General features: G+C 34.4%; 204 protein-coding genes, 14 tRNA genes and 1 pseudogene (1 of these 219 running past the window's edge). 96 read left to right on the forward strand and 123 right to left on the reverse strand.

All coding sequences use genetic code 11. The features are described from left to right. Positions 1-574: the 5' portion of a sugar phosphate nucleotidyltransferase gene (locus tag ACR1PN_RS02580; protein WP_378177117.1), read on the reverse strand. It extends 443 nt beyond the left edge of the window; 574 of the gene's 1017 nt are visible here — the first part of the coding sequence; it begins with the start codon at positions 572-574; its stop codon lies beyond the left edge, outside the window. Between the two features lie 26 nt (positions 575-600). After that, positions 601-2055 carry a lipopolysaccharide biosynthesis protein gene (locus tag ACR1PN_RS02585; RefSeq protein WP_433978755.1) on the reverse strand — a complete coding sequence of 485 codons (1455 nt, stop codon included), beginning with the start codon at positions 2053-2055 and terminating at the stop codon, positions 601-603. Positions 2056-2176: 121 nt separating this feature from the next. Between ACR1PN_RS02585 and ACR1PN_RS02590 the strand changes: the two genes are divergently transcribed. Next, on the forward strand, positions 2177-3514 hold the full coding sequence (locus ACR1PN_RS02590) for a dihydroorotase (protein WP_433978756.1): 1338 nt from the start codon (positions 2177-2179) through the stop codon (positions 3512-3514). 134 nt (positions 3515-3648) lie between these two features. Here the strand turns inward: ACR1PN_RS02590 and ACR1PN_RS02595 are convergent, their stop codons facing one another. Further along, on the reverse strand, positions 3649-4251 hold the full coding sequence (locus ACR1PN_RS02595) for an FMN-dependent NADH-azoreductase (protein ID WP_378177126.1): 603 nt from the start codon (positions 4249-4251) through the stop codon (positions 3649-3651). A gap of 156 nt (positions 4252-4407) precedes the next feature. Here ACR1PN_RS02595 and ACR1PN_RS02600 point away from each other — a divergent pair, with 156 nt between their 5' ends. Next, on the forward strand, positions 4408-4806 hold the full coding sequence (locus ACR1PN_RS02600) for a winged helix-turn-helix transcriptional regulator (protein ID WP_433978757.1): 399 nt from the start codon (positions 4408-4410) through the stop codon (positions 4804-4806). Positions 4807-4879: 73 nt separating this feature from the next. Here ACR1PN_RS02600 and ACR1PN_RS02605 read toward each other — a convergent pair whose 3' ends face one another. The 5 genes from ACR1PN_RS02605 to ACR1PN_RS02625 all read right to left on the reverse strand — a co-directional run bounded on the left by ACR1PN_RS02605 (position 4880) and on the right by ACR1PN_RS02625 (position 12028). Next, complete coding sequence (locus tag ACR1PN_RS02605) at positions 4880-5776, reverse strand: helix-turn-helix domain-containing protein (RefSeq protein ID WP_433978758.1); 897 nt, start codon at positions 5774-5776, stop codon at positions 4880-4882. A 419-nt stretch (positions 5777-6195) separates the two neighbouring features. Continuing rightward, the gene (locus ACR1PN_RS02610; protein WP_433978759.1) at positions 6196-7197 is read right to left on the reverse strand and encodes an aldo/keto reductase; all 1002 of its coding nucleotides are present in this window, start codon (positions 7195-7197) and stop codon (positions 6196-6198) included. A gap of 325 nt (positions 7198-7522) precedes the next feature. Next, on the reverse strand, positions 7523-9820 hold the full coding sequence (locus ACR1PN_RS02615; protein ID WP_433978760.1) for a GH92 family glycosyl hydrolase: 2298 nt from the start codon (positions 9818-9820) through the stop codon (positions 7523-7525). A 264-nt stretch (positions 9821-10084) separates the two neighbouring features. Continuing rightward, positions 10085-10765, reverse strand: a complete 681-nt coding sequence (locus ACR1PN_RS02620; RefSeq protein ID WP_378177142.1) for a response regulator transcription factor — start codon at positions 10763-10765, stop codon at positions 10085-10087. 12 nt (positions 10766-10777) lie between these two features. Next, positions 10778-12028, reverse strand: coding sequence for a sensor histidine kinase (locus ACR1PN_RS02625; RefSeq protein WP_433978761.1), 1251 nt, complete (start codon positions 12026-12028; stop codon positions 10778-10780). Positions 12029-12178: 150 nt separating this feature from the next. Here ACR1PN_RS02625 and ACR1PN_RS02630 point away from each other — a divergent pair, with 150 nt between their 5' ends. From ACR1PN_RS02630 to ACR1PN_RS02640, 3 genes are all read left to right on the forward strand, one after another. Further along, entirely contained in the window at positions 12179-12586 is a 408-nt protein-coding gene (locus tag ACR1PN_RS02630; protein ID WP_378177149.1) for a DUF1573 domain-containing protein, read from the forward strand. A 411-nt stretch (positions 12587-12997) separates the two neighbouring features. Then, positions 12998-13879: an SDR family oxidoreductase gene (locus ACR1PN_RS02635; protein ID WP_433978762.1), complete on the forward strand. Its 882-nt coding sequence runs from the start codon at positions 12998-13000 to the stop codon at positions 13877-13879. Between the two features lie 89 nt (positions 13880-13968). Next, positions 13969-14796 carry an endonuclease/exonuclease/phosphatase family protein gene (locus ACR1PN_RS02640; RefSeq protein WP_433978763.1) on the forward strand — a complete coding sequence of 276 codons (828 nt, stop codon included), beginning with the start codon at positions 13969-13971 and terminating at the stop codon, positions 14794-14796. Positions 14797-14799: 3 nt separating this feature from the next. Here the strand turns inward: ACR1PN_RS02640 and ACR1PN_RS02645 are convergent, their stop codons facing one another. Together ACR1PN_RS02645 and ACR1PN_RS02650 are read right to left on the reverse strand one after the other, a co-directional pair. Beyond that, positions 14800-15486 (reverse strand): response regulator transcription factor, encoded by a 687-nt coding sequence (locus tag ACR1PN_RS02645; RefSeq protein WP_378177158.1) that lies wholly within the window; start codon positions 15484-15486, stop codon positions 14800-14802. Further along, positions 15476-16795 (reverse strand): sensor histidine kinase, encoded by a 1320-nt coding sequence (locus ACR1PN_RS02650; RefSeq protein WP_433978764.1) that lies wholly within the window; start codon positions 16793-16795, stop codon positions 15476-15478. Before ACR1PN_RS02650 ends, ACR1PN_RS02645 begins: the two co-directional genes overlap by 11 nt. A 143-nt stretch (positions 16796-16938) precedes the next feature. On the opposite strand from ACR1PN_RS02650, the gene ACR1PN_RS02655 reads away from it, so the two are divergent. Together ACR1PN_RS02655 and ACR1PN_RS02660 are read left to right on the forward strand one after the other, a co-directional pair. Then, positions 16939-19311 carry an outer membrane beta-barrel family protein gene (locus ACR1PN_RS02655; protein WP_433978765.1) on the forward strand — a complete coding sequence of 791 codons (2373 nt, stop codon included), beginning with the start codon at positions 16939-16941 and terminating at the stop codon, positions 19309-19311. Positions 19312-19425: 114 nt separating this feature from the next. Continuing rightward, complete coding sequence (locus tag ACR1PN_RS02660) at positions 19426-20130, forward strand: FKBP-type peptidyl-prolyl cis-trans isomerase (RefSeq protein ID WP_433978766.1); 705 nt, start codon at positions 19426-19428, stop codon at positions 20128-20130. 85 nt (positions 20131-20215) lie between these two features. Here the strand turns inward: ACR1PN_RS02660 and ACR1PN_RS02665 are convergent, their stop codons facing one another. The 5 genes from ACR1PN_RS02665 to clpB form a co-directional block, all read right to left on the reverse strand. Then, positions 20216-20860, reverse strand: coding sequence for a response regulator (locus tag ACR1PN_RS02665; protein WP_378177167.1), 645 nt, complete (start codon positions 20858-20860; stop codon positions 20216-20218). Continuing rightward, complete coding sequence (locus ACR1PN_RS02670) at positions 20857-21642, reverse strand: sensor histidine kinase (protein WP_433978767.1); 786 nt, start codon at positions 21640-21642, stop codon at positions 20857-20859. The genes ACR1PN_RS02665 and ACR1PN_RS02670 overlap by 4 nt, the downstream gene beginning before the upstream one ends. Next, positions 21618-22268 carry a hypothetical protein gene (locus tag ACR1PN_RS02675; RefSeq protein ID WP_433978768.1) on the reverse strand — a complete coding sequence of 217 codons (651 nt, stop codon included), beginning with the start codon at positions 22266-22268 and terminating at the stop codon, positions 21618-21620. Before ACR1PN_RS02675 ends, ACR1PN_RS02670 begins: the two co-directional genes overlap by 25 nt. A gap of 5 nt (positions 22269-22273) precedes the next feature. Then, on the reverse strand, positions 22274-22747 hold the full coding sequence (locus ACR1PN_RS02680; protein ID WP_433978769.1) for a hypothetical protein: 474 nt from the start codon (positions 22745-22747) through the stop codon (positions 22274-22276). Between the two features lie 174 nt (positions 22748-22921). Further along, positions 22922-25516, reverse strand: a complete 2595-nt coding sequence (gene clpB, locus ACR1PN_RS02685) for an ATP-dependent chaperone ClpB (protein WP_433978770.1) — start codon at positions 25514-25516, stop codon at positions 22922-22924. A 399-nt stretch (positions 25517-25915) separates the two neighbouring features. Between clpB and ACR1PN_RS02690 the strand changes: the two genes are divergently transcribed. The 3 genes from ACR1PN_RS02690 (at position 25916) to ACR1PN_RS02700 (ending at position 28304) form a co-directional block, all read left to right on the forward strand. After that, complete coding sequence (locus ACR1PN_RS02690; RefSeq protein ID WP_433978771.1) at positions 25916-26491, forward strand: TetR/AcrR family transcriptional regulator; 576 nt, start codon at positions 25916-25918, stop codon at positions 26489-26491. A 271-nt stretch (positions 26492-26762) separates the two neighbouring features. Then, complete coding sequence (locus ACR1PN_RS02695; RefSeq protein ID WP_433978772.1) at positions 26763-27782, forward strand: LLM class flavin-dependent oxidoreductase; 1020 nt, start codon at positions 26763-26765, stop codon at positions 27780-27782. An 87-nt stretch (positions 27783-27869) separates the two neighbouring features. Continuing rightward, entirely contained in the window at positions 27870-28304 is a 435-nt protein-coding gene (locus tag ACR1PN_RS02700) for a lipocalin family protein (RefSeq protein ID WP_378177187.1), read from the forward strand. Between the two features lie 47 nt (positions 28305-28351). Here ACR1PN_RS02700 and ACR1PN_RS02705 read toward each other — a convergent pair whose 3' ends face one another. The 4 genes from ACR1PN_RS02705 to ACR1PN_RS02720 all read right to left on the reverse strand — a co-directional run bounded on the left by ACR1PN_RS02705 (position 28352) and on the right by ACR1PN_RS02720 (position 33498). After that, positions 28352-28798 (reverse strand): STM3941 family protein, encoded by a 447-nt coding sequence (locus ACR1PN_RS02705; protein WP_433978773.1) that lies wholly within the window; start codon positions 28796-28798, stop codon positions 28352-28354. A 113-nt stretch (positions 28799-28911) separates the two neighbouring features. Beyond that, positions 28912-31950, reverse strand: a complete 3039-nt coding sequence (locus tag ACR1PN_RS02710; RefSeq protein ID WP_433978774.1) for an AAA family ATPase — start codon at positions 31948-31950, stop codon at positions 28912-28914. 170 nt (positions 31951-32120) lie between these two features. Then, positions 32121-33332: a metallophosphoesterase family protein gene (locus tag ACR1PN_RS02715; protein ID WP_433978775.1), complete on the reverse strand. Its 1212-nt coding sequence runs from the start codon at positions 33330-33332 to the stop codon at positions 32121-32123. A gap of 4 nt (positions 33333-33336) precedes the next feature. Then, complete coding sequence (locus ACR1PN_RS02720; protein WP_433978776.1) at positions 33337-33498, reverse strand: hypothetical protein; 162 nt, start codon at positions 33496-33498, stop codon at positions 33337-33339. A 183-nt stretch (positions 33499-33681) separates the two neighbouring features. Between ACR1PN_RS02720 and ACR1PN_RS02725 the strand changes: the two genes are divergently transcribed. The 3 genes from ACR1PN_RS02725 to ACR1PN_RS02735 all read left to right on the forward strand — a co-directional run bounded on the left by ACR1PN_RS02725 (position 33682) and on the right by ACR1PN_RS02735 (position 35927). Further along, positions 33682-34533: a hypothetical protein gene (locus ACR1PN_RS02725; protein WP_433978777.1), complete on the forward strand. Its 852-nt coding sequence runs from the start codon at positions 33682-33684 to the stop codon at positions 34531-34533. A 378-nt stretch (positions 34534-34911) separates the two neighbouring features. After that, positions 34912-35163 (forward strand): VF530 family DNA-binding protein, encoded by a 252-nt coding sequence (locus ACR1PN_RS02730; RefSeq protein ID WP_072957240.1) that lies wholly within the window; start codon positions 34912-34914, stop codon positions 35161-35163. Between the two features lie 263 nt (positions 35164-35426). Beyond that, positions 35427-35927 (forward strand): FKBP-type peptidyl-prolyl cis-trans isomerase, encoded by a 501-nt coding sequence (locus tag ACR1PN_RS02735; protein WP_378177202.1) that lies wholly within the window; start codon positions 35427-35429, stop codon positions 35925-35927. 365 nt (positions 35928-36292) lie between these two features. Here the strand turns inward: ACR1PN_RS02735 and ACR1PN_RS02740 are convergent, their stop codons facing one another. Both ACR1PN_RS02740 and ACR1PN_RS02745 read right to left on the reverse strand, forming a co-directional pair. Further along, positions 36293-36670 (reverse strand): YchJ family protein, encoded by a 378-nt coding sequence (locus ACR1PN_RS02740; protein ID WP_433978778.1) that lies wholly within the window; start codon positions 36668-36670, stop codon positions 36293-36295. A 302-nt stretch (positions 36671-36972) separates the two neighbouring features. Then, entirely contained in the window at positions 36973-39117 is a 2145-nt protein-coding gene (locus ACR1PN_RS02745) for a M3 family metallopeptidase (RefSeq protein ID WP_433978779.1), read from the reverse strand. Between the two features lie 145 nt (positions 39118-39262). Between ACR1PN_RS02745 and ACR1PN_RS02750 the strand changes: the two genes are divergently transcribed. Beyond that, complete coding sequence (locus tag ACR1PN_RS02750) at positions 39263-40072, forward strand: head GIN domain-containing protein (protein ID WP_433978780.1); 810 nt, start codon at positions 39263-39265, stop codon at positions 40070-40072. A gap of 1 nt (position 40073) precedes the next feature. Here the strand turns inward: ACR1PN_RS02750 and ACR1PN_RS02755 are convergent, their stop codons facing one another. The 6 genes from ACR1PN_RS02755 to ACR1PN_RS02780 all read right to left on the reverse strand — a co-directional run bounded on the left by ACR1PN_RS02755 (position 40074) and on the right by ACR1PN_RS02780 (position 44974). Further along, positions 40074-41951 carry a monovalent cation:proton antiporter-2 (CPA2) family protein gene (locus ACR1PN_RS02755; RefSeq protein ID WP_433978781.1) on the reverse strand — a complete coding sequence of 626 codons (1878 nt, stop codon included), beginning with the start codon at positions 41949-41951 and terminating at the stop codon, positions 40074-40076. Position 41952: 1 nt separating this feature from the next. After that, positions 41953-42474 carry an NAD(P)H-dependent oxidoreductase gene (locus ACR1PN_RS02760; RefSeq protein ID WP_378177222.1) on the reverse strand — a complete coding sequence of 174 codons (522 nt, stop codon included), beginning with the start codon at positions 42472-42474 and terminating at the stop codon, positions 41953-41955. A 134-nt stretch (positions 42475-42608) separates the two neighbouring features. Next, on the reverse strand, positions 42609-43124 hold the full coding sequence (locus tag ACR1PN_RS02765) for a hypothetical protein (protein WP_433978782.1): 516 nt from the start codon (positions 43122-43124) through the stop codon (positions 42609-42611). A 29-nt stretch (positions 43125-43153) separates the two neighbouring features. Then, positions 43154-43957, reverse strand: a complete 804-nt coding sequence (locus tag ACR1PN_RS02770; RefSeq protein WP_433978783.1) for a TPM domain-containing protein — start codon at positions 43955-43957, stop codon at positions 43154-43156. Then, positions 43938-44366 carry a TPM domain-containing protein gene (locus ACR1PN_RS02775; RefSeq protein ID WP_433978784.1) on the reverse strand — a complete coding sequence of 143 codons (429 nt, stop codon included), beginning with the start codon at positions 44364-44366 and terminating at the stop codon, positions 43938-43940. The genes ACR1PN_RS02770 and ACR1PN_RS02775 overlap by 20 nt, the downstream gene beginning before the upstream one ends. Beyond that, positions 44366-44974 carry a LemA family protein gene (locus ACR1PN_RS02780; protein WP_433978785.1) on the reverse strand — a complete coding sequence of 203 codons (609 nt, stop codon included), beginning with the start codon at positions 44972-44974 and terminating at the stop codon, positions 44366-44368. The genes ACR1PN_RS02775 and ACR1PN_RS02780 overlap by 1 nt, the downstream gene beginning before the upstream one ends. A 149-nt stretch (positions 44975-45123) precedes the next feature. On the opposite strand from ACR1PN_RS02780, the gene ACR1PN_RS02785 reads away from it, so the two are divergent. Then, positions 45124-45609 (forward strand): dihydrofolate reductase, encoded by a 486-nt coding sequence (locus ACR1PN_RS02785; RefSeq protein WP_378177236.1) that lies wholly within the window; start codon positions 45124-45126, stop codon positions 45607-45609. Between the two features lie 102 nt (positions 45610-45711). Then, entirely contained in the window at positions 45712-46281 is a 570-nt protein-coding gene (locus tag ACR1PN_RS02790) for a DUF2892 domain-containing protein (protein ID WP_433978786.1), read from the forward strand. 75 nt (positions 46282-46356) lie between these two features. On the opposite strand, the gene ACR1PN_RS02795 is transcribed toward ACR1PN_RS02790, so the two are convergent. From ACR1PN_RS02795 to ACR1PN_RS02810, 4 genes are all read right to left on the reverse strand, one after another. Next, complete coding sequence (locus ACR1PN_RS02795) at positions 46357-47199, reverse strand: T9SS type A sorting domain-containing protein (protein WP_433978787.1); 843 nt, start codon at positions 47197-47199, stop codon at positions 46357-46359. A gap of 66 nt (positions 47200-47265) precedes the next feature. Then, entirely contained in the window at positions 47266-47898 is a 633-nt protein-coding gene (locus ACR1PN_RS02800; protein WP_433978788.1) for a trimeric intracellular cation channel family protein, read from the reverse strand. A 78-nt stretch (positions 47899-47976) separates the two neighbouring features. Continuing rightward, positions 47977-48441: a pantetheine-phosphate adenylyltransferase gene (gene coaD / locus ACR1PN_RS02805; RefSeq protein ID WP_034678190.1), complete on the reverse strand. Its 465-nt coding sequence runs from the start codon at positions 48439-48441 to the stop codon at positions 47977-47979. A gap of 148 nt (positions 48442-48589) precedes the next feature. After that, a complete protein-coding gene (locus ACR1PN_RS02810) occupies positions 48590-49573 on the reverse strand; it encodes a D-alanine--D-alanine ligase (protein WP_433978946.1) in 984 nt (327 codons plus the stop codon). Positions 49574-49727: 154 nt separating this feature from the next. Between ACR1PN_RS02810 and ACR1PN_RS02815 the strand changes: the two genes are divergently transcribed. The 5 genes from ACR1PN_RS02815 to murI all read left to right on the forward strand — a co-directional run bounded on the left by ACR1PN_RS02815 (position 49728) and on the right by murI (position 54981). Then, positions 49728-50768 (forward strand): PASTA domain-containing protein, encoded by a 1041-nt coding sequence (locus ACR1PN_RS02815; RefSeq protein WP_433978789.1) that lies wholly within the window; start codon positions 49728-49730, stop codon positions 50766-50768. A 70-nt stretch (positions 50769-50838) separates the two neighbouring features. Continuing rightward, a complete protein-coding gene (locus ACR1PN_RS02820) occupies positions 50839-51906 on the forward strand; it encodes an RluA family pseudouridine synthase (protein WP_433978790.1) in 1068 nt (355 codons plus the stop codon). Positions 51907-51957: 51 nt separating this feature from the next. Next, positions 51958-52908 (forward strand): PorP/SprF family type IX secretion system membrane protein, encoded by a 951-nt coding sequence (locus ACR1PN_RS02825; protein WP_378177252.1) that lies wholly within the window; start codon positions 51958-51960, stop codon positions 52906-52908. Positions 52909-52960: 52 nt separating this feature from the next. Beyond that, entirely contained in the window at positions 52961-54085 is a 1125-nt protein-coding gene (hemW, locus tag ACR1PN_RS02830; RefSeq protein ID WP_378177255.1) for a radical SAM family heme chaperone HemW, read from the forward strand. A 65-nt stretch (positions 54086-54150) separates the two neighbouring features. Beyond that, positions 54151-54981 carry a glutamate racemase gene (gene murI, locus ACR1PN_RS02835; RefSeq protein ID WP_433978791.1) on the forward strand — a complete coding sequence of 277 codons (831 nt, stop codon included), beginning with the start codon at positions 54151-54153 and terminating at the stop codon, positions 54979-54981. Positions 54982-55012: 31 nt separating this feature from the next. On the opposite strand, the gene ACR1PN_RS02840 is transcribed toward murI, so the two are convergent. From ACR1PN_RS02840 to ACR1PN_RS02860, 5 genes are all read right to left on the reverse strand, one after another. After that, positions 55013-55612, reverse strand: coding sequence for an RsmD family RNA methyltransferase (locus ACR1PN_RS02840; protein ID WP_433978792.1), 600 nt, complete (start codon positions 55610-55612; stop codon positions 55013-55015). Between the two features lie 57 nt (positions 55613-55669). Further along, entirely contained in the window at positions 55670-56023 is a 354-nt protein-coding gene (locus tag ACR1PN_RS02845) for a four helix bundle protein (protein WP_433978793.1), read from the reverse strand. Between the two features lie 48 nt (positions 56024-56071). Continuing rightward, positions 56072-56788 carry a DUF3822 family protein gene (locus tag ACR1PN_RS02850; protein ID WP_433978794.1) on the reverse strand — a complete coding sequence of 239 codons (717 nt, stop codon included), beginning with the start codon at positions 56786-56788 and terminating at the stop codon, positions 56072-56074. 18 nt (positions 56789-56806) lie between these two features. Further along, complete coding sequence (locus tag ACR1PN_RS02855; RefSeq protein WP_433978795.1) at positions 56807-57301, reverse strand: Smr/MutS family protein; 495 nt, start codon at positions 57299-57301, stop codon at positions 56807-56809. A 97-nt stretch (positions 57302-57398) separates the two neighbouring features. Continuing rightward, on the reverse strand, positions 57399-57896 hold the full coding sequence (locus ACR1PN_RS02860) for a metallophosphoesterase family protein (RefSeq protein WP_433978796.1): 498 nt from the start codon (positions 57894-57896) through the stop codon (positions 57399-57401). A 213-nt stretch (positions 57897-58109) separates the two neighbouring features. Between ACR1PN_RS02860 and ACR1PN_RS02865 the strand changes: the two genes are divergently transcribed. Further along, on the forward strand, positions 58110-59654 hold the full coding sequence (locus ACR1PN_RS02865) for a serine hydrolase (protein ID WP_433978797.1): 1545 nt from the start codon (positions 58110-58112) through the stop codon (positions 59652-59654). 229 nt (positions 59655-59883) lie between these two features. Here the strand turns inward: ACR1PN_RS02865 and ACR1PN_RS02870 are convergent, their stop codons facing one another. After that, positions 59884-60366, reverse strand: a complete 483-nt coding sequence (locus ACR1PN_RS02870; protein ID WP_433978798.1) for a SixA phosphatase family protein — start codon at positions 60364-60366, stop codon at positions 59884-59886. Between the two features lie 115 nt (positions 60367-60481). Between ACR1PN_RS02870 and ruvX the strand changes: the two genes are divergently transcribed. From ruvX to ACR1PN_RS02905, 7 genes are all read left to right on the forward strand, one after another. After that, positions 60482-60898, forward strand: coding sequence for a Holliday junction resolvase RuvX (gene ruvX, locus ACR1PN_RS02875; RefSeq protein WP_433978799.1), 417 nt, complete (start codon positions 60482-60484; stop codon positions 60896-60898). Next, on the forward strand, positions 60895-61467 hold the full coding sequence (def, locus tag ACR1PN_RS02880) for a peptide deformylase (RefSeq protein WP_378177280.1): 573 nt from the start codon (positions 60895-60897) through the stop codon (positions 61465-61467). The genes ruvX and def overlap by 4 nt, the downstream gene beginning before the upstream one ends. Positions 61468-61534: 67 nt before the next feature. Then, positions 61535-62095: a DUF5606 family protein gene (locus ACR1PN_RS02885; RefSeq protein WP_433978800.1), complete on the forward strand. Its 561-nt coding sequence runs from the start codon at positions 61535-61537 to the stop codon at positions 62093-62095. A gap of 280 nt (positions 62096-62375) precedes the next feature. Then, the gene (gene mazG / locus ACR1PN_RS02890) at positions 62376-63143 is read left to right on the forward strand and encodes a nucleoside triphosphate pyrophosphohydrolase (RefSeq protein WP_433978801.1); all 768 of its coding nucleotides are present in this window, start codon (positions 62376-62378) and stop codon (positions 63141-63143) included. 6 nt (positions 63144-63149) lie between these two features. Further along, positions 63150-64229, forward strand: a complete 1080-nt coding sequence (locus ACR1PN_RS02895; RefSeq protein ID WP_433978802.1) for an FUSC family protein — start codon at positions 63150-63152, stop codon at positions 64227-64229. Positions 64230-64375: 146 nt separating this feature from the next. Further along, the gene (locus ACR1PN_RS02900; protein ID WP_433978803.1) at positions 64376-65242 is read left to right on the forward strand and encodes an SdiA-regulated domain-containing protein; all 867 of its coding nucleotides are present in this window, start codon (positions 64376-64378) and stop codon (positions 65240-65242) included. Positions 65243-65282: 40 nt separating this feature from the next. After that, positions 65283-66065, forward strand: coding sequence for a hypothetical protein (locus ACR1PN_RS02905; RefSeq protein ID WP_433978804.1), 783 nt, complete (start codon positions 65283-65285; stop codon positions 66063-66065). Between the two features lie 102 nt (positions 66066-66167). Here the strand turns inward: ACR1PN_RS02905 and ACR1PN_RS02910 are convergent, their stop codons facing one another. Then, a complete protein-coding gene (locus tag ACR1PN_RS02910) occupies positions 66168-69881 on the reverse strand; it encodes a metallophosphoesterase (protein WP_433978805.1) in 3714 nt (1237 codons plus the stop codon). 26 nt (positions 69882-69907) lie between these two features. Between ACR1PN_RS02910 and ACR1PN_RS02915 the strand changes: the two genes are divergently transcribed. Together ACR1PN_RS02915 and ACR1PN_RS02920 are read left to right on the forward strand one after the other, a co-directional pair. After that, positions 69908-71065: a Pycsar system effector family protein gene (locus tag ACR1PN_RS02915; RefSeq protein WP_433978806.1), complete on the forward strand. Its 1158-nt coding sequence runs from the start codon at positions 69908-69910 to the stop codon at positions 71063-71065. 17 nt (positions 71066-71082) lie between these two features. Further along, positions 71083-71997 (forward strand): bestrophin family protein, encoded by a 915-nt coding sequence (locus ACR1PN_RS02920; RefSeq protein ID WP_433978807.1) that lies wholly within the window; start codon positions 71083-71085, stop codon positions 71995-71997. Here the strand turns inward: ACR1PN_RS02920 and ACR1PN_RS02925 are convergent. Together ACR1PN_RS02925 and ACR1PN_RS02930 are read right to left on the reverse strand one after the other, a co-directional pair. Continuing rightward, complete coding sequence (locus tag ACR1PN_RS02925; protein ID WP_433978808.1) at positions 71994-74300, reverse strand: GAF domain-containing protein; 2307 nt, start codon at positions 74298-74300, stop codon at positions 71994-71996. The genes ACR1PN_RS02920 and ACR1PN_RS02925 overlap by 4 nt on opposite strands. 155 nt (positions 74301-74455) lie before the next feature. Beyond that, complete coding sequence (locus ACR1PN_RS02930; RefSeq protein ID WP_433978809.1) at positions 74456-74941, reverse strand: hypothetical protein; 486 nt, start codon at positions 74939-74941, stop codon at positions 74456-74458. A gap of 148 nt (positions 74942-75089) precedes the next feature. Here ACR1PN_RS02930 and ACR1PN_RS02935 point away from each other — a divergent pair, with 148 nt between their 5' ends. The 3 genes from ACR1PN_RS02935 to ACR1PN_RS02945 all read left to right on the forward strand — a co-directional run bounded on the left by ACR1PN_RS02935 (position 75090) and on the right by ACR1PN_RS02945 (position 77171). Beyond that, positions 75090-75665 carry a Crp/Fnr family transcriptional regulator gene (locus ACR1PN_RS02935; protein ID WP_433978810.1) on the forward strand — a complete coding sequence of 192 codons (576 nt, stop codon included), beginning with the start codon at positions 75090-75092 and terminating at the stop codon, positions 75663-75665. A 66-nt stretch (positions 75666-75731) separates the two neighbouring features. After that, on the forward strand, positions 75732-76484 hold the full coding sequence (locus ACR1PN_RS02940; protein ID WP_433978811.1) for an SDR family oxidoreductase: 753 nt from the start codon (positions 75732-75734) through the stop codon (positions 76482-76484). A gap of 12 nt (positions 76485-76496) precedes the next feature. Then, the gene (locus ACR1PN_RS02945) at positions 76497-77171 is read left to right on the forward strand and encodes a succinate dehydrogenase cytochrome b subunit (protein ID WP_433978812.1); all 675 of its coding nucleotides are present in this window, start codon (positions 76497-76499) and stop codon (positions 77169-77171) included. 35 nt (positions 77172-77206) lie between these two features. Here ACR1PN_RS02945 and ACR1PN_RS02950 read toward each other — a convergent pair whose 3' ends face one another. The 6 genes and pseudogenes from ACR1PN_RS02950 to ACR1PN_RS02975 form a co-directional block, all read right to left on the reverse strand. Beyond that, positions 77207-77713: a hypothetical protein gene (locus tag ACR1PN_RS02950; protein WP_433978813.1), complete on the reverse strand. Its 507-nt coding sequence runs from the start codon at positions 77711-77713 to the stop codon at positions 77207-77209. A 539-nt stretch (positions 77714-78252) separates the two neighbouring features. Next, a complete protein-coding gene (locus ACR1PN_RS02955; RefSeq protein ID WP_433978814.1) occupies positions 78253-79329 on the reverse strand; it encodes an SH3 domain-containing protein in 1077 nt (358 codons plus the stop codon). Between the two features lie 6 nt (positions 79330-79335). Further along, positions 79336-82026, reverse strand: coding sequence for a glucosaminidase domain-containing protein (locus tag ACR1PN_RS02960; RefSeq protein ID WP_433978815.1), 2691 nt, complete (start codon positions 82024-82026; stop codon positions 79336-79338). Positions 82027-82040: 14 nt separating this feature from the next. Next, on the reverse strand, positions 82041-82871 hold the full coding sequence (locus ACR1PN_RS02965) for a DUF4280 domain-containing protein (protein ID WP_433978816.1): 831 nt from the start codon (positions 82869-82871) through the stop codon (positions 82041-82043). Between the two features lies 1 nt (position 82872). Beyond that, entirely contained in the window at positions 82873-83895 is a 1023-nt protein-coding gene (locus tag ACR1PN_RS02970; protein ID WP_433978817.1) for a hypothetical protein, read from the reverse strand. A gap of 123 nt (positions 83896-84018) precedes the next feature. Next, positions 84019-84333: pseudogene (locus ACR1PN_RS02975) on the reverse strand (IS1 family transposase); the annotation flags it as partial. Between the two features lie 54 nt (positions 84334-84387). On the opposite strand from ACR1PN_RS02975, the gene ACR1PN_RS02980 reads away from it, so the two are divergent. Continuing rightward, positions 84388-84669: a helix-turn-helix domain-containing protein gene (locus ACR1PN_RS02980; RefSeq protein WP_433978818.1), complete on the forward strand. Its 282-nt coding sequence runs from the start codon at positions 84388-84390 to the stop codon at positions 84667-84669. A 209-nt stretch (positions 84670-84878) separates the two neighbouring features. Here the strand turns inward: ACR1PN_RS02980 and ACR1PN_RS02985 are convergent, their stop codons facing one another. The 31 genes from ACR1PN_RS02985 to ACR1PN_RS03135 all read right to left on the reverse strand — a co-directional run bounded on the left by ACR1PN_RS02985 (position 84879) and on the right by ACR1PN_RS03135 (position 116442). Continuing rightward, complete coding sequence (locus ACR1PN_RS02985) at positions 84879-85250, reverse strand: hypothetical protein (protein WP_433978819.1); 372 nt, start codon at positions 85248-85250, stop codon at positions 84879-84881. Between the two features lie 115 nt (positions 85251-85365). Further along, positions 85366-85518, reverse strand: a complete 153-nt coding sequence (locus ACR1PN_RS02990) for a hypothetical protein (RefSeq protein ID WP_433978820.1) — start codon at positions 85516-85518, stop codon at positions 85366-85368. 43 nt (positions 85519-85561) lie between these two features. Further along, the gene (locus tag ACR1PN_RS02995; RefSeq protein ID WP_433978821.1) at positions 85562-85864 is read right to left on the reverse strand and encodes a hypothetical protein; all 303 of its coding nucleotides are present in this window, start codon (positions 85862-85864) and stop codon (positions 85562-85564) included. Beyond that, the gene (locus ACR1PN_RS03000; protein ID WP_433978822.1) at positions 85861-86334 is read right to left on the reverse strand and encodes a hypothetical protein; all 474 of its coding nucleotides are present in this window, start codon (positions 86332-86334) and stop codon (positions 85861-85863) included. The genes ACR1PN_RS02995 and ACR1PN_RS03000 overlap by 4 nt, the downstream gene beginning before the upstream one ends. Before the next feature lie 50 nt (positions 86335-86384). Continuing rightward, positions 86385-86771, reverse strand: coding sequence for a hypothetical protein (locus tag ACR1PN_RS03005; RefSeq protein ID WP_433978823.1), 387 nt, complete (start codon positions 86769-86771; stop codon positions 86385-86387). 6 nt (positions 86772-86777) lie between these two features. Next, entirely contained in the window at positions 86778-87878 is a 1101-nt protein-coding gene (locus ACR1PN_RS03010; protein ID WP_433978824.1) for an RHS repeat domain-containing protein, read from the reverse strand. Positions 87879-88401: 523 nt separating this feature from the next. Then, positions 88402-88905: a hypothetical protein gene (locus tag ACR1PN_RS03015; protein ID WP_433978825.1), complete on the reverse strand. Its 504-nt coding sequence runs from the start codon at positions 88903-88905 to the stop codon at positions 88402-88404. A gap of 15 nt (positions 88906-88920) precedes the next feature. Beyond that, a complete protein-coding gene (locus ACR1PN_RS03020) occupies positions 88921-89184 on the reverse strand; it encodes a hypothetical protein (RefSeq protein WP_378177355.1) in 264 nt (87 codons plus the stop codon). After that, positions 89181-89378: a hypothetical protein gene (locus ACR1PN_RS03025; RefSeq protein ID WP_378177357.1), complete on the reverse strand. Its 198-nt coding sequence runs from the start codon at positions 89376-89378 to the stop codon at positions 89181-89183. Before ACR1PN_RS03025 ends, ACR1PN_RS03020 begins: the two co-directional genes overlap by 4 nt. A gap of 283 nt (positions 89379-89661) precedes the next feature. Then, positions 89662-90084 carry a hypothetical protein gene (locus ACR1PN_RS03030; RefSeq protein WP_378177360.1) on the reverse strand — a complete coding sequence of 141 codons (423 nt, stop codon included), beginning with the start codon at positions 90082-90084 and terminating at the stop codon, positions 89662-89664. A gap of 4 nt (positions 90085-90088) precedes the next feature. Further along, positions 90089-93751, reverse strand: coding sequence for a DUF6443 domain-containing protein (locus ACR1PN_RS03035; protein WP_433978826.1), 3663 nt, complete (start codon positions 93749-93751; stop codon positions 90089-90091). An 8-nt stretch (positions 93752-93759) separates the two neighbouring features. After that, positions 93760-96579, reverse strand: coding sequence for a hypothetical protein (locus ACR1PN_RS03040; RefSeq protein ID WP_433978827.1), 2820 nt, complete (start codon positions 96577-96579; stop codon positions 93760-93762). Between the two features lie 5 nt (positions 96580-96584). Continuing rightward, the gene (locus ACR1PN_RS03045; protein WP_433978828.1) at positions 96585-98285 is read right to left on the reverse strand and encodes a T9SS type A sorting domain-containing protein; all 1701 of its coding nucleotides are present in this window, start codon (positions 98283-98285) and stop codon (positions 96585-96587) included. 530 nt (positions 98286-98815) lie between these two features. Next, positions 98816-100201 (reverse strand): NADH-quinone oxidoreductase subunit N, encoded by a 1386-nt coding sequence (locus ACR1PN_RS03050; protein WP_433978829.1) that lies wholly within the window; start codon positions 100199-100201, stop codon positions 98816-98818. A gap of 137 nt (positions 100202-100338) precedes the next feature. Next, positions 100339-101832 (reverse strand): complex I subunit 4 family protein, encoded by a 1494-nt coding sequence (locus ACR1PN_RS03055; protein ID WP_433978830.1) that lies wholly within the window; start codon positions 101830-101832, stop codon positions 100339-100341. Then, positions 101832-103745 (reverse strand): NADH-quinone oxidoreductase subunit L, encoded by a 1914-nt coding sequence (nuoL, locus tag ACR1PN_RS03060; protein ID WP_433978831.1) that lies wholly within the window; start codon positions 103743-103745, stop codon positions 101832-101834. Before nuoL ends, ACR1PN_RS03055 begins: the two co-directional genes overlap by 1 nt. Before the next feature lie 2 nt (positions 103746-103747). Continuing rightward, the gene (gene nuoK / locus ACR1PN_RS03065) at positions 103748-104077 is read right to left on the reverse strand and encodes an NADH-quinone oxidoreductase subunit NuoK (RefSeq protein ID WP_378177396.1); all 330 of its coding nucleotides are present in this window, start codon (positions 104075-104077) and stop codon (positions 103748-103750) included. A 2-nt stretch (positions 104078-104079) separates the two neighbouring features. Then, on the reverse strand, positions 104080-104577 hold the full coding sequence (locus ACR1PN_RS03070; protein WP_378177399.1) for an NADH-quinone oxidoreductase subunit J family protein: 498 nt from the start codon (positions 104575-104577) through the stop codon (positions 104080-104082). Continuing rightward, positions 104577-105134, reverse strand: a complete 558-nt coding sequence (locus tag ACR1PN_RS03075; RefSeq protein ID WP_378177402.1) for a NuoI/complex I 23 kDa subunit family protein — start codon at positions 105132-105134, stop codon at positions 104577-104579. The genes ACR1PN_RS03070 and ACR1PN_RS03075 overlap by 1 nt, the downstream gene beginning before the upstream one ends. Before the next feature lie 154 nt (positions 105135-105288). Continuing rightward, positions 105289-106353 (reverse strand): NADH-quinone oxidoreductase subunit NuoH, encoded by a 1065-nt coding sequence (gene nuoH, locus ACR1PN_RS03080; protein WP_378177405.1) that lies wholly within the window; start codon positions 106351-106353, stop codon positions 105289-105291. Between the two features lie 82 nt (positions 106354-106435). Then, positions 106436-107434, reverse strand: coding sequence for a 2Fe-2S iron-sulfur cluster-binding protein (locus ACR1PN_RS03085; RefSeq protein ID WP_433978832.1), 999 nt, complete (start codon positions 107432-107434; stop codon positions 106436-106438). A gap of 46 nt (positions 107435-107480) precedes the next feature. Then, positions 107481-108407 carry a hypothetical protein gene (locus ACR1PN_RS03090; protein ID WP_433978833.1) on the reverse strand — a complete coding sequence of 309 codons (927 nt, stop codon included), beginning with the start codon at positions 108405-108407 and terminating at the stop codon, positions 107481-107483. Between the two features lie 13 nt (positions 108408-108420). Beyond that, positions 108421-109776 (reverse strand): NADH-quinone oxidoreductase subunit NuoF, encoded by a 1356-nt coding sequence (gene nuoF / locus ACR1PN_RS03095; protein ID WP_433978834.1) that lies wholly within the window; start codon positions 109774-109776, stop codon positions 108421-108423. A 72-nt stretch (positions 109777-109848) separates the two neighbouring features. After that, positions 109849-110358 carry a complex I 24 kDa subunit family protein gene (gene nuoE, locus ACR1PN_RS03100; protein ID WP_072957958.1) on the reverse strand — a complete coding sequence of 170 codons (510 nt, stop codon included), beginning with the start codon at positions 110356-110358 and terminating at the stop codon, positions 109849-109851. Between the two features lie 131 nt (positions 110359-110489). After that, positions 110490-111713 carry an NADH-quinone oxidoreductase subunit D gene (locus ACR1PN_RS03105; RefSeq protein ID WP_433978835.1) on the reverse strand — a complete coding sequence of 408 codons (1224 nt, stop codon included), beginning with the start codon at positions 111711-111713 and terminating at the stop codon, positions 110490-110492. An 81-nt stretch (positions 111714-111794) separates the two neighbouring features. Next, positions 111795-112289 carry an NADH-quinone oxidoreductase subunit C gene (locus ACR1PN_RS03110; protein ID WP_433978836.1) on the reverse strand — a complete coding sequence of 165 codons (495 nt, stop codon included), beginning with the start codon at positions 112287-112289 and terminating at the stop codon, positions 111795-111797. A gap of 10 nt (positions 112290-112299) precedes the next feature. Beyond that, entirely contained in the window at positions 112300-112860 is a 561-nt protein-coding gene (locus tag ACR1PN_RS03115; RefSeq protein WP_007844976.1) for an NADH-quinone oxidoreductase subunit B, read from the reverse strand. A 103-nt stretch (positions 112861-112963) separates the two neighbouring features. After that, positions 112964-113335, reverse strand: a complete 372-nt coding sequence (locus ACR1PN_RS03120) for an NADH-quinone oxidoreductase subunit A (RefSeq protein WP_378177426.1) — start codon at positions 113333-113335, stop codon at positions 112964-112966. A gap of 242 nt (positions 113336-113577) precedes the next feature. Further along, positions 113578-114615: a T9SS type A sorting domain-containing protein gene (locus tag ACR1PN_RS03125; protein WP_433978837.1), complete on the reverse strand. Its 1038-nt coding sequence runs from the start codon at positions 114613-114615 to the stop codon at positions 113578-113580. A 524-nt stretch (positions 114616-115139) separates the two neighbouring features. Then, complete coding sequence (locus ACR1PN_RS03130; protein ID WP_433978838.1) at positions 115140-115316, reverse strand: hypothetical protein; 177 nt, start codon at positions 115314-115316, stop codon at positions 115140-115142. 1 nt (position 115317) lies between these two features. Next, positions 115318-116442, reverse strand: coding sequence for a GNAT family N-acetyltransferase (locus ACR1PN_RS03135; protein WP_433978839.1), 1125 nt, complete (start codon positions 116440-116442; stop codon positions 115318-115320). 105 nt (positions 116443-116547) lie between these two features. On the opposite strand from ACR1PN_RS03135, the gene ACR1PN_RS03140 reads away from it, so the two are divergent. Both ACR1PN_RS03140 and ACR1PN_RS03145 read left to right on the forward strand, forming a co-directional pair. Beyond that, positions 116548-117237, forward strand: coding sequence for a zinc metallopeptidase (locus ACR1PN_RS03140; protein ID WP_378177435.1), 690 nt, complete (start codon positions 116548-116550; stop codon positions 117235-117237). Between the two features lie 125 nt (positions 117238-117362). Continuing rightward, the gene (locus ACR1PN_RS03145; protein WP_433978840.1) at positions 117363-118484 is read left to right on the forward strand and encodes a hypothetical protein; all 1122 of its coding nucleotides are present in this window, start codon (positions 117363-117365) and stop codon (positions 118482-118484) included. Between the two features lie 14 nt (positions 118485-118498). Here the strand turns inward: ACR1PN_RS03145 and ACR1PN_RS03150 are convergent, their stop codons facing one another. The 7 genes from ACR1PN_RS03150 to rbfA form a co-directional block, all read right to left on the reverse strand. Beyond that, positions 118499-119098 carry an IMPACT family protein gene (locus tag ACR1PN_RS03150; RefSeq protein WP_433978841.1) on the reverse strand — a complete coding sequence of 200 codons (600 nt, stop codon included), beginning with the start codon at positions 119096-119098 and terminating at the stop codon, positions 118499-118501. Positions 119099-119109: 11 nt separating this feature from the next. Further along, positions 119110-120135, reverse strand: a complete 1026-nt coding sequence (gene ribD / locus ACR1PN_RS03155) for a bifunctional diaminohydroxyphosphoribosylaminopyrimidine deaminase/5-amino-6-(5-phosphoribosylamino)uracil reductase RibD (RefSeq protein ID WP_433978842.1) — start codon at positions 120133-120135, stop codon at positions 119110-119112. 60 nt (positions 120136-120195) lie between these two features. Beyond that, a complete protein-coding gene (locus ACR1PN_RS03160; RefSeq protein WP_433978843.1) occupies positions 120196-122001 on the reverse strand; it encodes a DUF349 domain-containing protein in 1806 nt (601 codons plus the stop codon). Positions 122002-122076: 75 nt separating this feature from the next. Continuing rightward, positions 122077-122814 (reverse strand): shikimate dehydrogenase family protein, encoded by a 738-nt coding sequence (locus ACR1PN_RS03165; RefSeq protein ID WP_433978844.1) that lies wholly within the window; start codon positions 122812-122814, stop codon positions 122077-122079. A gap of 62 nt (positions 122815-122876) precedes the next feature. Then, entirely contained in the window at positions 122877-124646 is a 1770-nt protein-coding gene (locus tag ACR1PN_RS03170; RefSeq protein WP_433978845.1) for an endonuclease, read from the reverse strand. Between the two features lie 49 nt (positions 124647-124695). After that, complete coding sequence (locus ACR1PN_RS03175; protein WP_433978846.1) at positions 124696-125901, reverse strand: ABC transporter permease; 1206 nt, start codon at positions 125899-125901, stop codon at positions 124696-124698. A 4-nt stretch (positions 125902-125905) separates the two neighbouring features. Continuing rightward, positions 125906-126265, reverse strand: coding sequence for a 30S ribosome-binding factor RbfA (gene rbfA, locus ACR1PN_RS03180; protein WP_378177611.1), 360 nt, complete (start codon positions 126263-126265; stop codon positions 125906-125908). A gap of 81 nt (positions 126266-126346) precedes the next feature. On the opposite strand from rbfA, the gene mce reads away from it, so the two are divergent. The 14 genes from mce to ACR1PN_RS03250 all read left to right on the forward strand — a co-directional run bounded on the left by mce (position 126347) and on the right by ACR1PN_RS03250 (position 141759). Further along, positions 126347-126745 carry a methylmalonyl-CoA epimerase gene (mce, locus tag ACR1PN_RS03185; RefSeq protein WP_433978847.1) on the forward strand — a complete coding sequence of 133 codons (399 nt, stop codon included), beginning with the start codon at positions 126347-126349 and terminating at the stop codon, positions 126743-126745. A gap of 62 nt (positions 126746-126807) precedes the next feature. Further along, positions 126808-126881: transfer RNA gene (locus ACR1PN_RS03190), tRNA-Ile, on the forward strand. A gap of 351 nt (positions 126882-127232) precedes the next feature. Continuing rightward, positions 127233-128381 (forward strand): tyrosine-type recombinase/integrase, encoded by a 1149-nt coding sequence (locus ACR1PN_RS03195; RefSeq protein ID WP_433978848.1) that lies wholly within the window; start codon positions 127233-127235, stop codon positions 128379-128381. A 254-nt stretch (positions 128382-128635) separates the two neighbouring features. Then, the gene (locus ACR1PN_RS03200; protein WP_433978849.1) at positions 128636-129604 is read left to right on the forward strand and encodes a TM2 domain-containing protein; all 969 of its coding nucleotides are present in this window, start codon (positions 128636-128638) and stop codon (positions 129602-129604) included. Between the two features lie 2 nt (positions 129605-129606). Further along, positions 129607-130215: a hypothetical protein gene (locus ACR1PN_RS03205; RefSeq protein WP_433978850.1), complete on the forward strand. Its 609-nt coding sequence runs from the start codon at positions 129607-129609 to the stop codon at positions 130213-130215. A 398-nt stretch (positions 130216-130613) separates the two neighbouring features. Beyond that, the gene (locus tag ACR1PN_RS03210) at positions 130614-130883 is read left to right on the forward strand and encodes a helix-turn-helix transcriptional regulator (RefSeq protein ID WP_433978851.1); all 270 of its coding nucleotides are present in this window, start codon (positions 130614-130616) and stop codon (positions 130881-130883) included. Between the two features lies 1 nt (position 130884). Continuing rightward, positions 130885-132009, forward strand: coding sequence for a hypothetical protein (locus ACR1PN_RS03215; RefSeq protein WP_433978852.1), 1125 nt, complete (start codon positions 130885-130887; stop codon positions 132007-132009). 249 nt (positions 132010-132258) lie between these two features. Next, positions 132259-132891: a hypothetical protein gene (locus ACR1PN_RS03220; RefSeq protein WP_433978853.1), complete on the forward strand. Its 633-nt coding sequence runs from the start codon at positions 132259-132261 to the stop codon at positions 132889-132891. Between the two features lie 156 nt (positions 132892-133047). Beyond that, positions 133048-133944 carry a DUF4007 family protein gene (locus ACR1PN_RS03225; protein ID WP_433978854.1) on the forward strand — a complete coding sequence of 299 codons (897 nt, stop codon included), beginning with the start codon at positions 133048-133050 and terminating at the stop codon, positions 133942-133944. Next, positions 133934-137149 carry a hypothetical protein gene (locus ACR1PN_RS03230; protein ID WP_433978855.1) on the forward strand — a complete coding sequence of 1072 codons (3216 nt, stop codon included), beginning with the start codon at positions 133934-133936 and terminating at the stop codon, positions 137147-137149. Before ACR1PN_RS03225 ends, ACR1PN_RS03230 begins: the two co-directional genes overlap by 11 nt. Next, a complete protein-coding gene (locus tag ACR1PN_RS03235) occupies positions 137149-138255 on the forward strand; it encodes a phosphoadenosine phosphosulfate reductase family protein (RefSeq protein ID WP_433978856.1) in 1107 nt (368 codons plus the stop codon). Before ACR1PN_RS03230 ends, ACR1PN_RS03235 begins: the two co-directional genes overlap by 1 nt. 3 nt (positions 138256-138258) lie before the next feature. Next, positions 138259-139785 carry a hypothetical protein gene (locus ACR1PN_RS03240; RefSeq protein WP_433978857.1) on the forward strand — a complete coding sequence of 509 codons (1527 nt, stop codon included), beginning with the start codon at positions 138259-138261 and terminating at the stop codon, positions 139783-139785. Positions 139786-139792: 7 nt separating this feature from the next. Further along, a complete protein-coding gene (locus ACR1PN_RS03245; RefSeq protein ID WP_433978858.1) occupies positions 139793-140917 on the forward strand; it encodes a hypothetical protein in 1125 nt (374 codons plus the stop codon). A 2-nt stretch (positions 140918-140919) separates the two neighbouring features. After that, positions 140920-141759 (forward strand): hypothetical protein, encoded by an 840-nt coding sequence (locus tag ACR1PN_RS03250; protein ID WP_433978859.1) that lies wholly within the window; start codon positions 140920-140922, stop codon positions 141757-141759. Positions 141760-141884: 125 nt separating this feature from the next. Here the strand turns inward: ACR1PN_RS03250 and ACR1PN_RS03255 are convergent, their stop codons facing one another. Next, positions 141885-144275 carry a hypothetical protein gene (locus ACR1PN_RS03255; protein WP_433978860.1) on the reverse strand — a complete coding sequence of 797 codons (2391 nt, stop codon included), beginning with the start codon at positions 144273-144275 and terminating at the stop codon, positions 141885-141887. A gap of 11 nt (positions 144276-144286) precedes the next feature. Next, positions 144287-145426: a cysteine desulfurase family protein gene (locus ACR1PN_RS03260; RefSeq protein ID WP_433978861.1), complete on the reverse strand. Its 1140-nt coding sequence runs from the start codon at positions 145424-145426 to the stop codon at positions 144287-144289. 490 nt (positions 145427-145916) lie between these two features. On the opposite strand from ACR1PN_RS03260, the gene map reads away from it, so the two are divergent. The 3 genes from map (at position 145917) to ACR1PN_RS03275 (ending at position 149891) form a co-directional block, all read left to right on the forward strand. Continuing rightward, positions 145917-146681, forward strand: a complete 765-nt coding sequence (gene map, locus ACR1PN_RS03265; protein ID WP_433978862.1) for a type I methionyl aminopeptidase — start codon at positions 145917-145919, stop codon at positions 146679-146681. A 209-nt stretch (positions 146682-146890) separates the two neighbouring features. Continuing rightward, on the forward strand, positions 146891-148129 hold the full coding sequence (locus tag ACR1PN_RS03270; protein ID WP_433978863.1) for a PQQ-dependent sugar dehydrogenase: 1239 nt from the start codon (positions 146891-146893) through the stop codon (positions 148127-148129). Positions 148130-148388: 259 nt separating this feature from the next. Then, positions 148389-149891 (forward strand): carbon-nitrogen hydrolase family protein, encoded by a 1503-nt coding sequence (locus tag ACR1PN_RS03275; RefSeq protein WP_378177468.1) that lies wholly within the window; start codon positions 148389-148391, stop codon positions 149889-149891. Between the two features lie 167 nt (positions 149892-150058). Here ACR1PN_RS03275 and ACR1PN_RS03280 read toward each other — a convergent pair whose 3' ends face one another. The 10 genes from ACR1PN_RS03280 to ACR1PN_RS03325 all read right to left on the reverse strand — a co-directional run bounded on the left by ACR1PN_RS03280 (position 150059) and on the right by ACR1PN_RS03325 (position 161891). Beyond that, positions 150059-150898: a GLPGLI family protein gene (locus ACR1PN_RS03280; protein ID WP_433978864.1), complete on the reverse strand. Its 840-nt coding sequence runs from the start codon at positions 150896-150898 to the stop codon at positions 150059-150061. Between the two features lie 63 nt (positions 150899-150961). Then, positions 150962-151285 (reverse strand): hypothetical protein, encoded by a 324-nt coding sequence (locus ACR1PN_RS03285; protein WP_433978865.1) that lies wholly within the window; start codon positions 151283-151285, stop codon positions 150962-150964. A gap of 53 nt (positions 151286-151338) precedes the next feature. Then, entirely contained in the window at positions 151339-152427 is a 1089-nt protein-coding gene (locus tag ACR1PN_RS03290) for a TlpA family protein disulfide reductase (RefSeq protein WP_433978866.1), read from the reverse strand. Between the two features lie 36 nt (positions 152428-152463). Beyond that, positions 152464-152757: a DUF2695 domain-containing protein gene (locus tag ACR1PN_RS03295; RefSeq protein ID WP_433978867.1), complete on the reverse strand. Its 294-nt coding sequence runs from the start codon at positions 152755-152757 to the stop codon at positions 152464-152466. A 42-nt stretch (positions 152758-152799) separates the two neighbouring features. Next, positions 152800-153477: a hypothetical protein gene (locus ACR1PN_RS03300; protein WP_433978868.1), complete on the reverse strand. Its 678-nt coding sequence runs from the start codon at positions 153475-153477 to the stop codon at positions 152800-152802. A gap of 8 nt (positions 153478-153485) precedes the next feature. Then, the gene (locus tag ACR1PN_RS03305; RefSeq protein ID WP_433978869.1) at positions 153486-154244 is read right to left on the reverse strand and encodes an alpha/beta hydrolase; all 759 of its coding nucleotides are present in this window, start codon (positions 154242-154244) and stop codon (positions 153486-153488) included. A 106-nt stretch (positions 154245-154350) separates the two neighbouring features. After that, a complete protein-coding gene (locus ACR1PN_RS03310; RefSeq protein ID WP_433978870.1) occupies positions 154351-154770 on the reverse strand; it encodes a lysozyme inhibitor LprI family protein in 420 nt (139 codons plus the stop codon). Positions 154771-154864: 94 nt separating this feature from the next. Beyond that, complete coding sequence (locus ACR1PN_RS03315; RefSeq protein ID WP_433978871.1) at positions 154865-155404, reverse strand: hypothetical protein; 540 nt, start codon at positions 155402-155404, stop codon at positions 154865-154867. A 53-nt stretch (positions 155405-155457) separates the two neighbouring features. Further along, entirely contained in the window at positions 155458-161157 is a 5700-nt protein-coding gene (locus ACR1PN_RS03320; protein WP_433978872.1) for a DUF3320 domain-containing protein, read from the reverse strand. A 287-nt stretch (positions 161158-161444) separates the two neighbouring features. Then, positions 161445-161891, reverse strand: a complete 447-nt coding sequence (locus ACR1PN_RS03325) for a PepSY-like domain-containing protein (protein WP_433978873.1) — start codon at positions 161889-161891, stop codon at positions 161445-161447. 316 nt (positions 161892-162207) lie between these two features. Here ACR1PN_RS03325 and ACR1PN_RS03330 point away from each other — a divergent pair, with 316 nt between their 5' ends. Next, positions 162208-162636: a cupin domain-containing protein gene (locus ACR1PN_RS03330; protein ID WP_433978874.1), complete on the forward strand. Its 429-nt coding sequence runs from the start codon at positions 162208-162210 to the stop codon at positions 162634-162636. 187 nt (positions 162637-162823) lie between these two features. Here ACR1PN_RS03330 and ACR1PN_RS03335 read toward each other — a convergent pair whose 3' ends face one another. The 5 genes from ACR1PN_RS03335 to ACR1PN_RS03355 all read right to left on the reverse strand — a co-directional run bounded on the left by ACR1PN_RS03335 (position 162824) and on the right by ACR1PN_RS03355 (position 167266). Next, complete coding sequence (locus tag ACR1PN_RS03335; RefSeq protein WP_433978875.1) at positions 162824-163633, reverse strand: HAEPLYID family protein; 810 nt, start codon at positions 163631-163633, stop codon at positions 162824-162826. Positions 163634-163918: 285 nt separating this feature from the next. Next, positions 163919-165196 (reverse strand): sensor histidine kinase, encoded by a 1278-nt coding sequence (locus tag ACR1PN_RS03340; RefSeq protein ID WP_433978876.1) that lies wholly within the window; start codon positions 165194-165196, stop codon positions 163919-163921. Beyond that, positions 165193-165870, reverse strand: a complete 678-nt coding sequence (locus ACR1PN_RS03345; protein ID WP_433978877.1) for a response regulator transcription factor — start codon at positions 165868-165870, stop codon at positions 165193-165195. The genes ACR1PN_RS03340 and ACR1PN_RS03345 overlap by 4 nt, the downstream gene beginning before the upstream one ends. A 57-nt stretch (positions 165871-165927) precedes the next feature. Further along, entirely contained in the window at positions 165928-166716 is a 789-nt protein-coding gene (locus ACR1PN_RS03350; protein ID WP_433978878.1) for a hypothetical protein, read from the reverse strand. Between the two features lie 43 nt (positions 166717-166759). After that, complete coding sequence (locus tag ACR1PN_RS03355) at positions 166760-167266, reverse strand: hypothetical protein (protein WP_433978879.1); 507 nt, start codon at positions 167264-167266, stop codon at positions 166760-166762. Positions 167267-167391: 125 nt separating this feature from the next. Between ACR1PN_RS03355 and ACR1PN_RS03360 the strand changes: the two genes are divergently transcribed. After that, complete coding sequence (locus ACR1PN_RS03360) at positions 167392-168570, forward strand: DUF4861 family protein (protein ID WP_433978880.1); 1179 nt, start codon at positions 167392-167394, stop codon at positions 168568-168570. Positions 168571-168580: 10 nt separating this feature from the next. Continuing rightward, a complete protein-coding gene (gene pelA / locus ACR1PN_RS03365; protein WP_433978881.1) occupies positions 168581-169600 on the forward strand; it encodes a pectate lyase in 1020 nt (339 codons plus the stop codon). 55 nt (positions 169601-169655) lie between these two features. Here the strand turns inward: pelA and ACR1PN_RS03370 are convergent, their stop codons facing one another. The 15 genes from ACR1PN_RS03370 to ACR1PN_RS03440 all read right to left on the reverse strand — a co-directional run bounded on the left by ACR1PN_RS03370 (position 169656) and on the right by ACR1PN_RS03440 (position 190913). Continuing rightward, complete coding sequence (locus ACR1PN_RS03370; RefSeq protein WP_072957505.1) at positions 169656-169904, reverse strand: hypothetical protein; 249 nt, start codon at positions 169902-169904, stop codon at positions 169656-169658. Positions 169905-169968: 64 nt separating this feature from the next. Further along, positions 169969-172443, reverse strand: a complete 2475-nt coding sequence (locus tag ACR1PN_RS03375; RefSeq protein WP_433978882.1) for a glycoside hydrolase family 95 protein — start codon at positions 172441-172443, stop codon at positions 169969-169971. 104 nt (positions 172444-172547) lie between these two features. Next, positions 172548-173477: an alpha/beta hydrolase gene (locus tag ACR1PN_RS03380; RefSeq protein ID WP_433978883.1), complete on the reverse strand. Its 930-nt coding sequence runs from the start codon at positions 173475-173477 to the stop codon at positions 172548-172550. A gap of 131 nt (positions 173478-173608) precedes the next feature. Next, on the reverse strand, positions 173609-174508 hold the full coding sequence (locus tag ACR1PN_RS03385; protein ID WP_433978884.1) for an alpha/beta hydrolase: 900 nt from the start codon (positions 174506-174508) through the stop codon (positions 173609-173611). Between the two features lie 79 nt (positions 174509-174587). Continuing rightward, a complete protein-coding gene (locus ACR1PN_RS03390; RefSeq protein WP_378177530.1) occupies positions 174588-174929 on the reverse strand; it encodes a cupin domain-containing protein in 342 nt (113 codons plus the stop codon). A gap of 255 nt (positions 174930-175184) precedes the next feature. After that, a complete protein-coding gene (locus ACR1PN_RS03395; RefSeq protein ID WP_433978885.1) occupies positions 175185-175922 on the reverse strand; it encodes a rhamnogalacturonan acetylesterase in 738 nt (245 codons plus the stop codon). Positions 175923-176177: 255 nt separating this feature from the next. Further along, on the reverse strand, positions 176178-177155 hold the full coding sequence (locus ACR1PN_RS03400) for a pectinesterase family protein (RefSeq protein ID WP_433978886.1): 978 nt from the start codon (positions 177153-177155) through the stop codon (positions 176178-176180). Between the two features lie 44 nt (positions 177156-177199). Next, positions 177200-178111, reverse strand: a complete 912-nt coding sequence (locus ACR1PN_RS03405; protein WP_433978887.1) for an alpha/beta hydrolase — start codon at positions 178109-178111, stop codon at positions 177200-177202. Between the two features lie 278 nt (positions 178112-178389). Beyond that, the gene (locus ACR1PN_RS03410; RefSeq protein ID WP_433978888.1) at positions 178390-180057 is read right to left on the reverse strand and encodes a glycoside hydrolase family 28 protein; all 1668 of its coding nucleotides are present in this window, start codon (positions 180055-180057) and stop codon (positions 178390-178392) included. Between the two features lie 159 nt (positions 180058-180216). Continuing rightward, positions 180217-181860 carry a glycoside hydrolase family 43 protein gene (locus tag ACR1PN_RS03415; RefSeq protein WP_433978889.1) on the reverse strand — a complete coding sequence of 548 codons (1644 nt, stop codon included), beginning with the start codon at positions 181858-181860 and terminating at the stop codon, positions 180217-180219. 305 nt (positions 181861-182165) lie between these two features. Next, positions 182166-183425: a glycoside hydrolase family 88/105 protein gene (locus ACR1PN_RS03420; protein WP_433978890.1), complete on the reverse strand. Its 1260-nt coding sequence runs from the start codon at positions 183423-183425 to the stop codon at positions 182166-182168. A 58-nt stretch (positions 183426-183483) separates the two neighbouring features. Beyond that, on the reverse strand, positions 183484-184926 hold the full coding sequence (locus tag ACR1PN_RS03425; RefSeq protein ID WP_433978891.1) for a pectate lyase: 1443 nt from the start codon (positions 184924-184926) through the stop codon (positions 183484-183486). A 9-nt stretch (positions 184927-184935) separates the two neighbouring features. Continuing rightward, positions 184936-186015, reverse strand: a complete 1080-nt coding sequence (locus ACR1PN_RS03430) for a pectinesterase family protein (protein ID WP_433978892.1) — start codon at positions 186013-186015, stop codon at positions 184936-184938. A gap of 40 nt (positions 186016-186055) precedes the next feature. After that, entirely contained in the window at positions 186056-187894 is a 1839-nt protein-coding gene (locus ACR1PN_RS03435; RefSeq protein ID WP_433978893.1) for a RagB/SusD family nutrient uptake outer membrane protein, read from the reverse strand. Positions 187895-187904: 10 nt separating this feature from the next. Beyond that, the gene (locus ACR1PN_RS03440; RefSeq protein ID WP_378177561.1) at positions 187905-190913 is read right to left on the reverse strand and encodes a SusC/RagA family TonB-linked outer membrane protein; all 3009 of its coding nucleotides are present in this window, start codon (positions 190911-190913) and stop codon (positions 187905-187907) included. Positions 190914-191782: 869 nt separating this feature from the next. On the opposite strand from ACR1PN_RS03440, the gene kduI reads away from it, so the two are divergent. From kduI to ACR1PN_RS03490, 10 genes are all read left to right on the forward strand, one after another. Next, complete coding sequence (gene kduI / locus ACR1PN_RS03445; RefSeq protein ID WP_433978894.1) at positions 191783-192619, forward strand: 5-dehydro-4-deoxy-D-glucuronate isomerase; 837 nt, start codon at positions 191783-191785, stop codon at positions 192617-192619. Positions 192620-192627: 8 nt separating this feature from the next. Next, complete coding sequence (locus ACR1PN_RS03450; RefSeq protein WP_312076999.1) at positions 192628-193410, forward strand: gluconate 5-dehydrogenase; 783 nt, start codon at positions 192628-192630, stop codon at positions 193408-193410. 18 nt (positions 193411-193428) lie between these two features. Further along, positions 193429-194826, forward strand: coding sequence for a glucuronate isomerase (uxaC, locus tag ACR1PN_RS03455; protein WP_433978895.1), 1398 nt, complete (start codon positions 193429-193431; stop codon positions 194824-194826). Positions 194827-195206: 380 nt separating this feature from the next. Beyond that, positions 195207-196211 carry a sugar kinase gene (locus tag ACR1PN_RS03460; protein WP_433978896.1) on the forward strand — a complete coding sequence of 335 codons (1005 nt, stop codon included), beginning with the start codon at positions 195207-195209 and terminating at the stop codon, positions 196209-196211. A gap of 222 nt (positions 196212-196433) precedes the next feature. After that, positions 196434-197093 carry a bifunctional 4-hydroxy-2-oxoglutarate aldolase/2-dehydro-3-deoxy-phosphogluconate aldolase gene (locus tag ACR1PN_RS03465; RefSeq protein WP_433978897.1) on the forward strand — a complete coding sequence of 220 codons (660 nt, stop codon included), beginning with the start codon at positions 196434-196436 and terminating at the stop codon, positions 197091-197093. A 168-nt stretch (positions 197094-197261) separates the two neighbouring features. Next, positions 197262-198794 (forward strand): MFS transporter, encoded by a 1533-nt coding sequence (locus ACR1PN_RS03470; RefSeq protein WP_433978898.1) that lies wholly within the window; start codon positions 197262-197264, stop codon positions 198792-198794. A gap of 301 nt (positions 198795-199095) precedes the next feature. Further along, on the forward strand, positions 199096-200559 hold the full coding sequence (locus ACR1PN_RS03475; protein ID WP_433978899.1) for a tagaturonate reductase: 1464 nt from the start codon (positions 199096-199098) through the stop codon (positions 200557-200559). Positions 200560-200565: 6 nt separating this feature from the next. Continuing rightward, positions 200566-202182: a UxaA family hydrolase gene (locus tag ACR1PN_RS03480; RefSeq protein ID WP_433978900.1), complete on the forward strand. Its 1617-nt coding sequence runs from the start codon at positions 200566-200568 to the stop codon at positions 202180-202182. 205 nt (positions 202183-202387) lie between these two features. Continuing rightward, complete coding sequence (locus ACR1PN_RS03485; protein ID WP_433978901.1) at positions 202388-202705, forward strand: hypothetical protein; 318 nt, start codon at positions 202388-202390, stop codon at positions 202703-202705. 18 nt (positions 202706-202723) lie between these two features. After that, the gene (locus tag ACR1PN_RS03490) at positions 202724-203941 is read left to right on the forward strand and encodes a hypothetical protein (protein WP_433978902.1); all 1218 of its coding nucleotides are present in this window, start codon (positions 202724-202726) and stop codon (positions 203939-203941) included. A gap of 51 nt (positions 203942-203992) precedes the next feature. Here the strand turns inward: ACR1PN_RS03490 and ACR1PN_RS03495 are convergent, their stop codons facing one another. The 4 genes from ACR1PN_RS03495 to ACR1PN_RS03510 form a co-directional block, all read right to left on the reverse strand. After that, the gene (locus tag ACR1PN_RS03495; RefSeq protein ID WP_433978903.1) at positions 203993-204547 is read right to left on the reverse strand and encodes an REP-associated tyrosine transposase; all 555 of its coding nucleotides are present in this window, start codon (positions 204545-204547) and stop codon (positions 203993-203995) included. An 871-nt stretch (positions 204548-205418) separates the two neighbouring features. Beyond that, positions 205419-205802 (reverse strand): hypothetical protein, encoded by a 384-nt coding sequence (locus ACR1PN_RS03500; protein WP_433978904.1) that lies wholly within the window; start codon positions 205800-205802, stop codon positions 205419-205421. A gap of 288 nt (positions 205803-206090) precedes the next feature. Further along, entirely contained in the window at positions 206091-206579 is a 489-nt protein-coding gene (locus ACR1PN_RS03505) for a hypothetical protein (protein WP_433978905.1), read from the reverse strand. Positions 206580-207037: 458 nt separating this feature from the next. Beyond that, positions 207038-207448, reverse strand: coding sequence for a hypothetical protein (locus ACR1PN_RS03510; RefSeq protein WP_433978906.1), 411 nt, complete (start codon positions 207446-207448; stop codon positions 207038-207040). Positions 207449-207682: 234 nt separating this feature from the next. On the opposite strand from ACR1PN_RS03510, the gene katG reads away from it, so the two are divergent. Both katG and ACR1PN_RS03520 read left to right on the forward strand, forming a co-directional pair. Beyond that, complete coding sequence (katG, locus tag ACR1PN_RS03515) at positions 207683-209956, forward strand: catalase/peroxidase HPI (RefSeq protein WP_433978907.1); 2274 nt, start codon at positions 207683-207685, stop codon at positions 209954-209956. Between the two features lie 127 nt (positions 209957-210083). Then, positions 210084-210917, forward strand: coding sequence for a hypothetical protein (locus ACR1PN_RS03520; RefSeq protein WP_378175666.1), 834 nt, complete (start codon positions 210084-210086; stop codon positions 210915-210917). A gap of 114 nt (positions 210918-211031) precedes the next feature. On the opposite strand, the gene ACR1PN_RS03525 is transcribed toward ACR1PN_RS03520, so the two are convergent. Further along, the gene (locus ACR1PN_RS03525; protein WP_378175669.1) at positions 211032-212066 is read right to left on the reverse strand and encodes a LacI family DNA-binding transcriptional regulator; all 1035 of its coding nucleotides are present in this window, start codon (positions 212064-212066) and stop codon (positions 211032-211034) included. A 269-nt stretch (positions 212067-212335) separates the two neighbouring features. On the opposite strand from ACR1PN_RS03525, the gene ACR1PN_RS03530 reads away from it, so the two are divergent. The 4 genes from ACR1PN_RS03530 to ACR1PN_RS03545 all read left to right on the forward strand — a co-directional run bounded on the left by ACR1PN_RS03530 (position 212336) and on the right by ACR1PN_RS03545 (position 214861). Beyond that, complete coding sequence (locus tag ACR1PN_RS03530; protein WP_433978908.1) at positions 212336-213049, forward strand: DUF434 domain-containing protein; 714 nt, start codon at positions 212336-212338, stop codon at positions 213047-213049. Positions 213050-213052: 3 nt separating this feature from the next. Continuing rightward, positions 213053-213700: a hypothetical protein gene (locus tag ACR1PN_RS03535; RefSeq protein WP_433978909.1), complete on the forward strand. Its 648-nt coding sequence runs from the start codon at positions 213053-213055 to the stop codon at positions 213698-213700. A 61-nt stretch (positions 213701-213761) separates the two neighbouring features. Continuing rightward, positions 213762-214079 (forward strand): hypothetical protein, encoded by a 318-nt coding sequence (locus ACR1PN_RS03540; RefSeq protein ID WP_433978910.1) that lies wholly within the window; start codon positions 213762-213764, stop codon positions 214077-214079. After that, complete coding sequence (locus ACR1PN_RS03545) at positions 214076-214861, forward strand: TatD family hydrolase (RefSeq protein ID WP_433978911.1); 786 nt, start codon at positions 214076-214078, stop codon at positions 214859-214861. Before ACR1PN_RS03540 ends, ACR1PN_RS03545 begins: the two co-directional genes overlap by 4 nt. 89 nt (positions 214862-214950) lie before the next feature. On the opposite strand, the gene deoD is transcribed toward ACR1PN_RS03545, so the two are convergent. Then, entirely contained in the window at positions 214951-215661 is a 711-nt protein-coding gene (gene deoD, locus ACR1PN_RS03550) for a purine-nucleoside phosphorylase (RefSeq protein ID WP_433978912.1), read from the reverse strand. Positions 215662-215876: 215 nt separating this feature from the next. Next, positions 215877-216233, reverse strand: coding sequence for a winged helix-turn-helix transcriptional regulator (locus tag ACR1PN_RS03555; protein ID WP_378175689.1), 357 nt, complete (start codon positions 216231-216233; stop codon positions 215877-215879). 109 nt (positions 216234-216342) lie between these two features. Between ACR1PN_RS03555 and ACR1PN_RS03560 the strand changes: the two genes are divergently transcribed. From ACR1PN_RS03560 to ACR1PN_RS03670, 23 genes are all read left to right on the forward strand, one after another. Continuing rightward, positions 216343-217089: an SDR family oxidoreductase gene (locus ACR1PN_RS03560; RefSeq protein ID WP_433978913.1), complete on the forward strand. Its 747-nt coding sequence runs from the start codon at positions 216343-216345 to the stop codon at positions 217087-217089. A 199-nt stretch (positions 217090-217288) separates the two neighbouring features. Next, positions 217289-217954 carry a hypothetical protein gene (locus tag ACR1PN_RS03565; protein ID WP_433978914.1) on the forward strand — a complete coding sequence of 222 codons (666 nt, stop codon included), beginning with the start codon at positions 217289-217291 and terminating at the stop codon, positions 217952-217954. Next, entirely contained in the window at positions 217932-218507 is a 576-nt protein-coding gene (locus ACR1PN_RS03570; RefSeq protein WP_433978915.1) for a DUF4919 domain-containing protein, read from the forward strand. The genes ACR1PN_RS03565 and ACR1PN_RS03570 overlap by 23 nt, the downstream gene beginning before the upstream one ends. A 12-nt stretch (positions 218508-218519) precedes the next feature. Beyond that, the gene (locus tag ACR1PN_RS03575; RefSeq protein WP_433978916.1) at positions 218520-219221 is read left to right on the forward strand and encodes a hypothetical protein; all 702 of its coding nucleotides are present in this window, start codon (positions 218520-218522) and stop codon (positions 219219-219221) included. A gap of 191 nt (positions 219222-219412) precedes the next feature. Then, on the forward strand, positions 219413-220546 hold the full coding sequence (locus tag ACR1PN_RS03580; protein ID WP_433978917.1) for an AAA family ATPase: 1134 nt from the start codon (positions 219413-219415) through the stop codon (positions 220544-220546). After that, positions 220519-221262: a hypothetical protein gene (locus ACR1PN_RS03585; protein ID WP_433978918.1), complete on the forward strand. Its 744-nt coding sequence runs from the start codon at positions 220519-220521 to the stop codon at positions 221260-221262. Before ACR1PN_RS03580 ends, ACR1PN_RS03585 begins: the two co-directional genes overlap by 28 nt. Next, positions 221253-223646, forward strand: a complete 2394-nt coding sequence (locus ACR1PN_RS03590) for a hypothetical protein (RefSeq protein ID WP_433978919.1) — start codon at positions 221253-221255, stop codon at positions 223644-223646. The genes ACR1PN_RS03585 and ACR1PN_RS03590 overlap by 10 nt, the downstream gene beginning before the upstream one ends. Next, positions 223636-225342: an APC family permease gene (locus tag ACR1PN_RS03595; RefSeq protein ID WP_433978920.1), complete on the forward strand. Its 1707-nt coding sequence runs from the start codon at positions 223636-223638 to the stop codon at positions 225340-225342. Before ACR1PN_RS03590 ends, ACR1PN_RS03595 begins: the two co-directional genes overlap by 11 nt. Further along, positions 225335-226354, forward strand: coding sequence for a tetratricopeptide repeat protein (locus tag ACR1PN_RS03600; RefSeq protein WP_433978921.1), 1020 nt, complete (start codon positions 225335-225337; stop codon positions 226352-226354). Before ACR1PN_RS03595 ends, ACR1PN_RS03600 begins: the two co-directional genes overlap by 8 nt. Before the next feature lie 255 nt (positions 226355-226609). Beyond that, the gene (locus tag ACR1PN_RS03605) at positions 226610-226936 is read left to right on the forward strand and encodes a hypothetical protein (protein ID WP_433978922.1); all 327 of its coding nucleotides are present in this window, start codon (positions 226610-226612) and stop codon (positions 226934-226936) included. 959 nt (positions 226937-227895) lie between these two features. Then, positions 227896-227968: transfer RNA gene (locus ACR1PN_RS03610), tRNA-His, on the forward strand. Positions 227969-228052: 84 nt separating this feature from the next. Beyond that, a tRNA-Ile gene (locus tag ACR1PN_RS03615) sits at positions 228053-228126 on the forward strand. Positions 228127-228201: 75 nt separating this feature from the next. Beyond that, positions 228202-228278 (forward strand) — tRNA-Lys (locus ACR1PN_RS03620). A 1-nt stretch (position 228279) separates the two neighbouring features. Further along, positions 228280-228353 (forward strand) — tRNA-Arg (locus ACR1PN_RS03625). Between the two features lie 7 nt (positions 228354-228360). Then, positions 228361-228445, forward strand: a tRNA-Ser gene (locus ACR1PN_RS03630). Positions 228446-228641: 196 nt separating this feature from the next. Beyond that, a tRNA-Pro gene (locus tag ACR1PN_RS03635) sits at positions 228642-228713 on the forward strand. A gap of 6 nt (positions 228714-228719) precedes the next feature. Next, positions 228720-228792 (forward strand) — tRNA-Glu (locus ACR1PN_RS03640). A 102-nt stretch (positions 228793-228894) separates the two neighbouring features. Beyond that, positions 228895-228966 (forward strand) — tRNA-Asn (locus tag ACR1PN_RS03645). A 641-nt stretch (positions 228967-229607) separates the two neighbouring features. Beyond that, a tRNA-Tyr gene (locus ACR1PN_RS03650) sits at positions 229608-229694 on the forward strand. 157 nt (positions 229695-229851) lie between these two features. Then, positions 229852-229924: transfer RNA gene (locus ACR1PN_RS03655), tRNA-Glu, on the forward strand. Between the two features lie 306 nt (positions 229925-230230). Continuing rightward, positions 230231-230304: transfer RNA gene (locus ACR1PN_RS03660), tRNA-Leu, on the forward strand. 161 nt (positions 230305-230465) lie between these two features. After that, positions 230466-230538, forward strand: a tRNA-Phe gene (locus ACR1PN_RS03665). Between the two features lie 74 nt (positions 230539-230612). Then, positions 230613-230685 (forward strand) — tRNA-Gln (locus ACR1PN_RS03670). Position 230686 lies beyond the last annotated feature (1 nt).

Consider the following 230686-nt stretch of genomic DNA (forward strand, 5'->3'; position numbering starts at 1 on the left):
TTACTTTAATATCGTTATCCATAATGTGGTTGATTTCATCCATCAATTTTTCCCCGGAGTTAAAATAATAAATCCCGATGATCGCCAAATCTGAAATAAAAGTCTGTGGTTTCTCGATAAAATCTGTAATAAAACCATAATCATCTAATTTTACCACTCCAAAAGCTGAAGGATCATCTACTTTTTTCACCCAAATTACACCGTCTGAATTGGTGTCTAAAGTGAAATCGGCTCTGAATAAGGTATCGGCAAATGCTACCACTACATTTCCTGTCATAGAAGCTTCTGCGCATTTTATGGCGTGTGCGGTTCCCAAAGCAACATCTTGTGTGTAAATACTCGCTTTTGCCCCTAAATTTTCTGCAATTTTTATTAAAGATGCTTCAACTTCAGCTCCGAAATCTCCAATAATAAAGGCTACTTCGTCTATTTTTTCTCCTGCAACTTTAGCAATATCTTCTACTAATCTCTGCACAATTGGTTTTCCTGCAATCGGAATTAATGGTTTAGGAACAGTTAAGGTATGAGGTCTCAATCTTGAACCTTTTCCTGCCATCGGAACAATAATTTTCATATATGATTGTTATTTTTTTATTAATGTTAATTTTTTCTAAGTACTTTATTGATAATCGTTCTTTCGTTATACGCTAAAAATGCGATGAATAATAAGAACAAGCCGTTTCCTATAAAATAATTTTCTCTGAAATACAAAAACGAAACCAAAGAAATCGCAATAGACAGCGAAAGATAGATAAGAATTTTTTTTATGTTATAATGAATAGGGTATTGCGCTCTTCCCCAAAAATAAGAAATAATCATCATACTTGTATAAGTGATGAGTGCTGCAAAAGCACTGGCCCAATATCCGTATTTCGGAATAAATGTAAAGTTGATAAAAATCGTGATTGCTGCTCCGATTAATGAAATATAAAGCCCCACTCTGGTTTGGTCTGAAAGTTTATACCAAATCGAAAGATTTAAATAGATTCCTAAAAATAATGCTCCCAACATAACGTAAGGAATAATGGCAATTCCTTCGTAATATTCAGAATTACCAAGATATTTCTCGGCAATCCATTGAAGATTTACCATTAAACCAACAAAAATTAAACAGTTGCAAATCACAAAAACATCCATCAGAACTGCATAAGTTTTATGATTGTTTTTGTCTTTAAAACTTGAGAAAAAATAAGGTTCAATTCCCAATTGATAAGCCTGCCTGAAAACTGTTATGAATGTAGCAATTTTATAAACAGCACCATAAACTCCGATTTGATGTTTTGCTTCCTCCTTCGGTAATAAATATTTTAAAAACTGTCGGTCTAAAGTCTGATTGATAATTCCGGCCAATCCTGCAACCATTACCGGCCACGAATAATCCATGATTCTTTTCCAAAGATTAAAATCAAATTTTTTGAAGCTAAAATTTACAAATTCCTTTCCTACAATCAATAAAGTAATAATACTTTGAACCAAGTTGGCAACAAATGTATAACCAACTCCAAATTCGGGATTATATTTTATTCCTAAAATTCCATCAGGATATTTTGGTAGCCATTTAATAAAAAATACAACGAGAAAATAATAAGCTAAAGCTCCAATTACTTTTGAAAGCATATATTGAATTGGTTTTCCTTCTAATCTTAATATTGCTGAAGGAATTGTTGCAAATGCATCAATTGAAAGCATAAACAGAAAAATAACCAAATAATTAACCTGGTCAGGAGTTTCAAAAGCATTTGCCAAATCCTGTCTGAAAACATATCCTAAAATTAAATATATAAAACCTGCAGATAAAATGCTTAAAGCGCAGGTAGAAACCAAAGTCTTCTTATCAATATCGCCTTCCTGAGCAAAACGGAAAAAAGAAGTTTCCATACCATGTGTAAGGAAAACGGTAATCACTCCGGCAATAGAATACCAATCGACAAAAGGAGATGAAGCAGACGGTCCGAAAGCTTTTGTAACAATGGGTGCAATAAGAAAAGGAAAAATTCTTACTAAAACCGAACTGAGTCCGTAGACTGCAGTTTGTCCAAATAATTTTTTATACAATTTCAGGTTTTTAAAATGCAAATGTAAATATTAGAATTCACAAATTTCTGAGTTATGCTTAAAAATCATTTTTGAAAATATTAAATTTGTGCAATATCAATCTAATTTTTAAAAGTAATACATGAAAATCCTAATAAAAAACGCCCAAATCGTCAATGAAGGAAAGATTATCCAAAGCGATATTCTTATCGAAAACGATTTGATTTCTAAAATTCAATCCAATATTTCTGAAAATGCAGACCAGATTATCGATGCTTCGGGAAAATATCTTTTACCAGGAGTGATTGATGACCAGGTTCATTTCCGCGAGCCGGGTTTGACCTGGAAAGGCGACATTGAAACAGAATCACGTTCTGCAATTGCCGGTGGAACTACAAGTTTTATTGAGCAGCCAAACACGGTTCCAAATGCTGTAACACAGGAATTATTAGCAGATAAATATGAGATCGCTTCTCAGAAATCTTTCGCCAATTACGGTTTTATGATGGGCGGCACCAATGATAATCTCGAAGAAGTTTTAAAAACAAATCCAAGAAATGTTCCCGGAATTAAATTGTTTTTAGGTTCGTCAACAGGAAATATGTTGGTCGATAATCCGGAAACTCTTGAAAATATTTTCAGCAATACCAAAATGCTGATTGCTGTTCATTGTGAAGATGAAGCAACCATTAGAGAAAACACTCAAAAATATCTTGATGAATACGGCGAAGATATTCCGGTGAAATTTCATCATTTAATAAGAAGTGAGGAGGCCTGTTATAAATCTTCCTCAAAAGCGATTGAACTGGCAAAGAAAACCGGCGCAAGACTTCACGTTTTCCATTTGTCTACAGCGATTGAAACGGAGCTTTTCAGAAACGATATTCCTTTAAAAGATAAAAAAATAACGGCTGAAGTTTGTGTTCATCACTTGACTTTCACCAACGAAGATTACGACACGAAAGGCGGATTAATTAAGTGGAATCCTGCGGTTAAAACACAAAAAGACAAGGACGGACTTTGGGAAGCGTTGTTGGATGACCGAATCGATGTGATTGCAACCGACCACGCGCCGCACACTTGGGAAGAAAAACAGAATGTTTACACCAAATGTCCTTCCGGTGCACCTTTGGTTCAACATTCTTTGGTGGTGATGTTGGAAAATTACAAAAACGGAAAGATTTCTTTGGAAAGAATCGTTGAAAAAATGGCTCACAATCCTGCAATTTTATTCAGAATCGAAAAAAGAGGTTTCATCAGAGAAGGTTACAAAGCGGATTTGGTTTTGGTTGATTTGAATCAAAACTGGACAGTCGAAAAAGAAAATATCCTTTATAAATGCGGTTGGAGCCCGCTGGAAGGAACTGAATTTCATTCTAAAGTTACCCACACTTTCGTCAACGGAAATCTGGTTTACGAAAACGGAAAAATCAATGAAGAAAAATTCGGAGAGCGTTTGCTTTTTGAAGTGGAAGAATAAATTAAAGACTGCAAATTTTGCAGTCTTTTTTGTTTTGCCTCTCGTGGATTAAGCAAATTTCGCAGATGTTGAAGTTGAAAAATCTGCTTTATCAGCTAGATCTGCGAGAGAAAATTTCTAACAATTAATTAAAATCAGTCAATAACAATGCTTTCAATTCCTTTGTTCAAAGCATTTTCCATAATTCCTGGAATTGCCAAACCTTCAGCACGGAAAACACTTACATCCGAAACTCCATAGAATCCAAAAACATTTTTAATATACGGAACATTGGAATCAAACACTTGGAAAGGGCCTTCGGAATAAACATTTCCTGAGGTAAAAGCGATATATAGTTTTTTGTCATTCAACAAGCCTTTTGGTCCGTTTTCGTCATATTTAAAAGTATATCCGGCTCTCGAAGTGAAATCAAGATAAGCTCTCAGCGTTGCAGGAACGGAAAAATTGTACATTGGGGAATCGATAACAATAATATCGGCTTCTTTTAATTCAGAAATCAAATCTTCAGAATATTTGTTGATGGATTGTTGCTCTGTAGAATGGTTTTCAGCCGGCGTAAAAAAAGTATTGATGTGGGACTCATCCAAAAGTGGAGTCGGGTTTGTCGTAAGATCACGTTCTTTTAAGACAGCATCTGAGTATTTTTCCTGAATTTTTTCGATAACTGCTTTTCCTAATTTTCTGCTCGCAGACAAATCTTTTCTAGGACTTGTGATGATGTGAAGTACATTTTTCATATGTAAATAATTATTTTTAAATTTTTTAGAATTGCTTTTCAGCTAACTCATTTTTAATGATTAAAATTTCTACAGCAAAATTATGTACATTTGCTTATCAAAAGTAAGTAGTGAACAAAAGGTTAGTAGTAACCTTTGGGTAAGTTAAAAATCATTATGGAAAATAATATCGAACTGGAAGAGCCGATGACCAAAGCCAGATGTACAGAAAGTCTGTCTTCTGTAGAAGATGCGATTTACGTCATCGGTGGAAAGTGGAAACTGAAAATCATCATTGCATTGCAGGAACACGGAAGCATTCGGTTTAACGAGCTGCAAAGAATCGTTACCGGGATTTCTGCAAGAGTTCTGTCGAATGAACTAAAGGATCTGGAGCTGAACGGTTTTGTCAAAAGGGTCGTGCACGCCGAACAGACACCTGTCGTGGTAGAATACCTTTCCACAGATTACAGCAGAACTTTAAAACCGGTGATTATGGCACTTTCTGAGTGGGGAAGAACGCATAAAAAAAACATCAGGGAAGATGTTTTCGAAAATACTTTAGCCAAAATTTAAACTCTCGCAGATTAAGCAAATCAAGCAGATGAAAAAAATTGCGTAATCAGCTCAATCTACGGGAGAAAAAATATCAATTAAACGACTGCCGAAATTCTAACGGCGACAAACTCGTCTTCTTCTTAAACAACGTAGAAAATGACTGCGAATGCTCAAATCCCAGTTCATAAGCAATCTCACTTACCGATAATTCCGTTGTAGAAAGTTTCTCTTTCGCTTTGCTGATGAGCTTTTCGTGGATGTGCTGTTGTGTATTTTGTCCGGTATGGATGCGCAAAAGATCACTCAGATAATTCGGGGAAAGATTCATCGCTTCAGCAATTTGATAAACGGTCAACAATCCTTTTTCGGAAGATTCTTTATCAAAATAATCATTCAGAAACTTTTCAAATTTAGCCAAAAGCTGATGATTTCCACTTTTTCTGGTAATGAATTGTCTTTCATAAAACCGCTTCGAATAATTTAAAAGCAACTCGATCTGCGACAAAATAATTTCCTGCGTATGCTGGTCGATATGCTCACATTCTTTATCGATTTTATTTAGAATTTCAAGCAGGTTATTTTCTTCATCTTCAGATAGATGCAGTGCTTCATTCACGGCGTAAGAGAAAAATCCGTAAGAAGAAATTGTATTCGCCAAAGAATGTTTCAGCAGAAAATCCTCGTGAAAAATCAAAAGATAACCCGTATTTTCACAATCCATCGTTTTCAAATCGAGATATTGTACCTGATTTGGCGCCGTAAAACTCAGCACACCCTTATCATAATCGTAATGCTGCTGTCCATATCTTATTTTTCCGGTCGCATTCCGTTTCAGGGCAACACAATAATATCGGCTCACAAAGCCCTTCCACACGTCATCTTCAATGAAAACACTTTCCGAAAGATTCACCACGCTCACCATCGGATGCTTTGGTTCCGGAAGCGAAAGCAGCCTGTGAAAAGCCGAAATAGATTTTATCGTGTTCATAATTTGAAATTCTAAATATTAAAGATAGTTATTATTTGACTCCGTCGAACCACTTTGTTAGGTTTGGGCGCCTTTATCCGTCTTCCACTCCCGCTTTTTTGCTCCACTTCGTTCCGCAAAAAGAGCTCCGTTCAAGCCGGGGCGCAATCGTATTGCGTTTCAACTTTGTATTTTAATTTAAAGATTTTTTAAATTACTAGTCTTAGATTTTCAACATTAAGAATTGAAGGTTTTTAAGCGTTATTCTTAACAAATTTAATCAAGAATTAATTTATTAATTCTTAACTCATTTAACTGTAAGATATTCTTAAATTCTTAATGTTGAAAAAAAGTAATAAACAAAGTTTATTCAAGTTAAGATTATTAAGTAAACTTTAAAATCAGCAAAATTGGCTAAATCAGCGAGAATTTTTAAAAATTTAATAATCCAAAAGTCCCATTCCAAACTCATCATAAGTTGCTCCAGTATCCGTTCCCAAAGGCACAATACTTTCCAGCTTTTCAATGTCAGATTCGCTCAGTTGGATAGTTGCCGCTTCAATATTCTGCTCAAGATATTTTCTGCGTTTCGTTCCCGGAATCGGAACAATCCCTTTACTGATAATCCACGCCAAAGCTAGTTGGGAGGACGTAATTCCTTTATCCTTCGCCATATTTTCAATGGCTTCCACCAATTCGATGTTTTTATGAAAATGTTCCCCCTGAAAACGCGGAATCCCTCTTCGGAAATCATTTTCCGGCAAATCGTCAATCGTTTTGATATTTCCGGACAAAAATCCCCTTCCCAACGGAGAATATGCCACAAAACCAATTTCCAGTTCGTTCAGCGTTTTAATCACGCCTTTTTCTTCAACGGTTCTTTCAAACAGAGAATATTCACTTTGAACTGCCGAAATCGGATGCACAGCGTGTGCTCTTTTCACCGTTTCAGAACCAACCTCCGACAAACCGATATAACCGATTTTTCCTTCTTTCACCAAATCGCTCATTGCTCCAACCGTTTCCTCAACCGGAACATTTTTATCGAGACGATGCATATAATAAAGGTCGATGTAATCGGTTTTCAGATTTTTCAAAGAACGTTCAACCGACTTTTTCACATAATCTTTACTTCCGTTGATTTTCCACGTGACTTGCTCATTATCATCGATTTCCCAACCGAATTTTGTCGCAATAATATATTGGTCACGATTGCCTTCAATAGCTTTTGCAATCAACTGCTCATTTTTAAAAGGACCGTACAAATCGGCAGTGTCGAGAAAGTTTCCGCCCAATTCCAAAGAACGGTGAATAGTTGCAATCGCTTCCTGCTCATCCGTTTTCCCATACATATCGGCATCGCCAAAACCAGTCATTCCCATACATCCCAAACCGATATTCGGAATAATTAATCCCTGATTTCCTAATTTTACTTTTTTCATTTTGTCTTGATTTTTAATAAAACAAAGTTGATGAGAAATCAAAATTTGGATGTATGCAAAATGAAGATTGTCGTATGCAAAATACGGATTGACTTTCTATTTAAGATTTCATATTCAAAAATTCAAAATTTGCGTAATCTGAAAAATCTGTGAGAGAAAAAAATCAACCTTTTTTGTCATTTCGACAAAGGAGAAATCTTTAATGTAAAATAGATTCTTTATTCTGCATTCGCTTCATCCCGAATGACAAACTATGAAAATATTATATGATTTTCTTTGTGAAATTCGTGTAAAATATTCGTGTAATTTGTGTTTAACCCCAAAACTATTTTTTCGGTTTAGAAGACATATAAAAACTCAGTTTTCCACCATTCATAATCTCAGAATGTTTCAACGTAAAGTTTTTAATTTCCTTTCCATTCAAAAGAATTTTTTGAACATACACATTCTTCGCACTTTGATTGATCGCTTCAATTTCAAATGTTTTTCCGTTTTCTAAATTCAAAACAGCATGATCAATTGCCGGACTTCCAATCGCATAATCTTCCGAACCGGGAGCAACAGGATAAAAGCCAAGCGAGCTCAAAATATACCATGCGCTCATTTGTCCTGCATCGTCATTTCCGCCCAATCCATCCGGACTTGCTTTGTATTGCATTTCTAAAATCCTTCTGATCTGTGCCTGCGTTTTCCAGGGTTGTCCTGCCCAATTGTAAAGATAAGCCACATGATGTGCCGGTTCATTCCCATGAACATATCCTCCGATAATTCCTTCCCGTGTAATATCTTCCGTATCAGCAAAAAACTCATCAGGCAAATGCATCGTGAACAGTTCATCCAGTTTTGAAACGAATCTTTTCTTTCCGCCCATCAAAGCAATTAATTCATCAGGATTTTGAGGAACGAAGAAACTGTAATTCCAGGAATTTCCTTCGATGAAGCCTTGTCCGTGCGTACTCAAGGCATTAAAATCTTTCTTAAAGCTTCCGTCCGATAAACGAGGACGCATAAATCCGACTGTTTTATCAAAATTATTTTTCCAGTTTTCAGAACGTTTGATGAACTGATTGTAGATCTCCGTTTCTCCCAAATGTTTCGCCAATTGGGCAATAGCCCAGTCGTCGTAAGCATATTCTAAAGTGTTCGAAACTGAAGTTCCGTTTTTCTCAGAAGGAATGTAGCCTAAATCAATATATTGCCCGATTCCTTCGTAATCTCTTTTGTTTGCCGTAGCAACGCAGGCTTTCAAAGCTTCTTTGGCATCACCACCGTAATTTCCTTTAATGATTGCATCTGCAACCACACTCACACTGTGATAACCGCTCATACACCAGTTGTCGTTCGCATAATGCGACCAGATCGGCAACATTTTCATTGAAAACTGATCATAATGAGCCATCATCGATTTTACCATATCACCATTTCTTTTCGGCTGAATGATATTAAAGAAAGGATGCAGCGCACGATATGTGTCCCAAAGTGAGAACGTTGTGTAATTCGTGAAACCTTCTGCTTTGTGAGTATTTTGATCTAAACCTTTATACTCGCTATTCACATCCATGTACGTTGTTGGATTGATGAAAGTGTGATACATTGCTGTGTAAAAATTCGTTTTTTCGGTATCAGAACCTTTGATGACGATTTTATTTAATTCTTTATTCCAGTTTTGCTGAGTCTGCGCTTTTACTTGGTCAAAAGATAAATTTCCGGCTTCTTTTTCTAAATTTTCCAATGCATTGGCTTGACTTACAGGTGATATTGCCAATTTAACTTCAATAGCTTCATTTTCATTGGTGTCAAAATCAAAATACATTTTCAGATTTTTTCCTGCGATCTCAGGGAAGTTTTTGGTTTGGTCGAATTTTCTCCAAAATCCATTGTAAACCTGTTTCTCATCATAGTTTTTCTGACCGTAAGATTTAAATGGCTTTGAAAATTTCATCGCAAAATAAATGGTCCTTGTTCTTGCCCAACCGTTGGTTTGACGGTAACCAGTAATTGTATTTCCGTTTTCCACACGAATGTAAGTCCAAACGTTTTTTCCCTCATAATTGTAAATTCCGGCCATCAGATCCAGAATGATGTGAGCCTGATCTGATTTTGGAAAAGTATAGCGATGAACTCCAACTCTTGTTGTGGAAGTCAATTCAGCCAAAATATTGTGATCATCCAGTTTTATTTTGTAATATCCTGCTTCTGCGGTTTCATTTTGATGTGAAAATCTGCTTTTGTAGCCACTTTCAGTATTCGTTGCTGCTCCAGGGTTCAATTGAAGATTTCCTACGGTTGGCATTACAAGAAAATCTCCAAGGTCTGAATGTCCGGTTCCGCTGAAATGTGTTGAACTGAAACCAACAATAGTTTTGTCTTCGTAACGATACCCTGCACAATATTTATAAACATCACCGTTGTATTTTCCATTCATTTCATAAGAAATAGTATCGGTTTCAGGACTTAACTGAACGGCTCCAAATGGTGCAGTAGCGCCGGGATAAGTATGTCCCATTTTTTCTGTCCCGATCAACGGATTGACATATTGATAGAGTTTTTCGAATTTTTGAGCGTTAAAATGTAAACTAAATAATAATAGAAATAGAAAAATAGGATGTCCTGATGTTTTCATATATGAATACTTTTTCGGAAAGTAAATTTAGATAAAATTGAAGAATAATTATTTATGGCTTTTATTTGTTTAAAATGGGAAAATTGATTGTTGGTTAATCACAAAGACGCAAAGCTTTTTCATCTGTGTGGTGTTTTTTAAGGCGCAAGAAAAATCAAAGATATTCAGTAAAGCAGTGATGGTAAGTTTTATCGAAGATAAAATCCTTTCATCTTAACAATATTTTAAATTAAATTTTACGTCTTAGCGATTAACCAAAAAAAATTATTTCTCAGAAAAACGAAATCCAATCCCATGCAGATTTTCGATGACAATACTTTCTTCATCAGCAAATATCTTTCTCAGCCTTGAGATAAAAACATCCAGGCTTCGTCCCATGAAATAATCGTCATCACCCCAAATTGCCTTCAGAATGTCCTGTCTTTTCAGGACAGAATTTTTGTGACTTATAAAATAGAAAAGTAAATCAGATTCCCTTTGGGTAAGAGTAATTATATTCTGTGAATTATGTAACGTATAGTTTTTAGGATCAAAATCATATTTTCCAACCTTAAATCTTTGCGGGAAAGATTCTGTTTTTTTTGAACGTTTTAAGAAGACTTCAATTTTTAAAATCAATTCTTCGATGCTGAAAGGTTTTACCAGATAATCATCAGCGCCGATTTTTAATCCTTTAATTCTGTCTTCTTTTAAGGCTTTAGCCGAAGTGAAAATAATGGGAATTTCAGCATTCCTGTTTCTGATTTCCTGAGCCAGATCAAAACCATTGATTTCAGGCATCATGATATCAAGAAGACACAGGTCAAAATCGTTGGTAGCAAAAGCTTCCAATGCAGACTTTCCGTCAGAATAATGCTTAATTTCATAATAGTTTTCCAAACTGTCCTGAATAAGGAAAGCAATGGTAGGATCGTCTTCTGCATATAAAATTTTAGATTTTTCCATCATGTATGCAAATTAATTAAACGGAATAAATAGGGTAACCGTAATTCCTTTATCGCTGTTGTTTTCAACATATATTTTCCATCCGTGCTGCTGCACTACTTTTTTTACGTAAAATAAACCCAGTCCGAAACCGTTGATTTCATCACTTTTATTTGCATTTACCCTGTAAAACTTATCAAAAATATAATTGAGACTCTTAGCAGGAATTCCCATTCCATTGTCTTTAAATTTTAAATATAAGCCTTTTGTGTCTTTATCAGACGAAATCATAATTTCCGGCTTTGTTTCGCAATATTTGATAGAATTTTCTAAAAGATTGAAAATGATATTGGTAAAGTGAAATTCATCCGCAACAATTGAAATGGTATCTTCAATATTTATTTTGATCGAAACATTTTCATTTTTATGTTTAATATTTTCGACAATTTCCTGAATGAAAGGCAGTAAAATGATTTTTTGCGGTTTTAACGACAATCCCGAAGCATCATTTTTAGCAATATTCAGTATTTTTTCGATATGGTTATTCAGTTTAAAACTTTGGTTGATGATAATAGATGTATAAGTCTTTAACTTCGAATTCTGCTGAATAATTTCCTGTTTATTGAGCGATTCCGAAGCTAAAAGTATTGATGACAAAGGTGTTTTAAACTCATGCGTCATGTTGTTGATGAAATCACGCTGTAATTCTGAAAATTTCTTCTGCTGAATGATTGTGTAGATTGAATAAACATACACTAAAAGAATGATGATGAGGGCAAAAGTCAACAGATACCAAAAACGTAGAGAACTGATGAGATAAGTTGTTTTATCAGGAAAACGGATTGAAAAATAATATGTAAGATTTTTATGCTTCGGAAACTGAATTACCTTTTCGCTTGGTTCTTCCTGATGACTGCTCATGTATTTCCCGTAAACCATCTGGTCGCTGTGGCAATTGTACAAGGCATAAACATAATCTGTATTAATCTGAAATCTTGTAAATTCTGTTTTCAGATAATGCTCCAAAACTGCAGGGTGAAATTCATTATTGATATTTACTACGTAATAATCGTTCGCAATAATCTGAACCGGGTTTTCCGTGAAAGAGCTTTTTCCTTCAGACATTTTTTCGACAACCTCCATCAAGGCGATATTTACTTTCTGATTAAATTTTCTGTCCTCAAGATTATAAGCCTGCTTTGTCCATAACAATTGAGCTATCAAAATTCCGATGATAGCGACCAGGCCAAGGCTTATAACAATATTGAGTTTCTTGATTTCCATTTTCAGAAGCAATATTATCCAAAAATATTTATAATTTTTTTACTGTTAACAACTCGTTAACAAATGTTTGATAACGATTAACAATTTTCAACTGCAATCTGTTCTACATTTGTAACAACAAAAAATAATATTTGATTTAAAATTTACACTATGAAAAATCTTAAAATTACAGCAGTTCTTGCAGTTATGGCATTTTCACCATTTTATGCAAATGTATTTCCGGTAACACCTGCTTCGATTGTAAAAACAGTAAAAGCTGCAATTACATGGAAGTCGGAGTCGATTGATGTAGGAACTATTCCTCAAGGAAAACCAAAATTGATCAGATTTGAATTTACAAATACCAGTTCAAAGCCGATTATTATTGAAAATGTAGCACCATCTTGCGGATGTACAACTGCAGATTACACAAAAACGCCTATTCAGCCAGGCAAAAAAGGCTTTGTTGAAGCAAGTTATAATGCAGCTGCTACAGGGGCATTCATGAAAACGGTAAATGTTACGACAAGTGACAGCAAAACACCTAAAACTCTTTCTTTCAAAGGAATTGTGAAATAATTAATTTAATCTTGTTCAATATAAAACAGCTTGATAAATTTTTTGTCAGGCTGTTTTGTTTTTATTTGAAGCTATTTCAACCTATCCACTATATTTTTTTGTTACGGCTTTCTCCCAAGTTTAGGGATCCAGCCACAACAAAAAAGCATGCCGTTTCTATCTGGGCTTGCGAACTTGCGACTGTTATAATAAACTAAACCTCATAGGTTTTTGAAAACCTATGAGGTTTGAATCCGCGAAGTTGATAACAAAATATAACCGACAACTTTTATAAACTTTTGAATTCTTTTCCACCATAAAATCTTTTGATTCTTTTGCGGTAAAACCAGAATAATTATTTACAGCATCATTTCTTAATTCATTTTAAAGCATCACATTTTAATATTTATTATTTTTAAGAAAAAATAAAATATGAATCTTTATACACAACCGATGTTGCGTGAAGACGCTCTGAAGGATAAAGTTGCCATTGTCACGGGTGGTGGAAGTGGTCTCGGGAAAGCAATGACCAAGTATTTTCTTGAATTAGGTGCAAAAGTGGTCATCACATCGAGAAACTTGGAAAAACTTCAGGTTACGGCAAAAGAACTGGAAGAACAGACGGGCGGGAAAGTTCTTTGCGTTGCCTGTGATGTAAGAAATTGGGATGAAGTAGAGGCTATGAAAGAGGCTGCATTAAAAGAATTCGGAAAAATTGATATCCTTTTAAATAACGCAGCAGGAAATTTCATTTCGCCAACAGAAAGATTAACACATTCTGCATTCGATTCTATCTTAGATATTGTATTAAAAGGAACAAAAAACTGCACACTTTCCGTCGGAAAGCATTGGATTGATTCAAAAACTTCCGGTACGGTTTTAAATATTGTCACAACTTATGCTTGGACAGGTTCTGCATACGTCGTTCCATCCGCTTGTGCGAAGGCAGGAGTTTTAGCGATGACAAGAAGTCTCGCTGTTGAGTGGGCAAAATACGGAATTCGTTTCAACGCAATTGCTCCGGGACCTTTTCCGACTAAAGGAGCATGGGACAGATTGCTTCCGGGAGATTTGCATGAAAAATTTGATATGCGGAAAAAAGTTCCTTTAAGAAGAGTTGGAGAACATCAGGAACTGGCGAATCTTGCAGCATATCTAGTATCCGATTATTCGGCTTATATGAACGGAGAAGTTGTGACCATCGACGGTGGTGAATGGCTTCAGGGTGCAGGAGAATTTAATATGCTCGAAGATATTCCGCAGGAAATGTGGGATGCTCTGGAAGCAATGATTAAAGCAAAAAAGTCGAATTAAAATACAATTTAACAAATATAATCATCACAATAAAGCTTCTCTCTGAAAGAGAAGTTTTATTTTTGTTCCGTAATTAAAATTAAACCCTAATGAATTTCAGATTTTCAGCTCTGTTTATGCTTGTTTTTGCATGGAGCTTTTCTCAGAATTTAAAAGTAATGTCATTCAACATCAGGCTCAATGTAGAGTCAGATAAAGAAAACTCCTGGACGAACAGGAAGGAGGATGCAATTGATCTTTTAGCATATTATCATCCCGATTATTTCGGAGTTCAGGAAGCGCTTCCTGAGCAAATGAAAGATATTAAAACCGGATTGAAAAATTATGATTATGTCGGGGTAGGAAGAGATGATGGTAAAGAAAAAGGAGAATTTTCTGCTATATTTTACGATACCGAAAAATTGCAAGTAGTAAAGTCAGGAACATTCTGGCTTTCGGAAACTCCGGAAAAACCATCGAAAGGATGGGATGCTGCTTACAACAGAGTTTGTACGTATGCTGTTTTTAAGGATAAAAAATCAAAAAAAGAATTTCTGGCAATGAATCTACACTTTGATCATGTGGGAAATGTGGCAAGAGTGAAATCTGCAGATCTGATTTTAAAGAAAATTAAAGAGATCAATCCTAAAAATTTACCTCTAACGTTAAGCGGAGATTTTAACTTGACAGACGACACGGAACCTATAAAAATAATTTCTCAAAACCTAAAAGACAGTTTCTATAATTCTGAGAAAAAACCTTATGGTCCTAAAGGAACATTTACGGCGTTCAATGTAACCGAAGTGCCTCAGGAAAGAATCGATTATATTTTTGTGAAAGGCTTTAAGATAAAATCTCAGAGACACATTAACGACAGAAGAGAAAATCTGCTGTATCCTTCAGATCATTTCCCGGTTTTGACTGAACTGCAGTTTTAAAAATTAATTCTCCGGAAAATCAATTTCAAATCCAATTCCTCGCAGGGATTGGATTTTTATTTCGGAATCATGTTGAAAGTATTTTCGCAACCGACTGATAAAAACATCAAGACTTCTTCCTGTAAAATAATCATTGGTTTCCCAGAGATTATCAAGAATATCATCACGTTTTATGGTTTTGTGATTGAATTTTAAAAGATAAAGCAGCAATTCATTTTCACGAATGGTTAGCCTGATTTTTTCTTTTGGGTGAATAAGCAGGAGCTTTTCTGTATCTAAAATATAAGTTCCGATCTTGTGTTGAGTAACTGTTTCAGAAGCTAATGTTCTTTTCAGAATATTTTTAATTCTGAGAATAAGTTCTTCCGGGTCGCAGGGTTTTGCAATATAATCATCGGCTCCGATTTTCAGTCCGGTTAAACGATCAATTTTCTGATTTTTTGCCGTTAAAAACAAAAGCGGAAAATTAGGTTTCGCTTTTAAAATCATTTTAGCCAAAGAAAAGCCATCAATATTGGGCATCATAATATCTAGAATTCCAATATGGAAATTAAAACCGGTCTGCAAAATAGAGACAACATCCTCAGGATTCTGAAACCACGAAACTTCAAAATCTTCCAGCTCGAGATATTGTTTTAGAATCATCCCAAAGTCTGAATCGTCTTCTGCCAGTAGAATTTTAATGCTCATAAGGAATTGAGATTTTAAAAGTTGTTCCTTCTTTTACTACACTTGAAACGTCTGTTTTACCGTTGTACTTTTCAATAATTTTCTTCACGAAAAATAAACCTAAACCTAAACCTTTACTGTTATGGATATTATTCGACTGTATTCTGTAGAATTTTTCAAAAATATTTTTCAGTTCTTTTTGCTCAATTCCGTTTCCATTGTCTGAAACTATGATTTCCAGCTTGTTTTGAATGGTTTTTAAATCAATTTTAATTTGTGATGCTCCGTATTTTACACTGTTTTCACAAAGATTTTTAATCACTGTTTCCATTAATTTTTTGTCAAACGGAAGTTCTGATAAAACCGAATTTTTTAGTTCAAAGCCAGTTTCAGGATAAGTAAATGCTAAATCTTTTATGAAAAAATCCCAATCTTTTGGCTGTATTGTCGAATTTTCTTCTTCCGATTCTTCTGCGTGAAGCTGCAGCATCAAATCTTCCAGTCTCGAAATTTGTCGATCTATTAATGGGAATATTTCAGGACTGTATTCTTTTTTTAATGTTTTTGAAGCAATTTTCAACGTGGCGATCGGAGTTTTGAATTCATGGGAAATATTGTCGACTACTGTATGCAGAACTTCAACCTGCTTTTGTTGTTTAATTAAATTTTTTATTGTGAAAAGATATAAAAGTAAAACGCTTATAAGTAACGCGATACAGCATAAAATAAGTAATGTGAGTTCTTTAAAAACAATGTAATTAATGTTTAAGATCTCAAAGTCGGTCTGGCTTTTTACAATAAAAGAATCATTTTTATCAGGTTTTTCGCCTTTTTCCGAAGTCGAAGTCGATGAGGTTTCCCATTTTCCGGTTTGCGAGATTCCGGGTTTTACAACTTTGTTTCTTGTTTCATAAAGAATGATAGGTTTGTCAATTAATTTTGTGCTGTCCGGAATGGAAATTACCGATAAATACACGATTCTTGTAGCAACCTTATAGCCTTCTTTTTCAAATTGATGGTCAATGTAATCGCTGAGCCTATTTTTTGTTTTATTTCTATGCTCGTCAAAATAACTTAAAAATTCTTTTTTGCTGATTTCTTTATCTGCAAATTTTGCAAGAACATCTTTTGAATCATTACTTTTATGTACGTTGAGTTCTCCCAAATCTTCCAAATTATCTATATACTTGGTAATTTTAGAAAGAACGCTTGCATAAATATCACGCTTCTTTACCTGATAGGTTTTGTACATGAAATATACCTGAATTCCCAGCAAAAGCAGAAATAAACCGGCAAACAGCCAAACAAGATATTTACTTTTTGAAATCATTAAGGCAAATATATATAATTAGTAAATGCGCTTTTATCATTAACCTCGCGTTAACCTTCCATTAACCCAAATTCTCGGCTGCAAGAAAGAATTTTGTACCAGTAAAATCAAACACAATTGAATTAACTTTAAAAATTACTGAAATGTACAAATATCTTTTATGCCTTATTTTTCCTGTTTTAGTTTTTTCTCAGTCCCAGAAAATCTCTGGAACCGTTTTGAATGCTGAAAAACAAAAACTCGATTCTGTGAAAGTTGAACTGTATAATTCTGAAAATATTTTAGTTGAAAGTATATTCACGAATTCAGCGGGAAATTTTTCATTTGAAAATCTTTCGACACAATCATTTAAGCTTAAAATTAACGATGAAAAATACCTTTCATTTGAAAAATTGGTTGATGCTAAAAACGATAACGAGATTTTAAGTATCATTTTAAAAAACAATCAGAAAGACATTGAAGGCGTAACATTAACCAAGAAAAAGCCTTTAGTAAAAAGAAAAGTTGACCGACTGGAATTTAATGTTGAAAATTCAAATATTTCGTCACTTAACGCTTGGGAAATCCTCAAGAAAACACCGCAGGTGACCATTAATAATGATGTTCTGGCCGTAAAAGGTGGCACTTCAGTTTTGATTACCATCAACGATAAAAAAGTGATGATGACTGGTGAAGAACTCAAGAATCTTCTTGAAAATACTCAAGGTGATGATGTGAAATCTGTGGAAGTGATTACCAATCCGCCTGCAAAATATGAAGCGGAAGGAGGGGCTGTTTTAAACATTATCATGAAGAAAAATAAAATCGAAGGCTATCGCGGAATTCTTTCTTCAAAATATATTCAGACCCAATATGCAAAAGGAGTTGCAGGTCTTTCACAATATTATAAAAAAGATAAGCTTTCGTTAATGGGAAGTTATTTCCGGGGAACAGGAACTTACTACAGAGAAGAAACGGGATATGTAAGTTATCCTGAAGACGGTACAACGTGGATTAATACGATGAACCGAAAAGACAAAGCTAAAAACCAGAATACAGTAAATTTTAATGTTGAATATGAGATAGACAGTCTTACAACAGCAAGTCTAAATTATTCGGGGTATTTTAATCCAAGATCTTTTGGAACATACAATGTTCCGACTGTAATTTATAATTCTCAAAACATTGCTGAATCAGATTATACCACCATTAATGACCATCATTCGCGAACAATCAATAACTCGTTGAGCTTTCAGGTTGACAGAAAACTGAATAAAAAAAGCAGCCTTTCATGGATAAATTATTTTACGGGGAATAATTCAACGAAATATCAAAATGTTCTTACTTATCTGAATTTTGCCAATCAAAGTCCTCGGGAAACGAATTTTATGACAGACAATAAGAGCGATGTCCAACTATATTCCACACAATTTGATTATCAGTGGAAAGGTGATAAAATGGAATTGGAAGCTGGGACAAAATACAGTTTTGTAAAAACCGACAGTAAGCTGGATTTTTCAGATAACGAAAACGGCTCATTTCAATACAGACCGGAAAAAAGCAGTCTTTTTGATTATAAAGAACACAATTTTGCAGTCTATACTTCATTGGCTTACAACATCGGTAAATGGAATTTCAAAGGCGGACTTCGTGCTGAAATGACAGATCTGGAAGGTATAGTGTCTGAGCCTTATGAAGTAAATAAAAATAATTACTGGAGTTTATTTCCGACGTTTTACGCACAGTATACCACAGAGAATAAGCATGAATTTGGTTTTTCATACGGGAAAAGAATCAGCAGACCTTCATATTCATGGTTGAATCCGGCAAAATCTTACTACAATTTATTCTCCTATTATCAGGGTGATCCGAAGTTGAAAGCAACCATTATTCACAATTTAAATTTCACTTATTCATTTAAAAACTGGAATGTCGATTTTTACTACCGGAAAGAACTTTTTCCTTCAATGGAAATCTCTTTCCAGCAACATGAAAACAATAACCTGGTTTATTATTACACCAATATTGAAAAAGGAGAGGCTTTTGGAATGAGTCTTTACAAAAATTTTGAAATCAAACCTTGGTGGAATTTAATTGTCTCTGAAAATATAGAGCACAATGAAAATTATTTCACGGGAATTGATGGCGCTTTAAACAAAAATCAGATCTGGAACTTAGTTTCGACTATCTCTACAAGTTTTACTTTAGATAAAAGCTCAGATTGGAAAATGGAGGTTGGTCATAATTATTATTCTCCGGCGATCCAGGGAACGTTCCGAATTTCCAGTCAGTGGTCTGCTTATTTTGTAATGAACAGAAAATTTTTCAATAAAAAACTGGAAGCAGCATTTATTTTTAATGATATCTTCCGGTCTACTCAGCAGAAAATAAGTACAAAATATGGCAATCAGGACAATTATTTTTTAGATTATCAGGATACACAGGGGTTTACTTTTTCACTTAAATATAATTTCGGAAATCAGTCGGTGAAAAATACGAAAACTATTAAGAAGGCTGATGAACAGGAAAGGTTGTAGTTTTGCCCAAATTCTTCCGATTTTAAAAATTTTTAACAGAAAAAAAATTGTAAAGCAGGGAAGTTTGTACAATTAATGATAGATTTGCAGCAATTAATGGTAAATAAAAATCAAATGAAAAAACAGATCATTGCATTATTTTGCATATCAATATTCAGTATTTCTTGCGCTCAGAAAAATGAAGGAAAGAGCGACAATAAATATACAGACGAACAAAAAGCTTCCTATTATATAGGCTTAAATATTGCTCAGAATATGAAGCATGAAGGCTTCAAAGTAGATGCAGATCTTTTGGCTCAGGCTATTAAAGAAGAGATGGCAGGAACCAAGAAGCTTATGCCTGCTGAAGAAATGAATACTTTCATGCAGGAATTCATGCAGAAGCAGAATGAAAAAAAGCAATCTGAGGCTTTAGCACAAGCAGGTGAAAATAAGAAAAAAGGACAGGAGTTTCTTACAAAAAATAAATCTAATCCTAAAGTGAAAACTACAGCTTCAGGCTTACAATATGAAGTATTGCAGGAAGGTGACGGTAAAACAAAACCAAAAGCAACAGATGTGGTACAGGTGAAATATACCGGAAAACTTTTGGATGGAACTGTTTTCGATTCTACGGATAAAAACGGCGGTAACGCAATGGATATCAACCTTGGAGGCGTAATTAAAGGGTGGACAGAAGGAATCCAACTGATGAGCAAAGGATCTAAATACAGATTCTATATTCCTTCGGATCTGGCTTATGGAGATCGTGGGGCAGGAGCTGCAATTCCGCCAGGGTCTACCATTATTTTTGATGTGGAATTAGTAGGTATAAAATAGTTTATGCATTTACAATAAAAATAAAAATAGAAAAAGAAGCTGAGAAGCTTCTTTTTTGTTTTAATCATAAGCATTTGATGATTGCTTATGATTCTGCAAAACCATTTCGAATAGCAAAAACGGCCAAGCCGACTCTGGTTTTCAGATCAAGCTTTTCGCAAAGCTGATCCCTGTAGCTTTCAACAGTTCGCGGGCTGCAATGCATTTTTTCGGCAATTTCTTTATAACTTAGCTCAGTAACGGTATAAGTAAGAAACTCTTTTTCTCTTTCAGAGATTTTCACTATTTTTTCATTAGCATTATCACCGTTCATGCTTGAGAAAATGATTTTTGAGGCCCATTCCGGATAAAAGAAACCATCACTGCTTAGTTTAGAAAGTGCATTTTCAAGATCTTTAGGATGGGTGTTTTTCAAAAGATAGCCTTTAGCTCCGCTTTTAATCATCTTTATCACACTGTTGTCATCTCCCTGCATGCTCAGAGCCATTATTTTTATTTCAGGATGGTTTTGTTTCAGCCATAAAGCTGTTTCAAACCCATTCATTACCGGCATACTGATGTCGAGAAGAATAATGTCGGGAAGCTTTCCGGTGTTTCTAAGTTTTTGGATGAGGTCTTTACCGTTTTCAGCAACATCAATAACTTCAAAATCTGTAAAGTTGTCGATAATTCCCTGGAGTGCCTTGGCGATAAGCAGATGATCGTCAACAATTATAATAGTCTTCTTCATGGCTGTTTTTTTAACTTAATTTCAATAGAAGTTCCTTGGTTTTCAGAACTTTCAAGACTGAATTCAGCTCCGATAATCGTAGCTCTGTTCTTCATATTGGTAAGACCGATGCCATTGGAAAGAACTTTTTCAAGATCAAAGCCAACTCCATTGTCCTTTATTTTCAGTTCCCAGAGGTTTTGTTCGGAAGTATTGAGCTTAATGAAAATATTTTTACATTGTGAATGTTTGATGCTGTTCTGGATAAACTCCTGGGTAATTCTCAACAAAACATTTTTGTGAACAAAATTCAGGTCGATGCTCTCGAAATGATGTTCAAAATGAATTGTACATTTTTTCAAAATATTAGCATTGTCTACTTCTTCCTGAATTAAGGTTGTAATGTCTTTTTGGTTGATATTGTCATCCGTCAACGTTTTCGAAAGACTCCTTAAATCCTGCAGAGACTGATTGATAATTTGTGATACCTGATCAATTTTTTCTGTTTCTCCTGCGATTTTATTTTCATACAACAATTGCTGAGTATAAAGGCTTGCTAAAGTAAGCTTCTGACCGATATTATCATGAAGTTCACGACCGATTTGCTGCATCGTTGCCTGTTGAATTTCGAGTTGGGTTGCTAAAAGTTCCTTTTGATGAATTTCATTTTTAAGCTGAATTTCATTGAGGTATTCTATTTTTCGCTGTTTATATTTTCGGATATAAATCATCACAGCGACAATAAACATCGCAAAAAAGATGTTGAATATTATAGTCGTTAAGAATAATTCTGTTTTCCCCATATAAATGAACTTGCAAATAACAGATACATAATAATTCCGGAAATAAGAAAATAACTGAAATAAAGTCCCCAGATTTCCTTATGTTCTAATAACTGGAAATAAAATGTCCAAAAAGGCAGTGTTCCTATATAAAACAAAGTTACACCAAGATTGATATAAAACATCCTGTTTTTGGCAAAATTTAAGATGTTATCTGAGTTAATCTGTTTATAATATTCCATAATTACCAAAAACATCAAAAGCAGACTTCCTAATGTATAATTGAAAGAAAAAATATGCTTGTTTTTTACAAAATAAAGTTCATTTGGGATGAATGCCAACAGGAAAATTGCGGAAAATATAAAAAACAACTTTTTATTTTTGAGAGACTGATAAGCGTAAAGCCAGTAAAAAAAAATAAATTCTATGGGAATGACGAAGTAATTGAAGAATAAATTTTTCGGGTAAGAAATATAGTTTTCTGCAAATTTGCCGAACATTTCACAGCAGAAAATAAAAATCAGGAATATTGAAAAATATCGGTACTGACTTCCTCTTGTTCTTCTGAAGAATACAATAGATGCAAGAGCAGCAAGACCTTCTGCGAAGATCATGCTACTCTGTAAAAAAAGTTGAAAATCATTCATAATGATTAATAAGACTCTACTATTGAGGTGTTTGGAGGAACCAGAGTACCATGGTTTAAAGCCAATGCGTTAGTTGGTAAACCTGCAACTGCCAGACTTTCACTCGCATTCTCAATCGGATTGAAATCGTAATTAAGATTGTTCAGTTTTTTAGTTGGAATCATCACCAATGTATGTCTTTTAGCGTATTCTGCCGGGACGGAAGATTCTGGTACTGCAGGATATGCTGCATAATAAAAACGGATTCCAAGATCTGTATCTTTTACATTTTGATCAATTAACTGCGCATGAGCCTCAATTTCTGCAACAAAGTTTTTTAATGTCGGAAGATCAAACCAAACAGAATGTGCGTCTTCGATATTAAGACTTTCATTAATAGCCTCAAGCTGATTTGACCGATAATTGTCAACTAAACTCTGAATAAGTTCAGTAGGGATAAGATTGTCCATGCTTGTGTTGTGATCATTTTGATTGTTCATGTTATTAGGTTTTATAGGATAATGTTGTACAAATTTGCAAAAAAATAACCTTAAAACCTTCCGTTTTTTAGTATAAGTCCTGTCTTTTCACTTAATTTTCCTTTAAAAAAATAAGTGCCGCAGATAAAGATCTACAGCACTTATCACAAAAATAATATATATGAAAAAAACTACTTATAATTCTGTAGGTCTGAAAACCAGACCTGTTTCCTCAAAATAATCTAAAGTGATTCTGTCACCGTCATTCACGTTTCCTGCAAGGATCTCTCTGGATAATTTATTCAGAACTTCCTGCTGGATCACTCTTTTCAATGGTCTGGCTCCGAAAACAGGATCGTACCCTTTATTCATCAGGTAATCTACGGCGTCCTGAGTTGCGGTCATAATGATATTTCGTTTTGCCAACATATCATTGAATCCTCTCAACTGATAGGTAACAATTTTTCCAATTTCTTTTTTTCTTAAAGGTTGGAACAGTACTACTTCATCAATTCTGTTCAGGAATTCCGGACGTAAGGTTTGTTTCAATAAATCAAAGACCTCATCTTTTGTTTTGTCAACAATTTCATCCTGATTTTCATCAGTGATATTTTCAAAATTCTCCTGAATTAAGTGCGAACCTAAATTCGAAGTCATAATGATAATTGAGTTTTTGAAATTCACGACTCTACCTTTATTATCCGTCAAACGACCGTCATCCAAAACCTGTAACAACGTGTTGAAAACATCCGGATGCGCTTTTTCAATTTCATCTAAAAGCACCACAGAATAAGGTCTTCTTCGTACCGCTTCGGTCAACTGACCACCTTCATCATAACCTACATATCCAGGAGGCGCGCCCACCAATCTCGAAACACTGTGACGTTCCTGATATTCACTCATATCAATTCTCGTCATATTGTTTTCATCATCAAATAAAAACTCTGCTAATGCCTTTGCAAGCTCGGTTTTTCCGACTCCGGTGGTTCCTAAAAACAGGAACGAACCGATTGGCTTTTTATCGTCACTTAATCCTGCTCTGTTTCTTCTAATGGCATCTGCAACTGCTGTAATGGCTTCATCCTGTCCTACAACTCTGTGGTGCAATTCGGTTTCAAGACTCAATAATTTTTCTCTTTCAGATTGAAGGAGTTTTGTTACAGGAATCCCTGTCCATTTGGCAATCACTTCAGAGATGTTTTCGGAAGTTACTTCTTCTTTAATTAATTCATTCTGATGATTTTGCATCTCTATTTCCAGTTTAGAAAGCTCTTCTTCTTTTTCACGAAGTTTTCCATATTGAATTTCCGCTACTTTTGCATAATCTCCTGCTCTTGAAGCTCTTTCTGCTTCTAATTTTAAAGATTCAATATCTTTTTTAATTTGAGTTAAATCTTCAGATTTTTGTTTCTCTTTCAGCCATTTCGCATTGATTTCATTTCTCTGCTCAGAAATTTTTGCAATATCTTCCTTCAAATGGTCGATTTTCGTCTGATTTCCCTCTCTTGAAATCGCAGCCAATTCAATTTCCATCTGCATCAGTTTTCTATCGAGAACATCCAGTTCTTCTGGTTTCGAATTGATTTCCATTCTCAATTTCGCAGAAGCTTCATCAATCAAATCAATCGCTTTATCCGGTAAAAATCTGTCCGAAATATATCGCTGAGACATTTCCACGGCTGCAATAATCGCCTCATCTTTGATTCTTACTTTGTGGTGAGCTTCATATTTGTCTTTAATTCCTCGAAGGATGGAAATGGCTGATTCCGTATCCGGTTCTTCCACCATTACTTTCTGGAAACGTCTTTCCAACGCTTTATCTTTTTCAAAATATTTTTGATATTCGTTTAAAGTCGTTGCACCGATAGCTCTTAATTCACCTCTTGCTAAAGCTGGTTTCAAAATATTCGCTGCATCCATCGCCCCTTCACCGCCTCCGGCTCCCACCAAAGTGTGGATCTCGTCGATGAAAAGAATGATTTGTCCATCTGATTTGATGACTTCATTTACTACCGATTTCAAACGCTCTTCAAATTCACCTTTGTATTTGGCACCGGCGATCAAAGCTCCCATATCCAATGAATATAAAGTCTTATCCATCAGGTTTTCAGGAACGTCGCCACTGATAATTCTGTGGGCAATTCCTTCAGCGATTGCTGTTTTACCAACACCGGGTTCACCGATTAGAATAGGATTGTTTTTTGTTCTTCTTGAAAGAATTTGCAAAACTCTTCGGATTTCTTCATCACGTCCGATTACCGGATCCAGTTTTCCTTCCGCTGCTAATTCATTGAAGTTTTTAGCATATTTATTTAAAGACTGATAAGTTTCTTCCGAACTTGCAGAAGTTGCTTTCGAACCTTTTCTTAATTCTTTAATTCCGCCTTCCAAAAGGTTTTTCGTAACGCCCATATCTTTCAACATTTTTGAAACTTCTGAATTGGTTTCCAATAAAGAAAGCCATAAATGCTCAATCGTTACATATTCATCGCCCATTTTTTTAGCGATATTGGGTGCATCAAGCAAAACTTTGTTCGCTGATTGTGAAAGATAAATGTTTCCTCCCTGTACTTTAGGGAGCTTTTCTAGATTTTCACGGTTTCGTTCTCTTACTAAAGCAGCATCTGCTTCAGATTTTTTAAGTAAGAAAGGCGATATATTTTCATCTACCTGGAAAATTCCTTCAAGGAGATGTTGAGGTTCAATCTGCTGATTGCCAAATTCCATAGCCACTTGTTGCGCAGCCTGGATGGCTTCTTGTGATTTTACAGTATATTGATTTAAATTCATATCTTTTTATTTTTGATTCTTCAATTTTTTTGTTTTCAATTTAGATTTTAGACATCAGATTTCAGACCATAAGAGTTTTATAATGTTAATTTTTCAAATCTGATTTTCTAATTTCTGATGTCCTCAATCTATTCAATCATTTAATTCAGGAACATTATTTCAAAAACCGTTCAATTGTAAAATTTTTAAAAATAGCGGACAAAATTTCCGAAATGTTTATTTTGGAGTTGTTTTGTAAAGACAAAATTTCCGATTCTGTACATTCAAGCTAAATTAATGAAAGAGTGTCGTATGAGAAATTTAGAAAATAATTAAAAACTAAATTTGAAAAGATTGTTTTAAATCATCATCCAAAAACAAAATATTAAACTTATAATAATTACTTTTGTACATTAACTGATGGAGCTAAAAGAAAAACAGATTAAAATACTCGAAGTTGCCGTAGAACTTTTCAAAGAAAAGGGTTATATGGGTAGCTCAGTGAGAGATTTGGCGACAAGACTCAACATTAAAGCCGCTTCTCTCTACGCCCACATTCGTTCCAAAGAAGAAATTCTCGAATGGATCTGCTTCGGCGTTGCTCATGATTTTTTTAAGGAACTTCAGGAGGTAAAGAATACCAAAGTTCCACCGCAGGAAAAACTGAATCTTTTTTTGGATAAACATTTATCGGTCGTTCTAAAAAACCGTGATGTAACACATATCTATTCCAACGAATGGAAACATTTGGAAGAAAGGTTACCTGAATTTGTCGAATTAAGAAAAAATTATCAACGTGAAGTTGAAGAATTGATTACTGAAATTTACAAAACTCAGAATTGGGAACTGAAATCTCCTGCTTTTACGACAAGATTTATTCTCCATACTTTAAATAATTCTTATTTCTGGTTTAAAAGAAATACAGAATCTACTTCTGAAATCACTGAAGAAATCAGAGAAAAGCTTCTTTATGGTCTTTTGGGAAATCAGAAATAATTTTAGAAACTTTTCAAACTTATTTTATACTCTTAACGCATTAATCACATCGGATTTTTAATTTTTATTATATATTGAAGAGAACATATTAGTTTTTGAAAATCTTCGATTTTCTCTTATGTTCTTTAAGTGTTTTAAAAATCAAGTTAAAAAAACTAATGTAACTAATGTATTAAAATTTCTATTCTTTCGGGAATTTTCTGTTCTTACCATTCATCAATGTTTTTGAATTTTCATTCGTCTAATTTTGTATCTATAAAAAATCAACAATATGGAATTAGGAATAGGAATGTTTGGCGACTTAGGTTTCGACCAAAATACCGGAAGATATAAAGATGCGGGAATAAAACTCCGTGAAATCATTGAGCAGGTAAAACTGATGGATGAGGTCGGAATCGATGTTTTTGCAATGGGAGAACATCACCGTCCCGATTACGCGGTTTCTTCACCTGAAATCGTTTTGGCTGCGGCGGCAAGCGTTACCAAAAACATTAAATTGGCGAGTGGGGTAACGGTTTTAAGTTCTTCTGAACCCGTAAAAGTGTATGAAGATTTTTCGACGTTGGATTTAATTTCCGATGGTCGTGCTGAAATTTTTGTCGGTAGAGGAAGTTTCATTGAATCTTTTCCTCTGTACGGTTATTCATTGAATGATTACGAACAGCTTTTTGACGAAAAATTAGAATTATTATTAAAAATAAATTCAGAAGAAAACGTTTCGTGGACTGGACAACTGCGTGCCCCAATGCAGAATCAGACCGTTTATCCGAGAGCAAAAAACAACGGAAAACTTTCAATCTGGAGAGCGGTTGGAGGAACTCCGCAATCGGTTTTGAGTGCTGCAAAACTGGGAATGCCTTTAGTCGTTGCGATCATTGGCGGAATGCCGATTCAGTTTAAAAATTTAATTGAATTTTACAAACAGGAATATCTGAAAGCAGGTCATCCCGAATCTGAAATGCAGATTGCGATTCATTCACACACTTTTGTAAGTGATGATCCAAATGTTGTGGATGGATATTTCCATAATTATAAGTCTCAGATGGACAGAATCGGTTCTTCAAGAGGATGGGCGCCTTACACAAAAATGCAGTATGAAGGCGGAAGAAGCAAAGACGGAGCATTATTTATCGGAAATGCCAATGAAGTGGCCGATAAAATTGCTTACATGAAAGAAATTTTCGGAATTACAAGATTTATCGGTCACATGGATGTTGGAGATCCTGCAAATGATGTGATGATGAAATCGATAGAATTATTTGGAGGAAAAGTAAAAGCTCAAATAATTTAGGTGAAATCATAATCTAGTGATAAATTTTCGGCAGAATTGTTTTTTTTCAATAATATTAGATATATTTGTGACCTTAAAAATTCAAATATGAAAAAAATAATGATGCTAGCACTAGGTGTTGCGGCAGTGATGTCATGTTCTAAAGATGACGAAAATAACGATCAGGCTTCGATTATTGGTACTTGGAAAGAAAGTAAAACAGTAGTTTATAACGGTAGTAATAATGCAGTATTGGCTACAGAATTACCTGATGATTGTGATAAAAAGAATACCTACGATTTCACCGATTCTGGAAAATTACATACCAAAACATTTTATACTAAGTCAGATGGCACATGTGCGGACGATGGTAATTTTACCTATTCTTACTCTTATGATGCTGGTACAAAAAAAATAATTGTTGATGGAGAATCATCTGATGTATTAGCTTTAACAAGTAGTGAATTACAGATTGTTGTTGATATGAACGATGAAAATGGAGATGGTGTAGATGATAAAGTTGTTCTGGTTTTATACAGATAATAAATAAAATTAAACTCCGCTGAAAATATTTTCAGCGGAATTTTTATTTAGATTGTCTCGAATCTAGCTTTGTACTCATTCAGAAGGTCTGCAAGTTTTTGTGCAGACATTCCGTATGTATCAGGAAAAGCACCTGTTTTTGATTTCATTGTAGACTGTTCTAAAAGTTTCTGGTCGATATCAAAAACCACCATTTTATTAACGAAAATATACTTTGTTCTAAAACTACTAACTGCTTGCCATGGAATAAAAGTGGTTCTAAAGAGGTTTTTCATCTCGATTCCTCTTTCGTCGATTTTCAGATAAGATGCATTTGGGAGCTGGTTGATAATGAATATAATCAGTCCGATCCCGAAGAAAACAATGTTCAGCACGGCAATCAGTATATTTTTTTCTAACAATGAAATTCCTAAAGCAACAAAACCGATACTGATCAGAATAAGAATGACACTTTTAACTTTCGAAGGTTTTAAGATAAGGGGTAAATTCTGCATGATAATTTTTAATGATTCAAATGTAAAACAAAAATTGAAAATCTTTAATTTTCAACTCAAGTGTTCTAAAATATTACAAAGTATAAAACTCATGTGACTGATGTGTTAAAAAACTAAACAATCTCAATCAAGCTTCCTCTTTCCTCATCCTTTTTAATATTCAATGACACCGGAATTTTCTCCTTCAGTTCCTCCACGTGCGAAATAATCCCCACAATCCGGTTTTCTTTCTGAAGATTCATCAGCGTTTCAAAGACGATATTCACCGATTCCACGTCCTGAGTTCCGAAACCTTCGTCAATAAAAAAGAAATTTTTCTCCGACTGCGCATTTGTCTGCACACTTTCAGCCAAAGCCAGCGCAAGACTCAAAGAAACCTGAAAAGCCTGTCCTCCGGAAAGCGTTTTTACACTTCGGCTTCGTCCTTCATTCAGATAATCGATGATTTCAAAATCATTATTTTCATTGAGCTGCAAACTCAGCTGATTTCTCGTCATCCGATGAAAACGAATATTGGCATGATCACATAACTGACGAAGATAAATCGACGAAACATACTGCACGAAACCAGCTCCCTTAAAGAGATTCGTCATGATTTTCAGGTTTTCTGCACGTTTCTGAAGTTGCGCCAAATCTTTCAGAAGATTTTCTTTTTTCTTAAATTCTTTTTCGAGCCTTTCAATTTCTGTTGTGATTTTTACGACCGAATCGTTGGCCATTTTCAATTCATTTTCAAAAGTTTTGAACTGATTTTCTATGGCTAAAAATTCTTCTTCGTTAAATGAAAACTCCTTGAGTTTATTTTCCAGTTCAAAAATGCTGTTTTTTAATGTTTCAAACTGAATTCTGAATTTTTGAATCTGATTTCTGATTTCCGGAACATTAATTTTCTGGGCAAGAATCCGCTTTATTTCCTCTAAAGTGTTAAATTGCTCTTCAGATAAAGCTTTTTCAATCTGATTTTTATTTTCTGAAATTTCTTTTTCCAGTTCTGAAATTCGTCTTTCTAACTGACTGACAATAGTTTTCTGTTCAGCTAATTTGGGCGAAATTTCTTTCTCTTCTTTGATGAATTGATTGTAATTCTGTTCCGTTTCAAGGTTTGATTTCGCAAGTTTCGTGTAAATTTCTTCTACCTCAACAATGGCTTTTTCTTTATAGTTAATCCACTGTAAAACCTTTAAATTGGCTTCATTGGTCTTGATTTGCTCTTCTTTTTTTGCCTCATCAAGCCTGAATTTTTCCAACGCTTTATTGTAACTGTCGAGATTTTCCCTTTCTTTTTCCAGATTTTTTTGTTCCGAAGAAATCTGCTGATTCAGCTCATCGATTTGTTTTTCAATGGAAAAAGATTGCTGTCTTTTTTCTTCGAAATCATTTTGATTTTCTGGATTAAATGTTGCCCAGTTAAAGTTTCTTAAATGTTCATTAATATTATTTTGAATCTGTTTTAAACTTTCCTCTTCCGATTTCAACTGTTCCTCAAAAATCTTTTTCCGGTCAAGAATTTTTTCAATTTCTAGAGATTGTTTTTGGATATTTTCTTTTTGAATGTCAAGCTGCTCAATCTGCTTCTGAATTTCATTTAATTCTAAATTCACATCATCAAAATACACAATATTAGGATGTTCCAAAGCGCCACAAAGGGGGCATGATTCTCCGTCGTGAAGCTCATTTGCAAAATGTGCCAGTTTCTGCTGGACTTCAAGGTAATTTCGTTTTTCAGAGATTGTTTTTCTTTGATTTTCTAAAGTTTCAATCTGCGTTTTAAAATCATTTTTAAAAGTTTCAGGATTGATTTCAAATGGTTTTAATTCATCAAGAATTTTTTGGGTTTCAAGTTTTTTTGAATCAACTTTTCCTGATTGAATTTGTAATGTTTCCGCTAATTTTTTCTTTTCTGAAAACCAGTTTCCGACATTTAAAAGTAAATTGGAATCTAATTTTTTAGGCTTTAAAAGTTCAGCATTTTTTGAAAGTTCTTCAATCTTATTTTGAATTAATTTTTGGTTAGCCTCAACTTCTCTTACTTTTTCTGAACCTTTTTTAGTTCGTTCTTTTAAAGTTTCAATTTCATCCGAAAATTTAAGCATCTGAAGAATCAGACTCAAATCATTTTCCTGAATTTTAGACTGATGCAAAGCTTCATATTTCGGCTGAATGGCTGAAAGCTTATTCTTAATATTTTCAAACTGAACTCCAGTTTCCTGTAAAATTTCAGATTGAGCTTTTTTATTGCTCAGCTGTTCAGAAATTTCTTTCGCGATTTTATTTTTCTCGGAAATTAAAGGGGTGAAAATTCGGGAAACTTTATCGTAAAGTTCTGTTTTTGTCTCTAAAACATCAATCTCAGATTTTTGTTGAGTCAGTTGTGCAAAATCTGATTTTTTCTGACTTAAAAGCTCAAAATCATCTTTTAAAGTTTTCAGTTTAACATATTTTTCTTCCGTTTCTCTGAAAATTTTCTGTACATCTTCAAACTTTTGCTGTTCCGTTTTTAAATGTTCTTTCTGAGTTGTAATCTGTTCTTCATTGACTTCTTCAAAACCTTTCAGCTGACCTTCCAACTGATCAAGTTCTGATCTGTTTTTTGTATTTAAAACCGAAACATTATTCTGCAAATCAAAACGCTGAAGATTGAAAATTTCCTTCATCATATTGGTTCGTTCCGTTGTACCGAGTTCCAGAAATTCTTTAAACTGACCTTGAGGAATAATGATGGTTCGCTTAAAATTTGCATAACTCAATCCCACCAATTTCTCCGCATTGGAATGTTCCAGAGGAATCCAGTTTTCATTTTTCCATTCGTAAAATGTAACGGTGGGTGTTTTTACATCTTCAAAATTCTTAGAATTTCGTCTGAATTCTCTCGTCGCCCGGAATTTTTTATTTTCATAGTTCAAAAAATCAAACTCGATATACGATTTGTTTGATTTCAGATTCATCATGTTATAAGTACGTTTGTCTCTTGCATTCAAGCGTTCTGTTTCGCCATAAAGAGCAAAAGAAATGGCTTCCAGAATAGAAGATTTGCCGGAACCGACCGACCCGAAAATGCCGAAAAGACCTGCTTCCGTAAGATTTTCAAAATCGATTTTTTGCCTTTCCTGATAAGAATATAGACCTTCTAAAGTCAATTGAATTGGAATCATTTTTATAAGTGTTTTTATTTTACCGCAAAAGGAACAAAAGATTTTGATGCTTCTTAGATATTCAAAAGTTTGCAAAACCAAGTTTCTTACATTTTGTAAACTTTTGACTTAATTATTTTCAAAATTTTCTTTTGTCTCTTTTGCTGTTAAAAAATCCTTTTAATTTTAAGTTACGAATTATTTGAAACGATTTCATTAAACAAATTAATGAGTTCTTCATTTGCTTCCTGACCGCCGTTTTTAGATTTAAAATAATCTTTAAACAAAGCCTGAATGTCCTGATTGAGATTAATTTCACTCAGATCGCTTTCGTTCGTTTCCTGATTTTTTATCTTGGGAATCAGATACACAATTCCGTTATGAGATTGATACAAACGTTTTCTTTCATCCGCTGTTAAAAATGTTTCGCTTTCTAAAGTCAGTTCGACCCATGTATCTTGATTTTCATTAAGCCATTTCACTGTATATTCAATGGAATCAAATGTTTTTCTGACTAATTTTTTGCCGTTTTGCAAAGCAATTTTTTCAAACGAAACTTGTTGATTAGGTTCAGCATTGATTATTGATACATATTTTATTTGCCCTGCTTCACTAAAGCTGTAGCAAAGTGGGGAAGACGAATAAATAACGGGTTTTTCATCCGTTCCGATATTCTGAAAACCGTGCAAATGTCCCAACGCGGTATATTGAATCTGTGTTGGAATAATATCGGAAAAAACCAAGTCTGCGTTACCGATTTTGATGGGTCTTTCGCCTTCCGGTTCTTCTAATATTGGAGCTCCTTTTTTATTTATATACAAATGCGTCATCAAAAGATTGACTCCGCTTTCATCACAAAAATGATCTGCATTTTTCTTCCAATGCTCAGCTAAAACAATGTTCAGTTCAGCTTCTTTGTCTTCTCCAAAATATTCTTTCAGACGGATTTCATTGGCATAAGGCGTGTGAAGAATTCTGATGGGGAAATTCTGATGTTGAAGTTCCATTTCGATAAATCCTTCTGCAGATTTTGAAATTTTGAAATGTTCGAGTTCAAAAGGCTGAACGGTCGCTTTCGGATGACCAATTAAAATAATGCCGCATTCTCTTGCTAAAGGGTCGGGAGCATCAATCAGGTTTGGAGAATCGTGATTTCCCGAGATGGCAATAACCGGACGTTTTCCATTTAAAGATAAACGTTTTAATGTTTTATAAAAAAGTTCTATTGCTTCCACACCCGGATTAAAATTATCGAACAAATCTCCGGCAATCAAAATTAAATCAACATTCTGTTCATCGGCAATCTGAACAATTTCTTCCATCACCAAAACCTGTTCTTCCAGTCTGGAAAAACGATCAAGACGTTTACCTAAATGCCAATCGGCGGTGTGTAGAATTTTCATGTTATTAATCTTCGTTTTCTTGCTTCTCTTCTGATTTTTCTTTTCTATTTTCGCGCATTTCCTTCAGACGGTTTTTCCTTTTCAGTTCGGCTTCCTGAATTTTACGTTTTTTATTATCGATTTTCTTTTTGTGCAGTTTTCTGTTGGCATCGGTATTTCTACTCATTTCAACTTTATTTAAGGTCTATTCAATTTTGAGATTGGTAGTGCTAAATTAATCTATTCTTGAGAGAAAACTTTATTTCAGATAGAATTTAGATGTTCTATTTTTCAAATTTACGAACCCCAAAAGTAAAGCGTTATTTTTTAATGAAAATCTTATTTCCTATTTTTGAAAAAAACAATTATCATGAAAAATATTTTAGTCTTATTTGTTGTTTTGCTTGCGGTATCATTTCAGGCACAAAATTTAGAAAAGCTTTCGAATGAAATAAATGAAGAAGGAATTGCTCTTTATCGCAGCGAAATGGCAAGTTGGTATGGAACGGATGTTTTCAGAGCCAATTATGAGAACATGGAAAATGTCGGCGGATATTTTTCTTACTTAGACGACTCTGTTCCGAAATGTATTTTCTTTTCAAAAGATAACAAGGTAATTGCAACAATCGCTTTTCCCACAAATTACAATCCGAAAGATGCTAATCTGGACTTAAAAGAACGAGATTTTACACCAATTGAAAGAGAATATTTTGCCATCAGACAGAATGCTTTGGCGAAAATTAAAACAGATACTATTTTTAAATCTTATCAAAATACAAGCTTTAACATTGTTCCTCTCATTCAAAAAAATGTAAAAAAGGTTTATGTTTTAACAGGACCTTCTGTAAATAATGTTGTTGTTTTCGGAAATGATTATCTGCTTACTTTTAGTAATAAAAATGAAGTTAAAAATGTGGAAAAACTTCATAATTCTATGATACCAACAAGTATCCAAGACGAAAAAGTTGGAAAAACCGTAAGTGGAGTTCACTCTCATATTATTGAAAAATGGTTAACCATTACTCCCACAGATATCTGTACATTGATGCTTTATCATAATCTTACCAATTGGGATTCCTATACTGTTGTTTCTAAAAAATATGTCAGTATCTGGAATTCCAATAATAAGCTTGTGATTATGAAAACTGAGAATTTTAAAAATATGGCAGAAAATATTCTTAAAAATAAAGATAAAACAGAATCAAAAGAAAAAACAGAATAGCATTGAATATTTTATTAATTCAAAACAACTCTGTTTGTAATAAAATGCAGTTAAAGTTAGTTTGTTTAAAGATTATTTGTAACCAAATGCAGAATACTTTTGTTTAAAACAACTTTGTTTGTAATAAAATGCAGTTGAAGTTGGTTTGTTTCAAGGGTGTTTGCAACCAAATGCAAAATACTTTTGTTTGAAACAACTTTGTTTGTAATAAAATGCACTTGCAGTTAGTTTGTTTCAATGTTGTTTGTAACTAAATGCAATTTTACCCCATCAAACCTAACGGGTTTCTAAAACCCGTTAGGTTTAGAACTGTACATTTCCTACCGATGAATCTGTAGCATTAGATGAGGTTAGAAATGAAATAATTAACTTTACAGAATGGAACAGCAATCTAAAGACCCACTTCACGGAAAAAGACTTGATGCCATTCTCGAAGAACTGGTAGAATATTATCATGGTTTTGAGGAGTTAGGAAAACAAATCAATATCAAATGTTTTACGGATAACCCGAGCATCAGTTCGTCTCTGAAATTTCTGAGAAAAACGCCTTGGGCAAGAACGAAGGTGGAGAGTCTGTATCTGTATGTTTTAAGGCAAAAGAAAAAGCAGGCTAAAAATAATGAAGAATAGCTTTTACAAAGGCTGGGTTTCACTTGTGCCAGAATATTTTCAGTAAATGATAGAGAAAGTCTCAGCTGAGTGTAACGCCATTGCGAACGGAAATTAGTAGCCATCCAATCAAAATACTTTGTGACTATAGCGTTTAAATAAAATTTTAGTTTTTTGATTTATCATGAAGTTAAATTAAACTCACTCATTCCGGCAATCATTTCAAAAAGACTATATTTGTTGAAATAAATCGTGAAAAAATTCACGAAGAAAAGAAAAAAAATATGACAATCGACAACAATCACGTGGTAGCTGTAAAGTACATTCTTCACACTATCGAAGAAGATGGAACTAAAACTCTTGTAGAAGAGACAACAGCGGAAAATCCACTTACATTTTTATATGGCGTTGGAATGATGATTCCTAAATTTGAGCAAAATATCCTTGGCCTGAAAGCGGGTGATACTGCGGCTTTCGTTATCCAGCCAGAAGAAGCGTACGGAGAGAAGCAGGAAGATGCAATTGCACAATTGCCAATCGATATGTTCGGAGAATCAGGAATTCCGCCGGTTGGAGCTATTTTGCCTTTATCTGATAACCAGGGGAATAATTTCCAGGCTTTTGTTGTGGAAGTTACACCTGAATTTGTGGTGGCAGACTTGAACCATCCAATGGCCGGAAAAGTTTTGGATTTCCAGGTTGAGATTTTAAATACCCGTCCTGCAACTGAAGAGGAATTGTCTCACGGACATGCTCACGGAATTGATGGAAACGAAGGTCACTAAGAGTTTCCTATACAATATAAAATGTCTGGCAGAAGTGCTGGACATTTTTTGTTTTAACCACAAAAGTCACAAAAGTTTTTACACTGTTTATAGTTTAATTGATTGAAAACAGAAGTCCAAAAAAATTATAAATATATTTTTATCTGTGAAAATTTGTGATAGATTTTAAACACATAAGTCACATTAGTTTTTAGTTTAAATTTCTTGAAAATAGTTTAAAACACGTAAGATAAAAATCGTAGATTTTCGTTTATTGGTATTAGATTAAAATGATACTCTTTTGTGAACTTATATTTTTAAATCATAAAAGCTTTAAAACATGAATTATTCTTTTGCGACTTTTGTGGTTAAATAATGTGTTTTATTTAATCCATAAACTCACCACTCACATAAAACCAACGGTTTTGAATCATTTTAAATTGAGATAATTCGTGATGAACCTGTTGTTGCCCGTCTTCATCGGTGTAATACGCTTTGAATTCCACTTTATTCATCGATGGTTTGTCTACAATTTCAAGTTTTGTCCATTCATTGATTTCTCCCCATTCCTGCAAATCTTTTGTATTGTGAAATTGTCTTTTGCTGGGCGAAGTGGTTTCCATTAAATATTTTCCGTTCGGAATGGCAAATGCTGAAAATCTAGAACGCATCAAAGCTTCAGCGGTTGGTGCATTTTTTTCTCCGGTGTGATAAGGTTTACAACATTCTTCGTAAGACTTTCCTGAACAGCAAGGACAATTCATTTCTTTGATTTTTATTTGAACACAAATTTACGTGAATATTATTACTTTTTTGTTTCCCAAGAATTCACGAATATAATGGAAGACATAATTATATCAATAGAAACGGGCTTTAGCCCGTTTATCAAATAGGAATTTCAATTTGGCTTTAGTCAAAATATATTTTCCCACAGATTTCGCAAATTTTCACAGATGTTTACGTTATAATTTTAAAAATCTGCGCAATCTGTAAAATCAACGAGAGAAAATTGTATCATTTGTATGCAAACAAAAAAAGCATCCAAAAATTGAATGCTTTTAAAAATTTATTTAATAAACCCTCTGTTTCTCAACAACGGCTTAATATCAGGATCATGTCCTGTGAAATCTCTGAATGCCTGATTCAGATCAACAGAATTTCCGACAGAGAGAATGTATTTTCTGAAACGGTCTCCATTTTCTCTAGTTAGCCCACCATTCTTTGAAATCCATTCCCAGGCGTCGTTATCCAACGTTTCGGACCACAAATAAGCATAATATCCTGCAGAATAACCGCCGCCCCAGATGTGCGCAAAATACGGAGTATGATATCTAGGTGGAACGGTTGCCAAAGTAAATCCGTGGTTGGCTAACGATTGTTTTTCGAAATCTAAAACCGGAGTCAATTGACTTTCATTCGTCACGGTATGCCAATCCATATCTAAAGCTGCTGCAGAAACCAATTCGGTGGTCATGTAACCCTGATTGAAAGTCGCTGCTTTTTTAATTTTATCAACCAAAGTTTGTGGAATCGGCTGTTTTGTTTCGTAATGTAAAGCGTAATTTTTCAAAACGACAGGATCTAGAGCCCAATGCTCATTAATTTGAGAAGGGAATTCCACAAAATCTCTCGGTACATTCGTTCCTGAAAGTGAAGGGTATTTCTGGCTCGCAAACATTCCATGGATCGAGTGACCAAACTCATGGAAAATGGTTGTCACATCATCATAGCTGATCAAAGAAGGTTTTCCCGGAGCCGGTTTTTGATAATTATAGCAGTTGACAATCACAGGTTTTGTTCCCAAAAGGTAAGACTGCTCTACGAAATTACTCATCCATGCGCCGCCGTTTTTAGAATCTCTTGTGTAGAAATCCAGGAAATAAATAGCAATAGATTTTCCGTCGTGATCGAAAACTTCATACGTCACCACATCAGGATGATAAACAGGAAGGTCTGTTCTTTTCTTGAAAGTTAACCCATAGAATTTTTCAGCAGCGAAGAAAACTCCCTTTTCCAAAACTGTCGTGATTTCAAAATAGGGCTTGATTTGATTTTCGTCTAAATCATATTTTGCTTTTCTTACCTGCTCCGCATAAAAATTCCAGTCCCAAGGTTCTACTTTGAAACCTCCTTTTTGCTGGTCAATCAAATCCTGAATATCCTTTGCTTCACGTCTTGCCGTTTCTACGGCTGGTGTTGCAATCTGATTCATCAGTTTTGTTGCAGCTTCCGGATTTTTTGCCATCTGATCCTGCAATTTCCATTCTGCGAAACTTTTCTTACCCAAAATCTGAGCTTTCTTCAGTCTTAATTTGACTAATTTTTCAATCGTTTCTCTTGTGTCATTAGCATCGCTTTTTTCAGCTCTTGTCCAAGAGGCTTTGAATAATTTTTCTCTTGTTGCTCTGTTTTTTAGATTCTGTAAAAGTGGCTGTTGCGTTGTATTCTGTAAAGCTAATAAATACTGACCTTCTTTTCCCGCATTTTTAGCATCACTTGCAGCGGCAGCAATTTCATCAGCGGAAAGTCCGTCTAATTCTTTTACATCAGAGAAGAAAACTCCGCCCTGCTTTCTTGCCTCCAATAATTTGTTGGAATACTGTGTAGAAAGAGATGCCATTTCCTGATTGACCTGCTTCAATTTTTCTTTGTCGGCCATTGAAAGATTAGCTCCTGCAATTTCAAAGTTTTGTTTATAAAACTGTACTAATCTTTTGCTTTCAGAATCTAATCCGTTTTCAGAAATAGATTTAATTCTTTTGTACAGATTTTCATTCAGATACATTTTATCGGAGTGTGCTGCGAAAATCGGAGCGTATTCTTCGTCTAAAGCCTGTAAAGTAGGGTTTGTATTTGCACTCGTTAAATTTGAAAATACAATAACGGCTCTTTTCAGAACTTCACCACTTTTTTCCAATGCAACGATGGTGTTTTCAAACGTCGGAGCCTCGGAATTGTTGGCGATTTTTAAAATTTCGGCGTCATGCTGTTTTAAACCAAATTCAAAAGCAGGTTTGAAATGTTCGTTTTTAATTTTATCAAACTCCGGAGCTTCGTACTGAAGTTTGCTTTTCTTCATGAAAGGGTTTGATGAAAGGGATGCATCAGGAACAGGGATTTCCTGTTTTATGTCGTTTGTTTTCATTGTTGTGGTACAGGAATAATTGAATGCTAAAGCAGAAATTAACAATACAGATGAAACATTTTTCATATCGTATAGACTTATTGTTTTAAAGGTTATGAATATCTTATTCTGATTTTAAAAATTGTTTTTCTTGTCAGTTGTAAGAGATTTCATAATTTAGTTGTTATTAAAGTATAAAGATATTAAAAACTAAACTTCTAAACATCAAAACATGAAATACACAGCAGTTTTACTTTTTTCAGGATTAATGATGGTCTCTTCTTGTAAAGAAAATGAGCGTAAAGACGGGAAATCAACCTGGCTTCCGGATGTAACCAATAAAGATCACGGACCTTTGAAACAAAAAGAATTTAAAGGAAATTTTGATGAAATTGAAGTTTCTCAGGCTATTGAAGCTGAGATTATTAAGTCGGATGTTGAAAAAGTGGTGATTTCCGCGCCAGAAAATATTATTAATGAAGTGTTGGTTGATATTGAGGGAGGAGAACTTCATATTCATTACAAAACCGGAGTTCGTGTAATGAATACCAATAATGTGAAAGCCAAGATTTATGCTAAAGATTTTACAAAGCTTGAAGCCAATTCTGCGGCAACAATTATTGTAAGAGATAAATTTACCCAAGATAAAACGGATATTGAAGTTTCAAGTGCTGCGCATATTTCAGGAAAACTGGAAGCAAATGACTTGGATATTGATGCAGGAAGCAGTGCAAGTTTCAAAGGGGAAATATGGGCAGTGAATCTGAATATTGAGGCTTCATCTGCTTCAGATGTTACCCTTTCAGGAAAAACTAAAAATGCAACCTTAAACTCATCTTCGTCAAGTGAAATTTCAGCTAAAGACGTCATTGCGGAAAGTGTAAAAGCTGAAGCTTCAAGTGCATCAAGCGTTGAAATTGGTGTTTCTTCTAAATTTGAAGGTCATGCGTCTTCAGGTGGAAGTGTAAGAGGAATTAAAAAAGGAAATGTGACAACGGTAAGCAAAGAAGAAAGCAGCGGCGGAAGCGTAACGGTGGAATAATTTATTTATCGCCTTCCTCATCATCCTCAGTTGATTGAGTTTCCCAGTCTTTATTTTCAAAATTAAGATTGTCATAAGCCAATAAATCCTCCTCTCGCTGGAGGATTTCTTTTGTGGTAAAAAGATGGATGTCATCGTCATCATCAGACTTTGCCAGTTTCCGGATAGAAGCTTTATCGATGGCCATAAATCTCTGTCCCATTCTTCTTGCTGCATACTTTCGCATTCCGGTTTCATTAAGAACGTCTGTTGCCATATCGACGGCTGTTCCCAAAGTTTCACGGTAAATATTGTCGATACCATTGTTCAGATATTCGTAGGCGTCGATTCTGTTTTTAGCTCTGACGAAAATTTTGACGTTAGGATAATTCTCTCTTACCACATCAGCAATAAATTTATTATCATCCGGATCGTCAAGACAAAGTAAGAGGATTTCGGCATCTTCAATTCCTGCGGCTCTTAAAATAGGAAGTCTTGTAGCATCACCGTAATATACTTTAAAACCGTAGCTTCTCAACAATTTCACACGGTCTGAATCTCTGTCGAGAACGGTTGCTGTAATTTTATTCGCTTTTAAAAGTCTTCCAACTGTACTTCCGAAATGCCCGAAACCAACGATAATGATTTTTTTCTGAGAAATATTACCATCCAAAATACTGAAATCTGATTCTTCGTCGGGTGTTTCTTTAATAAATTTTGGAGTAATCAGCTTATCATTTATAATTAAAAGAATAGGAGTGATACACATGGTAATCGCGGTAACCGCCATCATTTGAGCGTTCATTTCAGCGCTGAAAAGATATAGATCCGAAGCGTAATTAATTAAAACAAAAGAAAATTCTCCAATCTGAGAAAGCGCAAAAGCATAAAATAAACTTTGTGGAGTATCTATTTTAAAGAATTTCCCGATGGCAAAAAGAACTAAAAACTTCACTGCCAAAACCACAAAAACCGTACTGAAAATAAATACAGGATCTTCAGCAATCACATTAAAATTCATCGTTGAACCCACGCTTACAAAAAAAACAGCAAGGAGAAGTCCTTTAAAAGGATCAATTTGCGCTTCGAGTTCATGGCGGAATTCACTGTTTGCCAACATGACCCCTGCCAAAAACGCTCCTAAAGCAGGAGATAATCCGATAGCGACCATTAATTCTGAAACGCCAATCACCAGAAATAGGGAAGAGGCAGTTAATAATTCTGTCATTCCCGCTTTTGAAACATATCTTAAAAAAGGAACGAAAACATACCTTCCCAATAAAATTAATAACACAACTCCAAAAATTACGGTTCCCGCCTGGAGCCATTCCGGAAGAGTCTGGATAAGTACCAAAACTTCATTATCATTGTGTTTTGCTTTTGAATGAGCCAATATTGGTAAAATTGCCAAAATAGGAATCACAGCAATATCCTGAAATAGAAGTGTGGAAAATGATGCTTCGCCTGCTAACGTTTTCAGATTGTTTTTTTCCTGTAAAGTTTGAAGTACAATTGCAGTTGATGAGAGTGCAAAACACATGGCGATAGCAATTGCTTTATCGATTTTCCAGCCTGCCCAAATAAAAATAAGAAACAAAATGGATATGGTGAGAATCATTTGAGTTAAACCGAGCCCTACAATTTTCTTTCGCATTTCCCAGAATTTTCTGGGTTCTAATTCCAAACCAACCAAAAAAAGAAGCATGATGACACCAAATTCGCTGGCGTGCATAATGTCGTTCACATCTTTTCCGGTAAGTTTTAAAACGTACGGTCCGATGATAATTCCACCTAGAATATAACCGATTACTGAGCTTAAACCCAATTTTCTTGCCAGCGGAACCATAATGATGGCAACGCCTAAAAAAATTAAAGTGTTCATCGCTAAAGTAGATTCCATGCTATTGATTCAGGATTTCGACAAATTTCTTTTTCTGTAAAATAATTTCTTTTTTAGACAGTTTATTGGCTTCGTAAACGATGGTAATATCTTTGATGTTGGCATCAAAAACTCTAAGAGAAACAATCAATCCACTAATAATCTCTTCAATGGTATATTTGTAGGTGCCTTCTTTTGAAAAGGATCTTTCTTTTCCTCCCGTCGTTACAACAATATAAACTTCTTTGTTTTTGAGGGGGTTGTATTCACCTTCCTTTACCCAATTTCTATCGAAAACTTCGTCGATCCACAATTTTAATAAAGGCGGAATTCCGAACCAGATAATCGGAAACTGAAAAATAAAACGGTCATATTGCTGTAGTCTTTTTCGCTCTCTAAATGCCGCAATATGAAAATCGGGATATTCTTCGTACAAATCGCGAAGCGTAAAATGCTGGTGACGAACATAGAAATTGATAATCTCTACATTTGAATTGGAATGCTCAAGATAAGGATGGGCAAAAACCACCAGCGTTTTTTTCATAAACCCGTTTTCAGTAAATATAATGAAAATTGAGTGAAATATGAAGGGTTATGACAGGTTTAATGAAATTTTAATTAAAGAATTGATTGTTTTTATCTGAGCTGAATTTAAAAGAAAAGAATAATTTGAATATTTTATTTTGAAACCAATTGTTTAGTTTTCCAAATTTGATCAAAAATAATTTTGAAATCTTTAGCTATAATTGAATTAGGATTTTTTAAACATTCGGTCGTAGAAATATAATTTTGTCCAATTATTTCTTCATTGTTTATTGAATAAATGTAACCTAAGAATGAGCCTTCCAATACATCATTACAATTGTAATCCTCATTCAGTTTTCTTATTTCTAATTTTAAAATTTCATTAGTTGCATTTATAGATAATTTGTCAGAACTTATTTCAGAATTAAACTCTCCACTTTTTCTCATCTTATTTCCTTCTAAAGATTTCCAAAGGACCTTTCCGCCTTGGTACTTCCAAAGAATTATATTTTTTTTATAATCCGGAAAGTAAAAAAAGAAAACGTTGTTTCGCTCGTAGTTTTTTTGAATTTGTTTATTTATAGTTTTAGGAATTTTTGAGAATTTAGTCTCTTGAGTTAGGAGCATCGAGCTAATAATTATTGAAAATATTATTAATACTTTTTTCATCTTTAAATAAAAGATTTAGGTTGATTATGCTACCATCCACCCGAAGCTCCACCACCTCCAAAACTTCCGCCACCACCAAATCCTCCAAATCCACCGCCTCCTCCACGAGAACTTCCGCTGCCGAAACCGCCACCAAAACTTCCCGGAAATGGAAACGGAAAAAATCCACCGGGATAGTTTCTTCTTCCTCTACGGCTTAAAATAATGTCGCCGTCATCGTCACCACCACCTCTGTTACCAAAGATAATCGCAATAATGATAAATATAACGAAAGCGATGATAATCAATTTTAAAGCTCCTGAATTTCCTTCATTTTCATGGTCTGCCAAAGGTTTGAACTTTCCCTGAACGGCCTCCATAATAGCATTGGTTCCGCCATTGATGCCTTCATACCATTTTCCCTGTCTGAAATTTGGGGTAACAATATAATCCAAAATTTGTCCTGCAACTGAGGCTGTTAAATATTGTTCAACCGCCCTTCCTTGCTGAATAGACATGGTTCTGTCATCTTTTGCAATCAGGAAAACGACTCCGTTATCTACACCTTTTTGTCCGATTCCCCATTTTTCACCAAACATGGTTGCCAGAAAATTCACATCTTCGCCTTTTGTGGAAGGAATAATGATTACCTCAATTTCCGTTGATGTAGAATCTGCAAATTTGATGAGCTTGTTGTTCAGTTCATCTTTTTCCTGCTGAGTCAAAAGATTGGCTTCATCATAAACGGGATAAAGAACTGCTGGCTTTTCGGGAATAGTGTACTGTGCTGATAAAAAACCGTAACAGCAAACTAAAATGAATGTGAAAAATATTTTAAGAGAATGTAATCTCATTGGGTAATTCGTTGTGGTTTTCTCCGGTTATCGGAAAATATTTTTTTAATTCAAGACCTGTTTCGAGAATCCCGCTTTTCAAAGCTTGGTAATAATGCCCTTTTGCAAATTCCGAAGTGATATAATCATGCAGATGATCCCAGTACGATTGATGCACTTTCTCATGAATTCCGGTATCGCCAATGATGGTAAGATATTTTTTCTCAAAATTAACATGAAAAAGAACCGCATTTTTTTCTGCAGTTTTGTCTTTGCACAACTCTTTAAAAACTTCAAAAGCAGTTTCTGCAGTCTGAGAATCTGTCGTGGAATCTATATGTACACGGATTTCTCCGGTAGAATGTTGCTCTGCCGACTGAATAGCTTCCACAAGGGAAGCTATTTGCTGATCTGTAAGAAAGCGGCTCATTATTCTGTAAATACGCTTGGTGCGTTTTCAGCTCCTGCCTGTGCTTTAAACAAAGGTTTTTCCTTGAAATTGGTAAAGTTTGCCAAGATATTGTTCGGGAATTGCTTAATAGAAACATTGTAATCTCTTGCTGCATTGTTGTAATACACGGTTTCAGTTCTGATGCTGTTTTCAATAGCAATATATTCTCTCTGGAAATTGATGTACTGCTGATCTGCTTTTAGATTTGGATAAGCTTCTGCAACCGCCATCAATCTGCTCAAAGCCCCCGTTAATTCTCCTTGGGCAGCTTGGAATTTAGCCATATCTTCTTCTGTTAAATTAGAAGGATTGATGTTAATTGAAGTCGCTTTTGAACGGGCTTCAATTACTTTAGTCAAAGTTTCCTGCTCGAATTTCGAGTATGATTTTACGGTTCTTTCCAGATTCGGGATTAAGTTGGCTCTTTTCTGATAAACGGTTTGTACGTTTGACCATTTTGCATCTACGGTTTGTTCCTGGTCTACAAATTTATTGTATCCGCTTTTTCCCCAGAAAAATAATATTCCTACAATAATAATAAGCGCAATGCCGATAGTTCCGGCGCTCATGCAACCTCTGTTTTTCATATGTGATTTTTTATTGTTTAAACGTTCGTATGCAATCGCAGATTCTAAAGTATCCTTTTGGAAATTTATAACGGCGATTTCATGATTTTAATTTTTTTGTGTTACTCAAATATACAAATTAAGTGCTAATTTTGCATAAAATTTATTGAATGACAACAATTGTGGTGGCGATGGGAGAGAGAAATGAAATTGGTTCTGATAATCAGCTTCTGTGGCATCTTCCGAAAGATTTGAAACATTTTAAAGACCTTACTTCAGGTCATCCGGTTATCATGGGAAGAAAAACATATGAAAGCATCGGGAAACCGCTTCCAAACCGTACCAATATTGTTGTTTCAAGAAAAAAAGATTGGTTTGAAGAAGGAATTTTAATTGTTGGAAGCATTAAAGAAGCGGTAAAGTTTGCTAAGAAAATCGACGAAAATATTTTCATTATCGGAGGTGGAAATATCTACGAACAAACCATGGAAATTGCAGACCGTCTTGAAGTAACTTTGGTAAAGGCAAATCTTGAAGCTGATACGTACTTCCCAAAAATCAATGATAAAGTCTGGAAGAAAACCGAGGAAATCTGTCATGAAAAAGATGAAAAAAATCAATATGATTTCTGTTTTCAAACGTACGAAAAAGTTTAATGTTTCGAGTTTAATGTTCAATGTTGTATGATGTAAAACTTTATACTTTGAACCTTCAACTCTGAACCTTATTTAGTATCTTTGCACTTCTAAAATTTAATAATGAACAAATACATAAAAATCGTCGTTGCGGCACTTCTGATTCTTGGAGGTCTTTACATGATGTTTTTCACGAGAAGTTTAGGTTGGGGAATTGTAGTTTTTCTTTTGGCTGCATTACCGATTTTCTTGTTTTTTAAGAACGAAAATATCCTTTTGGCATTTTGGCAATTGAGAAAGCAGGATATGGTAAAAGCTTCGAAATTTTTGAATAATATTAAAAATTATAAAACTGAACTTCATAAGAACCAATACGGATATTACCATTATTTACAAGGCTTGGTTTTAGCACAGGATCATCCGACAAAGGTTGAACCATTCATGAAAAAAGCTTTGGAATATGGTTTGAATATGAAGCATGACCGCGCAATGGCAACTTTAAATCTTGCGGCAGGAGCAATTTCTAAAGGAAAAAAACAGGAAGGGCAAAGACTCCTTGATGAAGCAAAAAGATTGGATTCTGCAGGAATGATGACCGACCAAATCAAAATGCTGAAAGACCAGCTGAAAATGCCGACGATGCAAAAGCACATGCATAATCCGAATATGAGAAACAGAGGGAAATTCTTTTAGTTGAATGAGATAAAAATACTTAATAAATTAAAAATGGCAGAAATAGATATTTCTGCCATTTTTATGCTTGTAAATTTATTGCTTCATAATTTTTATATTTTTTGAAGAGCCATCTTTATAATTAACTTTCCCGATGTAATTTCCTGATGTGAATCTTGATAAATTCACGGAAATATCTTTGCTGTCGAATTTTTGATTTAATATATTTTGTCCTGACAAATTATAAATTTCTAAAGAAGTGATTATTTGGTTACCTGATATATTAAAAATATCTTTTACAGGATTAGGATAGTATTTTACAGAATTTTTCCCATCGATTTCTACAGTGCTTAAAGTGCTGAAGTTTAATCTGATATTGGTTCTGTTTGTTGTTGCGGACATTGTTTTTGTATTATTCCAGGCATCATAAATACTATAATAATATGATGATTTATCAGGTACGTTTGAATAGGAATAGTTTGGCGGAGATAATGTATAATTTCCTGAAGCATGTACAACTAAAACAATTAAGTTTTTTGTAGAATCGTTGTATTGAAAAGGGGTGCTTAGAGTAATGTTTTGCCATCCTAATACGTCGTTGTTGACATTCCCTGAATACACTAATGTATACCCTGTTGTAGAAGCGGGTGTTGAAATAGTACTTTGAGAAGACATTTTCATATAAATAGAAACATTCCCCGTTGGTGTTGCATAAGCATTACTTACAATATTCCATCCTATAGAATTGATTGTACCTGTTATTCCAATTTCCGAAGCATCATAAATTGTTTCACTCGCACCGTTTTCAAATAATCTGGTAATAGGAGAGTAATACCAGTAATTTGTACCTGTTCCGATTGTAATTTGCTGTTGCGCATTTGTAGGGATTATCCCTAGTAAGCAAATGGTTAAAATGTAAAGAATAGTAGAGTTTTTCATAAGCTTGATAATTTTAGTTGCTTAAATATAGCAAATATTTATTAAATAAGCTTTATTCTTAATGTGTTACATTTCTGAATTTTGCTCATAACCATAAAATTTTGGCATCTGCCAATGGTATTTTACGGCCAATGTTCTGATGGAAACAATCAGTAAAATTGTAAAAATCTGAATAATGGTATAAGACAGGTTCGTAAAAGTTGTTAGTAATAAAAAGATTGAACCGCCAATAATACAGGCGCTCGCATAAATTTCTTTTCTAAAAATCAGAGGGATTCTATTTAGTAAAATATCCCGTATAATTCCGCCAAAACACCCGGTTATCGTACCCAATCCAATACATATTAAAGGGTGAATATCTACATTTAGACCTTTCTGAACACCAATTATTGTAAATAATCCCAATCCGAAACTGTCGAAAATAAACAAAGTAACCTTAAAGTTTTTCTCAATCGATTTAAAAACCATTGAAAAAATAGAGGTTGCTAAAATCAATCCGCACATCAGAAGGTCGTGCATCCAGAAAACAGGAATATCGAGAAGAAGATCCCTCACTGTTCCGCCACCCACTGAAGTCACGAAAGCAATAATTAAAACGCCAAACGGATCTAATCTTTTCTGCATTGCCGCAAAACTTCCCGACATCGAAAACGATATCGTACCCAAAACTTCTATGGCAAAATTGATCTGTTCGTGCATTTTTTTATGAATGATGGTTGATAAGTGATGATTGATTAAAATTCAGTGTAAAATCAATTATCAATAATCATTTATCAATTATTTTTCCACTCTTACAGATTCCGGGACCAAAAGCTCGTATTCTCCGCCGTGATTGATAATTTCCCTTACAATGCTGCTGCTGATAAAAGATTTTCCGGAAGAAGTAAGAAGGAAAACGGTTTCAATTTTTTTGTGAGCTAAAGTTCTGTTGGTGTGTGCAATTGCTTTTTCAAATTCAAAATCGGCAGGATTTCTGAGTCCGCGAATGATGAACTGGGCGTTTTTTTCAAAACAGTAATCCACCGTTAAACCTTCGAAAAAATCCACTTCCACATTAGGGAATTCGGCAACGGAATTTTGCAAAAATTCCATCCTTTTTTCTAAAGGAAACATATATTTTTTCTGTGAATTCTGTCCGATAGCGATGATTAATTTATCAAAAAGTGCAGCTGCTCTTTCGATAATATCATAATGTCCTAAAGTGATGGGGTCAAAAGAGCCCGGGAAAACAGCAATTTTCATGCGTAAAAGTTTTAAGTTTAAGGTTTTGCGTTTAAAGTTCAATACTTTACAATATTAAACACTACCTTCTGAAACTAATTTTTATTTTAAATTAAAAATAAATGTTGAAAGCAAAGTATGAAACTTCCATCTCCCAACATCCATCTTCCTACTTTTTCAAAGCTTTCTCAACCTCGTTTCCACAAAGGTCTTTGATTGAAATTCCGTAAATTTTTGCCTGTTGCGGAAGAATACTTGCCGGAGAAAAACCGGGATTGGTATTCATTTCCAGCATATAAGGAATTCCATCCATTAAAATGAACTCGCTTCTTGAAAAACCGCTCATTCCCAAAGAATTGTAAGCTCTTTTTGCAATTTCTTCCACTCTGATTCTGGTTTCATTGTCGATTCTTGCGGGAGTAATTTCTTCTGAAGCACCTTCATATTTCGCTTCATAATCGAAAAATTCGTTTTTAGGAACAATTTCCGTGATTCCTAAAACAATCGTTTCCCCTTTAAAATCAATAACCCCAACGGAAACTTCCATTCCGTTTAAGAAACTTTCAATTAAAATTTCATCATCTTCTTTAAAAGCAATTTCAGATGCAGCGATCAGTTCAGATTTTTCTTTAACCTTAGAAATACCAAGTGAAGAACCTGATTGATTTGGTTTTACAAAAACAGGGAGCCCTAAATTTTCGATAATTTCATCTACATTAATGTCTTCACCTTTCCTTAAATAAACACTTTTTGCAGAAGGAATTCCGTATTTCGAAAGTACCGCTAAAGTATCCTTTTTATTGAATGTTAATGCGCTTTGGTAAAAATCACAGCCTGTATATTTTTGTCCGATAGCATCCCAGTAAGCCTGCAAAATCCCGTTTTCACCTGGAGTTCCGTGAATAATATTGAAACAAACATCAAATTTTAATACTTCATTATTATTTAAGGTTACTGAAAAATCACCTTTGTTGATCGGTTTTTTATTCTCGTTTTCATCCAGAAAATACCATTCATCTTTTAAGATAACCACCTTATAAACATGGTAAAGTTCCCGATCTAAGGAATCATATATTAACTGACCGCTTTTCAGAGAAACTCTGTATTCGTCAGAATAGCCTCCCATAACTACGGCAACGTGTTTTTTGCTCATATCCATATTATCAATTAAGGCAAATTTAAACATTTTCTATATTGAAATAAGTGAATTTCGGATTTTTTGAAAGCAAAAATGAATTCTGTCAAATAAAAACTTCAATATAAAATTATTAATTATCTTTGTCGTTATAATTAAAGTATTTTTAAGTATGCTTAAATCACTTTTCAATTGGAAAGTTTTACTCAATTTATTAGTAGCGATCGGGATTTTTGTAGGGTTAGTATGGCTTACTTTCCGCTGGCTTGAGTATCACACCAATCATGGTCAGGAAATTCCTGTTCCTAATGTTGTGAATAAATCTGTACACGATGCAGTAAAAATATTGGAAGATGCAGGACTAGACTATGAAGTTGACAGTGCTGCTTATAATCCTAAATACAGACCGCTTCAGGTTTTAAAAGTATATCCTTCACAAGGTTCCCGAGTGAAAAACGGAAGAGCAATTCAGCTGATGGTAAACCCTAAAAGCTGGGCTCCTGTTGCCGTTCCGGATGTGATCAATAAATATTCAGGTCTGGCTTTCCAGCGACTGGATCAGGTTGGTTTAAAAGTAGGAGACACTATTTTCGAATCGAGTATTCAGAAAGATGCTGTTTTAAGGATTTTATTTAAAGGGAATTCGATTAAGCCGGGAACAAAAATTCCTAGATTCTCAGTCGTAGATGTTGTGGTGGGTTCAGGTCCGTTAAGAAATATTTCTGTTCCGAATGTTGTGGGATTAACAGTAAAAGAAGCGAAAGCACTTATTGCAAGAAATCTTTTTGAAGTAGGCATTGTAGATCATGAAGATGGAGGAAATGATGATTCGGATATTATTTATTATCAAGATCCAGCTGCCGGAGACACACGAGATCAGGGAATGCAGATCGATCTTTGGGCAAGTAAAAAGACTCCTGCAGAATTGCGCGGTAAAATTGAAATCTTAAATTCTACTTACCGAATGAAAGTGGATACCACTTTGCCGCCGATCAGATATGAAGAAGTTCCAAACTTCCCGGATCCGCCAGTAATCGAATCTACACCGACGCCGGTAAATCCACCAAAAAAAGAAGCTCCGAAAACGGATGCTGTAAAACAACAAAGTACACCTTCAGCAAAACCTGCGACTACAAATGATAAGACGAAACCTGCTGCAAATTCAACAACTCCTGCAACAGACAAGCCTAAAGCTAAAAAGGTAATTATATAATTAATTTTAATTGAATATAAACAGGGCTTCAACTTTAAAATGTTGAAGCCTTTTATATAAAGAAGTAATAATGACAGAAGATAATGAAGATTTTTTAGACGAAGAATTTTTAGACGTCAATAATTCAATTGATATTGATGATGAGAATAAAGGTCTTTATGAGCATTTTAATATTACTGTTGATCCTAAACAAGAACCTCTCAGGATCGACAAGTTTTTAATGATCTTCAGACAGAACTCTTCGAGAAACAAAATTTCACAAACCTGCCGTGCGGGAAATGTTGTCGTGAACGGAACCCCCGTAAAACAAAATTACAGGGTAAAACCGGGTGACCAGATTTCTGTTTTATTGGCGCATCCGCCACGCGAAAATGTTATCATTCCACAGGATATTCCTATTAATATCGTATACGAAGACGATGATCTTGTCGTTGTAGATAAAGATCCCGGGATGGTGGTACATCCCGGATTTGGAAACTGGGACGGAACTTTGGTGAATGCCCTTGCTTTTCATTTTCAGAAAAACGGGGAAAAATCTGATCTTGACAGGGTAGGATTGGTTCACAGGATCGATAAAGATACTTCAGGACTTTTGGTAATTGCTAAAAATGAGTATGCTTTGAGCTATTTAGCAAAACAGTTTTTTGACAGGAAAACAAAACGTCTGTACTGGGCCTTTGTATGGGGAAGTGTACAGGATGATGAAGGAACGATTACCGGCCATATCGGAAGACATCCTAAAAACAGAATGCAGATGTACACGTATGTAGATGGAAGTCAGGGAAAGCATGCGGTAACTCATTACAAAGTATTGGAACGGTTCAAATATATGACCTGGGTGGAATGTAAACTTGAAACCGGAAGAACGCACCAGATCAGGGCGCATTTTAAACATATCGGCCATACCTTATTTAATGATGAACGATACGAAGGAAACATTGCGTTGAGAGGAGTTAATCTGCCAAAGTATAAAAGCTTTATAAAAAATGTTTTTGAAGTTTTACCAAGACATGCTTTACATGCTCACACTTTAGGATTTGTACATCCAACGACTAAGAAGGAATTGTATTTTGAAAGCCCAATGCCAAAAGATATGGCGGATGCTGTAAAAAAATGGAGAAATTATTTAGAAAACTAAAAATATATTGAGAATTTTTTTATATTTGTTGAATTGAAATCAAGATTTGTTATGAGAAAACTATATGCTATCGTATGTTTAGCTCTTTTGTCGAATGCATACAAAGCACAAGAATCACTACCATATTATCAACAATATCTTTTGGATGGTGAGTTCCTGTTCAACCCTGCTCAATACGGTAAAACGGACTATGTACAGCTTAACTTAAACTATCAACAACAATTTTCAAAATTCAGCGAGTCTCCAAACGTACAATCTGTGGGGATCAACGCTAATATTTTTGACAGAGTAGGAGCAGGTATCTCCGTTTTCAGAGATAGTAACGGTCCTATTTCAGCGGGAGGAATTACAGCAGGAGCATCTTATTTTATTCCACTAAGCAGTGAAGGTGAAAGAAGGGATCAGTTTTCTTTTGGTACAAGTGTGAACTTCTACAATATGAATTTTGATTATTCTAAAATTAATACTGAAGACGGTTACGATCCATTGTTACAAGGTAATGAAAGCAACATCTTTATGGCGTATGCAAACTTCGGTTTAGCAGCAACATACAGAGGTTTGTTCGGGGGAGTTTCTGTTAATGATATCGCGTTAAGTAATGATGAATCTATCGTAAACAATTACGAGCCATCTCCAATTAAATTCTTCTTAAACTTAGGATACGACTGGAAAATTGCAGACAACATTGCCATCACACCTTCAGCTTTAATCAACTTAAATACAAACTCAACGAGAATGATGGACTTAAACCTTATGGCTACGTTCTCGAATGATATCAACGCATTCTCTTTCGGGGTAAGCTACAGAGGAGTTCAGAACAGATTTGACAATCAGCAGTTGAGTATCTCTCCAATTGTAAAAGTAAGATTCAACAAATTTATGGTGGGTGCTACATACAACCTTGGAATGTCTGACATTCAGGAGTATGGAGGAAACAGCTTCATGATTGGTCTTGGTTATAACTTCGATAACTTTATTAATCATAGAGGATTTAGATATTAATCAATTTAATTTAAATAAATTTGAGCTCTGAAATTTTTCAGGGCTTTTTTTTATGATTTACATTCACATTCCTTTTTGCAAACAGAAATGCAGCTACTGCAATTTTCATTTTTCTACCTCTTTAAATTTTAAAGATGAAATGCTGGATGCCATGAAAAAAGAAATTTTACTTAGAAAAGACGAGCTTCAGAATAAAAATATTCAGTCACTGTATTTCGGTGGAGGAACGCCTTCTGTGCTTTCTGCGGATGAAATTAAATTTTTGATTGATGAAGTTTTAAAATATTTTAGTTTTAAAAATGATATTGAAATTACATTAGAAGCAAATCCTGATGATTTGAATAATACTTTTTTAAAAGAATTATCAAAATCTCCGGTAAACCGCTTGTCAATCGGAACCCAAAGTTTCTTTGATGAAGATTTGAAACTGATGAACCGTGCACATAATGCATCAGAAGCTGAAAGTTCTATCAAAAGAGCTCAGGATTTTGGTTTTGAAAATTTAAGTATCGATTTGATTTACGGTTCGCCAACTTCCAATCTGGAAATTTGGAAGGAGAATTTGAATAAAACCGTTGCGCTTGAAGTTCCGCATATTTCTTCTTATGCTTTAACGGTTGAGCCTAAAACTGCTTTAGAAAACTGGGTTTCACAAGGAAAGGTTTTAAATCCAAAAGAAGAAGAACAGAATCGCGAGTTTTATTATATGATCGATTTCCTGAAAGGCCATGGTTTTGAACATTATGAAATTTCCAATTTTGCAAAACCCGGATTTCATTCAAGACACAATTCTTCGTATTGGAAATACCAGGAATATTTGGGGATAGGACCTTCTGCACATTCTTATAACGGAACTGATGTCAGAAGTTGGAATATTGCCAATAATCAGCAATACATCAAAAGATTAAATTCAAATATTTTAGCCAAAGAAACGGAGATTCTTTCACCACAAGACCAGTTTAATGAAATGATTATGATTGGTTTAAGAACGATGTGGGGTGTAGATTTAGATAGTTTAAATCAAAAATTTTCTGAAAATATTCTAGAACATTTTAATAAAGAAATTCAAAATAAAATAGAAGAAGAAATTCTGAAAATTGAAAATAACCATCTTAAAATCCCTGAAAAACATTGGTTTATGGCAGATGGAATTGCTTCCGATTTATTTCTGGTTTAAAAATCTCGAATCTCGAATCTCGAATTTAAAATCTTTAAGTATTTTTGTATTAAATTTCAAAGCTTTTGAAAACTAAAAAACAAGATTATTCGCATCTTTCGCCGAAGCAGCCTATCGGGATTTTTGATAGTGGAGTAGGTGGTTTAACGGTTGCCAAAGAAATAAAAAGACTTCTTCCGAATGAAGACCTTATTTATTTTGGAGATACAAAACATCTTCCTTACGGTGAAAAATCGAAAGAAGCGATTATAGGGTATTCTACAAAAATTTCTAATTTCCTTTTAGAGCAAAACTGTAAAGCGATTGTCATTGCCTGTAATACGGCTACAGCAAATGCTTTGCAGGAAGTGATGGAATCGGTTGCCGGGAAAGTTCCGGTGATTGACGTCATCAATCCGGTTGCTGAAAAAGTTGCCTATGAAATTCACAATAATGTGGGTGTAATTGCCACAAAGGCGACTGTAAATTCAGGACTTTATAAGAAAAGCATCCGTAAACACAACAAATTTATCAAAGTTGATGAGTTGGCGACTCCGCTTTTGGTTCCTGCGATTGAAGAGGGCTTCAAAAATCATCCGATTACACATTCTATTATTTACAATTATCTGAGTAATGCTAAATTAAAGAATATTGAAACACTGATTCTCGGTTGTACTCATTATCCGCTTTTAATTGACGAGATTAAGCAGTATTACGGAAACCGTGTCCGTGTGATTGATTCGCCGAATATTGTTGCCAATCATTTGACGATTATTTTAGATAAATATCATTTGTTGAACGACAATAATCCAAAACCAACTTACAAATTTTATCTTTCTGATATTACTAAGAATTTTGAGAAAATATCAAAGAAATTTTTCGGTAAAACAATAGATTTAGAGTTAAAAGTATTATAAAACGAAAACAGACTCGAAATGAGTCTGTTTTTTATTCTGTAGTATCCTTGATTTCGGTTTCAACTTCAATTTCAGCTTCCTGATTGGGTTCATAAAAGCTGAAACTTACATTTCCGTATTTTCTGGTATATTTAAAATTCGGGTGATCCAGTTTTAATCTGCTTTGATGTTCTACAATGAGAATTCCATTTGGTTTCAGATATTTATTATTTAAAACCAAAGAAATCAGTTCCTGATATTTTTTTTCTTCAGTTTCAAACGGTGCATCAGCGAAAACAATCTCGTACGATTTTTTATTTCTGAATTTTTTAAGCCAGTCATACACATCGCCACGTTGAGTGTTGACCTGTAAAGCCATCTCCAAATCAGAAGCTGTTGAATTGATAAAAGCCGTATGTTTCGGATTCATTTCGACCGAAGTCACGTCTTGGCAACCTCTCGAAGCGAACTCTAAAGTGATGGAACCGATTCCTGCAAAAAGATCAAGAACAGAAACCGACTGCATATCGTAAGTGTTTTCCAAAATACTGAAAAGCGCTTCTTTTGCAAAGTCCGTTGTCGGTCTTACGTCAAAATTTTTGGGAGCGGCTATTTTTTTTGCTTTCCATTTACCGGAAATTATTCTGTACATAGATGTGGGGTGTTAGATGTTGGGTGATGGATGTTTATTGCTTTTCGCTAAATGTTTTTATGTGAGTTTGTTTCTAAAAGCAATGATGTGATTCATCAGTTTGTAAGCAAAATTGTAACAATCCTGAAAATTATTCTCGTCAATATAATTTCTGTTTTTAGCTTTATAAAGACAAGTTATTACTTCTGCAATTGATCTTATCGAATATCCTAAAAATCTTTTGAACTCTAAATTACTTTGTAAAATACTGCCTTCTGATATGTTTAATGCTATTGAATCTGAAGCTCGTCTTATTTGAGATGTGAGATTGTATATTTCTTCTTTTGGAAAGCTTAGCGTTATTTTGAAAATCGTTTCAGCAAAATCCATAGAATCCTGCCAAATAATTAATTTTTCAAATTTAAAACTCATAAAAAAAATATTCTCAATAATTTAACATCCATCATCTAGCATTCATCATCAAGCCAATAAAAAAATTTTATTCGGAATATTATCAAAAACTACTTTCAGATTCTTCACGAATTTCTGAAGTTCTGAAATAAAAGTTTCGTTTTCTGTGGTTTCGCCGTACACATAAAAGTTGGTTTCATTGATCCCAAAACCGATTTTGCTCAACGTAAACATCACGAAATACAGAAAGTCTACTTCCGAATTTACATCCAGATTGTTATAAAGGATGATTTTTTTATTGGATATTGCAAAAAATTCACACTGATTATGATAAAGATTGATGTGAATTTCTTTATTGTTTTTATTATTGATCGAGTTTAAAAATTTCTCACCCGAAAAATTAAATCTTACCGGAATCGACAAATCTTTTATTTTCTGATAAAATACTTTTGGAAAAGTATAATAAAACTGAACTTTGAATTTCTTGTTTACAGAGAGCATCAGTTCTTCGTTATCCTTATCAACTGGCGCATTGAAAGCAATCAGGTCATATCCGGAATCGTGATCTTCAAAACCTTCAGGCATCAAAGTGAAATGATTCAGTGCAGAAATTACAGAAACTTCGTCATATCTTTGCTTTAGAAGAACATCTTCAAGTTTTCCTGAAATAAAATTCTTCGGCGATTCTTCGTCAACGAAGTAAGATTTTTCCTCCAAAACACTTTTGTTTTTGGTGATTTGGTATATCAGTCCGTCTTTGGTAAAAAGTAAATTTAGTACGTTCATATTACAATTGTTGCAAATTTAGTGAAATTCTACCATTACCGCACCCGATTGATGATGAAGTATTTCCTTATTGTAAAAATCTAAACCGGTTTGACTTTCAAGAACGTCAAAAACCATTCGCTGTAAAGTTCCGTCACCGATTCCATGAACAATTTCAAGTCTTTTTAAATGATTTTTTCTGCAGAAATTGATGGTCTGAATGAGTTTTTCCTTCTGAATGAATAATCTTTCGAAACTATCGTAATCATGTGGGTTTTTCACCAGATTTTCAAAATGCAAATCTAAAACGAGCGGATTTTTATCATGCTTTTTTGAAATCACCTTTTTTGGTTCTGCTTTTTTTACGATTTTAATATTTTCATAAATTTCAGCATTTTTCGGAACCAGTTTTTCTTTCGGATATTGATAGGTGAATCCGTATTCATCCTTGAAAACGACAATATTTCCATTGACTGAAGTAATCACTCCACTCAAATCTTCATCAACTACCGAAACTTTATCGCCGATTTTCATATATTTTAAACACTAATCTACACAAATGTTTTACACAAATTTTCACGAAAGTATTAGTGTTATTCGTGAAAAATATTGGTGGCATTTGTGTTTCAAATTATACTTTGGGTCCTAATTCAATGATTGCCAAATCTTTTATCTCTTCTCCGTCAATCACAAACTGCATCATCGTTCTCATTTTATGCCATCCCTGTTTTCCGCAAGCTCCGGGATTGAGATGAATCAGTTTATTTTTGTCATCATACATTGCCTTCAGAATATGAGAATGCCCTGAAATAAATAATTTCGGAGCTTTTTCTGAAATTTCTTTCTTAGCCAAAGGCGTATATTTTCCGGGATAACCACCAATGTGTATCATTAAAACCTCTACCTTTTCACAAAAAAAACGATTCACTTCAGGAAATTCTGAACGGATTTTTGCATTGTCAATATTTCCCCAAACTCCTTTTAAAGGTTTGATTTTTTCAAGCTGCTCAATGATTTCAAAGCTTCCAAAATCTCCGCCATGCCAAATTTCATCGGCTTGTTTTGCATAATCTAAAATTCGGTCATCCATATAAGAATGAGAATCGGAGAGGAGAAGAATTTTGGTCATTGTTAATTTTTTTACCGCAAAAGAGACAAAGAAATAATTGGATGGAATTTCAAAAGTTTACAAAATTAGTGGACTTACTTTTTGTAAGCTTTTGAAAATCTTGTAACGAACTAAAATCTTTTGTTCCCTTTTGCGGTTTAAACAAGTTACAAATTTACTCAATAATACTGAATTGATTAAATTTGAAAAAATTTAAAAAATAAATATTTAGATATGAAAAAGAAACTCTCTTTTTTCCTTTTTCTTTTAACGGTGGGTATTGCGAATGCGCAGGTAGAAGAAAAAAAACTGGATGAATTAATTCAAAATACGTTAAAAACTTTCGACGTTCCGGGAATGTCTGTCGGAATTATCAAAGATGGAAAAGTTATTTATTCAAAAGGGTTTGGAGTACGTTCTTTAACGTCTAAACAGCCGATGGATGACAATACTTTGGTCGGAATCGCATCCAATTCCAAAGGTTTTACCTGTACGGCGCTGGCCATTTTAGCAGACGAAGGAAAATTGAACTGGGATGATAAGGTTTCAAAATATATTCCTGAATTTCAAATGTATGATCCGTATGTTTCTCAAAATGTAACGATTAAAGATTTGGTAACCCACAGAGCCGGATTAGGTTTAGGACAGGGAGATCTGATGTTTTTTCCGGAAGGCGGAAATTTAACGGTAAAAGATATTGTTCATAATGTGAGATATTTAAAACCTGAAAATCCATTCAGAACAACTTTAGACTACAACAACATCATGTTTATTGTCGCTGGAGAAGTGATTACCAGAATTTCAGGATTAAGTTGGGCAGATTTTATCGAACAGAGAATTATGAAACCAGTCGGGATGACTTCAAGTTTCGGGAGCTACAACAGGGCAAAAGCTATTTCAAATAAAATCGATGCGCACGCTCCGGTTGACGGAAAAGCAATTGCCGTTCCCCACGACTGGAACGAAACAGCCAATGCCGCAGGAGGAATTATGAGTAACATCAAAGACATGACGATTTGGGCAGAATGTCTTCTGAATAATTTTACGACGAAAGACGGAAAGAAATTAGTATCCGATAAAAACGTTCAGCAGCTTTGGAGTTTACAGATTCCGGACGGTGTAGCAATGAAAAATCCTTATGACACAAGTTTTTATGGGTATGGTTTGGGTTGGTTTTTAAGTGATGTGAAAGGTCATAAACAAATTCAGCATACTGGTGGATTGATTGGAACGGTTACTCAATTTACTTTAATTCCTGATATGAAATTGGGGATTGTGGTTTTAACGAATCAACAGTCTGGGGCTGCATTTAATACGATTACCAATACGGTGAAAGATTCTTACCTTGGAATTTCCGACAGAAACTGGCTCAAAACGTACGGTGACCGAATGAAAAAAATTGAAACTGAGTACAGAAAACAGAAAAAAGAAGCTTTTGCAAAATCTGAGGCGTTCAAAAAAGAAAAAGGGTTACAGCCAAAAGCAGAACAGTTTGTAGGAAAATACAACGACCAATGGTTCGGTAATGTTGAAGTGATTCAACAAGGAAATACATACAGAATTTCTTGCAACAATTCTCCAAGACTGAAAGGCGAGTTGCTTCCTTTTTCTAATAATACGTTTATTATTAAATGGGACGACAGAAGTTATGATGCCGATGCGTATCTGATTTTTAATTATAATGAAAACGGAAAAGCCGAATCTGCAAAAATGAAAGCAATTTCTGATATAACAGATTTCAGTTTTGATTTTGATGATCTGGATTTGAAAAGGAAATAATCTTTGTGTAAAATATTTATCAATAGAAACGGGCTTTAGCCCGTTTTTTTATTTATAATATTAAAATTGGCTTTAGCCAAAACTTAAAGGAAACTTTACATTTGGGAATATTTAACCACCCCTTCAAAAATTCTTACGAATTTTCCCCACCAATGCCTCTATATCTATTAATTAATTTTTTGTTTCGGCAAATCTGGTACTCGATTTCCGGAAGAGGGGAATTTTAATGTTAAACTTTTATTTTTCCTGGTTCATAAAAGAAAAGCAGTTTTTTATTGGCGCCGTCAAACTGCGACCATGAGTCACATTCGATTTGAAAACCGGCAACACCACAAGTAGGGAAATGGAAAATATCCTCAGAAATAGAATTGGCAAAATTTGAAATGCCATTGTTGTGTGAAAAAAACGCAACTGAATTCAAACTGTCATTAAGATCATAAATAACAGACTGAAAATTATTTTCAGAAGGGTTATACAATTTTTCGTCTGTTCCAAAGTTTAAATGATAGGTTTGATTAAAAATCTTACACGTATTCAAAGCTCTTACAGCAGGACTTGAAACGAGATAATCAATAGTAATATTATGGTTTTTTAGAAATTTAGACATTTTCAAAGCATCCTGTAAGCCGGTGTCTGCTAATGGTCTGTCAAAGTCGCTGGTTTCTTCCGGCCAGTCGCTTTTCGCATGTCTTACGAGAATCAATTGCTTCATAGTCTTTGGTTTAGGTTATATAAAATTATAAAAAAATTAATGTAAAAAAACTATGATTTATAAAAAAAACTGTGTTAGGAATAAAATGAGTAAAATTTCTTAAATTTGCAGACTTATGGGACAGATCATAGCAATAGACTACGGAAAAGCGCGTTGTGGTATCGCTGCAACCGATGATATGCAGATTATTGCAAGTGGTCTTGATACTGTGGAAACTCGTTTTCTGATTGATTTTTTGAAAAATTATTTCAGTTTAAATAAAGTAGATGCAGCGGTTGTAGGTCTTCCTGTAGATTTAAAAGGTAATATTTCGGAAGTGGAAACTGATATTTTAGGTTTTATCGAAAAATTTAAAGCAGAATTTCCACAGATTGAAGTTCACCGGTTTGATGAAAGATTTACCTCAAAAATGGCTTCGTTTTTTATTTCTCAAAGCGGAAAAAGTAGAAAACAGAGACAACAGAAAGGATTAATAGATAAAGTAAGTGCAACCATCATATTGCAGAATTTTTTAGAACAAAGAACAAGATGATTTTACCAATTAGAGCTTTTGGAGATCCTGTTTTAAGAAAAACGGGAAAAGAGATAGACAAAAATTATCCGGATCTGCAGGAGCTGATCGATAATATGTTTGAAACCATGTACAGCGCAAACGGTATTGGTTTGGCTGCACCGCAGATTGGTCTGGATATCAGATTGTTTATCGTAGATGTAACGCCTTTGGCGGAAGATGAGGATTATGAAGATATTGCCGATGAGCTTAAAGAATTCAGAAAGGTTTTCATCAATGCAAAAATTCTTGAAGAATCGGGTGAAGAATGGAAGTTTAATGAGGGATGTCTTTCGATTCCGGATGTAAGAGAAGATGTGAAGAGAAAGAGTACAATTCTTATTGAATATTACGACGAAAATTTTGTAAAGCATACAGAAACTTTTTCCGATATTAGAGCCCGCGTAATTCAGCATGAATATGATCATATTGAAGGAACACTTTTTACTGATCATTTAAGCGCATTAAAGAAAAAGCTGGTAAAAGGAAAACTTACGAAAATCACGCAGGGTGATGTGTCAATAGGCTATAAAATGAGATTTCCCAAATAATTTAAACTAAGAAATATATTATTATAAAAAGCGTACAGCTTTTACTAAAATTAAAAAAATAAAAATTATGCTGTTAGAAAAAATAATTTCGATCTCCGGAAAGCCAGGACTTTACAAATTGGTATCGCAATTGAGAAACGGATTTATCATTGAAGATGTAACTTCAAAAAAGAAAGTGAGCATCGGGAATTCAAGCCAGGTAAGTCTTTTAGATAATATTGCAATGTTTACTTTTGATAAGGAGGTTCCTTTGTTTGAAGTTTTCGAAAATATTGCTAAAAATCACGATTATAAAGAGACTATTTCTCATAAATCTTCTGATGCAGAATTAACTGAATTTATGACTGCATCTTTACCAAATTATGATACTGAAAGAGTTTACACTTCAGATATCAAAAAACTGGCTCAATGGTATAATATTTTGCAGAAAGCAGGATACATTACCCCTGAAAGCTTTGTAAAAGCAGAGCCTGAAACGATAGATGGTGAAGCGGCAGAAGAAGTTAGCGTTGAAAAAGAAGTTCCTAATAAAGCAGCTCCTAAAGCTGAAAAACCTGCAGCTCCAAAAGTGAAAGCGAGCACAGGTGCAAAAGCAGCTACAAAAAGTACGCACAGAAAAATGGGATAGTTTAATTTATCTGAATTTATATAAAACCTCGTCAGAAATGATGAGGTTTTTTGTTTTAAATGTTTTGATTAATCGCAAATGTGCAAAAGTTTCTTTTATCTAACTGTTTTAAGGTGCAAAGATTTTATCGATGATAAAATAATTAATGGTTAAAAGAAAACTTGCTGAAAATCTTTAATTTTCCTGCACTTAAAAAACGGAATAATTCTAAAAAGAACTAATAAAGATTTGCCGTAAATTTGTATTTTTTTTTAACCTAAATCTAAACCTCAACCTCAACATGAATACCAAACAGGAAAAACTCGAAGCTTTCGGAAGATTACTAGACATCATGGATGATCTGCGTGAAAAATGTCCGTGGGATCAGAAACAGACTTTGCAGACGCTCCGTCATTTAACCTTAGAAGAAACTTACGAGCTTTCTGATGCACTTTTGCAGGAAGATTTAACTGAGATTAAAAAAGAACTTGGTGATGTACTGCTTCATTTGGTTTTTTATGCGAAAATAGGTTCTGAGAAAGGAAGTTTCGATATTGCCGATGTCATCAATTCATTAAATGAAAAACTGATTTTCCGTCATCCGCATATTTACGGTGATGTTGAAGTGAAAGATGAAGAAGAGGTAAAACAAAACTGGGAAAAATTAAAACTGAAAGAAGGCAATAAGTCTATTTTGAGTGGGGTTCCGAAAGGTTTACCTAGTTTGGTGAAAGCCTACAGAATTCAGGATAAAGTAAAAGGAATTGGTTTTGAATTTCATGATGCAGAAGATGCATGGAAGAAAGTTGATGAAGAAATTCAGGAGTTTCATGCAGAAACTGATTTGGATAAAAAAGAACAGGAACTGGGAGATGTGTTTTTCTCATTAATAAATTATTCCCGAATTTCCGGTTTGAATCCTGATTCCGCATTAGAAAGAACCAACTTAAAATTCATTTCTCGTTTTCAGAAAATGGAACAGCTTGCAGCTGAGACGGATTTAAAATTAGCTGATATAACTTTGGAGGAAATGGATGTTCTGTGGGAAAAGGCAAAAGCTTCAAGATAAAAATTAATGAAAGTAAATCATCCTGTACAAAACAGATTTCAATATTTAATTGAGATCAAAAAAACAGAGCGAAAATGGCATTTTCCGTTTTTGGCAGCGTTGTGCATCGGAAGTCCGTTGCTTTTGGGATGGTTTTTAGAAAAGCCGAACTTCGGGAGTCTGTCGAGTTTAGGTGCTTTAACGATCTTATATTTTACACAGGCTCCAATCAGTCAGAGAATGATTCATTTGGCGGTCTGCGCTTTCGGAATGATTTTCTCTTTTTCGGTGAGTTTATGTTTTGGTTTTAATGTGTATTGTAGCGCTTTAGCTTTAGGAATCGTTGCTTTCTTATCGCATTTTATTACCAGTTACTATAAAATTCCACCGCCCGGAAATTTCTTTTTCATCATGGTTGCTGCAATGGCGAGTAATTTTCAGTATAATATGGAAATGATTCCGACCAGAATCGGGCTTTTTGTAATAGGAGCGATTTTGTCGTGTTCTTTTGCATTTATTTACTCTGTTTTTGTTGAAAAATCTGCGGTCATCAATATTCCGAGAAGAACATTTAGAAAAAAACGATACACAAAATTTGTGGAAAGTGGAATCATTGCCGTTTTTATGACCTTAACTTTAGTTATCGGACATATATTGAAGTTCCAAAATACATACTGGATTTCCATTTCTACGATCGCAATTATTCAGGGACGAAATTTTGAGCATGTACGACAGAGAAATCTTCACCGGATTATAGGAACATTTGTAGGTCTTGGTCTTGCATGGTTTATTCTTTATTTTAACCCTGAGAAAATTGTGATGATTTTCATTATTATGTTTTTACAGTTTATTGTTGAATTGATGATCGTGAGAAACTATGGTTTTGCCGTAATTTTTCTGACTCCTTTAACGATTCTTTTGGTTGAAACGGGAAGTCTTGTTCATCATAATGTCACTGAACTCATGGAAGCCAGATTAATTGATACTATTATAGGAAGTTTAATGGGGTTAAGTGCCGGATTTTTACTCTACCATCAACAGATGATTAATAAACTGGAAAAGAGCGTGAGATTTTCATTTTTTCAGTTTAAAAAATTGAAAAAATAAAATATTTTGAACATTAATGATTAAGAAAGGTAAGGAATCTTAGATGTTCATTAAGAATGTATCTGCTTAATTCAAATTTATTTGAAGCTTAAAAAATCTTACCAACTAAAATAACTTATGTTTAAATTTGAGTTTAAAATCTAATTATGAAATTTACCTACATATTCGCTTTGTTTTTATTAAGTTGTAACCCAAAAGCACAGGATTCTGCAATAAAAAGTGATGCTTTGAAAACCGAATTTTCTCTTCCGAAAAAGCTGAAAGAAGTTTCGGGAATTACACTTTCTCAAGACCAGAAAACAATTTGGGCAATTGAAGATGCGGGAAATAAAAATGTAGTGTACGGTTTAGATTTAAAAGGAAATCTTGTTGCAGATGTTTTGGTTGAAAATGCCGAAAACAACGACTGGGAAGACATTACAAAGGATAACAACGGAAATATCTATATCGGAGATTTTGGGAATAATGAAAACGACAGACAAAATCTTTCTATCATTAAATTAGATTTAAAAGACAGTTCTCAAAAATCGACAAAAGTAGTTCAGACCACAAAGTTTCATTACGAGGGTCAGACTGAATTTCCACCTAAAAAATCAAACTTGCTGTACGATTGTGAAGCTTTTGTAGAAAAAGACGGAAACTTTTACCTGTTCACCAAAAACAGAAGCAAAGGTTTTGACGGAACTTTTCTGGTATTCCAGATTCCGAATAAAGAAGGAGATTTTGAAGCAAAATTAATAGGTAAATTAAAGCTCGAAGGTGGTTTTAATGATGCTGCCATTACTTCAGCGGCAATAAATTCTAAAAACGAGATCGCTCTTTTAACGCATAAAAATATTCATGTGCTTTCAGGATTCACAGCAAATGATTTTAATTCCGCTAAAATTCAGAAAATATCTTTGCAGCACAATTCACAAAAAGAAGCCGTAATTTTCGTTGATGATAAAACCTTGCTGATTGCCGATGAAAAGGATAAAAAAGAGGGTGGGAATGTATACCAATTTACCTTATAATTTATAAATAAAAACTATTTTTGTAGCCTTAAAATTAACCATGAAAAAACTTTTTTATTTTTTATTCGTTTTAGGAATAGTTTCTTGTAATACAAGTTCTGATGATATGCTTGAAAACCAACAAAACCCAACAGATTTAGAGCCAAATAAAGCATTTGTTTATTACATGGAGTCTCCTAAAGTGTCATTACTTCAACCATCATGGTATTACACATTCAATTATAAAAATGGAAGGTTGGTAAAAATGATAGGTAAATTCGTAAAGTCAGAAAACATATGGTCACCTGATAATTTTTATTCAGATTCATTTACTACTTTGTCGTATCATGATAATAAAATTGAATTGAAATTTTCGAATGATACTTATCCTACTATTGTTTACACAATGGAAAATGATAAACCTAAAAAAGCAGAATTATACAATCAGTTTAATGAATTAGTTACAGTTAAAACTTACACATATGAATCTGGAAAAATAAAAATATATTCTAAAACTTACACTTTAGAGACATATTATACTTATTATTTAGATTCAAATAATAATTTAATTAAAAGTGAAAAATTAGAAAAATCCGGTGGGTTAGACAAGGCTCTAACTACTACAACGTATTCAAATTTTGATAATTCTAAAAATCCGTTTAAAAAATTATATCTGTTAAACGATAACTTCTACGAGAAGAGCTTGTCAAACAATAATTATAGAAAAATCAATTATACAATTCAGAACTTGCAAAATCCAGAATATTTGCCAGGAAGTGGTAATGCAGAATGGACATATCAATATGATTTAAACGGTCAGATAGTACTTCATCATCCATTGTAATACAAAACCCACAGAAACTTTCTGCGGGTTTATTTTATGATTTTTTTAATTGTATTTCATTTATCATGAATAAACATGATGCTAAATAAAAGGTTAATGACCTTAAAAATTCATTCCCACACCACCAGAAATTCTACCACCATCAGAACCGATGAAGTAGTCTAATCTTGCAGAGAAAGATTCCAGAATATTCATCCAGAAACCTGCGCCGACACCTTGATGCCATTTATCAGACTGTTCTTTGTCTATCCACACTCTTCCTAAATCATAACCTACTAAAATCCCCATATTGACAGGAACGATATTGTTTTTCACTCTTCCGAAATCCCAACGAACTTCCGCATTATTTACAAGATATGATTTTCCGGCAAATCTTTCATTTCTGTAAGCGCGCATTCCGTTGTTTCCACCTATTGCTGCAGCCTGATAAAATTCAAAATTATTATTGTTGATGATCATTGCATTCGTTGAGTTGGCAAAAACAAATCTTCCCTGCTTATCGATTCTTTTGAAAAGATTCATCGTTCCCTGAAACGTTGCGAAGTTTCTGTCGAAATCCTGTAAATTGGTTTTCCAACCTGCATTTAAAATTAATTCTAAACCTAAAGTAGGAAAAGCATTATTATCTAAATTTTTAAAACTGAAAGTGTAATTTGCCCCACCAAACTGCTGGTCATTGAAAACTTCAGGTCTTACGTCAGGAGAAACGGCTACAAACCGATCATCATTCCTCTGAACTTTGGAATTTTCAAACGTTAACTGGAACTGATGTTTCAGGTTCAGCCAGCTTGTTTTTGAGATGGATGGTGCAAACTTTATCTGTGAAATTCTCACGCGATTGTAGTCTCTGTTGTCTTCATCAGCATCGTTTAAGCTTTCATTCCCCAAACCAAAAAATGTTCTGGCAAAATGTGGAGTGGTGTAAAGTGCATCAATTCCTGCATCCCAACCAAAAATCGCCTTTTTGAAAACCCCTTTATACCCAAGATTAAATCCTCCTGTTGCAGTGTATAAATTAGCACTTAAGCTGTGCTTTTGCGTAAAACGGTCACGGATGAAATTGTTGACTGTGTAATTAGCCACAACACCTAAAATCACACCATCATCGGGATTGAAATTTGCGTTAGGATAGCCTGCAAAGAAATTGTATTTCGGATATTTCCAGTTGTAGGTATTCACATCATAATCATCAGTAATTCGTTTTGTTGCACCTTTGGTTTCGTACGTGTTTTTCTGAGATTTAAAATCGTAAATTTTAACGTTCTTTCCGTTCGAAATATTATAAACGTCATGGTTGTATCCTCCGATTAATCGGATGTTTGTCTTTGATTTTCCGTTACCGGAAACTTCGTAAATATCATCATCGTCTAAACCGTAAATCCAAAGTTCTTTTGTTTTTTTACCGTCATAAGATTTCTCGAAAACAAGTTCCTCACTTTTATCTTTATGAATTTTATACTGCTTTACATCAACCGAATTTTCATTTTTTACGATAACAAATTTATCTTTATCTAAAGTTCCCACCAACGGAACTTTCTCCTGAAGAATGTGATAATATTCTACGGCATTGGCTTCAATTTTTTCTTTTCGCAATTTTAATTTTCTCTGGATATCGGCAATCGTTTCATCCTGAACTTCTTTCGGGAGGTTTTTAAAGGCATTGTCAATATCTCCATCTGTAAGATTTTGCTGAATAAACTTTGCCTGATTGCTCCAGTCTTGTTCTGTAGAACCTTTTAAGAAAATCAAATCCAAAGGATAGGGCTCCATATTTACCCAACGCACATTTTTAATTTCATCTTTAAAAGATTTCATGTGGCGAATCATCGGAATATTCATGATAAAGAAAAAAGCAGCACCATCATAATTGCTGAAAGCCTGATCTCTGTCCCGAGGAATGGGTTTATAGATAATTTTATTGCCAACTTTATATTCAGCCCATTTCCATTGATCTTCATGACGATCCCAATCTCCGATCAGCATATCGAAAATTCTGGCTCTGATATACAAATTCTGGTCTACAGAATATTTGCTGTCTTTTCGCATGTTTTTCAGTACATCGGAAGTTGACAGAATATCCGTAGCATTATCGAGTGATTGTAAGGTTTTTGGGTCAGAAGAGAAACGCTCTTCGATCATGTACAATTCATCACCATAGTTTTCGTTGTATTTTCCTAAAGATTTTTGTTTCGGGATGTAATACAATTCAGGGTTGCTGTGGAAAATTCCAAGCTTATCAATCATATTGTTGACTGCAAAACCGGTAAAAGGATGATTGGTTGTATAAAAATCAAGTAGGAATCTTTCAGGAAAAGTATTGTTTAATTCGTTTCCGAAATCGTTTTTCTTAAAAGCCTGTGCATTTAAAAACCGAACCGCACTTTTCTTAATTCCGCGCATTACAAATTCCTGTCCTTCACTGGTTCTCAGTCTCAGACTGTTCGACTGATTTCCGCCGCCTTCTCTTACAGGCGAATAACCGGGATCCATATCAGAAAGATCTTTTGTTCTTGCATTAATCGGAAGAGAATAATATTTTCTGTAATGATCTCCCCAAAGCCAACGGTAGATTTTTCCTTTTTGAGTAAGCTTTTCGGCATAAACAGTTGAAGTGTATGTTGCAGGAAGTGAACTTGGAAAATTATTTTCAAAAACTTTTGGTTTAGAAATCACAGAAATCTGCGTGAGTTTTTTCAGCTTGTTATCTTTGGTTGAGAAATATTCGACGTCTGAACTGAGATCTTTTCTTAAATTTAAAACAGCAAATCCGCTTCCACCATAAGAAAAATCGGTTTTCTCAACAATTGTAGAGGGATCTGTTTTTGAGCCGGCTCCACTAATAATTTGTCTGATATTTCGGTCTGCGTGATACTGCAAATTGTGATCGTGTCCTGAAACGAAAATCACATTTTCTTTATCCTGAACAATACTTTTCAGTCGGTTGGCAAAATCAGCATAATGTCTGTTGCTGATGTCTTCCATACTTGCTCCGGAAGAACTTCTCAATGTCGTAAGAACGGTGGCAACTCCGGGAACAGGAACTTTACCGTTAAAAGCAGAGAGATGAGATTTTGCAGTATTAAAACCCGCATGAACGCCCGAACTGATTACCGGATGATGAAGTGCAACAATAATTCTTTTGTCCTGATTTTTTGTGATTAAATCTTTAAATTCTGTGTAGAGATCATCTCTGGTTTTGATGTCGCAACCTTTGTTGATTCCGGGTTGTTTATCCCAATTGATTAAAGCCCATTCAGAATCGATAACAATCAGCTTAATGTCTTTTGTTAAATTAATATCATCAATCGGGCAGGAGTTTTTAGGCAAAAAAGACTTTTTGTCATTCAGATATGATTTTACAAACTCTTCCTGAGCTTTTAAGCCATCCAAACCGTGATACCAATCATGATTTCCTGGAATAACCAAGGTTTTTCCTTTGAAATTTTTGGTAATGGATAGTTGATTTTCCATTTTTTCTTTGGCTAAAGAATAACCTTTGTCGGTTTCTTTTGGCATTCCGAGAGGGTAGATGTTGTCGCCCAAAAATATCAGCATCGAATTGCTGTTGGCAGAATCTATCTTATTTTTAAGGAAATTTAAAGTATGCTGTGCCTGAATTTCTTCTGCGTTTCCGGCGTCCCCAACCAGGAAAATCTGAAAATCGTTATCGGTTTTTATGTCAGATTGTTGTATTTCATATAAGTTTTTACCCTTTTTTACGTTGTAGGTAGCACAAGAAAAAAGAAGCCCTGCAAGAAGAACAGTTTTCAGTGCAGGTGATATTTTTTTTAAATAAGATTTAAAGGATAAATTCATACATTTACATTAAGAAAAATTCTGTGATGAGCATCTTAGACAAAGCTAAAAATTATGTTGAAAACTTATTCAAAGATAAACTATCTTCTGTTTACTTTTATCATAATTTTATTCATACCACATACGCCGTTCAGAAAGCAGATGAAATCATAAAGCATACCAATATTTCTGAAACCGACAGAGAAAAAGTGTTGCTTGCATTGTGGTTTCATGATGTCGGTTTTACTGACTGCAATGCAGAAGGTCATGAAGAACGCAGCGCAGTCATCATGAAAGATTTTTTGAAGAAAGATAATTTTTCGAATGAGTATATCGATGAGGTTGCCAAACTTATTCTTGCCACTGAAAAATATCATCAGCCTCAAGGTTTGCTGGAGGAAATTATGAAAGATGCTGATTTCAGTCATTTTGCAAGTCCGTTTTACAATGATTCGGCGGAAGCTTTGCGTAAAGAATGGGAACTTACAGGCGGAATGTGTTTCTCCAATGACGAATGGAATGAAATGAACGTAGATTTTCTGAAAAACAAACACAAATATTTCACAGATTACGCCAGAGAGCATTGGGAGCCGCTGAAAATGAAAAATGTAAAGAAGCTGGAGAAAAAGATCGACAAAGAAGAAAAACCTAAGAAAGAGGATAAAAAAGACCAAAAGTCCGACAGAAGTGTAGATACTTTGTTTAGAGTAACTTTGAATAATCATACGAGATTAAGCGATATTGCAGACAGCAAAGCGAATATTTTACTTTCTGTGAACGCGATCATCATTTCGGTTTGTCTTTCGGTATTAGTTCCGAAATTAGATGCTCCAAAGAATACGCATTTGATTATTCCTACATTTTTTCTTTTGCTGTCTAGTGTTCTGACGATTATTTTTGCGATTCTTTCGACAAAGCCCAATGTGACGAAAACCAATTTTACAAAACAGGATATTGCAGACCGAAAAGTAAATCTTCTGTTTTTTGGAAATTTCCAGCAAATGCTTTTTGATGATTTTAATAATTCGATGAAAGATCTGATTAAGGATCGTGATTATATCTATGATTCTCTGACTAAGGATCTGTACTTTTTAGGTAAAGTTTTGGATAGAAAATATAAGCTTCTTTCGGTAACCTATCAGATTTTTATGGCAGGAATTATTATTTCTGTGCTGTCTTTTGCGTATGCTTTTTTGACGCTTTGATTAAAATGTAGTTTAAAATGATTGTAAGGCAGCGAACAAATTGGCTGAAAATGCTATTTATATGGAGAGGTTCTGTGCTGAAGAAAATAGTTCCGCAGCTTGTAATTATCACGTTGTTTTCTGTTGCAATTTACTTTTTTAAAGGACGGATTTTCGACTATAAAGTTCATCTTAACCCGACTATTTTTACACTAATCGGTCTTGCACTAGCTATTTTTATGGGATTTTGTAATTCCGCAAGTTATGACAGATTTTGGGAAGGAAGAAAGTTGTGGGGACTTTTAGTTATCGAAACCCGCTCTTTAACGAGACAGATTTTATCATTTATTCCCAATGCTTCTAAAGAAGAAAAACAGAAAATTGTAAAGTTAGTTTCTGCATTTTGCTGGTCTTTAAATGACCAATTGAGAGATAAAACAGGAAACGATAATCTTTCAAGGTTGCTTTCTTCGGAACAGATTGAATATTTAAGGGATAAGAAGTTTGTTCCGGGTATTATTTTAGGATTTATAGCAGATTGGCTTAATGAACAGTATCAAAAAGGAAATATTGATACGATTATTTTAAAACAAATGGATAGCCAGCTTAATCAGTTTTCTAATGTTTCCGGTGGCTGCGAAAGAATTCATAATACACCCTTACCTTTTGCCTACAGTATTTTACTACACAGGACGGTTTACCTGTACTGTTTCTGGCTTCCTTTCGGTTTGGTCGATACTCTTGAATGGATGATGCCTTTGATTGTACTTTTAATAAGCTACACTTTTATTGCTTTGGATGCCATCATTCAGGAGATTGGAGAACCTTTTGGAGAAGAAGAAAATGATTTGGCGTTAAACAGTATTTGCAGAACAATTGAGTTTTCTATTTTTGAGCAGGCAGAAATTCAGCAGGCAGAATTAAAGAAGGCAGATTCGTATTTTGTAGATTAATTGTCAGCTAAAGAAACCCTTATCGCCAGCAATCCCGAAATTCCCTGCAAATCTTCAACTTTTAAAAACTCAACATCATTCTTTAAAAGTCCTTTTTTCTGAAGCGTATTGATGTATTGAAGGTACTCTTTCTGATTTTCCAGGCCGAAATAAACAATTGCAATTTTTCCCGGGCACGTAATTCTTTCCTGGGAATTTTTGATATGAGCTTTGTCAATGCGTTTTTTGATAATTTCGTAATAGGAATTATGCGCGCCATCAATATCAAAGCGCTTTTCATCCATTCGGAAGCGGATGTCTACTTTTTCATTATACACAAAGATTAATGAGGCAATATCTAAAGGAATCGGAAGATTCTGTTTGAACTTCTGAAACTCAATTTCCATATTGCAGATTGTTTCCAACTGCCAAAATCTTAACTGATGTACGTCTTTCTGAGAATAATCGGCATCGGGAGAAATATTCTGACCGATATATAAATTGTGCTCTACACCGTCAGATTTGAAACGCTCATAATAATGCGGAAAAATTTCCTGTGCCTGAACCTGGCTTTTATCTAAAACATCTGCGAGTTTTCTGTTGACCAAAGTAATCGATTCATCCAGGTTTCTGCGCTGACTGTAGAAAAGCTGGTTCTGCAAGGTGATCTGTGAAAGATATGCTTTTATTTTATTTCTTACATTCTCATCTGTATTGGTTTCCAGTTTCCCCTGAAGATAAGGATGAATTTCATCGCGCAGAAGTCGCTGAAACCGTTGTTCGGTGTCGGCTTTTATTTCATTATTCAGCTCATTCTCAAAAATTTCCAACGCAAGAAGATACTTTTCAGAATCTGAATTGATTGATGTAAAAACATCATAAAGGCATTCCAGCTGATGATTAAGGTCTTCTTTCATGAGATTAAAACGTTTTTCCGAAGAAGCTCTGATGTCTGAAAAACCGAAGAGCGGTGTAAGATTTTTAAATGAAATCTGCTTTAAAGTGTAAATTTTCTTCGATAAAAAAGCATTGAAATATTTTTCAGCCTCATTTCTGAATTTCCAGACTACAGAATCGTGAATGGAAGTATATTCACGCTGAATAATCGCCTCAATCTGATTGTTCCTTTCGAAACTGAAACGGTTGAGCGAAAACAGAATCATATCTGTGAAAAATTCCATTTTCTTTAGTTTCAGCCCGTTTAAAGAATTGGGAAGTGGTGATGTAAATTCCATGATTGCCAGCAGTTCTCCTTCTTTCATAATCGGAATAACCATAAAACTTCGGATGCCGGTGCTTTTCAAAATGTTAAAAGAAGGCATTTTTTTTACTTCTTCATCCATCTTGTCAATATCAGAAATTACAATGGGTCTTGAGTTGTAATTGATGTTTTCAAATGCTGTTTTCCGTGTTTCTTCATCAAAAGTATTCAGCCAGAAATCGAGAATATGACTGGTAAAAACGTTTTCATAGATTGGAAGTCGCTCAAGCTTCTTGTCTTTCTTGTTGAAAAGCATTAATCCGAAATTCAGATCCGAAACATCAAAATAAGATTTGAAAATTTCTTTCAGATTTTCATCGGGAGCCGGATTTTCAAGGTCTACTCTTATGAGGGTAGATTTCAGATCAGATAATGCAACCTCAGAAGTGCAGTCAACAAGTGAGATAATAGCAAAACCACTTAAAATCCAGGATTGAGGAGGGAAATGCTTTTTCCAGAGCCTGATGTCATCAATATTTTCAAGCAACATGTTTACGGTATCCTCATCCGGAATTTTGGTGTCTTTATCCGGATAAACTTCGGTAAAATCTGAATTTACCGTGATTTTATAATGCTTTATGATTCCGTCTTTATTCGGGATGTCATAATAGAGAGGGAGTGTAGCCCGGAGATCTGTGCTGAAATGCACCTGTAAGATTAAACAACAGCAGAAAATATAAAACTCATCATCATCAATCTCCCTGAATTTGATTTCGAAATCGGTTCCTGCATCGGCAAGAATATTTCTGAATCTTTCCGTATAATTAAAGGTAATATTGGCAAGCGGAATACTTGCTGCTTTGATTTCATTTTTCGTTAAACCTGTCGGAAAAAGATCGGCCAATAAAAGTCTGATGAGGTCTTCATGCTTTTCGAGCAAAGAAAGATCCTGAAAACCTTCTCTCAATTCTTTGAAGTTTTTCGTTCTTTCAATAAGCGATTCAGCATAATTTGCACGATATTCCAAACGGTCGTTGTACCGGATATGCTCGAGCACATCCAAATATTTTTTGAATGAAATGAAAACCTGAAATGGACTGTTATTTGTATCGAGTTCCGACAAAACCTGAAAAAATTGTGGAGGTAAAGGTATGAAAAAAGGATTTTTTAATCGAAAAGAGAAGGATAATATTTGTGAAATATTAGTTGTTGAAACAAAAACCGCTGCATCTTTGCAACGGTCTTATTTTTCTTCCTGCTTTAAAAAATGTTTAAAGTTTATTTTTTAGGTTTCAAAGATAAATTATCTACATAAACAGCCTGATGAATTCCGTTCAACATCACTTTTAAGCCTAAATGTGCATCTTTTTTCAAAGAAACGCTTATTGTTTTTTTACCATCTGTGATTTTGGAAGCTTTTGCTATAGAGACAGACGATTTTGTATCATTTATGGTATTTAGTGATAAAAGTTCTACCGTTGTTTCACCTCCGTTATCAGAAATATCAAAAGTTAATGTATAGTTTCCTGCTTTGATTTTCGGGGTAACCAAAATCATGTTTTCACGCGGACTCATCATTGAATAAAAAGTCACTTTTTTATCTTTAGCGTACAGCATTGCCTTTCCTGAATGAGCAGTCCAGCATTTGTCGATATCTTTCCATGTATCAAAATTCTCTGCAAGTGCATTTACTGTTTTGCATTGTGCATTTGCTGTAAGTAACCCGCCTAAAGTTACGATTCCGGTAAATATTATTCTTTTCATAATTTACTGATAAATTTTCAGGTAAAAATAGCTAAAAAAAGGTTGATTTCGAAAGCTTTAGTTTAATTATTTTGAATGATTCTAAATGTTCTTGTTGTCTTTATTATATTACCATGCAGAAAGCGTAACTTGTACAAAACTATCAATTATGCCGAATCAGCTGTATCATCATATTGTAAAACTCGTTCCTGCTTTTGAAAAAGAAGTCGAAAAGGTACTTCCTTATTTTAAAAAACAAAGCTTTCCTAAAAATCATATCCTGATCAATGAAGGAAATGCGGTGGATGAGTTTTATTTTGTTCTTAAAGGCTGTCTCCATATTTATTTTACAGACGAATCAGGGAATAAAAATACAATCCACTTTGCAATTGAAAACTGGTGGGTGACAGAATATAATGCTTTCTTAGGTGCTCCTGCTGCTCACTTTAACATTGCCGCTTTGGAGGAAACAGAAGTTTTAGTTATAAAAAAAGAAAAATTTGAGCAGTTGTTGTTCGATTTTCCATTCATGGCAATTTATTTCAATAAAATTCACATAAGAGCTTATGGAGCGGCATTGCAAAAACAAAAAACGTATGCTGTAACGAGCAAGAAAGATTTTCATTATTATTTTTGTACCCACTATCCGGATCTTGTAAAGCGTTTTCCTGATGATGTTTTTGCTTCCTATATCGGGATTTCGATTGAAGAACTGGATGTTTTAAATAAAAATTTGCGTTCTTAAACTGGTTTAAGATTTTTCAGACTCAAGTTGCTGACCTTTGTTTTATCAATTTAAAAATTTAAAACAATGAAAATAGTAATTATCGGAGGTACGGGTCTTATCGGCTCACAACTTACCAATCTTTTGAAAGACAAACATGAGGTAATCGTTGCATCACCCAATACAGGTGTTAATACATTAACTGGCGAAGGGCTGGATAATGCCCTTGAAAACGCAGAGGTCGTAGTGGATGTTTCTAATTCTCCGTCTTTTGCAGATGATGATGTGATGAATTTTTTTAGAACATCGACTACAAATCTTTTGAAAGCTGAGCAAAAAGCCAACGTAAAACATCACATCGCTTTGTCGGTTGTAGGAACTCAAAAATTGAGCACAAGCGGATATTTCAGAGCAAAACAGGTACAGGAAGAGCTTATCGGAAAATCATCCATTCCTTATTCAATTGTTCATGCTACACAGTTTTTTGAATTTGCAGGTGGTGTTGCCGCTTCCAGTGTAAAAGATAACGGAATGTTTGTTACCGATGCTTTGGTACAGCCTATTGCGAGTTCTGAAGTGGCTGCATTTTTAGCAAAAACGGTAGAAGAACAACCTAAATTAGGTATTGCCGAAATTGCAGGTCCTGAAAAAATGCCCATGAATAATTGGATTGGTAACTATTTGTCTGCCATGAATCGTCCTTCTGAAATTACCATCGAAAAAGATGCTCCTTATTTCGGTGCTGTACTGGAAATTGATACTCTGCTTCCAGAAAAAGCTGTATTTGAAAGCAATATCCGATACGAAGACTGGATTGCAGATCCGAAGAATCAAAGATAAACAGTAATTGTTATGACAGGTTTCAGTCGTTTTATGACGAGTTCTATCGGGAGAAAAGCAGTAATGGCCGCAACAGGTTTATTTCTGATCAGTTTTCTCATTGTGCATTGCGGTGTAAATGCTTTGATCTTTTTTGATGACGGAGGTAAAACGTTTAATATTGGTGCTCATTTTATGGGTACCAACCCTGTTATCCGTACGATTGAAGTGTTTCTGATTATTGGTTTTCTGATTCACATTGTTCAGGGATTAATGATTTGGTGGCAAAATAAAAAAGCCCGTCCTGTAAATTATGCAATAGACGGAGCGTCCAAAAACAGTACGTGGTACAGCCGAAGTATGGCATTATTGGGCACGCTGCTACTGTTGTTTTTAATTATTCACACTTCAAATTTTTGGATTCCCAACAGAACCAACCAGTTTATCCATGGCGAGGAGCTTCCGCTTTATAAAATGATGGTTGAGAAGTTTCAGAATCCGATTCAGGTAGTTTTATATGTATTCGGATGTTTCTTATTATTTTGGCATTTGCTTCACGGCTTTAAAAGTGCTTTTCAGTCTTTGGGAATGAATCATGAGAAGTATAATTCGCTTATTTTATTTTCAGGAAAGACATTCGCCTATATTGTTCCGTTTATCATGGCGATGATGCCGGTTGCTATTTATTTGGGGTGGGTTGGGGAATAGGTTTTAACTCCTAATAGGTTATAATCAGGGCTGTTTTAAATAATCTTTTCACATTCAAAATCATAACCGTCACAATCCATCCATTTTTTCTCACTCATTAATTTTTCGTCTTTATCAAATTCTTTTCGTAATCCACATGGACATTCTTCGCTTCCTTCGTAGCTTTCACGGGTATAGTAGAGTGACTTTATTTTTTTTGAATTCTCAAAAAATTCTTTAATTTCCCTTATCAATATTTTTTCACTACAACTTTTGCCGAAATTACTGTGAATAATTTGCGTGGTCATATTCCCAGCCTTATTCCAAAAAAATTCATTTCCTGAAATGGTAATGCATCCGCCGATGTCGTCCTCTTTCCATTCATGCACTAATTTTTCACTTTCATCGTATTCATAGTTTATTGTTGGATAACTATCAAAATTAATAGTCTTTTGTTTTAAACGTCCGTTTTCTAAAAAATGAAGTTTTACATTTTTATCACCTTTATATTCTGAGAGTTCTAACTCTTTAATTTTTTTATTTTCATAATAGGTAATATTCAAAGTATCACTTTTAATGGTCATCTTGTCGGAAGAATTCTCTTCTTTTGCAAAAAAATTCTTTTTACAAGAGAAGAGTGTAAATATGAAAACTAATATGAATATTTTACTATTACTCATTTTAGGAATAAATTACTATTAGCTACAATATAAATAACTATTCTTTTAAATCAATCAATCTAAGATGTAAAGCACTTGGAGACTGATCAATTTGTTCTAAAAATCCTAATAGAAGAATTTTTTGTTTTCCGATCCTGAGTTCCCCAAGAATATCTGTCTTATAAATTAATAGTGAATCACATTCTGGGCAAAAAGTATTATTTGAATACTGCTGTAACAATATTGTGTTTGCATCTTTGGAATTAATTGCTACAGTGTTTAATTCTTTAAATTCATTTATTCTCTTCTTTTATTTCCGTTGAATTCTGGTCTTTGTTATTTTGACCTTCACAAGAAATTTTAAATAGTAAAATAGAACAAAATAATATTGAAAAAAAATTTGTAGTTCTTATAAAAGAAGGATAATTTATTAGAATAAAAAATCAATTTTTAATTCTGCTTTTATGTACATATCCCTCTCTACCTTCTTTTGTTTTTACTAAAAACCAATCTCCAGAATTATCCAAAACCTCTATATGCTCACCAGATTTTATTTTTTGAAGAATTTCAGATGTGGGAGTTTTATCTTTGCGGAGATTTGTAAATCCATCAGGGTCTTGAATATGGTTTTTGTAATAGTTTTGCTCAATAAAAGGCAATATTTTGTCAATCATTGAGTATGTAGGGTCGTAGTATTCTTCTGTGTCGAGCTTGCCTTTCAATGTATTTTTGTATTTATTTTTTAATACAGCTTCATCAATTTGCTTTTTTGAAAAAATATAATTTTTACTTAAAATTTTGACAGCGTGATAGTCTTCTTGTTTTAATGCAATCTTCATAAGGTTATCAATAACTCTCGGATTGAAGTTGTATTTATCAATAAAGTATCTTAACCAGCTAGAATCTATAAATTTTTCATTATTACTAAATGTTTCATTATTAATCAGCAATGATAAATTATTAATATCAAAATCTTTAGCGTCTAAATCATTAGATTCAAAACTAATCAGCTTATGTTTAAAATTTTCTATTTCCGACGTATTTTTATTTAAGTCGTGAGGAGTAAACTTAATATTACTACTTTCGTTAAATAAGTCTGAAAATTTAGCATTGTTTATAGAATTATTATTTGTGTTCATATTCTTTTTTGTTTTATTATTTAACAATCTCCATTTATTTAAGGTTATTATATTGCCCGAAATCACTTCATCTACCATTATTGTACTGCAGTCATTTTTATCAACATAAAAAATCGTATAAGTTTCCCAATGAAATTCACTATTCAATCCTGTTTTAATTCTATAATATAAATGATGATTAATTTCTAAACTATCAGTCATAAAAGACAATTTTTTTTTGTTGTCACTTATGGAATCTACATATTTATTTTGTTTTTGAACTTCTTCAAGCCCGTTTATAGCTATAATTGCTTTATCAATATTACATTTTTGACTTTTTGTTTTTTGACCTTCACAGCTTATGATACAGCAGAGAAAAAAGATTAGATATAATATTTTCATACACATTTATTTAAGTTTATTAAGAAGTTCTATATCTTTTTTTATTTTATTTTTTTCATCTTGCAACTTTGCTTTGCAAAGTTTATAATTTAAGATTTCTTTGTAATCTTTTACCACTCCATTAAAAATTGATTTAATGGAGCTTTTGTAGTTAGGATCTGTTGCATAAGCCCCCTTTCTTCCAGTGTCCTGCATTCCCGATAAAAAATCATCGATTGTTTTATTATCATCCAGAATTGAGATATATGCATCATTAAAATTACGATTAAGCAATTTCAAATAACCTTCAAATCCTTTCTCAACAGTTGAAAACTTACCGAACCCATCATTAATGTAAACCTCTTTTCCATTAAAAACTTCTCTAGTGTATAAATCTGATTTTCCTAAGTCTCCACTATCTTTTATGTTCATTGGATTGTTATTAGGTACTATTAATTTTAATCCATTTTCTTGTCGTCTCTGCGCAATAATATATAACCCTTTGAATTTATTTGATTTTTTTTGATTTTCGACCATTTTAACTGCAGACTCCCCAAACTCATTGTAGAACTTTTCTCTGCCATCTTTTTTTAGATTCAATTTACAGTTGTTTAATTCGGGTAATGGATCAGCTAAGACAAAAACTTTTATTTCTTCTTTATAATTTGATGATAAAACTGGTACTTTGTCATCACTTGAATATCCTCGCCTTCCGTATACACCAGTCAGTTCAGGAATTACTGTTTCAAGATAATTATTTAATGCATGATATATAAATTTATAATTAATACTATCTTGATTTGGATATTCTTTTTTACAGCTCGAATGAGGTGTTCCATCTGAATTTCTAATTCCGACGCATCCAACTAAACCTGCAGAGTTCCATGGATCAATAGAAATTGAGCCTCTACTTCCTAATGCCATCGCTCCATATGATACCTCTTTGCTAACATCCGTTACAGGTTTCATGTTAGAAGTATCATCACTCACAATTCTATATCTAAAACTATATTTACCAGCATAATTTTTAGCTTTCATATATCTTATTCTATACAAAGTTGTTATTGTATTTGGAGGTAATGGCCCTTCGCTACCATAGTTTTTATTATTTTTTTGAGCATGTCTGGCAACATTTAGAATTGTAGATTCTGCATTCTCACGTGTATTATTATTTAGATCTTGTTTAAGTTTCTTTACAGCTTCACCAATTTTACTACCTCTATAAATATACATTTTATACAAAGGAAATGCGCTACTTCCATTGGGTAATTTTTTAGTGTAAATCTTATTTCCTTCTTTGTATTCAAGTATATCATTATATCCTCCATTATCTGGATATGATATTATTTTATTATCTCTATCAACTTTTATTTCTGTGGCAATTTCACTAGAGATATATAGGATTGCTTCTTTACCTAGCCCTACAACTTTTTCAAATTTCTCTTTTTGAGCTTTTTCCACTTTTGCCGGTGAAACATGTTGAATTTCCTTCTTAGGTTCTTCTTTTAAATCTATGTCGATCCTTTGAGATTCAGATTTAATTCCCAAGAAAATAACTTCTGCAAAAATTTCCTGATGGTTACCTGTCCAATATTCACCACTATCTGGCTTTTTAGAATTATTTCCAATTTCTCCAATTGTTCTGTATTCATCTAATAATCTTATGTAAACTTCCTGCTTATCAGATTTAAAGGTGTGCTCCTGATTATAAAGCAAATCATTTTCTCCAGTATTGTCATGCTCCCAAAGTTTAAGTCTATATGGTTGCCCAACAACATCTTTTCCTTCAATAATTAATTTGATAACATCTCCAAATTTAGGGTTTTTTGAAAATTGTTTACCATGTATATCTACTAATTTAATGCTTGAAATTTTACCTTTCTTATCGGGCTGGTTATTAGGAGAACTTGGTCTCGTAGATGCTTTTGGACTTTCCTGCTTGGGTTTAGGAGATGAATTTCCTCTGGGTTGTCTTTTGGGGCGTTGAGGCAATTGTTGAGGTTGCTCAATTTTGTATTCTGGGTTTGTAAAATTTACATTTTGGCTGTCTTCTAAAATTTTACCACTAAATTCTGCTGTTACATAATATTCATGTTTACTTTTATCATCTTCTCTTTTGTTTGCTAGAGAAATAAATGTTGAATTGAGAGAGAAACTCCACTTTGCTTTCCCAAATTTGTTGACTTCAACGGGTGGGGATTTTGTGATGAATTGATTTTTATTGTTGTGACCATTTTTAGCTTCGTCGTCTTCCCATAATTTGAAAACTATTTTTTCGCCTTCCAGTCCTTCACAAATTGCAGTTGCTTGCAGTCGATCTCTATAACTTAGTGTTTTGTTTATTGTACTACCGTTTTCGTAAGTCAGTACAACATTTTTTATGTTTTTTTCTGTTACAATCTTTTTTTCTTCATTCTTTTGTGGATATACAATAAGTGACATTGGAGAATTTCCTTCAGGTTCGTGAAGATAACCCTCAATTTTATAAACATATTTGGAAGCATTTTTTCCAAAAGTAAAATGGTTGATGCCTTTCTTTTTGACATTTGTCGCTCGAAATCCATTATCTGTTTTAATAAATAATTCCCAAGTTACTTTAGCCAGATTTCTATCTGACAATGGTGTAGCTGGATACCATTGATCAACAATGTAAAATTCTTTTTTACCGACTGTAGGTTTTGTATTGCCCGATATTTTGTAAACTCCTTTCTTTGCCATAATGATGAATTTATTTACCAAGCGTGTGGTTCGTTAGTATCTTCTAAATTCTCTTTAAATTCCTCAAAATCCACTACAGGATTATACACTTGCTGTTCCTTAGAATCAGCATTGTTGACATTTGTTTTTCCTAATTCTGATTGTTGCCCATGCTTTAAAATGGTAATTTTTCCACCTGTGCTGCACATCAATTCTGATATTTCTGTGACGCAGCTTTTATCCATTACTTTTACTTTATCGTAAGTTTTCGTCCATTTTCCAGCAGGAGCGTAGGTGCAGGGAAGATATCCGCCGGAGCTTGGCTTAAGTCTGCACTGTCCGAAAGGCTGTGCGGTTGGGTCGAATTGAAGATCATCTTCTGTCACGGCAAGATAATTGGCTTGTGCGTCTGCATTGTTCCAATAATGTTTTTGATGGCTGGTTACTTTGAACTTTGGAAATTTAAACCCCTGATTGCACTGGGCCATCCCTTTTTGGATGACGAAGTATTTTCCGTCATGACTGCTTGAAGAGCTTTCATTTTCTTTCTGCTTTTCCTGATCTGAAGAATCATCAGTTTCTTTTTCATTGTTTTCCTGAGGGTCATTGTTATTCTCCGTCCCTTCTTCATAAGAATAATCATCATTCATATAATCTTCTTCATTCTCCAAGTCCGAATCCTCTGAAAAAAACTGTGGATCGTCAGGAATTAAAATAGAAGTTCCGGAAGGTATTTCGTTGAAAAGAATTTCATTTTCTGAACAATTGAGATTATGAAAAGTTCTGAGATAATTTTCATCTTTAATACTAAACTTTTTCGCAATACTGGCGAAACTATCATTCGTTTGTGCTTGGTAGGTTTTCATCTTAATTTTGTGTTATTTGTAAATGGTGTTTTTGAAATAATTCGTTTTGATGTCGAATTTCGACAGAAGATTTTGCTTCATGCAGTTGCTTGGTCACTTTATGCGTAAAATACTGAATCTCAATTTCAGCATCAATATTCTCTTCAACAGCTTCATCTTCAATTCTGATTCCTTTCAGTAATTCTCTGAGACTGCAGTTTTCTGATAACATTCCAAATATTTTAGTTTCAATAAAATCAGGATCATCAAAGTTTTGTTCTGCCTGAAAATTAAACTGCAAAGGAAATGAATTGCTGTGTATATAGAATTCTTCTACCCATACTGTCTGTTTATGAAACCATTCGAGGTCTGGAAATAAAGTCTGATATAATAAACATGACTGCATTTGTCTGAAAAAATAGTTTTCATCAGATAATTTTTCAATAAAGAAATCTATATAGACTTTTGAAATATCACCAATAAAAAAGTCTTCTAATTCGGCTCTTTTATTTCTAAACTGTTCAACTAGATTTTTATGCTGTAAACAATGTTTTAAATTTCCTTTCTGTGAAAGTCTATAAGAAATAGGGTAGATGCTCTTCATACAGGCCAAAGAAAGTGATGAAACTTTATCTTCGGGAGCTGTTCCGTTTTTTCTAAAATCGTCTAATGAAGTTTCTGCAACAAAACCGTCTTTGCTGTTTTGAATGTTGAGGTTTACAGAATAATTAAAATCTGAATCTTTTTTGTTTGATTCTTCGAATTTCTCCGAAATAAGATATTTTGAAGCGTGAAAACCCGGAAAATATTCTTTCGGCGGAAGCATTTTACTTTTGCGGATTGTTTGTTCTTCTTTAGAAATAAATAGGGTAGGAATCAAAACGAATTCGATGCCTCTGAGATTGGAAACCCAGAGTTTATCCATCTTTCCGCAGTTCTGATTGTGAAATTCTTTCAGTTCTTCTTCAGTCATCCGGATTCTGGAAGCTAAAGAACCTAGGCTATCTTGTGACCGTACTTTGTGTTTTATGAAATCGGGTGTCATTTGTGTGTTTATTTTTCATCTGTATAAAGCTAGTAAGTTTTGATTAAATATTCTGTCGTAGTTCTACGACAAATGATGTTGATTTTCGAATTTTAATAAAATATAGGAATATTTAGATTTTCATCAGAAGAGATTATTGAAAGTCACCGTACCAGAAAATAAATTCAGTATGGAAATAAGTATTAAACTATTTTTACTAAAACAGATTGTTCTTCTGTTTAATCTCTTTAAGTTCGTTCTGATATTCAGATTCATTCTTTCAATAGAATGGGTTTCAAATCTTTTGTTGCCGTAAACTTCCTTTGGAATTAGGTATCAATAATTTCTGAGTTTGTCTGTGTAGATCTTTTTTGGATTTGAATTGAGTAAGGTTTTTATGACTGAGTATAAAGTCTTGTTAGTTCTTTTTCCAATATAAAATCCTGCGATTGCTTTTGTGTTTTAATAAATCTAGGTAAATTTTCTTTTTTATATTGCTTTTCCCAAAAAGATTTGGCTGGGATTTTAACCACTTCTTATTCGGTAATTGGGAAGTATGAATGTGATGAGGTGATTCCTTCTATTGAGGTTGTTAAAAATATTGCTAAGATTTTGGGGACTACGGTTGGTTATCTTTTAGGAGAGACAGACGAAGTAAACATTTTCAAAGATCCTGCAATGCTCAACCGTTTAACGATATCGAAAAGCTTGATCCAGAAAATAAAAAAACATTTGCTTTCGGTAGTAGATGGTTTTATTCAGGCTCTCAAAATTAAAAATATTGCTGTGCTTTAGTTCTGTTTCCTAATACAAAACAGAACATAACATCATATAAAACCAAAAAACCTCGCAAAATGCGAAGTTTTTTTATTATCTGCCGCACGATATAATCGTGCGGTAGCGGGGGGGAAGAGTGACTCACTGTATAAGCCATATTCTAAAATTTCTATTAGAATTATATAGTGTTTCCATTATTAAAATATTATCATGTGTTCCCAAATTTACTAATCCTTTTTCAAAAAATCTTCAAAAGAATCTCCAAACTCAGATTCTAATCCTTTAGCCAAGGCAATACCTGATAAGCCTTCTAATTTGAAATCAGCATTTAAATCTAATAGTCTATATACATGCTCCATTTTTTTTTCATCGTAATATTTATCTACGTAAATATTAGGGTTATTCCATGAGAAATCTCCTCGAATATATTGGCAACTAGCTATCACTAAGTACATAACATCCTCATCCTCTTTGTTACTAATTGATATCCTAATTGCTATTTTTTTATGAGAAATATCAAATAGCCAGAACTGTGCTTTACTTCCTTTGAAATTTTTTAATTTTTGATTTATTTTATTTAAGTCCGTTACTACTTCCATAATTATTTACTTATAAATTGTGCTCCATTCCAAAAAACAGTGTTCCCATTTTGTATAAATGTCGTTTTTTGTAATAAAGCAGGATTATTAATTATATGGTTGAATTCAAAATTTGTCATTCCTGGCTGGTGAAATAGAGGATTGAAATTTGAAACTTCAAATCTATTCCAGCTGCATTTTCTGCAGCTTGTGTAAATGATGATTTAAAATGATACTTATCAATAAAAGCCTTTCCCCAGTCTACATTTGTTAAGCCTGTTTTTGCCATCCTGCTTCTTTCCAAATGATTGCTCCTGTTCCTCTATGAAGAACTAAGTCGTCTGCAATTCCAAAACCTTCCCTAAAGCAATTTCTTTTGGAAATACTCCAATTCTAAACTCAGTACCTTTTTTTATTCTATTTTCTAAAAAATCTCTTTTTACTAATTTAATCTTAACAATTTCAGTTTTACCTATATCAATATTTTTATTTTGAATTTGAATTTCGGAAAACGTAGAAACTACATCATTAGGAATCCAAAAAGATAATCTAATAGAATTATTAATCGGAAAATTGAAGCTTTCACTTGCTATTTCCAAAAAAATAATTTCTACAATTAAAATTAATTCTTTCATTCTACTTTTTTTTCATTCCAAAGAACAAATCCATTTCTTTCAATTGTTAATGAATCAATAATTTTGTGAAAAGCAATATCAACATTTCCTTCTATCACTTCATTTATACAGTCATAATCTGGTTCAAAAATCATAACCCATTTTTTCTGTGTTTTAGTTAATAAATGTAATAGATTCAGCAATATATTATTCTCTTCAGGAATTTTTTTATCTACAGAAAGTTCATTTATCAAACTTTCAAATCCGTCAATAATTGAAATACATTGCCATTGCTCTCGTTGAAAATTACTAGGTAACAAAGGTGTGATATGTTCAGGAACATTTGACTTTGTTAATTTAAAGTAATGAAACCATGCTTCTTCCTCACCTTGGGGAAACTTTTCTTCTTGCCACTCATAAACAGGTTGTTCAAACTTAATAGTTGTAATGTTTGACTCTATTGGTAATAAAAATTCGAAACCTATGTCCATAATATAACATTTTTCAGGGAAATGGTAGAAAGTTATTATATATTATCGAACTAATTGACATTGAAAAAATAGAAATCTTGAGCAGAAAAATTATTTACATTCTCCATATAATCAAAATATTTATCATATAGTATTTTGTCCACATATAAATATTCATGATTAATTGAATCTACTTTAATATACTGGATGTAGTTATATTCATTTAAAATTAGGTTTATTGGAGAAAAATATTCACTTTCTATAAAAAATAAAGGATATTTTAAATAAAGATATCCTACAATGTCATCATTTTTTTGTATTACTGCAATTTTTTCTTCATTGACCTCGTAGTTTATAAAATAATTTTTTGATAAAATATCAATAACATTAAGAAAATCAAAATGCCTCCAATTAACATCTAAGTTTATTGCTCTTTTTATAAAATTTGTTATGTCCATAATAAATTATTTGGGTGTTCCTGGCGCACCATGGATTAAGTTATTCTTCGATTTATATACATTAATAAAATTTGTTGGCTGTCCATTACTTAACCTGCCAATATTACTATTAAGTACAGGGATTTTGGCTTTTGTACCATTATTTAATATCCAAAGATTATTTTTCTCTGCATATTGTGCTGCTTTTAAAACCGCTTCATCTGCATTTACTGTTGGATAAAAAATGCTTTTCCCACTTATTCCTAGGTCCATTTTATGCTTTAACATTCCTTCTTTACTAACAGTAAAAAGACCATCAGTCAAGTTTCCTTGTTTATTTAAATATATAGCCTCTTTTCCAGCAGCTAATATTCCATGTTCGGCACTTAGAAGTTTTAATGTATTACCAGTATTTCCACTTCTGGTAATCATTAATGCTGCTAAAATATAATTTGCATTCCCATCACTATTGGCAGCAAGTATCATTCCTCCAACTTCCCAAATACCCAATGGATCACCTGCTCCTCCAATCATCATCAAACCTCCACCTCCTGGTTCAGGACCTCTATATACATAAGGCATTTGTAAATATCCAAGATACTTTCCAAGGTGATCTTTGAATCCCATACTAAAGGAAATCATCGTAAGAGCCATGTTTCCCTCATAGCTTTTAGGGAGAGTCATATAGAGATGCGGTAATAATGTTTCACCTGCAACAGCTCCGCCACCGCCACCTCCAGAGCCGCTATCGGAAGCAATCAGGCTATAAGACTGATAATTTTGTGCATTACCACTATTACTCATCATTCCGCCCCAGTTATTATAAAAATAACCGTTTCCGCTGTTTGTCCAGATAGTTCCGGAAGGAGAGCTCCAAACTTCATCCATAAACGCCTGCGAGAGCATTCCCGTAGGATCGTTGAACATCAACGGATTATTATTGGCGTAATGATAAGGCGATACATGCGGTGTTACTTCTGCCAACGGATCTGTCACGCCCCATCGTCCAAGGTCAGGCATATAGAATCTCGCTCCATAGTCATACATCCCAATTTCCTCCTGCATTTCCTTGCCATTATAACTGTATTTGTAGTCGCTAAATGCATGACCCGGAATATTGTGCTTCAACCCAAATGCATAATAGTCATTTTGCTGTACAATGACCGCTGTATTGTTTTCCTTTGCAAAGCTTACCCTTACGTTACCTAAATGATCGCTGTAGTGGTAAATATAGCGATTATTTACATAATCATAATATCCTTCAGAAGTACCAAAAAATTGTAGTCCGTTAGAAACCCCAATAAGACCTGATTCGTTGTTATACTGAAAGCCATCAATGTATTTTCTGTTGTTGTAAAAGCATCTGCTCTGTTTCTCCCAAAGAAATGCTGATGTACTTTTTTAATCTTTATACCATCTGCACGATAACAATTCTTTTAGCATCACTAACTCTGATACATGAGGAATGATTCTCAGTCATTTGGATATGTTTTTATCAACAAATAAACAAGAGTAGGGAATTCCTACTCTTGTTTATAAATATTTGTTTTTATTGGTTCTGAAAATCAGTGAGTTAAATTTTTAAAAGCTTTCATCACTAAATCTGAAACACTACCTTCACCGGTGATAATGTAGTTGTTTCCTAACCTACTTAATCATTTAAAACAGAAGTTGAAGAAGGAATCTTGATATTCTTTTCTGTATATAACTCATGTAATTTATGCTTTGCATTTATATCTCCTTTTTCATATGCTTTTAGCAAATAAAATAGAGCTTCATTTTTATCAGACTTTGATATATAACCCTTTCTTTTATCTAATATATTTAGAATGGTGTAAGTATCATAGTAAGCTCTGGGATAATTATTCCTTTTCGCCATTTTTATTGAATAATATAAAAATTCCTGAGAATGCTCGGAAACAATAAAATCTTTAAAAGCTTCTTGATAAGATATAGTATCTCCATTTATAATAGCACTATCTAGCATTTTTTTCATTCTTTCTTTGTTTTCATAATTTACCATGTAAGGATTCGGATCTTTTATAATTGTATCCGATTTTATTATTGAGGTTGTATTTTCGTTTCTATTTTCATCTTTTTTTGTACATGAAAATAAAATAGCTATAAGACATAGCATTAATAATGTTTTCTTCATAAGTTAATATTTAATTTAAAGTCCTCCTGAACCAGGGTATGTTTTCTCTTGTAAAAGTTTAAACTGATTATAAAACATTCTGTTGATTTCAATACCATTCTTATAAAACACGGCCATTCCTAAGGCGTCTCTGTAATCAATAGAATTATCAATAGTTGTAATAGTTCCTTTCCTCGATATTCTATCCCTACCATAAGTTACATATCCATCAAATCCTACAACTAAAGTATTTGGATGTTTTTGTGAAATTTTTCTAGCCAAAGACGTCTCATCATTCATTTCGCTTGCGGATATGGTAATCCTCTTGAAGCATTTATTGAACCACTATTTTTTATTCCTTTTAAGCTCGAAAACGAGGTGTGGTGTCTAACTTTAATCAATTCTTCTCCTAAATTTGCAGTTAAATTACCTTCTGTTTTAGCAGCTAATCCCGGTTTTTTCAATGCAATAGCACCAATAATCCCAGCAGACATTGCTAAATACTGATTTTTAGGTTTCCAATTGATTATTACTTGTCAGGCAATATCAAATAATCTTTGTTATTCACTCTACAGTTAGCTTTTCTAATCAATTAAGAATGTCATTTGTTTATAGTGATAGAATTATCAAACCTAACAACTTCTGCGCTGTCTTTATATGAAAATTATTTTTATAAAATTATGGTATTGAGATCGCAATACCATAATTTTTGACATGAACCTTAACTCAGAAGTATAACAAGTATAAACTTTTATCTTAAAAAAGAGAGTAACGCCGCTATTCAATTATACTATAATTAAAAACATCTTTTTCATCTACGATGAAAGCAACATTTATAGTATCATTTGAGAAAGTAATTAAATGCGTGTATTTTTGAATATTAAGTCCGAAAGCTAAACTTAATTTATTTTTTTGAGCTTTAAGCATATCTATAAAATTACCTGTAAAAATATAGTGATTATTTTCTACCATGATAATATCTGACAGTTTTACACACTTTAAAAAACCTATATTAAATGGAGACTTTTGTATAATGTTTTTACAATATAAGATTTCAGTTTTAAATTCAAGATTTAAAATATCATCATCATAAAGTAATACTTCTAAATTAATTTTTCCATTTTTATAAGTACAATTTTTAAGTTCTGAATCACCTGTACGTGAAAATATTGTTTGTAACTTTTTTGTAAAATCATTCATAAATTTAATTTCCTAAATTAAAATAAGTGTTAAAAGCAGATCCTTGTCCTCTATTAATAATTTTATTTTGTAAAAATAAATGTCCTTTTTGACCATTTATAATGTAATTTAAATGTGGAAATGTAGAACTTCCTACACCTTTCCCCCAATCTCCATGTCCCCAATAAACCTTGTCGCCAAGCTTATTTTCCCATCCAATCCATTTACCTGAAGAATTATACATTCTAACTTTTGATGGTCCCAAAGCTGAAGCTCCAAAATTCTTAGCATCATTCATATTTGCAAATAAGTAATCTGCTTTTAATATTCCTTTTTTAGTAATACCAGAATTGATTAATAGACTTTTTTCAGCAGCTAATTCAGTGTTAGCAGCTAATCCCGGTTTTTTCAATGCAATAGCACCTAAAATTCCGGCTCCCATTGCAAGATATCGGTTTTCGGGCTCCCATGTGCTTAAAATTTGACCTCCAATATCAAAAATGCCTAAAAGGTCACCTCCACTCCCAATCATTTTTACCGGACCATCATGGCAATGTCCACAATTACGATACCACTCTCTTTGTTGCTCTTGAAATGCCTGATTAGAGTTCCATCGTTCCATGAAATTATTGTGATGAGAGAAAACCCCCGCACCTAATGTCCAAGAATTACCTTTTAGAGATAATTCTGGTAAGCGAATTTCACCTGCAACAGCTCCGCCACCGCCACCTCCAGAGCCGCTATCGGAAGCAATCAGGCTATAAGATTGATAATTTTGTGCATTACCACTATTACTCATCATTCCACCCCAGTTATTGTAAAAATAACCGTTTCCGCTGTTTGTCCAGATAGTTCCGGAAGGAGAGCTCCAAACTTCATCCATAAACGCCTGCGAGAGCATTCCCGTAGGATCGTTGAACATCAACGGGTTGTTATTAGCATAATGATAAGGCGATACATGTGGTGTTACTTCTGCCAACGGATCTACAACGCCCCATCTTCCAAGATCCGGCATATAGAATCTCGCTCCATAGTCATACATCCCAATTTCATCCTGATGCTCCTTGCCATTGTACTGATACCTATAGTTGACTCCTGTATTATCGATCGAATTTCCTCCGTGTCTTAATCCAAATGCATAATAATCACTTTTTTCTACTATGGTCGCTGTATTGTTTTCCTTTGCAAAGCTTACCCTTACGTTACCTAAATGATCGCTGTAGTGGTAAATATAGCGATTATTTACGTAATCATAATATCCTTCAGAAGTACCAAAAAATTGTAAACCTTCATAATCACCTACCAGACCGGTATCAGTTTTATATTGAAAACCATCTATATATTCTATAGTCGCAAAAGCATCTCTACGGTTTCTTCCAGAGAAATAATGATGTATCTTCTTTATTTTCACACCATCGGCACGATAAGAATAGCTTGTATTGCTATACACATCCCCATTCGTACGTGTTACAAAATTATTAAACTTGATATATTTGGCAAGATCGAGATCATTGTATTTGATCTCCAGAATACCTTTGTCAACATGATTGGTCATGTTTCCGTTAAAATCATAGGTGGTGGTATTCCCTGAAGTATCGGGATAACCATAATAATTATTCTTGTTGTCGACTACCGATACAAGCCTGTTGGTATTCTGGTAATTATATACCAAATCGTCGATCTCTTCGGCAAGACCATTATAACCTTTCTGGTTTCTTTTTAGACCCATTATGTTGCCATTGGCATCATAATTCATCGTCTCGTTAAAGAAATTGTTCTGAGGAACGGTTGAATTGGGTTCCTGATATAATGCCGCAGTTAACCGGTTGTAAGCATCATATTGGTAGCTGTACTTTTTTAATACACCTTCTGCAGCATCTTTCCAGATCATCTCGGTAATGTTCCCGTTGTAGTTGGCTTGTGCTACGGAAGCATTGGATGTGGATGCGAACTTCAGCTCATATCCGAAAAGGTCTGTGCTAAGATTATCGGGGTTGTTTACTTTTGTAATCATGCCCCGTATATTGTATGCATAATCGATGCTTTGCAGGTTATTACCCACTTTTTTATTGGTAACCTGCCCCAGATCATTATACGTGTAATCAGAAAGCAGCTCTTCAGCATTGCCGTTTACCTGATGGTAATGCTGCTTCATTCTGTATTGATCATCATACACAAACCTTTCTTTAATCACCACTTCAGAAGGATCTGCATTGGTCTTTTTATGATAGGTATTGGCTTTTAAAACTGCACCCGAAAAATCGAGCTGCTTCTCGGTATTGGTATATCCGCCCAAGTGATTGACGCTCTTACTTCCTACAGGCCTCAATAATGCATCGTACCAGATATGCGAAGCAGACCAGCTGTCATCATCCAGGTTTTTTACATACGAACTTGTCGGCATCGATTTCAGGCTTCTTGTACTGCTTACTCCATTGCTGGAAAAACTTTGTGCCCCGTTGATCATGCGAAATTCCAATACGTCAGTAGTCGGAGGATAAAAATCCAACCCGAGACCACTCACAGGATAGGTGTCATAGTAGTTAACCGTGTACGGAACAAAGGCGGCAGATGGATAAGCGGTATTGGTATAGAAAATCTGCTGCCCGTTTAAGGTAAAAGACGATGTATTTCTGTTTTCGTTATTCAGTCCTTTTGCATTAGCGTTTGCCTGTTCTTCCAGCCTTGTTCCTCCTGCAAACTTCCCGGTATAAGCAACTCTCCCGAACTTGTCATATCGCGTAAAAAGCCATCGGTTGGGCTGATTAGGATTATTTTTCATGTTGGCATCCTGTGTACCAACCAGACGGTTTTGCTGGTCATAGACCATATATTCCCATCCTTTCCCGGGAAGCTTTTTCTCTACCTGTCTGAAGCGGTTGTCATATACGTACTGGTAACACAGTTCATTTAAAATTTGTGAGGTTACGGAGTTACCGTTTTGTGTGATCTTCTGATCGGCTTTTGGGGAAATCACAAAAGCAAGCTGGTTGTAGACATTATATACATAGTAGGTATCCAGCTTTTCCGAGCTGCTTTCCTTTCTCAGCAATATGGTTTGCCCCTCCGAGTTTTTGAATTCAACAGTTACCTTTCCGTCTTCATCCGTGACCACATTTTTAACCAGCTGGTTGGGTGAATAAAAGGAAACATCGGTAATGTTTGTCGTTAAAGTAGCGTTTGCCCATGAAACTGAGGTGTTATACCTTTTCACCTGATCCGAAGGTTGATTGGTAAGGTACTGCATCTTGGCAGTGTGCCCTGAAGACATTGCCCATTCGGTTCCGGGATTTGCGGCTTCAAGAACTCTTGCCAGAGGTGAAGCTTCAATCTTCTGTTCCGAAAACGCATTGGCAACACCGTAATAGCTGTTGACATCGGTTTCGGTTGTGTTGTGCACTGCGTAGTTGGATGTCGCAACGGGAATGGGTAAAAGGGTTTTAGATTGTCTTCCAAGCTGGTCATAAACAACAGGTACTACAAGGTCTTTCCCTGAAGGAGTTGCTTTTACCTGTACAACCTCTTTTGCCCTTCCGAGACCATCAAAATACTGGATTGTCTCTGTTTTTTTGCTTCCGTCAGCTGAGAGGTAGGTTTTCGTATAAATGTAGTTTTCGTTGCTCGGGAGTGACTGCGCATAGATGCAGTGAACAGCAAGCAATAAAAAAGAAGTGATTATTTTTTTCATGATTGTGTTTAGTTTTTGTAATTGTACAAATGCTCTTTTACCGTATTGCCGTTCACATCCACCACTTTCAGAAGCCTGTTGAAGGCATCATACTTGTAGAATTCCATCAATCCGTTTGGCGGAATGGTCGTCGTGATTCCTATCAACGGATTATAGGTATAGCAGGTTATCATAAAATTCCTCAAAGCAGGATCATTCTTAAAAGTATTAAGAGCCGCAATAAGCGTCTGTTCTTTAGAATCTTCCTGAGCAGCAGTTGCATTGGCATCTTCATTCGAAGCATTGACAATCGCAGTAATCAGATTCGAAGGAATATCCGATAGTTTTGCACCCTGTATTTTGGCAATTGGAAGGGTCTTATTATAACCATAAATAATAGTGGTAGAAACTCCTTCCGAACCAACATCCGGAAAGGAAGTAATCTGTACCGGGTTGCTTTTATCGTCATAAATGTCATAAGATGCGTTTTTTATAGACTGGTTCAGATTATCGGGTAAAAAGCTGATCTGCGAGGTCGGATAAAAGTGCGTGGCATCCTCAAACTTGGTCTCGGTTTTTGAAATAACCGTGCCATTTTTTTTGGTTTCCACTGTTAAAGGAATACTTCGGATATTGTTGTTCCAGAATCTGTTTGTTCGTCCAAATGGATAAGTAATATTCGATTCCTTTATTACCCCATCTGCGCCCGTACTTTTTTCATAGATTACATTGTAGTTATTTAAATCTCTTTTAATCTCTGTGGTATTTGTATAAACTCCGGATGGACTGTACAATTTTGAAACTGTTTTTTGCTCTTCAACGATACCGTTTCTTAAAACATCATAGTAATGTCCGTAGAAGCTTCCGCCTCCTTCAAAAACTGATAAGGGAGCTAGTTTAGAGATAATGCTATCTTTCTGAACAATAGAATGGTTAACATCAAAAACTTCTCTTTTTTCCAATAATCCGTTTGCTAAAATATTGATATACCTTAGTTCATTTGGTGGGCCTGCCGGGCTGTTGCTGTCGAGAGGGTCGTGTAGTGTTTTATAATAATATTTGGTGTACCCTTTATTTTGGCCTACAGTTTCTTTAACGTTTTTGTAAACCACAAATTCCTGTCCGTCAATTTCATTAAGAAAACCACTGGTAGGCATACTTCCGTCAAATTTTTCATAATGGAATCTTTTAGTTAGACTACTGTCTACTACATTATTTTGCAAATATTCTATATATTTTATTCTTACACCCTTACCAGTAGAGTAGTTAGGCAGAGGATTAGATTTATTGCGTATCCTCTTGATCTGGTAAGTTCCCGTTCCACCCGTTCCACTGACTACAATTGTATTATTTCCAGGAGGATACTTTTTATGTCCATATACGTCAGTAATTCCTCCGTTGATAGCACCATTCAGAAAATAATTGCCGTCAGTTGGTTGAAATGGTCCATCTGTATATAATGTTCCTATCGCTAAATGCTCAAAAAGATAGCTGTATCCGTCGGGTTCATCTGTATTGTATGGAAGATTAAAGTTTATATATTTAGGACCTGCTTTAAAATCGAAGCTAAAATCTCCGATATCCTCAAAATACTGGGCGTCACGGTCAGTAATCTCGTGAGGATATATATAACCTTGATAGTTTTTATCTACATAATATTGATTAGGTTCAAATGTATATTTAACTTCAGTTCCATTAGGATACTTAATTGATTTTAGTAAAGCCTGTCCTAAGTACTTTGGATTTTTATATTCTTCGGGAAAGCATTTGTTTAAAGGATCTACATTTGGATATTCTGTCCAATAATCCGTTATATCAAAATTGTTGACGGGATAAAAATTAGGATAAGTAATCTCCGTCGTTTCATAAGGTGTACCTGTACTATATTTTAAAACTTTTTTTAATAGTCTTTTCCCTTGAGTTTCCTTATTGTAACATGGTGTGGGGTTTCCTCCTGGGATAAACCCCAATGGATATTCAAAAAATCTAGACTGGGATTCAAATACATACCTTTCAATTTGTCTTCCAGCTTTATTTTTCAAAATAACAGAGTTGAGTTGAAAAGGATCCTGGTAAGATTTTCTGTCAGCACTGTTAAAAGTGTAATTAAAATGTACACTGCCAAAATCATGGGATGTGATAGTACTTACTTTTAATGATTTTACAGGCCTTTGATAAGGGCTTCCAAGTCCGCTGGGAACCTGATAATTATCTTCTTGATACATAAAAGATACTAATTCGCTGTTATTAACATCTTCAATTTTTGTAAGATAGTAACATCCTGTATAATTTTTATTTCCGTTATAATCTTTGTAATACGAAATATCAAGTGTCTCAAAATAGTAAGAGATACCATTTTCATCGATTATCTTAAAGTTATAGAGATCCGTTCCGGTTTCAGTTACAGAAATCTGGTAACGATTCTCTGTAACTTTCATCATACCACCACTTGAGGTATATTTAAATGTTCCGGACTTTCCAAGAAAATTAAAGTGATAAGTGTACTCGGGAATTCCTGAAGGAGGAATTTCTCTGTAAATAACATTGGTAGCTCCGGCTATGTTCCAACCTAAGCCGACATCACTTGCTTTACTTTCCATAAAAGTATTGTTCGGATGGTAACTCAATCCTATATTTACAGAAACATTTTTGCTGTGGCTTGCCAAGGAAAAGAAAGGAATTTCGATGTCGGGGATACCTGTAGATAATGCTGAGGGAGACTTTATTTTACTCGCAATTCCCGATGCCGTGGGAGCGGTAATATTAAGACTTGGAATTTGTGATTCATAACCCTGTGCTTTAAGGTGTCCCATTAAACCAAGCACCCATATAATTAGTAGTTTTTTCATCATGTTTATTTTTTTATCAGTTTAGCATTCGCCGTTTTCTCGGTATCTGTTTTTATAACAATTAAATACGCTCCCTGAATCAGATTCTGCGTATTGATCTTCGTTACCTTATTATTCGTTTTAAGACTCTGAAGCTGTCTTCCGCCCATATCATACAGCGTAATATCCGCTTCCTTAAACTCAAAACCGATCTCCACATAACAGTAATCACTCACTGGGTTCGGATAGATCTTCATATCCTGCTTCTCGATCAGCTGGTCAATCTGGCTGTCTCCCAATTTCACAATCTTCCAGTTTTCTTTGCCCAATTCTTCGGCGCTTGTTCCTGCCAAAACGATCGAACCGTCCTTATTCATTTTCAAATCAGAAAGCCTTTCCTCTTTCTTTCTCGATTCTCCTTTCACATATTTTCTCCATTGCTCATTCCCATCATTGTCGATATACAGCATCCAGAAAGTTTCATCATCTGCTTCAATTCTTCCTTCAGCCTGAGTATAGCCACCCAGCAAAATGCCTTTGGTTGTTGATTGTTGGTTGATGGTGAATCGCTCTTGATTCTTTTCTCTTTTATCTTGGCTCTTACTTATCACATTCATCCCCATCAGAATATCTCTGTTCTTAAAATTGTAGGATTTCTGCCACTGTTCGTCACCTTTGGTGTTTAAAGAAATCAACCACAGATCGGTTCCTTCTTCTATTCCTACTGTTTTATTGCCCGATCTTTCCGACCTTGATTCTCCGCCGATAATGTAACCTGATGAAGTGAACGCCATTGTTCGTACATGGTCATCTCCCTTACCGCCGAAGTTCTTTTCCCATTCTACTTTGCCTTCTTTATTGAGCTTTACGATCCAGTAATCACCCTCGCCATAGTTTTCAGTAGATTTTGGATGAGTGATGATTGATAATTGATGATCGATTTTTGATTCGGAAGGATTCTTTACTTTTTTCGTATCATTCATCAATGATCTTTTATCATTCATATAAGTAAGCCCGCTTCTCGAATAGATCCCTACCAAAGCACCTCCATCCGGAGTGGGAATCATCTTCTCAACTTCATCAAGACCTTTTCCTCCTAAAATCATTTCCGAGACTACCTTTCCGTTCTTATCAAGTCTTGAGATGATCACATCTTTAGAACCAAAACCGTTTGAAGCATTCTGGACATTTCCTGCCACCATAAATCCTAAATCTGCCGTCTGGATCACCGATCTTGCTTCTTCATCCTGAGGTGTTCCCAAGGTTTTCTGCCAAAGCTCATCTCCAAATTCATTGATTCTGATCAGCCAGATATCAGATCCGCCTTTAGAATCGTCTTTTTTGTCTAAACCTTTCGACGAAAAAGTAGTTCCAGCCAGTAAAAATCCGCCTTCCTGTGTGGAAACCGTTGCCGACAGGAAATCATGATTCTGTCCCGAAAAATATTTTTCCCAGACTTCTTCACCCTGTTGATTGAGTTTTACCAAGTGAAAATCGTAGCCGTTGTTTTGTTTCGAGGCAGAAGATAAACTTCCAGCACCGAGCTTCCCGCTTCCAGCCTGAATAGAACTCCCTGTAATTAAATATTGCTGATCAACTGTCGTGGTCACCTGAGAAAGAAAATCCTGTGTGGAAGATTGAATGTCTTTCTGCCATACCACGTTTGTTTCCTGGGTGAAACCCAGTACTGCGCACAAGAGAAATGCGCCGGAGTAATTTTTTTTCATATTTTGTTTTTATAAAGTCACAAATTTATAATAATTATTCAATTTTTTCATCCGTAAAAATCCTGTTTTTCGGTCTTGGTTATCGATGAGCATTTTTTAGGTCGGTGCAGTTCTGAATACCATCATTTATCATTTTTTAATTATACATAAATTATTACATGCAAAGATATAAGCATAGAGCGACAGAACTTGTCGTGTATGTTATTAGATTTACTTCATTCTTAAAAAAGAAAGGCACGGAGCAAAAAATCGATCTGTTAGAGAAGTACCGCTAAGAACCCAACAAACCAGAAAGACTTCGCCTGTGCCAATATTGGTATACACGGGCGTAAGCCTGTCACTATTCCTGCTCCCTTATTTTTATAACTCTGCCATTCTGAATGTAACGCAGTTTAATGAAGAATCTAAACTATAGATGAGATCTTTCCTTTGTCAGAATAATAAAAAAATATTCACGGAAGAGTAGTTTTCCCATAAAAAAACCTTTCAAGATGGTCTTGAAAGGTTTTAATTTTATATGCTGTTTCAGACTACAATCCGAATTGCTTTGCAAATAAATCAGGGAAGATTCCCAGTACAATTAGTGAAGCAATAACAAATACCGCAACGATATTGTACGTAATGCTTACACGCTCTGTTGTTTTGAAGGTCGTTTCTTTAAAGAAGAACATCGCAATAATCAGTCTTAAATAATAAGCAATAGAAATTGCCGAACCTAAAACCGCAACAATTACTAAGAATGTATTGTTGTCTTTCGTCAACGCCTGGGCAAATAATGAGAATTTACCCATGAAGCCAGCCGTTAAAGGAATTCCCGCCATTGATAATAAAGAGATGGTTGCTACGACTGCTAATAATGGTTCAGACTTAGCCAAACCTTTGAAAGCACCGTAAGAAGTTTCTCTTTTTAGTTTTTCAACCCAGATTAAGCACATAAATACTCCTACTGTTGACAATGAATAAGCGAATAAGTAAAATGCCAATGTGTATGTTGAAAGTGCGTTCATTCCGAAGAATACCAATCCGATATATCCTGCGTGCGAAACTGATGAATAAGCCAACATTCTTTTAGCATTCGTCTGAGCAAGACCCATTGCGTTTGCCAATAGTAAGGTAATGATTAAGAATACGCCTAAAATGTTAATCCATTCCTGAGTAACACCGGAGAATCCGATCGTCATTAATCTGAATAATGCAAAGAATCCTGAGATTTTTACCACACTCGCCATAAAAGCTGTGATTAATGAAGGTGCTCCCTGATAAACATCCGGACTCCACATATGGAACGGTGCTAAAGCTACTTTAAATGCCATTGCACAAAGCATCAATACTACTCCAAGAATAAACATTCCGTTGGTAGGATTTACTGTGCTGAAATCGTGAATTCTGTATAAATCAAATGTTCCTGTGCTTCCGTAGATGAATGCAATTCCCAACAATAAGAAACCTGTTGCAAATGCTCCCATCAGGAAATATTTTAATGAAGCTTCGTTTGATCTTAAATCGGTCTTGTTGGCTCCCGCCATTACGTATAATGGAATAGAAAGGATTTCAACACCGATGAACAATGTCACCAGATTCTGATATCCGAACAATACAAAACCTCCGCACAATGCAAAAAGCATCAATGCATATAGTTCCGACTGATGGTTTCTGTGGTTGCTGAATGCAAAACCTCCTAAGAAGAACAAAAGCAAAGTCGTTACAATAGAAATTTTTGTAAATAAAGCGGTGTTTGCTCCGTATTCATACATTAATCTGTATTTTTCGAAGAAAGACGCTTCAGGTAAAAAGCTTACATACAATGCAACGATTAACCCGAAAATCCCAATGTATCTTGCGAATTTTCCTTTTTCAAAAACTCCCGAGAATAATGCAGCAACTGCCGTCAGGAAAACAATAATTAAAACACTCATAATTTATATTTGAGATTTGAGATGCGAAATTTGAAGTTCAAAGCTTTGAGTTTAAAGTTCAAGGTTTTACACTTGGTTCTTTTTACTTATACCTTTTTACTTACCTTCCTCTCTCTTAATTCTTAATCTTTATATTTTTAATTAATCATTGATGAATACACAAACTCCAATGAACTTCCCACCATATCGATAATAGGCTGCGGGAAAACTCCCAAAAGGATTACAAAAACTGCAATACTTGCCAATACTGAAAATTCTACGGCTGATAAATCTTTTGCGGTGCTCAAAACGGCAGCATCACCCTCACCAAACATTGCTTTACCGTAAAATCTTAACAGGTAAACCGCAGCAAGAATAATCGTTAGCCCGGCAATCACTGAAGCCAATACATTGAAATCGAAGATTGATTTAATCAGGATAAATTCACCGATAAAACCATTCGTCAACGGAACTCCCATTGAGCCTAAAATTATTAATAAGAACAATACCGCGAACTTCGGGGCTACTTTTGCCAAACCCCCCATCTGTCTGATATCTCTCGTCTTAAATCTTTTGTATAAAATATCTGCACAATAGAACAAACCTGCCACGTTGATACCGTGAGCGAAAGTCTGTACCAAAGCTCCTTCAGCTCCTTCAATCGTTAAAGTCCCTCTTAAAGTAAGAACTGCTGAAGCAAAAATACCTGCAACCATCAACCCAACGTGTGAGAAAGACGAATAAGCGATGATTCTCTTCATATCCGTCTGGATAATCGCAATTAAAGCACCGTGCACAATTCCGATAATTGCCAAAATAATTACAATCTGTCCTGAAATTCCGAAAATAGCGGTCGGTGTAATTGGTAGTAAATATCTGATCACTCCGTAGATCGCCATTTTCAGCATGATCCCTGATAAAAGCATCGATCCCTGAGTAGGAGAGTAGGTATACGTATCGGGTTGCCAAGTATGGAAAGGGAAAACCGGAAGTTTCACTGCAAATGCAAAGAAAATAAACCAGAATACCACAATCTGCTGTGTCTCTCCTAAATCTGCATTATACAAATCGGTAAGAGCGAATGAAGCTGAATGTGTATACACATAGATTAAACCAGCCAACATAAACAAAGATCCTACGAAGGTATACACGAAGAATTTCGTTGTGAATTCCATTCTTTTGTTTTCCTGCCCCCAAAGAGCAGCAATAAACCAAATCGGAATAAGCGTTACTTCCCAGAAAATATAGAATAACAAACCGTCTAAAGCTGTAAATACTCCTACAAGACCAAACTGCATCAATAGGATCAGTCCGTAGAAAGAGTTTTTGTAGCTAACGTTTTCGTTAAATGATGATAGAATAATTAATGGCGAAAGAATATTGGTCAGCAATAAAAGAAGCATACTCATTCCGTCAATTCCGAAATGAAGATTACTCTTGATAAACTGTGACCAAGGATAGTTGATCTCGTATTGCAAAACACTGTCTACAGTCGGTTCAAAATTGAAATCCGAAAGAGCGTAAAAGGTAAGCAACATCTGAATCAATGCAATTCCCAGCGCCAAATATTTGCTGGATTTATCTTTCCATGCAAAAACTAATCCCGAACCTACAAGAGGTAAAAGTAATAATGTTAATAGTAAATAAGACATTATTGTAATATAAAGTTAACAATCAGTATAATTCCCACAGCTAAGGCCATGATAAGAACATAGTTCTCAACATTTCCGTTCTGAACACGCTTCATAGATCTTCCGCTGTCTTCAGCACCTTCTCCGATATAATCTACAAAACGATCCAAAATTCCTTTATCAAACATTTTTCCGCCACGTCCAAGACCCTCAAATGTTTTTACGAATAAAGCATTATAAAGTTCGTCTACGTATAGTTTTTTAGCAGAAAGTTTTTCCCAGCCTGTATAATCTTCTTCAGCTTTTGCCAATTTCTTCTTGTTGACGTACATGTTTTTAACAATGAACCAAACAGTGAAGAACATTACAATCGTAGCGCCTAAAAGAATCATTTCAGTATTAAAATCAACACCTGAAAGAGTTGCTTCCATTTGTTTGAAGCTTTCGTCTGTCAAAACTGGTTTCAGCCACTCCATTAATTTAGCATAATGACCGTGACCGATAAAGTGTGGTAAATTAATAAAACCTCCGACTACTGAAAGTATCGCCAGAACGATTAACGGTAACGTCATGTTCATAGGACTTTCGTGTAAGTGGTGTTTCTGCTCTTCAGTACCTCTGAATTCTCCGTGGAAAGTCAGATAATACAGTCTGAACATATATGCTGCGGTTGTTGCTGCCAAAATGAATAATAGTACCCAGTAAATAGGGTTTTTAGCAAATGCTGCAACTAAAATTTCGTCTTTTGAAATCATCCCTGAAAGTAAAGGGAATCCTGAAATTGCTAAAGTTCCGATCAGGAAAGTGATGTGAGTAAGAGGAATGTATTTTTTCAAACCTCCCATGAAACGCATATCCTGTTCGTTGCTCATTGCGTGGATAACAGAACCTGCTCCTAAGAATAACAAAGCCTTGAAGAAAGCGTGTGTCATTACGTGGAACATTGCGGTAGAATAAGCTCCTAAACCTAAAGCGATGAACATGAAACCAAGCTGTGAAACAGTAGAATATGCCAATACTTTTTTGATGTCGTTCTGACGAAGTGCGTAGAAACCTGCCAAAGCTGCCGTTAAGAATCCGATTAATAAAATTCCGCCCTGAACGGTTGGAGCTAAAGTGAATAAGAAGTTGGATCTTACTACCAAATAAATCCCTGCAGTAACCATCGTTGCCGCGTGAATCAATGCTGAAACAGGAGTTGGACCTGCCATCGCATCGGGTAACCAAGTATATAAAGGAACCTGAGCAGATTTACCAACAGCACCGATAAATAAACTCGCTGTGATAAAAATGATGATGGTTCCGTCTAATTCAAATTTAGCAGCATTTTGTGCTACTGAAATGTAATCTACCGAGTTGGTCTGAGATGCAATCATAAAAATACCGATCAATAAACCAAGGTCACCGATTCTGTTCATGATGAATGCCTTTCTTGCTGCTTTACCGTATTCTTCGTTGGTATACCAGAATCCGATCAATAGATAAGAACAAAGGCCTACACCTTCCCAACCGATGAATAAAATCATATAGTTGCTTCCCATTACCAAAAGTAACATCGAGAAGATGAAAAGATTTAAGTAAGTAAAAAACTTATAAAAACCTTTGTCGTGACTCATGTATCCGATAGAATACAAGTGAATTAAAGATCCGATTCCTGTGATAATCATGACCATCATTAATGAAAGCTGATCGATCTGGAAACCGAAGTTTATCTGGATTCCGTTTACTCTGAACCATTCGAAAGCCTTAACGACAACCGCCGGACTTTCTGAATCAAATTTTAAAAATAAGCTTACCGCAATACAAAACGATGCAAAAACTGCAGCTGTTGCCAAACTTCCGACTACAATCTTTGGAAGATTTTTTCCGAAAAGTCCGTTGATAAGAAAACCTATAAGTGGTAAAAGTACTATTGCATATATTAAATTCTCCATTCTTATCCTTTTAATTTATTAAATATACCTACATCTACAGAACGGGTGTTTCTATATAACATCGCAATAATTGCCAGACCAACCGCTACTTCGGCTGCTGCAACTACCATGATGAAAAATACCAAAAGCTGTCCGTCGCTGTTCCCGTTGTACGCTGCAAATGCAGCCAATAAAAGGTTTACAGAATTAAGCATAAGCTCTACACAACCTAAAATTACAATCGCATTTTTTCTGACCAATACGCCCAGGACTCCAAGACAGAATAATACTGAACAAAGAGTAATGAAATATTCCAGAGGGATGCTTTGCATAAATGTATTTACTTCTCCCATAATTATAAATCTTTTTTACCGATTAGTACCGCACCTACAATACCTGCCAAAATCAGGATGGAAGCAAGCTCAAACGGTAAAACATATTCATTGAATAAAAGTCTACCCAGATTTTTCGTCAGACCTACGCCCTGGTCTACGTTTTCAACCAATACATGATTTTCCTGTATTCCTCTGAAAACACCTAATACACCAATTAAAAGAAGACCTGCCGTAAAAACTCCAACAAATTTTAAAGTATTGTTCTTCTTACTTTCGTCTTCCTTATTAAGATTAAGCATCATTAAGATATAAAGGAAAAGTACCATGATAGCACCTGCGTAAACAATAATCTGGATAATAGCAAGGAACTGCGCATTCAGAAGAATGTACATTCCCGCAATAGAAAACATTGTAACAATTAATGACAAAATAGCATATAAAGGATTTTTTGCAAACACGAAGTACACCGCACTTGCCACCGCTAAAAACGCCACCAAGAAAAATAAAAACTGATCCATTATTTTACCGCATTTTTTTGTTTCTCGGATTGCCTTTCGGTGATATCAATCCTTTCATTTATTTTTTCAACCAATTTATCTTTACCGTAGATGAAAGAACCTCTGTTGGTTTCCACATCAACTAAGCGGTCTGTAAGATAAATTGCAGATTTCGGACAAGCCTCTTCGCACATACCGCAGAAAATACATCTCAACATATTGATTTCATATACCGATGCATATTTTTCTTCTCTGTAAAGGTGCTTTTCTTCCTTCGTTCTTTCAGCAGCGGTCATCGTAATGGCTTCAGCTGGACAGGCAACGGCACACAGTCCGCAAGCCGTACATCTTTCTCTGCCTTCCTCGTCTCTTTTCAAAACGTGCTGACCTCTCCAGATATCGGCTCTTGGTTTTTGTACTTCAGGATAAGAATAAACATTCGGAGCACGTTTTACAACCGTTCTTACCGCATGCTTAAAAGTAATCCCCATTCCTTTGAAAATCGCCGGAAGGTAGATTTTCTCCGCAAGGGTCATCTCTTTATTTGAAACAACTTTGGATCTGTTTGTAAGTTTCATTTTCTATTATTATTAAATGTTGGAAGATGGAAGCTGGGTGATGGAAGTGTATTCCAACGCTGCTTTCTCATCAACTCATTTTCAAATTTATATCTTCTTGAGAATGTGAAAGAGTTATCTCATTTTCAAATTCTCAAATTATTTCATTTTCAAATTAATTACCAAAAGCCAGAATCACTGCTCCTGTAATCATAAGGTTGACCAATGCCATAGGAATCAAAGTTTTCCATCCTAAGTGCATCAACTGGTCGTATCTGAATCTTGGTAACGTCCATCTGATCCACATAAAGATCAAAATTCCGATTACTGTTTTCGTTAAAAATGCTACGATACTCAAAATACCTGCAGTGTTTTCTCCCCAGTTTTGAGTAACCCATTCAATTCCCGGATAATTGTAACCTCCGAAGAAAAGTACCACCATAAAAGCATTAGAAATAAACATATTCACGTATTCACCAAACATATATAAACCTAATTTCATGGATGAATATTCCGTAGAATAACCGGTTACCAATTCAGATTCACATTCTGGTAAGTCGAAAGGGTGACGGTTGGTTTCTGCCAAAGCTGCTACGAAGAAAATTAAGAATGCCAATGGTTGGTAGAAAATATTCCAGTTCATTCCGGATCCGATTGGGATAATTCCCCAAAGTTTTCCTTCAGTCTGGTTTTCAGTAATTACTTTTAAATCTAAACTTCCTGTCATCATAATGATAGAAAGTAATGCAAGACCCATCGCCAATTCGTAAGAAATCATCTGCGAAGAAGCTCTGATGGCACCCAATAACGAATACTTGTTGTTGGAGGCCCAACCTCCGATCATGATTCCGTACACTCCGATGGATGCCATTCCGATGATGAAAAGTACACCAACATCGATGTTAGCAACCTGAAGATCATAAGAAATTCCTCCAAAGTTTAATGTTTTCCCCCAAGGAATAACTGCTCCGGTAATCAGTGAAATAAACATCACCAATGCAGGTCCCAATACGAAAAGAAACTTTTCTGCATTTTGAGGTGTAAAATCTTCTTTAAAGAAAAATTTACCACCATCTGCAAGAGGCTGTAGTAAACCGAAAGGTCCTGATCTGTTTGGTCCGATTCTGTCCTGCATGATTGCTGCCACTTTTCTTTCTGCCCAGGTAGAGTAGGCCGCTATCGTTAATGATAACAGGAAAAGCGCAAGTACAAGTATTAATTTAAATGTAATTAAATCCATTTTATAATAGTTTGAAATTTGAGACTTGAAGTTTGAGATTGCTCCCATTTTCAAATTTTCAAATTAATAAATTTTCAAATTTTTATTTTTCGTCTTTTTCGCTGATTTCTTTAGCCATCGGATTGTCTAAAACTCTCAATTCGTCTTTAGGCTTCTCGTAATGGTTCAATGAAATTACCGAATGTCTGTCAATATGTCTTGGCCCTTCAATGTTCCAGTCTGAAAGAGATTTTCTTTCGAAACGACAAGTATCGCAGATAAATTCTTCAACTTCTCCCCACTGATCTTTTCTTGCAGTTACTCTTACGATTTCGTCTCCTTTCATGTAAACCGTAGCTTTTCCTGAACATTTATCACATTTACAAGAAGCGTTCATTGGTTTTGTAAACCAAACTCTGCTTGCGAAACGAGCGGTTCTGTCAGTTAATGCTCCTACAGGACAAACGTCGATTACGTTTCCGATGAAGTCATTATCTAAAGCTTTGTTTAAGTAAGTTGAAATTTCAGCATGATCTCCTCTGAACAAAATTCCGTGCTCTCTTTCGCCTGTCAGTTGGTTTGCAGCCAATACACATCTTGCACAAAGAATACAACGGTTCATATTTAATTTGATGTGAGGACCTAAGTCGTCTGCATCATAGGTATTTCTTTCGAATTCAGTTCTGGTTTCAAGATTTCCATGCTCGTAACCTAAATCCTGAAGATGACATTCTCCAGCCTGATCACAAACCGGGCAATCTAAAGGGTGGTTTACCAATAAAAATTCGGTAACCGCCTTTCTGCCTTCCTGAGCTTTTTCAGAAGAAAGGTTTTTCACTTCCATCCCATCCATTACATTGGTTCTGCAGCTTGCCACCAATTTCGGCATAGGACGAGGATCTGCTTCTGATCCTTTAGAAACTTCCACTAAGCACGTTCTGCATCTTCCACCACTGGTTTCCAGCTTGCTGTAGTAACACATTGCAGGAGGAACAGATTTTCCACCGATTTGTCTAGCAGCTTCCAAAATAGAAGTTCCAGGCAAAACTTCAGTAGTCTGTCCGTCTATAGTTATTTTGAATTTTTTAACCTCTTCGCTCATATTCTATGCTTTTCGCTTATGCTGTTAAAAGCTTTTAAGCTCTATTTTAATTATATTTTTTTGTATTAAATGTATATCCAATCCCGAAATTGAACTGTGCATACACAAAATCCTGTGAAGCTTTGTCTGGTTTGTTGTTCAGTGTCGTTTTGATGTCGGGCATATTAATGTATCCCAATTTTCCTTCCGCCTGAAGAACAATATGTCTTATGGCAACTACACTTATTGCAGCTCTTGCATCCAGACCAAAACCTGCAAGATGGAATCTGTCGCTTCTTTCATTTCCCATCAGCTGAACATTGGATTTTGGCAATAAAGCGCCTAATCCTGCTCCGTAACTCAAGAAAACATCAATGTTTTTCTTGTTGTAAACATTATGATATTTCTGAGCTCCAATATTGATATAATTAAGACCGTCAGTGTGTTCAAACGTTAAGAAATCACCACTGTTAAGATCTACTTTACCATTATTGACCATTGCTGCATATTTCGGATCATCGATATGACCTTTGAAATCTACAACCTGATCCTGATCCATCACATATTTCATGTGATCCATTCCTAAAGTAATTCCGAAATTATCTTTCGGGAAATAGGTAATTCTATAATTTACCTGTGGAATGGTAATACTTCCCGGATTGAAATATGTTCCCCATTCAAATTTTGTCTGTCTGTCATGAGCCACAACATTGTCTAACTGGAAATCATATCCATCACCTTTAAATCGTATATCAGAGTTTGAATATCTTGCATTATTCCAACCCCAGAATACCATCACCGAACCTTTTTTAAAAGGATTGTTTTCAACTTTAATTTCAATTCCTTTAGTTGTATCTAAAATAGTATTGAATAAAGGAAGTTGATTCTCTATAACTTGCGCTGTATTAACACTTTCTTTAATAATTAACGAATCTTGCTTCTGTGCAAAAATTAAATTCGATAAAAATAATCCTACAGCAATAAACTTCTTCAAAACTTAATTTCAATTAATTAGTAGTTGCAGCAGGAATTGGATCCGCATAGTTTGCCAATCCATAATTCTGTGTCTGAGACAATTCGGGGTTTTTAATATGCCATTCAAATTCGTCTCTGAAATGACGAATAGCCGCTGCAACAGGCCAAGCCGCTGCATCACCCAATGGACAAATCGTGTTTCCTTCGATTTTTCTCTGGATATCCCAAAGTAAATCGATGTCTTCCATTTTTCCTTCTCCTTTCTCGATTTTCTTTAAAATCTTGTACATCCAACCCGTTCCTTCACGGCAAGGAGTACATTGTCCGCAACTTTCGTGATTATAGAATCTCGCCAAAGTCATGGTATGTTCTACGATACACTGGTCTTCATCCAATACGATGAAACCTCCTGAACCCATCATCGTTCCGGTAGCAAAACCACCATCTGCTAATGATTCGTAGTTCATGTATCTTGGTTCTCCGTTTACGGTTTTTAATAATAAATTGGCAGGAACAATCGGAACAGAGCTTCCTCCAGGGATACAAGCTTTTAATCTTTTTCCGTCTTTAATTCCACCACAATATTCTTCTGAGTAAATGAATTCTTCAACAGTGATGGTCATGTCGATTTCATAAACTCCAGGTTTGTTGATGTTTCCACAAGCAGAAATCAATTTCGTACCTGTAGATCTTCCCACTCCGATTTTAGCGTATTCAGCTCCTGTAATGTCAATAATTGGAACGACTGCCGCAATAGATTCAACGTTATTTACTACCGTTGGTCTTTCCCAAAGTCCTTTTACAGCCGGGAATGGCGGTTTTAGTCTCGGATTACCTCTTTTACCTTCAAGAGATTCAAGCAATGCAGTTTCTTCACCGCAGATATATGCTCCACCACCTCTTTGAACATAGATTTCCAAATCGAAACCAGTTCCTAAAATATTTTTACCTAAAAATCCTGCTGCCTTAGCTTCTTCAATCGCCTCTTCTAAAATATCCGGAATCCAGGAATATTCTCCACGGATGTAGATATAAGAAACGTTTGAGCCTAAACAGTAAGATGAAATCAACATTCCTTCAATCAATAAATGAGGAAGAAACTCCATCAGATATCTGTCTTTGAAAGTTCCCGGCTCAGATTCATCGGCATTGACTACCAAGTGTCTCGGCACGCCTTCAGGTTTTGCCAAAAAGCTCCATTTCATCCCGGTTGGGAATCCAGCTCCACCACGTCCACGAAGTCCTGAAACCTTCACTTCTTCAAGAATTTCGTCCGGTGTCATTTTCAAGGCCTTTTCTGCAGCTGTGTAACCTCCCTGCTTGCGGTAGGTTTCAAAGTAGCGGATACCTTCTATATGTGCGTCTTTAAGTAAAAGTTTTTTACTCATTTTTTATTATGCTTTTAGCTATTGGCTTGTGGCTTTCTAGCTTTTTATAATTATTAAAAAAATTAACTCAAATTAGTCTAAAGCGATTTGTCCTTCTCTGCACAGATCAAGGATTTCATCTACTTTTTCTATCGTTAAATTTTCATGAAAGAATTTTCCTAACTGCATCATCGGAGCATATCCACAAGCACCAAGACATTCAGCAGGCTTTAATGTGAACATCCCGTCTTCCGTAGTTTGTCCGTCTTTAATGTTCAGTTTAGTTCTGATATGATCCAGGATTTTTTCACTTCCGCAAACCATGCAAGGTCCCGTTCTGCAAACTTCCAAAACATATTTACCAACCGGCTTCATATTGAACATCGTATAGAAAGTTGCAACTTCATATACTTCAATTGGCTTAATACTCAATAATTCCGCAACATAATCCATCACAGGAACGTCTAACCATCCTCCGAATTCTTTCTGTGCCAAATGCAGAACAGGAAGAAGAGCAGATTTTTGTCTTCCTTCAGGATATCTTGCGATAATTTTGTGTACCTGTGCTAAACTTTCCGGTTTAAAAGCTATTGTTTCGCTCATATTTAAAGATTTTAGATTTTAGATTCTAGATGAAAAATCAGAGTCTAAAAATCTTATCATTTTTTATTATTTATCTTGAACACTTATTTTAGATTAATTTAAAATCTTTAATCTAAAATTTATAATTTCAATTATGCGTCTAATTCTCCCGCAATAATATTCATACTACACATCGTTACGATCGCATCAGAAATTACAGAACCTGTTATCATCTCAGGATATGCCTGGTAGTAGATAAAACATGGTCTTCTGAAGTGCAGTCTGTAAGGACTTCTTCCACCATCACTCACCAAATAGAATCCTAATTCTCCGTTTCCACCTTCTACAGCGTGGTAAACTTCACCTTTAGGCACATCAGTTTCTCCCATTACAATTTTGAAATGGTAAATCAAAGCTTCCATTTTCTGATAAACATCCGCCTTTTCAGGAAGATAGAATTCAGGAACATCTGCATGGAATGGTCCTTCAGGAAGATTTTCGTAGGCTTGCTTAATGATTTTGATAGATTCCCAAACTTCCTGCTGACGAACCATGAAACGGTCATAAGTATCTCCTGCAGTTCCTACCGGAATGATAAAATCGAAATCTTCGTAAGACGAATAAGGTTGTGCAACTCTTACATCATAATCAACTCCTGCTGCACGTAAATTCGGACCTGTAAACCCGTAGCTTAAAGCTCTTTCTGCTGAAATTGCTCCTGCACCAATGGTTCTGTCCATAAATATTCTGTTTCTCTCCAATAGATTACAGAATTCCTGAAATCTTGGCGGGAAAGTTTTTAAGAAGTTTTTCAGTAACTCATGGAATTTTGGAGTGAAATCTCTCTCAAAACCTCCGATTCTTCCCATATTGGTAGTCATTCTTGCTCCACAGATCTGTTCATACATATCGTAAATACGCTCTCTTTCGATGAACATATACGTAAGACCTGTAATGGCTCCTGAATCCATTCCGGTTACCCCGTTACAGATTAAGTGATCTCCGATTCTTGCCAATTCCATCAGAATAACACGCATATAATCAACACGCTTCGGAACTTTTACGCCAATCAGTTTTTCTACTGTCATATGCCATCCGATATTGTTAATCGGAGCTGAACAATAATTCATACGGTCAGTAAGCGTTGTAATCTGAGAAAAATTTCTTCTTTCGGAAATTTTTTCAAAAGCTCTGTGGATATAACCAACCGTTTGTTCTGCGTGAAGAATTCTCTCTCCGTCCATCGTAAGAACGTTCTGAAAAATTCCGTGTGTTGCAGGGTGAGTAGGTCCCAGATTCAGGGTGTATAACTGCCCGTCAATCTGTTCTTTACTGTCGTATTGGTTAAGTATATTAGATAATGAGTTGTCTTTCATAATAAATTCATTTGAGGTTTGAAATTGATTATTTGAAATTTGAATGATATCAAATTTCAAATAATCAATTTCAAATTTGTCCTATCTTCCGAACATTGCGTCGTCTTTGTCGGTTCTTGTTCCGTCTTCCAAACGATATTCTTTCAGCATTGGATGATAACCAAGGTCTTCCATATTCAGGATGGGTCTTAGATCAGGATGACCTTTAAATTTAATTCCGTAGAAATCAAAAGTTTCTCTTTCCATCCAGTTTGCTCCTGCATATAATTCAGTCAAAGAATCTACTTCAACATTTTCTCTCGACATGAATATTTTCAAACGGATTCTGAAATTCGTCATCATATTATGCAAGTGGTATACAACGCCGATTTCTTTCTCCGGAAATTCCGGGTAATGGATTCCACAAATATCAGTGAGGAAATTTATTTCTAAAGATGAATCTTTCAGGTAATGAATTACTTTTTTGATGTCGTCTTTTTTAATTTCAACAGTAAGCATTCCATAAGGTTCTGAGTTTGAAATTACAGATTCCGGAAATTCTCTTGTGATTGCTTCTAATACAAATTCGTTTGTCATTTCCGTCCTATTAATTGCTAATGTTGTAAGAATCTAAAAGTTTCTGATATTCAGGCATATCTCTTCTTCTGATGCTTTCGCTTTCTGCCAAAGCCTGAACCTGCATTACCCCTTCGATAATCTGCTCCGGTCTTGGAGGGCATCCCGGAACATAGACGTCTACCGGAATGATTTTATCAATCCCTTGCAAAACCGAATATGTATCAAAAATACCACCACTCGAAGCGCAAGCTCCAACAGCAACAACCCATTTTGGCTCAGCCATCTGTGTGTAAACTTCTTTTAAAACGGGTCCTAATTTTTTAGAAATAGTTCCGCAAACCATCAGCATATCTGCCTGTCTTGGCGAGAAAGAGTTTCTTTCCATACCAAATCTTGATGCATCATAGGTCGGGTTTAGGGTAGCCATGAACTCGATACCGCAGCAAGAAGTAGCGAAAGGAAGGGGCCAAAGTGAAAACTTTCTTGCCATTCCGATAACGCTGCTCAGTTTCGTTGCGAAAAACCCTTCTCCTTCAAATCCTTCAGGAGCTGGTGCATCTGTTCTTATTATTGGTTTTTGATCTGACATTTTTTTGATTTTAAGATTTAATATTAGATCGTAAATCGTTGTTAATGTTAACTTTAGATTTAATCGAGTTGATCTAAATGTCTTATTTAAAATTATAATTGATTTATTTATCCCAGTCTAATGCGCCACGTTTCCAAACATAGAAAAATGCAAGGAAGAAAATTGCAACGAATGTAAGTACCGCAAAGAAGCCTTCAAGACCAAATTCTCTGAAGTTTACAGCATAAGGATAAAAAAATACGATTTCGATATCGAAAAGTACAAAGAGTACTGCGGTTAAGAAATACTTAATGGAGAACGGCGTTCTTGCGTTTCCCTCAACAGGTACTCCACATTCCCAGCTTGAGTTCTTTACAGAATTTCCTTTTTTCTGTTTCGGACCTAAAAAATGAGCTCCAAGCAAAGAAATAGCAACGAAACCTACTGCAACGCCCGCCTGGATAAGGATTGGAATATAACTTTCAGGTAAATTCATTTTTACATTATTATCTCAAGTTGCAAATTTAGACAATAAACAATAAAACATGAAATTAATCAACTTAAAAGTCGCTTCAAAATAGGAAAAACAGATAATTTAGAATTATTAAAAATAGTGTTATTTTTGTTTTGTTTTTAAGAATAATTTGGATGATCCAAACAAATTGATGAAAGTAAATAGAATGTTATTTACGGTAAGTTTGTGGATTCAGTGGTTTATATTAGTGCGTTTCAAGAAAATTAATTGTAAATCATTACTTTTTTAGTGAACATTTCTCCGTTCTTAATTTTAAATGTCAGTAAATATGATCCAGTGTTAATCCCTGAAATGTTAAGCTTTTCAAGTTTGTTTTGATTAGAGAAATCTTTTACTTTTTTTCCTGTATTGTCAAATAAGTTAATTGCTATAATGTCATTTCTCTTGATAGTAGTTTCAACGAAGATTACATTTTTGGCTGGGTTAACAATTTTAAAATAATCATTGTTTGATTTGTTTTCTTGAGTACTTAGTGTCGGAGTACAAGATGAATTTGTTGAAGTTAAATTGTAAGCTGTTGCTGCGCCGTTGATTTTGTGATTGTAAGTTCTAATCGTATTTCCTAATTGTTTTGTATTTATATCAAGTTCGTGCAAAGTCGAATTATAAGGATAGTTGATGGCATTGTTTATAATATAGGCTTTTGAATAAGTGCCGTAATTAATGGAAAATGCTGCGTATGAACTAATATTTGTAAGAGTTGTGAATAGACAGCTTTGTGAAGGATTTAATAAATTAATTTCAAGAATACGACTGTTACTTGTTGTTAAGAAAAGCCTACTTTCAAAAAAAAATAAATCTCCTGTAGATGTATAGCCTGAAGGCAGCTGACCAACTTCAGAAAATGTACCTGAATTGATATCGTATTTGTCTAATTTGTTAACACCAACAGAATAGATGAAACTTCCAGAGTCTGCAACTAAGGAATTTGAAGAGGAGTTTGTGAAATTTCCTAAAAACTCGCAATTTGAATTATTTGAATTCTTTCTGTATAAAAGCCCATCCGAAGTCACGTAATACACATTGTTGTTGCTGTCAATTGCAATGTCTTGATAAATTTGAAATGTATTAACTGTAGGCGAGCAAAAAGGTACAGGTATTTCACTGGGATTTGTAACGTTAAGCTTATAAATTTCATTATTATTGATGTTACTAGTAGTGTTTACATAAAATTCTTGTGAATAAATTTTTATTGAAATAAAAGAAATCCAAAATAAGAAAATTTTAAAAAGTAAATTCATGGTTTTGTTGTTATTTTCATTATGATTATTTCCCGATATTAAAGGCTGAGAATTTAATCAAAAAATCGATTTTTAGAATTGTTTTTATGTGTACGTCATTCCAATTATTGGTACTGAACATTAATGAATATTTGGCTAATGTAATTTATGAAAATATCTAATGTGTAAATATTATTTTGTTTGAGAATTTTTTAGGTTTCTTAAATTGTTAAAAAAAGCATTGAGACGTTTTATATCAATTGAGTAATAATACAGTTTTTACAGCATTTACTATTTAAATATTCGATGATTATAGTAATTTCCTGATTATTAAGAGAGGGATACTGATGTTTGATTTGTAATATCTTGTTGTGGATGCTACTATTTGGAACCGTTGGACGACTTATATTTAACGTAAAATTATTGTGAGTATAGTTTAATAAAAATAACAAAAGTAAAAAGAATATCAATCCGTATTATGTTTTCGTTAATTTAAGATAGGATGTTTATTCATAGTGATGTGATTAATACTGCTGTTTTCAATGTTATTTCTTCAATTTTTTTAACACAGTAAACGCCATAAAAGAAATATAACCGAAAAGTACACTTGCATAAACAATATTGATTAATGTGTTTGTTCTGTCATCAGCTGTTGCAAAAAAAAGGTTGTAAGAAATAAACCCGGCAATAAGAATGGCAAAAATAATCAGGTGTAATTTCATATCAGAATTTTAATGAATATGTTCTTCTTCTTTTATGATTGACTGGGTTGTAATCCTGCCAAAGAAGCTGAATGTTTTTGTTTTCTTCCAATTCGGGATTGGTTTCAAGATATTTTACACCTTTTTTTCTGAAAATCTTCCAGATTTCTTTAAAAATAATTGAAGTGACACCACGTCTCTGGTAATCAGGATGAATACCAATCAGGTAAAAATTGGCTCTGTCGTTTTTTCTTCCCGCCTGTAAAAAATGCCACCACCCCAAAGGTAGAAGTTTGCCTTTCGATTTCTGTAAAGCTTTTGAATATGAGGGCATTGTGATTGCAAAAGAAACAAGGTTGTTGTTTTCGTCTGCAATACACACAATAAAGTCTTTATCGATGAGCTTGAAGTATTTTTCTTTATACGTTTTTCTCTGCTCGTCTGAAATAGGAGTGTAAGTTGAAAGATGTTTGTAGGTTTCATCAAGAAGATCAAACATGGGATCTACATACTGTATAATCTCTTCTTTATTTTTGAAATTTAAAACGTGAAGCTTATATTTTTCGGAAATAAGATCATTGAACTTATGAATTTTTTCAGGTAAAACCTCCGGGAAAATAATTTCAAATTCTACCCATTCTTTTTCTTTCGTTAAACCAATTTTTTCCAAATGTTTCGGATAATAATCATGATTATAGATTCCGATCATTGTTGCTAATTTGTCAAATCCCAATGTAAGCATACCTGCCTTGTCGAGATTGGTGAAACCCATTGGTCCTTCGATAGTGTTGATGTTTTTTTCTTTGGCGTAATCAATCGCTGTCTGAATTAATGCCTGAGAAACCTCTTCATCATCAATAAAATCGATCCATCCGAAACGTATTTTTTTTATGCCGAGTTCTTTTTCTTCTTTGTGATTGATGATTACTGCAATTCTTCCTGCAATTTTATCATTTTTATAAGCAAGAAACTGTTTTGCTTCAGAATAATTCAAAGCCGGATTTTCGGCAGCATTCCAGATATTAATTTCATCATTAATAAACGACGGAACATAAAATGGGTTGTTTTTGTATAACTCCATTGGGAACTTTACAAATTTCTTTAGATCATCCGGTGTTTTTACTTCAAGAATTGAAACTTTCGACATAGTTTTCAGGTAAATTCAAACACAAATATAATTAATTAAAGCCAAAACTTTGGCACAATTTTTACTCACATAGTATATTGTTATATATTAAAAACTAAAAATAAAATGACGGTTTATTATCTTATTATAGGAATATCAATGCTTGTAAGCTGGTGGGTTTCCTCAAGATTAAAATCTAAATTCGAATACTATTCAAATGTTCATCTCAGAAACGGGATGTCAGGGAAAGAAGTTGCCGAAAAAATGCTGAGAGATAATAATATTCATGATGTACAGGTAATTTCTGTTCCGGGGCAATTAACTGACCATTATAATCCTGCAGACAAAACTGTAAATTTATCCGAAGGTGTTTATATGCAGAGAAATGCAGCGGCAGCGGCAGTTGCAGCTCACGAATGTGGTCATGCGGTTCAGCATGCGGTAGGATATTCAATGTTGCAATTAAGATCGAAGCTGGTTCCGGTGGTAAGCATCAGTTCTAATCTAATGCAGTTTGTATTAATGGCAGGAATTGTCGTTATGGCAATGAGCGGAAATAAACTGGTTTTATTAATTGGAGTTATTATGTTTGCGCTTACAACACTTTTTGCTTTTATAACACTTCCGGTAGAATATGATGCAAGTAATCGAGCAATGAAATGGCTGAAAGATACAGGAACAGTTACTTCTGAAGAATATGTTGGTGTTGAAGACAGCTTGAAATGGGCGGCTAGAACCTATTTGGTTGCAGCTCTTGGCTCACTGGCTCAATTGCTTTATTTTGCATCCCTGCTGATGGGAGGTAGAAGAGATTAGTCTTAAATTCTTAAAGAAAAAAATATTTACATCTCAGATAAATTTTCTGAGATGTTTTTTTTAATATTTTGAATGATAAGAATTCATTTGAAATTGATATTTTTGACTGAATTCATTTTTAAAATATGAAGCAAAACAAATGGGAAATTAAATCAGAAGTTATTCAGTTAAGTCTGCTGATTAAAATTGTAGCTTTCTTTTGGTTTATAATGAAAGTTTGGAGCTATAAAAAATGGATTGCAGATCGTTTATATCCTGTAGTTCCTTCTTTTGATTTTTTAAAGAATGTTCCCAATTTTGTTCATTTTACATTATTCTGTACTTCGCTTATTTTTTTACTTTTTATTTTTTTTAAAAAAGAGAAGCGTTTTATTATACTTTTATTTTTAATTAGTGAAATATTAAGTTGCTTGCTGGATGTTATAAGATGGCAGCCTTGGGAATATATGTACTTATGTTTTTTTGTAATTGTAATCATTAATTACCAAAAGCCAAGGAATGCATTTGCTATTTTTCATCTGTTTTTGGTGGGAATGTATTTGTTCAGCGGGCTTCATAAGCTGAACCGAACTTTTCTTAATGATGTCTGGGTAAATACAATTCTTGATAAGCTTGCAGGCATTTCACTTGATACTGTCGTAAAGTATAAGCTTTTTTTTATGGGACTTATAATTCCCTTTTCTGAAATTTTATTTGCAGGATTACTTCTCTTTTCGAAAAATAAAAGAATGATCAGTTATTGTTTGATTGGGATTCACATAACAGTTCTTATTATTTTAGGACCATTCGGATTGAATTATAATTCTGTCATCTGGTTTTGGAATCTTGCTCTTATTTTTATTTTAGTAGTGCTTTACCACAAGCCAATGGAAATTACAGATATCAGAACTTTAGTAATAAATAATTTTTACTGGCTGATACTTTGGTTTGTAATGCCTGTTTTTAGTTTTTTTGGCAGATGGTATCAGTATTTGTCTTTTAATCTTTATTCCGGAAAAGGGGAGCAGGTGTATATAGGTCTGCCTCCCGAAATTCAGGTAAAGAGAGAGTTTGGCTCAACGATAGTATATGATCACAGATCTTATATTAATCTTCATAACTGGGCAATGGAAGAATTGAATTCTGCCCCGATTCCCGAGAAGAACGTTTATCTGAAGATTAGTCACGAAATTAAAAAAAGATACGGAAAAGATCATGTGAAAATAATCCTTTACAATCCCGCTAATAAAAGTATAATCGAATTATAAAAAAGTAAGTTGCTCTAATTTTTACAGACAACATGCTGAATCTTATTTAGTGATTTAATAAGATCATCTTTATGGCGGTTTTTTACTCTGGCTGAAATTACCGCTGTTTGCTCAGAATCAAAGTTAAGAACCTTTGCGTCAAATTTAGAAAGTAAAGTAAAAATTAGGTTCTGTTGATTAAACTGAAACTGAATTTCAATCTCTGTTTCCAGCTCTTTTGTAATGATATTGGCTTCTTCTAAAGTTAATTTTGCTGATTCTTTATAAGCTTTCACCAAGCCGGAAACTCCTAGTTTTGTTCCTCCATAATAACGAACGCTTATTACCACAACATTCGTAATTTCATTTGCTAAAAGTTGATTGTATATGGGTAAACCTGCACTTCCTGAAGGTTCTCCGTCGTCATTTGCGCGATAGTTTTCGCCATTTAAACCCATCCTGAATGCGTAACAGTGATGTGTCGCTTTCGGATGCTCAGTTTTGATTTTGTCTAAAGTATTTTTCAGTTCAGTTTCATTATTAACAGGAAAAGCAAAACCTATAAACTTGCTTCCTTTTTCTTTAAGCAGGATGTTTTCTACGGGTTTTTCAATGGTTTTATATTCGTACAGCATAAGTCAGCTTCTTAGATTGAATTTTTATGAAATTCAATCATGTTATCTCTGAAATCTTTTATGTCAACAGGATTATTTTCAAAATTCGGGGCTTTTGTTCCGTTTTCCAAGATAAGGCTTCTGTTTTTAATAATGATGGCTTCATCCCAAAGATTGGCATTAATAAATTGCTGAAGTACAAAACTTCCACCTTCCACAATGATTGACTGAATCTGAAGTTCATAAAGTTTTTTCAGCATATTTTCAATAAAATTTTCTCTTGAAGCTTTAATGAATTTAATATTTCCTTCTTCGCCTTCCTTCACAGAATTGAAAACCAATGTTTCAGCTTCATTGTTATAGATATTAAAATCAGAAGAAACTTTTAAATCCATATCAATTAAAATTCGGATAGGATTTCTGCCAAAAATTTCTCTCGTCGTAAGACTTGGATTATCCCGTAAAGCAGTCATTGTTCCAATCAAAATAGAATGTTCGTCACTTCTTAACTGATGCACAAATTGTTTGGTAAGGGAATTACTGATCTGAGTTGGCCTAAAATCTTTATCGACAAAACGGTCGCCCGATTCTGCCCATTTTAAAATAATGAAAGGTCTTTTCTTTTCGTGATAGGTGAAAAACCTTTTATTTAATTCGATACATTCTTTTTCCAGGATTCCTGAAACGACTTCAATTCCTGCATCTTGAATGATTTTTTTGCCTTTTCCGTTGACTTTATCATGAGAGTCCATCGCTCCGATAACGACTTTTTTAAATCCTAATTCAACAATTTTAAAAGCGCAAGGCGGAGTTTTCCCGTAATGAGCACAAGGTTCCAAAGAGACATAAATGGTCGATTCAGGAATCAACGTTTTATCTTCAACAGAATTAATGGCGTTAATCTCTGCGTGGTTTTCTCCTGCCTTATGATGGTAGCCTTCCCCGATAATTTTACCGTTATGAACAATCACACTTCCTACAAGCGGATTTGGGTAGGTGTTTCCGGTGGCTTTCTGAGCGAGCTCAATGCATCTTCTGATGTAAAATTCGTCTTGCATAAGATAAAAAAAGCGAATACAAATTTCTTTGTTTCGCTCTATATTTACTTTAGTTGTTATTTATTCTCCAGAAATAATACTGTGAAGATTCTGCTTTAAAGTCTCAAGATGAGCTCTCTTGTCATCAATAGAATTGTACGTTTCAGCAAGAAGAGGGTTTTCTCTTGAAGGATTTTTAAAGAACGAAAGATTGTTTTCAAGCTTCACGATTTCGGCTTCGAGATCTGAAATCTGACTCTTAATTTTTCTTGCTTTATCCGTCAGCTGATTTTCAGATAAGCCTTCTTCTTTCAGTTCTAGCTCATTGATTTTATTAAGCTTTAATTTTTCTCTCAGAGTCCTGTTGAATTCAGAATTGATGTTCATCTTATCTCTCGGAACTTTTCCGATATTGTTCCAGGATGTTTTTAATGCCTCAATTTTTTCGATGCTGCCTTCGTCGTTCGAAATGGCTTTCAGCTCTTCAAGAATATCTTTTTTAAGCTTGTAATTTTCTTTCCAGTTGTCGGTAGAAGCACTGCTTTTTTCTCTGTAATTGTTGAAAAAGGTATTGCACGCATCACGGAATTCGTCCCAGATTTTATTCGTCATGCTTTTCGGAACGTGACCGATTTTTTTCCAGTCTTCCTGAAGTTTTTTAAATAAAGCCACTGCAATATCCCACTCTTCAGAATGCATATTGTCTTTCGCCGTCTGAATCAGTTTCATTTTCTCTTCCAGGTTTTGCTGTTGCGAGCCTTTCAGAGATTTATAATAATTGTTTTTTGTCGTATTGAATCCTCTTAAAGTTGTTTTAAAATCATTCCAGTTGTTGTTGGATAATTTTCTCGGTACACTTCCTGTTTTCAGAAACTCAGAACGTAATTCTTCAACCCTTCTGATAGAATTCTGCCAGTAATTATGATTTGCATTGTCTTTGGGTTCAGAAAGTTTCCTTATTTCAGCAATAATTTCGTTTTTTCTTTCAAGATTAGCGTTTTGCTCTGTTTCAATAGCTGCTGAAAGTTCAGTTTTTCTTTCGTGTATTTTATTGGAAATTTCTTTAAATTCTTCCCATGTCTTTTCACGAAATTCTTCTGCAACAGGTTCTGCTTCCTCTTTCCAAAGTTTGTGAAGGTACTGAAGCTCGTTTAAAGCTTTCTGTACCACCGGCTCGTTTTCCAGCTCTTTTGCTCTTGCAATAATATGCTGTCTTTTTTCAAGATTGTGGCTGTATTCCTGCTCAAGAAATTCTTTATTCATATCCAGCATCTGATAAAACTGATTCAGATGATGGAAATAGTTGTTGTTTAAAATTTTAAATTCAGACTTTGCAACCTGACCTGCATTAGACCATTCTTCTTTAATCTCTCTGATTGATTTGAACAGATTAACTCCGGGTTCAGAATTGGTATAAAGATTTTTAAGTCTTTCAATAATACTTTGACGTTGCTCAAGATTTTTCTTTTGTTCTTCCTCCTGATTTTTCTGAAAATGATCGTGTTTTTCCTTGAAAATATTGATTAAGGCCGAAAGTTTTGATTGGGAAGGATGTTCATAGCTGAAATTTTCAGGTGCGTTTCCTGCATCTGTATATTCGTGCTTTTTATCTTCCACTTCATCATGAATGGTATGATTTGCTTTTTCCTTTAATGCATTAAATTCACGAAATCTTTCCCCTGCATTATTAGAGTTGATAATTTTTTCCATTTCCTTGAGAACATCTGTAAGCGAAAGATGTGCGATAGAGTCATGATGAGAAGCATCAGAATCTTCGTCTTGATGATTTTCTTCAGTATTCCCGATGTTGTTTTCTACTACTGTTTCCTGATGTTCTGCAGAAGGTTTGTTTTCTTCGTTTTCAGAAAGATTATTTTCTGTTGTCATAGCAAATCTTTTATGAATAATGGCGTTAATTTTCTTAAACGAGCTAATATAAGCCAATTAAGTTACTAATTTATGTTATTTTTTTTTAAACGACCAAATTTCCCAAGCTTTTTCTGCCTGTTGTTCCAGCATATAATATCCGTTTACGGTTTTTGCGCCGTTTTGTGCTGAATTTAAAATAAATTTGCTGCATTCCGGATTATAAATCAGGTCTATCACCAGATGTTGATTGGTAAGTGCCTCAAACGGAAATTTCAGGCAATCATCTGTATTGGGAAAAGTTCCGACAGGAGTACACTGAATAATCAGTTTGTTTTCTGCAACTGTTTTTAGATCTAAATTTTCAAAATTCAGGTCAGACTTTCTGGAAATGGTTTTATAAGGGATATTGTTTTTATCTAAAACATATTGTACTGCTTTTGCTGCGCCTCCGTTTCCGAGAACCAAAGCTGATTCGTGATGTGGCTTTTTGTGAGCGATTAAAGTTTTTTCAAAGCCAAAAGCATCGGTGTTGTAACCGGTTTTCTTTCCATTTTCAACTAAAACACAATTCACAGCTCCTATTTTTTTTGCTTCATCACTCAGCTCATCAAGATAGTCAATGATTTTTTCTTTGTAAGGAATCGTTACATTAAAACCTAAAAGATCTGGTGTTGAAAGAACGTTTTCAACTTCGTTAATTTCCTGAAGATCGAAAATAGTATATGAAAAATCGATAAGCTTTTTCTTTTTGAATTTATCTTCAAAATATTTTTTTGAAAAAGAGTAGGAGATGTTTTTACCAATCAGTCCTAATTTATTACTGGAGTCCATTCATCAAAAATAAAAAAAAGACCGATAAAAACCGGTCTTTAGTATTAAAAATATTTGTTGTCTTACTCTACAATGAATTTCGTAGAATTGTTGTCTGCTTTTAGGATATAAACTCCTTTTGCCAATCCATGCAAATCAATTTTATTTGAATTTTTGAAAGGATTTGAAATGTTTCTAATCAATTTTCCTGAAAGGTCATAGATTTCTGCTTTCGAAACTTTATTCAGGTTTTCTCCTTTTATAAATAATTCGTGATTTCTCACAGGGTTCGGATAAACACTGAATCCACTGTCTTTAGAATTTTCAACAGTTGATAATGATGTTGCACAAGTCCAGCTTAAATCGTCTATTGCAACTCTGTTTGAAGCGACAGGATTAATTAATTTAATCACGACATTTCCGGAAATATTAACGTTGACAGTAGTTGTAATGGCATTGTCACTATATGGAATTGTTGTAACAATCGTACCGTTTACTTCTAAATTTAAAGCAGAAGTTGTGCCTCCAAATTTACGTTGTGTTGTAACGGTAAGTGTTTGGATTCCTCCCGAAACAGAACTGCTTGTTAAACTGCCATTTTGAATTGTAATTGCCTTTCCTGTAATGGTTTGATCTGTTCTTGCATCAGTCGCAGTCCAAGTGATATTGTTATTTGTCCAAGTTCTTGTTGTATAGCTTGAAGAAGAAGCTGGGATGTTTGAGAAGTCTTCTGTTCCACAAGTTCCGCCGCCTCCTGTTCCGGCAAGTGTGGTTTCTGTAGCTGTATTACTTTGAGTAGAGAAATTACCCGCAGCATCTTTTGCAATGACATAAAAATCGTAGGTTGTAGAAGAAGTTAAACCTTGTACTGTTGCAGAAGTTCCTGAAACAGTGGTTTTTAAAACTCCGTTTGCGTAAACATCATATCCTGCAACACCAATATTATCTGTAGAAGCAGTCCAGCTTAATGCAACTGTACTTGAAGTAGGGTTGTTTGCTACTAAATTTGTCGGTGTTGTCGGTGGTTGATTGTCTGGAGTTTGAGTTTCCCAAACTAAATTTACATAATTCGGGTTGTCGATATATGGATTTCTGTTCCCCTGATAAGCATAAGATGCATTGTTTCTTCCGACCTCCGCAGGTGAAACAGGATCTAAATTGTGCCAAGCAATCAGTTGATTCAGTTCCCAGATTTGTAAACCGGGATAAGCAGAATTTCCTAACATATTTCCGTTATTAAAACCAGATAGCTGATTCTCGTATCGTGTGACGAAATAGAAAATCATTCTGGCTACGTCTCCTTTGAACTCGTCAATAGGTTCGAAAACAGTCCCTGAGTAGCCTGCTGAAACAGAATTTCCCAATTTCGAACCGTTTTGTGAGATGTAACTTGCAGATCCCACCATCCCGAAAGGATAATTTGAACGCATTCCGTTTACTTTACCATCGGTAGCTCTGATAAAATGAATGTCGTTTTTCATCGGTGAAGCTTCATCGAAAAGACTTTGAGGAACAATGTGCTCTCTGTTGTAACAGTCTCCTTCATTACTGTAGTTCCCACATTGATTGGTATTATAAGTGAAATTATAAGGATCTGCTGCTGTTGGTCTTTCTGAATAAATGTCTAAAATGCTTCCGTCATTTTCATAGTAATAATCTCTATCGGTAGTTTGATAGCCTGTCCAAAGACCATTATAACCGTTATCTATGTGGCCGCTTGTAATAATAGCTTTAAGTTGGCTTTTAAGCGTTGCGCCTGTACCTGTTGCAGTGCTGTAATAACCAGCCGGAGCTTGTGCTAAAGCACTGATCGTGATCAGTGTCAGCAAAAATGAATGTAAAATTCGTCTCATTTTTTCTAAATTGGACGCCAAATTTACAAATAATTAAAAATATAAAATATTAATTTTTAGTAATATAATCTTTGCTGATTTTTGAAAAGAGCCAAGAAATGGCTATACCAAAGACTGAGGCAATAGCAGCAACAATAAAATAATTTTTACCAACAATTTTCACGGGGAAAGGTAAATCCTCCACAGCTTTGAATAATTCTGTGTATAGCTGGAAATAGCACAATGCCGTACCTAATAGCAAACCTGAAACAATACCAAGAAAGACAATAAGAAGACCAGTATAGAAGTATGTCATTCTCAAATGGCTCAACGGAAAGCCTAAGGAAATCAAGGATTTTGCCTGTTCTTTTTTATCCAATTGCAAAATAATGATGGCTCCCGCAAGGTTAAAGGTTGTAATAAAAATAACCAATGCGAAAATAAGATAAATGAAGAGTTTCTCTGTGTTGATCATCTTCCAGAAAGCCGCATTTTCTTCTTCTTTGGTTTTAATCTCAACATTCTTCCCTAAACTTTTCAGCAAAGCTGGTTTTACATTATCTGCATTTTCAGGGTTTTTTAGCTGAATGACAATTTGATAGGCTGAATTTTTCGGAAGGTTTAATAGTTCTTCGGTTAGTTCTACCGGTGCTATGATATAACTGTTAAGCTGCTCATTTCCGGGGAATATTCCGGTAACGATTATTTCTTTTTTATTATAAATATCTTCTTCTCTGTTGATGATTCCGGTTCCGGGTTTCGGCATAAAGATAGAAGCGAAATCGCGGTCAGATTCTACAGGAACGCCCAATCTGTTAAGAAGAGAATGTTCCATAATCACTTCGTTGGAATATTCAAATGAAGGATATCGTCCGAAGAAAATTGTTTTATCTACAGGATTTACTTTTATGTAAGCTGAATCAACTCCACGGAGATAAGCAATGTCTCCTTTTCCATTATAATTAAGATACACTTTCTCCTCAATGACTCTGGAAAAGTTCGCAATATCTTTATTTCTTTTTAGAACAGCTTTTATCTTATTAAAATCTTTAATGGTTTTTCCGGAATTGCTTTTAATAGTAAGATCTGCATGTAAATTTGAGATCAGGGTTTTATTAAAATCTTCAAGGCCGGAGAAAACTGAAATAATAACAAACATTGCAGCTACAGCCACGCTCATTGCAACTGCGGCAAGCCATGTAATAAACGTCACGGCAGTACTTCCTTTTTTAGATAAAAGGTAGCGTGATGCTATGTAAAATGCAATGTTTCTCAAAGTTTTATAAAACAGGATTGTCGCCTTCGCCTCTCAATTCTTTTTCAATTCTTTCAACATCATCAAGAGTTGTATCAAGGTAGAAGCTCAGCTGTGGGATAATACGAACCTGTTTTGCCATTTTCTGGCCGATAAAGTTTCTGTACTGAGCTTTATTTTCCTCGATTTCTTTCATGATTGAAGAGCGGTGTTCCTGCGGGAAAATACTTAGATATATTTTGGCAATCCCAAGATCAGGAGTTACTTTTACATCGGAAACCGAAACAAGAATACTTTGCTTGCTTTCGGATGCCTGCTTGCGGAAAAGTTCTGCGAAATCTTCCTGTATAATCTGTGCTACTTTTCTTTGTCTGTTACTTTCCATAATTTCTGCAAATTTACTATTTTTGTTTGAATTGCTCATTTCTAAAGTTGAGTTAAAAAAATAAAATTAGTATTAAAATTTATGAAATTAGAACATATCGGTATTGCGGTAAAATCTTTAGGGATTTCTGATGATCTTTTCACAAAACTTTTAGGCAAAGAATCTTATAAAAAAGAATCTGTAGAAAGAGAAGGTGTGGTAACTTCTTTTTATGCAGCAGGTGAAAGTAAGATCGAACTCTTGGAGGCTAGCAAAGAAGACAGCCCGATCTCAAAATTTATTGATAAAAAGGGTGAAGGAATACATCATTTAGCTTTTGGAGTTGTAAATATTCTGGAAGAAATAGAAAGATTAAAAAAAGAAGGCTTTCAGTTTATTTCCGAAGAACCCAAAGAAGGTGCTGATAACAAATTAGTTGTGTTTCTTCATCCTAAATCCACCAACGGAGTTTTGGTAGAACTTTGTCAAGAAAAGGTATAAAAAATTTTGTAGAGACAGAAATTTTACTATTTTTGCAATCACAAAATTTAACCAAATTTTGAGGTCCTATAGCTCAGTTGGTTAGAGCACCTGACTCATAATCAGGTGGTCCCTGGTTCGAGCCCAGGTGGGACCACGAAAGTGAAGAATAGATTTCTTCAAAAAATTACAAAGCCTCTATTTTAGGGGCTTTTTTTATGCTTTGTTTCGTCACCATTCTTCATGGTTCATCACAAAATCGTCCCCCTTTTCGCCCCCCCCTCTCTCTTTTTGATAAATTGTACCAGTGCAAATAAATAATAATTAATTTTTTGTATAAATCAGACTAATTAATCACATTAACGAGAACTTAACATATTTTAACTAGATTGTAATTAACTGAAAATCAATGAATTAATTTGATAATTAAATATTTTTATCTATCTTAGCTGATTTTTTAATTGTTACCGATGTATGAATAAGGAATAACAATTAAAATATCAAGATTATGAGAAAGCCACCGATGAAAGCAATTATTAGAACTGACAAAGCTGATAAAACTGGTGCATGTCCTATATGTATTCAAATTTTAATAAATGGTGATAAAAAGCGAATATCAATTGGTGAAAAGATAAATCCTATTAACTGGGATACAAGTCTGGGAAGAGCTAAAGGAAAAGGCTTTAGCGATTTAAATGATATTATTGATAAAAGAAAAAGCACTTTAAATGAATTTTTTAGCCAATGCATATTTGCAGGGAAACCAATATCTAGTAATGATATTGATAATTTTCTAAAAGGCTTTAAGAATAATGACTTTTATGAGGTTTATGATTTAGTGCTTCGGCAAAAAACAAAGTTAAGTGAAGACACTCGTTATAAATATGGAGTTTTGAGGAGAAGGTTAAAAAAATTTCGTCCCAAAATTTCAGTTTCTGATATTGATAATGATTTTATTGTACAATTTGATCTTTTCTTGAAAGATTTGGGAATTGGAGAAGGTGGAATTTATAACCACCATAAATGTCTCAAAAGTATTATTAATTATGCTAAAATAAAAAAAACGATCAGCATAGATAATCCATATCATTTTAAGTCAGTTATAGTAAAGTCACCTGAACATCGGAGCACTTTTTTAGATACAGACGAGGTAATTAAAATTACAAATTATAAATCAGAAGATGAAAATGATATTAATGCTAGAGACATGTTTTTGTTGTCATGTTATACGGGTTTAAGATATTCTGACCTGTTTACATTGAAACTTTCGGATATTAATTTCAAATCAGGAGTTTTAAGCAAGGTACAAGTTAAGACTAAAGAAAAACTAGAAGTTCCTTTAAGCCAGCAGGCGATAAACTTATTAAAAAGTTATTCCATAAATAAAGAAAGCGGCGAAAAATTGTTTAAAGAGGTTAGTAATCAAGTAGGCAATAGGATTCTGAAAAAGATTGCGAAAGAATGTGCAATTAATAAGAATGTGAGTTTTCACGTAGCACGCCATACTTTTGCTTCGTACTTATCAAATGGAAATTATGCCTCGGTCATAAATATAAGTAAGCTTTTAGGTCATAAAAATATTGCTAATACTCTCGTTTATACAAACACCAGTATTAATAATTTAAAAAGCGTAATGAATAATGTTCATTTCGGATAAATTAATAAATTTGTAAAAGATAAAAATATAATTAACATAAAAGCGTAAGCTATCGTATTGGTACAAGAAAACCGCTAATCTTCTTAGATAACCAAATTCGATAGGCTTACGCCCGTGTCATCTATTGGCGTGGGCGATAAGTCATATCTGGTTATCGGGTTCTTAGCGGTACCTCTTGTACGGATTGGCTTAAAGTTCCACGCTTTTTCTATGGATTAAACTGCCGTTTTGGAACTGAATGGTTAATAATAATCATGGGAAACTTTTCTTATCTGATTCAGAAAAAATTTCGAGAGCTGAATTCAGAGCAACAAAAAATCTTTATTAGCGAATTTGAAAGACGAAAGAAATCTGTAGGAATATCTTACCTGCTCTGGTTTTTCATAGGGTGGCATTATGCCTATATTAAAAGATGGGGTTGGCTTATACTGTATATTCTTACCGCAGGAGGATTTTTTATCTGGGCAATTATTGACCTCTTCAGGATTCCTAAAATGGTAGAACAATATAATAATGATCTTGCTTTAGAAATATTACGGGATATTTCGATCATGTTTCCTGATGAGGTTCAGGATTCAGCTGATAAAGATGTTAATAAAAAGGCTGTAAATGATCTTTACATCACTCAACAAATGCAATCAGGAGAAAGTTATTCATTTTATATAATCGTTGGTATAATCATATTGTTTAGCGTTTCTGCTTTTTTCTTAAAGCCTGATCGAGCTAAAATGCAGAATGCTATTGTTGATAAAATCTTACTACAAAAACCTCAGATTTTTAAAACGATGAAAAATTTCTTTTTAGGAGAAGAAATGACGGAGAAATATTCCCAAAACTTTATTTCCAATACACTTTCTAAAAAAGGGTATTCCAATCTTGGGATATATGAAGAAGATTTTGTTTTGGTAAGAAAACTGGATTACCTCAACGAGGATTCCAAAGAAAACCTAATTACAGCTTACGGTTTTTTAGGTTTTACAAAAGTCTTTTTTAGTGATGAAAATATGGCAGAAGATAACTTCAGCAACAAACAAAATGAAAATATCAAAGATCACGATTCTCAAAGAACTGATGTAACAAGGGTCGAAAGTTATAAACCCAACACGGGATATAATTATTATGAAGAACAAGCTAAAATTAGAGAAAAAAATAAAGTATCCCAGCATTCCGAAGCTGAAACTAACGCTCTCAATCAGCAGGGAGATTCAATACAAATCAATTAATCATGAAAAAATTAATAACATTCATTTTATTCATTAATTATATTCTGATTTTTAGTCAGAAAAATATCAATGAGAAACTTGCGGAAGCTGAAAAGTTTGCCAATAAAATAATAGAAAATAATCCCGATAAAATTATAAGCTATTATAAACTGAATAACGGCATACTCAAAAAAATAAACCCTAATAATGAGAATGAGGACGATGATAGTGAGATCATGATGTCATACAGAATCATTAAAAAAAATGATAAGATCATTTACATCAGCAAATCTGATAGTTTTTGGGGAATGGGAGACTGGAATAGTTCGCAGGACTTCTATTTTGATGAACAAGGAGTTTTGCTTGGGGCTGTAAAAAAGGAGGACTGGTTTTTAGAAAACAAATGTGCAGGGCAGATCAGATACCGTGGTATTTATAAAAATTATGGAGAACCCAAATTACAAAGGGTTGATAAGTTTTACAACGAAAATGATAAAGAGATCGATTTAGATTCTCCCAATTGTAAAAAAAGTAAAAAGGAGGCATTAGAAAATGCTGAAAGAACTGATAAAATCACCTTCAGAAATTTGGAAGGATTTATGAAAGCTGAGAGAATTAAATACTACAAATAAGATTCTAGGAAAAATAAAAACAAGTCGAAAACGAGTAAAAGCATAATACTTTGGCACTGAATAATCAAGTAAAAGCATAAGTCTGAATGCAAGAAGAAACAAGTAAGAGTTACCTGAAAAGGCTCTATGAAGCCCGAAATAGAAAAGCCCTAATACTAAAGAAAATTGCAACTTTTAAACCTGTTAGAGATTAGGCAATACAAGTGAAATGTTTTAAAATTGAGTATTCGATGAGAAAAAATTAAATATTAGAAGTAATCTAAGATAAGACGGCTGATAGTCGTCTTTTTTATTGATTATTAGTTGCTTGTATTTATGTTAACAAAAATTTAACCTTCATTAACATTATATTAAGAATTTCCCTCAGTTACTTATATTAAATATTAAAAATTTTCATAATGAAACAACTAAATGAAAAGCGTTTTTTATACTTATTAAACCGCTCGAATAAACTGAGGAAAGAAGTCGCAATACTCAAAAATGAGCTTTCCAATGTTATTGAAAAACATGATGTATTAACCGTGGATGAAGTCATTCAAATTTATAAGATTAGCAGATCAACTTTCGATAGATATGTTAAGAAAGGTTTGAAGATTAATCAGCCTTGTAGAAATGGAAGGATTTCTGTGAATAGAGTTGAACTGGAAAAATTTTTACAAAAAAAATAGGATGGTAGATTTAATTAAATTTTATCTTGAAAATATTAAGATAAGCGAGTATATTTTAGCATCGAAGTTTATGAAAATAAAGCAAGATGATCAATTTGAATACTTTATGGCAGATCCTAAGAAGATTTCTTTTTTGTCTCAAAAAGTAAAAGCTGAAAACTTTGATTTACCAAAATCTGAAATTGTAGTTCAGCAAGAAAATATTATGAAAAATCTTTCGTATAAAAATAAGTTTATCAGTTTTAAAAGAAAATTGAACGCAAAAGAAGGAAGATTTTCGGTTTGCCAAAACATAAGAAAAGACTTTATCCGCGTCAAAAATTTAAATCCTTTTACTGACCTAAATTATCTGAATTTTGTTGAAATAATCGAAATGTATGCAGACGAGTTCGAGATTGAAAAAGAAAAATTCTGGAAGGCAAAAATTACTCAGTTGGAATTGGGGGTAAATATCAGATTTAATATGAATATAGCTTCTATTATGAGTAGTGTTTCAAGAATGAAAGGTATGGGAAATACGCTACGAATAGGAAATACTGTTAACTTTAAAAATCAGAAATATGAAGTCTCTGTTTATGATAAATTAGAAAGAGAATCTCAACAAAATGAAGTTTTCAAAAACTCGAACAAGGTAAGAAGAAAGCATTTGGTGAAAAAAATCTCAAAGAATAATAGCTTTGTTAGGATTGAGCTGAGAGTAAAACGAGTTAGTCAATTTAATCGAGCTTCCATAAAAAATAAAATACAGACTCTGGAATCTATCAGGAAAAATTTTCATTCGTTGGGTAACGAATTATACAAACTTTTTGTTAATATCTCATTTGTAAATGAAATTTCACCAGATATTGCTCAGGGGCTTGTGAAGTCTCAGTTAAATAGCAAGAACGAAAAAGCTTTTGATGGATATCTGAAATTTCTAGGATTGAAATATTTTGGAGTTAAAAAGTTTATTGAGTTCGCATCTCCGATCTTGAATACAAATAATAGAAATAGATATCTTGCAAGTTTGGAAGATCTTTACAACCAATATAAAGGAGATGATGATTTTGTGAAAAAAGAGTTTCATCGGAAATTGTCAGCAAAGATCACTAACCTGACCGTGCCTGCTATTTCAAATAGTAACTAAGGTTAATATATCTCTAAAAATTATTAATAACAATATGTAATGTATAGGAAGGGGTGGAAACATATTAAATTAAGTAAAAGAATACGGTGGAATCCAAGAGAGGACATAACAACTGTATTTCTCAGGCTTTAAGATATTATGATTCCAATTAAAGATCAAACAAGTCTGAGATTCGTGTAAATGCGTCTTTTATGCCTTTAAATATTTTCAGAGTCCTTTTCTGTACATTAAGATTTAAAAGGAAATTTAATGGTTAAAAATAAAATAAAAAATAGAATTCGATTTGGAAATGTATCAAACGAAAGTTCGGAAGCTTTAAAATTTATTTATACTCTACATGAGGTTATGGGTTCCAACTCCACGTACCTTAATTTTTATCAAAAACGTAATGGGAGATTTTACAGTAAATATATTCCAAATATTAGTTTTGAATTCAATAATAGAATATATAACGGTAAAGCAGGTGTTGTGTTACTTATCTTTGATGAAGCTAATAAAACGACAGTGACTTCAAGATATATAAAAAAAGTTATTGAATACCCTGCCGTTGATAAAACTTATATGTATTCATTTTCTATGAATGACCTTAATAACGATTTAGGCTATAAAAACTTTTCAAAAGATCCGTTGAAACAATTTTTTCTTAAATATTTATTGGTTCGTTTCAAATTTGGTGAAGATGAATTGCAATTAACGTTTCAGTATAATGAAAAAAACGGTAAATGTAGGATGTCTTTTTTTCGCGAGAAACTAAATGTTCGGGCTTGGATTACTTTTTCATTTAAGGAAAAAATTCTTCTAAAATTGCAGCTTAGAAAGTTTTACATAGCAAATTTCAAAAAGATACTAGATTTAAAAAATAATCGATATATAAACTTTTAAATACTATCGTTGTCTTCTTAAAAGTCATGATTTAATTGATTTAGATATTGGAGTTATTCTTTGTCAGTTGATAAACCAATTAAATTATGATTTTGCTTTTGTAAAAGAAATTAATTTACTTATATTTTGTTACTTTGTAAAAATAAATACGTAAGAATGTCTGAAATATTGACAAACAAAAATATTAAACTTACCTTTTCTGGCCATGAAACGTTTCATTGTAGGCAGTTATGGCTAAAAAAAGGTTATGATTTTGTGAAAAATGGAAATAAATTCACTGATAATGAATCAGTGGTGCTATTGGGGGTTGGAAAGAATATGGTATCTGCAATTCACTTTTGGATGAAGGCTTTTGGATTGATAGACAAAGATGGGAATATTACTAAAATTGCTGATTATATTTTTTCTACTGAAGGAAAAGATCCTTACTTAGAAGATGAGGCTACATTATGGTTGTTACATTTTCAACTAGTAACTACTGAACACGCATCCACTTATAGTTTGGTCTTCAATGATCTAAGAAAAGAAAAAATTGAGTTTACAAAAGATAATTTCTTGTTTTTTGTTGAAAGGAAATTTAACGAATTTGGATCTTCTCAATTTAATAAGAAAACTGTAAGTACTGATTTCGATGTTTTGACTAAAATGTATATTAGAACCACAGAACAGGTTAAAGATAAAGAAGATACATTTTCAGGATTACTTACAGATTTGAATCTTGTACAAGAAGAAAAGAAAGTAAATTCATTATATTCCATTCCGAATGAACAAAGAAATAACCTTCCAAAAGAAATTATTTTATATTCGATATTAAACAATGAAGACTTTCAAAATTCTATAAGCTTAAATACATTATTTCAGGAAAGAAATCAAGCGGGGGCAGTATTTGCTATTACGAAGAGTGCATTGATGGATAAATTGGAATCGATAGTAACTGATGTCGCATATAAAAAGTATGGTATCACATTAAGTGATCATGCAGGTATTAAAGAATTACAATTTACTATAAAACCGGATAAATTTGAAATTCTAAATCATTATTATGACAAATAAATTCACTACATCAACAAATATCATTCGTGATACGGATAGGGAGTTAAAATATATTCCTACTCCGAATGCTATTCGTATTAGTAACCAGATTAGTAATGATTTTAAACAAGGTATTCGATCTTTTAATATAATTGGATCGTATGGTACCGGTAAAAGTTCTTTTCTGTGGGCATTAGAGCAAAATCTTAAGGCAAGAAAGTCTTATTTTGGATTGAATATGCTTTCTAATCCAAAGATAGGATTTATCAAAATTATAGGTGAGTACCAATCTCTAGGAAAGTCATTTATTGATGCTTTGAGAATTAATGATGAAATTACTACTACTGAAAACATTTTCTCTGAAATTTACAACCGTTATTATGACTTAGGAAAGGAGAATCCTCTGTTAGTTATAATAATAGATGAATTTGGTAAATTTCTAGAATATGCTTCTAATAACGAGCCTGAGAAGGAGCTTTATTTTATTCAGAAGCTAGCCGAATTCGTTAATAATTCAGATAATAATATTGTTTTATTGACAGCTGTTCATCAAAATTTTGATGCTTACGCAATTCATTTAGAATCTTCTCAAAGACAAGAATGGACGAAAGTAAAAGGAAGATTTAAAGAAATCACTTTTAATGAACCAGTGGAACAGTTGTTATTACTTGCTTCTGAATATACTGAAGAAAAGCAATCAATTCGTACAAAAGAAAAAGAAATAAATGAATTGGTTGGAATTTTATCTGAGTCCAAAGCATTTAGTGTTAATGAAGATTATATAAAGAGTATAGCAAAGAAATTATACCCATTAGATTCTATTTCAGCTTATGTACTAACTTTGTCATTACAAAAGTATGGTCAGAATGAACGCTCATTATTTTCGTTCTTAGAATCAACAGATCATACAGGTTTATATCAGCATAATATATTGAATGATAGTTTTTATTCAATTGCTGAAGTATATGACTTTTTAATACATAACTATTTTTCTTTTCTCAATTCTAGGTACAATCCTGATTTCACTGCGTGGAAATCTATAAGAGCATCTTTAGAAAAAGTCGAGTCATTGTTTGATAAAAATCTTTTGCATTACGAGAAGCTTATAAAAACAATTGGTTTGTTATCGATTTATGCACAAGCAGGGGCATATATTAATCGAGACTTTTTAGTGAAATATTCTCAAAAAAGTTTAGGTATAAATAATGCCGAAGCTCTGATTGAAGACTTAGAAATAAAAAAGGTAATTCTGTATAGAAATTACAACAACAGATATATTCTTTTTGAAGGAACTGATTTAGATATTCCAACAGCATTATATGAAGCGGGTAATAAGATTGATGATATTACAGATGTAGTAACCTTACTTAATAAAAATTATTCATTAGCACCTGTATTGGCAAAAAGAGCAATGTTTGAAACAGGTACTCCTCGTTTGTTTGAGTATAAAATATCTTCTCAACCCATTTCAACAAAACCAGTGGGAGATGTTGATGGGTTTATCAATTTGGTTTTTAATGAAAAGAATATTTTAAGAGATATACAAGAAGTTTCTTCTTCGAATAAAGAAGCAATATTATATTGCTATTATTTAAAATCTAAGGAAATTAAAGATTTATTGTTTGAAATAGAGAAGACAAGAAAAGTAATAGAAGAGAACCCCGATGATAAAGTAGCTGTTACCGAGCTTAAAAATATTATTTTACATCAACGGAATCTGTTGAATCATAAGATACTAAATAGCCTTTTTGGTGATAATGCTTCTGTATTATGGGTATTTAATGGAGAACTAAAAGAATTAAAATCCCAAAAAGAGTTCAATGTATTTCTTTCAGAAATTTGTCGTACAGTTTATCATAGAACACCATATTTTAATAATGAGTTGGTAAACAAACATAAAATTTCTACATCGATTCATACTGCAAAAAGAAACTATTTTAAAGCCTTAGCAAATGAATGGGATATTCCTCAATTAGGTTTTCCGACTGATAAGTTTCCACCTGAGAAAACTATTTATTTATCGCTTTTAGAAAATAATGGTATCAAACTATGTGATGACGACTCATCTAACATAATTGAACCTCATGATGAGAATGGTTTTTATGATCTATGGTTGGCATCTGTAGACTTTTTAAATAGTGCTAAACTTTCAAGGAGAAGTGTTACTGAATTTGTAGAAATTCTACATAATAAACCCTTCAAATTAAAACAAGGGTTCATAGATTTTTGGGTTCCTACCTTTCTTTTTATTAAAAGAGATGAGTATGCATTATTTAATGAACGTATTTATACTCCCATAATTAACGAAGATATTTTAGAAAGATTAGCTAAAATACCCGAAGATTTTGAAGTAAAATCATTCGCATTAGAAGGGGTTAAACTAGACATTTTTAATAGTTACCGCAAATTTCTAAATATAGATCTAAATCAAAGTGGGAGTGCTCAAACATTTATTGAAACGATAAAACCATTTCTAGTTTTTTATAGAGGATTACCTGATTATTCAAAACATACGAAGCGTTTGTCCAAAGAAAGTATTGCTATTAGGGAAGCTATTGCAAATTCGAAAGATCCAGAGCAGTCTTTCTTTGAAGATTTTCCAACAGCATTAGGATACTCTGTAAGCAAAATACAAAAGGATAGAACCGAACTACAACATTTTATTATTCAATTGCAGGACTCTATTAAAGAAGTTCGTAATAGCTTCGATGAGCTTGTCAATCGGTTTGAAATATTTATACAAGATAAATATTTTGACAATCAATTAACCTTTGAAGAATATAAAAAGGAGTTCCAGAAAAGGTATAAAAACTTACATAGACATTTGCTACTTAATAATCAAAAGTCCTTTGTACAACGTTTAGACTCTCAAATTGAGGATAAAAAAGCTTGGTTGAGTTCACTAGCGCAGTCTTTGATCGGAAGATCACTTGAAAAATTTAAGGATGAAGACGAGTTAATGTTATATGATAAATTTACAGAAATGATACTTAACTTGGATAGCTTAAATAGAATATCAAAAAGCAAATTCGATGAAACTAAAGAATTGGCATTAGATATACAAATAAACTCTTTTGGTAAAGAAATGGCAAATAAAGTTATTCGTCTACCAAAAAGTAAGAGTAAAGAAGTTGAAAAACTCGAAGAAAATATTAAAGAGCTATTATCTAAGGATAAAAGTATTGATATAGCAGCTATAACAGCAGTTTTAAAAGATTTATTATAATGGGTAAGGTAAGACATGTATTAGGTATTTCTGGTGGTAAGGACAGTGCTGCTTTGGCTATTTATATGAAACAAAACTATCCTGATTTGGATATTGAGTATTATACATCAGATACGGGAAAAGAGCTTCAGGATACTTATAACTTGATTGAGAATCTTGAAAGTTTTCTGGGTAAAGAAATTATCAAACTTCCTGCTCTTTCTGATGACACATTAAATCCTTTTGATCATTATATCAAGATGTATAATGGGTTTTTACCGGGATCTATGTCAAGATGGTGTACGAAGAAGCTTAAATTAGAACCATTTGAAAAATTTGTTGGTGATGATTTAGTGATTTCTTATGTAGGCATCAGAGGTGACGAGGATAGAGAGGGATATATATCTAAAAAGTCAAATATTCAATCTATTTTTCCATTTCGAAAGAATATTTTCAGCGAAGATGTTACTGCCAAATTTCTTTCAAACAGTAATATAAATAATATTCTGAAATATTACGAAACATTAGATTTAGGAGAGAGGAGAGAACGTATTTTTGAGGTAATAAATGAAGAAATTTCCCCTAATTTTAGTCAAACACAGAAATTAAATAGTCTTTTAGATTTAGGAATTTCAGCTTATAATAATGCGATGTTTCAGTTTTTACACACAACTGATTATCCATTATCAAAAGAAACTGAATTTCCACTTATTCAAAATGAAGATATATTAGTTAGAGACGATATTTTTAAAATCTTAGAGGAATCCGGTGTAGGTGTTCCTGCTTATTATAAAGCAATTGAATTTGAAGTAAACGGTAAGAAATCCACTTATGCTCGTAGTCGTTCAGGTTGCTTCTTCTGTTTTTATCAACAGAAAATAGAGTGGATTTGGCTCTATGAACAACATCCGGATTTGTTTCTTAAAGCAATGGAATATGAGAAAGATGGATATACCTGGATACAAGATGAATCTTTGACTGAATTAGTTCAACCGGATCGTATCGAAAGGATAAAAGAAGAATACATTAAACGTAAAGAAAGAAAAAAATCACAACTACAATCACCTTATCTTTTAGATATTCTTGATGATATTGAGGGAGAAGGTTGTGCTAGTTGTTTTATATAAAAAATGAACAGTTTATACGATTATATCAATTGTTTTGATAGAAAGATTATTGATAATACGATTAGTATTAATAATGGAGAATTTATCGTGAAAATTATTTACGATAAGAAAATTATCAATGATATTCTGCCTTTAGAGTCGACAATTAAGAGTATTTCTATTAAAAAATTTAAAGATGATTGTAAGAGGTTAGTAGATGAATTATATTCCTTTTTAAATGTATATTATCTTAAAACAAATAAAATACCATCATATTGTTTAAATCAGGATTCGAGCGATCATAATAGACTATTTTTCGAGATAAACTTGTCTATTCAAGAGGAATTAAATCTTAACGAGTTTATATTTATCCTATCAAACTATAAGTCTAAGGAAATAAAACAGGAATTGAATTTCTTTATAATACAGGGTTTTCAAGCAATTGAAAGTAATAAGATTAGTATAGTTCAGTCTAATACAAAAACGAGGAGATTAGGTTATTTGAAATTGATAATTGAATTATTTGAAACTTCAAATTATTTTCCTGTTACTTATTTAGGTAAGCGAATTGAAACTGAGAGTGCTTTGTATAATGATGCGCTTCGAGAGTATGGTAATCGTATGGGGGATGATAAGGGGCTAATTAAAAAGACAGATACTGGTTCTTCAGCTAAACCTTACATTGAACTATTGGAGGAGCTTAATTTACTAACTCAAATTAACAATTCTTTTATTTTAACAAAGCAAAGTAAAATCTATTTTCACTTAAATAAATTTCTAAAACAGAAAAACGATATAGTCGATAGTAATTTATTTCAAACTAATTTATTAGATAAATTATTTTTTTTAAGACAAATTCTAGTTTCTGACCCTTTATATATTTGGGCGATCCTTGATATTGTTTTCATTGCTCAACAGCCGATTGGAACAATGTCTATAAAAAAGCTTTTCGTAGATTATATAAAAAATGAACTGGATTTAAATCAACAATATTCCAGTAATAATTCTACAAAAAGAAAAATTATGGATTTAAGGACACGGATATCATCTTGGAAGAAACCTTTAACCTACCTAGAACATATTGTTGAACCAAGAATAAATTGGTTGGTGGATTTAGGGATTTTAGAATTAAAAACAGAATCGAAAGAAAAACAATACTACTTTTCTAAATCAGGATTAAACCTTAATAATATATTATCTGAGATATATGAGAAAAATCTAAACAAACAACTAATTTTGCAATCAGTAATCAATAATCGCTATTTCTATATTTTTAATTATATTTTTAATTTGAATAAGAATAGTAGTGATTTGGATGATCACAAAATAGATAGTTATCTTCTTGAAGCCTTTCAAATTTTTAAAACTGATGCACCAAATAGAGTTGCTGCCTCACAAGCTATTGACTATGTTTGTTTCAAGTCCTTTTTTGAAGATAATATAATTATTGAATTTGAAGATATAAAAAAATATTTGCAAAAACCCAATAATAGATTCTCAATGGACTGGTTCAAAACAGAGAATGATGGTGCTTTGTATTTAAAAAAATAAATTAACTATGGAATTATTAGATTTAAATCTTAAAGAAAACCCTTTTAGAACAGGTCCTTCAATTAATCCCAAAGACTTGATTTGGGCTGGTTTTCCTGATCTGAAAAAGAAAATAGAAGAACGTTTATTCTTTTCTATGAAAACATCTCCTTCTAGAATAGTGCTAAACTGGGGTAGATACGGTAGTGGGAAAACACACGCTGCAAATTTTTATACAAAGACAAATGCGGTAAATGAGCTAAGTCAGAAAAATTCAGTAAGACCTTCAAGGAATATTAAGATAAATTTACCGCGTACTTCTAAAGACCCGGTACAATCTTTTTTTAGAAGCTTTTTAGGACAGGTTAGTTTATCAGATATTAAGGCTGATTTTGATGAAGTAAAAGCTGTTTTACAAGAAGGAGAATCAATTCATACCATAATTGAGGTAAATTCTAATGACACTATTATATCAGATCTGTTTAAATTGATAATATCAGATGAAGGAGGTAATCAATTTCAAGCTATTGAAGCCTATTTATTTGGAGATGCAACAAAGGGAACACTAGGAAAATTAGGATTACCATTCGGTTTAAAAGATGATGAGCAAATCGTAAATTTTATAAGCACTTATATAAACTGTATAACTTTTGAAAAGAGAGTATTTTCTTCTTTTATTCTTTGGTTAGATGAATTTGAAGATATTGATACATTAAATAAACAAAGTCAGGATAGGGTTACGACTTTTCTAAGACAATTGTTCGATAAAACACCCAATAACTTTCTGTTGTTTTTAAACTTTACTCCTAAGACTTTCTTTAATATTGAAGATTTATCAATTGTATTAGGTGAGGCATTATCTACAAGAGCCAAAATTAGAATAAATTTTGTAGCCCCTTCCGTTCCGGAAGCAATTCAATACGTGGAAGAATTAATTTATTCCCAATCGGCAGATACTACAAATGTATATGGTCCATTTAAAGATCAAAATGTTCTGAAATATGTATTGGAAAATATTGGGGATTTGTCAATTCGAAAAATTAATGAGGTTTTTTCATTAATAATTGAATTGGCAATGCTTATGGAAAAAAACAATATTGATATTGATTTTATCAAGTCTATAAAAGATGAAATCCCATCATTTGAGAATTAAACATGATTGTATATTTGGATACTTGCGCTATCCTTAATTTACTTCAAATTAATTATGATGATGAATATATCAAATATCTTATAAAGTCATTTGAAGAGATTAAGTTAACCCCAATTGTTTTTGAAGAATTAGGTACAAATAAATTTGTCAATGTTATAGATGATAGCCATAAAACAACATTGAACAACATAATCTATGATCAAATCCTGCGTCATGTTGATAATTCAGATTATTCAGATATTTTAGCGTTTACTCAAAGACATAATCATCAATTTTTTAAGAATAATGGTGAGTCTCATTCTGTAAGTTATTCTGTAAAAAATAGCCGTTTTGGAAAGAATGACTTTGGAGAGAATCTTCTTAAAACGCATTTCATCTCAGATGATGCTCCAGCTCGGAGAGATTTTGAGCATTTCTATCAAATCAATGTTGTAGGTCAAATTTTAAATTCTATTGATTTAATGACAATTTTTTGGTTAAAGCAATATATAACTAAGAATGATCTATTAAAATACTGTCATGCACTCAAGCAACTCTATAATAAAGATGTAGGCTTACTATTAATTAAGCTTAAGGATTATAGTCGTGATTTTGCAGATGCTATTAAAAACAAACAAAAAAATTTACTTACTCAATTAATTGATGTATTAAGTGATTTAAAAGACAATACAAATGATAAGATATCTGAAATAATCAGTAATCCTGACTTTAAAGATATTGTGAAAAAAAATAAAGATTGGGAAGTATTAATATCTAATATAATAAAAAGCAATTTCAGGGAAAAAATTCCTTATATAAATGAAAGAATACAGGATTTGGAAAAAGTTTGGGAAGAAGTTTAATCCACTTAAGAATATAAGCGTAAGCAAATAAAAGATCTTTAGTTATACCCCAATATATTGCTGCTTCAGTTTCAGAGCATACTCCAATATTATCCATATTTGAATAAGATCTATATAAATAATTTTTAATCCTCTAAACTACCCATCAATTGTTCCATACCAAAATTCAATAAAAAATCGGAGTAATAACTATCAAAAACATCACGAATGTAATCATCGATAGTTATTTCTTCTTCATTACTTTCTACTACCAAAGAAAGCTTGTAATTTTTCTTTTTGGTAATCATGTATAAGAAGAGAGAATGAAAATATACAGAAGTGATATATCTCTTTTGGGCAACGATTATCTGTTCTTCATTTTTTAACTTCTTTCGATAATTCAGGTAAACATTACTATCTAAATTAACATAGATTTTTTCCAATACATCTCCTGACGCTACAGGATTCATTACCGTATCATAATTCATAGAGATCCCATGAGATTCTAAATCATCCCATTGTTCTTTTGATATTTTTACTAATTCTGGCAATCCAATGTTACTGTAGTCCTCTTCTTCCTTAGGAGCGGTTTCCTTTTTTTCTTCTGGGTCTACGATTTTAAGAAATACTATTTCTTGAAAACAATCATCACCAGCTCCTTTTAATGATGCCTCAATTTCTATTTCATCTCCTTGTCTCAACTCGACATCAGGGTTAAAAGTAATCTTGATTGTACCTTTATCAGGGCTGGATTTTATAATATTAAGCAATTCTCCAGGTTCTTTTTCGCTTCCTTGTTGAGTGCCTCCTTTTCGCTCAGTTCGCTTTACTTTTAGAACACTCACTTGCAAGTCGCCCGGTTCGTCAGTTCGGTCAAAATAATGATCCTCAACATCTGTTTCAAATCGCAATGTTTTTTCACCTCCAACCGGTACAGGTATCGGATTATTTGCTTTTTGTTGTAACTTAAAGAAACTTGGAAAACGCTCAGGTTTAAAAGGTTTATGCTGTTTCTGATTTGGTTTATTTCCTTGTTGTTCTTTCTTTTCGGGTTTCTCCTTAGCCTTTTCTTCGAGTTTCAACGTATTCTGTATCAGTTTGAAAAGCTCACTATCTTTAGATATGTTTTTCGCAAAACTTTTAATCAGTTCAGAGGTATCTTCACTTTCCAACCCGATTGAATCTTTTCTGCGTTTATTTATATCATCCAGTTTAGATTTAGTTAGTTTTTTTCTTAAATATTCTCTTAATTCTTCTGCTTTCGCCCCAATTTTTAATCGATCACGAGAAGCCATAAAAAGATTTTTTCGGAATTCATATTTCATTTTTGTACAATCTACATTAATTAAAAGGTAATCTTTAAGCAAATTGTATTTTAAACTACGGGTAATAAATTCAGATGTATAATGACCGTGTACCTGTCCATTCATAGAAAAAAGGACAGACATACTATTTTTAAAATATCGCCTCTGAATATCAGCTTTAGTTTCTTTAACGGTTTTACCTTCTTGTTTCGCATTAAAAACATAGCAGGTCACTTTCATCTTACCAAACATAACATCTTCATATTCTTCAGAAAACCAATCTTCAACATAATCTTTTTCTTCCTCTAAACGTCTTTGCAAGCCATAAACTGTAGTTTCTAAAACTTTATTATTTGGATAACGTTCCTTTGTGTCTATTGTAAATACAGGTAAAACGGGTTTAAAAAGAAATTCATTTAGACTTTGATTTAAATCCTGAGCAAAACCTGATATTCCCTTCATTTGATAAGAATACATCTTAATGATTGAACCTGTTTTAAACTTCCTATTTAGAAGTTTTAAATCAAGTTCTGTAATATCAAATGCAGGAATTTGACCATCAATTTTTAAATACTCATACCAAGTATTCTTTTTGGTTTCTAATTCATTTTTAGATAATGGATGTTCTCTAACTAATGTAAAACCAAAATTACCCGAATTATTATGTCTTTTTGATCCAATTAGCTGATAACCTTTTGTTCCACAAAATACGATAGCTCCGCTACCTCCCATGTTATACTTACCTTGCACAAAATGAATTTCATTTTTATTTCCTCTCATTAGGGAAAGAAAGGTATTTTCAAAATCCTCAGGGTGCTGACCTTCTCCGTTATCATAAATAATTACAGAACTTTGTTTTGTTGGACCATCAGCAATAATCTGTATGTCCTCAGCTTGATTTCGTCTGAAAGTGTTTAAGTCCCAATTTTTATTATCTGGAAAGAAAACATCTATCGCTTCATCCATTGATTTAGGCGCATCTTTGCTTTTGGGATCTAAACCTAATTCAATACACTTCTTCATCAGTGTGGCATCAATAGAATTGGTTACTTTTTCTACTAAAGCAGCAATAGGATTGGATTGCTGATTTTCAATGATACTGAAATTAGATTCATTTTGTCCGATTGGAAACCAGTTATCCCCGTTAGCCAAATAAGAGTTTGTAGAAATTAGATTATCAATATCTGATTCCGTTTTACAATTATATATGGATTCGAATAGAGTTTTTAACATAAGCATTTGTGTTAAATATTTAAAAAGTTTTTAATTCGTTGTAGCAACAAATCGATATCTTTTTTAGTATTATATTTCCCTAAGGAAATTCTTAGACTACTCATTGCGTCAGTATTACTTAATCCCATTGCTAATAAAACATGGGAAGGTTGAATAAGTGCTGAACTGCATGCCGAACCATTACTTACAGCAATATCCCTATTCATACCCATAAATATTTCTGTATCTAAACCTGGAATATAAAAATTAACAGTGTTGTAAATTCGGTTTGATGAATTTCCGTTAATATATGAACCTGCAATTTTTAATATTTCGCTTTCTAATAAATTTTGAAGTTGTTTAATTTTAGTTTTATTGATTGTCATTTCGTTTTCGGCAATGGTACATGCTAATCCTAATCCTGCAATTAAAGGAACATTATACGTTCCACTTCTCAGTCCATTTTCTTGACCTCCTCCGTGAATCAAGGGCAGTATTTTATTTTGCTTTGTGATTGAATCATTAATATATAGCCCACCTATACCTTTGGGTGTATATAACTTATGGCCAGAAAAACATAAAATATCAATATTGGAGCTATAAATATCAATAGATAGCTTTCCTAAACCTTGAGTACCGTCACATACAAAATAAACATCTGATTTTTTAGCTATTTTTCCTATCTCTTCAATAGGATGAATTACACCTGTTTCATTATTTACCCACATAAGACAGATTAATAAAGTATCATCATTTATTAACGATTCTAATAAACCTAAATCTATGTTCCCTTGTTTGTTAACAGGAAGGTAATCGATTTTAAAGCCAATACTTTCTAAGTATTTACAAGTTTCTAATACTGCCTTATGCTCTGTAGAACAGGTTATAATATGTTTTTTTTTATTATTGGGGTGTAAAGCAAGACCCTTTAATGCTAAATTAATGCTCTCTGTAGCTCCAGAAGTGAAATGAATACTTTGTGATTCAGTATTCAATAAATTGCCTATACTAACTTTTGCACTATCAATAGCTTTCTTAGAACTATTTCCAAAAGAGTATGAACTTGAAGCGTTTCCATAAAAAAGACTAAAATAGTCATTAACAACTTTTATAACTCTTTCATCTACTACAGTTGTAGCATTATTATCCAAATATGTCATTATATTATTCAAGAGAAGCAAATTTAACTATGCTAATTTAATATTTTTAAAGTTGACAAACCATTCAAAGCCAATTAATTCAATAGATACTTTTAAAATTTCTAAATATCTTCTCCAAAAAAAATATACGATATACAGTAAATAAGCAAAATTAGGACTTGTGCTTTTTATAAAGATTTACAGGTAAAAGTCCCCTAAAACGCCCCCTTTGAAAATTGTAATGCTTGAAAGTACTATGAATAAAGGGAAAAATAAAAAATATTCGAGCCCAGGTGGGACCACTTTTTAAATCAAGCACTTACAATCTGTAGGTGCTTTTGTTTTGTAAGAAAATAAACCTTATGGTAAACACGAGTGAACTTAATGATAAAAATAATTAAATAAAGACTTTCATCAGGTAAGAATTATTGTGTTTCATGCTTAAAGATTGTTTGTTAAAGAGATCCGCAAAAACCATAAATATCTTTTCATTATCTTTACAATACAATTAAAAAACAAAAAAATGTCCATAACAAATGAAGCTGAATTAATCGGAATGCAGAAAGTAAGCGAGGCGGTTGCCTATACTTTGAAAGAGATGATGAATTATGCTCAGGTCGGTATGACGACAAAAGATCTCGATGAGTACGGTGCAAAAATTCTTTCAGATTTTGGTGCAAAATCAGCTCCGTATCTTACTTACGGCTTTCCGGGTTGGACTTGCATCAGTGTTGATAAAGAATTTTGCCATGGAATTCCGACTTCAGAAAGGGTTTTAAAAGAAGGGGATTTAATTAATATCGATGTTTCTGCTGAACTGAATGGATATTGGGCAGATAATGGGGGTTCTTTTGTGATTGGTAAAGATATTAATCAGCATCAGAAGCTGGTTGATGCTTCCAAAGCAATTCTGGAAAAAGCAGTCAACAACATAAAAGGTGGTGTAAGGATTGCCGATATGGGATTTTTAATGGAGACCGAGGCGAAGAAAAGAGGTTATAAGGTTATTAAAAATCTTGGTGGTCATGGTGTCGGAAGAAGCCTTCATGAAGAACCGGATGAATTGATGAACTATAGAAACCGGTTCGATACCAGAAGATTCAGAAAGAATTCTGTTGTAGCGATTGAAACATTTATATCAACAGATTCAACCATTGCTGTTGAGTTGAATGATGGGTGGACAATGGTCGGAAACAAAGGCGGTTACATGGCACAACACGAGCATACCATTTTAATTACTGATGGAAAGCCAATTATTTTAACGCAAATGAATGGAATTTTGAACTAGTATCATCTTATTATCAAATAAATCAACCTTTCAGAATTCTGGAAGGTTTTTTGTGATAATTCACTCAGAATAAATTTTGATATTGATTCTAGTTTTAATGTGTTAAAAGTGAATTATTTTAAATGATATTGAATTATTGGCGCAAACTTTGATGTTTTGCAAACTGAAAATTATCATTTTCAAAATCAGTACACCAAATTATAAAACATATGAAATTTAAAGCACATTATCTTTTAATGGCTTCTGCCCTGTTTTTAGCCAATTGTTCAGACAATATCGAAGAGACCATTCCTGAAGAACCGGGAAATGAAGCTATTTATCCGCCAGTAGAAACCGGACAGGCAAATACAAATTATCCTCCAGCTTTTGCCGGACAGACAAGGGTAAATGGTGTAAAAACCCAGACTCCTTTTACAAGTACAATTCTAACATCATCATTATCTTCGCCTTGGGGAATCACAAGTTTACCTGACGGAAGATTGCTTATCACCCAAAAAACCGGAACAATGAGAATTGTTACCAACACCGGCACAGTCGGAAATCCGATTACCGGAATTCCTGCTGTGAATTCTAATGGCCAGGGTGGCTTGCTGGGACTTTGTGTAGATCCTCAATTCTCAACAAACAGAATGATTTACTGGGTGTTTTCTGAAAATGTAGCAGGCGGAACGCAGACTTCTGTTGCCAAAGGAAAATTATCCAGTTCAGAAGCCGCCATAGAAAATGCTACGGTTATTTACCGTGCAAACCCGTCCTCTGCTACCGGAAATTTGCATTATGGAGGAAGAATATTATTTGATTCAACAGGAAATCTGATGGTAAGTGTGGGGGAGCGTTCAGATCTTTCGACAAGACCTTTAGCGCAATCTGTAACAGCCGCTATCGGAAAGATTTTAAGAATTACAAAAGATGGAGCACCTGCACCGGGAAATCCCACATTCAGCCAAGCAGGAGCTTTGCCGGAATTATACAGTATCGGTCACAGAAACCCACAGGGAATTGCTATTCACCCGACAACAGGCGAACTATGGCAAAGTGAACACGGACCTCGTGGCGGTGATGAAATCAACAGAGTGCAGCCTGCAAAAAATTACGGTTGGCCGACTATTACTTACGGCATTGAGTATAGCGGAGCAGTTATTGGCAGTGGAATTCAGCAACAAAGCGGGATGGAGCAGCCGGTTTATTATTGGGATCCTGTAATTTCACCAAGCGGAATGACATTCTACAAGGGAAATATGATTCCGGAATGGCAAAACTGCCTTTTCATTGGTGCTCTTAGCGGACAGCATATCGTAAGGCTTGTTATTAAGGATAATAAAGTAGTGGGTGAAGAACGTCTACTTGCCAGTGAAATGCAGCGTTTCAGAGATATTACACAGGGAACTGACGGCGCGCTTTACGCAGTAACTGACGCTGGAAGATTGTATAAAATTCAAAGACAATAGTAGATAATTTTTTCGTACTCTTGAAACACTGACAGAAATGTTGGTGTTTCTTTTTTATTTATATCAAAACTCTAATTCTTGGAGTACTCTTGATTTATTTGAATAAAATATTATATGCCTTTAAAAGTATTTTCCGCTTAATGAAGCTTTTTTTGTGACACTTCGTACCTTTAACCATCATAAGATTTCAGAAAATTATATTGGGGAATGGCAAAAGGTTTGTTGATTTTATGCGTAACTTTAGTTAAAAATATAAATTATGCAGATAGAAACACGTACCTTAAAAGTAGACGATTATGATGAATTGGTAGAAACCATGCGCAGAGCATATCCTCAAATGTCGGAATACGTGTGGTCAAAAAAAAGCATTGCAAAACTGAATAAAATTTTTGAGGCCGGGCAAATCTGTATTACCGTTGACGGTAAGATTGCTGCTGTTGCACTTTCCATTATTGTGAATTATGATGATTTTGGTGATGATCATACCTATAGTGACATTACAGGAAATTACACCTTCAATACCCATATTTCAACCGGAAATGTTTTATACGGAATTGAAATTTTTGTTGATCCTGAATATCGTGAATTGCGTTTAGGAAGAAGGTTATATGATGCCAGAAAAGAACTTTGTGAATTATTAAACCTGAAATCGATCATTTTAGGAGGACGAATTCCGCATTATCATAAATACAGCCATGAACTTTCACCGAGAGAATACATCCGCAAAGTCAGAGATAAAGAGATTTACGACCCGGTGCTTTCTTTCCAGCTTTCAAATAATTTCCTGCCTATTAAAATCCTTAAAAAATATCTTCCCGAAGACGAAGCCTCCCGTGAAAATGCTGTTTTGCTTCAATGGAATAATATTTATTACAGCAAAAAACCAAATACCATGCAGGACAGTGTTATCCGGTTAGGCTTGGTGCAATGGCAGATGAGACAGTTTAAAGATATTCATGCTTTTTACGAACAGGTAGAATTTTTTGTAAATGTAATGGGAGATTATAAGTCTGATTTTGTATTGTTTCCGGAGCTGTTCAATACACCATTATTGGCGCCGTTTAACAATCTTTCTGAGCGTGACAGTATGATTGAGCTTGCGAAAATTACCGAGGAAATTAAAACTAAAATTTCTGAGCTGGCAATTAGCTATAATGTAAATATTATTTCAGGAAGTATGCCGGTTTTCGAAAATAATGACCTGTACAATGTGAGTTATCTTCTTCATCGGGACGGAAGAATTGATGAGTACAGAAAAATTCATATTACACCGAATGAAAGAAAATATTACGGAATGAAAGGAGGAAACGACATCCGTGTGTTCGACACAGACTGCGGGAAAATTGGTTTGGTGATCTGTTATGATGTGGAATTTCCGGAATTGCCGAGAATTCTTGCTGACCAAGGGATGAAAATTTTGTTTGTTCCTTATCTGACAGACACGCAAAATGCGTACATGAGAGTTCGTCACTGTGCTGCTGCAAGAGCAATTGAAAATGAGTGTTATGTTGCCATTGCAGGTTGTGTAGGAAATTTGCCGGGAGTAAATAATATGGATATTCAGTTTGGTCAGGCTGCGGTCTTTACACCATCAGATTTTGCTTTCCCATCGAATGCGGTAAAAGGTGAGGCTACTCCGAATACAGAAATGACGTTGATTGTTGATGTCGATCTGAATTTATTAAAAGACCTGCATTACAACGGCTCGGTGCAGATTTTAAAAGACAGACGAACGGATTTGTATGAGACTTATTTGAAATAGATTTTTCATTTTTGCGCCCGCAGATCTTGCTGAGTAAGCTGATTTATATAAATTTAAACATTCCTACTATTGAAAAGCACTTTCTTTTGAAGGTGCTTTGCCGTTTCGTGAGCAAAATATTTCAAACTAAATATTGCGCGCCATTCTGAACGTTCGCCAAAGCATCTTTATTTCTTTTTTTGCTTTGCTGCATTTTTTAAAATATCAATTTCAATAATATTATTGTCTTTGCTGATTTTTTCCAGTAATTTTTGTCTTATTTCTCTTATAATCTGTTCGCCAGTTTGAAAATTTCCTGCAGAATCTGTCTGATCCGGAATTTTGCCCACAAGATGCGCAGTTGGGTCAGTTCTGTTTTGAAGATATGTTTTTATATATGCTTCATGACTAAGTTTGGTTTCACGAGCTTCATCTTTGCGGTAAGGATATTCGAAAGGACTTTGATTATTTTTAATACCTTTTAAAACAAATTTGTGGCTTAAAGTTTTATCCTCAATTTTAAGAATTAATCCTGGTAGACCTGAAAATTTATACGGTCCGTCCTGAATGGAGATATCTTTGGCAAACCAAGCGTTCCACGTTCTGCCTCCAAATTCTGTCGTTGCTTTCTGAACTTTATAATTTAAAATTTCATCAAATTCATTCAGTAGATTCCATTTTAAATCTATATTTTGTTCGATATGATATCTGGAATCTCCAACTTTAGTTTCAAAGGAAATTGTTTTGTTTTTCAAATCTTTGAAGACGATTTCATTGATATTAAATGGTCGCGGCATGGCAAACAAACCCTTTTTCATCTCTTGATTCATTGTCGAATCTGATGCATATTTATCTAAACTGTAGTAATAAGATTTTTCTTTGCCCACATTCAGAATCATGATCTCTGAGTTTACATTTTTCGGATCTGAAGAGTCTGAAATAAACTGATATTCGTAGGTGAATTCTTTATTCTGAGCTGAAAATAATACGATACAGAAAATGAATGAAAGTTTTAAAAGGGATCTCATAAATATTTTAATTTATCCCAATTTAGTGAAATTATTTAAGACTTTAAATGTTTTTTCGAATTTTCATGCCATCCTTGCTGACCTGTAATTTTTTAAACAAACCAGACAATATAAATCCTCACGCCATACACGGTTAACTTTGTAATTAAGTATTGCGTTGATTTCCTGGACTACAGTTATTTGTTTTGCAATGGTATCTTTCTTTTCAGGTTTTGTTTCGGAATCAGACTGGATGTTTTTCAGGTCTTTTATATTTTGTTCTAAAAGGGCTTTGTTTTTTAACGAAACAGAATCTGAAGTGATTTGTGTTTCATTAAATAGTTCTTTATTTTGAGCTGAAAATAAAGCAAAACTGAACATAAAAAGCAAAATGAGATATAATTTCATGGATTAAAAAGTGTACCCCAATTTAGTAAAAATATGAATACCATTTTATTTTTTTACTTGCCCGTTAAACTTTTAAGAAATGGCAAAATTTGTGAAGATCCATCAAGTGTTTCGGTAATTAATCCGTTTTCATTGATTAAATAAAGAATCGGGTAACCATTGATTCCAAATTGTTGTTCAAGATCTTTCCGGTCGGGAATTACGGGGAAACTGACTTCTTTGTTGACAAAATATTTGGTAACATTTGCTTTAGAATCTGATCCGAATATATTGATCAATTCAATTTGTGGATTTAGTTTAAAGTCTGAACTCAGAATAAAATCAGAAATGATTTTTGAATAACCACAATTCGTCGAAGAGAAAAGTAGAAGCGTCTGTTTTTCTTTTTTTGAATCGAAAGAAACTGTTTTTCCATTAATATCAACTGCTTTGAAACTCGGAAACTCGGTGTTTTTAATTAAAGGCCGCAGAGAATCTTGTCTTTCATAGTATTTTAAAGCATAATCTTTCGGAAGAATCACCTTGAAATTGGTGGTTTTATCCAAGAAAATATAATTATTGAACAAATAAGTAACGGTTTGTCCCAAGTTTCCGTCAACAAAACTTTTCCTTTCAAATTTTGAAATCGTAAAATTCCCCGAAATATAAATATGAAACTCAACTTTTATTTCCTTTCCTTCGTAATGATTGATGCTTTCTACATTTGAGTAATGACTGTGAATTTTCCCATCGATTTGCGTATCGTCAATATAGCTCCATTTCTTTTTGAGTAGAGTTGTAGGACCAAATTGTCTCAGTCTTGATAATGAAATTGCTTCGTTTTGATTGTCTTTACTTTCGTATTCGTAAACTGTTTTTTCACTGTGCTTCACTTCGAAATAGGAACCGTTTTTATAGAACTCTTCTGAAGTTTCATTCTTGCTTGAAAACTCAAAATCTTTGCTTTGAGGTTTGTAAACTGTATATAACACATTGAAAGTTGAAATGGCACCTGTTTCAGGATTGGGATAAAAAGCGGTGGTTTTGTAGCTGATAACATTCGACTGAAAATATTTTCGCTTTGCCCGTTCTAAATCGGGAACCTGAGCTGAAATTTGAGTGATGCTCAATAGCAATAATACAATACTTATTATCTTTTTCATTATTCCAAACCGCATTTATTTGCTTTTTTTTAAAATTTAATCTTCAAAAAGTTCCTCGACATTGTAAAGCACTTCACAGTCACAGAAACCTCCGTTTTCTTTCAGCCAGTTTTCAACTTCATCTCCATTTTCAACTTGATTTGTTGCCAAGAATTGTTTGGTTAATGTTAGATGATCATCACAACCTTCTGTCTCCAGTTCTCCATCCAAAAAATCCAACAGATTTCGAAAAATTTCACGGGAAACCGGAAGGCTTTTTCCAAATTCAACCTGAGCTTTTTCCTGTAATTCTTTTTGAATTTGTTTGGCTTTTTCTTCTTTGTTACGCATTTTATCAAAGATTTTTAAAAGTTGTTTTTAATCTGTAGTTCATTAATTCATATAAATAAATTCCTTTAATAGGATACGCAATCCATTTTCAATCTTATAAAACTCTTTTGGATAATATGATTTTACTGCTTCTTGACTCAAGCCTTTTATGTCAAATTTTTCATTTTTTAGAATTGCTTTAAAACCTTTTAAGCTGTCTTTGTATGCTGTATATTTTGTTCCAGAAAATTTTGGGTAACTGAAATAGTTTCCATTCTTGTCATGAAAAATATTGTCATACTGATATTTTTGATGAAAATAATGACCACCATCTTTACTTTTTGATATATAAAGAATTACAGAGTCGTTTTCTGCGAACCCAGGAGTTCCGTAATGATCATAGGCAATAAACTCTACCGTATCGGTTTCAAGATCATTAAATACTTTTGTTATAATTTGATATTTGCATTTGAAAGCTCCATCCATTGTATAATGTTTCCTAACAACTTTAAGTGTGTCTCCAGTTTTTTCATCAATTTCGTACTCACCTGTTGGCTCTGGTTCTTGATTTTCATTGTGATCAAATTCTGTTACAGAGATTTTCTTCCCTACAAAAGCATAGAGATTAATCGACTTACTTGCTCCACCATGCATAATATTTTTTGAAGTATTGATATATGCTGATTCACATGCTGTAAAAATCATTAAAGTGACAACCGGCAAAAATATTTTACTATTCATTATACAGTTTATTCTTTCAAATATGACAAAATTTTCTCAGTCATATAATTCCTTTCCTCTGCATTTGCATCTTTATCCATATCGCTGTGGTTAATATTTGTGAAATCTACGGTCATTTCATATCTTTTTTGTTCCTCATTCGTCGGCAAAACGCCCTCATCGGCAGGATAATCTTTTGAACGTAGCGTATAAATTTTAGGATTTGAAGTTCTGGGTAAATCCATTCTTCGGTTATCCATCGAAATAATTTTATGAACCAAATCAGGATGTTGATGCGCAAATAAAACCGTCATGTCGCCACCGTTTGAATGACCAATCAAAGCAAGTTTTTGGTAATCAAGGTTAGGGAAATCTGTTTTCATCTTGCTTAAAACATAATGAATATTTTGAGCTCCACGTTCCCAATTTTGTTTTCTTGTAATTTTTAAATCACCTTCCATTGCGAGCATTTCGTCGGTTGAAAGTTCATGCTGAATACTGACAACAAAATAACCTTTTGAAGCAAGAAACTCTGTTAAATAAGAATAATCAAAGTAAGCTCCACCTTGATTTTCTCCCCAACCATGACTGAAAATAATAGGAATTTTGTTTAATTTGTTTTTATTCTGTGGCTGATAAATAGCAACCGGAATCTTTCTGTCTCTTGATTGGTCAAAATACATTAAAGTATCAATCTTAAAGTTTTGCTCAATATTTTGATTATTTTTTGTTTGTACAGTGCATTGGATGACCAGCAAAAAAGAGAATAATAACAATAAATATTTCATAGATTCTTTAGTTTTAAAATTCCTTTCCCACAAATCTTGTTTTGAAAACCAAACATTTCCACATTCACCGCAACCTCCCAGAATTTTCTTTATCGATAAAATTAAATCAGTAATCCAAATTTTCAAAATACATTTTCAATTCCAAAGTTCTGTTCTTCACGATTTCTTTTTTTCTGTTTTCAGCAATAATATACCACATCGTTCCTTCTTTCAATTCAAAATAAAACTTAGAAATGAAAGCAAATTCTTTATCTCTGAAAATCATCCATTGTTTTTGGGACTCTTTCAAGGCTTGAAAAGTCTCTTTTGGAAGTTTGTTTTGTAATAAATCATAATATTTATTGAGTTCCTTATCCCAAGATTGTGTTGCTTGAATGATGCAATTTCGCATCTCAGCATTCGAAATATCTTTTTTGTCCAGACATTTTGATTCTGTGAGGTCTATCAAATTTTCCTGCTGAATTTTAGATTGGGAAAATATTGAAATGGAGAGAAAAAGTAATAATAAAATGATAAAATTTTTCATGAGACTTTTTGATATTGATAGGGAAAATATGCTAAGTTTTTTTGTTTTGTCATTTTCAAAGTTAGATATTAAAGTTAAAGGATATTGTTTTAGATTATTTTTCCAGTTCAATTATTTCAGGATATTTTACAGAGTAAATAATTTTATACTTGTCTCCTTTTTTAAAATGATTTTTATAGTTAAAAATTCCTTTTTTGTAAATCTTATTATCAATGGTTTTATATTGAAATATTGCCCAAGTTTTCCAGCCACCTCTCGTGTATCTACTTTCGAGATTTATTACTTCTGCAATAGTTTTTTCGGTTGAATCATTATCCATAATATTTTGGATCCTTTTATCGGTTAAGTTTCCAGTAACAATCATTGAACAAAACATTCCAAGAACTGCAAAACCTATTATCGAAGTATTCTTAATCATTTTTTTAATCCATAATATTTTATTTGAACTAAAATTCGGTTTATTAAAACTGTAATGTTTTCCAAATAATGAGAATGTAATAATTAGCCAGCCACAGAAAAAAGCTAAGTAACTTATTATTTCCAAAAAATTGTTATCCTTATAACCCCAAACAAAGACTACTAAAAATCCTACAAAAATTAATAATATTCCATATAGAAAAGCTTTATTTTTCAAATTAGATATTTTATTATTTAACAATTAGATTTGTAGTTTAAAGAGTTGTGATATTAATTTCCAGCCAAAACAATCCTCTCTTCAACCTCCTTCACCAAACCTTTCCCAACCAATTCCTCCACACAAAACTTCACCACCGTCTCAATCTGCGAACCCACTTTCGCAAATCCAAAAATCTTACAAACCGCACGAATCAGTTCCTCTTTATTCAGACTTAAACTTGAATGCATCAACTCCATGATCGCCACCGAAATTTCTTCAGGAGCAATCTCATCAATCAGTCTTTTTTCTACAGAATTATCTCTATAAAAATCTAAATGTTGAGGTTGTAGATTTTCGTTCCAGTAAAATTTCTGATAACTTTCTATGGTCTGTAAATTCGGAATGGAATTCAGCATCTCCAAAATATAATTGTTGAGTTTCCCACCGGCTCTTGAAGTATTCCAAAGTTTAAGAATCTTCCTGAACAAAGCATTCTGGCTAATCGGAGATTCGGTATCAATAATTGTTTTTATCTGACTTAAAATTACTTGTTTGTTTTCAAAAGAATAAATAGTTTCGGAATTCGCATTCACTTCAGGACTCAGTTCTGCTGAAACATACGGAATCATTTTCGATGAATTTTCAGTCGTCGAAATTTCGCTTAAAAAAGATTTTTCCTGAGTATGAATTTCAATAATTTCTTCAGCTTTTTCTTTTGCCTGAATTTTGATTTTCTCAATTTCAGACTGTATTTCAGCGATAATTTTATCTTTATTTTTAATCCAGTCCAGCGTCCAGATTCTGAAAACATTCCAGCCCAAACCTTTTAAAACATTCGGAACAAGCAGTTCACGGTCGTTGGTTGTATTGATGTTGAAATAATTTTCACTGTCCAGCAAAACCGCCATCAGATATTCACTTTCATTTTTGGGATTGATGATTCCGATGTCAATTTTATACTCCGAACTTCCGATATTCGTTTTAATCTTAAATCCATTTTCCTCCAAAGTTTTGGCCACCGAATTCACCATTAGTTTCTGCTGATTCATATTGGAATTTGAATTTTGATAAACCAAACCTTTTTCAGAGAAATTCAGGAAGTTTTTTAATCCCAAAACACCTTCTGAGCTCGTTCTGTTCATGTCGATCTGGTCACCTTTTAATGAAGAAAAAACTTTCATTTCGTATCGCGCTCTTGTCACGGCAACATTCAGTCGTCTCCAACCTCCATCTCGGTTGAGCGGACCGAAATTCATCGATACTTTTCCGTCTTCATCGGGACCGTAACCAATCGAAAACAAAATAATATCTCTTTCGTCACCCTGCACATTTTCAAGGTTTTTAATGAAAATAGGCTCTTCAGAATTAATCGTGAGTTCTTCCAAATGTGGATTTTCCTGAAACAGTTTTTGCAGTAAATCTTCAATCAAGCTTTGCTGGGTCTGACTGAAAGTCACCACACCAATCGATTTTTTATCTCTCCTTTCGAGATGATTTTTAATGTATTGAATAATCGCTTCCGCTTCGTTTTTGTTGGTTCTCGTCTTTCCTTTGTCGTAGAATCCGTCAACAAATTCAAAGGTTACTTTTCGGTTCAGATCATCCGGAGACGGGAATGTTAGCAATTTATTATCGTAAAAATGAGCGTTGGAGAAAGAAATCAAACTTTCATGCTTGCTTCTGTAATGTCTCAAAAGATAATTCGACGGAATCGAAAGCGCCAGACAATCATCCAAAATACTTTCTAAATCTTCCAGTTCAAAATTTTCTTCATCCACTTTTTGAGATGCAAAAAAACTTGTTGGCGGCATCTGTTTCGGGTCACCCACAATAATCGCCTGTTTTGCTCTCGCCAAAGCACTTACCGCTTCAGAAGTCGGTAACTGTGAAGCTTCATCGAAAATCACCAGGTCAAAATGCTCTTCATTTACATCAAAATACTGCGCCACCGAAATTGGACTCATCAACATACAAGGTTTCAATCTTGGAATCAAAGTTGGAATTTGGTCGAATAATTTTCTGATGGATAAACCGCGACCTTTATTACGAATGGCTTTTTGCAAAATCCCAATTTCTGAGCTCTGAACAGCTTCCTGAGAAAAATTAGGAATTCGGTCACTGAGTTTCATCGTCAACTGATTTTTTGTCAGTTCCGTAAATTCTTTGTGAAGATTTTTATACTGCTGAATCTGAGATTCGTAAATATTGGCATCAAAACCATTCAAAGTTCCCGAACTGTAAATCGTTTTAATGAATAAATTCAGATGAACGATTTTTTCAAATTCAAGCTCAATCGATTCGGTATTAAGCCAGCCTTTGTCAAGGAAATCGATGAACCAATGTAAGTTTAAGTCTTTCGCTTTTTCTTTTAAACCGTTAAAATTAATCCAGTCTTCCAGCTGATGAATATTTTGAACAATAGTTTGTAAATCTGCATCATTAGGAACTTCATGCACAAACTCCAAAAGCTGAGTTTCTGCAATTTCTAAGTTTTTCAACATTTCAACAACTTCAGAAATATTCTGACCGTTATTTTGTTTTAATACAAACTCTTTCAGCCATTCCGGGAAATTTCTGATGGAATTTTTTTGAGCTAATTCTTTTGCATTTTCAATGGTTTTTAAATCTTTTTCAATCGCAGAAATATCAAATGAATTTCCGTTCAAATAAAGGCTCGTTACCGATGAAAGCGCATTATAATGAAGATTGCTCAGTTGGTTTTTGATTTGCTGATAATTTTCAAGCTTTTCAAAAAGTCCGTCAATCTGCACATCAGATTCAATCCCAGATTTTGCATAACCGTTTAATTGCTGCTTCACTTTTCTCTGTTTAAACCATTTCGGAATAAACCAGGTATGTTTCGCCTGATTCCAGATTAATTTTAAGGAAGCAAAATCAATATTTAAAATGGAAGTATTAAAACTTGCCGTAATTTGATTTTCAATTTGTTGAAACTGCGTCTGTTGAGTCATCCAGTTTTTAAATAAATTCAACTGACCTTCGTTAAAAACCAAATCAATTAAAACAGATTTTACTGGATTATCTTTTAAATATTCAAGAATTGCTATACTGTCAGAATTGGAAACTTCATTCAGCTGAAACTGATTTTTAATCTGTTCAACCGAATCTTTCTTTTCGTTAAAATTTGAAATCGCTGAAAGAATCAGATTTTTATTTTCAAACTGATGCGCTGAGGTTTTGATCGGTCGTAAAGCATGAAGCGAAGGTTGCCCGATTTTTCTCACAATTGAAGCAAAAGGAATCAACCAGTCTTTCCACTGATTCCAGTTAAAAACATCGGCACTTTCCAACGGAAAATTGATGTGAAAACGTTCGTCGGCTTTTACATGATTGGTTTCCAGAAAGGCAATTGTATCAAATAAACTCCATCCAATCGGGAATTTCCGATGCAGTTCATTGACGTATTTTCCGAGTTCTTTTCTGCGTTCATCGAGTCGGTTGGCTTCCTCGTGATAATCAGCATTGATTTTATACTTTGGAACTTCCAGTGTTCTCTCAAACTGCTTTAAAACATCCGATTTTTTAGATTTATTCGAATGCAGTTCAAGACAGAATGCACCTAAACCGATATTTTCCAAACGGTGATGAACCACATCTAGTGCGGCTTTTTTGGCGGCTACGAAAAGTACCTTTTTATCATTTGATAATGCATCGGCAATGATGTTGGTAATGGTCTGAGATTTTCCCGTTCCCGGAGGTCCATGAAGGATAAAACTTTTGTTGAGATTGGCATTTTTTACGGCATTCAACTGAGAATTATCGGTCGAAATTGGTAAAACCAATTCTGAAGCGGGGATATTTTCCAAACTTTGAGCATCATTTTCTACGCTTTCCAAAGTTCCGGTCAATCTTCCGTCAATAAGACTTTTTACAATAGAAGATTTCTGAATTTCTTCCGAGTATTTCGAAATATCCTGCCAAAGAATCAGTTTGTTGAAGGAGAAAATTCCCAAAACCAATTGCTCCAAAACATCCCAACCTTCGAGATTAAGCACCGCATTCCGGATAATCGCCAAAACTTTCGGAACATCGACTCCCGATTCGTCCATCGGAAGATTTTCAAGGCTGTTGATGTTGAGTTTGAATTCCTGTTTTAAATATTCCAACAAGGTAATATTAATCATCGTTTCCTCTTCACGGCTTCGAAGCGTGAATTTAGAGTTTACAGATTTCCTCGAAAGCTCGACAGGAACCAATAAAATCGGAGCCAATCTTGGAATGTCTTTATTTTTCGGTTCAAACCATTTTAACAATCCTATTCCTAAATATAATGTACTTTTTCCGTTTTCTTCTTCGGCTAATTTTGCGCTTCGGTAAAGGTTGGTGAGGATATTATCTAAATCATCCTGATGGTAATATGTTAAAAGCCGATTGTATTTAAATTCATCTTCCGCCAGTTTGAAAAGCGGTTGCGATGAATGTAATGGTTCACCATACAGATTATATTTTCTGAGAACTGCCTGATTGTTATCGGGATGAATTGTGAAAGATCTTCCGTCGGCAAGACTGTCTTCAAGTACATTTATTTTGGTGTCAATCAACTGCAGCATACTTTTCGTAAAACGCAGATTGAGCAGATTATTTCTGAGCGACAAATCCAAAAGCTTCCTTTCCCAGACTTTTTGCTTGGTTAAATTGGAGATATCAGTGAGCTCTAAGTCGTCATATTGTGTTCCCAAATCAAAATCCTGATCCAGTTCGTTTGAATTTTTAACGGAATCAAAATCATGATTTTTAATCATCTCATTTTTGAGAAGTGGGAGAGGGGAAATTCCCGCTGACCTTGCATTTTTGATGTCTAAAGAAAGCAGAAATCTTGCAGAATCCATCAACTGAGTATCCGCAGAATTCATCGCATCTTTGAATGAAATATTGCTTCCTTTGCACAGACTGGTCGACTCAATTAATGCGATTTCTTTAATTCCGGTGGCGATTCTTTTGGAAATTGCGGCCTGGTCAAGATTAATCATTCCGTCAAAACGTTGGTCATCCAACCAAACTCCGACAAAAGCATGGCCTTCCGTCACAACAATAATTGGGTTTAAATCAATTGCTTCCAGACAAGCTGCGAAAAGCAGAGAAATATCGATGCAGTTTCCGAATTTTGTTTCTAAAACTGTGTCAACAAGCCTGATTCTTTGTCCGTATTTTTCAAAACTTGGCGGCATGGCGCTGTAAATCAATTCCAGATTCTGAATGGATTTGTAAATCGCCGAAACCATCTGCAAAACTCTTTCCTTGTTTTTTTGCTGATAGCCTTCAAACGATGGTGTGAGTTTATTTCTCGCTAAAATATCAATCGCATCTGCTTTGATTTTATACAAAGAAGTGTTATTTGAAAGAACATAAGAAGCTAATAGTTGTGGATACGACTGCAACCCACCAAAGAAATCCATCGGCAGAACCTCAATGCTGAAACTTTTCTCATACATCGATTCACCATCTTTGAAAACCTGAATTTTAATCTGGTCTACATCTTTTTCCGTCAGCCTTTTCAACAAAGAATAATCAAAAATAAAATTGAAAAGTGATATTTTATACAGCGAATTTTGCCTGATTTTATCAATGTACACATCATATTTTTCAAACAAACCCAAAGAAGAACTGATTTGAAGGTTCAGATTTTCAAAATCTTCAGTCACTTCTCTGAAAGAAATGCTCTGCAAAAAAGGTAGCTGATTAAGGCAAAAAGTATAGTTGAAATATGGATTGTGCTGTATTTGTAAGTCAAACGGGATAATCTGATTCATAAGTGTATTTTGTGATATTCACTCTCTTTTTTGGGAGATAATGCAATTTAGAAATAAAAGCGATAATCACAAAACGGTTTGACGCAAAGGAAAAAATTAACTATAGAAAAAGATAAATTGAATATCCGTTATTTGTCACACTGGAATTTTAACCACAACGTACACTAAAGATTTCACAGGGAACACAATATTTGTGAACTTTGTGGATACCTTAGTGTACGTTGTGGTATTGAAAACTTATCAAATATACAAAGTTTCTTCAATCTCAGTGAAAAACAAAAAACATTCTAATCTTCCCTTTTCTGTAAAATTTTTCCCTGAGCGTCAAAAATTACTTTCCATTCTTGGGAATAATTTTTCAGTTCAATGTTGTAAAATACTTTACCGTTTTCAGTGATTTTTTTAATGTCATCAGTTCTGTAACTGTTAAAGGACTTTTTAATGGATGATAAAACCGGTTTTGGCAGACTGTTTTTTGAAATTTCTTCTTCATGTCTTACCATTTTTCCATCTCGGGAGTACAAAACTTTATGGTCGTCACCTAAGAATCCTGTTTCAAATTCCACTTCATAAAGATCTCCTTTAATTTCCCATTCGATGTCAGAAGCTTTAGAAAAAGTCTTCTGAAAATGATTTAAAATTACTGAAGGAACTTCACTCTGATGAATATCCTGTGCTGAAATTTGATTAAAACTCAAACCTAAAATACTGATTGTTAAAATTAAATTTTTCATAATGGTAAATTTTATAATGCTAATTTCCGACACGATTCTGGAAACATTTGGGAAAAATTTAAATTGATTATTAAAATTTTTAAGCCATTAAGATTTAATAAGTTTTGAAGTTTAATTAAGGAAAATAAATTTCTTAAAAATCTGTCTCACACTGATTAAACAGATTTAGCAGATAATTTAAATCATCTTTATCAGTAAAATCTGCGAGAGTATAAATTTTATCTCTGATAAAATCCTTGCGCCTTAAAATTTGAAGTTGTCAAGAAAAATCTTGCGACATTGCGTTTAACCAATTTTTTTCTTATCATTACAGAATATGGAAAGATTAAAATTTATTACTGCCGTATTGATTTGTATTCTGTTTCAACAGACAATAAATGCACAGAAAAACAGGGAGTCCATCAATTACACCATCGAAAATTGTGTGAATGAATTTGATGTTTCAAAGGCTACAAAGACGAAAGTTGGCTATCAATACTATTTTGGAGATAAAAATTTTACAGAAGAAAATACCTTGAAAATGAGCATTGTAGAACGTGGAAAATCTACACACGCTCCACACCGTCATCCTGAAGAGGAATTTTTTTTTATACTGGAAGGAAAAGCAACATTCTATCTTGATGGAAAAACAAAAACAGTCGGTCCAAACACAAGCTTGTATTGCCCACCCAATTCAGAGCATGGAATCAGTAATGCAGGAACAACTGATTTGAAATACCTGGTAATTAAGAAAGATTTGCGCTAATAAGGATTATTTATCAATATTTAAAAAGTTTCACGCAGATTAACAGATTTCGAGATAGAAAAACCGGCTTTATCTGCAAAATCAGCGGGAGCTTTAATTTTATCGAAGGTAAAATCCTTGTGTCTTAAGGTTTGAAGTTAGAAAAAACATTTGCACCTTTGCGTCTAACCAAAAAGTTAGCAAAAAATCAAGGCTCATACACCAATCTAAAGAAAGAAGAAATGCTTTCATCCTGATGTGAAACAGGAATTCCTGTCACAATTCCAACTGCAAAATGAGAATCCAGCTTGATTTTTACTTGCGGACGAAGCGTTACCAACATTTTTCCGTAACTGATTTCCTTATTGACTTCCATTCCGATAAAATGCCCTGAATTGGGTAACGAATACATTACTGAACTGTTAATTTCCCAATCTACCGGAGTTCCGTTCTCACCTAATTCATGTTGAATTTTTGGATAGGTATAAACCAAAGTATGAAAGTTGGAACCCCACTTTTTTGCTGCTACAAAAAACGGACTGTATACCAAACCTGTTATAAATTTTCCTTTGCCGTAGTTTTTAAAATCAGTGAATTCTACCACCTGTGTATAACCCAGCGCCATCGAAGTCTGGGCTTTTTCGGAAACAAAAAAGGTGTACTGTGCAGAAAATCTGATTCCGTCTAAACGGTTTCCCGGAACTTGTTCTTTAGATGAGCCATTTTTTGGACTGAAAAATGAAAAATCTGTTTCTACCTCCAAGCCTAATCTGTTCATTGGTGCAAATTCGTATTCGGCCAAAAATCCGTTTTCTCTGTAATTTTTTCCACCCGAAAAATCGGCTCCCAAATTGAATTCCTTTTCGCCTTTTCTTGCACCAAGATCTCTTACCAAATCCTGAAAAATAGGCTCAGCATGAGAAACTTTTACAGGCTTTGACTGAGTTTGTGCTATTACTGAATGCCATCCCAAAATACTAAGAAGTCCAGATAATAAAATTCGTTTCGTTGTTTTCATAGTACAAATCAACAATGTGAATCGGGAAAATTTTGGGAAGAAATCTGGAAAGAAACGGGAATTTGTTTTAAATAAAAGTAAAAAGTAAAAAGTAAAAAGTAAGTTTTAATAAACTCAAAACAGAATGACAGATTAAGAACTTTTTATCTGCGTAATTTGCAAAATCTGCGTGAGCGAAATTTAAATAATTTGTTTCAGAGCAGCAATATCGGTGTAGAAAAATTAGTTACAATTGATAAATTTGCTATTTGAGAAGGTGTTCAAATAAAAAGTGTTTAACGATAATTAAAAATCCACCGAAAATTCATGCATTCCGTTTTTGAAATTATAGGAAACCGAAAAATCATACAATTCTGCAATCGCCTTTACAATCGCCAATCCTAAACCGCTTCCTGACTGATGTTCTTCCGATTTCTGAAATCTAGTGAAGATCTTTTCCTGGTTTAAAGATTTGTCCGCTCCTGTATTGAGAACGCTCAATTTTTTTGAGTCAATGATAACTTCCACTTTTCCTTCTTTTACATTATGAAAAATTGCATTTCGCAATAAATTGGAAACCACGATATTCATTAATGCACCATCCGCATTTACGGACAGCTCATTGTTTTCAGTAAAATGAATTTCTACTTGTTTAAATTCAGCAATATCCTGTAAATCATCAATATTTTTGCGGACAATATCATTCACTTTAATTTCCTGATTATCAAAAAACTGCTTGTTTTCAATTTTTGTGAGGAGAAGAAGGGATTTATTAAGACGAACCAACCGTTCAATAATTTCCATAATCTCGGCAATCTTTTCTGCCTGATTTTCTGTGAAATTTTCTTTTTCAATTAATAATTCCAGTTTATTGATGGCGATTGCCAAAGGCGTCTGAAGTTCGTGGGAAGCATTACCGATAAACTCTTTTTGTTGTTCGTAGCTTTTTTCACTGTATTGTAATAGAGTAGTCACTGCATCCTGCAAATCGCTGAATTCTTTGGTTTTTGTTTCCACTTTTGGAAAGCTTTTGCTGATTCCTAAACGGTAATTTTTTAACTCGTGAAGGAGTTCGTAAAAAGGCTTCCAAAGTCTCTGTAAGACTAAATTATTTAAAATTAAAATACTGAAAATCAAAAGCACATACAATCCTGCGGCATCCCAGAGAAGTTCTTTTACGAGATCATCTTCTTCCACCATATTATTGAAAATTTTCAGCTCATAAAAATTTCCGTTTTGCTCGAAAACAGTGGTGAGAATTCTCACTGGTTCCAGCTCGGGAGCTTCATCATCGGCATCCTGTGCATAAATTTCGGTGTCTTCGTAAGTGTCTTTAAAGTTGAGTGCTTCCTTTTTGTTGATTGGATTGACGGAGAAAAACCCTTCATCAAAAGTTTTCTGTTGGAGAATTGTCGGATCTTTTTCAGCTTTAAAAACAATCTGCCGTTTGTAATTTTCCAGCTCTTCATCTACACTATCCTTAATTTCATCGAGCATATTAAAATAGAAAATGACCGACCAAAAACTGACAATCAGTAGGAGGTAGCCCATCAGATGAAGGATAGATTTGTTGAGCAGTTTCATTTTTCAATTAATTTATAGCCGATTCCGTAGACAGCTTCAATTTCGATTTCTGCGTTCGATTGTTGCAGTTTTTTTCTCAAATTTTTAATCTGATAATAAATAAAGTCAAAATTATCAGCCTGATCAATATGGTCGCCCCAAACATGTTCTGCCAAAGCCGTTTTTGTGACCAGTCTTTTTTTGTTGAGAAGAAAAAAATGAAGAATATCAAACTCTTTTCGGTTCAGTGTAATTTTTTCTCCATCCACGAAAAAGATTCTTTCGGTTAAGTCCAGTTCAATGTTGGCAAGCTCAATGCTGTTTTTACCATCCTGATTTTTCCGACGAAGAACCGCTTTTATTCTGGCATTGAGTTCTGCATTATGAAAGGGTTTTGTTAAATAATCATCGGCACCAAGTTCAAGTCCTGTGAGTTTGTCATCCAGGGAATCTTTTGCAGAAATGATGATGACATTTTCAGATTTTCCCATGTCTTTAAGCTGCTGAAGAAGCTGCAAGCCGTTACCGCCGGGAAGCATGATATCCAGTAAAATACAGTCGTAAGAATACAAAGCAATTTTTTCGCTGGCTGACTGATAGTTTTCTGCGGTCTCAATAAGAAACTGCTCCTGAATCAAAGAATCATGAATCGATTTTAAAAGTTCTTTTTCGTCTTCTACAACAAGGATTTTCATCTAACAAAGGTAGAAAAATGATTCTGGAAAGATTTGAGAATTAAAATAGTGTAATGTTTAATTTGCAATATAATAGTAAAATTCATCATTAATATTTACAAAATCCATGATTTCAAAAAGATGATTGTCTTGCTCCATTTTTTTACTTGATGAAAAATAGTAACCATAAGAATTATCTGTAAAACCGTCTTTTAAGAAGAAAATTCCATAGTTGGTTTTTATAATTGAATAGATATTTATTTCTTCCATTTGCTTTAGAATTTGTTCCTGCTCCTTGCTAAATTTAATTTTCTTCTCAATATTTATTTGAGTAGAAATTGGAAATGGAGATTTTTCAGGAATGATGTAATTCCAATATTTATCATTTTCTCTGTATAAATTGTCAACACGTTGCAATGAGATTTGATTTAAGAAAATAAGATTGTCATTTTTTTGAAAAGCTAAAGCAAGTGCTTTAAATTTGTTAATATTTTTATTGAAAAATTCCACATTAGAACTACTTTCAGTTTGAGCAGTTATTAAGAAACGATTGGGCTTTGCTCCAGCTTCTTTTTCGCTGATTTTATAATGGTAAGAAAATCCACCCCAGAAAAAGTTTGATACTTCACTTGAAGTCCTTATAGAATCTAAACTCCATATTTTTTCGTGCTTTATAGGTCTGATATCCCATTTTGAAAATGGTTTTGAAAATTTTAAATATTCCTCTATTGAAACATTATTTGCAGTTGTTAAGCTATCCAAGTAACGAAAGATGGTTAAATCAAAATTCTCATTTTTATTTAAATATTCCTGACTGAAAAGTAAAGTTGAAATAAAAACAAAAAATAGGATTAAAAGTCTTTGCATAAAATAGATTGTTATTAAGCTAGTACCAAATACTAGAACTTCATTATTTAAATTTTGGTAAATTATATTCAGGATTATTAATTTCAGCTAAAAACTTTCTCATTTCCTGCGACTTCTGCGTCCCAATCAACAGTTTTTTATTATCATTAAAAACGAGCTGCAGTCCCATATTTCCTGAGACATTGTAGGCTTTTCCTTTTCCAAATAATCCAAGTCGTAATCCCCAACCTCCATATTCGCCGATGGGAGAATACTCTCTGATGTAGGCTTTACGAATAGTTTTCCAGGGAAAATATTTAAACTGTAAATGGAACGGAAATAAGCGAACCCTTACTCCTAATTCATCGATTTTTGTTTCCAGTTTAATGATGAAAAATAAAATGAAAATAATTGCTGTCACAGCAAATGAAGCAATCATTTCTCCGGTTGAAAAAGACTCATTATTATCAACGAAATTATAGATGGTGAATCCTAAAACGAAGATTAGAATTAACCAAAGCCACCATTGTCTGAAGCTTTGTTTTTCGTAGAATGTAGAATTCTCTTTCATAGGAGTAATTTTATATAAAATTAAAGATTTTTAACGAATGTAAGTGTTTTAAGAAAGTTTTAAGCTTTTAGAATGAAATTATATGCAGAATATTTATACTTTTGAGAAAATAACATTTAATAGTTATGAATAAAATTTTAAAAGCTGGATTAAATTGTGCAATCGTTTGCATTGTGATAAATTCAATGAATGCGCAAACTTCTGTTCAGGTAAAAAATGTCCTGGATTTTTCAAGAAATGAGGTCGTTTCAATTCCTGTTTCAGATTTGAAATCTTTTTTAAGCAAAAACAAAGAAAGCGATCTCAGAATCAAAGATCAGCACGGAAAATCTCTTCCCGTTCAATGGATTGATTATAACGGTGACGGAAAAAATGATGAGTTGCTTTTTCAAGCTGCTATTGATCCTAAAAAAACAAATACCTATACCATTTTTGCCGATGGAAAAACACCTGTTCCCGAAAGTAAATTAACAACCTATTCGAGACTGGTTCCCGAAAGAGCAGACGATTATACCTGGGAGAATGATAAAATTGCATTCAGGGTGTATGGTCCGAAAGGTCAGGCTGAAGCATTGGCGGGCGTAAAAGGCAGCACACTATCGAGTGGTGTTGATATCTGGCTGAAAAGAACTGAAAAATCCATAATTAATGAATGGTACAAAGGATATTTAATCGATCCGATGTATTATCACAAAGATACTAGAGGGGAAGGTTACGATCCGTATCATGTCGGAGACAGCCGCGGAACGGGAGGAATCGGAATCTGGAAAGATGAAAAGCTACAGGTTTCAAAGAACTTTATTAGCTCCAGAACCATTGCAGAAGGTCCGCTGAGAACGGTTTTTGAATTAACTTATGCGCCATGGAGTGAATTCGGAGTGGCAGAAAAGAAAATCGTTTCATTAGATTTAGGTTCTAATTTTTCAAAATTTGAATCTGATTTTAAAGCTGAAAAGCCGGTTCCTAACTACACTGTCGGAATTACTTTGCATAAAAATGAAGGGGAATCTAAGCTGAACGATAAAGCAGGATATTATCTTCACTGGGAAAAAATAGATGATGCTTTCGTAGGTGAAGGAATTGTAATTGATCCGAAAATTGTTCAGACGTCTATTGCTTTCAAATCTGAAACACAGGATCAAAGTAATTTGTTGGTCGTGACAAAACCTCAGCAAAAACTGACGTACTATGCAGGGTTTGCGTGGCAGAAAAGTGGTCAGATTACAACAAAAGAAGATTGGGAAAAGATATTGCAGAAGCAGGCCCAAATCATTGCCAATCCTTTGGTGGTAAAAGTTAAATAATTTTTAAAAGATGAAACTAAAAATATACACATTCGCTCTTGGGTTAATGGCCATTAACCTTTCCGCTCAGGTAAAAGATACCTTAGCCGAAAAAATGATGGTTTACCAGCTTCCGAACGGAGGTTGGGGTAAACATACAAGCGATAAGCAAAACGTAGATTATACAAAGAAAATAGATCCGAAACTTTTAAAAATAATCAAAGCGACCGATAATGATTTTGCAACGATTGATAACAATGCAACTTCACGGGAAATCAATGGCTTGATTAAAGCTTATCAATCAACTAAAAACGTCGCTTATCTAAAATCAGCAGAAAAAGGAATTGGATATTTGCTGTCGATGCAGTATGAAAACGGCGGTTTTCCACAATATTTTCCGAATACAGGGCTGTACAGAAAGCAGGTAACGTATAATGACAATGCGATGATTAATGCATTAACGGTTTTATACAACACAGCAGAAGGAAAAGAAGGATTTGATGCAGTGGATTCAAAATTGAAAGAAAGGTCGAAAATTGCCGTACAAAAAGGAATTGATTGTATCTTAAAAACTCAGGTTGTCCAAAATGGTAAACTGTCAATCTGGGCAGATCAATACGATGAAAATACTTTAAAGCCTGAAAAAGCGAGAGCTTTCGAACCTGTTTCCTTAGCAACCGGAGAATCAATCGGGATTATAAAATTTCTGATGATGCAACCTTTAACCCCTGAAATTGAAAAATCAATTAAATTTGCGGTAAAGTGGTTTGATGAAAGCCGGATTCAAGGATACACGTATGCTGTTTCTAAAGTGAACGGAAAAGCAGTACGTACTTTAAGCCGGAAGGAAGGTTCGTCGGTATGGGCGAGATTTTATGATATTGCCACCAATAAACCTATTTTCGGAGATCGTGACGGCAGCGTGAAATTTAATTACGAAGAAATTTCCGAAGAGCGTAGAATGGGCTACAGCTGGTACAACGAAGCCGGAACAAAACTGATAGAAAGCGACTTCCCAAAATGGCTGAAGAAAAACAAAATTTCTCAGTAAAAATAAAATCCTGATGTTTTTGGCATCAGGATTTTTATGTAAAAAATTAAAAATTTTATTCCTTTCTTGAAATAGCAAAATAAATTACATACAACCACCCAAAAATTCCGTGAATGATTGCCCACAGTATAGACCTGTTTCTATCCCAGGAACATACGACTGCAATCACAGAACCCAAACCGATCCCTGTTTGAGTAACCGTATTTGTTATTTTATTGGTAGATTCTGCATCTGTATGAGTTTGTGCTGCAATAAAGCAGATTGCGAATAAAATGAAGGCAAATGAAAATACTTTCCTTGTCATAAATGTTTACTTAGTGCGTAAAAATAAAAAAGAGATTTCAATTTTTCGAATGTTTTCTTTAAAATTATTTCACTTCAAACCTATAAACACCACCTTTCTTCGTTTCAAAATCAAAAACCTGAGTTTCCGGAACCGGATAACCTTTCAGTTCAGCTTTCTCTGAAACCAATGGTGTTTTAATAGAATTTACCTGATAATATTCGTTGGGGTTTTCGCCATTCGCCTCAGTTAATTTATTTTTAGATTTAAACTGGATATCCTTCGCCATTCTGATTCTGGCATTTCCGCCCAAAGCAGATTTTACCACTAATTTCGTAAGCTTAGAATTCTTCCAGTCCATATCGATTTCAAAACCGCCTCTTGCCTTTAATCCTTTTACAGAACCGTCTGGCAAAGCATCAGGCAGAGCGGGAAGAAGGTAAAGATAGCCATCATAACTTTGCAAAAGCATTTCTGCAATCCCCGAAGTACAGCCGAAATTTCCGTCAATTTGGAATGGCGGATGCGCATCCAGAAGATTAGGATAGGTTCCTCCGGATTCTCCTTTATTATCTAGCGGAGCGGGTGTTAATTGATCTGAAATCAATTTAAAAGCTCTGTTTCCATCCAATAATCGCGCCCACCAGTTTACTTTCCACCCCATCGACCAGCCCGTAGATTTATCACCTCTGTACGTCATCGAATTTTTTGCGGCTTCCGTTAAATCAGGATTTCTAAATGGCGAAATCTGTCCTGAAGGAAATAATCCGTACAAATGAGAAATATGTCTGTGCTTATCAGTTGTCTTGTCCATATCTTGCAGCCATTCTTGCAACTGTGCGTATTGGCCAATCTGTATCGGAGGCAATTTAACTAAAGCCGTTTTTACTTCATCCGAGAGGTTTTGATCTTCATTTAAAACTTTTGAGGCATTGATAAAATTGTTAAATACATCAAAAACCAACTGATTATCCATCGTTGTTCCCGCAGTAATTCCGACTCCTTTGAGGTAGGTGTTTTCCGGTGACATGGACGGTGAAACGACCAGATAATTACCCGAAGGATCAGGCTGTAAAACATCCAGATAAAACAAAGCTGAACCTTTTAAAGCAGGATAATATTTTCTTAAAAATTCTTTATCGCCCGTGTATAAATAATGATTCCAAAGGTGCTGAGTGAGCCAGGCGCCACCCATTGGCCACATTCCGTAAAAACCGCCGTCAACAATTCCGGTAATTCTCCACAAATCGGTGTTGTGATGCATATTCCAGCCTCTTGCATGGTACATTTCTTTGGCAGATTCCTGTCCGGTCTCTGACAGATCCTGAATCATATCAAACAAAGGTTCATGCATTTCGCTGAGGTTGGTATTTTCCGCAGGCCAATAATTCATTTCCGTATTGATATTGACTGTATATTTGCTGTCCCAAGCCGGATTCAATTGATAATTCCAGATTCCCTGAAGATTGGCAGGCTGAGTACCCTGTTGCGACGAAGAAATCAGAAGATAACGGCCAAACTGAAAATACAAAGCCACCAAATCGGGGTCGCCTGAGCTTCCGAATTCTTTGATTCGTAGATCGGTTGTTTTTTGCGCCTGATCTGTCGTTCCTAAATGTAAGCTGACACGGTTGAAATATTTCTGGTACTTTTCAACGTGACTTTTGAGTTCATCGTTATATTTTTTATTTAAGGCTTTATTCAGATATTCAGCGACTTTTGCATGTGGATTACCGGAAAGATCATTGTATTTTTTGAAATTGGTAGCAATCGAAACATACAATACCACTTCATCAGCTCCCGAAATATTGAGTTTATCTTTTGTAGAAGTGAGTTTGCCACCTCTTACAACAGGAACCGCAACGGTTTTGAATTTAATTTTTCCAATTTTATTATCCACAGAACCACTTGTACCATTGATGATCAGCTGGTTTTTATCCGTGAAAACCGAATGGATCTTGTGTGGGGTAGAAGCGTTGACTGAAAAATTTAAACTTCCTTTTTTGCTGGAGGTCAGTTTAATCACAATTACATTATCTACAAAAGACGAGAAAATTTCGCGTTTGTAAGTTACGCCGTTTACCTCGTAGGAAATCGTGCTTACCGCTTTTTCGATGTCCAGAGTCCTTTTGTAATTTTTAAAATTGTCATGACCTTTGAAATCTAAAAACAAATCGCCCATGGTTTGATACGGCATCCCATAGTTCAGATCTTTCGGAGCCTGTCTTGGGTAGGTTATATTGGATAGGTTTTGGGCCTCCTCAAACTTTCCGTCATTCAAGAGTTTCCGGATTTTCTGTATGCTGTCGAATGTGTTTTTCGGGACATTGTTTCCCGGTTCTCCCGCCCAAATTGTTTCTTCATTCAGCTGGAGATGCTCCTGAATGGCGCCTCCAAAAACCATAGCGCCCAATCTTCCGTTTCCGATGGGTAAAGCTTCGTTCCAGTTTTCTGCGGGTTTGTTGTAGGTTAATTTTAAATTCTGCTGGGCGTACGCTGAAACAGAAATAATCGTTCCGCAAGCCAATAAAAAGATTTTATGTTGAATAGTTTTTATCATTTTTATTTTTTTTGAATGGTTTTTTTTAACCGTAAAAGTTTCAAAAGATTTCTTCATACTTTTCTTTTGAATCTTTTGTGGTAAAAATAATTTTTAGATTTTAATTAAAGATCTTTATTCATTACCAATTTCTTATTGCTAATAGTTTTAAGCCAGTCTGCGCACACTTTTTTCCAGTTGTCCGTCAGTTCGGTTTTATTGGAAATACCGATACTGTGTTCTCCCTTAGGGAAAATAAATAACGCCCCTTTTACTTTATTTTTAATCATGGCTTCATAATACAACATACTGTTAATGACGGGTACTGCATTGTCATTTTGAGCATGAAATAAAATTGTAGGTGGCGTTTTTTCTGTTACCCGATTCTGCATGGTATACTCTGAAATCTTCTGTTGCGAAGCATTTTCTCCCAATAGATTGTCACGGCTTCCTTTATGAGCAAATTCTCCCAAATCAATAACCGGAGAAACCAGAATTGCAAAATTTGGTGCTGTTGAAATTGTCGTCCAATCGCCGTTTAATTCGGTATAATCTATAGAAATATTACTCACCATTGCGGCTAAATGTCCGCCAGCAGAAGTTCCCAAAACTCCAATCTGGTCGGGAGAAATTCCATACTTGTCGGCATTTTTTCTGACCAATTTTATCGCAGCCTGAATATCCTGAAGTGGGCCGATTTCTCTCTGCTTTATATCCGGAGAAGTGGGTAAACGGTAATTCAGTACAAAAGCTGAAATTCCCAAAGTATTGAGCCATTTTGCATAAGAATATCCTCCCAAATCATACGTCAGATGTCTGTAACCGCCACCCGGAACGACAATAACCGCCATGGGCTTTCTTTCTTCTTTCGCGGGTAAAAAAGCAAACAGCTCAGCTCCCTGAATCTGAGTGATTCGGCCTTCTTTTTCTTCAATGGTATTTAATTTTAATCCTTTAGAATTAGGCATTTCCCCTTTCGGCCAAACTGTAATTTTCTGTTGGGCAGAAATTTGGCTGAAAAGAAATAGTATGATGATGAAAGTTATCTTCTTCATTGAAATTAAATGGTTTAGGTTAATCGCAAAGGCGCTTTTTTTGATAAAATACTGTTGTTAAGGCGCAAAACACTTCGACAAGCTCAGTGTAATAACGTTATTAATTATTTAAAGCATTTTAAAATTACCTATTATTTATTACTGATGGTTTCAAGCCAGTCTGAACACAGTTTTTTCCAGTTTTCGCTCAGCACATCTTTATCGGTAACAAAAAAACGATGTCCACCTTTCGGGAATATAAATAATGAACCTTTCACTTTATTCTTTGTCATGGCTTTATAGTACAGAATACTGTTCATTGGCGGAACAGCTGTATCATCTTGATTATGAAACAGAATTGTGGGTGGCGTTTTTTCAGTCACTCGGTTTTGCATGGAATATTCTGTAATTTTTTCTGCTGAAGCATTTTCTCCAAGCAAACTTTCACGGCTTCCTTTGTGAGCAAATTCCCCAAAATCAATCACCGGGCAAAATAAAACGGCAAAGTCAGGAATCGTGGAAATTGAAGTCCAATCACCTTTTAAATCGGTATAATCTGTGGTAATATTGCTTACGCTTGCTGCTAAATGTCCACCTGCTGAAGTTCCCACAACTCCTACAAGATTAGGAGAGATATTCCATTGTGCCGCATTTTTTCTGATGTATTTAATGGAAGCCTGAATGTCCTGCAACGGAGCGATTTCTCTTTGAACTAAATCCGATGAGGTTGGTAATCTGTAATTGAGAACAAACGCTGAAATTCCCAGCGTATTCATCCATTTGGCGATCTGAAAAGCGCCTTCATCATAGGTCAGTTTTGAATATCCTCCACCCGGAATGATGATGACCGACATTTGCTTTCTTTCTTTTACAGGAGGAAGAAATGCGAAAAGTTCTGGTTCTTTCAATTCTGCAAGGATTTTCTTTTTCTTGGTTTTTGAAGCTAAAATTTTCGAATTAGGCATTTCGCCCTTTGGCCAGAACATTAGTTTTTCCTGAGCCGAAATTTGCACGAAAAAGAAAATGAGAAATAAGAAAATGGCTTTTTTCATAACTTTAATTTATTATTTTAAAGTGTATTAAAAAAAAACTAACAGGTTTTTAAACCTGTTAGGTTTGAATATTTGTGAATTAATCTTTCAAAAAATCCTCCCTGAATGGGGTAAAAGCATCAATCAACTTTCCCGCTTCTAAACATTTTACTCCATGAAAAATATTGGGTTGGGCAAAAAATCCGTCACCTTGCTGTAATATTTTCGTTTCACCATCAATGGTTACCTCAAATTTTCCTTCTGCTACATAGGTTATTTGCGAATGAAAATGTTGATGCAGAGTTCCGATGGCATCTTTTTCAAATTTTACAATGACCATCATCACCTGAGAGTTGTATCCTACAAACTGTCTGGAAACACCGTCTCCTAAATCTTCCCACTCAGAATTTCCGTCGAAAAATGGTTCTTTTTTGAAATTCATTTTTATGTTATTTGAATTTTTTAAATTAAATTATTTATGCTCACTGTCATTCTGAGCAAAACGAAGTGGAGTGAAGAATCTATTTTATCATTTAGATCATTTTATTTGTTGAGATTCTTTGAACTTCGTTCGCATCCCTTCAGGCTGTGTCAGAATGACAAAGTAACGTTTATTTTATTTCTCGCAGATTTAACAGATTACGCAGATTTTTTAAGTTCTCATTTGCTTAATCTGTTAAATCTGCGAGAGTTTTTATTATTTAATATATTTCTCCAAACCGGTTTTCATAGTTTTCAGAGATTTCACCGCCAATTTTGCAACTGATTCTGCACCTAATCTTGATAAATGGGTGTCATCTGCTTTATCTTTATTATAATAAGCATTTTCTCCTGCTTTGAAATGTAAATGAAGCAGTTTTGATTTTTCCGGACCGTAAGAAATTTCTAACTGTTCAGTTAATAACTGCATGTCCACGAAAGCAACTTTCATATCGTCAGCAACCATTCTTACCACTAAAGGATATTCCTTATGCGTGTCGATTAAAACTCCGTTTTCATTAAAATTTCTTCGGGTAATGGACGTCATTAAAATAGGTATTGCGCCTTTTGCTCTGGTTTCATTCACATATCTTTCCAGATTGGCTCTGTATTGAGTGTAAGGATTGGTAAATTTTGTAGAATCTTTGAATTTCTGATCGTTATGCCCGAATTGAATAATGACAAAATCACCTTTTTTCAGTTGCTTTTCCACTTTATCCCATCTTCCTTCCGTTCTGAAGCTTTTTGAACTTCTTCCGTTCATTGCATGATTCTGAATTTCAATTCCTGTGGTGAAAAACGATGGTAAAACTTGTCCCCAACCGTGTTCAGGGTTTTTGTCGGGATTATCTTTATTCGCCATGGTAGAATCACCAATGAGGAATAAAGTTGGTTTTTTTTGAGCAAGGATTAAAGTTGAAATGGCTAAGCTGAATATTAAAAGTATTTTTTTCATTTTAAATTAATTTTAAATTAAATGTTCTTTTGTCTTGAAACAAAAGAACAAAAAGTTCAAGACTTGGAAACTTCCGCTAAAAATGAATTCTGTTCTCTAAAAATTCTAAAACTCGCACGAATAGAATGTTAGTTCTTCTTTTACTATTTGTGTCGTGCTCAAACAGTAGAATTTTTTTAACGTTCACAGAATTAATTTTCTTAACGCTCCATTTTCCTAGGTCGATTTATTGAGGTTATTATTACTCATTACCGATTATTTATTACTCATGTTAGGATTCCAGTCATCAAAAATCTTTTCTAAAGTATAATTTTTTAAATCTTTTTTCGTCAATTGATGCGACCAGCTCACACGTTTTGAAATGTTTCCGCCTTCTCCTTTACTTCCGAATTCTCCGTAATAAGCCGTTTTTTCTTTATCCGGGAACATTTTATCGCCTTTCCACGGATTCCAGCCTTCGGGAACAATGTGTTTTCCCATTTCTGTGTTGATGAAAACTGTTTTTGCGTAAGGTCGCCACGGTCTTCCCAAATATACTTTTGTAATGCCTTCTTTGGCAATTAGTTTACAATCAAAAAATACAAAACCATAGTGTCGGTCTGCTTCCGTTGCCGCTGCGGTGATATAAGAATCGGCTAAACTTTTAATGGTGCAATTTTTAAAAACAACGGTGGCCTGTCCGAAAATAAAATCGGTCGTTCCTTCGATATAGCAGTTTTCAAAATATTGTCTGCTGTGATTGGTTGCGGAATAAATTGTATCCTGACAACCTAATATATTTGAATTTTTAATCACAAAACGGTCACCTTCAACATGGAGAGAAACCGCCTGCCCTTCGTTGCAAGAAGAATTTTTAATCGTTAAATTATTAACTTTAATATCATCGCCCATCACCAATAAAGTGTAGGAATTGAAAGTTGTCATTTTTTCGTTAAATGAATCCAATTTCCCTGAAAAATCATTGTTGGTAATGACGGTATTGTCTTTATTTTCACCTTCTAATGTGATTTTATGTTTTGAAGAAGGAATTACCACTTTTTCATTGTAGATTCCTGATTTAATAAAAACCAAAGCTTCAGCCGGACCCATATCTCTGATGGAATTAATCGCTTTCTGAATCGATGTAAAATCTCCGCTTCCATCTTTGGCAACGGTAATTTTGATATACGGATCATTTCCTGCAAAGAGAAAATTAGCCATTGAAATGAGAATAATTAAAAATAATTTTTTCATAAAACTTGCTTTAAACTAGCCTTAATATTAATCTCAACCTAAATTTATCTTAAAACTTTATCTAAAAAACTAACGGTCAAATTTAAAGTTTCTGTAAACCAAGGCTCAGCCGACCAGAATGAATGCGGCGTATCTTTGATTTCATGAAACTCAGTTAGAATATTATAGTATTTCAGTTTTTTCATCATATCATCACGCCCTGCGTGAAAACGGGGTTGAGAACTATTGATGAAAAGGGTAGGAGGTGTGTTTTTATCCACATATTCCAGCGGTGAAGCTTCCTTCCATATTTTTGGATTGTCTTTTTGTTGATAACCGAGCCAATATGCATCGTAAGTTCCCTCTTTTCCAGATTCTTCATGAACAAAAGAAACAACGCCATCCACATTGACAATCGCCTGAATTTTATTCTTTTTTTGAACGCCAACCAAAGTCGCAATTTGCGCTCCCGCAGATTCACCTAAAACCACCATTTTCTTTTTATTTAAAGAATATTTTTGGTGATTTTTCTTTAACCATTCAATTCCGGTTTCAATGTCTTCAACTCCGGCGGGATATTTTGCTACATCTGCTAATCTATAGCCGATAGCAATTACTACATAACCTTTTGAAGCGAGCTCCATCGCCATGAATTTTTCATTTTCCTTGCTTCCTGAAATCCAGCCACCGCCATGAACCATTGCTATTCCCGGATATTTTTTGGATGGGTCTGAAGGATAATAAACATCAGCTTTTAAAGAAAGTCCGTTAACATTTTTATATTCCACATCCTTCTCAATTTTGATATTTTGTGGAGCTGGCCTTTCAATAGAAGTGATGAAAGGATATTTTTTCTTGAATTTTTCAAACGTACCTTCGGTGGTGTAAGGAGTAGCATTCGGTCGATTTACCTGCCCGAATGCCATTGTCCCCACAAAAAAAATAGAAATATAAGTATGTTTTCTGTTAAAAATCATTCGCTTGTGGAATTTTTTTAATACTGATTTTTATTTTTTATTGTTGGATTTTCGCAAAGGCACAAAGCTTTTTAATCTTCATAATTTTTTAAGGCTCAAAGACACTTCGACAGGCTCAGTGTGACATCTCTAATACTAACTGTTAATAAGCTGTCATGCTGATCTTGTGGAAGCAATCTGACAAAAGATTTTCAGTGTAAAATTTTATCGAAGATAAAATCCGTATTTCTTAAAAGTTTACAACATGAAAATATCTTTGCGCCTTTGCGATTTTCCAACTATTTAACTGCATTTTTCGCTACATCCGTTCCGATAGAAAGTAAGCTTTTATCAGACGTTACTTCTTTCGGTAATAATACTGCTCCTGTTTTACTTCCTAAAACCTTTACGTACGGCTTGTTTGCGGATTCAAATTTCACTGTGGAAAGGTTGATATTTTTACTGTTATAAATCGTAGCTCCTGTTCCCTGAGAATATTTCAGTTTTACATTTTTCAACTGAATTCCGTCTGCATCTACGATCGTTAAAGCTTTTCTTGTTTCAAACTGAGAATCTTCAATCACAATATTTTTAAGATTCATTTCTGCTAAACCGAATAAGGTAATCGCTTCATCTGAATTTACTGCATTGATGTTTTTAAAGAAAATATTTCTGAAAATAGGAGTTTCTTCTGTTACCGGATAAGTTTTTTCAGGTGTTTTGTTACCCTCTTGCTTTTGTCCGTCTTCCAACACCGGAGAAGCTCCTTCGTAGAACATATTGAAACCAATCGTCTGGGTCGGAATATTAATCATATCAATATTTTTAATGTAAATATTTTCAACGATTCCTCCTCTTCCACGGGTGGTTTTGAAACGAAGTCCGATATCTGTTCCGATGAAAGTACAATCGGAAACGTGAATGTTTCTAGCTCCTCCGGACATTTCGCTGCCGATCACAAAACCTCCGTGACCATGGTATACAACATTGTTTTTAATGATTACATTTTCAGTCGGCATTCCTCTTTTTCTTCCGTCCTGATCTTTTCCTGATTTGATACAGATTGCATCGTCACCAACGTCGAAAGTATTGTCGTAAATCAAAACATTTTTACAAGATTCTAAATCTACACCGTCACCGTTTTGAGAAAACCATGGATTTCTAACGGTAAGATTTCTTAAAATCACATTTGAACACATCAACGGGTGAAGGTTCCAGGCCGGAGAATTCTGGAAAGTCGGCCCGTCTAACAACACCTTGTCGCAACCTACCAAGCTTACCATTACCGGACGAAGAAAATCTTTTACAGTTTTTAAATCATCTTTAGAAATCTTATCAGGAACATTAAAATTCGAACTGCTTTCAAATCCTTTTTTATAGCTTTCTGATGGGAACCATGTTTTACCGTCTGCGGATAAAATTCCGCCTGATTTTACGATGTTCTTCCATTCAGATTCTGAAACTTTACTTTTTTTGATGGCTCTCCACGCATCACCGCTACCGTCTATTACGCCTTTTCCTGTTATGGCAATATTGGTTGCATTTTTAGCTGAAATAGGAGATTGACAACGAATTGTATTTAATCCTTCAAAACTTACATCCACCAAAGGATAATCATTTTTATCTTTACTGAAAACGATAAATGCTCCTTCTTCTACATGAAGATTGATGTTACTTTTTAATTCAATAGGACCTGTTAACCACATTCCACGAGGAACAATCAGTTTTCCGCCACCTTTTTTACTTAAATCTTCAATAGCTTTTTTAAAAGCTTCTGTATTTTTTACATTTCCGCCTGCAACACCGCCGTATTGTGTGATGGAAACGGTATTGGCTGCAAATGAAGTTTCTGCAACCTGAGGCATTTTAAACTCAATGTTTTTATAAATATCAAGGTTCTGAGCATAGATTTGCCCTGAAAACATCATTGCTGCTACTAAACCGATTACTTTAAGAGACTTCTTCATTTTATTTTTTGAGTTTTAATTTTTTTTGATTTTATTTCAAAATCGAATGTTTATTTTTTCTCTCGCAGATTGGGCGAATTATGCAGATTTTTAATTTAGATGAAAAAAGTTATCTGTAATCATCTGCGTTATCTGCTCAATCTGCGAGAGCTTTAAATCTTAATTTTTAGTAATTCTAAACCAATCAAAATCGGCATATCCGCCGCGAGGTGCTTTTGCAGTGCTTACACTATATAAACCGACTTTAGCACCGATCCATTTTCCTGGTTTTGCCTGAAAAATATCGCCTACTTTTGTGAAACTTTTTCCGTTTTCGCTGTAGCTGAACTGGCATAAACCGTTTGGTTCGTTTACATTCACTTTTAAATAAGCTTCGTTTCCTTTTAATTTAGTTTCAAATAAAACCTTTTCTTCGCCGCCTTTATCTGCTTTTTCGGCTCTTCTTAATTGAATATAGAATCCGTCTGGTTTATTGGTGATCACAATGGATTGATGATCTAATCCCATTATCAAGAGTCCTGCAGTTTTTCCTTCTTTAGCATCTTCGGGAGTTAATTTAACCTTTGTTGAAGCTGCAAAATTCGGAGCGGGGAATTTTTGGGTTAATAAATTTGGGACATTCCAAAGGTTTTTCTCATCTTCAGGAACTTTCATGGAGAATAATCTTAAAAATTTCTGTCCGGGAAGTTTGGAAGACCAAACGATATTTTCGTTCGCACTCCATTGCCATTGTAACCCTATTTTTTCACCATCGAATTCATCTGTTTCAGGAGGAGTGACGATAGGATAAGCTTTTCCTACGTTTGGTTTTTTGTATGTTAAAACCGGCTCGCCGATTCCGTTTTTATTATTGTCAATGCCGATAACAGGCCAGTCTTTTTCCCATTTCATTGGCTGTAAATGAATAATTCTTCCTCCGGCATCTACGTCCTGAAAATGATAGAACCAGTCTTCTCCGGAAGGCGTGTCTACCCAAGCGCCCTGATGAGGCCCGTTGATTTTTGTTGAGCCTTGTTCCAACACAACTTTTTCTTCGTAAGGACCGTAGATATTTTTTGATCTTAATACCAATTGCCAGCCTGTTGCCACACCTCCTGCCGGAGCAAAAATGTAGTAGTAGCCGTTTCTTTTATACATTTTCGGACCTTCAACTGTTGGATGGGATTCGTGACCGTCGAAAACATGAACACCTTTATCGAGAACTTTTGTTCCTTCAGGATTCATTTTATTAAGAGATAAAATACTTTTTACTCCGGCGCGGCTTCCCGCCCATCCATGAACTAAATAAGCATTTCCGTCTTCATCCCAAAAAGGACAGGAATCGATCAAGCCTTTTCCTTCCATCACCAAAACAGGTTCTTCCCATTTTCCGAGCGGATCTTTGGTTTTTACCATATATATTCCATAATCGGGATCGCCCCAGTAGATGTAGAATTCTCCTTTATGAAAACGGATGGAAGGTGCCCAAACCGCATCACCACGTCTTGGTATGGAGAAATGTTCTTTAGGTAAAATATCCTGAATGGCATAATTCACCAATTTCCAGTTCACCATATCTTTTGAGTGAAGAATCGGTAATCCCGGAGCTTCATTGAAACTTGAAGCGGTCATATAATAATCTTCACCCACACGAATGGCATCCGGATCAGAATAATCTGCGTAAAGGATCGGGTTTTTATAAGTTTTTCCCTGATCGGCAACCCAGACTTCGGAAACGTAGTTTTTTTCCTGAGCATTCAAATAATTTGATGCAATCGAAAAAACTGTGATCGAGAGTATATTTAAAATGTTTTTCGTCTTCATAAATCAGATTTTTGGTCTGGCTTGTATTGATTTTTAACGCAAAGGGCGCAAAGGTTTCTTTTTCAAAACGTGATATATATTTTTAAGTTCGCAAAGGCGTTTGACTTCGTCGAATCTTTGATTTCACTTAAATAAGATCTCAAAGTTTCTTTATTACAGATATTTATTTTTAACCATTAAGATTTGATTTAAGGAGTTTAGAAAAATTAAGGTGAGCTTCGCTTTAAGTAATTAACTTAATAAAATCATAGATTTTAAACTAAATGAATCTTAACTTCTTAATTCTTCTTAATGGTTTTAAAGTATTATTTTTCAAATTCCAAACTTGCCAAAATGAATGGTCCTGTTCCTTTTCCGTCGTTGGAGCGGATTTCTTCGTTTACATAATATTCATAAGAACCATCTCTGTAGGGTTTTCCGCCTAATCCGGCAACGGCGCAGCATTTATTTAAGTTTACCACTCCGTTTTCATCTACTGTGATTAAATTTTTGATAATTCCGTCATACCCTTTTTTAGCAGCAGCTTTGTACGATTTTGGAAGGTAACTTTCGTTAACAGACTTAATGATGGTATAAACAAACATTGCAGATGCGGTTGCTTCTTCATAATTTCCTTTTTCCAAAGGCTTGTCCAGAATCTGATACCAAAGCCCCGATTTTTTATCCTGAACTTTAATTATTGCATCGGCGTAAGATTTTATATAAGAAATTAATTTTGCTCTTCCCGGATGGTCTTTTGGTAAATAATCCAGAACGTCTACCATTGCCATTCCGTACCAGCCCATTGCTCTTCCCCAGAAATTAGGTGAAAGTCCGGTTTCTTTATTGGCCCAAGCTTGCTCTTTGCTTTCGTCCCAGCCATGATAAAGAAGTCCCGTTTTTTTATCTAACATATTTTTCTGAACAGACTCAAACTGGAAAACAATATCATCATACGCTTTCTGAGCATCTGCACCCTTTACGAAATCTTTTGTATAATGCGTGTAGAAAGGCATTCCCATGTACAAGCCGTCCAGCCAAACCTGATAAGGATAGATTTTTTTGTGCCAGAAAGATCCTTCTTTGGTTCTTGGTTGTCCGTCGATTTGTAAACGTAACGTTTGAAGTGCTTTTAAATATTTTTCTTTTTTCTCTTTTTCATACAAATAAAGAAGAACATTTCCGCTGTTCAGCATATCGATGTTGTACTTATCAAGGTCGTATGTAAGAATTGTTCCGTCTTCTTTAATCAAATCTTTACCGAAATCGCTGATATAGTTGTAATATTCTTTTTTGCCCGTTTTAGCATATAATTTTTCTGCGCCATCCAAAACAATTGCGGATGGATAGGTCCATTTTGGACTTTTACTGAAATCCAGCATCCAGGCTTGCGGAAAACGGTGCATTTCAGAAAGCATCATTCTTTCAGACCATTTTAAGTTGGTTGGAACTACTTTTCCTGACTTGGAAGTTTCTGTCGCCGGTTTTGAAACGGCTGCTGTTTTTGTCTGGGCACAAGCCAGAAATATTCCCGAACTTAAAGCAGCGAATGCCAACACTTTAATTTTATGATTAATGAAATTCATTTTATATAGTTTTAAAGTTGATTTTTCTGTTTTAAATTTAATTTTAGTAAAAGTACTATTATTGTTTTTTGGTAATATCCTGCACAATACTGTGAGTATACACCTCGATGTTATCGTAGTTTTTATTTAAATCTCTTCCGTTTGCATCATATTTATTAGGATTGAGATGATGTCTGATTTCCCATTCATCAGGCATTCCGTCGTTGTCTGAATCAACAGGAATTTTTCCCATTTTCAATTCGGGAAATCCGCCGACATCTTTTTGAGAATCGATGATCCCGTTTTTGCTTCCAAGTGAACCTTGATAAGTGAATGTTCCGTTTTTTACATCTTTTAAAACTCTCAAATCGACCTTATCTCTCACGAAACTTGCCCCACCGATCTGCAATATTTTTTCATAAGCATCTTTTGGTAAATCTGTTTTAACATTATTCTGAATATCGTGTGGCTGATTAATTTTAATTGAATTTTTATCAGCTTTTGTTAAATTGTACGATTTCATCTGATTGAAAACTCCATTTTCCCAATTGTCTGCCGTTACTTCAGGATTTCCTTCAGAAATGTTTCCTGAAATGTAATATTTACCCCAGATGTTATATACTTCTGTGTCAGGCTTTTGATTTTTATCAATAGCTGCAATTCTTTTTTTATTTAAACTTGCCGATCCCGGTTTATAATAGTTATTGATAATGTTTACATTCATCCCTTCGCCGCCATAAATATTGTTGTGTCCCCAATTGTAAATGACATTATTTCTAAAATCCGTTAAATCAGTCAACGCAAATTTACTTCCTGCATACTCTCCCAATCGTGGATTTCTACTGTCATGGTTTGCATAAAGGTTGTGGTGGAATGATGCAAATTTTCCACCTGCGATTCCACCATATCCATGAGCGCCTTTCTGATGAGCAGAATTCCTTAGGCTTTCTGAAATCACACACCATTGAAGCGTGGTATTTTCGTTGGCATAAATAGAAACGGTTTCATCAGTAGACCAGCTCATCGAACAATGGTCAACAATAAGATTTTTGATAAATCTTGCGCCTAATGCATCTCCTTCAAACCTTTTCAGATCGCCCATTCTGAACCTCATGTAACGAATAATGACATTGTCTGCAGCTACGAAAGTTTCGTAATTGGCAACGGTAATTCCGTCTCCGGGAGCGGTTTGTCCGGCAATGGTAACGTTGCCTTCTTTTATTTTTAAAGGAGATTCTAGATAAATTGTTCCTGCTGTTTTAAAAACGACGTATCTTGCTCCTTTTTGTTCCAAAGCATATCTTAAAGTACCTTCAGAACCGTCATCGGTTAATTTGGTTACGAATAAAACTTTTCCGCCTCTTCCTCCGGTTGTGAACCTTCCAAAACCTTCTGCTCCGGGGAAACTGATGGTTTTTCCTGAGATTACCGTTTCCTTTTCAGCTGATAATTTCGACTGAGTCGTACAGTTTTGTAGAGTAAAAATTCCGAGTACTGAAAATAAAAAAAAAGTATCTTTCATAATCTGATATTATTTAAGTGCTTTTTTGAAATCCCAGTTGTCTTTTGCTGAAAGAATATTTTTAGCCGTATATTTTTTACTTTGTTCTTTTGTTAATTGGTGTGACCACGAAACCCTTTTAGAAACATCAGCTCCGTCTCCTTTAGAATTGTATTCTGCATAGAAAGTGGTCTTTTCTGCATCAGGTTTAGACCAATTGTGCCATCCTTCTTTTTTGATTGTGGAATCGATTGCGCAATTTATATAAACCGTTTTGGCAAATGGTCTCCACGGACGTCCCAAATATACAGAATTTGCATCTGCATTGCCCGTTACATTACAGTTAATAAATACGTAGCCAAATTCATTGCCTTCTATTGTAGAAGCTGCAGTAACATACGATGCATTTTTCTTGGAATAAATCGTACAGTTTTCAAAAACAGCAGTTCCCGCCCCGAAAATATAATCGGTTGTGCCTTCAATGTAGCAGTTTTTAAAATAGTTCCTGGAGATTTTGGTTTTATCTAAAGCATCTTGAGCTCCTTTCGTATAAAGGGTATCCTGAAATCCTAAAAATTTACAATTTTCAAATGCAATTCTATCGCCTGTCGTTAAAACTGCAACGGCTTGTCCGACCGGACCTGCATCATTTTGAAATGTGATATTTTTCGCTGAAAAATCATTAGAAAAAATAAAAATACTCGATGAACCTGTTGTTCCGATATTTTTACCTTCTGCGTTTTGTTTCGAAGCATGATCGGCATAAACCAAAATGGTATTTTCAGGATTTTCTCCTATTAAAATTATCGGGCTTTTTGTTTCAGAAACAGTTATTTTTTCTCTGTAAGTTCCCGGTTTTACAATAATTTTTGTTCTTGCCGATGTACCTTCTTCAACAGCGTCAATTGCCTGTTGAATCGTCGTGAAATTGCCTTTTCCGTCTTTCGAAACGATGATGGTTTTCTCATCATTAATTTTGAAAGAAAGAAGACTGATAACGACCAGCGAAAAAACAGCTAAGAATTTGATGTTATTTTTTAAACCTGAAATCTGCATATCTCCGAATTTTTCTTTGAAGAAAAGTACAGACCTTCTTCTTAAAAGAAGCAAGTCTGTACTGAAAATTAACTAATATGAATGTATATTTTTACTAATACCCATAATCTTGGGTAAGATTATAATTTGCATTAACAACATCTAGAGATAAGGGTAAAAGTTCTTTTCTGTTTGGCTGGAAATAATAAGCATAACTTTTCACCGGGTCTCCACTGATGTATGGTTGAGTCATAGCCAGTCTCCAGTTTACTTTGGTATATCCTGAAGGTGTTGCTACAGATTGGTTTGGAGCATAGAAAACATCAGTTTTTGCTACACCGCCTGTAGTATAGAAGTCAATGTCTAAAACATTCTGCTGTGCAGTTTTTGCCGGGTTGTAATTAGATACTGTAGATGCCGGTTTTTTGTAGAAAATGTACTCAGGAACATTTGCATACGCTCCAGTACCGTTCATAAATTGAGTAAGTTTGGCTCTGGTTTCGTTTATTTTTGTTTCCAGAAGATTCCAACGGATAAGATCATATTTTCTCAGTCCCTCTCCTCCAAATTCCAGCTGTCTTTCTTTCACAATATAATCAAAAAATGCAGCTTTACCTGTAGGAATGGTTCCTACCTGCCCAAGATTGCCTGCATACGCTCTCTGTCTTACTGCCAAAACCGCATTTATGGCTTCCTGAGAAGGACCTCCGTTCAACTCATTATCTGCTTCTGCAAACATTAATAAGATATCGGCATATCTCAACAACGGCCAGTCAATTCCTAAATTTTGTGAAGTACCTGTAATACTTGTCCATGATTTTCTGAATTTGCCGTCATTCCAGTTGATAGAAGTCTGAAGGTCTGCCTGTTTGGTTGCACTTACTCTGAAGATTGCAATGTTGACGTCTCTTCTTAAATCGTTTTTCCCAAATTCATAGAAATATACAGGTATAGCATTGATACCGCCCGAAGATTTCCAATCGGTATCATCATGTCTCAATCCGTTATAGTAACCGATTTTACTGTCTGTCCTTGAGTTTCCTCCAAAGGCTCCAATAGCATAAATAACTTCGTTGGTGGCGTCCTGGCTATTGGTATGCAGTGATCTGAACATTCCCTCGTAGCTAGGATTCAATTGATGCTGACCAGAATTAATGATGTCTTTACATTCATCATAAGCTATCTTGTAATATTTTTGTGGATTGGATCCCTGCATCATTTGTTGTGGATTTCTTCTTAAAGACCAGCCGGCTCTTGCTAATGCTATTCTTGCTCTTAAACCTTTTACTGCTGCTTTTGATATTCTCTGTGCAGTAGTGTTTGCCTCTGCTCTCCAAGGAACTAAAGTTTCTGCTTTCAGAAGATCATCTAGGATTTTATCATAAATTATATCTCTGTCTGTCTTAGGTAGATATAAATCTGGAAGATCAGATGAAGGTACATCCTGGAAAGGCACATCTCCCCAGTTTTTAATTAAATCATAATAGAATTGTGCTCTTAAGGTTAATGCTTCTCCTAAATATCTGTCCATTAATTTTTTATCAGCAGCCGAGCCTGTCTGATAAACGGGAGACAAAGGAATATTTTTGATGACAAGGTTGGCTCTTTCAATTCCGGCATAGGTGTCTAAAAAAGGTTTTGAAAGCTCTGTATTGGTAGGTATTGCACCAAAACAGCTGATTCCTCTTCTGTCGTTTGCATTATAGTCACCTGATGTTCTTAAGTCATCTCCTGACTGAGTAAGGATAAGATTCATTCTTTGTCCATAGGTATTATCACCCATCGTAGCATTATATACACCCACAAGTGCGGAGAATGTATCTGAAGCTGAATCAAACTGTTGCTTTTCAGCAGTATTGGATAAGCTTTCTACTTCAAGAAAATCATTACAGGAATTTACCGTAAGAGTTCCTGCGATCGCAAAAAGTGTTATTAAAAATCTATTTTTCTTCATAATAGTAGGGTTAAAAAGTTATGTCAACTCCTGATAATATAAATCTGCTTCGCGGGTAAGCTGCATAATCTACACCAGGGGTTAAAGGGTTTCTTCTTGTATTGGCTTCAGGGTCATAGCCGGAATATCCGGTGATTGTAAATACATTGTTCATTGTGAAATACAGTCTGAAATTGGAGAGTCCAAGCTGTTTTGTGAAATCTTTGCCTAAAGAATATCCTAAAGTTACGTTATTCAGTCTTAGGAACGATCCGTCTTCAATAGCATAAGAATGAAGGAAGTAAGCTCCGGCAGGCGGAGTCCACCCGGTTGTATTGGCATTTAACGCAGCAAGAGCTGTCGGATCATTTACTTTTTCACCTAGATCATTAAACCATCTCCATCTGTCAGCCACTTCTGCCAACATATTGTTGTCTCTGTATAAGTATTGCGTTGAATATTCAATTTTATTGGCGTTGTAAACTTTATTACCGACAGAGAAATTAAACATTAAGCTCATATCCCAGTTTTTATAACGGAAAGTCTGGTTAAAGCCACCATAGAATTTAGGTTGTGCATTTCCTAAATCTGTCATATCCTTATTATCAATTATTCCGTCACCATTAAGATCCACAAGTTTTAGATCTCCGGGCTGAACTGGTTTTGCTCCGTTTGCAGCAGCAGCAGAGCTTGGAATTCCGTCTTTCAAAGTATATATCTGAGTGGTCGGATTGTAATCAAAATCACTTATTTCATATCTTCCTCCAGTTACATATCCCCAATAAGTACCTACAGGTTTACCAACCTGTACAAGAAAATCATTTAAATTATTCTGCCATCCTGAAGGGAAATAATAATAATTTGCACTTGCAGAAGCATTATTACCTAAACTTTTGATGGTATTCCTGTTAGAAGAAATGTTGGCATCAATATTCCAGCTGAAGTTTTCATTGCTTATAATGGCGCTTCCAATTGAGAATTCAATCCCTTTATTTTCAGTACTACCTGAGTTTTGATACTGATATTCGTATCCCCTGTCTTTTGGAATTTGTGTGAGAAGCAAAAGGTCTTTCGTGTCAGTTTTGTACAGGTCTAAAGTACCATAAATTTTACCTTTAAATAAGCCAAAATCCAAACCAACATTTTTTGAAGCAGCAGCTTCCCACTTTACGTTCTTATTAGCCATGATATTTCCAGTAGTTGCCCCTGGTGTCACGTTCGTTCCAAAGGCATAGCCGTAATCTGAAGAGGTAGTAAAGAAGGTGTCATACAAAAATGCTCCAATTCTGTTGTTCCCGGATAAACCGTATCCTGCACGAAGTTTTAACTCACTGATGGTCTGGCTTTCTTTTAAGAAATTTTCTTCCTTAATTTTCCACGCTACGGATGCTGCAGGAAAATATCCCCATCTGTTTGACGGAGCAAATACGCTGGATCCGTCAGCTCTCATGGAAGCTGTTAAAATATATTTGTTTTTGTAGATATAGTTGGCTCTACCAAAAAAAGAAGCAAGGCGATCCGGCTGTCTTCCGGCTCTTGGCGCATCCTGAACCAGTCCTGCAGGTGGCGAAGCTGCCTGGATATTGGCAAAAGCTTCCTGAGCAGTGATTGATTTCGGAAACCATTTTATGGTCATTGCCAATGTTTCACCGTCTGTTTTTACAATTTCCTGTCCGGCTAATAAATCAAGTTTATGATTGCCGAATGTTTTTCTGAAATTTAATGTATTAGTATTTGTGATACGTCTGGTTTGTCCCTTACTTAATACAACAACAGGTTGGTCATTATTTTGTCTGGCAACACTGGTTACAGTTCCTGAAAATTGATTGATGAATTCATCCCTTTGAACATATCCTAAAACACTTCGGAAGGTAAAGTTTTTATTAATCTTATATTCAATAGTACCATTAAGCATCAGATCATTTCTTCCGTTCTCTTTGATCTCATTATTAGCCAGAAGGATAGGGTTGACAAGATTTGTTTGATCGGCAAACAAAGGATCAAACTCATCAACATTTACCGTTGACACTCCTTCAAATGGTTGATAGCGCACAGAATTCCTCAAACGGTTTGTACTTTGGGAGCCGGTAGCTGATGTTCCCGCGCCAAAAATGGTTTGGCGGCTGTAGCGAGCATTAAGACCCAGGCTTAGCTTTTTAGAAATGTCATAGTCGTATTTGAAATTAGCCATATTTCTTTTAAACCCGGAACCAATCATAATCCCATCCTCTTCAACATTATTTAAGGATAATGAGAATGATGAATTTTCCGAGCCGCCTGTTACAGATAAATTGTTTGTAAAGTTAAAAGCTTCTCTTCCGAAAACTTCGTCCTGCCAGTCTCTCTTTTTTACATCTCGATATTTGCTGAGCTGATCAAAAGTGCCGTATCTGTTGGTAAATGTAGTAATATCGGTATCAATACCGGCTTTGTTGTATAGCTCATACTGATAAAGCACGTATTGATACGGATCCAGTACATCAATCGTATTCTGGATTTTTCGTACACCCAGAAAACCATTGTAATTGATTAATGTTCTGGCTTTTTTACGACCGCTTTTTGTTGTAATCAATACAACGCCGTTTGCGCCTCGTGCACCATAAATATTGGTTGATGAAGCATCTTTCAGTACCTCGATAGATTCAATTTCTTTTGGAGATAAAACAGTGAGCGCATTGTCCATCTGAACACCATCTACAATATATAGAGGAGCATTACTTCCTGTAATAGAAGTACCTCCACGTATGACGATATCCACATCAGCTCCGGGAGATCCTTCACTGAGTGCAACTTTCACTCCGGCCATTCTTCCCTGAATCGCTTCAGCAGCATTTGTAGAAGGCATATCTTTGATTGCCTCTGCTTTAACGGAAGAAACAGAGTTCGTAACATCTTTCTTAGAAACTTTGGTGTATCCTACCAAAACCACCTCATCGATTTTGGTTTCTTTTTCCTTATCTTTTTCCTGGGCCATACCAAGTACAGGAAGAAGAAAGACAGTTAAATATAACCACTTTATTGAATGTACTTTTTTATCCATTAATGTATCCTTATATAGTTTAATTGTGGTAGAGAAATGTGTTGTTTCTCCTTAAGTTTTTTGGATTTTTAAGTATTCTGTTTTTTTAGCAGATATTTTTCGTCAGTTATACGCTTTTATTGTGCAATCGATTGCGTAAATTTTTACGATAAAATATCCTGGCTTCTAAACTAATATTATTTTTCATTACACAAAGAAAAAAATGTTATTTTTTTATTAATTTGATTGTTTGATTTGTTAATAGATATAAAATTTGATATTGTGTTTTTATTTTAAGTTGTTGTTTTTGAGTTATTTAATTTTGTTTTTAATACTCCATATCAAATTGGGAAAATGTTAAAACTTTCATTGCTTAATAATCGAAATTCTATGAAATTTGACAAAAATTCTATTTTTTTCATACTTTAAAACTCCCAAAAACTACAGTCAAAAGTATTTTTAGTATCAATATCTGATTTTTATCATATTTTTCGTCAAATTGTTTTGTGTATTTTATTAATGGTAAAAAAAACATTAAAATGTATGATTATTCTTATTTTATAATATATATCATTATCTAAACACTATTTGATTTAACTTATAAATAATTGTTGGCATGATTCTATTTTAATATATAGTTATGGTAAGTTTTGGTAAAAATTGTAACGAATTTTATCTCTTTTAAATTTAAAATATAAAATTATTTTCCATATTATTATTTTGAAAATCAATTAGTTGTAAATTTAAATTAAATTTTTGTTAACGAATTGATTATTATTTCTATATTAGACCTCAAGTATTTCTGTAATTTTTAGTGTAATTAAATGCAATCGATTACGCAATGTTTAACAGGTTTTTTTAAACCATAATGTAAGTATAAAATCTAAAGTATGACAAATTCAGAGTTTCGTTTCGCTCATCACCCAGAAGATGTAAAAAAATATACAACCGAGGACTTAAGAAGAGATTTTCTGATCGATAATTTGTTTAATGAAGAGCAGATTAATGTTGTATATTCTATGTACGACAGAATGATTGTTGGTGGTGCAATGCCTGTAAATAGCGCATTGAAGCTGGAACCGACAGACGATCTGAAAGCTGAAAATTTCTTAGACCGAAGAGAATTAGGAATCATCAACGTAGGTGCAGCCGGAAAGGTGACTGTTGACGGTGAAGTTTTTGAACTGGGAAATAAGGAAGCATTATACATCGGAAAAGGAGCAAAAGATGTTGTTTTTGAAAACGGAAATGAAGGTCAGACTTTATTTTATTTCAATTCTGCGCCGGCTCATCATTCTTATCCTACAAAGAAAATCACCAAGAACGAAGCTGAAATTGTAGAACTGGGCGAAACAAAATACGCAAACAGAAGAACAATCAACAAACTGATTGTAAACAGCGTGCTGGAAACCTGCCAGCTGCAAATGGGAATGACCGAACTGCACGAGGGAAGCGTTTGGAACACCATGCCTTCTCACACACATACCAGAAGAATGGAAGTTTATTTCTATTTTGATCTGGAAGACGGTCAGGCGGTAAGTCATTTCTTAGGTCAGCCAAATGAAACACGTCATATCTTTATGAAAAACAATGAAGCTGTATTGTCTCCGGAATGGTCTATTCACTCAGGCGTTGGAACTTCCAACTACACGTTTATCTGGGGAATGGCAGGCGAAAATATGGATTATGGCGATATGGACGCTGTTAAAACAAACGAACTAAAGTAATTTTTCACATGAATTTATTCGATTTATCCGGTAAAGTGGCCGTTGTTACAGGCGGAACTCACGGATTGGGAATGGCAATGGCTGAAGGTCTTGCCGCTGCAGGAGCTGAACTGGCCATCACAAGTACAACACCGTCAAAATTAGACGAAGCGCTTGAGTATTATCATTCTAAAGGATACAAAGCAACAGGATATATTTTTGACGTCACCGACGAACTGGAAGCCGCTCAGAAGGTAGCCCTAATGGAAGCTACTCATGGAAAAATAGACATCTTGGTCAACAATGCAGGTATTATCAAAAGAATTCCGGCGGTTGATATGGAGGTGGAAGACTTTAGAAAAGTAATCGATGTAGATCTTACCGGACCTTTCATCATGTCCAAATTAATTGGAAAGCACATGATTAAAAGAAAATCAGGAAAGATCATCAATATTTGCTCAATGATGAGTGAACTTGGCCGTGATAATGTTGTAGCGTATGCTTCAGCAAAAGGCGGACTGAAAATGCTTACCAAAAATTTAGCAACAGAATGGGCGAAACATAATATTCAGGTAAACGGAATCGGTCCGGGATATTTTGCAACGTCGCAAACAGAACCAATCAGAGTGGACGGAAATCCGTTCAACGAATTTATCATCAGCAGAACTCCGGAAGGAAGATGGGGAAATCCTGAAGATCTTGCAGGAACGGCTATTTTCCTGGCTTCAGACGCAAGTAAGTTCATCAACGGACAGATTATTTACGTTGATGGAGGAATTTTGGCAACCATCGGAAAGCCTTCAAACGAGTAACACTAGAATCAAACGACAATGAAATCTTTTATCACAGATAACTTTTTATTACAGAATAAATACGCTGAAGAATTATACTTCAACTACGCAGAAAAGCAGCCAATCATCGATTATCACAATCATTTGATTCCTAAAGATATCGCAGAAAATACAGTTTTCGATAATATTTCTAAGGTGTGGATTGCCGGCGATCACTACAAATGGAGAGCCATGCGTACGATGGGTGTGAATGAAAAATTCATCACCGGAGATGCTTCAGACAAAGAAAAATTCGAAGCTTGGGCTAAAACAGTTCCTTATACCTTGAGAAACCCTTTGTATCACTGGACGCATTTAGAATTAAAAAGATATTTCGGAATTGATGAATTGTTAAATGAAAATAACGCTTCAGAAATTTACGAAAACATCAGCGCTCAGCTTCAAACTCCTGAAAAATCGACAAGAGGTTTGCTGGAAATGATGAATGTAGAATCTTTGTGCACAACGGAAGATCCTATCGACATTTTGAATTACCACCAGGATTTGGCAAAAAGTGACTGGAAAGTTAAAGTAAGTACCGCATTCCGCCCTGATAAGGCGATTTTAATTGAAAACCACAACTTCGCAGATTATATTGCTAAATTGGGCGAGTCGGCAGGAATTGAAATCAATTCTTACCAGACTTTGTGCGATGCTTTGTTAAAAAGAATTGAATATTTCCACGAAAACGGATGCAGGCTTTGCGACCACGGATTGAACAATATTTCTTTCGAAGAAGCTACCGAAGCTGAAGTTTCAACAATCTTTGCTGATAAATTAGCCGGAAAAGTAATTGCTGAAAAGCAGGTAAATCAGTTCAAAACTGCGATTTTACTTTTCTTAGGTGAAGCTTACCACAAATTCGGTTGGGTTCAGCAGTTCCATTTGGGAGCGTTGAGAAACAACAACGAAAGAATGCACAGAATTTTAGGCCCTGATACGGGTTGGGATTCTATCGGTGACTTCGTTCAGGCTGAAACTTTGTCTAAATTATTAAACGCTTTAGACGGAAAAGATAAATTAACAAAAACAATTCTTTATAACTTAAATCCTGCCGACAACGAAATTTTCGCAACGATGATTGGGAATTTCAATGATGGAAGCATCAAAGGAAAAGTACAGTTTGGTTCAGGATGGTGGTTTTTAGACCAAAAAGACGGAATGATCAAGCAGATGAACGCCCTTTCAAACATGGGATTAATCAGCTGTTTCGTTGGAATGTTGACAGATTCCAGAAGTTTCTTATCTTTCCCGAGACACGAATATTTCAGAAGAGTATTGTGTAATCTTTTTGGCGAAGAAATGAAAAAAGGCGAATTGCCTGATGATATGGAGCATGTTGGGAAAATTATTTCCAATATTTGTTACCATAATGCCAAAAATTATTTCGATTTTTAAATTTTAATAATTTCTCTTGCGGATTTAGCTGATTACGCAGATCATTTTAAATCTGCAAAATTTGCTAAATCTGTGAGAGATTCAAAATATTTTTAAACCATTAAGGAAATTAAAAGGTTAAGTTTTTTTAAGTTTAAAATCTAAGATTTTATTAAGCTGGCCGCTTAAAGTAAAGCTCAACTTAATTTTTCTAAACTCCTTAATAAAATCTTAATGGTTTAAATAAAAATAATTGAATATCTAAAACTCTTTGTGGTCTTATTTAAGTGAAACGCCTTTGTGAACTTAAAAATATACATCAAGTTTTAAAAAGAAAATCTTTGCGAACTTTGCGTTAAAACAACAGCAGATATTCAAAAAATTAAGGTTAGTAAAAACTTATGAGTAAAATACTTACTTTCGGTGAAATCATCATGCGACTTTCGCCTCCAGGAAACAGAACCATGAAGCAAAGCCATGAAATGGAATTTTTCTTCGGCGGTACTGAGCTTAATGTCGCTTCATCACTGGCAACTATGGGTTGTGAAGTGAAGCATGTAAGCGCTGTTTCTGATGATTTTGTGGGAGAATCGGCTTTATCTTTTGTAAAAAGCTTCGGAATTGATACTAATTTTATTTCTAAAAATGAACATCCTTTAGGTTTGTACTTTTTAGAAGTAGGATCGTCGGTTCGTGCGAGCAGAATTGCTTACAACAGATTGAACGGCTCTTTCGCAAACATCGAAGCAGCAAAAATCGACTGGAAAAAAGCTTTGGAAGGCTGCGATTATTTTCACTGGACGGGAATCAGTCCGGGAATTTCAGAATCGGCTTATGAAAGTTTGAAAGAAGGTTTGAAAACCGCTCGTGAATTGGGAATTGAGATTACAACAGATCCGGCTTACCGTTCCAACCTTTGGAAATATGGCAAAAATGGAAATGAAGTTTTAAAAGAATTGGTTTCTCTATCAACCATTTTCATCGGCGGTGTGAATGAAATCAACGAAATCTTAGGAACTCAGTTTTCATCAGACAAAAACGGTTTTCTGGAAGCTTGTGAAGAATTAAAAAAGCAATGTCCATCCATTCATAAAATTTTCGACAAAATCAGAATCGGAGTTACTGCAAGTTCGCAGCAAACACAGGGAAGAGCTTTAGTCAACGGAAATTATTTTGAAACTAAATTTTTAGAAATAGACCAAGTTGTCGATAGAATCGGAACGGGAGATGCCTTTGCAGCAGGTTTAATTTATGGCTTAAAAAATTTCGATGATGAAAAAGCCTTACATTTCGCAAACGCCGCCTGTGCCATCAAACACACCATTTTAGGAGACATCAACTATTGCAGCGCAGAAGATATTCTCGAAGTAATGACCGGAAATTCTGGCGGAAGAATCAAAAGGTAAGTTGGCTTCTGGCTGCTAGCTTTTGGTTTTTGATAACTTTAAACTAAAAAATATTTGTGTTCTTGGCTGAGTGAAACGCCTTTGCGAACTTAAAAACAGTTAGTAGTCAAAAAAAATCTTTGCGGACTTTGCGTTAAAAACAAAAGCCTTTAAAGGAACAGCGCACTAAAGGATAGACTTAATCCCATTAAAAATTATTTTTAAACAAGATAATTCAACAAAATGACAAAAATTCAAACCGTTACCAATGCCATCATCAATCAGGGGATTTTGCCTTTGTATTATAATGCTGATGAAACGGTAACTATAGACATATTAAAATCGCTTTACAAAGCAGGAATCCGTGCGGTAGAATATACAAGCCGTGGTGAAGCTGCGTTGAGCAATTTTACAAAAATGGTAGAAATCCGTAATGCGGAAATGCCGGAAATGCTTTTAGGAATCGGAACAATTAAAAATCTACAGCAAGCTGAGGAATATTACCAAGTTGGGGCAGATTTCTTTATCAGTCCGGGTTTTGTGCCTGAAGTGGCAGCATTTTTAATTCCAAAAGATGTTTTGTACAGTCCGGGTTGTATGACGCCGACTGAAATTATCACCGCTGAAGCTGCAGGAGTAACTTTCATTAAATTATTCCCGGGAAATGCTTTAGGTGCAGGATTTATGAGTGCCATCAAAGATGTTTTTCCAAATCTGAAATTTATGCCAACGGGTGGAGTAGACACAACGAAAGAAAGTATCGAAAGCTGGTTCAAAGCGGGAGTTTCTGCGGTTGGAATGGGAAGCAAATTGGTAAGCAAAGATTTGATGGCTGCAAAAGATTACGCAACCATTGAAAATGAAACGAAGAAAGTGTTGGAAATTATCCGGACTTTAAAATAATAATTAAAAAGTTACGCAATAAATAGCTTCGTCGCCTTCGCTGAGTGAAATCGTAGATTCGACATAGTCAAACGCTTTTGCGACCGAAAATATGCAGGAGTTTGATAAAAAAATCTTTGCGGACTTTGCGTTAAAAACAACAAATAAGTAACTAAATTCTAAACAAGTATGAGTTCGGTTAAGTCTCTTAAACCAAGTACATTCAGATGGACGATATGTTCGTTACTGTTCATTGCCACGACCATCAATTATTTGGACCGTCAGGTTTTATCATTAACGTGGAAAGATTTTATTGCTCCAGAATTTCACTGGAACAATAACGATTACGGAAATATCACTGCATTATTCTCTATTTTCTACGCCGTAGGAATGCTTTTCGCTGGTAAATTCGTAGACTGGATGGACACCAAAAAAGGTTTCCTTTGGGCCATCGGAGTTTGGTCTATCGGTGCGGTTTTACATGCATTCTGCGGAATTGCAACATCAGGAATTCTGACTGGAAACTGGTTTGCTGGTTTTCACGGTTCTAAAGAAATGATTGCAACAGTTTCCAATACTTCAGCGATTATCAGTACGAGTGTAACGTTGTTTATTTTTGCACGTTTTGTTTTGGCCATCGGTGAAGCTGGAAATTTCCCGGCTGCAATCAAGACAACAGCAGAATATTTCCCTAAAAAAGACCGAGCATTTTCTACCAGTATCTGGAACGCGGGAGCGACGGTTGGAGCTTTGGCGGCACCGGTTACCATTCCTTTCATTGCCAAATCAATGGGTTGGGAATGGGCGTTTATCATTATTGGTGCGTTAGGATTTGTATGGATGGGACTTTGGGTTTTCTATTACAAAAAACCTCACGAGCATCATAAAGTAAACGAACATGAATTAAATTATATCAATCAGGATCAGGAAGAGGTTGTTGCTGAAGAAGCTGTACCTCAGACGGAAGAAAGAAAATTCACTTTCAAAGAATGTTTCAGCTACAGACAGACTTGGGCATTTGCTTTTGGTAAATTTATGACGGACGGTGTTTGGTGGTTCTTTTTATTCTGGACTCCGGCATATTTGAGCTCTGTTTACGGAATGGATTCTACGCAAAGTGCATTCCCGCTTTTTGTATTGTATATGATAACGTTATTCTCCATTATCGGAGGATGGCTTCCAAAATATTTTGTGGAAAAAAAAGGAATGAACGCGTATTCAGGAAGAATGAGAGCCATGTTGATTTTCGCATTTTTCCCATTATTGGCACTTTTAGCACAACCTTTAGGTGGATCAACATATTGGATTCCTGTTTTAATCATCGGGATTGCAGGAGCAGCGCACCAGGCTTGGTCAGCAAATATCTTTTCAACAGTCGGCGATATGTTCCCGAAAAAAGCCATTGCAACCATCACCGGAATTGGTGGAATGGCGGGTGGAATCGGATCATTTATCATCAACAAATCTTCCGGAGTTTTATTCGATCACGCTCACAAAGCTTGGTCAACGGTTGACGGAACTCCTTTATTGGAAAAATATCCTCAATATGTTAATGAAAGATTACCGGACGGATTCTTCGAGCAATTGGAAAAATCAGGAGCTGTGGTCGTAGACGGAATCGATAAAGGATACATGATTATTTTCTCAATCTGCGCCGTAGCATACCTGATCGCCTGGACAGTAATGAAAACATTGGTTCCAAAATATAAAGTGATTAAATAATTTTTAAACCATTAAGAACATTTTAGCAGTTAAGAAATATTAAGAATTTGCGAGCAAATTAAAGGCAAGCTTAAGAAATTTATTTCTCTTAACTAAACTTAAATACTTAATAAATCTTAATGGTTAAAAGTATAATAGAAAGTAAATAAAAAACTCTTTGTTGTCTTATTTAAGTGAAATCGAAGATTCGACGAAGTCAAACGCCTTTGCGAACTTAAAAATATACATCGAGCTTTAAAAGAAAACTTTGCGTCCTTTGCGTTTAAAACAAACCAAAGTAATCGCAACAATATTTAGAAAGATGGAAAATCAAATAAAACAAAAATTAAATCGTGAATTAAACAATTCTCAGGAAAAACTTCCGATCAAAATAGTACAGTTCGGTGGCGGAAATTTCATGAGAGGATTCACAGATTATATAATTGATAAATTAAACAAAGAAACCGACTGGAAAGGTGGAATTGTTAATTTACAGGCAACACCCAACGGCTCTATTCAGAAAATGGAAGAGCAGGACAATTTATATACACTTTTCACAAGAGGAATTAAAAAAGGAGAAATCCACGATGGAAAGCAGGTCATTTCTGCGATTCAGAAATCGGTAAATCCTTATGCAAACTACGATGAATTCTTAGCTTTGGCGAAAGAAGAAGAATTGGAGTTTATATTTTCAAATACTACAGAAACAGGAATTGCTTATGATGAAACGGAAACTTCTTACCAAGGTCCGCACAAGAATTTCCCTGCGAAAGTAGCGGTTTTATTGTACGAAAGATTCAAGCATTTCAATGGAGCCGCAGATAAAGGTTTAAGAATTATTCCTTGCGAATTAATCGAAGACAACGCCTTTACATTAAGAGACATCATCATCAAATATGCACAACTTTGGAATTTAGAAGAAGGATTTGTGCAATGGATTGAACAAAATAATTATTTTCATAACACCTTAGTAGACAGAATCGTTCCGGGTTATCCGAAAGACGATGCAGAATCTTACGAAGATCAGTTGGATTACGAAGATCAGATGATGGTGGTTTCAGAATGCTTCTTACTTTTTGTGATTCAGGAGGCTGGAAATTTAAATGAAAGAATTCCACTCAATAAAATCAACGAACAGATTTTAGTCGTTGATGATATTCAGCCATATCGTTTAAGAAAAGTAAGAATCCTGAATGGTGGTCATACTTTAATGTTGGCTCCTGCGATTTTATCAGGAAAAGAACTGGTAAAAGAAGCGATTGATGACCAGTTTATCGGGACTTTTTTAAGTGATGCTATTTTTAATGAAGTCAATCAGACTTTAGGTTTAGATATGACTGAATTGAAAGATTTTGCGGAAGAAGTTTTCGACCGTTTCAGAAATCCTTTCATTAAACACCATTTGGCGAGCATCGCTTTGTATTTTGTTTCTAAATTTAAAGTAAGAGTTTTACCAAGTTTACTGACTTACGTGGAAACTAACGGAAAATTACCGGTAAATCTTACGTTCTCTTTAGCAAGTTTAATCAGATTCTATCAGGGAAGTTATGGTGAAAAAGCTCTTCCATTGAATGATGAAGCAGGAATTATTGCTAAATTTAAAGAAATCTGGGCGAATGAAGATTACGAAAAAGTAGCTGAATCGGCACTTTCAGAAAAATCTTTCTGGGACATGGATCTGACTCAGGTTGAAGGCTTGAAAACAGCGGTTGCCAAAGCATTGTACGAAATCGATCACAATGACATGGAAACTGCGTATAACAATTTTGTACAATTCAATTCTTAAGAAATCATGCAAAAGAAAGTACTGAAAGTAAATCCTAAAGACAACGTTATTGTAGCGCTGTTGGATTTGCCCGCCGGAGAATCGGTACATCTTGACGGTACAGATTATACGGTTGTAAAAGATATTAAGGCTAAACATAAATTTGCCGCTGTAGATTTTGAAGATGGTGACCATGTTATTATGTATGGGGTAATCGTTGGAAAAGCGAATCAATCCATCAAAAAAGGTGAAGTCATTACAACTGAAAATGTAAAACACCAAAGCGCAAAAGTAGAAGGTAAAACTGAAACGTTAGGCTGGACTCCACCGAATGTTGATAAATGGAAAGACCGTACTTTCATGGGATATCACCGTGAAGACGGACAGGTAGGAACAGAAAACGTTTGGCTCTTCTTTCCTTTAGTATTCTGCGAAAACAAGAATATCGAAACATTGAAAGATATTTTTGAAAAGGAATTACTTCACGATAAAGCCAGCAAACATCAGCTTTTATTACGATCATTATTAAATGGCGGCGCGACTGATGTTGTTGAGGAAGAAAAAGAAGAAGATACGAGAGTATTTAAAAATATCGATGTAAGATTCATCACGCACCAAGGCGGTTGTGGTGGAATTCGTCAGGATGCTGAAGCATTGGGGAGACTGTTTGCAGGATATGTAAACAACCCGAACGTTGCAGGAGCGACGGTTCTAAGTTTAGGTTGCCAGAATCTTCAGGTGCAGATTTTTATGGATGCCCTTCACGCTTTGGCTCCGAATAACAAAAAACCAATCGTTGTTTACGAACAGCAAAAATCGGGAACGATTGATGAAATGCTTACCGGCGTGATCAAAGATTCTTATGAAGGTATTAAAAAAGCCAACGATATTGAAAGAAAACCTGCGCCAATCACCAAACTGAATATCGGTTTGGAATGTGGTGGTTCAGACGGTTTCTCAGGAATTTCTGCAAACCCTGTTTTGGGTGAAGTTTCTGATATTATGGCGGCAGTCGGCGGAACAACCATGTTAGCTGAATTCCCTGAATTGTGTGGAGTAGAGCAGGAGTTGGTGAACCGTTGCATCAATGATGAAGATGGTGTGAAATTCCTTCAGTTGATGAAAGATTTTGAAAAATCTGTCGTGGCGGCAGGTTCAGGTTTTGATATGAATCCATCTCCCGGAAATATCAAAGACGGTCTAATTACCGATGCCATGAAATCCGCTGGAGCAGCCAAAAAAGGTGGTGCAGCCCCAATTGTAGAAGTTCTTGATTTTACAGAATACGCAACAAAACCAGGACTGAATCTTCTGTGTACTCCCGGAAATGATGCCGAATGTACAACCGCTTTGGTTGGCTCAGGAGCAACCGTAGTTCTTTTCACAACCGGTTTGGGGACACCGATGGGAAACCCTATTTCTCCGGTCGTGAAGATTTCTTCGAATACGGTTTTGGCAGAGAAAATGCCGGATATTATTGATTTTAATGCAGGAACGGTCATCAGCGGAGATAAAACGATTCCCGAAGCAGCAGATGAGTTGTTAGAATACATCATTAAAGTAGCCAGCGGTGAGGTAAAAACCAAAGCCGACCTACTCAATCAGAATGATTTCATTCCATGGAGACGAGGGGTCTCTTTGTAATGGGTTAATTATATTAAATATTAGGGTTGAAAATGCTTCCTGCTTCGGTAGGGAGCATTTTCTTTTTTGGCGATAGCACATTTATCGATAACGCGGATTTGTAATCCGTGCTTATTACATATTTACAATATGTAATTATAATATTTTAAAGCATATAGTCACGGATTTCAAATCCGCGACATCGGGTTAATAGAATATATAGAATATGCCAGAAATTGAAAAGTTAGAAAGGGCGTTAGAAAAATTATTAAAAATTCAAGATGATTCACGTTGGCCTATGCACGACAAAGAAAAAGGTAAAAACCAAAAAATTCGTGACGATGCACAACGAGAACTTGATCATCAAATCTATTTAGCAAGGTTTGTTATTAAAGAAAACGATTTATTAAATCTAAAGCTAGGAGAAAATCGTTCAGGACATGATAAAGCTTTATGGATGAGTGAGTTTTCAAAATATTTCAGTGATGATATTAAAGAGTTTATAAAATTAATTAGAAATAAAATTGAGGAATTAAAAAGTTAATTAAAGACTTTTATTGAAGTGATAAAAAAATATAAGGTTCCGTTCATTATTAATTATGATTTTGCTGAAGATCATTCAACTTTGTGTATCTGGTGTAAAAAAGAGAATAAAAAAAATATTGCTCATATCTTATCAAAAAGTATTTTAATCAGTGAACACAATAAAAATAAATTATTTGCAACTGTTTGCGAAAATTGTAATTCATTTTTTGGTAAAAATATTGAAGACTGGATATTTAAGTATTCTCCACTAAATTATTGGATAAGTAAGGACAATAAAGGCAGTATTTATTTAAAGGATGATAGGAGCTTAATATATAAACAGGTATTTCTATGGTTAAAAGAATATAATGAATGGTTTATTTCGACAAATATTAAAGGAGAGCAATTTCCACCACAATTAATCTTTAAAGAAGATGGAGAAATTATTTGTTATAATTATGCGGATGGAAAAATTCAAAATACAATCTTCTATTTTAAAAATTTTGCAGATGTCATAGAAAGAAAAGATTTTACTACCTACCTTTCGGATAAATTGCCATTTAATTTCAATCCAAGAATTATAATTTATGATTCAAAATATATAGTTGTTGGTCGAGATAAAAATGATATAAAAAAGATTTTAGATTGTAATTTTAATTATAATGAAATTACTACTTCGACTTATTTGCTGAAGCAAAAACAGCATAAAGAATTACTTGTACTTTATAAATGGTCGGTTAAAAAATATTTAAAATTCTGTGCTAAGATTTCTTTCGAATTTTTATCTCTTTTTAAAGGACCTGAATTTGTTTTAAATGATGATTTTGATGGGTTCAGACAATTTTTATTCCATGATAAGAAAGATGATTTTACACAAATCCCCTTTCTAAGTGGCGAAGGACTAGTTAAAAATAGATTAACGGTGAATGGATGGGTTTCTATCTGTGATAAAGTGAAAATTTCAAAATCTTTTCAGTTACCTACTTTTTTACTTCCGGAAGAAAATAAGTTTAGTTTTTCATTAGTTATTTATAAGGTAGACAGTTATTTATGCGCTTCAATGAAATTATTTGAAATTGAGGTTTGTAATATTATTTTGGCTCAAATTTACGAACCGTTAGGCTCAATTTATTATATTACTTATTCTCCAAGTGATGATTGTTTATGTTTTTATGAAGGAGCAGGGGAAGGAGAAAGAATTGATAAAGAATTATTACTTGTAACTAACGAGGATTCGGCTAAATTAATAAACTAGCCTCCCGATGTCGCGGATTTGCAATCCGTGACGACAACACACAACAATTATTCATCCCATAAAAACCACAAAAACATCCAAAGGACTATCCAAGTCTGCATAATTTCGTGCACTACTGAAGTAATAATGCTCAGGTTCTGTCACTATTTTCTGTTTCACAGGATTTTGATGAATGTAATTTATTTTTTCTTTAATCCATTTGTTTGAAAAAACTTCCTCGGCATGATATCCATCTTGCCAAACTTTGAATTTTTGTTCCCGAGATAAATGTTCGCAGGATTTTTTAAAATAATCCAACATCCATTCTTTTCGGCTTTCAGGTTCAGATTGTATGATTTCAATAATTTTTTTTGAAGTAAATTTCTTAAAATCACGCATGATTTCAGATAACGTATATTTTCCATCTGCTCTGCAGAAAATATGCAGGTGATTTGACATTAAACAGTATGCAAAAATAGAAAGATTTTTTTGTGCCTGACAGTATTTTAATGAATCTATAATTACCATTTTTTGTGATAATCTGGTAAATACATCAATCCATCCTACCGTAGTAATTGTGATAAAGTAAGCCTGATCAATATCTAATGCTTTGTATTTCGTAGACATTTGTGTTTTTGTTTAAATGTACAAAATATTTTTCTTTTAGATTCGATCGCGCGGGTTTGTAATTCGATGGCGCGGATTTGTAATCCGTGCTTAGGATATCTTATATTGTAGAAAGTCACGGATTGCAAATCCGCGACATCGTTTGTATCGTTTGTCTGGTTGAACAATGAATTGGTTTTCTTGATTTTTACCTCCCGAAAATAAGTGTTAAATTCATTTTTTGCTCATCGCTCAAAAAAATAATTTTATCTATGTATTATTGGTTAAGATTGGTGTTCACTATAAATCATTTTTAGTTTAAAATTATAAAAAACTATTCATGTAATACAAATTTATGACATTTAACGATTATCAATGATATGTATTTTAAAATGATCTGAAAGCGGTCACAAGCGAGACGCTTTCGGCAGCAAAAACCATTCTCGACACGTTCCCAACCCCCAAATTTGCCGTTCCCAACCTCTCCCGATACATGCAACACCCATTAGAATACGTTCCGAAGAGGTCACGATACGTTGTCTAACCTATCCCGACACGTTCATCACATGTCCAGTGGGGTTATTGATGTCTCTGACGGGGTGATATATGTCTTCAGATACGTTATGTAGCCTATCCCGATAGGTTAAAAAGGGTTAAAAGACCGCTCCAGGCCTTTCCCTGACGTATACTGAATGGTAAAAAACCTCATCAGACGATTAAAGAACGTCTTCGGGTGATTGAATGACGTGCCCGGACCTGTAGCAAACTTCTTTGGATGATTAAAGAACGTGAACTTATCATTAGAAAAGGTATATCAACAGCTGAAAGAGAGGGAGAAGCTATAAAAATACCCCTCCGTAGAATGGGGAGGGGTAATTTGTGTATTGCTGTTTTACTTTTTCTCTTCAGGCGGGAGTGTAGAAGTGGAGTTTTTTACAAAGAACTGCTTCAGATCTTTATATTTATTTTCAAATCCCGGTGCTGAAGTTCCCGCTTTATAAGTGGTGTACGAATAATCCATCAGTGCCGACTGATAATTGTCGTAATTATGCAGCGTTTTGGCATTATTCATTCTCGTAATCAGGCTTTCGAGTCTGCTGATCATGGTCTCCATGCTGTTTCGTGAGCTGTGGTCTTTGTTGAATTCTGCCCAGTCTACTTCGGGGAAGCCCAGACAGGTTCCACAAAGCTTCCGATACGTTACAAAACCCATCCCGATACGTTCATCAGAAGTCCGGCGGGGTTGCAGACGTCTCTGATGACGTTCCCAATACATCTGGATACGTTACCAACCTATCCCGACAGGTAAAAGATACCTCCTGATAGGTAAAAGACCACATCCGAGCTATCAGCAACGTATCCGGAGGTGTCAATAACCGTTTCCGACCATTAAAGAACGTCTCCTGATGGATGAAAGACGTCAGCCAACCTATCCGGAACGTAGCGGAAGTAGTGGAGAACGCCTCCCGAGTATTAGCCAACCTGGTGAAACCAATAAAATGAATGTAAGGTTATAAAAAATACCCCTCCAAATTACTGAAGGGGGTGGTTGGTCATTGTTATTTTACTTTTTTTCCTCTGTCGGACTGGACGGAGGTGGAGTTTTTACAAAAAACTGCTTGAGGTCATTGTACTTATCTTCAAATCCCGGTGCCGACGACCCTGCTTTGTAGGCAGTGAAAGAATAATCTACCAAACCTGCCTGATAATTGTCGTAATCGTGGAGAATTTTGGCATTGGTCATTCTTGTAATCAGACTTTCCAATTTGCTGATCATGGCTTCCATGCTTCTTCGGGAGCTGTGATCTTTGTTAAATTCCTCCCAGTCGACCTCAGGAGAGCTTAAATTAGGTTGACTGCTGTTGTAGTCGTGTACCTTATTCACAAAGAGTTTGTTTTTCTCATTGATGCTCCCATACTGTTTTCGGTCGTCTGGTGAAAGGTTGAAAGTGATTTCAGCAAGTGCTGTTTCCAGTGCCGCGATGGCATCCTGTGCGGCAGTGATCTTGGCACTGCTCAAATGGGTGGAGTTCAAATTTGTTAATCCCATCATTTTTGATTTTAAAGGTTAATACTTATTTATATAAAATCGTGTGTTTTTATTTTGAGAAAAACTAAGGTAGAGAAAAATTTAATACAGAAATGAAAAAATTGTACTGGGATTATTGAAAAGGAGCAATGGACATTACCCGTGGTGAATTTTCAATTAATATTAGACCCGTCAATTCGAGTGTTTTTTCGTAACAAAGTGGAGAAAAAATGTATCGAGAATAGCTTTATCTTCAAAATTATAAACTTCTCGATACGATTTTTTTCAAAAATCTACTCGAAGTGACGAAAGTACATCGATATGGACAGCAGGTTAATCAATACCTACTTTGTTTTAAAACCTCAGTTTTCCATTTAATATTCACAGCTGTATTCTTTTGTTGCAAGCGGTTTCTCACAGAACTTAAAGGAGCTGAAAAACGATGCGGTTTTGAATTGGAAGTTTTATCAGTCACATAGCGGTTAAACGTAACTGTTTTGCCTGCAGTTGAAACCTTCTCCGTGAAATATAGGTGTTACCAATTTTCCGTCTTTACTACGGGATTTATTTAAAATTAGTAAACGTGAATTCTTTATACCCTGAATTTTCGGTTCCGCACTACTTCCCATTTCATACATTTCACATGAGCTTCCAAATGGCCCATATTCGAAAACATTATATATTTTTTCAGTTTTGATGGCAGAATCGTACGAGTAGGTTACTTTAAAAGTATTCTCTGAAACAAAATATCCTTCCACTGCAGAATTGTAGTCAGTATTAAATTTATCCAAAAGTTCGTTGAACGGGATCTGTACTGGTGAACAAAATTTAGTAGCGCTTGTTGCAATTAAATAAACTGTTGCAATCAATACTATTGGGATTAATTTTTTCATATTTGATTTTTTTTTGGTTTTTATTAAAACTAATATAATGAATTATTTAGAATAAAAATTAATACCACAAAATTCTTAAAAAACTATTTTCTTCCTGTAAATTTTAATTAACTTTAAAACGTTTATAGTTTTGAATTATAGTTTTTATAAATCATTTAATTTTTATCAATAGATTATATTTATTAATTTAAACTTTTAAATTTACACCAAAATAAACATTAAAAAATCTTTAATATGGAAAACAGGGAAGGAGACATCAGTAAATGCCCGTTTCATAACGGTCAGCTCAATCAGACCGTTGCAGGTGGCGGAACCAGTAATCACGACTGGTGGCCGAAGCAGCTTAGAGTAGATATTTTGCGTCAGCATTCGAAACTTTCTGATCCGATGGATGAGAATTTTAATTATGCTGAAGCTTTTAAATCGTTAGATTATGAAGGTTTAAAAAAAGACTTGCACGCTTTAATGACTGATTCTCAGGATTGGTGGCCTGCAGATTTTGGGCATTACGGTCCGCTGTTTATCAGAATGGCTTGGCACAGTGCAGGAACTTATAGGGTTTTTGACGGTAGAGGCGGTGGAGCAAGAGGTCAGCAAAGATTTGCGCCACTCAACAGCTGGCCCGATAATGTGAGTTTAGATAAAGCAAGAAGACTTTTGTGGCCTATCAAACAGAAGTATGGAAATAAAATTTCGTGGGCAGATTTATTGATTCTTACCGGAAATGTGGCCTTGGAATCGATGGGCTTTAAAACGTTTGGTTTTGCAGGAGGAAGAGAAGATGTATGGGAAGCAGACCAGGATGTGTACTGGGGCTCTGAACATACATGGCTTGGAAATGAAGAACGTTATTCCGGCGGAAAATCAGGACTTAGGGAACACGGTGTTGTATCTTCAGATGAAGATCCGAACGGTGGGACCCACACCAGAGATTTAGAAAAACCATTGGCAGCGGCACATATGGGATTAATTTATGTGAATCCTGAAGGTCCTGATGGAAATCCGGATCCCATCGCAGCAGCGAAAGATATTAGAGATACCTTTGGAAGAATGGCGATGAATGATGAAGAAACCGTTGCATTGATTGCCGGTGGACATACATTTGGAAAAACACACGGTGCGGCACCTTCTGATCATGTTGGTAAAGAGCCGGAAGCAGCTGATTTATCGGCACAAGGTTTAGGCTGGGAAAATTCTTTCGGTACCGGAAGAGGAAAAGACACCATCACCAGCGGACTTGAAGTGACGTGGACGGAAACTCCAACCCAATGGAGCAATCATTTCTTTAAAAATCTTTTTGAGCACGAATGGGAATTAACAAAAAGCCCTGCAGGAGCTCATCAATGGGTAGCAAAAGATGGCGAACACATTATTCCTGATGCTTTTGATGCAACTAAAAAACACAGGCCAACCATGTTGACGACTGATTTGTCATTACGACTGGATCCTGTTTATGAAAAAATATCAAGACGTTTCTACGAAAATCCCGATGAGTTTGCGGATGCTTTTGCAAGAGCTTGGTTCAAGCTTACTCACAGAGACATGGGGCCAAAAGCCAGATATCTGGGAGCAGAAGTTCCTTCAGAAGAATTGATCTGGCAAGACCCTTTGCCTGAAGCGGATTATGATGCAATCGATGAAAATGATGCTCAGAATTTAAAGAATGAGATATTAAATTCAGGATTAAGTATTTCGGAACTGGTTTCTACGGCATGGGCATCTGCTTCCACGTTTAGAGGAAGTGATAAAAGAGGCGGTGCGAATGGAGCGAGAATTCGTTTGGCTCCGCAAAAATATTGGGCGGTAAATAATCCTTCTCAGTTGCAAAAAGTTTTAGACAAACTTGAAGATATTCAAAAAAGGTTTAATGAAAATCAAGGAGAAAACAAAAAAGTTTCTCTGGCAGATTTAATTGTTTTGGCCGGAAATGCAGCGATTGAAAAAGCAGCATCAAATGGTGGATTTAATGTAAATGTAAAATTCAATGCAGGAAGAACCGATGCAACGCAGGAACAGACAGATGTGGAGTCTGTGGGGTATTTAGAGCCTGTTGCAGATGGGTTCAGAAATTACAGAAAAGGTAACAGAAATGTTTCTACGGAATCTCTTTTAATTGATAAAGCAAATCTTTTAACGCTTACTGCTCCGGAAATGACGGTTCTTTTAGGCGGATTAAGAGTTTTGAATACGAATTTTGACGGTTCGAATCATGGCGTTTTCACAAACAATTCAGAAACGTTAAGCAATGATTTCTTCGTGAACCTTCTGGATATGAATACGCAATGGAAATCCGCTTCCCAGGATAACGAACTGTACGAAGGAAGCGATAGAAATTCTGGCGAGAAAAAATGGACAGCCACAAGAGCTGATCTGGTTTTTGGGTCTAATGCAGAACTACGAGCTATTGTAGAAGTATACGCTTCTTCTGATGCCAAAGAAAAATTTGTAAGAGATTTTGTCAAAGCCTGGGAAAAAGTAATGGAACTTGACCGTTTTGATTTAAAATAAAAATCACTTGCAGATATGAATAAGCCACTGAATTTTATTTTTGTGGCTTTTTTTTATGAAGTAATAATCATCTTTCACAATAAAAAACATTAAACTAAGTTTGTGGATTAGACATTTAAATTTAATAATGAAATTGATAAAGAAACTCTCTTGCTTGTTTACATTTCTTACAGTTTGGAGTTGGATAAATGCACAACAGTTTCAGCTTAAAAAAGATTCGGAATTGATTAAGAACTATCAGATAGAATTGATTGCTGATAAGAATTACGTGTTTGTTTCCGAAAATGGCCATGTGAAAATTCCTTTCGATGAAATAGGTACAATTTCAAAAATAAAGATTCTTAATTTAGATAATAATACCGCTTACGATTTATATAGGGAAGAATTAAAAGCTGCTCATAATTATCTGCAGTTCTCATCCGGGAAGCTTATTGAACAGGTTGTTTTAACCAATAAAAAAGAAACGATCATCGGTATTGAGGCAAAAGGAGGATTGATGAAGTTATACAGCATGCCTAATTCAAGCAAAATTGTAGAAATTCCTGATGTTGACAGTTTGTATACCGGAAAAAAAATAAAGAAAATCAGGTATTTTATGACAGGTGGAAATAATACCCTTTATAATGTCAAAACAAATAAAATGGATATTCGCATTATCCCGATTCTATATACTTGTAAATCTGTGGATTGTGCAGATAAGAAAATCTTAATTCCTGAAATGGAAGTTGGGTTTACGGAAAACAGCAAATATCTCGAAGTAAATTTGGGTCAGCATGATATTTTTATTGATGAGAAGTTTAAAAATTTATATGTCGGTTATATTGCGATCGACTATCTTGTCGTGAAGCAGAAAAAAATAGAAAAAATTGGCAATAACAAATGCTATAATAATTTTCCGGAACAACACGCAATAAGGAAGGCATCTGTAAGATGTCCTGTGATTTCTGTTATTTTAGAATAGCTACGTGTGCGAAGAGCTTTGTTAAGAAATAAAATTCACTATTCCTCCAAAATTCTTTGAACGCTCCACTTTCCTTACAGGATAGGAATTTTTAAATGGCTAAATTTTCTTTTTCTATGATGATTTTCTCTTCGACGATGTTCTGATATGAATTTTTGGCGAAAGAACCACCTTTTTTTCAACAGAAACTCCGGAAGAATTGTCTTTAATGTGATCTAAAAAAACCTGGCCTGCCTTATTTCCCATAAGAAGAGGAGTCTGATCCATTGAGCTCATCGGAAGCTCCATAAACTGAGTGAAAGGTTCGTTGGAAAAACCTATTACTGCCACCTGTTCCGGAATTTTTATTTTGCGTTTTTTCAGTTCCTGACAAGCACCTAGTGCTGCAAAATCACTGGCAGAAAATATAGCGTCGGGAACAGACTTTCTTTTCCATAAAGTTTTAATGGCTTCAATTCCGGCGTCAATTGAACTTCCCGTAGTAATAATATTTTCTTCTTTCACCGTAAAATTGTGGTCTATCAAAGCCTGTTTGTAACCGTTCAGACGGTTTTGGTAAATCTCAAGATTAAGATCCCCCGCAAAATGACAGATATTTTTATAACCTTCGGAAATCAGATGTTCTGTAGCTTCATAACCTCCCCGATAATCGTCAATGGTTACAGTACTGATTCCCGGAATGTCTTTTTTACGGTCAAAAAATATGATAGGCGTTCTTGAAGTATGCAGAATATGTTCAATATGTTCTGTGTCTACGGTAGTTCGGGAAACCGACATGAAAATTCCGTCAACCTGAGCATTTAGTAATGTATTTAAATGTTTTTTTTCGGTTAAAACGTCTTCATGGCTTTGGCAGATAATTACATGATAACCATGCGGCGAAAGTTCTTCTTCAATTCCACGGATTACCGATGAGAAAAAGTTGGTATTGACAAAAGGAACGATAATTCCTACGTTTTTGGTTTCTCCGCTTTTAAGGGCTTTAGCAAGATTGTTTTGCTTGTAATTCATTTCCTTAGCGGTTTTCACTACGAGCTCCTTAGTTGCCTGACTAATTCTGGGATGATTATTCAGTGCTCTTGAAACAGTAGCCACGCTTACGTTCAGCTTCTTCGAAATATCATAAATGGTGGCACTTTTTTTATTCATAATTTTTTTTTCTGAATGATTCTGTACTTCAAAACGAAATACATTATTGAGGTAAATTTAATCAAATTATAGAGATTAAAAAGCAAATGAATTGTATTTTATATGAGATAGAAGAATATTATGATGATGTAAAAAAAGAACAATTTTAATTGACTGATTTTGTAAGGGTTAATTAATATTGAAAGACTCTGATTCATCTTGTGTAAATTTTATCATGAGAATTTTTGATTGATTATTTTAGTTAAATAGTTTTTGTATTACATTTGAGCATGAACAACAGAAACCGCGGAAAAAATACGGGTGATGATGCCTTATTCGGTTCAGAGAAACAGATTGATAAACTGAAATCGGCTGTTCGGGATATGCAGTATTTATTAAGCCGGAATTACCCGGAGAAAGCTTCTGCGGATCTTGTAGGAAATCATTACCGTCTGAAAACCCGACAAATTCAGGCCTTGCGTGGTGCTTCGGCTTCGGAAATTCAGATTCAGAACAGAAACTCGAAGGAACTTGAAATTTCAGATTTAAAAAGTAAAACGATTTATCTTGATGGTTTTAATGTTTTGATTTTATTGGAAAGTTTACTTTCTGGAGCTTATATTTTTGAAGGTTTGGATGGTTGTTTCCGTGATCTTTCAGGCGTTTTCGGAACGTATAAAAGAGTCAATCAGACTCAAAAAGTGATTGAATTGGTCGCTGAATTTTTTCAAAAATCTCAGGCAGAAAAACTAATCTGGATTTTTGATAAACCTGTTTCAAACAGCGGAAGAATCAAACAGATTATTTTAGATTATGCTATTGAAAATAACCTCAACTGGAATGTTGAACTGGAATTTAATCCCGACAAATTTTTAGCTGAAAATGTTGAAATCATTATTTCTTCTGATGCATGGATTTTGGATCATGGTAAAAGCTGGTTCAATCTTATCGGATATTTGATTGAAGAAGAAAACCTGTCCGTAAACCTTGTAAAAATGTTTTAAATCGTGAATTTTAAAGAATATATTCCATTATTTTCTGAAGAATGGAAAGAAAAATATCAGGCAATTTTAGTTGAAGAACATCTTAAAAGTTTACATGAAAATATTCAGAGATTTAAAGATCAGACTTTAGATTGGGATCTGCCTTTCTTTAATGAAGAAATTAAAATTGACCGTTCTGAAAGTTTCAACATTTTAATTACTATTTTGGAATCTGAATATTCAAATGAAATTAAAACAAAACAATTAGAAGAAATTTCTTTTGAACATTGGCTGAATATTTTGGGACAAAGGATAACTTCTGCAAGTATTCGTGATGAAAATGCGATCCCGCCTGTGAAAAGTTTACTGATTGAAGCCTGTGAAAAACCTTTTAATAATGAAATTACCATTGCGCAAAGAGCCTGGGAAAAACATGTCGGAAGACTTGAAGATCAGTTTTGGGGTGAAGTAAAAGGAAATAATCAACAGAAACAGCAAATCGTGATGGAAAAAATTAACTATATTCTAGATCATAAAACCTGGTGGAATGTTTTCTTTCATTACAAACACGAACTGGTTTTCGAAGTCAGAGAAAAAGAAGGTCATGGAATTCGCTGGAGTCATGGCGGAAAACATTTGATCGGTTTTCTGGAATTTTTTATGAATGACTAATTTAATGCGTAAAAAGATTGCGTATAATCTGGATAATTTTGCATCCAAAATTTAAATAACCATGAAAAACTTATACAATAAAGGGCCTTTCAGGAGTTATGAATGGGGTAAAATTGGAGTTTATTTAAAAAAGTATGGAAATAAAAAATGGAGACGAACCGAAAAATCAGAAATTGAAAACCAACTTAAAGAAACCATTAAAATTTTTAAACAAAGAAAGAAAAGGAGGAAATTAATCTGGGCTAAAATCACAAAAGAAATATATGGCAGAACACATTCTGATTACAGAAGCTTCTATTCGGAAAAAGCTTTCAGAAACTCAATAAAAAGAGCACATGTAAAGAGATATTTTTTAATAAATAAAATAAAAAAGAAATGAACACATTTATCGACATTGGTGTTAATTTAATCAATAAACAGTTTAATAATGAACACGTTGAGATTGTCAATTCGGCTCTTGCTACAGGAGTTCATTATATGATTCTCACGGGAACAAGCATTCGTGGAAGCAAGGAATCGGCAGAAATAGCAGCAAATTATCAGGATGTTATCTTCTCAACGGCAGGAATTCATCCTCATGATGCGAAATCTTTCAATAATGAAAGTATTCATGAATTAAGAAAACTTTTAAAACTTGAACAAGTCGTTTCCGTCGGAGAATGCGGACTGGATTTTGACAGAGATTTTTCACCAAGACCTGTTCAGGAAAAATGTTACCGTGCTCAACTCGAACTTTCCATTGAAGTTAATAAACCACTTTTCCTCCACGAAAGATCAGCTTTTCAAAGATTTAATGAAATTACAGACGAATATCTTTCCAAGCTTTCAAAAGCTGTTGTTCACTGTTTTACCGGAACTTTATCGGAAGCGAAAATTTATCTGGATAAAGGATTTTACTTAGGATTTACGGGAGCAATCAGCGATCAGAACAGATTCAAGCATCTGGAAGAAGTCATCAAATATGTTCCGCTTGACCGAATGATGATTGAAACCGATGCGCCTTTTATGCTTCCGAAAAATATGCCCCGAATGCAAAACCGCCGAAACGAACCAGCATTTTTGCCTTACGTCGCTCAAACGATTGCAAGCCTAAAGAAAGTAAGCATTTCTGAAGTTGCAGACGAAACCACAGAAGTCGCCCGAAATTTTTTCAGGATATAAAAAGAGTTCTACATTTTTTGTAAAACTCTTTTTTATTTCAATATTTTAAAGTGAATAAGCCATTTTGCATTATCCGCTTTATTCATTTTTTATAAACTTTTAATTGCAGATTCCAAAGCCAGTTCGATCATTGGTTTCAGAGCTTTTTCTCTTTGATCGGCCGAAATATTTTCGTGAGTCGGAATAATATCTGAAACCGTAAGAATTGTAGCGGCATTTTTTCCTAAATGTTTTGCATTGGCGAATAATCCGAACGCTTCCATTTCTACTGCCGGACAATTATATTTTGTGGCAATTGCCGGAATAGCCGGATCTTTTCTGTAAAAAATATCACTACTGTGAATATTCGTTGCTTTTGCAGTTAAAGACATTTCTTTTGCAGTTTCATTAATGGTGTTAAAAATATTTCCCTGATGAGAAATAATTTCGTCCTCAATTTCCCAAGCGAATTTTGCATATGTACTTTCGCTCGCTGCATTTTCAACATTCAGAATATCAAAAACCTTCAGATCTGTAGTGTAAGCTCCACAAGTTCCGATTCTGATGATGGTATCCACATCATATTCCGTAAACAGCTCAAAAGAATAAATTCCGATGCTCGGAAAACCCATTCCACTTGCTCCTACAGATATTTCCCTGCCTTTGTAAGTCCCGGTATAATAAAAAATACCTCTTGTCTGGCTCACTAATCTTGCATTTTCGAGAAAATTTTCGGCGATATATTTTGCTCTTAAAGGATCTCCGGGCTGTAAAACGACCTTTGCAATTTCTCCTTTCTTAGCGCTAATGTGTACACTCATAATTTTTATTTGAATGTGCAAAGATAATAAATATCGTGTTTTTTAAATTAATTAAAGTGTTTATAACCAAGCAGAATTTTTTGTCATGACAGGTGTATCTTTAATTTCGTAAATATTGTCTTATGGAAATCATAAAAATATGCCGATGTTCAAGGTATTTATTATGATCTGAAGTGATAATATCTTTGTAATGTTATTACTTTATGGCTTCAATTTTATCCTTCCACAATTTTTTTACGGTGTTCAACTCCCCATTCATGAAGGTTATTGATGATGGTTTTCAAAGTATTCCCGTGTTCTGTAAGCGTATATTCTACGGTTACGGGCTGTGTACTCAATACATTTCTGTGGATGAGCTTGTTAAATTCCAGCTCTTTCAGCTCTTTACTGAGCATTCGGTTTGAAATTCCGTCAATGTCGCTCAGAATATCCGAGAACCGCCGTTTATTGTAATAGCAGATTGATGATAGTACCGCAATTTTCCATTTCCCGTGTAAAACATCCATAGAATCCTGTACGGCGCGCATTTCTTTTTTGTATTCCTGCTTAAAGTTTTCTGTTTTGCACTCCATATTGTTACCTTGTTACTTTGTTGTTACTGTTATTTTTCAGTACAAAGTTACTAAAAGTAACTAATAGATGATACATTTGTACTGTAAAACAACAATAAAAAATTATACAATGAATTTTAAAGACAAAAATGTAGTGATAACGGGAGGAAGCACAGGGATAGGATTTGCCACAGCGAAGGCATTTATCGAAACTGGAGCAAATGTATTGATCACCGGAAGAAATGGTGATAACCTTAAAAATGCTGAAGAACGCATTAATAATCCAAAGCTGAAAACTTTGATTTCGGATACATCCGCAATGTCCGGAATTGCTAATCTCGAAAAATATATTTCGGAAAGCGGAAATAAGGTTGATGTTCTGTTTTTGAATGCTGGAACGGCTGTTTTTGCGCCGATTGAACAAACTACAGAAGAAGATTTTGATTACCAGTTTAATACCAATGTTAAAGGGTATTTTTTTACACTGCAGAAGCTGATTCCGCACTTTTCGGAAGGTGCTGCAGTAGTGTTTAATTCCTCAACTGTTGCTACAACCGCACAAATGTATGGAAGTGTTTATTCAGCAACGAAAGGTGCGGTCAATAAAATTGCACAGATTGCTGCCAACGAATTGGCAGATAGAAAAATTAGAGTGAATATTGTTAGCCCGGGACCTACAAAGACGGAAGGTTTTGATAAGGCAGTACCAAGTCTCGAAATGCAGAATGAGTTTTCCAAATCTGTTGCATTAGGAAGAATGGGTGATCCTTCAGATATTGCAAAAGCAGTTCTTTTTTTAGCTTCCGATCAGGCAAGTTTTATTACGGGCAGCGAACTTTTGGTTGATGGGGGCGCCATCGGTTATCTTCTGAAATAGTTTTTAAGTTAAGCTAAAAATAAAGCAGCCATAAAGTATTTATACTTTATGGCTGCTTTATTTTTAGGTTCAGAATTTATTTACAGACTTTTCATAATCTGTTTCAGTAGTTTTTTTGCTTAAAGTATATCTTTTATTAAATTCTTAAATTTCCACCAAATCAATTTTTTTGTGTTCGAAATAATTTTATTTTTGTTAGATGATGAAAACCGAATCTTTATTTCTGGACACTTTATTTCTGCTTCGAAAGGATGAATGCATCACGATTTTCACAGATCTTCAGGAAATCTCAAAAAAAGAGGAAGAAGACGCTGCAGATTATTTCGAATCCGAATTTGAAAAAGAACGGTTAGAATTTTTATCCGATCAGATCAATTGCGATAGCGAAACAGCGGTTTGGGCTGCAAAAATTGTGTATCACAGTGCACAATTATATTTGATCCGAAAAGATACGGCGAAAGATTTGGAGAAATTAATTCCACAATTTAAAGGAAAAAGAGATACTTCATCAATATTATCGGCGGATTTATCGTTGAGGTTTTTACCACAGATCATTTCTGCTTTGCAAAATGCCGATCCGGAAGATTCGTTGGTAAAAATGTTGGAAAATATTTTAACACAGTTTCACTATTCGGGAATTGGTTGGGATCTGGATTTGGAAAAGATCAATTGGGAAGAAGAACTAAAAGATAAAACCTACCGAAAACTATATCTTGAAAGAATTGTAGAGAAAAAATCCTACAGACTTGCCGAAATTCCTTATATCAATCAATTGCTGATGGCAGAATTCGGGATGTATAAAGATATTTTTTGGAAAGAACTAAAAACAATAACTAAAGAAAATGAGCCAGGAAACAGTATTTGATTTTATAAAAGATCCTACTAAAGAAAACTTTTTAAAATCCAGAGAATTAATTATAACGAACCCTGATTATGATCCTTATTCCAATGATTTAGAAATCATGGAAAAATTATTTGAGGATAAAGAATATGATAAACTGAATTATTATGTTAACATTAATGTACTGTTAAGTCCCAGAGCACATTTTATAAAATATTTTTCTTTAAAACAGATTGGTGATACGAAGGCTTCGGAAAGCGTAATGTTCATTTGTCATAATATTTTGAGTTGTATTGAGAAAACGGGAGACGGAACAATGGAAAATCCATATATTGTCATTAGAATTTCTGATGAAAATGATTTTTTACAGCTCCATTTGAGAAAAAAATATACTCAACAAAGATTGGTTCAGCATGAAGGAAAATATTTGGATGTTTTAACATTGGAAGATGGTTCGGAATTGCATTTTGATATTACGGATGCTTATCAGAGAGCTGCCTTTTCCTTTAAAAAAAGGAATGAACAATCCGGAAACCAAGAAGAACAGCCGAAAAAGAAAAAATGGTGGAATTTTTAATAAAAACTAATCATGGAAATTAATTCAGCATTCATCATAGGTTGGTTGTTCGCGACTTACATGTTTTTATTTTGCATTATTCCTTATTACATTAACAATATTTTTTTCAAAAATGATGTAAAAGGAGTTTCTATGTTTATGCATTTTGGTAAGCCTTTATACAGCTATACTTTAAAAAGCGGAGTAAAAGTTGATTTCGGTTATTTACCGAGTGGAAGTTCAATATCATTTAGATCAGAAGATGATTTTGAAGATAAAGAAGCTTTTAAGTATAATGTGAAAAGAGCGAGATATCTTGGTGTTATCTTTACTACAATCATTGTTTTAACCCTTTTTTCTGTAACCTTAATCTTGGGAGAAAACCCTGTCAAAATATGTAAAGAGATTTTAATTCTCGAATATGATTTAATTACAAAGAAATTCAATTCTAAAAGTGTTGTTCCAATTGTTTCTGATTATTATAAAATGTATGGAAGGCTCTTCTTTCTGTGCTTTTTTGTTGTAGTACAGATGATTATTTCTGTCATATTAAATTTGATCTTTTCACTTTGGGAATATTTAGGATTAATTGGTATGGCGGTTTTAATATTTCTTTACTTCTTTTATGATCTGACGTATTTTATGTTTCCGTTATCATTTTATATTGATATTCTGTTATCCATGACTATAAGCGGATTTTTATACTTTTTATTACTAAGATTTTTTATTAAATAGAATTAGAAATCTTTGCTTACTTTGGAGAGAAAAAACAAATAATAGTTAAAACTTTGTTTGCTTTGTTAAGTGAAACGCCTTTGCGAACTTAAAAACAATTAGCTGTCAAAAGAAACTTTGCGGTCTTTGCGTTTAAAAAAATAGCAAATAAGCATTATGTGCTTGAAAGCAACATCAAAAAACAATAATTAATGACTCAAAATATAGAAAAATTAAACAAAGTTCTTACCCACGTTAAAGATACTTTTGTTGGAAAGAATGATGTTGTAGATTTGCTGGGAATCTGTTTATTAGCAAGAGAAAATGCCTTTTTGTACGGACCTCCCGGAACCGCAAAATCTGCCATCGTAAGAACATTGGCGAAATCGGTAACGGATGGCAAAAACTTCGAATATCTTTTAACCCGTTTTACAGAACCGAACGAAATTTTCGGCCCTTTTGATATCAGAAAATTAAAAGAGGGAGAATTGTTAACAAATACTGAAGGAATGATGCCTGAAGCGTCAATGGTTTTCCTGGACGAGATTTTCAACGCAAATTCCGCAATTCTGAATTCTCTTTTGATGGCTTTGAACGAAAAGATTTTCAAAAGAGGAAAAGAAACGAAAAATCTTCCCGTGCTGATGTTCGTGGGAGCGAGTAACGTTCTTCCCGAAGATGAAGCCTTGAACGCTTTATTCGACCGTTTTCTGATCAGAATTAATGTTGATTATGTAAATCCAGAACTACTTCAACAGCTACTTTTAGCCGGAAGAAAATTGGAAAATAATATCGAAACCGAAACTCCGGAAATTCTTTCCAACGAAATCAAAGAACTGCAAAATCTGTGTAGAACGATTGATCTAAAGCCGATTTACGAAGTGTATTTGAATACAATTATCACCCTTAGAAATACAGGAATTGCAATTTCTGACCGTAGAGCTGTAAAATTACAGAATCTCATCGCGGCAAGTGCTTTAATTTGTGGAAGGAATGAAGCGATTTTATCGGATTTATGGGTGCTGAAACATATTTGGGATACCGAAGAACAAATTGAAATTCTTGAAGGAATTATCAACAGAACAATTGAAAAAGACGAGAATCCGAAATCTCATCCGCAGGCGTTACAAAACAAAACTCCGAATCCGGAAGAAGTGATGAAAGACGTGAAAATTTTAGTTGAAAAATGGAATGAAGGATCTTTAAGCTTTGAAGAACAAAATGTGATTAAAGATAAATTAAGATATCTTCAAACACGTTGCGACTGGATCAAAAATCCTGAGCAAAAACAATACATCCAACAGGAAATTGAAAATCTATGGCAGAAGATTCTTCAAAGCGTATAAAAGAATTTTGGGCAGAGCTTCCGCGTGCAGATGAAGATTTTTTAGGCTCAATTCGTGACTGGAAAAATGTTCAGATCGCTTTGGAAGAAGATGTAATCTGGCTGAAAGGTTTTACTGATGAACAGGCTGTTTCATCGGAAATACAACAGTTGCCGAATTTCTTGCTGTACGAACTAAGAGACGGACTTTTATTCCGAAAAGATGCCTTGGTTCCAAATAAAAAAGTAAGAACGGCATTGCTTTGGACTCCGATTGACAAAGCTTTGCGATTGACTTTTCCAACTTCCAATCATAATTTTTTTGGAATTGATGAAAAAATCGAAGTTAAATTAAAACCAAGCGAAGAAGAACAACCTGCGACAGCTTTATTGTGTTTGATTTCTGAAATTAAAGATACAATTATCGCGTTGCCAAAATTTAAACTGGAAAGAATCGATTGGATTGTCATTGACGATAAAGCATTGTTCCTGGGAAATCCATTGTTAAGCTTTCCGGGGAAAACGTTTTGGTTGAAAGATGGTCATCTTTTGCCGACAGGTTTTGATTTTGAATTTAAAAACTTGAGTTCTTTATTGCAAAGAAAATATAATGAATGCGATGAAAGTTGGCTTTTATGGAACGAAAACGGAAGTGTTTTAAGCATAAATAGAGAGGATTTTCGAAAGTTATCTGTAAGTTCTTTTCGTTTAACTGAAAAATCACAGGAATGGATATAATTGCTTATTTCCAATCGTATACACATTATTTCTGGGAATGGACAACTGATCAAGACGTTCCCGATGCTTCCGGTTATAATGAAAACAACCTTATTGCTATTCCGAACGTAGGAGCGATTGCTTACAGACCTTATGTATTCGAGATTTTAAAAGAGTTGAAAAATACTGGATTTCCGCCTTTTGGTTCTTTGCTTCTTGTTTTATATGCTATTCAGGATGGATATCTAAATCTTGACGGAGTTTTTTATTATCTGAACAGAAAAAAAAATATTTCACCGGAAATAGCCTCAGATATTGAGCAGGCAATTAAATTTTTAGAAAATTTAAGCCAGCTTGGAAGTTCATTAAAAAAAGGAAGAAATAAAATTATTCTTTTACATACCATTTTTGGAGATAGTCATAATAAGGTTTCACCGGTAAATTCCGGGTTAATTTTAAAAATATTTGATACAAAGCCCTATATAATTGCTGAAGCTGCAAATAAAAAAGATTTAACCGCGGTTGCTGTTAACAGAGATATAAAAACCTTAGCTTTACTTCAGAATAGATTTCCAACGACAGAATCTATCATCAATGCGATGAGAGGTATCGTCAATATTCCCGAATTGGAAGAAGAAGTCATCGAAGAAGAAACCACCGTTGAAACCGACAAAGATTTCATTCAGGAATTAATTGAAGAGCCAAAAACATTTCAGGTCGGAAGTTTAATTAAAAGAATCTGGAGCGGTCTAAAAATCCCAATGCGTCATCTTTCTCCCGGTGAACAGCCGATCGGAGGAATTTCCGATATGACGAATAAAGGCGATTTCCACAGAATGCTTTTATCGGAATTTGCCAATGAAGATGAGGTTTTTATGAACCGTGTCGCTAATAATGAAGCATTGTATATTCAACGTGAGATTCCGCCTGAGGAAAATATTTTTGAAAGAATTATTCTTATTGATACTTCCCTGAAAAACTGGGGAACTCCAAAGGTTTTGGGTTTTGCATCGGCAATTGCCGTGATCAAGCATCCTAAAGCACATTCAGAATGTAAGGTTTTTGCTTTAGGACAAACTAATATTCCAATTTCATTGGATAAAGTTGAAGAAGTTATTGAAAATCTAAATCAGGTAAGCCCTATTTTGGAGGTTTCTAAAGCGTTGGAAAAATTCTTTGAAGAAGAGCACAGAGAAAAAGATATTGAAGTTTTTTTCATTACGCATCAGGAAAATTTAGCCAATCAAAAACTGCAGAAAGTTATCCACGAAAACAGAGATCGACTGAAATTTTTAGTAACAACTTCGGCAGATGGTGAACTGAATTTTTACAAACATCATAAAGGAATCAAAAAACATATTCAGAAAATTATTCTTCCCTTAAAAGAATTGTGGGCAAACCCTCCACAACATAGACAAAAAGGTGAAAATAACTCATCTAAAAACTGGAAAAGAACGGATGTCCCCATTAATTATCCGATTTTGTTTCCGACGCCGGTTAACAAAATTGCGACTTTTTTATATGAAGGTGAATTTTTTATTCTCAGCAATAAAAAACAATTGCTGAGAACGTATTTGTCAGATAATTATTATAATAGAAATTATTATGATCATTATAAAATTCATCGTGGTTGTGAGGTTTTGTTTGAAGATATTTCTGTGAAGCCGAAAGGTCAGTTTGCTTTGGCAAAAAACAAGCAGCAACAATTTATTTTGTGTCAGTATCAACCGGATAAAAAGCTCATTTCCAAATTAAATTTAAATACAAAAGAATATTCTGAACTGAACCTTACAGGAAAAAGAATTCCATTGAACCACAAGTTGGTGTATTACGATAGGAGCTTCTATCTCCATCAGCAAGATATTCCTTATAGTATAAAGATAAATGTTGACGGGAATATCTATCTCGAAGAAGTGTTTGAAAAAGAAAAAGAAATGGATAAGAATACTTTGAAGGTTGAGACAGAGATTGATAAATTAAAAACCAGCGGAATTAAAATTTTAAACAATTTCAGCAACATCGGAATCAATTCAGAGAAAAATCTGGTGGTTTCGAATAATGAATTCAATAAATTATATGATAATTCATTGACGCTGTATAGAAACAGGCACCGGATTGAAATTTTTGCCAGTCAGAACAAAAACAGATTTTCGTTTTCCGATGGAAGCGAAATTATTACGGATTCCCGCGGAATGCTGACTTTCAAAAGCAGCAACAAAAATATTCCGGAATTCTTTATTCCGTCGACAGAATATGGATTTTTGGCACTGGCGACACATACGGAATTTGGTGGTTCAGAATATTATCTGCCGGAAAGTACTTTATTAAAAGTGAAAAAAATGGAAGATATGTACGCTGAATATTTGAGAAGATTTATAGATCAAATTTTGGAATATGGAACTTAGAATTAAACCTTTTCCGAAAAACAATTATCCCAAAAAAGGACTTTTAATAAAAGGTTCTTCACCTTTGACGTGGCTTCATGAGATGGAAATTTTAGGAATAGATTTAAACCATATCCAATCTTTTCCGATTCCTTCCAACGAACCGAATATTTTGTATGGCTGTTTCCTGATTTTCCAAAATTTGGTTCCGAACGATATTGGAAGAAATTCTTATTTTCAGTGTATTGATAACAAACTTTTCATTCCTGAAAACACTATTTTTTATCCTAAACTCAATCCGGAGGATTGGCAAAATACAGATGCCGAATTTCTCATCATGCATCCTGAATTTGGTTTAGTTAAATTAAATGAAGAAATCGACTGGATTTCATTAATTCAAAATCCGAAATCAGCGGAAGCCAAACTGAGAAAACCGTCAAATGGTGTAAAAATTCCTCAGAAAATTGAGAGCTACACCGTAGAAATGGACGATGAAAAAGTCTTGGAAGCCCTTCAAAAGTCACAAACCGAAGAAGAATGGATGAAAAATCTTCCTTTCGACATGAAAAAAGTAATGGCGGGAAATAAAAAGGAAATTGAAAAATATTTACAATATATTGAAAAATACCCCGACAGAGCTGTAGAACTAGGTGTTCCGCTTGATATCATGGGAACTTCCAGAGGTAATGGATTCAGTAGATTTAAGTTTTTGGAAGGGACTTGGTTTGAGAAATTCTTTGGAGGAAAGGACAGCGATTCTGAAGAGGGAAATTCTTCCGGACGCAAGTACAGCTGGATTTTTTGGGTAGTATTATTGGTTATAGGATTGGCAAGACTTTTTGTCCATTTTAATAAAGATAAATCACCTAATGAAATTCCGGTTTCTTCTAGCACAGTTTCAAAAAAAATGGAGGAAAAGATGATGAAACCTGTGGTTGCTTATCAATCAGGCGTTACGGATATTGATATGAAGATTGATTCGATGTATGGAGTAAAAAGACACGAATTGATGAATGAAAGTGCAGCTGCAACTGCATTATACTACACAAATAAAGAAAATAATTATGAAGATTATTTAAAAAATGGAGGAAGACCGATTGAAAAAATTTCTAAAGAGTCTGATTCTTTAGAAAATAAAATTAAAACAGCAACGGATTCGTTAAAAAGAGTATATCGAAAGAAAATTGTAAAATTTTTAGTTCAGAACGAAGAAGAGATAAAGAAAAAAATTGTTGATTCCATAAAAAAAACAAGCTCAGGAAAACCTGCGGATGATGGAATTGTTAAAACCATTATGAAAAAGAAGGCAGTTTTGATAGAAGATTCGCTTGGCAGGCTTTACGGAACAAAAGAATATCCACAGCTTCCACCGCCGGTGTTGGATGTGACTCATGAAAATAAGGATACTTATAAAGAAAATAATACTTCTTTTGTCGAAATTTTCTGGCTGATTGTAGCAATGACGGGTGCTGTAGGTTTATACTCTTTCATTGTGAAAAGAAAATCTTTAAATATTGGTGGAGAAAATGTTCCAAGCGGGGTTAAAATTTTTCTGATAATAGTTTTGATTGCGATGTTGGCGTATATTTTCTATCCTTTAATTGAAATGTTTGGCTACAACTGGTTTGTCTGGATTCTCATTATCGGGGTTGTGTTGCTTCTTTATCGTCTTTTCAGCGAAGATAAAACCATTCTAAAATCAGATAAAGATGAATAGGCAGAAGTTTATAGACAAATTCATGGCGGCATTTTTTATTCTGGTGATTTTTAAAGTGATCGGAATATTAGCCGAATTGTTTCACGGAACATTTTGGAGTGTAGTAGGAAATCTTGTGATTTTTGTTGTGATAGCAGTAATTATTTTATTGGTGATTACCGCTTTAAAGGATAAGGAAAAAGAAAACAACGGTTCAGGAAGTCGCTCCGGTAGAGGTGGAAGTTCCATCGTTGAAGCTTCACTATTTGATAGAATCAGGAATAAGTATGAAGAATTGGCTCAAAAATATATTGACGAAAAAGATTACAAGCGAGCCGCAAAGGTTTATATGAACCTTCTTCGTGACAATTACAGAGGTGCAAAAACACTTGAAGATGGCGGGTTTTATAATGAAGCAGCCGTGATTTATCTTAAAAAACTAAAAAATAAATCCGAGGCAGCAAACTGTTATGAAAAAGCAAAGCAGTTCAGAAAAGCGATTGATCTTTATAAAGAACTCGAACAAAAGGAAAAGGTGGGTGATTTGTACAGACAAATTAATGATGTTAAAAATTCAAATATTTATTATCAGATGGTTGTGGATGATTATGTAAACAACAATCAGATGGTAAAAGGTTCATTGATTTATCGTAAAAAAATAGAAATGCCGGATGAAGCTCAGAAAATCCTGTTGAAGGGTTGGGAAGAAGATCGAGACGCATTCAATTGCCTGAACAATTACTTTGCGAATATTTACGATGTTAAAAAATTAGATGCTGAAATTCAGGATTTGTATCAAAAAACACCCGAACATAAAAAGATTACTTATCTTGAAGCGATGAAGCATGAGTATAAAAAAGATCCGAAACTTCAAAGTACCACAAGAAATATCGCTTATGAAATTATTGCAGAAAAAGTAGCCAACCGTTCCGAAATTGTCAATGAATTGAAGCATTTCAATCCTGATGATGAGGTGATTTTGAAAGATATTTCTAGGTATAAAACGGGAAGAAATAAAATGTTTAGGAATTGATCAAATAAATTTAATTTCAAATGAAAGAATATTCAGAGGACAAAATAAAGACACTATCAATAGAGGAAGCTCTTGAAATGAGACTTTTTTCAAAATTTAAAATTTCAGATATTTTATGTAATTATTGGTTATTTACAAGAATATTTTGGTGGATATAATTTAGATGACGAGTATGTTGATGGTTTTTTTGTTAGTGAATTGGAAAAAACTAAAATTTTTGAAAAAATCTGTAAAAGATACCTTCATGAAAATTCTTTGGAAGACGACGTGAAATTTCATATCTCTGAAACTGGACATTCAGTAGTTGTTTCTCACACAATATGTGAGCATCTTTCGAAATTTTATATAGTAGAAGAAAAAGAATTTATAAATCATAAAAGATTCTTATTAAGTCCTAAAGATGATTTATTTAAATTACCACGAGATTTGTATGGGGAAGACTCTTTTAATATTTGGAATTTTAATCAGTTGAGTTTTTTGATTGGTTTTTATATTAGAAATTTAGTAATAAAAGATGATATCAAATTTTTGAATATCGCTAATGCAAGTCACAAAGTAAATATGGCTTTGGATTTTTTTTAGAAATTTTTATGATTCTGGAGATTGTATAAAAGTTGAATACCATTTTAATGTACCTTATGTTTCTAATATTTATTTTACAAATGGAGTTTTTTTAAGAGGATTTGAAAACGAAGTAAAAAAGTATTTAGAATCTTTAGACAAAATGTAAAAAACTGGTTGTCGAGATTCTCGAAGCCATTAATTTTTTATCTATCAATCACAAAATATGTTAAAACGTTAAGAAAAAGATTTATCTTTGCATCAATAAAATTATGACAATACAAAGAACACATATCAGTTTAAATCTATGCGATCGCCCTGTAATAAAGGGATCGTTTGGGTATGAATGGATGATGTTAGATGAGGCGAAATGTGCTTGCTTTGAAAATTATTTACTGTAAACTCGTAAAAATTTAATCAAAATACTGCAGAAACGCCTCGATGATCGGGGCGTTTTTTGTGTTTTTAGATCAGAAATTATTTAGAATGAAAAAAAATAACCATAAAAGTGAAAATTATTTAAACAAAAATGAACAATTAATAAGAAAATAAAGCGTGATAAGTAACCCAGTGAGAGACAGTCATTTAGGTATTTAAGACATCTGCAAAGTATTGCGGACAGAAATTCTCTATTCTAAAATTGGATTTAATTTGTTGATTTTCAAATAGTTAATTGAAAAATAAATTTGCGAGTTAAAAAATTTCATCCTTACTTTGCAACCGAAAATTGAAAGCAACAAGTTTTCAAGCCTTTCAAAAAAACTTTTTTAAAACAAGAATAATAAAATGAAACAATTACATAACATATCTAATTTATCTTCAGGACAACGCGGTGTAGAACCGATGGGGCAAGGGTATGCTTGTATTATTCTTCTTGATAGTGAATTTATGGATAAAAGGTGCTTATATACATGGGTCAGCTAATGTAGCGACACGTCTAAAAATATAAAGCGCCTCCCAAAAAGAGGCGCTTTTTTTATGGTTTCTCTAGCTTATTTGGTAAAGCGTCGGTTTGTGGCACCGGAGAATAGGGTTCGATCCCCGGAGATACCCAAAAAAGTGAATAGTGAATTTTGTTTCACAAGTGAATTTAAAATTGACAAGCAAAGCGAATTGATAATTCACCATTCACCAGTAAATCTCATAGCTCAATTGGTTGGAGCATCGGTCTGATACGCCGAAGGTTGAAGGTTCGAATCCTTCTGGGATTACAAAATGTGAATGACAAATAGTGAATTGAAAAATTGACAAGCCAAGCGAATTGACAATTCACCATTCACCAATAAAATCTCATGGCTCAAATGGTTAGAGCACCGGTCTTTTAAACCGGGGGTTGAAAGTTTGAATCTTTCTGGGATTACCAAGGTTCCGTAGCTCAATTGGATAGAGCATGGGTTTTCTAAACCCAGGGTTACAGGTTCGAGCCCTGTCGGAATCACAAGAAAGGAGAGTAGGCAAATATTGGTTTGTTGCGGCTTACTGCTAATGAGTTCTACGACAGTAGTGAAGGTTCGATTCCTTTGCTCTCCGCAAAAAGGTCTATTGAGGTAATGACTACCTGCCTGACTGTCGCTCAGGAACTGCGAGTTCGAAATGCAAAGCATTCGTGAACTCAAATAAAAAAAATATATGCGATGGTGAACAATCTCGCATAGACTGCAAAGATTCACGGAAAATTCCGGATCCGACTGTCTCTCGGAAAAGAATTGGAAGTGAATCTCTAAAACTGGAAAGATAACGGTGGTTGTTTACCCGTCTTGGACGCGGGAGGTCGCAAGTTCGAATCTTGCTTTCCAGACAGTTTGCTCCGTTCGTCTAATGGTTTAGGACGGCTGCCTTTCGAGCAGTAGATAAGAGTTCGATTCTCTTATGGAGTGCAAAAAATGTGAATAGTTAATGGTGAATTTTACTTCATAAGTGAATTTTAAAAATTGACAAGCAAAGCGGATTGACGATTGACTATTCACCAAATTAAAAACGATTCTGTAGCTCAATGGTAGAGCGCTGGTCTGTTAAACCAGAAGTTGGAAGTTCGAGCCTTTCCGGAATCGCAAAAAACTAAATGTTAATTGTTTCAAAAGAGAAAAGAAAAGGTTTGTCGAGAGCAGAAGATCTTTACGTCAAAAACACGATATAATATAGAAAAGCTTTTTCTTAACTCACTTTGAGACTGGAATATTGAAGATGAAAGTTTTAAACATAATATAAATTTTTAGGTAAAATAAAGTTTGTCAAAGCGCAGGAGTTCTTATATCAAACAAAATTAAGACAGACTTTATTTTTTAATTAGAAGTTAGATTTTAGAGATTAGAATTTAGAGATGTAATGTTATCTTAAAACTATCAACAATCAACCAACAACTAGAATAAAAACGATGGTTCGCCGAAGTGGAAGAGTCGGGGCGGTCTGCAAAACCGTTGCGTAAGCTGAGTGAGTTTTGAAATGTGAAACATTCGTGAATTCAAATAAAAAAATAAAAATGGTATGAACAATCTCATAACCATCTCAAATAACTAAAATGAGATGAGTTCCGAAGAAAAAGAAAAAAGTTTGTCGAGCGCAGAAGTTCTTATATCAAACTAAAAATTAAAGACAGGCTTTGTTTTTCTTCACAAAAAAGAAGTTAGATGTTAGAAATTAGAAGTTAGAATGAAAACCATTTATCTTTTATCAATTATCATCTATAAAAAAAGGAAGTACGCCGAAGTTGGAGAGTCGGGGCAGACTGTAAATCTGTTGCTTCATTGCTGAGTAGGTTCGAATCCTACTACTTCCACCAACCACTGATAATGTAATGGCAGCATGCAGGAAATGTACTCTTGTTGTTCAGGTTCGACTCCTGGTTAGTGGTCAAAGAAAGTGAATGGTGAATAAGTCAATTGTCGGTTTTAAAATTGACTGCAAAGCAAATTGACAATTTAGAATTCACAGTAAATGCTCTATTCGTCTAACGGTTCAGGACGCCTGCCTTTCGAGCAGAAAACAAGGGTTCGATTCCCTTATAGGGTACAGAAAAGTGAATAAGTGAATGGTGAATTTTGCTCCGCAAGTGAATTTTAAAATTGACTACAAAGTAAATTGACGATTCGCAATTCACATAAAAATAGGTTTAAATGGAAAGGGAAAAGTTTGTCAATCGCAGAAGATCTTTACAAATATAACAGGCATAGTTTATAAATATAGACAAGCTTTTCTCAGACCTAAATTATGAATAATCAGTAATGTGCAATGAGTAATTATTGCGACGGTTAATATGAATTTATAAAGCATAATTTTTTATCACCAATTACACATTACTTATTAATCATGAAACTTGCGGGAATGGTGGAAATGGTAGACACATTTGATTTAGGCTCAAGGTTTTGAGGGTTCGAGTTCCTCTTTCCGTACAAAATGGCCTTCCTATTCCAATTGGCGGAGAAAACGGTTTTTAACCCCGTAAAGTCCTAGTTCGAATCTGGGGAGAGGTACAAAACATCATTGATAAATTATCAATGATAAAAATTGTAATGAGATCATTTATAACTTATCAATTATCATTCATAAACAAGGAAGAGTGGTGTAGCAGGTCTGCATGTTAGTCTGAAAAACTAAAGGTACAGGTTCGATTCCTGTCTGTTCCGCAGAAATGAGTAATCAATAATATGCAATGAGTAATAACTCAACACTCATAATTAATAACTTATAACTAAAAAACTGATTCATAGTGTAATTGGTCAGCACACGAGACTTTGACTCTTGTTGTTCAGGTTCGAGTCCTGATGAATCAAC

The sequence above is a fragment of the Chryseobacterium sp. RLHN22 genome (genome assembly GCF_051011795.1).
GTDB lineage: Bacteria > Bacteroidota > Bacteroidia > Flavobacteriales > Weeksellaceae > Chryseobacterium > Chryseobacterium zhengzhouense.

What these genes read in the sequence shown, in the direction of transcription:
- ACR1PN_RS03055 (WP_433978830.1), bottom strand. Translation starts at nt 101,832, where the DNA reads ATGTCTTATTTACTATTAACATTATTACTTTTACCTCTTGTAGGTTCG.
- ACR1PN_RS03555 (WP_378175689.1), bottom strand. Translation starts at nt 216,233, where the DNA reads ATGGAGTGCAAAACAGAAAACTTTAAGCAGGAATACAAAAAAGAAATG.
- ACR1PN_RS03600 (WP_433978921.1), top strand. Translation starts at nt 225,335, where the DNA reads ATGAATAGGCAGAAGTTTATAGACAAATTCATGGCGGCATTTTTTATT.
- ACR1PN_RS03030 (WP_378177360.1), bottom strand. Translation starts at nt 90,084, where the DNA reads ATGAATGATTTTACAAAAAAGTTACAAACAATATTTTCACGTACAGGT.
- ACR1PN_RS02860 (WP_433978796.1), bottom strand. Translation starts at nt 57,896, where the DNA reads ATGACCAAAATTCTTCTCCTCTCCGATTCTCATTCTTATATGGATGAC.
- deoD (WP_433978912.1), bottom strand. Translation starts at nt 215,661, where the DNA reads ATGAGTGTACACATTAGCGCTAAGAAAGGAGAAATTGCAAAGGTCGTT.
- ACR1PN_RS03570 (WP_433978915.1), top strand. Translation starts at nt 217,932, where the DNA reads ATGAGCCAGGAAACAGTATTTGATTTTATAAAAGATCCTACTAAAGAA.
- ACR1PN_RS03530 (WP_433978908.1), top strand. Translation starts at nt 212,336, where the DNA reads ATGAACAACAGAAACCGCGGAAAAAATACGGGTGATGATGCCTTATTC.
- ACR1PN_RS03335 (WP_433978875.1), bottom strand. Translation starts at nt 163,633, where the DNA reads ATGAAAACAACGAAACGAATTTTATTATCTGGACTTCTTAGTATTTTG.
- ACR1PN_RS02650 (WP_433978764.1), bottom strand. Translation starts at nt 16,795, where the DNA reads ATGATTTCAAAAAGTAAATATCTTGTTTGGCTGTTTGCCGGTTTATTT.
- ACR1PN_RS02670 (WP_433978767.1), bottom strand. Translation starts at nt 21,642, where the DNA reads ATGGGGAAAACAGAATTATTCTTAACGACTATAATATTCAACATCTTT.
- ACR1PN_RS02815 (WP_433978789.1), top strand. Translation starts at nt 49,728, where the DNA reads ATGCTTAAATCACTTTTCAATTGGAAAGTTTTACTCAATTTATTAGTA.
- ACR1PN_RS03470 (WP_433978898.1), top strand. Translation starts at nt 197,262, where the DNA reads ATGAGTTCGGTTAAGTCTCTTAAACCAAGTACATTCAGATGGACGATA.
- ACR1PN_RS03310 (WP_433978870.1), bottom strand. Translation starts at nt 154,770, where the DNA reads ATGAAAAATTTTATCATTTTATTATTACTTTTTCTCTCCATTTCAATA.
- ACR1PN_RS03575 (WP_433978916.1), top strand. Translation starts at nt 218,520, where the DNA reads ATGGAAATTAATTCAGCATTCATCATAGGTTGGTTGTTCGCGACTTAC.
- pelA (WP_433978881.1), top strand. Translation starts at nt 168,581, where the DNA reads ATGAAACTAAAAATATACACATTCGCTCTTGGGTTAATGGCCATTAAC.
- ACR1PN_RS03425 (WP_433978891.1), bottom strand. Translation starts at nt 184,926, where the DNA reads ATGAAAGATACTTTTTTTTTATTTTCAGTACTCGGAATTTTTACTCTA.
- ACR1PN_RS03360 (WP_433978880.1), top strand. Translation starts at nt 167,392, where the DNA reads ATGAATAAAATTTTAAAAGCTGGATTAAATTGTGCAATCGTTTGCATT.
- ACR1PN_RS02865 (WP_433978797.1), top strand. Translation starts at nt 58,110, where the DNA reads ATGAAAAAGAAACTCTCTTTTTTCCTTTTTCTTTTAACGGTGGGTATT.
- ACR1PN_RS02680 (WP_433978769.1), bottom strand. Translation starts at nt 22,747, where the DNA reads ATGAACAATCAAAATGATCACAACACAAGCATGGACAATCTTATCCCT.
- ACR1PN_RS02990 (WP_433978820.1), bottom strand. Translation starts at nt 85,518, where the DNA reads ATGGCAAAAACAGGCTTAACAAATGTAGACTGGGGAAAGGCTTTTATT.
- ACR1PN_RS02665 (WP_378177167.1), bottom strand. Translation starts at nt 20,860, where the DNA reads ATGAAGAAGACTATTATAATTGTTGACGATCATCTGCTTATCGCCAAG.
- ACR1PN_RS03440 (WP_378177561.1), bottom strand. Translation starts at nt 190,913, where the DNA reads ATGGATAAAAAAGTACATTCAATAAAGTGGTTATATTTAACTGTCTTT.
- ACR1PN_RS03235 (WP_433978856.1), top strand. Translation starts at nt 137,149, where the DNA reads ATGGGTAAGGTAAGACATGTATTAGGTATTTCTGGTGGTAAGGACAGT.
- ACR1PN_RS03340 (WP_433978876.1), bottom strand. Translation starts at nt 165,196, where the DNA reads ATGAAACTGCTCAACAAATCTATCCTTCATCTGATGGGCTACCTCCTA.
- ACR1PN_RS03220 (WP_433978853.1), top strand. Translation starts at nt 132,259, where the DNA reads ATGGTTAAAAATAAAATAAAAAATAGAATTCGATTTGGAAATGTATCA.
- ACR1PN_RS02845 (WP_433978793.1), bottom strand. Translation starts at nt 56,023, where the DNA reads ATGAGTTTTAAATTTGAAAAATTAATTATTTGGCAGGATTCTATGGAT.
- ACR1PN_RS03370 (WP_072957505.1), bottom strand. Translation starts at nt 169,904, where the DNA reads ATGACAAGGAAAGTATTTTCATTTGCCTTCATTTTATTCGCAATCTGC.
- ACR1PN_RS02780 (WP_433978785.1), bottom strand. Translation starts at nt 44,974, where the DNA reads ATGAAAAACAGAGGTTGCATGAGCGCCGGAACTATCGGCATTGCGCTT.
- ACR1PN_RS03465 (WP_433978897.1), top strand. Translation starts at nt 196,434, where the DNA reads ATGACAAAAATTCAAACCGTTACCAATGCCATCATCAATCAGGGGATT.
- ACR1PN_RS03255 (WP_433978860.1), bottom strand. Translation starts at nt 144,275, where the DNA reads ATGTTAAAAACTCTATTCGAATCCATATATAATTGTAAAACGGAATCA.
- ACR1PN_RS03485 (WP_433978901.1), top strand. Translation starts at nt 202,388, where the DNA reads ATGCCAGAAATTGAAAAGTTAGAAAGGGCGTTAGAAAAATTATTAAAA.
- ACR1PN_RS02655 (WP_433978765.1), top strand. Translation starts at nt 16,939, where the DNA reads ATGTACAAATATCTTTTATGCCTTATTTTTCCTGTTTTAGTTTTTTCT.
- nuoF (WP_433978834.1), bottom strand. Translation starts at nt 109,776, where the DNA reads ATGAGTAAAAAACTTTTACTTAAAGACGCACATATAGAAGGTATCCGC.
- ACR1PN_RS03045 (WP_433978828.1), bottom strand. Translation starts at nt 98,285, where the DNA reads ATGAAAAAAAATTACTCCGGCGCATTTCTCTTGTGCGCAGTACTGGGT.
- ACR1PN_RS02690 (WP_433978771.1), top strand. Translation starts at nt 25,916, where the DNA reads ATGGAGCTAAAAGAAAAACAGATTAAAATACTCGAAGTTGCCGTAGAA.
- def (WP_378177280.1), top strand. Translation starts at nt 60,895, where the DNA reads ATGATTTTACCAATTAGAGCTTTTGGAGATCCTGTTTTAAGAAAAACG.
- ACR1PN_RS03595 (WP_433978920.1), top strand. Translation starts at nt 223,636, where the DNA reads ATGGAACTTAGAATTAAACCTTTTCCGAAAAACAATTATCCCAAAAAA.
- ACR1PN_RS02885 (WP_433978800.1), top strand. Translation starts at nt 61,535, where the DNA reads ATGCTGTTAGAAAAAATAATTTCGATCTCCGGAAAGCCAGGACTTTAC.
- ACR1PN_RS03120 (WP_378177426.1), bottom strand. Translation starts at nt 113,335, where the DNA reads ATGAATTTACCTGAAAGTTATATTCCAATCCTTATCCAGGCGGGCGTT.
- ACR1PN_RS02725 (WP_433978777.1), top strand. Translation starts at nt 33,682, where the DNA reads ATGAAAAATATTTTAGTCTTATTTGTTGTTTTGCTTGCGGTATCATTT.
- ACR1PN_RS03025 (WP_378177357.1), bottom strand. Translation starts at nt 89,378, where the DNA reads ATGTCTGCTGGGATTATTGGTGCTATTGCATTGAAAAAACCGGGATTA.
- ACR1PN_RS02605 (WP_433978758.1), bottom strand. Translation starts at nt 5,776, where the DNA reads ATGAACACGATAAAATCTATTTCGGCTTTTCACAGGCTGCTTTCGCTT.
- ACR1PN_RS02695 (WP_433978772.1), top strand. Translation starts at nt 26,763, where the DNA reads ATGGAATTAGGAATAGGAATGTTTGGCGACTTAGGTTTCGACCAAAAT.
- coaD (WP_034678190.1), bottom strand. Translation starts at nt 48,441, where the DNA reads ATGAAAATTGCTGTTTTCCCGGGCTCTTTTGACCCCATCACTTTAGGA.
- ACR1PN_RS02705 (WP_433978773.1), bottom strand. Translation starts at nt 28,798, where the DNA reads ATGCAGAATTTACCCCTTATCTTAAAACCTTCGAAAGTTAAAAGTGTC.
- ACR1PN_RS03495 (WP_433978903.1), bottom strand. Translation starts at nt 204,547, where the DNA reads ATGTCTACGAAATACAAAGCATTAGATATTGATCAGGCTTACTTTATC.
- ACR1PN_RS03585 (WP_433978918.1), top strand. Translation starts at nt 220,519, where the DNA reads ATGGCAGAAGATTCTTCAAAGCGTATAAAAGAATTTTGGGCAGAGCTT.
- ACR1PN_RS02720 (WP_433978776.1), bottom strand. Translation starts at nt 33,498, where the DNA reads ATGAGTAGAAATACCGATGCCAACAGAAAACTGCACAAAAAGAAAATC.
- ruvX (WP_433978799.1), top strand. Translation starts at nt 60,482, where the DNA reads ATGGGACAGATCATAGCAATAGACTACGGAAAAGCGCGTTGTGGTATC.
- ACR1PN_RS02715 (WP_433978775.1), bottom strand. Translation starts at nt 33,332, where the DNA reads ATGAAAATTCTACACACCGCCGATTGGCATTTAGGTAAACGTCTTGAT.
- kduI (WP_433978894.1), top strand. Translation starts at nt 191,783, where the DNA reads ATGACAAATTCAGAGTTTCGTTTCGCTCATCACCCAGAAGATGTAAAA.
- ACR1PN_RS02985 (WP_433978819.1), bottom strand. Translation starts at nt 85,250, where the DNA reads ATGGAAGTAGTAACGGACTTAAATAAAATAAATCAAAAATTAAAAAAT.
- ACR1PN_RS03480 (WP_433978900.1), top strand. Translation starts at nt 200,566, where the DNA reads ATGCAAAAGAAAGTACTGAAAGTAAATCCTAAAGACAACGTTATTGTA.
- ACR1PN_RS02625 (WP_433978761.1), bottom strand. Translation starts at nt 12,028, where the DNA reads ATGGAAATCAAGAAACTCAATATTGTTATAAGCCTTGGCCTGGTCGCT.
- ACR1PN_RS02645 (WP_378177158.1), bottom strand. Translation starts at nt 15,486, where the DNA reads ATGAGCATTAAAATTCTACTGGCAGAAGACGATTCAGACTTTGGGATG.
- ACR1PN_RS02620 (WP_378177142.1), bottom strand. Translation starts at nt 10,765, where the DNA reads ATGGAAAAATCTAAAATTTTATATGCAGAAGACGATCCTACCATTGCT.
- ACR1PN_RS02915 (WP_433978806.1), top strand. Translation starts at nt 69,908, where the DNA reads ATGAGCATCTTAGACAAAGCTAAAAATTATGTTGAAAACTTATTCAAA.
- ACR1PN_RS02600 (WP_433978757.1), top strand. Translation starts at nt 4,408, where the DNA reads ATGGAAAATAATATCGAACTGGAAGAGCCGATGACCAAAGCCAGATGT.
- ACR1PN_RS03505 (WP_433978905.1), bottom strand. Translation starts at nt 206,579, where the DNA reads ATGATGGGATTAACAAATTTGAACTCCACCCATTTGAGCAGTGCCAAG.
- ACR1PN_RS03295 (WP_433978867.1), bottom strand. Translation starts at nt 152,757, where the DNA reads ATGCGTAACAAAGAAGAAAAAGCCAAACAAATTCAAAAAGAATTACAG.
- ACR1PN_RS03345 (WP_433978877.1), bottom strand. Translation starts at nt 165,870, where the DNA reads ATGAAAATCCTTGTTGTAGAAGACGAAAAAGAACTTTTAAAATCGATT.
- ACR1PN_RS03350 (WP_433978878.1), bottom strand. Translation starts at nt 166,716, where the DNA reads ATGCAAAGACTTTTAATCCTATTTTTTGTTTTTATTTCAACTTTACTT.
- ACR1PN_RS02995 (WP_433978821.1), bottom strand. Translation starts at nt 85,864, where the DNA reads ATGAAAGAATTAATTTTAATTGTAGAAATTATTTTTTTGGAAATAGCA.
- ACR1PN_RS03525 (WP_378175669.1), bottom strand. Translation starts at nt 212,066, where the DNA reads ATGAATAAAAAAAGTGCCACCATTTATGATATTTCGAAGAAGCTGAAC.
- ACR1PN_RS03135 (WP_433978839.1), bottom strand. Translation starts at nt 116,442, where the DNA reads ATGTCGAAAGTTTCAATTCTTGAAGTAAAAACACCGGATGATCTAAAG.
- ribD (WP_433978842.1), bottom strand. Translation starts at nt 120,135, where the DNA reads ATGCAAGACGAATTTTACATCAGAAGATGCATTGAGCTCGCTCAGAAA.
- ACR1PN_RS02765 (WP_433978782.1), bottom strand. Translation starts at nt 43,124, where the DNA reads ATGAAAAAAGTATTAATAATATTTTCAATAATTATTAGCTCGATGCTC.
- ACR1PN_RS02855 (WP_433978795.1), bottom strand. Translation starts at nt 57,301, where the DNA reads ATGAAAATCGGCGATAAAGTTTCGGTAGTTGATGAAGATTTGAGTGGA.
- ACR1PN_RS03020 (WP_378177355.1), bottom strand. Translation starts at nt 89,184, where the DNA reads ATGAATGATGAGACGTCTTTGGCTAGAAAAATTTCACAAAAACATCCA.
- ACR1PN_RS03215 (WP_433978852.1), top strand. Translation starts at nt 130,885, where the DNA reads ATGGTAGATTTAATTAAATTTTATCTTGAAAATATTAAGATAAGCGAG.
- ACR1PN_RS03420 (WP_433978890.1), bottom strand. Translation starts at nt 183,425, where the DNA reads ATGAATTTCATTAATCATAAAATTAAAGTGTTGGCATTCGCTGCTTTA.
- ACR1PN_RS02905 (WP_433978804.1), top strand. Translation starts at nt 65,283, where the DNA reads ATGAAAAAACTTTTTTATTTTTTATTCGTTTTAGGAATAGTTTCTTGT.
- ACR1PN_RS02870 (WP_433978798.1), bottom strand. Translation starts at nt 60,366, where the DNA reads ATGAAGCAATTGATTCTCGTAAGACATGCGAAAAGCGACTGGCCGGAA.
- ACR1PN_RS03395 (WP_433978885.1), bottom strand. Translation starts at nt 175,922, where the DNA reads ATGAAAAAAATACTTTTAATATTCAGCTTAGCCATTTCAACTTTAATC.
- ACR1PN_RS02970 (WP_433978817.1), bottom strand. Translation starts at nt 83,895, where the DNA reads ATGACACCCGATTTCATAAAACACAAAGTACGGTCACAAGATAGCCTA.
- ACR1PN_RS03305 (WP_433978869.1), bottom strand. Translation starts at nt 154,244, where the DNA reads ATGAAATATTTATTGTTATTATTCTCTTTTTTGCTGGTCATCCAATGC.
- ACR1PN_RS02615 (WP_433978760.1), bottom strand. Translation starts at nt 9,820, where the DNA reads ATGAAAACATCAGGACATCCTATTTTTCTATTTCTATTATTATTTAGT.
- ACR1PN_RS03355 (WP_433978879.1), bottom strand. Translation starts at nt 167,266, where the DNA reads ATGAAAGAGAATTCTACATTCTACGAAAAACAAAGCTTCAGACAATGG.
- ACR1PN_RS02895 (WP_433978802.1), top strand. Translation starts at nt 63,150, where the DNA reads ATGAAAGTAAATCATCCTGTACAAAACAGATTTCAATATTTAATTGAG.
- ACR1PN_RS03070 (WP_378177399.1), bottom strand. Translation starts at nt 104,577, where the DNA reads ATGGATCAGTTTTTATTTTTCTTGGTGGCGTTTTTAGCGGTGGCAAGT.
- nuoL (WP_433978831.1), bottom strand. Translation starts at nt 103,745, where the DNA reads ATGGAGAATTTAATATATGCAATAGTACTTTTACCACTTATAGGTTTT.
- mce (WP_433978847.1), top strand. Translation starts at nt 126,347, where the DNA reads ATGAAATTAGAACATATCGGTATTGCGGTAAAATCTTTAGGGATTTCT.
- clpB (WP_433978770.1), bottom strand. Translation starts at nt 25,516, where the DNA reads ATGAATTTAAATCAATATACTGTAAAATCACAAGAAGCCATCCAGGCT.
- ACR1PN_RS02800 (WP_433978788.1), bottom strand. Translation starts at nt 47,898, where the DNA reads ATGCACGAACAGATCAATTTTGCCATAGAAGTTTTGGGTACGATATCG.
- ACR1PN_RS03050 (WP_433978829.1), bottom strand. Translation starts at nt 100,201, where the DNA reads ATGAGTGTTTTAATTATTGTTTTCCTGACGGCAGTTGCTGCATTATTC.
- nuoE (WP_072957958.1), bottom strand. Translation starts at nt 110,358, where the DNA reads ATGAGCGAAACAATAGCTTTTAAACCGGAAAGTTTAGCACAGGTACAC.
- ACR1PN_RS02900 (WP_433978803.1), top strand. Translation starts at nt 64,376, where the DNA reads ATGAAATTTACCTACATATTCGCTTTGTTTTTATTAAGTTGTAACCCA.
- ACR1PN_RS03075 (WP_378177402.1), bottom strand. Translation starts at nt 105,134, where the DNA reads ATGAAACTTACAAACAGATCCAAAGTTGTTTCAAATAAAGAGATGACC.
- ACR1PN_RS03160 (WP_433978843.1), bottom strand. Translation starts at nt 122,001, where the DNA reads ATGACAACAGAAAATAATCTTTCTGAAAACGAAGAAAACAAACCTTCT.
- katG (WP_433978907.1), top strand. Translation starts at nt 207,683, where the DNA reads ATGGAAAACAGGGAAGGAGACATCAGTAAATGCCCGTTTCATAACGGT.
- ACR1PN_RS03115 (WP_007844976.1), bottom strand. Translation starts at nt 112,860, where the DNA reads ATGTCAGATCAAAAACCAATAATAAGAACAGATGCACCAGCTCCTGAA.
- ACR1PN_RS02840 (WP_433978792.1), bottom strand. Translation starts at nt 55,612, where the DNA reads ATGTACAGAATAATTTCCGGTAAATGGAAAGCAAAAAAAATAGCCGCT.
- ACR1PN_RS02810 (WP_433978946.1), bottom strand. Translation starts at nt 49,573, where the DNA reads ATGAGCAAAAAACACGTTGCCGTAGTTATGGGAGGCTATTCTGACGAA.
- ACR1PN_RS03565 (WP_433978914.1), top strand. Translation starts at nt 217,289, where the DNA reads ATGATGAAAACCGAATCTTTATTTCTGGACACTTTATTTCTGCTTCGA.
- ACR1PN_RS02930 (WP_433978809.1), bottom strand. Translation starts at nt 74,941, where the DNA reads ATGAAAAGAATAATATTTACCGGAATCGTAACTTTAGGCGGGTTACTT.
- ACR1PN_RS02770 (WP_433978783.1), bottom strand. Translation starts at nt 43,957, where the DNA reads ATGAGATTACATTCTCTTAAAATATTTTTCACATTCATTTTAGTTTGC.
- ACR1PN_RS03105 (WP_433978835.1), bottom strand. Translation starts at nt 111,713, where the DNA reads ATGAAAGACAACTCATTATCTAATATACTTAACCAATACGACAGTAAA.
- ACR1PN_RS02825 (WP_378177252.1), top strand. Translation starts at nt 51,958, where the DNA reads ATGAGAAAACTATATGCTATCGTATGTTTAGCTCTTTTGTCGAATGCA.
- hemW (WP_378177255.1), top strand. Translation starts at nt 52,961, where the DNA reads ATGATTTACATTCACATTCCTTTTTGCAAACAGAAATGCAGCTACTGC.
- ACR1PN_RS03275 (WP_378177468.1), top strand. Translation starts at nt 148,389, where the DNA reads ATGCAGATAGAAACACGTACCTTAAAAGTAGACGATTATGATGAATTG.
- ACR1PN_RS02820 (WP_433978790.1), top strand. Translation starts at nt 50,839, where the DNA reads ATGACAGAAGATAATGAAGATTTTTTAGACGAAGAATTTTTAGACGTC.
- ACR1PN_RS03450 (WP_312076999.1), top strand. Translation starts at nt 192,628, where the DNA reads ATGAATTTATTCGATTTATCCGGTAAAGTGGCCGTTGTTACAGGCGGA.
- ACR1PN_RS03320 (WP_433978872.1), bottom strand. Translation starts at nt 161,157, where the DNA reads ATGAATCAGATTATCCCGTTTGACTTACAAATACAGCACAATCCATAT.
- ACR1PN_RS02945 (WP_433978812.1), top strand. Translation starts at nt 76,497, where the DNA reads ATGACAGGTTTCAGTCGTTTTATGACGAGTTCTATCGGGAGAAAAGCA.
- ACR1PN_RS03040 (WP_433978827.1), bottom strand. Translation starts at nt 96,579, where the DNA reads ATGAAAAAACTACTAATTATATGGGTGCTTGGTTTAATGGGACACCTT.
- ACR1PN_RS02740 (WP_433978778.1), bottom strand. Translation starts at nt 36,670, where the DNA reads ATGAATTGTCCTTGCTGTTCAGGAAAGTCTTACGAAGAATGTTGTAAA.
- ACR1PN_RS03510 (WP_433978906.1), bottom strand. Translation starts at nt 207,448, where the DNA reads ATGAAAAAATTAATCCCAATAGTATTGATTGCAACAGTTTATTTAATT.
- ACR1PN_RS02955 (WP_433978814.1), bottom strand. Translation starts at nt 79,329, where the DNA reads ATGAAAATATTATATCTAATCTTTTTTCTCTGCTGTATCATAAGCTGT.
- ACR1PN_RS02590 (WP_433978756.1), top strand. Translation starts at nt 2,177, where the DNA reads ATGAAAATCCTAATAAAAAACGCCCAAATCGTCAATGAAGGAAAGATT.
- ACR1PN_RS03085 (WP_433978832.1), bottom strand. Translation starts at nt 107,434, where the DNA reads ATGAGCGAAGAGGTTAAAAAATTCAAAATAACTATAGACGGACAGACT.
- ACR1PN_RS03380 (WP_433978883.1), bottom strand. Translation starts at nt 173,477, where the DNA reads ATGAAGAAGATAACTTTCATCATCATACTATTTCTTTTCAGCCAAATT.
- ACR1PN_RS03230 (WP_433978855.1), top strand. Translation starts at nt 133,934, where the DNA reads ATGACAAATAAATTCACTACATCAACAAATATCATTCGTGATACGGAT.
- ACR1PN_RS03245 (WP_433978858.1), top strand. Translation starts at nt 139,793, where the DNA reads ATGGAATTATTAGATTTAAATCTTAAAGAAAACCCTTTTAGAACAGGT.
- ACR1PN_RS03290 (WP_433978866.1), bottom strand. Translation starts at nt 152,427, where the DNA reads ATGAAAAAGATAATAAGTATTGTATTATTGCTATTGAGCATCACTCAA.
- ACR1PN_RS02785 (WP_378177236.1), top strand. Translation starts at nt 45,124, where the DNA reads ATGACAACAATTGTGGTGGCGATGGGAGAGAGAAATGAAATTGGTTCT.
- ACR1PN_RS03385 (WP_433978884.1), bottom strand. Translation starts at nt 174,508, where the DNA reads ATGAAAAAAGCCATTTTCTTATTTCTCATTTTCTTTTTCGTGCAAATT.
- ACR1PN_RS03210 (WP_433978851.1), top strand. Translation starts at nt 130,614, where the DNA reads ATGAAACAACTAAATGAAAAGCGTTTTTTATACTTATTAAACCGCTCG.
- map (WP_433978862.1), top strand. Translation starts at nt 145,917, where the DNA reads ATGTCCATAACAAATGAAGCTGAATTAATCGGAATGCAGAAAGTAAGC.
- ACR1PN_RS02610 (WP_433978759.1), bottom strand. Translation starts at nt 7,197, where the DNA reads ATGAAAAAAGTAAAATTAGGAAATCAGGGATTAATTATTCCGAATATC.
- ACR1PN_RS03540 (WP_433978910.1), top strand. Translation starts at nt 213,762, where the DNA reads ATGAAAAACTTATACAATAAAGGGCCTTTCAGGAGTTATGAATGGGGT.
- ACR1PN_RS02735 (WP_378177202.1), top strand. Translation starts at nt 35,427, where the DNA reads ATGACAATCGACAACAATCACGTGGTAGCTGTAAAGTACATTCTTCAC.
- ACR1PN_RS03415 (WP_433978889.1), bottom strand. Translation starts at nt 181,860, where the DNA reads ATGAAGACGAAAAACATTTTAAATATACTCTCGATCACAGTTTTTTCG.
- ACR1PN_RS03130 (WP_433978838.1), bottom strand. Translation starts at nt 115,316, where the DNA reads ATGAAATTACACCTGATTATTTTTGCCATTCTTATTGCCGGGTTTATT.
- ACR1PN_RS03285 (WP_433978865.1), bottom strand. Translation starts at nt 151,285, where the DNA reads ATGAAATTATATCTCATTTTGCTTTTTATGTTCAGTTTTGCTTTATTT.
- ACR1PN_RS03125 (WP_433978837.1), bottom strand. Translation starts at nt 114,615, where the DNA reads ATGAATTTACTTTTTAAAATTTTCTTATTTTGGATTTCTTTTATTTCA.
- ACR1PN_RS03005 (WP_433978823.1), bottom strand. Translation starts at nt 86,771, where the DNA reads ATGGACATAACAAATTTTATAAAAAGAGCAATAAACTTAGATGTTAAT.
- ACR1PN_RS03225 (WP_433978854.1), top strand. Translation starts at nt 133,048, where the DNA reads ATGTCTGAAATATTGACAAACAAAAATATTAAACTTACCTTTTCTGGC.
- uxaC (WP_433978895.1), top strand. Translation starts at nt 193,429, where the DNA reads ATGAAATCTTTTATCACAGATAACTTTTTATTACAGAATAAATACGCT.
- ACR1PN_RS03000 (WP_433978822.1), bottom strand. Translation starts at nt 86,334, where the DNA reads ATGGACATAGGTTTCGAATTTTTATTACCAATAGAGTCAAACATTACA.
- ACR1PN_RS02790 (WP_433978786.1), top strand. Translation starts at nt 45,712, where the DNA reads ATGAACAAATACATAAAAATCGTCGTTGCGGCACTTCTGATTCTTGGA.
- ACR1PN_RS03200 (WP_433978849.1), top strand. Translation starts at nt 128,636, where the DNA reads ATGGGAAACTTTTCTTATCTGATTCAGAAAAAATTTCGAGAGCTGAAT.
- ACR1PN_RS03325 (WP_433978873.1), bottom strand. Translation starts at nt 161,891, where the DNA reads ATGAAAAATTTAATTTTAACAATCAGTATTTTAGGTTTGAGTTTTAAT.
- ACR1PN_RS02910 (WP_433978805.1), bottom strand. Translation starts at nt 69,881, where the DNA reads ATGAATTTATCCTTTAAATCTTATTTAAAAAAAATATCACCTGCACTG.
- ACR1PN_RS03300 (WP_433978868.1), bottom strand. Translation starts at nt 153,477, where the DNA reads ATGAATAGTAAAATATTTTTGCCGGTTGTCACTTTAATGATTTTTACA.
- ACR1PN_RS02710 (WP_433978774.1), bottom strand. Translation starts at nt 31,950, where the DNA reads ATGATTCCAATTCAATTGACTTTAGAAGGTCTATATTCTTATCAGGAA.
- ACR1PN_RS03460 (WP_433978896.1), top strand. Translation starts at nt 195,207, where the DNA reads ATGAGTAAAATACTTACTTTCGGTGAAATCATCATGCGACTTTCGCCT.
- ACR1PN_RS03270 (WP_433978863.1), top strand. Translation starts at nt 146,891, where the DNA reads ATGAAATTTAAAGCACATTATCTTTTAATGGCTTCTGCCCTGTTTTTA.
- ACR1PN_RS02965 (WP_433978816.1), bottom strand. Translation starts at nt 82,871, where the DNA reads ATGAAAACCTACCAAGCACAAACGAATGATAGTTTCGCCAGTATTGCG.
- ACR1PN_RS02700 (WP_378177187.1), top strand. Translation starts at nt 27,870, where the DNA reads ATGAAAAAAATAATGATGCTAGCACTAGGTGTTGCGGCAGTGATGTCA.
- ACR1PN_RS03405 (WP_433978887.1), bottom strand. Translation starts at nt 178,111, where the DNA reads ATGATTTTTAACAGAAAACATACTTATATTTCTATTTTTTTTGTGGGG.
- ACR1PN_RS03280 (WP_433978864.1), bottom strand. Translation starts at nt 150,898, where the DNA reads ATGAGATCCCTTTTAAAACTTTCATTCATTTTCTGTATCGTATTATTT.
- ACR1PN_RS02935 (WP_433978810.1), top strand. Translation starts at nt 75,090, where the DNA reads ATGCCGAATCAGCTGTATCATCATATTGTAAAACTCGTTCCTGCTTTT.
- ACR1PN_RS02675 (WP_433978768.1), bottom strand. Translation starts at nt 22,268, where the DNA reads ATGAATGATTTTCAACTTTTTTTACAGAGTAGCATGATCTTCGCAGAA.
- ACR1PN_RS02775 (WP_433978784.1), bottom strand. Translation starts at nt 44,366, where the DNA reads ATGAGCCGCTTTCTTACAGATCAGCAAATAGCTTCCCTTGTGGAAGCT.
- ACR1PN_RS02760 (WP_378177222.1), bottom strand. Translation starts at nt 42,474, where the DNA reads ATGAAAAAAACGCTGGTGGTTTTTGCCCATCCTTATCTTGAGCATTCC.
- ACR1PN_RS03435 (WP_433978893.1), bottom strand. Translation starts at nt 187,894, where the DNA reads ATGAAGAAAAATAGATTTTTAATAACACTTTTTGCGATCGCAGGAACT.
- ACR1PN_RS03330 (WP_433978874.1), top strand. Translation starts at nt 162,208, where the DNA reads ATGGAAAGATTAAAATTTATTACTGCCGTATTGATTTGTATTCTGTTT.
- ACR1PN_RS03410 (WP_433978888.1), bottom strand. Translation starts at nt 180,057, where the DNA reads ATGAAGAAGTCTCTTAAAGTAATCGGTTTAGTAGCAGCAATGATGTTT.
- ACR1PN_RS03145 (WP_433978840.1), top strand. Translation starts at nt 117,363, where the DNA reads ATGAAGCAAAACAAATGGGAAATTAAATCAGAAGTTATTCAGTTAAGT.
- ACR1PN_RS03520 (WP_378175666.1), top strand. Translation starts at nt 210,084, where the DNA reads ATGAAATTGATAAAGAAACTCTCTTGCTTGTTTACATTTCTTACAGTT.
- mazG (WP_433978801.1), top strand. Translation starts at nt 62,376, where the DNA reads ATGAATACCAAACAGGAAAAACTCGAAGCTTTCGGAAGATTACTAGAC.
- ACR1PN_RS03170 (WP_433978845.1), bottom strand. Translation starts at nt 124,646, where the DNA reads ATGAGACGAATTTTACATTCATTTTTGCTGACACTGATCACGATCAGT.
- ACR1PN_RS02745 (WP_433978779.1), bottom strand. Translation starts at nt 39,117, where the DNA reads ATGAAAAATGTTTCATCTGTATTGTTAATTTCTGCTTTAGCATTCAAT.
- ACR1PN_RS02595 (WP_378177126.1), bottom strand. Translation starts at nt 4,251, where the DNA reads ATGAAAAATGTACTTCACATCATCACAAGTCCTAGAAAAGATTTGTCT.
- rbfA (WP_378177611.1), bottom strand. Translation starts at nt 126,265, where the DNA reads ATGGAAAGTAACAGACAAAGAAAAGTAGCACAGATTATACAGGAAGAT.
- ACR1PN_RS02660 (WP_433978766.1), top strand. Translation starts at nt 19,426, where the DNA reads ATGAAAAAACAGATCATTGCATTATTTTGCATATCAATATTCAGTATT.
- ACR1PN_RS02730 (WP_072957240.1), top strand. Translation starts at nt 34,912, where the DNA reads ATGGAACAGCAATCTAAAGACCCACTTCACGGAAAAAGACTTGATGCC.
- ACR1PN_RS03195 (WP_433978848.1), top strand. Translation starts at nt 127,233, where the DNA reads ATGAGAAAGCCACCGATGAAAGCAATTATTAGAACTGACAAAGCTGAT.
- ACR1PN_RS03240 (WP_433978857.1), top strand. Translation starts at nt 138,259, where the DNA reads ATGAACAGTTTATACGATTATATCAATTGTTTTGATAGAAAGATTATT.
- ACR1PN_RS02750 (WP_433978780.1), top strand. Translation starts at nt 39,263, where the DNA reads ATGAAATACACAGCAGTTTTACTTTTTTCAGGATTAATGATGGTCTCT.
- ACR1PN_RS03580 (WP_433978917.1), top strand. Translation starts at nt 219,413, where the DNA reads ATGACTCAAAATATAGAAAAATTAAACAAAGTTCTTACCCACGTTAAA.
- ACR1PN_RS03140 (WP_378177435.1), top strand. Translation starts at nt 116,548, where the DNA reads ATGACGGTTTATTATCTTATTATAGGAATATCAATGCTTGTAAGCTGG.
- ACR1PN_RS03165 (WP_433978844.1), bottom strand. Translation starts at nt 122,814, where the DNA reads ATGGACTCCAGTAATAAATTAGGACTGATTGGTAAAAACATCTCCTAC.
- nuoH (WP_378177405.1), bottom strand. Translation starts at nt 106,353, where the DNA reads ATGGATTTAATTACATTTAAATTAATACTTGTACTTGCGCTTTTCCTG.
- ACR1PN_RS02755 (WP_433978781.1), bottom strand. Translation starts at nt 41,951, where the DNA reads ATGGAATCTACTTTAGCGATGAACACTTTAATTTTTTTAGGCGTTGCC.
- ACR1PN_RS03150 (WP_433978841.1), bottom strand. Translation starts at nt 119,098, where the DNA reads ATGCTGTACGAATATAAAACCATTGAAAAACCCGTAGAAAACATCCTG.
- ACR1PN_RS03500 (WP_433978904.1), bottom strand. Translation starts at nt 205,802, where the DNA reads ATGTATTGGGAACGTCATCAGAGACGTCTGCAACCCCGCCGGACTTCT.
- nuoK (WP_378177396.1), bottom strand. Translation starts at nt 104,077, where the DNA reads ATGGGAGAAGTAAATACATTTATGCAAAGCATCCCTCTGGAATATTTC.
- ACR1PN_RS03545 (WP_433978911.1), top strand. Translation starts at nt 214,076, where the DNA reads ATGAACACATTTATCGACATTGGTGTTAATTTAATCAATAAACAGTTT.
- ACR1PN_RS02630 (WP_378177149.1), top strand. Translation starts at nt 12,179, where the DNA reads ATGAAAAATCTTAAAATTACAGCAGTTCTTGCAGTTATGGCATTTTCA.
- ACR1PN_RS03110 (WP_433978836.1), bottom strand. Translation starts at nt 112,289, where the DNA reads ATGACAAACGAATTTGTATTAGAAGCAATCACAAGAGAATTTCCGGAA.
- ACR1PN_RS03035 (WP_433978826.1), bottom strand. Translation starts at nt 93,751, where the DNA reads ATGAAAAAAATAATCACTTCTTTTTTATTGCTTGCTGTTCACTGCATC.
- ACR1PN_RS03375 (WP_433978882.1), bottom strand. Translation starts at nt 172,443, where the DNA reads ATGATAAAAACTATTCAACATAAAATCTTTTTATTGGCTTGCGGAACG.
- ACR1PN_RS02635 (WP_433978762.1), top strand. Translation starts at nt 12,998, where the DNA reads ATGAATCTTTATACACAACCGATGTTGCGTGAAGACGCTCTGAAGGAT.
- ACR1PN_RS02960 (WP_433978815.1), bottom strand. Translation starts at nt 82,026, where the DNA reads ATGGCAAAGAAAGGAGTTTACAAAATATCGGGCAATACAAAACCTACA.
- ACR1PN_RS03560 (WP_433978913.1), top strand. Translation starts at nt 216,343, where the DNA reads ATGAATTTTAAAGACAAAAATGTAGTGATAACGGGAGGAAGCACAGGG.
- ACR1PN_RS03590 (WP_433978919.1), top strand. Translation starts at nt 221,253, where the DNA reads ATGGATATAATTGCTTATTTCCAATCGTATACACATTATTTCTGGGAA.
- ACR1PN_RS02920 (WP_433978807.1), top strand. Translation starts at nt 71,083, where the DNA reads ATGATTGTAAGGCAGCGAACAAATTGGCTGAAAATGCTATTTATATGG.
- ACR1PN_RS03205 (WP_433978850.1), top strand. Translation starts at nt 129,607, where the DNA reads ATGAAAAAATTAATAACATTCATTTTATTCATTAATTATATTCTGATT.
- ACR1PN_RS02795 (WP_433978787.1), bottom strand. Translation starts at nt 47,199, where the DNA reads ATGAAAAACTCTACTATTCTTTACATTTTAACCATTTGCTTACTAGGG.
- ACR1PN_RS03400 (WP_433978886.1), bottom strand. Translation starts at nt 177,155, where the DNA reads ATGAAAAAATTATTTTTAATTATTCTCATTTCAATGGCTAATTTTCTC.
- ACR1PN_RS02640 (WP_433978763.1), top strand. Translation starts at nt 13,969, where the DNA reads ATGAATTTCAGATTTTCAGCTCTGTTTATGCTTGTTTTTGCATGGAGC.
- ACR1PN_RS03390 (WP_378177530.1), bottom strand. Translation starts at nt 174,929, where the DNA reads ATGAATTTCAAAAAAGAACCATTTTTCGACGGAAATTCTGAGTGGGAA.
- ACR1PN_RS02940 (WP_433978811.1), top strand. Translation starts at nt 75,732, where the DNA reads ATGAAAATAGTAATTATCGGAGGTACGGGTCTTATCGGCTCACAACTT.
- ACR1PN_RS02850 (WP_433978794.1), bottom strand. Translation starts at nt 56,788, where the DNA reads ATGAACGTACTAAATTTACTTTTTACCAAAGACGGACTGATATACCAA.
- ACR1PN_RS03475 (WP_433978899.1), top strand. Translation starts at nt 199,096, where the DNA reads ATGGAAAATCAAATAAAACAAAAATTAAATCGTGAATTAAACAATTCT.
- ACR1PN_RS03250 (WP_433978859.1), top strand. Translation starts at nt 140,920, where the DNA reads ATGATTGTATATTTGGATACTTGCGCTATCCTTAATTTACTTCAAATT.
- ACR1PN_RS03015 (WP_433978825.1), bottom strand. Translation starts at nt 88,905, where the DNA reads ATGAAGAAAACATTATTAATGCTATGTCTTATAGCTATTTTATTTTCA.